Annotated in this window: 204 protein-coding genes, 2 tRNA genes, 2 pseudogenes and 1 riboswitch (2 of these 209 only partly in view); of the genes and pseudogenes, 86 read left to right on the top strand and 122 right to left on the bottom strand. The window is 70.4% G+C overall.

Going from position 1 to position 230,686, the window contains the following annotated elements; translation table 11 throughout:
• The 3 genes from I004_RS0102640 to I004_RS0102630 form a co-directional block, all read left to right on the top strand.
• Positions 1-387, top strand: partial view of a sensor histidine kinase gene (locus I004_RS0102640; RefSeq protein ID WP_051344672.1) — the 3' portion only. Its footprint begins 717 nt before the window's first position; only the last 387 of its 1,104 coding nucleotides appear in the window; its start codon lies beyond the left edge, outside the window; the stop codon is at positions 385-387.
• Positions 388-647: 260 nt separating this feature from the next.
• Complete coding sequence (locus tag I004_RS0102635; RefSeq protein ID WP_028434225.1) at positions 648-4,490, top strand: multifunctional oxoglutarate decarboxylase/oxoglutarate dehydrogenase thiamine pyrophosphate-binding subunit/dihydrolipoyllysine-residue succinyltransferase subunit; 3,843 nt, start codon at positions 648-650, stop codon at positions 4,488-4,490.
• Between the two features lie 184 nt (positions 4,491-4,674).
• A complete protein-coding gene (locus tag I004_RS0102630; RefSeq protein ID WP_028434224.1) occupies positions 4,675-4,857 on the top strand; it encodes a DUF6104 family protein in 183 nt (60 codons plus the stop codon).
• A 52-nt stretch (positions 4,858-4,909) separates the two neighbouring features.
• Here I004_RS0102630 and I004_RS0102625 read toward each other — a convergent pair whose 3' ends face one another.
• Positions 4,910-6,106 (bottom strand): helix-turn-helix domain-containing protein, encoded by a 1,197-nt coding sequence (locus tag I004_RS0102625; RefSeq protein ID WP_028434223.1) that lies wholly within the window; start codon positions 6,104-6,106, stop codon positions 4,910-4,912.
• Positions 6,107-6,227: 121 nt separating this feature from the next.
• Between I004_RS0102625 and I004_RS31695 the strand changes: the two genes are divergently transcribed.
• The 7 genes from I004_RS31695 to I004_RS0102590 all read left to right on the top strand — a co-directional run bounded on the left by I004_RS31695 (position 6,228) and on the right by I004_RS0102590 (position 15,505).
• Complete coding sequence (locus tag I004_RS31695) at positions 6,228-6,818, top strand: urease subunit gamma (RefSeq protein ID WP_037974585.1); 591 nt, start codon at positions 6,228-6,230, stop codon at positions 6,816-6,818.
• A complete protein-coding gene (locus tag I004_RS40055) occupies positions 6,815-8,545 on the top strand; it encodes an urease subunit alpha (protein ID WP_028434222.1) in 1,731 nt (576 codons plus the stop codon). The genes I004_RS31695 and I004_RS40055 overlap by 4 nt, the downstream gene beginning before the upstream one ends.
• A gap of 82 nt (positions 8,546-8,627) precedes the next feature.
• Entirely contained in the window at positions 8,628-10,310 is a 1,683-nt protein-coding gene (locus tag I004_RS31690) for an amidohydrolase (protein ID WP_037974583.1), read from the top strand.
• Positions 10,307-11,695, top strand: coding sequence for an MFS transporter (locus I004_RS0102605; protein WP_051344606.1), 1,389 nt, complete (start codon positions 10,307-10,309; stop codon positions 11,693-11,695). Before I004_RS31690 ends, I004_RS0102605 begins: the two co-directional genes overlap by 4 nt.
• Positions 11,692-13,428, top strand: a complete 1,737-nt coding sequence (locus I004_RS31685; RefSeq protein WP_051344605.1) for a thiamine pyrophosphate-binding protein — start codon at positions 11,692-11,694, stop codon at positions 13,426-13,428. The genes I004_RS0102605 and I004_RS31685 overlap by 4 nt, the downstream gene beginning before the upstream one ends.
• A 201-nt stretch (positions 13,429-13,629) precedes the next feature.
• Positions 13,630-14,490, top strand: a complete 861-nt coding sequence (locus I004_RS31680; protein ID WP_051344604.1) for a hypothetical protein — start codon at positions 13,630-13,632, stop codon at positions 14,488-14,490.
• Position 14,491: 1 nt separating this feature from the next.
• Entirely contained in the window at positions 14,492-15,505 is a 1,014-nt protein-coding gene (locus I004_RS0102590; RefSeq protein WP_028434220.1) for a PadR family transcriptional regulator, read from the top strand.
• Positions 15,506-15,530: 25 nt separating this feature from the next.
• Here I004_RS0102590 and I004_RS0102585 read toward each other — a convergent pair whose 3' ends face one another.
• Positions 15,531-16,127, bottom strand: coding sequence for a Uma2 family endonuclease (locus tag I004_RS0102585; protein ID WP_028434219.1), 597 nt, complete (start codon positions 16,125-16,127; stop codon positions 15,531-15,533).
• A 283-nt stretch (positions 16,128-16,410) separates the two neighbouring features.
• Here I004_RS0102585 and I004_RS0102580 point away from each other — a divergent pair, with 283 nt between their 5' ends.
• Positions 16,411-16,932: a DUF6624 domain-containing protein gene (locus tag I004_RS0102580; protein WP_028434218.1), complete on the top strand. Its 522-nt coding sequence runs from the start codon at positions 16,411-16,413 to the stop codon at positions 16,930-16,932.
• 41 nt (positions 16,933-16,973) lie between these two features.
• Here I004_RS0102580 and I004_RS0102575 read toward each other — a convergent pair whose 3' ends face one another.
• From I004_RS0102575 to I004_RS0102560, 4 genes are all read right to left on the bottom strand, one after another.
• The gene (locus tag I004_RS0102575) at positions 16,974-17,936 is read right to left on the bottom strand and encodes a zinc-binding dehydrogenase (protein ID WP_028434217.1); all 963 of its coding nucleotides are present in this window, start codon (positions 17,934-17,936) and stop codon (positions 16,974-16,976) included.
• Between the two features lie 93 nt (positions 17,937-18,029).
• The gene (locus I004_RS0102570) at positions 18,030-18,782 is read right to left on the bottom strand and encodes an amino acid ABC transporter ATP-binding protein (RefSeq protein ID WP_028434216.1); all 753 of its coding nucleotides are present in this window, start codon (positions 18,780-18,782) and stop codon (positions 18,030-18,032) included.
• Between the two features lie 5 nt (positions 18,783-18,787).
• Complete coding sequence (locus tag I004_RS0102565) at positions 18,788-19,753, bottom strand: amino acid ABC transporter permease (RefSeq protein ID WP_028434215.1); 966 nt, start codon at positions 19,751-19,753, stop codon at positions 18,788-18,790.
• Between the two features lie 263 nt (positions 19,754-20,016).
• Positions 20,017-20,973 (bottom strand): ABC transporter substrate-binding protein, encoded by a 957-nt coding sequence (locus I004_RS0102560; RefSeq protein WP_028434214.1) that lies wholly within the window; start codon positions 20,971-20,973, stop codon positions 20,017-20,019.
• Positions 20,974-21,651: 678 nt separating this feature from the next.
• Here I004_RS0102560 and I004_RS0102555 point away from each other — a divergent pair.
• Positions 21,652-22,848, top strand: a complete 1,197-nt coding sequence (locus tag I004_RS0102555) for an NAD(P)-dependent malic enzyme (protein WP_028434213.1) — start codon at positions 21,652-21,654, stop codon at positions 22,846-22,848.
• 129 nt (positions 22,849-22,977) lie between these two features.
• Here the strand turns inward: I004_RS0102555 and I004_RS0102550 are convergent, their stop codons facing one another.
• Positions 22,978-23,811: a class I SAM-dependent methyltransferase gene (locus I004_RS0102550; protein ID WP_051344603.1), complete on the bottom strand. Its 834-nt coding sequence runs from the start codon at positions 23,809-23,811 to the stop codon at positions 22,978-22,980.
• Positions 23,812-23,898: 87 nt separating this feature from the next.
• On the opposite strand from I004_RS0102550, the gene I004_RS0102545 reads away from it, so the two are divergent.
• Positions 23,899-24,585: a CGNR zinc finger domain-containing protein gene (locus I004_RS0102545; RefSeq protein WP_028434211.1), complete on the top strand. Its 687-nt coding sequence runs from the start codon at positions 23,899-23,901 to the stop codon at positions 24,583-24,585.
• A 92-nt stretch (positions 24,586-24,677) separates the two neighbouring features.
• Here the strand turns inward: I004_RS0102545 and I004_RS40050 are convergent.
• Positions 24,678-24,950 (bottom strand): annotated as a pseudogene (locus I004_RS40050) (S24 family peptidase); the annotation flags it as partial.
• Between the two features lie 141 nt (positions 24,951-25,091).
• On the opposite strand from I004_RS40050, the gene sodN reads away from it, so the two are divergent.
• Positions 25,092-25,487 carry a superoxide dismutase, Ni gene (sodN, locus tag I004_RS0102540; RefSeq protein ID WP_028434210.1) on the top strand — a complete coding sequence of 132 codons (396 nt, stop codon included), beginning with the start codon at positions 25,092-25,094 and terminating at the stop codon, positions 25,485-25,487.
• Between the two features lie 207 nt (positions 25,488-25,694).
• Here the strand turns inward: sodN and I004_RS0102535 are convergent, their stop codons facing one another.
• The 3 genes from I004_RS0102535 to I004_RS0102525 form a co-directional block, all read right to left on the bottom strand.
• Positions 25,695-26,018, bottom strand: coding sequence for a hypothetical protein (locus I004_RS0102535; protein WP_051344602.1), 324 nt, complete (start codon positions 26,016-26,018; stop codon positions 25,695-25,697).
• Between the two features lie 399 nt (positions 26,019-26,417).
• On the bottom strand, positions 26,418-27,602 hold the full coding sequence (locus I004_RS0102530) for a N5-glutamine methyltransferase family protein (protein WP_199779312.1): 1,185 nt from the start codon (positions 27,600-27,602) through the stop codon (positions 26,418-26,420).
• A 28-nt stretch (positions 27,603-27,630) separates the two neighbouring features.
• Positions 27,631-28,584 carry an EamA family transporter gene (locus I004_RS0102525; protein ID WP_486579684.1) on the bottom strand — a complete coding sequence of 318 codons (954 nt, stop codon included), beginning with the start codon at positions 28,582-28,584 and terminating at the stop codon, positions 27,631-27,633.
• 68 nt (positions 28,585-28,652) lie between these two features.
• On the opposite strand from I004_RS0102525, the gene I004_RS0102520 reads away from it, so the two are divergent.
• The gene (locus tag I004_RS0102520; RefSeq protein ID WP_106965249.1) at positions 28,653-29,558 is read left to right on the top strand and encodes a LysR family transcriptional regulator; all 906 of its coding nucleotides are present in this window, start codon (positions 28,653-28,655) and stop codon (positions 29,556-29,558) included.
• Positions 29,559-29,642: 84 nt separating this feature from the next.
• The gene (locus I004_RS0102515; protein ID WP_028434205.1) at positions 29,643-29,879 is read left to right on the top strand and encodes a hypothetical protein; all 237 of its coding nucleotides are present in this window, start codon (positions 29,643-29,645) and stop codon (positions 29,877-29,879) included.
• A gap of 181 nt (positions 29,880-30,060) precedes the next feature.
• On the opposite strand, the gene I004_RS0102510 is transcribed toward I004_RS0102515, so the two are convergent.
• Complete coding sequence (locus tag I004_RS0102510; protein ID WP_028434204.1) at positions 30,061-30,591, bottom strand: NUDIX hydrolase; 531 nt, start codon at positions 30,589-30,591, stop codon at positions 30,061-30,063.
• Positions 30,592-30,679: 88 nt separating this feature from the next.
• Positions 30,680-32,056: an NsdA family TPR-like regulatory protein gene (locus I004_RS0102505; protein WP_028434203.1), complete on the bottom strand. Its 1,377-nt coding sequence runs from the start codon at positions 32,054-32,056 to the stop codon at positions 30,680-30,682.
• Positions 32,057-32,284: 228 nt separating this feature from the next.
• On the opposite strand from I004_RS0102505, the gene I004_RS0102500 reads away from it, so the two are divergent.
• The 6 genes from I004_RS0102500 (at position 32,285) to I004_RS0102475 (ending at position 37,761) form a co-directional block, all read left to right on the top strand.
• Positions 32,285-33,856: an NsdA family TPR-like regulatory protein gene (locus tag I004_RS0102500; protein ID WP_028434202.1), complete on the top strand. Its 1,572-nt coding sequence runs from the start codon at positions 32,285-32,287 to the stop codon at positions 33,854-33,856.
• Between the two features lie 85 nt (positions 33,857-33,941).
• On the top strand, positions 33,942-34,532 hold the full coding sequence (locus I004_RS0102495; protein ID WP_028434201.1) for a peptidoglycan recognition protein family protein: 591 nt from the start codon (positions 33,942-33,944) through the stop codon (positions 34,530-34,532).
• Positions 34,533-34,579: 47 nt separating this feature from the next.
• Complete coding sequence (locus I004_RS31675) at positions 34,580-35,572, top strand: pyridoxal-phosphate dependent enzyme (protein WP_078510742.1); 993 nt, start codon at positions 34,580-34,582, stop codon at positions 35,570-35,572.
• Between the two features lie 9 nt (positions 35,573-35,581).
• Positions 35,582-36,067, top strand: coding sequence for a GNAT family N-acetyltransferase (locus I004_RS0102485; protein ID WP_028434200.1), 486 nt, complete (start codon positions 35,582-35,584; stop codon positions 36,065-36,067).
• Positions 36,068-36,334: 267 nt separating this feature from the next.
• On the top strand, positions 36,335-36,757 hold the full coding sequence (locus I004_RS0102480) for an anti-sigma regulatory factor (RefSeq protein WP_028434199.1): 423 nt from the start codon (positions 36,335-36,337) through the stop codon (positions 36,755-36,757).
• Positions 36,754-37,761, top strand: a complete 1,008-nt coding sequence (locus tag I004_RS0102475; protein WP_078510741.1) for an RNA polymerase sigma factor SigF — start codon at positions 36,754-36,756, stop codon at positions 37,759-37,761. Before I004_RS0102480 ends, I004_RS0102475 begins: the two co-directional genes overlap by 4 nt.
• Before the next feature lie 64 nt (positions 37,762-37,825).
• Here I004_RS0102475 and I004_RS0102470 read toward each other — a convergent pair whose 3' ends face one another.
• Positions 37,826-38,263, bottom strand: coding sequence for a hypothetical protein (locus I004_RS0102470; RefSeq protein WP_028434197.1), 438 nt, complete (start codon positions 38,261-38,263; stop codon positions 37,826-37,828).
• 78 nt (positions 38,264-38,341) lie between these two features.
• On the opposite strand from I004_RS0102470, the gene I004_RS0102465 reads away from it, so the two are divergent.
• Both I004_RS0102465 and I004_RS0102460 read left to right on the top strand, forming a co-directional pair.
• Positions 38,342-39,310: a diacylglycerol kinase family protein gene (locus I004_RS0102465; RefSeq protein ID WP_028434196.1), complete on the top strand. Its 969-nt coding sequence runs from the start codon at positions 38,342-38,344 to the stop codon at positions 39,308-39,310.
• 312 nt (positions 39,311-39,622) lie between these two features.
• On the top strand, positions 39,623-39,886 hold the full coding sequence (locus I004_RS0102460) for a WhiB family transcriptional regulator (RefSeq protein ID WP_016469673.1): 264 nt from the start codon (positions 39,623-39,625) through the stop codon (positions 39,884-39,886).
• 142 nt (positions 39,887-40,028) lie between these two features.
• Here the strand turns inward: I004_RS0102460 and I004_RS0102455 are convergent, their stop codons facing one another.
• From I004_RS0102455 to I004_RS0102430, 6 genes are all read right to left on the bottom strand, one after another.
• Positions 40,029-41,510 carry a PAS domain-containing sensor histidine kinase gene (locus I004_RS0102455; RefSeq protein ID WP_037974838.1) on the bottom strand — a complete coding sequence of 494 codons (1,482 nt, stop codon included), beginning with the start codon at positions 41,508-41,510 and terminating at the stop codon, positions 40,029-40,031.
• Between the two features lie 369 nt (positions 41,511-41,879).
• Positions 41,880-42,905, bottom strand: a complete 1,026-nt coding sequence (locus I004_RS0102450; protein ID WP_486579725.1) for an SIS domain-containing protein — start codon at positions 42,903-42,905, stop codon at positions 41,880-41,882.
• A gap of 158 nt (positions 42,906-43,063) precedes the next feature.
• Entirely contained in the window at positions 43,064-44,674 is a 1,611-nt protein-coding gene (locus I004_RS0102445) for a glycoside hydrolase family 3 N-terminal domain-containing protein (protein ID WP_028434193.1), read from the bottom strand.
• A 137-nt stretch (positions 44,675-44,811) separates the two neighbouring features.
• Positions 44,812-45,711, bottom strand: a complete 900-nt coding sequence (locus I004_RS0102440; protein WP_486579682.1) for a carbohydrate ABC transporter permease — start codon at positions 45,709-45,711, stop codon at positions 44,812-44,814.
• Positions 45,708-46,706, bottom strand: coding sequence for a carbohydrate ABC transporter permease (locus tag I004_RS0102435; RefSeq protein ID WP_028434191.1), 999 nt, complete (start codon positions 46,704-46,706; stop codon positions 45,708-45,710). The genes I004_RS0102440 and I004_RS0102435 overlap by 4 nt, the downstream gene beginning before the upstream one ends.
• A gap of 106 nt (positions 46,707-46,812) precedes the next feature.
• Positions 46,813-48,081, bottom strand: coding sequence for an extracellular solute-binding protein (locus tag I004_RS0102430; protein WP_028434190.1), 1,269 nt, complete (start codon positions 48,079-48,081; stop codon positions 46,813-46,815).
• 325 nt (positions 48,082-48,406) lie between these two features.
• On the opposite strand from I004_RS0102430, the gene I004_RS0102425 reads away from it, so the two are divergent.
• From I004_RS0102425 to I004_RS0102400, 6 genes are all read left to right on the top strand, one after another.
• Positions 48,407-49,204 (top strand): GntR family transcriptional regulator, encoded by a 798-nt coding sequence (locus I004_RS0102425; RefSeq protein WP_028434189.1) that lies wholly within the window; start codon positions 48,407-48,409, stop codon positions 49,202-49,204.
• Positions 49,205-49,401: 197 nt separating this feature from the next.
• Positions 49,402-49,686, top strand: coding sequence for a DUF3311 domain-containing protein (locus I004_RS0102420; RefSeq protein WP_028434188.1), 285 nt, complete (start codon positions 49,402-49,404; stop codon positions 49,684-49,686).
• On the top strand, positions 49,683-51,311 hold the full coding sequence (gene mctP / locus I004_RS0102415; RefSeq protein WP_028434187.1) for a monocarboxylate uptake permease MctP: 1,629 nt from the start codon (positions 49,683-49,685) through the stop codon (positions 51,309-51,311). The genes I004_RS0102420 and mctP overlap by 4 nt, the downstream gene beginning before the upstream one ends.
• Before the next feature lie 78 nt (positions 51,312-51,389).
• Positions 51,390-51,890: a GNAT family N-acetyltransferase gene (locus tag I004_RS0102410; protein ID WP_028434186.1), complete on the top strand. Its 501-nt coding sequence runs from the start codon at positions 51,390-51,392 to the stop codon at positions 51,888-51,890.
• 45 nt (positions 51,891-51,935) lie between these two features.
• Positions 51,936-52,064: riboswitch (cobalamin riboswitch) on the top strand.
• A 179-nt stretch (positions 52,065-52,243) separates the two neighbouring features.
• Positions 52,244-54,676, top strand: a complete 2,433-nt coding sequence (locus I004_RS0102405) for a ribonucleoside-diphosphate reductase subunit alpha (RefSeq protein ID WP_028434185.1) — start codon at positions 52,244-52,246, stop codon at positions 54,674-54,676.
• Entirely contained in the window at positions 54,667-55,728 is a 1,062-nt protein-coding gene (locus I004_RS0102400; RefSeq protein ID WP_051344601.1) for a ribonucleotide-diphosphate reductase subunit beta, read from the top strand. Before I004_RS0102405 ends, I004_RS0102400 begins: the two co-directional genes overlap by 10 nt.
• Positions 55,729-55,829: 101 nt before the next feature.
• Here the strand turns inward: I004_RS0102400 and I004_RS0102395 are convergent, their stop codons facing one another.
• The 10 genes from I004_RS0102395 to I004_RS0102350 all read right to left on the bottom strand — a co-directional run bounded on the left by I004_RS0102395 (position 55,830) and on the right by I004_RS0102350 (position 65,300).
• Positions 55,830-56,360: a hypothetical protein gene (locus I004_RS0102395; RefSeq protein ID WP_028434183.1), complete on the bottom strand. Its 531-nt coding sequence runs from the start codon at positions 56,358-56,360 to the stop codon at positions 55,830-55,832.
• Between the two features lie 92 nt (positions 56,361-56,452).
• Positions 56,453-57,205, bottom strand: a complete 753-nt coding sequence (locus I004_RS0102390; RefSeq protein WP_028434182.1) for a D-Ala-D-Ala carboxypeptidase family metallohydrolase — start codon at positions 57,203-57,205, stop codon at positions 56,453-56,455.
• A 227-nt stretch (positions 57,206-57,432) separates the two neighbouring features.
• Positions 57,433-58,092, bottom strand: a complete 660-nt coding sequence (gene def, locus I004_RS0102385) for a peptide deformylase (protein WP_028434181.1) — start codon at positions 58,090-58,092, stop codon at positions 57,433-57,435.
• A 111-nt stretch (positions 58,093-58,203) separates the two neighbouring features.
• Positions 58,204-59,202, bottom strand: a complete 999-nt coding sequence (locus tag I004_RS0102380) for a tetratricopeptide repeat protein (protein ID WP_028434180.1) — start codon at positions 59,200-59,202, stop codon at positions 58,204-58,206.
• 174 nt (positions 59,203-59,376) lie between these two features.
• A complete protein-coding gene (locus I004_RS0102375; RefSeq protein WP_028434179.1) occupies positions 59,377-60,621 on the bottom strand; it encodes an HD domain-containing protein in 1,245 nt (414 codons plus the stop codon).
• On the bottom strand, positions 60,618-62,105 hold the full coding sequence (locus I004_RS31670) for an HD-GYP domain-containing protein (RefSeq protein ID WP_078510740.1): 1,488 nt from the start codon (positions 62,103-62,105) through the stop codon (positions 60,618-60,620). The genes I004_RS0102375 and I004_RS31670 overlap by 4 nt, the downstream gene beginning before the upstream one ends.
• A 220-nt stretch (positions 62,106-62,325) precedes the next feature.
• Positions 62,326-62,685 carry a mycothiol system anti-sigma-R factor gene (gene rsrA / locus I004_RS0102365; RefSeq protein WP_028434178.1) on the bottom strand — a complete coding sequence of 120 codons (360 nt, stop codon included), beginning with the start codon at positions 62,683-62,685 and terminating at the stop codon, positions 62,326-62,328.
• Positions 62,682-63,332 (bottom strand): sigma-70 family RNA polymerase sigma factor, encoded by a 651-nt coding sequence (locus tag I004_RS0102360; RefSeq protein ID WP_028434177.1) that lies wholly within the window; start codon positions 63,330-63,332, stop codon positions 62,682-62,684. The genes rsrA and I004_RS0102360 overlap by 4 nt, the downstream gene beginning before the upstream one ends.
• 245 nt (positions 63,333-63,577) lie before the next feature.
• On the bottom strand, positions 63,578-64,315 hold the full coding sequence (locus I004_RS0102355; RefSeq protein WP_486579680.1) for an alpha/beta hydrolase family protein: 738 nt from the start codon (positions 64,313-64,315) through the stop codon (positions 63,578-63,580).
• Between the two features lie 166 nt (positions 64,316-64,481).
• Positions 64,482-65,300, bottom strand: coding sequence for an SOS response-associated peptidase (locus I004_RS0102350; RefSeq protein ID WP_028434175.1), 819 nt, complete (start codon positions 65,298-65,300; stop codon positions 64,482-64,484).
• A gap of 118 nt (positions 65,301-65,418) precedes the next feature.
• Here I004_RS0102350 and I004_RS0102345 point away from each other — a divergent pair, with 118 nt between their 5' ends.
• The 4 genes from I004_RS0102345 (at position 65,419) to I004_RS0102330 (ending at position 69,048) form a co-directional block, all read left to right on the top strand.
• Entirely contained in the window at positions 65,419-66,132 is a 714-nt protein-coding gene (locus I004_RS0102345; RefSeq protein WP_028434174.1) for a M50 family metallopeptidase, read from the top strand.
• 97 nt (positions 66,133-66,229) lie between these two features.
• A complete protein-coding gene (gene aroA / locus I004_RS31665) occupies positions 66,230-67,594 on the top strand; it encodes a 3-phosphoshikimate 1-carboxyvinyltransferase (protein ID WP_051344600.1) in 1,365 nt (454 codons plus the stop codon).
• A gap of 14 nt (positions 67,595-67,608) precedes the next feature.
• Entirely contained in the window at positions 67,609-68,619 is a 1,011-nt protein-coding gene (gene rsgA, locus I004_RS0102335; protein WP_028434173.1) for a ribosome small subunit-dependent GTPase A, read from the top strand.
• Between the two features lie 102 nt (positions 68,620-68,721).
• Positions 68,722-69,048: a DMT family transporter gene (locus I004_RS0102330; RefSeq protein ID WP_037974579.1), complete on the top strand. Its 327-nt coding sequence runs from the start codon at positions 68,722-68,724 to the stop codon at positions 69,046-69,048.
• Between the two features lie 37 nt (positions 69,049-69,085).
• Here I004_RS0102330 and I004_RS0102325 read toward each other — a convergent pair whose 3' ends face one another.
• Entirely contained in the window at positions 69,086-69,691 is a 606-nt protein-coding gene (locus tag I004_RS0102325) for a TetR/AcrR family transcriptional regulator (RefSeq protein ID WP_051344599.1), read from the bottom strand.
• 226 nt (positions 69,692-69,917) lie between these two features.
• Here I004_RS0102325 and hisN point away from each other — a divergent pair, with 226 nt between their 5' ends.
• On the top strand, positions 69,918-70,712 hold the full coding sequence (gene hisN / locus I004_RS0102320) for a histidinol-phosphatase (RefSeq protein ID WP_028434170.1): 795 nt from the start codon (positions 69,918-69,920) through the stop codon (positions 70,710-70,712).
• Between the two features lie 170 nt (positions 70,713-70,882).
• Positions 70,883-71,290: a CBS domain-containing protein gene (locus tag I004_RS0102315; protein ID WP_028434169.1), complete on the top strand. Its 408-nt coding sequence runs from the start codon at positions 70,883-70,885 to the stop codon at positions 71,288-71,290.
• A gap of 115 nt (positions 71,291-71,405) precedes the next feature.
• Here the strand turns inward: I004_RS0102315 and I004_RS0102310 are convergent, their stop codons facing one another.
• Positions 71,406-71,555, bottom strand: a complete 150-nt coding sequence (locus I004_RS0102310) for a catalase family protein (protein ID WP_158676979.1) — start codon at positions 71,553-71,555, stop codon at positions 71,406-71,408.
• 72 nt (positions 71,556-71,627) lie between these two features.
• Here I004_RS0102310 and I004_RS0102305 point away from each other — a divergent pair, with 72 nt between their 5' ends.
• The gene (locus I004_RS0102305) at positions 71,628-72,044 is read left to right on the top strand and encodes a Fur family transcriptional regulator (RefSeq protein ID WP_028434167.1); all 417 of its coding nucleotides are present in this window, start codon (positions 71,628-71,630) and stop codon (positions 72,042-72,044) included.
• A 108-nt stretch (positions 72,045-72,152) separates the two neighbouring features.
• On the opposite strand, the gene I004_RS0102300 is transcribed toward I004_RS0102305, so the two are convergent.
• From I004_RS0102300 to I004_RS0102285, 4 genes are all read right to left on the bottom strand, one after another.
• A tRNA-Met gene (locus I004_RS0102300) sits at positions 72,153-72,226 on the bottom strand.
• A 140-nt stretch (positions 72,227-72,366) separates the two neighbouring features.
• Positions 72,367-74,148 carry an SEL1-like repeat protein gene (locus I004_RS0102295; RefSeq protein WP_106965228.1) on the bottom strand — a complete coding sequence of 594 codons (1,782 nt, stop codon included), beginning with the start codon at positions 74,146-74,148 and terminating at the stop codon, positions 72,367-72,369.
• A gap of 185 nt (positions 74,149-74,333) precedes the next feature.
• Positions 74,334-74,407: transfer RNA gene (locus I004_RS0102290), tRNA-Met, on the bottom strand.
• Positions 74,408-74,482: 75 nt separating this feature from the next.
• The gene (locus I004_RS0102285; protein WP_199779311.1) at positions 74,483-77,374 is read right to left on the bottom strand and encodes a UPF0182 family protein; all 2,892 of its coding nucleotides are present in this window, start codon (positions 77,372-77,374) and stop codon (positions 74,483-74,485) included.
• Positions 77,375-77,484: 110 nt separating this feature from the next.
• On the opposite strand from I004_RS0102285, the gene I004_RS0102280 reads away from it, so the two are divergent.
• Positions 77,485-78,057, top strand: coding sequence for a PPA1309 family protein (locus I004_RS0102280; RefSeq protein WP_028434164.1), 573 nt, complete (start codon positions 77,485-77,487; stop codon positions 78,055-78,057).
• Positions 78,058-78,126: 69 nt separating this feature from the next.
• Here I004_RS0102280 and I004_RS0102275 read toward each other — a convergent pair whose 3' ends face one another.
• The 4 genes from I004_RS0102275 to I004_RS0102260 form a co-directional block, all read right to left on the bottom strand.
• Complete coding sequence (locus I004_RS0102275; protein ID WP_028434163.1) at positions 78,127-79,221, bottom strand: PDZ domain-containing protein; 1,095 nt, start codon at positions 79,219-79,221, stop codon at positions 78,127-78,129.
• Between the two features lie 25 nt (positions 79,222-79,246).
• Entirely contained in the window at positions 79,247-79,501 is a 255-nt protein-coding gene (locus tag I004_RS31660; RefSeq protein ID WP_037974576.1) for a hypothetical protein, read from the bottom strand.
• Between the two features lie 358 nt (positions 79,502-79,859).
• Entirely contained in the window at positions 79,860-80,318 is a 459-nt protein-coding gene (locus I004_RS0102265) for a molybdopterin synthase catalytic subunit (protein WP_028434162.1), read from the bottom strand.
• A 55-nt stretch (positions 80,319-80,373) separates the two neighbouring features.
• Positions 80,374-81,471: an SDR family oxidoreductase gene (locus tag I004_RS0102260; protein WP_028434161.1), complete on the bottom strand. Its 1,098-nt coding sequence runs from the start codon at positions 81,469-81,471 to the stop codon at positions 80,374-80,376.
• A gap of 265 nt (positions 81,472-81,736) precedes the next feature.
• On the opposite strand from I004_RS0102260, the gene I004_RS0102255 reads away from it, so the two are divergent.
• Together I004_RS0102255 and I004_RS0102250 are read left to right on the top strand one after the other, a co-directional pair.
• The gene (locus I004_RS0102255) at positions 81,737-83,308 is read left to right on the top strand and encodes a zinc-dependent metalloprotease (RefSeq protein ID WP_028434160.1); all 1,572 of its coding nucleotides are present in this window, start codon (positions 81,737-81,739) and stop codon (positions 83,306-83,308) included.
• The gene (locus I004_RS0102250; RefSeq protein WP_028434159.1) at positions 83,305-83,865 is read left to right on the top strand and encodes an NUDIX hydrolase; all 561 of its coding nucleotides are present in this window, start codon (positions 83,305-83,307) and stop codon (positions 83,863-83,865) included. Before I004_RS0102255 ends, I004_RS0102250 begins: the two co-directional genes overlap by 4 nt.
• Positions 83,866-83,886: 21 nt before the next feature.
• On the opposite strand, the gene I004_RS0102245 is transcribed toward I004_RS0102250, so the two are convergent.
• The gene (locus I004_RS0102245) at positions 83,887-84,447 is read right to left on the bottom strand and encodes a M48 metallopeptidase family protein (RefSeq protein ID WP_051344598.1); all 561 of its coding nucleotides are present in this window, start codon (positions 84,445-84,447) and stop codon (positions 83,887-83,889) included.
• A 182-nt stretch (positions 84,448-84,629) separates the two neighbouring features.
• Between I004_RS0102245 and I004_RS0102240 the strand changes: the two genes are divergently transcribed.
• Positions 84,630-85,739, top strand: a complete 1,110-nt coding sequence (locus I004_RS0102240) for a ThiF family adenylyltransferase (RefSeq protein ID WP_028434157.1) — start codon at positions 84,630-84,632, stop codon at positions 85,737-85,739.
• Between the two features lie 54 nt (positions 85,740-85,793).
• Positions 85,794-87,212 (top strand): ABC1 kinase family protein, encoded by a 1,419-nt coding sequence (locus I004_RS0102235; protein WP_028434156.1) that lies wholly within the window; start codon positions 85,794-85,796, stop codon positions 87,210-87,212.
• Positions 87,213-87,429: 217 nt separating this feature from the next.
• On the opposite strand, the gene I004_RS37900 is transcribed toward I004_RS0102235, so the two are convergent.
• The 4 genes from I004_RS37900 to I004_RS31655 form a co-directional block, all read right to left on the bottom strand.
• The gene (locus I004_RS37900) at positions 87,430-87,753 is read right to left on the bottom strand and encodes a hypothetical protein (protein WP_078510736.1); all 324 of its coding nucleotides are present in this window, start codon (positions 87,751-87,753) and stop codon (positions 87,430-87,432) included.
• Positions 87,750-88,115 (bottom strand): WhiB family transcriptional regulator, encoded by a 366-nt coding sequence (locus tag I004_RS0102225; protein WP_028434155.1) that lies wholly within the window; start codon positions 88,113-88,115, stop codon positions 87,750-87,752. The genes I004_RS37900 and I004_RS0102225 overlap by 4 nt, the downstream gene beginning before the upstream one ends.
• Before the next feature lie 130 nt (positions 88,116-88,245).
• The gene (locus I004_RS0102220) at positions 88,246-88,521 is read right to left on the bottom strand and encodes a hypothetical protein (protein WP_028434154.1); all 276 of its coding nucleotides are present in this window, start codon (positions 88,519-88,521) and stop codon (positions 88,246-88,248) included.
• A 149-nt stretch (positions 88,522-88,670) separates the two neighbouring features.
• Positions 88,671-90,995, bottom strand: coding sequence for an ATP-dependent DNA helicase UvrD2 (locus I004_RS31655; RefSeq protein ID WP_051344597.1), 2,325 nt, complete (start codon positions 90,993-90,995; stop codon positions 88,671-88,673).
• 157 nt (positions 90,996-91,152) lie between these two features.
• Between I004_RS31655 and I004_RS0102210 the strand changes: the two genes are divergently transcribed.
• The gene (locus tag I004_RS0102210; RefSeq protein WP_028434153.1) at positions 91,153-91,395 is read left to right on the top strand and encodes a mycoredoxin; all 243 of its coding nucleotides are present in this window, start codon (positions 91,153-91,155) and stop codon (positions 91,393-91,395) included.
• A 59-nt stretch (positions 91,396-91,454) separates the two neighbouring features.
• On the opposite strand, the gene nudC is transcribed toward I004_RS0102210, so the two are convergent.
• From nudC to I004_RS0102185, 5 genes are all read right to left on the bottom strand, one after another.
• Entirely contained in the window at positions 91,455-92,453 is a 999-nt protein-coding gene (gene nudC / locus I004_RS0102205) for an NAD(+) diphosphatase (protein WP_028434152.1), read from the bottom strand.
• A gap of 20 nt (positions 92,454-92,473) precedes the next feature.
• Positions 92,474-93,955 carry a dipeptidase gene (locus I004_RS31650; protein WP_078510787.1) on the bottom strand — a complete coding sequence of 494 codons (1,482 nt, stop codon included), beginning with the start codon at positions 93,953-93,955 and terminating at the stop codon, positions 92,474-92,476.
• A gap of 10 nt (positions 93,956-93,965) precedes the next feature.
• Positions 93,966-97,409 carry an ATP-dependent DNA helicase gene (locus tag I004_RS0102195; protein ID WP_028434151.1) on the bottom strand — a complete coding sequence of 1,148 codons (3,444 nt, stop codon included), beginning with the start codon at positions 97,407-97,409 and terminating at the stop codon, positions 93,966-93,968.
• A gap of 120 nt (positions 97,410-97,529) precedes the next feature.
• Complete coding sequence (locus tag I004_RS0102190; protein WP_028434150.1) at positions 97,530-100,964, bottom strand: ATP-dependent DNA helicase; 3,435 nt, start codon at positions 100,962-100,964, stop codon at positions 97,530-97,532.
• A gap of 206 nt (positions 100,965-101,170) precedes the next feature.
• Complete coding sequence (locus I004_RS0102185) at positions 101,171-101,536, bottom strand: MGMT family protein (protein ID WP_028434149.1); 366 nt, start codon at positions 101,534-101,536, stop codon at positions 101,171-101,173.
• A gap of 122 nt (positions 101,537-101,658) precedes the next feature.
• On the opposite strand from I004_RS0102185, the gene I004_RS0102180 reads away from it, so the two are divergent.
• Positions 101,659-104,679: a lysylphosphatidylglycerol synthetase family protein gene (locus I004_RS0102180; protein ID WP_028434148.1), complete on the top strand. Its 3,021-nt coding sequence runs from the start codon at positions 101,659-101,661 to the stop codon at positions 104,677-104,679.
• A 119-nt stretch (positions 104,680-104,798) separates the two neighbouring features.
• Here I004_RS0102180 and moeZ read toward each other — a convergent pair whose 3' ends face one another.
• The 7 genes from moeZ to I004_RS31640 all read right to left on the bottom strand — a co-directional run bounded on the left by moeZ (position 104,799) and on the right by I004_RS31640 (position 114,041).
• Positions 104,799-105,977, bottom strand: coding sequence for an adenylyltransferase/sulfurtransferase MoeZ (moeZ, locus tag I004_RS0102175; protein WP_028434147.1), 1,179 nt, complete (start codon positions 105,975-105,977; stop codon positions 104,799-104,801).
• A 61-nt stretch (positions 105,978-106,038) separates the two neighbouring features.
• Positions 106,039-106,875 (bottom strand): spherulation-specific family 4 protein, encoded by an 837-nt coding sequence (locus tag I004_RS0102170; RefSeq protein WP_028434146.1) that lies wholly within the window; start codon positions 106,873-106,875, stop codon positions 106,039-106,041.
• The gene (locus I004_RS0102165) at positions 106,863-107,786 is read right to left on the bottom strand and encodes an SDR family oxidoreductase (protein ID WP_028434145.1); all 924 of its coding nucleotides are present in this window, start codon (positions 107,784-107,786) and stop codon (positions 106,863-106,865) included. The genes I004_RS0102170 and I004_RS0102165 overlap by 13 nt, the downstream gene beginning before the upstream one ends.
• A gap of 139 nt (positions 107,787-107,925) precedes the next feature.
• Positions 107,926-109,179 carry a hypothetical protein gene (locus I004_RS31645; protein ID WP_051344596.1) on the bottom strand — a complete coding sequence of 418 codons (1,254 nt, stop codon included), beginning with the start codon at positions 109,177-109,179 and terminating at the stop codon, positions 107,926-107,928.
• Positions 109,176-111,149: a DUF3492 domain-containing protein gene (locus I004_RS0102155; protein ID WP_028434144.1), complete on the bottom strand. Its 1,974-nt coding sequence runs from the start codon at positions 111,147-111,149 to the stop codon at positions 109,176-109,178. The genes I004_RS31645 and I004_RS0102155 overlap by 4 nt, the downstream gene beginning before the upstream one ends.
• 307 nt (positions 111,150-111,456) lie before the next feature.
• A complete protein-coding gene (locus tag I004_RS0102150) occupies positions 111,457-113,010 on the bottom strand; it encodes a DUF3152 domain-containing protein (protein ID WP_486579674.1) in 1,554 nt (517 codons plus the stop codon).
• Entirely contained in the window at positions 113,010-114,041 is a 1,032-nt protein-coding gene (locus I004_RS31640) for an alpha/beta fold hydrolase (RefSeq protein ID WP_051344595.1), read from the bottom strand. The genes I004_RS0102150 and I004_RS31640 overlap by 1 nt, the downstream gene beginning before the upstream one ends.
• A 114-nt stretch (positions 114,042-114,155) precedes the next feature.
• On the opposite strand from I004_RS31640, the gene I004_RS0102140 reads away from it, so the two are divergent.
• From I004_RS0102140 to I004_RS0102125, 4 genes are all read left to right on the top strand, one after another.
• Entirely contained in the window at positions 114,156-114,386 is a 231-nt protein-coding gene (locus I004_RS0102140) for a hypothetical protein (protein ID WP_028434142.1), read from the top strand.
• A 120-nt stretch (positions 114,387-114,506) separates the two neighbouring features.
• Complete coding sequence (locus tag I004_RS0102135) at positions 114,507-115,130, top strand: TetR/AcrR family transcriptional regulator (RefSeq protein ID WP_028434141.1); 624 nt, start codon at positions 114,507-114,509, stop codon at positions 115,128-115,130.
• A gap of 190 nt (positions 115,131-115,320) precedes the next feature.
• On the top strand, positions 115,321-115,551 hold the full coding sequence (locus I004_RS0102130; protein WP_028434140.1) for a DUF3107 domain-containing protein: 231 nt from the start codon (positions 115,321-115,323) through the stop codon (positions 115,549-115,551).
• A gap of 149 nt (positions 115,552-115,700) precedes the next feature.
• Positions 115,701-115,991, top strand: a complete 291-nt coding sequence (locus I004_RS0102125) for a hypothetical protein (RefSeq protein WP_028434139.1) — start codon at positions 115,701-115,703, stop codon at positions 115,989-115,991.
• Between the two features lie 160 nt (positions 115,992-116,151).
• On the opposite strand, the gene I004_RS0102120 is transcribed toward I004_RS0102125, so the two are convergent.
• Entirely contained in the window at positions 116,152-116,883 is a 732-nt protein-coding gene (locus I004_RS0102120) for a ferritin-like fold-containing protein (protein WP_028434138.1), read from the bottom strand.
• Positions 116,884-117,211: 328 nt separating this feature from the next.
• Here I004_RS0102120 and I004_RS0102115 point away from each other — a divergent pair, with 328 nt between their 5' ends.
• Positions 117,212-118,981 (top strand): DEAD/DEAH box helicase, encoded by a 1,770-nt coding sequence (locus I004_RS0102115; protein ID WP_028434137.1) that lies wholly within the window; start codon positions 117,212-117,214, stop codon positions 118,979-118,981.
• A 136-nt stretch (positions 118,982-119,117) separates the two neighbouring features.
• Positions 119,118-120,005 carry an alpha/beta fold hydrolase gene (locus I004_RS0102110; RefSeq protein WP_028434136.1) on the top strand — a complete coding sequence of 296 codons (888 nt, stop codon included), beginning with the start codon at positions 119,118-119,120 and terminating at the stop codon, positions 120,003-120,005.
• On the opposite strand, the gene I004_RS31635 is transcribed toward I004_RS0102110, so the two are convergent.
• From I004_RS31635 to I004_RS0102095, 3 genes are all read right to left on the bottom strand, one after another.
• Positions 119,995-120,888, bottom strand: a complete 894-nt coding sequence (locus tag I004_RS31635) for a PHP domain-containing protein (protein WP_037974574.1) — start codon at positions 120,886-120,888, stop codon at positions 119,995-119,997. The two genes, I004_RS0102110 and I004_RS31635, sit on opposite strands and share 11 nt — an antisense overlap.
• A gap of 124 nt (positions 120,889-121,012) precedes the next feature.
• The gene (locus I004_RS0102100; protein ID WP_028434135.1) at positions 121,013-121,651 is read right to left on the bottom strand and encodes a DUF6758 family protein; all 639 of its coding nucleotides are present in this window, start codon (positions 121,649-121,651) and stop codon (positions 121,013-121,015) included.
• A gap of 117 nt (positions 121,652-121,768) precedes the next feature.
• Positions 121,769-122,356: a suppressor of fused domain protein gene (locus I004_RS0102095; RefSeq protein ID WP_028434134.1), complete on the bottom strand. Its 588-nt coding sequence runs from the start codon at positions 122,354-122,356 to the stop codon at positions 121,769-121,771.
• 490 nt (positions 122,357-122,846) lie between these two features.
• Between I004_RS0102095 and I004_RS0102090 the strand changes: the two genes are divergently transcribed.
• Together I004_RS0102090 and I004_RS0102085 are read left to right on the top strand one after the other, a co-directional pair.
• Positions 122,847-123,962 carry a magnesium and cobalt transport protein CorA gene (locus tag I004_RS0102090; protein ID WP_028434133.1) on the top strand — a complete coding sequence of 372 codons (1,116 nt, stop codon included), beginning with the start codon at positions 122,847-122,849 and terminating at the stop codon, positions 123,960-123,962.
• Between the two features lie 106 nt (positions 123,963-124,068).
• Positions 124,069-124,599, top strand: a complete 531-nt coding sequence (locus I004_RS0102085; RefSeq protein ID WP_028434132.1) for a hypothetical protein — start codon at positions 124,069-124,071, stop codon at positions 124,597-124,599.
• Positions 124,600-124,645: 46 nt separating this feature from the next.
• Here I004_RS0102085 and I004_RS0102080 read toward each other — a convergent pair whose 3' ends face one another.
• Positions 124,646-125,377: a hypothetical protein gene (locus tag I004_RS0102080; RefSeq protein ID WP_051344594.1), complete on the bottom strand. Its 732-nt coding sequence runs from the start codon at positions 125,375-125,377 to the stop codon at positions 124,646-124,648.
• A 235-nt stretch (positions 125,378-125,612) separates the two neighbouring features.
• Between I004_RS0102080 and I004_RS31630 the strand changes: the two genes are divergently transcribed.
• From I004_RS31630 to I004_RS0102065, 3 genes are all read left to right on the top strand, one after another.
• Positions 125,613-126,953 carry a magnesium transporter MgtE N-terminal domain-containing protein gene (locus I004_RS31630; RefSeq protein WP_051344593.1) on the top strand — a complete coding sequence of 447 codons (1,341 nt, stop codon included), beginning with the start codon at positions 125,613-125,615 and terminating at the stop codon, positions 126,951-126,953.
• A complete protein-coding gene (locus I004_RS31625; protein ID WP_078510785.1) occupies positions 126,943-127,623 on the top strand; it encodes a DUF1003 domain-containing protein in 681 nt (226 codons plus the stop codon). Before I004_RS31630 ends, I004_RS31625 begins: the two co-directional genes overlap by 11 nt.
• 78 nt (positions 127,624-127,701) lie before the next feature.
• On the top strand, positions 127,702-128,889 hold the full coding sequence (locus I004_RS0102065) for an Mrp/NBP35 family ATP-binding protein (RefSeq protein WP_037974573.1): 1,188 nt from the start codon (positions 127,702-127,704) through the stop codon (positions 128,887-128,889).
• A gap of 118 nt (positions 128,890-129,007) precedes the next feature.
• On the opposite strand, the gene I004_RS0102060 is transcribed toward I004_RS0102065, so the two are convergent.
• The 4 genes from I004_RS0102060 to sigE all read right to left on the bottom strand — a co-directional run bounded on the left by I004_RS0102060 (position 129,008) and on the right by sigE (position 132,415).
• Complete coding sequence (locus I004_RS0102060) at positions 129,008-129,661, bottom strand: hypothetical protein (RefSeq protein ID WP_028434129.1); 654 nt, start codon at positions 129,659-129,661, stop codon at positions 129,008-129,010.
• A gap of 217 nt (positions 129,662-129,878) precedes the next feature.
• The gene (locus tag I004_RS0102055) at positions 129,879-130,367 is read right to left on the bottom strand and encodes a sec-independent translocase (protein ID WP_028434128.1); all 489 of its coding nucleotides are present in this window, start codon (positions 130,365-130,367) and stop codon (positions 129,879-129,881) included.
• A 222-nt stretch (positions 130,368-130,589) separates the two neighbouring features.
• Positions 130,590-131,645: a zf-HC2 domain-containing protein gene (locus I004_RS37340; RefSeq protein ID WP_486579670.1), complete on the bottom strand. Its 1,056-nt coding sequence runs from the start codon at positions 131,643-131,645 to the stop codon at positions 130,590-130,592.
• On the bottom strand, positions 131,642-132,415 hold the full coding sequence (gene sigE, locus I004_RS0102045) for an RNA polymerase sigma factor SigE (RefSeq protein WP_199779310.1): 774 nt from the start codon (positions 132,413-132,415) through the stop codon (positions 131,642-131,644). The genes I004_RS37340 and sigE overlap by 4 nt, the downstream gene beginning before the upstream one ends.
• A gap of 173 nt (positions 132,416-132,588) precedes the next feature.
• Here sigE and I004_RS0102040 point away from each other — a divergent pair, with 173 nt between their 5' ends.
• Entirely contained in the window at positions 132,589-133,275 is a 687-nt protein-coding gene (locus I004_RS0102040; protein ID WP_028434126.1) for an O-methyltransferase, read from the top strand.
• A gap of 168 nt (positions 133,276-133,443) precedes the next feature.
• Here the strand turns inward: I004_RS0102040 and I004_RS37895 are convergent, their stop codons facing one another.
• Entirely contained in the window at positions 133,444-133,611 is a 168-nt protein-coding gene (locus I004_RS37895; RefSeq protein ID WP_016469583.1) for a DUF3117 domain-containing protein, read from the bottom strand.
• Between the two features lie 310 nt (positions 133,612-133,921).
• On the opposite strand from I004_RS37895, the gene I004_RS0102030 reads away from it, so the two are divergent.
• Positions 133,922-134,710: an enoyl-CoA hydratase-related protein gene (locus I004_RS0102030; RefSeq protein ID WP_028434125.1), complete on the top strand. Its 789-nt coding sequence runs from the start codon at positions 133,922-133,924 to the stop codon at positions 134,708-134,710.
• Positions 134,711-134,733: 23 nt separating this feature from the next.
• Here I004_RS0102030 and I004_RS0102025 read toward each other — a convergent pair whose 3' ends face one another.
• Complete coding sequence (locus I004_RS0102025) at positions 134,734-135,339, bottom strand: DNA-3-methyladenine glycosylase I (RefSeq protein WP_028434124.1); 606 nt, start codon at positions 135,337-135,339, stop codon at positions 134,734-134,736.
• Entirely contained in the window at positions 135,329-135,790 is a 462-nt protein-coding gene (locus tag I004_RS31615; RefSeq protein WP_037974571.1) for a DivIVA domain-containing protein, read from the bottom strand. Before I004_RS31615 ends, I004_RS0102025 begins: the two co-directional genes overlap by 11 nt.
• 229 nt (positions 135,791-136,019) lie before the next feature.
• On the opposite strand from I004_RS31615, the gene folP reads away from it, so the two are divergent.
• A complete protein-coding gene (folP, locus tag I004_RS0102015; RefSeq protein WP_028434123.1) occupies positions 136,020-136,889 on the top strand; it encodes a dihydropteroate synthase in 870 nt (289 codons plus the stop codon).
• Positions 136,890-136,935: 46 nt separating this feature from the next.
• Here the strand turns inward: folP and I004_RS0102010 are convergent, their stop codons facing one another.
• Complete coding sequence (locus I004_RS0102010) at positions 136,936-137,688, bottom strand: LOG family protein (protein WP_028434122.1); 753 nt, start codon at positions 137,686-137,688, stop codon at positions 136,936-136,938.
• A gap of 120 nt (positions 137,689-137,808) precedes the next feature.
• Positions 137,809-138,888, bottom strand: coding sequence for a succinyl-diaminopimelate desuccinylase (gene dapE / locus I004_RS0102005; RefSeq protein ID WP_028434121.1), 1,080 nt, complete (start codon positions 138,886-138,888; stop codon positions 137,809-137,811).
• A 51-nt stretch (positions 138,889-138,939) separates the two neighbouring features.
• Here dapE and I004_RS0102000 point away from each other — a divergent pair, with 51 nt between their 5' ends.
• On the top strand, positions 138,940-139,965 hold the full coding sequence (locus tag I004_RS0102000; protein WP_028434120.1) for a VldE C-terminal domain-containing protein: 1,026 nt from the start codon (positions 138,940-138,942) through the stop codon (positions 139,963-139,965).
• Positions 139,966-140,336: 371 nt separating this feature from the next.
• Positions 140,337-140,864, top strand: coding sequence for a hypothetical protein (locus tag I004_RS40045; RefSeq protein ID WP_051344591.1), 528 nt, complete (start codon positions 140,337-140,339; stop codon positions 140,862-140,864).
• Positions 140,865-140,969: 105 nt separating this feature from the next.
• Here I004_RS40045 and dapC read toward each other — a convergent pair whose 3' ends face one another.
• On the bottom strand, positions 140,970-142,118 hold the full coding sequence (dapC, locus tag I004_RS31605; RefSeq protein WP_051344590.1) for a succinyldiaminopimelate transaminase: 1,149 nt from the start codon (positions 142,116-142,118) through the stop codon (positions 140,970-140,972).
• Positions 142,119-142,224: 106 nt separating this feature from the next.
• Positions 142,225-142,551, bottom strand: a complete 327-nt coding sequence (gene fdxA / locus I004_RS0101985) for a ferredoxin (RefSeq protein WP_027764481.1) — start codon at positions 142,549-142,551, stop codon at positions 142,225-142,227.
• A 139-nt stretch (positions 142,552-142,690) separates the two neighbouring features.
• Here fdxA and I004_RS0101980 point away from each other — a divergent pair, with 139 nt between their 5' ends.
• Both I004_RS0101980 and I004_RS31600 read left to right on the top strand, forming a co-directional pair.
• Positions 142,691-143,779, top strand: coding sequence for a GNAT family N-acetyltransferase (locus I004_RS0101980; protein ID WP_028434119.1), 1,089 nt, complete (start codon positions 142,691-142,693; stop codon positions 143,777-143,779).
• A 6-nt stretch (positions 143,780-143,785) separates the two neighbouring features.
• Positions 143,786-144,802 carry a transglutaminase-like domain-containing protein gene (locus I004_RS31600; RefSeq protein ID WP_051344589.1) on the top strand — a complete coding sequence of 339 codons (1,017 nt, stop codon included), beginning with the start codon at positions 143,786-143,788 and terminating at the stop codon, positions 144,800-144,802.
• A 172-nt stretch (positions 144,803-144,974) separates the two neighbouring features.
• Here I004_RS31600 and I004_RS0101970 read toward each other — a convergent pair whose 3' ends face one another.
• The 4 genes from I004_RS0101970 to I004_RS0101955 all read right to left on the bottom strand — a co-directional run bounded on the left by I004_RS0101970 (position 144,975) and on the right by I004_RS0101955 (position 148,844).
• On the bottom strand, positions 144,975-147,083 hold the full coding sequence (locus I004_RS0101970) for a peptidoglycan binding domain-containing protein (RefSeq protein ID WP_028434118.1): 2,109 nt from the start codon (positions 147,081-147,083) through the stop codon (positions 144,975-144,977).
• 129 nt (positions 147,084-147,212) lie between these two features.
• Positions 147,213-147,683: a DUF6113 family protein gene (locus I004_RS31595; protein ID WP_078510730.1), complete on the bottom strand. Its 471-nt coding sequence runs from the start codon at positions 147,681-147,683 to the stop codon at positions 147,213-147,215.
• Entirely contained in the window at positions 147,680-148,618 is a 939-nt protein-coding gene (gene mshB / locus I004_RS0101960; RefSeq protein WP_028434117.1) for an N-acetyl-1-D-myo-inositol-2-amino-2-deoxy-alpha-D-glucopyranoside deacetylase, read from the bottom strand. Before mshB ends, I004_RS31595 begins: the two co-directional genes overlap by 4 nt.
• Positions 148,619-148,649: 31 nt before the next feature.
• Complete coding sequence (locus I004_RS0101955) at positions 148,650-148,844, bottom strand: hypothetical protein (RefSeq protein ID WP_028434116.1); 195 nt, start codon at positions 148,842-148,844, stop codon at positions 148,650-148,652.
• Positions 148,845-149,063: 219 nt separating this feature from the next.
• Here I004_RS0101955 and I004_RS0101950 point away from each other — a divergent pair, with 219 nt between their 5' ends.
• Positions 149,064-151,289: an LpqB family beta-propeller domain-containing protein gene (locus I004_RS0101950; RefSeq protein WP_028434115.1), complete on the top strand. Its 2,226-nt coding sequence runs from the start codon at positions 149,064-149,066 to the stop codon at positions 151,287-151,289.
• Between the two features lie 108 nt (positions 151,290-151,397).
• Here the strand turns inward: I004_RS0101950 and I004_RS0101945 are convergent, their stop codons facing one another.
• From I004_RS0101945 to I004_RS0101925, 5 genes are all read right to left on the bottom strand, one after another.
• Positions 151,398-152,504, bottom strand: coding sequence for a dipeptide ABC transporter ATP-binding protein (locus tag I004_RS0101945; protein WP_028434114.1), 1,107 nt, complete (start codon positions 152,502-152,504; stop codon positions 151,398-151,400).
• 14 nt (positions 152,505-152,518) lie between these two features.
• Positions 152,519-153,592 (bottom strand): ABC transporter ATP-binding protein, encoded by a 1,074-nt coding sequence (locus I004_RS0101940; protein WP_028434113.1) that lies wholly within the window; start codon positions 153,590-153,592, stop codon positions 152,519-152,521.
• Between the two features lie 10 nt (positions 153,593-153,602).
• A complete protein-coding gene (locus I004_RS0101935; protein ID WP_028434112.1) occupies positions 153,603-154,580 on the bottom strand; it encodes an ABC transporter permease in 978 nt (325 codons plus the stop codon).
• A 128-nt stretch (positions 154,581-154,708) separates the two neighbouring features.
• Positions 154,709-156,502 (bottom strand): ABC transporter substrate-binding protein, encoded by a 1,794-nt coding sequence (locus I004_RS0101930; protein ID WP_028434111.1) that lies wholly within the window; start codon positions 156,500-156,502, stop codon positions 154,709-154,711.
• A gap of 87 nt (positions 156,503-156,589) precedes the next feature.
• A complete protein-coding gene (locus I004_RS0101925; RefSeq protein ID WP_028434110.1) occupies positions 156,590-157,636 on the bottom strand; it encodes an ABC transporter permease in 1,047 nt (348 codons plus the stop codon).
• Between the two features lie 469 nt (positions 157,637-158,105).
• On the opposite strand from I004_RS0101925, the gene I004_RS31590 reads away from it, so the two are divergent.
• Positions 158,106-159,089, top strand: a complete 984-nt coding sequence (locus I004_RS31590; RefSeq protein WP_158676978.1) for a hypothetical protein — start codon at positions 158,106-158,108, stop codon at positions 159,087-159,089.
• Here I004_RS31590 and I004_RS0101915 read toward each other — a convergent pair.
• The 7 genes from I004_RS0101915 to I004_RS0101885 all read right to left on the bottom strand — a co-directional run bounded on the left by I004_RS0101915 (position 159,053) and on the right by I004_RS0101885 (position 169,489).
• Entirely contained in the window at positions 159,053-160,165 is a 1,113-nt protein-coding gene (locus I004_RS0101915; RefSeq protein WP_028434109.1) for a dipeptide ABC transporter ATP-binding protein, read from the bottom strand. The genes I004_RS31590 and I004_RS0101915 overlap by 37 nt on opposite strands.
• The gene (locus I004_RS0101910) at positions 160,149-161,183 is read right to left on the bottom strand and encodes an ABC transporter ATP-binding protein (RefSeq protein ID WP_486579666.1); all 1,035 of its coding nucleotides are present in this window, start codon (positions 161,181-161,183) and stop codon (positions 160,149-160,151) included. The genes I004_RS0101915 and I004_RS0101910 overlap by 17 nt, the downstream gene beginning before the upstream one ends.
• 11 nt (positions 161,184-161,194) lie before the next feature.
• The gene (locus I004_RS31585) at positions 161,195-162,250 is read right to left on the bottom strand and encodes an ABC transporter permease (RefSeq protein WP_037974567.1); all 1,056 of its coding nucleotides are present in this window, start codon (positions 162,248-162,250) and stop codon (positions 161,195-161,197) included.
• Positions 162,251-162,297: 47 nt separating this feature from the next.
• Complete coding sequence (locus I004_RS0101900) at positions 162,298-163,221, bottom strand: ABC transporter permease (RefSeq protein ID WP_028434107.1); 924 nt, start codon at positions 163,219-163,221, stop codon at positions 162,298-162,300.
• Between the two features lie 14 nt (positions 163,222-163,235).
• Positions 163,236-164,879, bottom strand: a complete 1,644-nt coding sequence (locus I004_RS0101895) for an ABC transporter substrate-binding protein (RefSeq protein ID WP_028434106.1) — start codon at positions 164,877-164,879, stop codon at positions 163,236-163,238.
• A 317-nt stretch (positions 164,880-165,196) separates the two neighbouring features.
• On the bottom strand, positions 165,197-167,065 hold the full coding sequence (gene typA, locus I004_RS0101890) for a translational GTPase TypA (RefSeq protein WP_028434105.1): 1,869 nt from the start codon (positions 167,063-167,065) through the stop codon (positions 165,197-165,199).
• A 180-nt stretch (positions 167,066-167,245) separates the two neighbouring features.
• Positions 167,246-169,489 (bottom strand): ABC transporter family substrate-binding protein, encoded by a 2,244-nt coding sequence (locus I004_RS0101885; RefSeq protein ID WP_028434104.1) that lies wholly within the window; start codon positions 169,487-169,489, stop codon positions 167,246-167,248.
• A gap of 297 nt (positions 169,490-169,786) precedes the next feature.
• Between I004_RS0101885 and I004_RS0101880 the strand changes: the two genes are divergently transcribed.
• The 7 genes from I004_RS0101880 (at position 169,787) to I004_RS0101850 (ending at position 177,999) form a co-directional block, all read left to right on the top strand.
• Entirely contained in the window at positions 169,787-170,719 is a 933-nt protein-coding gene (locus I004_RS0101880) for a bifunctional helix-turn-helix transcriptional regulator/GNAT family N-acetyltransferase (RefSeq protein ID WP_028434103.1), read from the top strand.
• Positions 170,720-170,819: 100 nt separating this feature from the next.
• A complete protein-coding gene (locus tag I004_RS0101875) occupies positions 170,820-171,470 on the top strand; it encodes a GNAT family N-acetyltransferase (protein WP_028434102.1) in 651 nt (216 codons plus the stop codon).
• 222 nt (positions 171,471-171,692) lie between these two features.
• A complete protein-coding gene (locus I004_RS0101870) occupies positions 171,693-171,998 on the top strand; it encodes a hypothetical protein (RefSeq protein ID WP_028434101.1) in 306 nt (101 codons plus the stop codon).
• Between the two features lie 108 nt (positions 171,999-172,106).
• Entirely contained in the window at positions 172,107-172,973 is an 867-nt protein-coding gene (locus tag I004_RS0101865) for a hypothetical protein (RefSeq protein WP_486579664.1), read from the top strand.
• 30 nt (positions 172,974-173,003) lie between these two features.
• Positions 173,004-174,983 (top strand): fumarate reductase/succinate dehydrogenase flavoprotein subunit, encoded by a 1,980-nt coding sequence (locus tag I004_RS0101860; RefSeq protein ID WP_028434099.1) that lies wholly within the window; start codon positions 173,004-173,006, stop codon positions 174,981-174,983.
• Positions 174,980-175,882, top strand: a complete 903-nt coding sequence (locus I004_RS0101855) for a succinate dehydrogenase/fumarate reductase iron-sulfur subunit (protein ID WP_078510729.1) — start codon at positions 174,980-174,982, stop codon at positions 175,880-175,882. The genes I004_RS0101860 and I004_RS0101855 overlap by 4 nt, the downstream gene beginning before the upstream one ends.
• Before the next feature lie 308 nt (positions 175,883-176,190).
• Positions 176,191-177,999, top strand: coding sequence for a serine hydrolase (locus tag I004_RS0101850; RefSeq protein WP_028434097.1), 1,809 nt, complete (start codon positions 176,191-176,193; stop codon positions 177,997-177,999).
• 57 nt (positions 178,000-178,056) lie between these two features.
• Here the strand turns inward: I004_RS0101850 and I004_RS31580 are convergent, their stop codons facing one another.
• From I004_RS31580 to ychF, 5 genes are all read right to left on the bottom strand, one after another.
• Complete coding sequence (locus tag I004_RS31580) at positions 178,057-179,853, bottom strand: SpoIIE family protein phosphatase (protein ID WP_078510728.1); 1,797 nt, start codon at positions 179,851-179,853, stop codon at positions 178,057-178,059.
• A 308-nt stretch (positions 179,854-180,161) separates the two neighbouring features.
• Positions 180,162-182,612: a SpoIIE family protein phosphatase gene (locus tag I004_RS0101840; RefSeq protein ID WP_486579661.1), complete on the bottom strand. Its 2,451-nt coding sequence runs from the start codon at positions 182,610-182,612 to the stop codon at positions 180,162-180,164.
• A gap of 90 nt (positions 182,613-182,702) precedes the next feature.
• On the bottom strand, positions 182,703-182,927 hold the full coding sequence (locus I004_RS0101835) for an SPOR domain-containing protein (protein WP_078510727.1): 225 nt from the start codon (positions 182,925-182,927) through the stop codon (positions 182,703-182,705).
• Positions 182,928-183,021: 94 nt separating this feature from the next.
• Entirely contained in the window at positions 183,022-183,774 is a 753-nt protein-coding gene (locus I004_RS0101830; RefSeq protein WP_028434094.1) for a GntR family transcriptional regulator, read from the bottom strand.
• A gap of 296 nt (positions 183,775-184,070) precedes the next feature.
• Positions 184,071-185,159 (bottom strand): redox-regulated ATPase YchF, encoded by a 1,089-nt coding sequence (gene ychF / locus I004_RS0101825; RefSeq protein WP_028434093.1) that lies wholly within the window; start codon positions 185,157-185,159, stop codon positions 184,071-184,073.
• A gap of 151 nt (positions 185,160-185,310) precedes the next feature.
• Here ychF and I004_RS31570 point away from each other — a divergent pair, with 151 nt between their 5' ends.
• Positions 185,311-186,093, top strand: coding sequence for a DUF6542 domain-containing protein (locus I004_RS31570; RefSeq protein ID WP_158676977.1), 783 nt, complete (start codon positions 185,311-185,313; stop codon positions 186,091-186,093).
• Between the two features lie 76 nt (positions 186,094-186,169).
• Here the strand turns inward: I004_RS31570 and I004_RS0101810 are convergent, their stop codons facing one another.
• Positions 186,170-187,231 (bottom strand): 4-hydroxy-3-methylbut-2-enyl diphosphate reductase, encoded by a 1,062-nt coding sequence (locus tag I004_RS0101810; protein WP_078510725.1) that lies wholly within the window; start codon positions 187,229-187,231, stop codon positions 186,170-186,172.
• A gap of 105 nt (positions 187,232-187,336) precedes the next feature.
• Between I004_RS0101810 and xseA the strand changes: the two genes are divergently transcribed.
• From xseA to I004_RS0101795, 3 genes are all read left to right on the top strand, one after another.
• Entirely contained in the window at positions 187,337-188,551 is a 1,215-nt protein-coding gene (gene xseA / locus I004_RS0101805) for an exodeoxyribonuclease VII large subunit (RefSeq protein ID WP_028434091.1), read from the top strand.
• Between the two features lie 9 nt (positions 188,552-188,560).
• Positions 188,561-188,899 (top strand): exodeoxyribonuclease VII small subunit, encoded by a 339-nt coding sequence (locus tag I004_RS31565; protein ID WP_051344587.1) that lies wholly within the window; start codon positions 188,561-188,563, stop codon positions 188,897-188,899.
• A gap of 162 nt (positions 188,900-189,061) precedes the next feature.
• Positions 189,062-189,655, top strand: coding sequence for a malonic semialdehyde reductase (locus I004_RS0101795; RefSeq protein ID WP_028434090.1), 594 nt, complete (start codon positions 189,062-189,064; stop codon positions 189,653-189,655).
• A 63-nt stretch (positions 189,656-189,718) separates the two neighbouring features.
• Here I004_RS0101795 and I004_RS0101790 read toward each other — a convergent pair whose 3' ends face one another.
• Positions 189,719-190,402, bottom strand: coding sequence for a DUF4245 domain-containing protein (locus I004_RS0101790; protein WP_028434089.1), 684 nt, complete (start codon positions 190,400-190,402; stop codon positions 189,719-189,721).
• Positions 190,403-190,567: 165 nt separating this feature from the next.
• Here I004_RS0101790 and glpX point away from each other — a divergent pair, with 165 nt between their 5' ends.
• Positions 190,568-191,602 (top strand): class II fructose-bisphosphatase, encoded by a 1,035-nt coding sequence (glpX, locus tag I004_RS0101785; RefSeq protein ID WP_028434088.1) that lies wholly within the window; start codon positions 190,568-190,570, stop codon positions 191,600-191,602.
• A gap of 62 nt (positions 191,603-191,664) precedes the next feature.
• Here glpX and I004_RS0101780 read toward each other — a convergent pair whose 3' ends face one another.
• The 3 genes from I004_RS0101780 to I004_RS0101770 all read right to left on the bottom strand — a co-directional run bounded on the left by I004_RS0101780 (position 191,665) and on the right by I004_RS0101770 (position 193,603).
• Positions 191,665-192,114 (bottom strand): GNAT family N-acetyltransferase, encoded by a 450-nt coding sequence (locus tag I004_RS0101780; RefSeq protein WP_028434087.1) that lies wholly within the window; start codon positions 192,112-192,114, stop codon positions 191,665-191,667.
• A gap of 207 nt (positions 192,115-192,321) precedes the next feature.
• Positions 192,322-192,693, bottom strand: a complete 372-nt coding sequence (locus tag I004_RS0101775) for a WhiB family transcriptional regulator (protein ID WP_028434086.1) — start codon at positions 192,691-192,693, stop codon at positions 192,322-192,324.
• Between the two features lie 217 nt (positions 192,694-192,910).
• Positions 192,911-193,603 carry a DUF1707 and DUF2154 domain-containing protein gene (locus tag I004_RS0101770; RefSeq protein ID WP_028434085.1) on the bottom strand — a complete coding sequence of 231 codons (693 nt, stop codon included), beginning with the start codon at positions 193,601-193,603 and terminating at the stop codon, positions 192,911-192,913.
• A 229-nt stretch (positions 193,604-193,832) separates the two neighbouring features.
• Here I004_RS0101770 and I004_RS0101765 point away from each other — a divergent pair, with 229 nt between their 5' ends.
• The 5 genes and pseudogenes from I004_RS0101765 (at position 193,833) to I004_RS31550 (ending at position 201,587) form a co-directional block, all read left to right on the top strand.
• Positions 193,833-195,530 (top strand): fumarate hydratase, encoded by a 1,698-nt coding sequence (locus I004_RS0101765; protein ID WP_028434084.1) that lies wholly within the window; start codon positions 193,833-193,835, stop codon positions 195,528-195,530.
• A gap of 103 nt (positions 195,531-195,633) precedes the next feature.
• Positions 195,634-197,028 (top strand): class II fumarate hydratase, encoded by a 1,395-nt coding sequence (locus tag I004_RS0101760; RefSeq protein ID WP_028434083.1) that lies wholly within the window; start codon positions 195,634-195,636, stop codon positions 197,026-197,028.
• A 98-nt stretch (positions 197,029-197,126) separates the two neighbouring features.
• Positions 197,127-197,879: pseudogene (fomD, locus tag I004_RS31560) on the top strand (cytidylyl-2-hydroxypropylphosphonate hydrolase); the annotation flags it as partial.
• Positions 197,880-198,480: 601 nt separating this feature from the next.
• Entirely contained in the window at positions 198,481-199,113 is a 633-nt protein-coding gene (locus I004_RS31555) for a class I SAM-dependent methyltransferase (RefSeq protein WP_037974794.1), read from the top strand.
• A gap of 233 nt (positions 199,114-199,346) precedes the next feature.
• Positions 199,347-201,587: a SpoIIE family protein phosphatase gene (locus tag I004_RS31550; RefSeq protein ID WP_486579724.1), complete on the top strand. Its 2,241-nt coding sequence runs from the start codon at positions 199,347-199,349 to the stop codon at positions 201,585-201,587.
• Positions 201,588-201,715: 128 nt separating this feature from the next.
• Here I004_RS31550 and I004_RS0101740 read toward each other — a convergent pair whose 3' ends face one another.
• The 3 genes from I004_RS0101740 to I004_RS0101730 all read right to left on the bottom strand — a co-directional run bounded on the left by I004_RS0101740 (position 201,716) and on the right by I004_RS0101730 (position 204,421).
• A complete protein-coding gene (locus I004_RS0101740) occupies positions 201,716-202,408 on the bottom strand; it encodes a response regulator (protein WP_028434082.1) in 693 nt (230 codons plus the stop codon).
• A 14-nt stretch (positions 202,409-202,422) separates the two neighbouring features.
• Entirely contained in the window at positions 202,423-203,718 is a 1,296-nt protein-coding gene (locus I004_RS31545) for a sensor histidine kinase (protein WP_486579658.1), read from the bottom strand.
• Between the two features lie 160 nt (positions 203,719-203,878).
• Complete coding sequence (locus I004_RS0101730) at positions 203,879-204,421, bottom strand: alkyl hydroperoxide reductase (RefSeq protein WP_028434081.1); 543 nt, start codon at positions 204,419-204,421, stop codon at positions 203,879-203,881.
• 367 nt (positions 204,422-204,788) lie between these two features.
• Between I004_RS0101730 and I004_RS0101720 the strand changes: the two genes are divergently transcribed.
• Positions 204,789-205,658, top strand: a complete 870-nt coding sequence (locus I004_RS0101720; RefSeq protein WP_028434080.1) for an alpha/beta fold hydrolase — start codon at positions 204,789-204,791, stop codon at positions 205,656-205,658.
• A 315-nt stretch (positions 205,659-205,973) separates the two neighbouring features.
• Positions 205,974-206,213, top strand: a complete 240-nt coding sequence (locus tag I004_RS31540) for an ANTAR domain-containing protein (protein WP_051344584.1) — start codon at positions 205,974-205,976, stop codon at positions 206,211-206,213.
• Positions 206,214-206,263: 50 nt separating this feature from the next.
• Here I004_RS31540 and I004_RS31535 read toward each other — a convergent pair whose 3' ends face one another.
• From I004_RS31535 to I004_RS31525, 9 genes are all read right to left on the bottom strand, one after another.
• Positions 206,264-207,544, bottom strand: coding sequence for a PP2C family protein-serine/threonine phosphatase (locus I004_RS31535; RefSeq protein ID WP_037974558.1), 1,281 nt, complete (start codon positions 207,542-207,544; stop codon positions 206,264-206,266).
• Between the two features lie 170 nt (positions 207,545-207,714).
• A complete protein-coding gene (locus I004_RS39765) occupies positions 207,715-207,978 on the bottom strand; it encodes a hypothetical protein (RefSeq protein WP_028434079.1) in 264 nt (87 codons plus the stop codon).
• Positions 207,979-208,022: 44 nt separating this feature from the next.
• Positions 208,023-209,000: an SPFH domain-containing protein gene (locus I004_RS0101700; protein ID WP_028434078.1), complete on the bottom strand. Its 978-nt coding sequence runs from the start codon at positions 208,998-209,000 to the stop codon at positions 208,023-208,025.
• Positions 209,001-209,183: 183 nt separating this feature from the next.
• Positions 209,184-211,649: an ABC transporter permease gene (locus tag I004_RS0101695; protein WP_078510722.1), complete on the bottom strand. Its 2,466-nt coding sequence runs from the start codon at positions 211,647-211,649 to the stop codon at positions 209,184-209,186.
• The gene (locus I004_RS0101690; protein ID WP_078510721.1) at positions 211,646-212,413 is read right to left on the bottom strand and encodes an ABC transporter ATP-binding protein; all 768 of its coding nucleotides are present in this window, start codon (positions 212,411-212,413) and stop codon (positions 211,646-211,648) included. The genes I004_RS0101695 and I004_RS0101690 overlap by 4 nt, the downstream gene beginning before the upstream one ends.
• Positions 212,410-212,937: a PadR family transcriptional regulator gene (locus tag I004_RS0101685; RefSeq protein WP_028434075.1), complete on the bottom strand. Its 528-nt coding sequence runs from the start codon at positions 212,935-212,937 to the stop codon at positions 212,410-212,412. The genes I004_RS0101690 and I004_RS0101685 overlap by 4 nt, the downstream gene beginning before the upstream one ends.
• 183 nt (positions 212,938-213,120) lie before the next feature.
• A complete protein-coding gene (locus I004_RS0101680; protein WP_028434074.1) occupies positions 213,121-214,572 on the bottom strand; it encodes a catalase in 1,452 nt (483 codons plus the stop codon).
• A 54-nt stretch (positions 214,573-214,626) separates the two neighbouring features.
• Positions 214,627-215,058 (bottom strand): DUF397 domain-containing protein, encoded by a 432-nt coding sequence (locus I004_RS31530; protein ID WP_037974554.1) that lies wholly within the window; start codon positions 215,056-215,058, stop codon positions 214,627-214,629.
• Entirely contained in the window at positions 215,055-215,909 is an 855-nt protein-coding gene (locus I004_RS31525; protein ID WP_051344583.1) for a Scr1 family TA system antitoxin-like transcriptional regulator, read from the bottom strand. Before I004_RS31525 ends, I004_RS31530 begins: the two co-directional genes overlap by 4 nt.
• Before the next feature lie 164 nt (positions 215,910-216,073).
• Between I004_RS31525 and I004_RS0101665 the strand changes: the two genes are divergently transcribed.
• Positions 216,074-218,182, top strand: coding sequence for an alpha/beta hydrolase (locus tag I004_RS0101665; RefSeq protein WP_486579655.1), 2,109 nt, complete (start codon positions 216,074-216,076; stop codon positions 218,180-218,182).
• A 155-nt stretch (positions 218,183-218,337) separates the two neighbouring features.
• Here I004_RS0101665 and I004_RS31520 read toward each other — a convergent pair whose 3' ends face one another.
• From I004_RS31520 to I004_RS0101645, 4 genes are all read right to left on the bottom strand, one after another.
• Complete coding sequence (locus I004_RS31520; RefSeq protein ID WP_078510720.1) at positions 218,338-219,858, bottom strand: AI-2E family transporter; 1,521 nt, start codon at positions 219,856-219,858, stop codon at positions 218,338-218,340.
• Between the two features lie 207 nt (positions 219,859-220,065).
• On the bottom strand, positions 220,066-220,746 hold the full coding sequence (locus I004_RS0101655; RefSeq protein WP_028434072.1) for an aggregation-promoting factor C-terminal-like domain-containing protein: 681 nt from the start codon (positions 220,744-220,746) through the stop codon (positions 220,066-220,068).
• Positions 220,747-221,222: 476 nt separating this feature from the next.
• Positions 221,223-222,545, bottom strand: a complete 1,323-nt coding sequence (phoH2, locus tag I004_RS0101650) for an RNA 5'-3' helicase PhoH2 (protein WP_028434071.1) — start codon at positions 222,543-222,545, stop codon at positions 221,223-221,225.
• A 369-nt stretch (positions 222,546-222,914) separates the two neighbouring features.
• Positions 222,915-223,715, bottom strand: coding sequence for an isoprenyl transferase (locus I004_RS0101645; RefSeq protein ID WP_051344582.1), 801 nt, complete (start codon positions 223,713-223,715; stop codon positions 222,915-222,917).
• Between the two features lie 70 nt (positions 223,716-223,785).
• Between I004_RS0101645 and mgrA the strand changes: the two genes are divergently transcribed.
• Positions 223,786-224,838 carry an L-glyceraldehyde 3-phosphate reductase gene (gene mgrA / locus I004_RS0101640; protein WP_028434069.1) on the top strand — a complete coding sequence of 351 codons (1,053 nt, stop codon included), beginning with the start codon at positions 223,786-223,788 and terminating at the stop codon, positions 224,836-224,838.
• A 589-nt stretch (positions 224,839-225,427) separates the two neighbouring features.
• A complete protein-coding gene (locus I004_RS39760) occupies positions 225,428-225,604 on the top strand; it encodes a hypothetical protein (protein ID WP_197350611.1) in 177 nt (58 codons plus the stop codon).
• 54 nt (positions 225,605-225,658) lie between these two features.
• On the opposite strand, the gene I004_RS0101630 is transcribed toward I004_RS39760, so the two are convergent.
• The 7 genes from I004_RS0101630 to I004_RS0101600 all read right to left on the bottom strand — a co-directional run.
• Entirely contained in the window at positions 225,659-226,411 is a 753-nt protein-coding gene (locus tag I004_RS0101630) for an OmpA family protein (RefSeq protein WP_106965225.1), read from the bottom strand.
• 4 nt (positions 226,412-226,415) lie between these two features.
• The gene (locus I004_RS0101625) at positions 226,416-227,006 is read right to left on the bottom strand and encodes a hypothetical protein (RefSeq protein ID WP_028434067.1); all 591 of its coding nucleotides are present in this window, start codon (positions 227,004-227,006) and stop codon (positions 226,416-226,418) included.
• Between the two features lie 32 nt (positions 227,007-227,038).
• On the bottom strand, positions 227,039-227,590 hold the full coding sequence (locus I004_RS0101620) for a hypothetical protein (RefSeq protein WP_486579652.1): 552 nt from the start codon (positions 227,588-227,590) through the stop codon (positions 227,039-227,041).
• A gap of 35 nt (positions 227,591-227,625) precedes the next feature.
• On the bottom strand, positions 227,626-227,829 hold the full coding sequence (locus I004_RS0101615; protein ID WP_028434065.1) for a hypothetical protein: 204 nt from the start codon (positions 227,827-227,829) through the stop codon (positions 227,626-227,628).
• 295 nt (positions 227,830-228,124) lie between these two features.
• Positions 228,125-229,024 carry a type II secretion system F family protein gene (locus tag I004_RS0101610; RefSeq protein ID WP_028434064.1) on the bottom strand — a complete coding sequence of 300 codons (900 nt, stop codon included), beginning with the start codon at positions 229,022-229,024 and terminating at the stop codon, positions 228,125-228,127.
• A gap of 10 nt (positions 229,025-229,034) precedes the next feature.
• Positions 229,035-229,979 (bottom strand): type II secretion system F family protein, encoded by a 945-nt coding sequence (locus tag I004_RS0101605; RefSeq protein ID WP_028434063.1) that lies wholly within the window; start codon positions 229,977-229,979, stop codon positions 229,035-229,037.
• A 120-nt stretch (positions 229,980-230,099) separates the two neighbouring features.
• Positions 230,100-230,686, bottom strand: the end of a protein-coding gene (locus I004_RS0101600; protein ID WP_028434062.1) for a TadA family conjugal transfer-associated ATPase. The gene runs 766 nt beyond the window's last position; 587 of the gene's 1,353 nt are visible here — the last part of the coding sequence; its start codon lies beyond the right edge, outside the window; it ends in the stop codon at positions 230,100-230,102.

The raw sequence follows: 230,686 nt of genomic DNA, 5'->3' as shown, positions 1-230,686 counted from the left end.
GAACTGACGGCCTATGCCGACGCCGAGCGGCTGCACCAGGTCGTCGCCAACCTCATCGACAACGCGGTCAAGCACAGCCCGCCGCACGGACGCGTCACGGTCCGCGCACGCCCGGGCGTGACGCGGGAGAGCCTCGAAGTGGAGGTGCTCGACGAGGGGCCCGGCATCCCTGAGTCGGAACGGGCGCACGTCTTCGAGCGCTTCAACCGCACGAAGGCCGCCGAGGCGTCCTCTCAGCGGGGCGCGGGCGACGGCGGCACAGGGCTGGGCCTGGCGATCGCACGCTGGGCGGTCGACCTGCACGGCGGCTGGATCAGGGTCGCGGAGTCGCCTCGCGGCTGCCGCATCCAGGTCACTCTTCCGGGCGTGGAGGAGATGCCGGGCTGACATAGCCTCGACGGCGGGGGCAACCCGGGAGAACGGGGCGGACAAGGGCCACCCGAGGAGTGGGACGCGGAAACAGGGCCATCAGTTCCACTCCGTCGCGAACCTTGCTTGTTTCCCGCCACGTCATGCGCCGAAACCGGTCTCGTGATGTGACTTCCGTGACGACAACCGGGGCTGGACTGCAAGTCATGCGGGTAGAGGCGTAGCCTTTGTTCCCGCTGTCCACCATCTAAGGAACGCGGAAGAGGGCGGTTGCCGCCGTGTCGTCACAGTCCCCCAACAGCTCGAGCGTCTCGACCCAGCAGGACGGTCAGGGAAGCGATCCCGCCGCCGTGTTCGGGCCAAACGAGTGGCTCGTCGACGAGATCTACCAGCAGTACCTCCAGGACCCGAACTCGGTAGACCGAGCCTGGTGGGACTTCTTCGCCGATTACAAGCCCGGTGCCGAGGCCACGGGAGCCGTGGGAGAACCCGCGGCGGCCCCGACAACACCGCCGAGCGCCGCAGCAGGCACCTCGGGAGTGGCCGCGGGTCCGGCGCACGCAGCGCCGGCGAAGCCCGCCGAGGCCCCTGCACCCACGAAGCCCGCACAGGCCAAGCCCGCGCAGAGCAAGCCGGCCGCGAAGGCTGCGCCCGCCAAGCAGGCACCGGCCAAGCCCGCACAGGCCAAGCCGTCGCAGAGCAAGAAGCCCGCGCAGGCCGGCGAGGTCGGCGCCGAGGCGGAGCAGCCCTCCGGTCCGGAGTACGTGCCGATGCGCGGCCCCTCCGCGGCCGTCGCGAAGAACATGAACGCCTCGCTGGAGCTGCCGACCGCCACCTCGGTCCGCGCCGTCCCGGTGAAGCTGCTCTTCGACAACCGCATCGTCATCAACAACCACCTCAAGCGCGCCCGCGGCGGCAAGGTGTCCTTCACGCACCTGATCGGCTACGCCATGGTGCAGGCGCTGAAGGCGATGCCGTCGATGAACTACTCCTACACGGAGAAGGACGGCAAGCCCACGCTGGTCAAGCCCGACCACATCAACCTGGGCCTCGCCATCGACCTGGTGAAGCCGAACGGCGACCGCCAGCTCGTCGTCGCCGCGATCAAGAAGGCCGAGACGCTCACCTTCTTCGAGTTCTGGCAGGCGTACGAGGACATCGTCCGCAGGGCCCGTCAGAACAAGCTGACGATGGAGGACTTCTCCGGCGTCACCTGCTCGCTGACCAACCCGGGCGGCATCGGCACCGTTCACTCCGTGCCGCGGCTGATGCCCGGTCAGGGCCTGATCCTGGGCGTCGGCGCGATGGAGTACCCGGCCGAGTTCCAGGGCACCTCGCAGGACACCCTCAACCGGCTCGGCGTCTCCAAGGTGATGACGCTGACCAGCACGTACGACCACAGGGTCATCCAGGGCGCCGCCTCCGGCGACTTCCTGCGGATCGTCAGCAAGCTGCTGCTCGGCGAGGAGCGCTTCTACGACGAGATCTTCAAGGCGCTGCGCATCCCGTACGAGCCGGTGCGCTGGAACCAGGACATCGACGCGTCGCACGACGACGACGTCACCAAGGCCGCCCGCGTCTTCGACCTGATCCACTCCTACCGGGTGCGCGGCCACATCATGGCCGACACCGACCCGCTGGAGTACAAGCAGCGCAAGCACCCCGACCTGGACATCACCGAGCACGGGCTCACGCTGTGGGACCTGGAGCGGGAGTTCGCTGTCGGCGGCTTCGCCAACAAGTCGATGATGAAGCTGCGCGACATCCTCGGCGTCCTGCGCGACTCGTACTGCCGCACCACCGGCATCGAGTACATGCACATCCAGGACCCGAAGGAGCGCAAGTGGATCCAGGACCGGGTCGAGCGTTCGCACTCCAAGCCGGAGCGTGACGAACAGCTGCGCATCCTGCGCCGGCTGAACGCCGCCGAGGCGTTCGAGACGTTCCTGCAGACCAAGTACGTCGGCCAGAAGCGCTTCTCGCTGGAGGGCGGCGAGTCCGTCATCCCGATGCTGGACGCCGTACTGGACGCCGCCGCGGAGTCGCGCCTGGACGAGTGCGTGATCGGCATGGCCCACCGCGGCCGGCTGAACGTGCTGGCCAACATCGTCGGCAAGTCCTACGCGCAGATCTTCCGCGAGTTCGAGGGCAACCTCGACCCGAAGTCGATGCACGGCTCCGGCGACGTGAAGTACCACCTGGGTGCCGAGGGCACGTTCACCGGTCTGGACGGCGAGCAGATCAAGGTCTCGCTGACCGCCAACCCCTCCCATCTGGAGGCCGTCGACCCGATCGTCGAGGGTGTCTCGCGCGCCAAGCAGGACATCATCGGCAAGGGCGGTACGGACTTCACGGTCCTGCCCGTGCAGCTGCACGGAGACGCCGCCTTCGCGGGCCAGGGTGTCGTGGCCGAGACGCTGAACATGTCGCAGCTGCGCGGCTACCGCACCGGCGGCACGGTGCACATCATCGTCAACAACCAGGTCGGCTTCACCGCGGCGCCCGAGTCGGCGCGCTCGTCGATGTACTCCACCGACGTGGCCCGGATGATCGAAGCGCCGATCTTCCACGTCAACGGCGACGACCCGGAGGCCGTCGTCCGTGTGGCGCGGCTGGCCTTCGAGTACCGGCAGGCGTTCAACAAGGACGTCGTCATCGACCTCATCTGCTACCGGCGCCGCGGGCACAACGAGACCGACAACCCGCAGTTCACCCAGCCGCTGATGTACAACCTGGTCGACAAGAAGCGCTCGGTGCGCAAGCTCTACACCGAGTCCCTCATCGGCCGCGGCGACATCACGCTGGAGGAGGCCGAGCAGGCGCTCCAGGACTTCCAGGGACAGCTGGAGAAGGTCTTCACCGAGGTGCGGGACGCCACGAACGCCCCCGCTCCGGCCGAAGTCCCGCAGCCCGAGGCCGAGTTCCCGGTCAACATCGAGACCGGTGTCGGCCAGGAGGTCGTCAAGCGGATCGCCGAGTCGCAGGTCAACATCCCCGACCACGTCACGGTCCACCCGCGGCTGCTTCCGCAGCTCCAGCGTCGTGCGGCGATGATCGAGGACGACACGATCGACTGGGGCATGGGCGAGACCCTGGCCATCGGCTCGCTGCTGATGGAGGGCACGCCGGTGCGGTTGTCCGGTCAGGACTCCCGCCGCGGCACGTTCGGTCAGCGGCACGCGGTGCTGCTCGACCAGAACACCGGCAACGACTACACGCCGCTGCTGTACCTCTCCGAGGACCAGGCCCGCTTCAACGTCTACGACTCGCTGCTGAGCGAGTACGCGGCGATGGGCTTCGAGTACGGCTACTCGCTGGCCCGTCCCGAGGCGCTGGTGATGTGGGAGGCGCAGTTCGGCGACTTCACCAACGGCGCGCAGACGGTCATCGACGAGTTCATCAGTTCCGCCGAGCAGAAGTGGAACCAGACCTCCGGTGTGACGCTGCTGCTGCCGCACGGCTACGAAGGCCAGGGCCCGGACCACTCCTCGGCCCGCATCGAGCGGTTCCTCCAGCTGTGCGCGCAGAACAGCATGACGGTCGCCATGCCGTCGCTGCCGTCGAACTACTTCCACCTGCTGCGCTGGCAGGTCCACAACCCGCACCACAAGCCGCTGGTCGTCTTCACCCCGAAGTCGATGCTCCGGCTGAAGGCGGCCGCGTCGAAGACCTCCGAGTTCACCGAGGGCGGTTTCCGCCCGGTCATCGGCGACGGCTCGGTCGACCCCTCCGACGTCCGCAAGGTCGTCTTCTGCTCCGGCAAGGTCTACTACGACCTCGACGCCGAGCGGCAGAAGCGCGGGCTGACGGACACCGCGATCATCCGGCTCGAGCGGCTCTACCCGCTGCCCGGCGCGGAGATCCAGGCCGAGATGGCCCGCTACAGCGGTGCGGAGAAGTTCGTCTGGGCACAGGAGGAGCCGGCCAACCAGGGTGCGTGGCCGTTCATCGCGCTCAACCTGGTGGACCACCTGGACCTGATCATCGGCTCCGAGCCGGTCCCCAACGCGGACCGTCTGCGCCGGGTCTCGCGCCCGTCGTCCTCCTCCCCCGCCGTCGGCTCCGGCAAGCGGCACCAGGAGGAGCAGCAGCAGCTGATCCAGGAGGTCTTCGACCTCTGAAGTTCTGCTGCTCGCAGCACCGACAGCACGACGGAGGGCCCGCCGGTTCGCAGCCGGCGGGCCCTCCGCATTGTGCGTGAGAGCCGTGTCCTCGAACGCCCGCCACCGCCCTCGCCGTCTCAGGCCTCCAGCACGCCCGCATAGTCTTGGACGCGCAAACGTCCACCGTTTCCAGGAGCGCTCCTTGTACTTCACCGACCGCGGCATCGAAGAGCTCAGCAGCCGGCGCGGGGAGGAGGAGTTCACCTTCGAGTGGCTGGCGGAGCAGCTGCGGACCTTCGTGGACATCAATCCGGACTTCGAGGTCCCCGTCGAGCGCCTGGCGACATGGCTGGCGCGGCTCGACGACGAGGACGAGGAGGACTGACCGGCGAGGTTCGGCTCAGGAATCCGGACCCGGAGCTCATCTCCTACCTCCCCTACGTCTCCCCGCTCTCCCGCGCCCGCAGCGCGAGCGCCACGAGCGCCGCGTCCTCGGGGCGGCGGATGTCGCGTCCGGTCAGTTCGTGGAAGCGTGTGAACCGCTGCTGGACGGTGTTGCGGTGGCAGTAGAGCGCCTTCGCGGTCTCCGCGATGGAGCCGCTTCCGGCCAGGTGCACCCGGACGGTGTGCAGCAGCCGTTCCGTCTCTCCGGGGGCCGTGCCCTTGCCCGTCAGGCCGCCGAGCACGTCGTCCGCCAGGTGCGCGGTGAAGTGACCGGCCCTGTTGACCAGTACGTCCAGCCACGCGTCGGCCAACCGCAGCGGCCCGGGAGCCGATTCGGGCAGCGCCCGCACGGTGGCGGTGGCCAACTCGACCGCGCGGGGCACCGCGGCGAGCCCTTCGGCGACGGGTGAGACCCCGCACCGCACGCCTTCCACCCCCGCGAGCACGGTCTCCTCGGTGACGCGCGGCCCCAGCTGCACGATCAGCAGCGCCGCCGAGGAGACCGTCTGCCGCTGAAGCGTGGCGCCGGCGGAGCGCAGCGCGGCTGCCGCACCGTGCAGCCCCTCCCCGGGCCCTGGCCCCGGGAGTGCGGCGACGCACAGGAAGCGTGCGGCGGGCGCGAAGCCGAGTGCCAGGCCGGCGTCGCGTACCACGGTCGGGTTGCGGCCTGCGCTCTCCAGGAGCCGGTCGAACCAGAGCCGGCGCTCGTCCTCGCGCTGCCGGCCCATCTCGAGCACGGTGCGCTGGTACGCGGTCATGATGCCGGTGACGTGCGCCTCCACCGCCTCCCACACGTGGTACGCGGAGGCGACCAGGAGCACCTTGTCCTCGTCGTCGGCCCGGGCGACGAGCGCGGCCCACACGACCCGGAAGTCCAGCCGGGCTGCGGCGAGCAGCGAGTCGAGGGGTACGCCCTGGCGGGCGCGGCGTTCGCCGATGCGCTCCGAGATCCCGGCGAGTTCGGCGGGCACGGGCAGTTCGGCGACGGTACGCAGCAGCAGCTCGAACGCCTGGAGCGCGGTCTCGCGGAAGTCGTCGTCGGGTACGGAGTCGGCGTAGTGCTCGCGAAGCGGCCGCACGGTCTCCAGCCAGTCGCCCAGGAGGCCGTCGATGCCCTTGAGGCATTCCACGGCCAGTTCGGCCGCGCGAGGATGCGGGGCCGCGGCCGAGGGATCCGCCTGACTGTGCACATGCACGATTGTGGCGCTCAGGTCCGCGATACTTCAACGTTGGCCTTCCGCGCACCGCAAGCAATCCTGGGTCGATCGCTCGCGTCCCCCGACCGGCCGGTCGATCCCGGAGGCTCCGACAGTGCATCTGACTCCTCGCGAGAAGGAACGGCTCCAGCTGTTCACCGCCGCTGAACTGGCGCGCAAGCGCCGCGCCCGCGGCCGCCGCCTCAACGCCCCGGAGTCCATCGCCCTCATCTGCGACGAGGTCCTGGAGGCCGCCTGGGACGGGCTGACCATGGACGAGGTGATCGCGGTGGGCCGTGGGGTCCTCACCGAGGACGACGTGATGGAGGGAGTCGCCGCGATGGTGCCCACCGTCCAGGTGGAGGCGCTCTTCCCGAGCGGCACCTCGCTCGTGGCCGTCGACAACCCGATCGGGCCGGGCGGCAGCACGGCGACGGACCGGGCGGAGGCGCCGGGTGCCGTCCGCACGGCGCCCGAGCCCGTACGCATCAACGAGGGACGGCGGACGTTCCGGCTGACCGTGCGGAACACGGGCGACCGCGCCGTCTACGTCTCCTCGCACTATCCGCTCGACGAGACCAACGAGGCACTGCACTTCGACCGTGAGGCGGCCGCCGGCATGCGGCTCGACATCCCCGCGGGCACGGCGCTCGTCTTCGAACCCGGCGGCGAGCGGGAAGTCGAACTGGTGGAGGCACGTCCATGAGCACCCACGTCGACAGGCGCACCTACAACGCGCTCTACGGCCCGACGACCGGCGACCGCATCCGGCTCGGCGACACGGGACTATGGGTGGAGGTCGAGACGGACGACGGCACCCCGGGCGACGAACTGCTCGGCGGCTGCGGCAAGACCGTGCGCGACGGCCTGCTCGCCTCGCCCCGCTCGGACCGCGACTCGGCGCTCGACATGATCATCACCAACGTCGTGCTGCTGGACCCCCGGCTGGGCGTGCGCAAGACGGACATCGGCGTGAAGGACGGGCGGGTCGTGTCGGTCGGCAGCGCGGGAGGCCGTCACGCCACCGGCGCGAACTCCGAGGGCTACGAGGGCTACGAGGGCTCTGCCTCCGACGGCTTCGCCGTGGACTCCCACACCTCGATGGTCCCCGGTGAAGGGCTGCTGGCCACCCCCGGCATCGTCGACAGCCATGTGCATCTCTCCTCGCCCGAGATCGCGCCCGCGGCGCTGTCGGCAGGCGTGACGACGGTCGTCGGCATGGGCCTGGGCGGAATGTGGGAGATCGGCTGCAACCCTGCCCGCAACCTGCACACTTTGATGAGCGCATGGCGTGGCACACCCCTCAACGTGGCGTTCCTGGCACGGGGTTCGTCGAGTTCGCGCACGCTCCTGGACGAGATCGTGCTGGCGGGCGCCGGAGGCTTCAAGATCCACGAGGACTTCGGGGCCACTCCGCGCATCGTCGACACCTGCCTGGGCGCGGCGGAGCACGCCGACCTGCCGGTGGCGCTGCACACCGACTCGATGAACGAGTCCGGCTATCTCCGCGACACCGTCGGGGCGACGCGCGGCCGCACCGTGCACGCGTACCACGTGGAGGGCGGAGGGGGTCATCCGGACCTGCTGGAGATCCTCTCCGAGGCGAACATCCTGCCCTCGTCGACGACTCCGACCGTTCCGTACACGGTCAACACCGTCGAGGAGCTCTTCCCGATGACGATGACCGTCCACCGGCAGAACCACCACATCGAGAGCGACGTGGAGATCTCCAAGGGACGCATCCGGGCGCACGCCATCGCCGCCGAGAACTCCCTGCACGACCTCGGTGCGATCAGCATCGTCAACTCCGACTCGATGGGCATGGGGCGTATCGCCGAGACCGTGCGGCGGACTTGGCAGCTCGCCCACCTCCAGGCCGCACGCTGCGGGGAGACCGGCGTCGAACACAGCGCGAACGAACGGGTGTTGCGCTATCTAGCGAAGATCACGCTCAACCCGGCCGTGGCGCACGGCATTTCGCACGAGGTCGGCAGTGTGGCGCCCGGACAGCTCGCGGACATCGTGCTGTGGCATCCGGCCTGGTTCGGCACCAAGCCCGAACTCGTCATCAAGAGCGGCTTCGTGGCGTGGGGCAACACCGGCTCGGGCTCCGGCTCGACGCGCCTGACGCAGCCCCGCACGTACCGCCCGTACTACGGCGCGCTCGGCGGCGCGGCCTCTCAGCTCGCCCGCGTCTTCGTCGGCGCGGAGGCACTGGCGGACACGAGTGCCCGCAACTCCCTTCCGGGCGGGCTGCGTTACGCGGCCGTTCGGGACAGCCGCGGCCTGTCGCGCGCCGACATGCTGCACAACACGGCGACGCCACGCGTCGAAGTGCCCCGCTCCCCCGAGCCCGTCCTCGTCGACGGCGAACCCACCGCGACGGAGGCCGCCACCGGAGTCCCCCTGGCCCAACTCCACCACCTGGCCTGACGCACCGAGTCCGGGTCTGAGGCCGGACGGAGACCCGGAGCGAGGACGGGGAACGGCGACGAGGAGTACGGAGTACCCACGCATGCGACTTGATCTGATCGTCCGGGACGCGAACATCGTCACCCTGGACGAGGACCGCCCCTCGGCGCGGAGCATGGGCGTGCTGCACGGCCGCGTCGTCGGCATGGACGAGGAGATCGAGGGGCTGCGCGCCCACCGTGTCATGGATGCCAGTGGCGCCACCGTGGTCCCGGGGTTCAACGACGCCCACTGCCACACCGCCTGGTACGGGCTCACGCTCTCCCAGCTCGACCTGTCCACCGCACGCTCCCTGGACGAGGTCTACGCGGCGGTCGGCCGGCACGCGGCGACCCTCCCCGGGGGCGCCTGGGTCGTCGGCGCGGGGCTCGACCATCACCGGACCGGCGGCCGCCCCCACCGCGAAGCGCTGGACCGCGCTGCCGGAGGGCGTCCCGTATGGCTCAAGCACAACTCGGGGCACCTGTGTTACGTCAGCAGCGAGGTGCTGCGGCGCGCCGGAGCGCTGGACCCCGGCTTCGAGGCACCCGTCGGCGGGGTCATGTCCCGGGACGCGGACGGCAGTCCCGACGGCCTGCTGGAGGAGACCGCGCAGCAGCTCGCGCAGGACCAGGTGCTTCCGTACTCGGTGGAGACCGTCGCCGACGCGGTCCAGGCCGCGACGCGCCGCTACCTCGCCGAGGGCATCACCAGCTTCACCGAGGCAGGCATCGGCGGCGGCTGGATCGGTCAGACGCCCGTCGAACTCGCCGCTTACCAACTCGCCCTGGACACCGGCCGATTGAACAACCGTGCCCAGCTGATGATCGCCTCGGACGCGCTGCACCCGCTGAGCGGCGCGCACCCGGGCGACGGCATCACCACGGGGCTCGACCTGGGGCTGCGCACGGGCCTCGGTGACGACCGGCTGTCGGTCGGCCCGGTGAAGATCTTCCTGGACGGCTCGCTCCTGGGCCGCACCGCGGCCGTCACCGAACCCTTCTGCGGCTGCGGCCACGCCCCCGGCGCCGGCAACGCGCAGCAGACGGGCTACTTCCAGGACGACCCCGACGCGATGACCGGCCTGGTACTGGCCGCGCACCGCGCCGGCTGGAGCGTCGCCGCGCATGCGATCGGCGACCGGGCCGTCGACCTGGCTCTCGACACGTACGAGCGCGCGCAGCGCGAACATCCACGCCCGGACGTGATCCACCGCATCGAGCACGCCGGGATCGTGCGTCCCGAGCAGCTGCGGCGCTTCGCCGGACTGGGTGTCGTGCCCGTGCCGCAGCACAACTTCCTCGCGGCATTCGGCGACGCCATGGCCGCCAACCTCGGCCCTGAGCGGACCGGTTGGACGTACCGGCTTCGCTCGTTCCTCGACCTCGGGCTGAGCGTTCCGGGTTCCTCCGACCGCCCCGTCGCCCCCGGTGCGCCGCTGCCCGCCATCGAGGCGATGGTGCGCCGGCTGACCGATTCGGGCGCGCCCTTCGGCCCGGACGAACGCGTCACCGCCGAGAGCGCGCTGCGTGCCTGGACGGTCGGCTCGGCGCGCGCGACGGGCGCCGCGAGCACCAAGGGCCGCCTGCGGCCGGGCATGCTCGCCGACTTCGCCGTACTCGACGCCGACCCCCTCCGCACGGACGCCGACCGCATCGGCGCCATCAACGTCCTCGCCACCGCCGTCGGCGGTGACGCCGCCCACGATCCGCACAGTCTGGTCACCGTCCCCGAGGAGACCGCATGAGCACCTCCCCTCCCCCGTCCCCCTCCACACCCACGTCCGATGAGACCTCAACTGCCGGGAAGACCGCGAGCACCGCCGACATCAAGCGCCTGCTGTCTGCGGCCTTCATCGGCACGGCACTCGAGTGGTACGACTACTTCCTCTACGGCACCGCCGCGGCCCTCGTCTTCAACAAGCTCTTCTTCCCGAGCCTGGATCCGGCCGTCGGCACCATCGCCTCGTTCATCACCTTCGCGGTCGGCTTCGTCGCCCGCCCGATCGGCGCCGCGATCTTCGGGCACATCGGCGACCGGTACGGGCGGCGCACGGCCCTGATCATGACGGTCGTGCTGATGGGCGTCACGACCGGCTGCATCGGGCTGCTGCCCGGCTACGGGAGCATCGGCATCTGGGCACCGGCGCTGCTGGCCACGCTCCGCTTCCTGCAGGGCATCTCCGTGGGCGGCGAGTGGAGCGGCGCGATGCTGCTGACGCTGGAGCACACTCCCCGTGAGAAGCACGGCAGTTACTCCGCCGTCCCCCAACTCGGCTCCCCTGTCGGCACGTTGCTTTCCAGCGGCGCCTTCGCACTGGTGGGCATGCTGCCCGACGCGGCGTTCTACTCCTGGGGCTGGCGCATACCGTTCCTGTTCGCCTTCGTGCTGCTCCTCGTCGCCCTCTACATGAGGCTGCGGATCGAGGAATCTCCCGTGTTCAAGGCGATGATGGCCGAGAGCGAGAAGAACGGGCCGCCGCCGGCGCCGCTGCTCGAGGCCTTCCGCCGCACCTGGGGGCGGATCCTCATCGGGATCGCCGCCGCGTTCCTCGGCATCGGGGGATTCTTCCTGCTGACGACGTTCATCATCTCCTACGGCACCGAACAGCTCGGCGTGGACAAGTCCGTGATGCTCAACGCGACGCTCGTCGGTGCGGTCGTCGAGATCGGCGTGCTCGTGGTGGGCGGCCGGATCGCCAACCGGGCCGGCCCGTGGAAGGTGTGCGTGGTGGGCGGCATCGTCTCCGTGCTCGCGGCCTTCCCGACGTTCTGGCTCGTCGACACGAAGAGCACACCGCTCGTCATCCTGGGCGTCGCGCTGGGCATCGGCGCGATCTCCATCCCGTACGCGCCGATCGGCGCCGTCGTCTCCGGGATGTTCCCCGAGAACTTCCGCTACAGCGCCGTCGCCATGTCGTACAACCTGGCAGGCGTGCTGTCCGGGTTCGTTCCGCTCGTGGCCGCCTCGCTGCTGGGGCTCTCCGGTGGCGCCTCGTGGACCGCCGCGTTGCTGCTGATCCTCATCGCGGGGTGCACGGCCGTCGGCTCGTACCTCGCCGGTCCACAACTGGGGAGGCGTCTGGGCCACGACCCCAGCAAGCAGCACGAGACGTCGAAGGCGATCGCGTGACACAGCGACAGCAGCAGGAGCAGACGCAGTCGGAAGAGCAACTCCCGCGCACCGGCGGGCAGATACTCGTCGACCAGCTGGCGGCGCACGGCGTCGGGACGGTCTTCGGGGTGCCGGGCGAGAGCTATCTCGAGGTCCTGGACGCCCTGCACGACTCCTCCGTACGGATGGTCGTCTGCCGCCAGGAAGGCGGCGCGGCCTACATGGCCGAGGCCGCGGGGAAGCTCACCGGCAGCCCCGGTGTCTGCTTCACGACCCGCGGCCCCGGCGCGGCGAACGCGCTGGTCGCGCTGCACACCGCTCACCAGGACGCGACGCCACTGGTCCTCTTCGTCGGTCTGGTGCCGCGTCGCCACACCGGCCGTGCGGGGTTCCAGGAGTTCGATCTGCGCGGAACGTTCGGCGCGAACGCCAAGCTGGTCGAGACGGCCGACGAGGCGGAGCGCCTCCCGGAGATCACGGCCCGCGCGTTCGCCGTCGCGAGGGGCGGCAGGCCCGGGCCGGTGGTCGTCGGACTGCCCGAGGACATGCTCACCGACACGGCACGCGTACCGGACGCGCTGCCGCTGCCGGTGCCCGAGGGCGCCGTGTCTCCCGAGCAACTCCGGGAGCTGGAAGCTCTGTTGGCGCAGGCGGCGCGTCCACTTGTCGTGCTGGGCGGCAGCCCCTGGACCGAGGCCGCGCGCAAGGACGTGCGGGCCTGGGCCGAGGCGTGGTCGCTCCCCGTGGCCGTCGACTTCCGCTGCCAGGACCTGATACCCGGGGACAGCGACATTTTCGCCGGGAACCTGGGCTACGGACGCTCGGCGGCACTCGCCGAACGGCTCAGCTCGGCGGACCTGTTGATCTGCGTCGGCGCCGCACCCGGCGACGTCAGCACGGACGGCTACACGCTGCTGGAGCTGCCTGAAGGACCGGATGCCTCACGGCGGATCGTCCATGTGCTTCCGGAGTGGCCGCCGCCCGGCGCCTGGCACCGTGGTGACCTCACGCTGCTCGCCGCACCGGCGGCGTTCGCCGGGGCCGTCGCGGATCTCCGGCCCACCGCACCCGTGCCCTGGGCGGACATCACCCGTGCGGACCGGGCCGCCCATCTGGAGTTCCGCCGTACGCTGCACGACCCCGAACCCCTCGACCTCGGCGCCGTGTTCGCCACGCTCGACGCCCGGCTCGACGCCGACGCCGTCGTCACGTTCGGCGCCGGCAACTACGCGCTGTGGGCTCAGCGCTTCCTCACCTACCGTGAGGGCATGCGCCAACTCGCGCCCCGCAACGGCTCGATGGGCTACAGCGTCCCCGCCGGCGTGGCCGCTGCGGTCACCATGCCGGGGCGCCAGGTCGTGACCTTCGCGGGCGACGGCTGCTTCCTGATGAACGGCCAGGAACTCTCCACCGCCGTCGCCGAGGACGCGGCACCGCTGATCCTCGTCGTCGACAACGGCACCTACGGCACGATCCGCAAACACCAGGAACTCGCCCACCCCGGACGCGTCAGCGGCACCGACCTGGTCAACCCGGACTTCGCCGCCTACGCCCGCGCGTTCGGCGCCCACGGCGAAACGGTCAGCGCCACCGAGGAGTTCGCCCCCGCCCTGGAGCGCTCCCTCGCCAACTGCCGTTCCGGCAGAGCCGCGTTGATCGCGCTGCGTCCCGCGGAGGGCCGCCTCGCCCCGGGCATGACGGTCACCTCCCTGCGTGAACAGGCCGCCCGGGAGTCCGCCGGACCCCGGTGAACCCGTCCGGGAGGCGACCGGGCACCCTGTCGGCAGGGCCGCGCGGGGGCCGGTACGCACGTGTGCTTGCCTCCCGGCCCACACACGACATATCGTGTTCCTGAGCGAACGCGATATGTCGCTGTGTGCCGTGGCTTTCCGGCGACGGCGGTCGGCGGCGTTCGGGCTCGCCGCCGCCGTACGCCTACCCGGGAGGCCGCCGTGCCCGCCGAACGCTCCTCGTGGTCGATCTCCGAGCCACAGACCCTCCACCTCGACGACCCCGTCGAATCGCTCCAGGTACGCATCGTGGGCGGCAGCGTCAATGTCGTCGGCACCGGCGAGCCGGGCGCCCGCGTCGAGGTCGGTGAGGTGGAGGGGCCGCCGCTCACGGTGACGCGCGAGGGCGACTCACTGGTCGTCGCCTACGAGGACGTCCCCTGGAAGGGTTTCCTCAAGTGGCTGGACCGCAAGGGCTGGAACCGCCACGTGGTCGTCTCGGTCTCGGTGCCCGCTCATGTGCGGCTCTCCGTCGGCGTCGTCGGAGCGAACGCTTTCGTCTCCGGCGTCACGGGGCGTACGGATCTGCGCGGGGTCAGCGGCGACACCACTCTCGTCGGGATCGACGGCCCGGTCCGCGCCGAGACCGTCTCCGGCAACGTCGAGGCGCAGGGCGTCACCGGCAGGATCGGATTCAACTCCGTCTCCGGCGACCTGACGGTCATCGACGGCCGGCCCGCCGTCAAGGCCGATTCGGTCAGCGGCTCCATGATCCTCGACCTGGACACCGGCGGCAGCGAAGGTGAGACGGACGTCGCCGTCGGCACCGTCTCCGGCGAGGTCGCCCTGCGCATGTCGAACCCCGTGGACGCCACCGTGGAGGTGAGCACCGCGAGCGGCGGCGTCTCCAGCGCCTTCGACGAGCTGAAGGTCGAGGGGCTGTGGGGCGCGAAGAAGGTCAAGGGCACCCTCGGCACCGGCAGCGGCCGGCTGCAGGCCAGCAGCGTCTCGGGCTCCATCGCGCTCCTGCGGCGCGCCGAGCCGATCCACGACGACGACCTCCTCCTCAGCAAGGACGCCTGACATGCCTCCCGTCTTCGCTCACGGCCGACTCCGCCTCTATCTGCTCAAGCTCCTCGACGAGGCGCCGCGGCACGGCTACGAAGTGATCCGGCTGCTGGAGGAGCGCTTCCAGGGGCTGTACGCGCCGTCGGCGGGCACCGTCTACCCGCGCCTGGCCAAGCTGGAGGCCGAGGGCCTGGTCAGTCACACCACCGAGGGCGGCGGCCGCAAGGTCTACTCGATCACCGACGCGGGCCGCGCCGAACTGGCCGAACGCGAGGACGAGTTGGCGGAGCTGGAGGTCGAGATCAGCGAATCCCTGACGTCCCTGGCCGCCGACATCCGCGAGGACGTCAGTGGCTCCGCCCGCGATCTGCGGCGCGAGATGCGCGAGCAGGCCCGCCGTACCCGTGCGGAAGGAACGGGCGGACTTTCCGGCGGCTGGCCCGGCATGGCCGAGAAGGAGGCATGGCAGCAGGCCAAGGAGGAGATGAAGCGGGCCAAGGAGGAGTGGAAGGAACAGGCCCGCCGTGCCAAGAAGGAGACCCAGCAGGCCAAGCGCCAGGCGAAGGAGGCCCAGGCGCGCGCGGCCGCCGTCGAGGAGGTGCAGCGCATCGCTCGGCAGGTGCAGGAGCAGGTCCAGTCACGGGCGAAGTCGGGTGACTGGCCGGGGGCGGTCCGCGACGGCATGTCCGAACTCGCCCGCGAGATGGGCAACTTGGGCCGCATCACGGAACACGCCACGTCCTGGTTCCCGTACTCGCGCCAAGAGTCCTCCGAAGGCGGCGGCGAGGCGGCGGGCCCCCAGGCCCCCGACTGGGCGACGGAACAGGACACCCCGAGCGACGATCCCGGACGGGACCTGGAGCGCCTCCTCGACCACTTCCGCGACGATGTACGCGACGCGGCACGCGATCACGGCGTGAACGAGCAGCAACTGCGCGAGGCGCGCCGTCAGCTCTCGGCCGGGGCGGCCCACCTGGTCGCCCTGCTCCGCGATCCCGGGCGCAACGGGGAGCGTGACGGCGGCGAGTGAGCCGTCTCAGGGCCGGTACCGGGCCTCAGAACTGCCCGGTGTCCAGCTCGAACCCCAGCGGCTCGGGCAGCTCGACCGTCTTGGACAGCTTCGCCTCGGCCCTGCGGGTGTATGAGTCACCGGCAGGTTCGGAGAACACGACGACCTCGCCGGCCTCACGGTCGACCAGCAGATAGCAGGGAATGCCGGCGCGTGCATATCCCCGCAGCTTCGGCCCGCGGTCCTGCGGAGCTGTCGAACGGGAGGTCACCTCGCCGACGAGCATGACGGGAGCGGGGTCGTGGTACTCCGCGTTGTCGCCGAAGCTGCCCTTGGGGGCGATGACCAGGTCCGGGACGACCTTGCCGGTTGACGAGGCATCGGGGACGAACAGTCCGAGGCCGGTGTATGTGCGCAACTCCCTGTCCCTGCGACGTTCCGTCACCTGGTCCGACACCTCGGACACGATCTCTTCGTGCTCGCCGTTGGCCGGTGGTACCACGTGGATCTCCCCCTCGATCAACTCCACGCGCCACCCCTCGGGGGATGCCGCGCTCAACGCGTCGAAGGCGTACTCCACCGATGACTCCGTACCGTCGCCGGCCGCCACGTCGGATTCACGCTCTGGGGCTGCCATCGTCACGTGGACCTCCTTCGTCACCGGCCGACGATCCCAGGCTGGCCACGTCGGCGCGCCCGCGGCAGCGGACACTCATTCGAAAGCGGCGCAGGTGACGCTTTCGCGATACACGCCCCGGCCCACCGTGTTAGTGCCGGGGCTTGGTCACCCTGCCCGTGCAGGACTCCATTCTCCCCGCTCACAACCCCGCGCGCACCATTCCCCGAGATGATCTCCACACGCTTCCGCCCGCCTACGCTGAAGCCCGGACGACAGACGGAGACCGAGCGAGAGGGAGCGGGACCCGATGGACGCGACGCACACCGCACTGGCCGACGAGCTGAAGCGCATGGCGGCGGCCGACCACGAGGCGTCCGCCGGAGCTCTCAGCGAGGACTTCGCCGAACAGCTCCTCTGGCGCCGGCTCACCGCACGGCACGGCGACCGCCTCAATGCGATCATGGCGGAGCACGGCTGGCCGACGGAGGCGCTGGTCGGCGAGGACGCGGCGCGTGCAGCGTGGCTGATCGCGCAGCACGCGGACCGTCAACTGGACGTGCAGCGTCGGGCGTTGGCGCTGATGGAACGCGCGGTGGAGGCGGGCGAGTCGAGCGCTGCTCAACTCGCCTTCCTCCGCGACCGTACGTACGTCAACGAGGGACGCGAGCAGCCCTGCGGCACACAGATCGCGACCGTGCGGGACGGCGAGCCCGTGCCGTGGCCCTGCGAGGAACCGGACCGGCTGGAAGAGCGCCGCACGGAAGCCGGCATCGAGCCCTTCGCCGGCTACACCGCGCGTCACGCACCGCCCGCGTCCCCGGCCCTCTGACGGGACTGCTGACGGGCCCGCCCTCTCAGTCCTTCAGCCGGTCAGACCGTCAGCACGACCTTGCCGAACAGCTCGCCGTCCGCCATCTTCGCGAAGCCCTCGCGGGCCCGGTCCAGCGGCAGCGTCGAGTCGATGACGGGACGTACGCCCTTGGCGGCGCAGAAGTCCAGCAGCGACGCCAGTTCCTCCTTGCTGCCCATCGTCGAGCCGACGACCTTCAGTTCGAGGAAGAAGATCCGGTTGAGCTCCGTCGCGTCCGGGTTGGGTCCGCTCGTGGCACCCGAAATGACGACGGTTCCACCGGGCTTGAGGGACTTCAGCGAGTGCGACCAGGTGGCGGCGCCCACGGTCTCCAGCACCGCGTCGACGCGCTGGGGCAGCCGCGCACCGGTCTCCACGGCGGCCTCCGCGCCGAGTTCGACGGCACGCTTGCGTTTGTCCTCGTCCCGGCTGGTGGCGAAGACCCGAAGGCCGGCGGCGGCACCCAGCACGATCGCGGCCGTCGCGACGCCGCCACCCGCGCCCTGGACGAGCACGCTGTCGCCGGGCCGTACACCTGCGTTCGTGAAGAGCATCCGGTACGCGGTCAGCCATGCCGTGGGCAGACAGGCGGCCTCTGCGAAGGAGAGCTCCTTCGGCTTGGGCAGCACGTTCCACTTGGGGACGGCGACGCGTTCGGCGAACGTGCCCTGGTACTTCTCCGTCAGCAGGGTGCGCTTCTCGTTCGGGCCGACGCCGTGACCGGTGGCACCGATGACCGAGTGCAGGACGACGTCGTTGCCGTCGGCGTCGACGCCCGCGCCGTCGCACCCCAGGGTCATCGGCAGCAGCTCTTCGCCGAGGCCGACGCCACGCAGGGACCACAGGTCGTGGTGGTTGAGCGACGCCGCCTTGACGTCGACGGTGGTCCAACCGTCCGGAACCGTCGGTTCCGGACGGTCACCCAGCTCCAGTCCGTCCAGCGGCTGATCCTTGTCGATTCGTGCGGCGTATGCAGCAAACATGGTCCGGACGCTACTCGCGCGGGGGGATGACCAGCCACCCCCCGCCCCGGCGAAGCGACAGATGTCACGGACGCACGGAACGCGCTCCGCGCCTCACAGCACCTTGGAGAGGAAGGACTTCGTCCGCTCGTGCTGCGGGTCGCTGAGGACGTCCCGGGGGTTGCCCGACTCCACGACCACACCGTCGTCCATGAAGACCAGCGAGTCGCCGACTTCGCGTGCGAAGCCCATCTCGTGCGTGACGACGATCATCGTCATGCCGTCCTGGGCGAGGTCGCGCATCACGTCCAGCACCTCACCGACCAGCTCCGGGTCGAGTGCGGAGGTCGGCTCGTCGAAGAGCATCAGCTTGGGCTCCATCGCCAGCGCGCGGGCGATGGCGACGCGCTGCTGTTGTCCGCCGGAGAGCTGCGCCGGGTAGCTGTCGGTCTTCTCGGCGAGGCCCACTCGGTCGAGGAGGGCGGCAGCGCGTTCCCGCGCCTTCGCCTTGCTCTCGCCCTTCACGAGCACCGGAGCCTCCATGACGTTCTCCACCGCCGTCATGTGCGGGAAGAGATTGAAGCGCTGGAAGACCATGCCGATGTCACGGCGTTGCGCGGCGACTTCGCGGTCCCGCAGCTCGTAGAGCTTGTTGCCGTGCTCGCGGTAGCCGACGAGCGTGCCGTCGACGTACAGCCGTCCCGCGTTGATCTTCTCCAGGTGGTTGATGCAGCGCAGGAATGTCGACTTGCCCGACCCCGAAGGCCCGACGATGCAGAACACCTCGCGCGGCGCGACCTCCAGGTCGATGCCCTTGAGCACCTCGACCGGGCCGAAGGACTTGTGTACGGCCTCCGCCTTGACCATCGCGCTCATGCGGCGCCTCCCGCTCCCGAGCCTGAGCCCGATCCCGTACCACGGCTGAAGGTGAACACCAGCTGCCGCGCCCGCTGCCACGGGGTCGCGGGCAGCTGCCGCGACGAGCCCCGCGCGTAGTGCCGCTCCAGGTAGAACTGCCCGATGCTGAAGACCGTCGTGATCACGAGGAACCAGATGGTGGCGACGAACAGCATCTCCACCACGGCGCCCGAGTTGTTGCCGATGTTCTGCGACTTGCGCAGCACCTCCTCGTACTGCACGACGGCGCACAGGGCGGAGGTCTTGAGCAGGTTGATGAACTCGTTGCCGGTCGGCGGCACGATGACGCGCATCGCCTGCGGCAGCACGATCCGGCGCATGTTCTGCCCGTTGGTCATGCCGAGCGCATGCGAGGCCTCGGTCTGCCCCTCGTCGACGGACTGGATGCCGGCGCGGCAGATCTCTGCCATGTATGCCGCCTCGTTCAGGCCGAGTCCCAGCAGGGCTGCCATGAACGGCGTCATGACGTCCGTCATCTCGTCCTTGTAGATCGGACCGAGATTGAGGACGGGGAAGATCAGCGCCAGGTTGAACCACAGCAGCAGCTGCACGTAGACGGGCGTGCCGCGGAAGAACCAGATGTAGCCCCATGCCACCGAGTTGGTGACCGGGTTCTTCGACATCCGCATCACTGCCAGGACGATGCCGAGCACCAGGCCCATCAGCATGGACAGCACGCTGACGACGAGGGTGTTCTTGACACCCTCCATGATCTGGTCGTTGAACAAGTAGCTGCCGACCGAGCCCCAGGTGAGGTCCGCCTCCGCGAACGCCTTGACGACGAGGAGGAGGAGCACGATGACGATGGCGGCGGAGACGTAGCGGCCGTAATGCCGCACGGGTATCGCCTTGATCGCCTCGGGTGCCGTGCCGGCGGACGGAGGGGCGCCGCTGGGCGCCTTGTCGAGGGGTGCGGTCATGGATGTTGCTGCCTGTCGATCGGTGGGCTGGGTTGGGGGCACCTCCCAGCGGTAGCTGGGGGAACTCCCCTGGCTGGCCGGGGGCGACCCCCGCTCAGCACTTACTGGGGGGACCCTGGCGGGCGCCATGCGGGAGTGGCGGTCGCGGACTCGCGGACATCGCTGTCGGCGGGCATCGGCGCGACGCCGGTTCGCGGTGGCCGTGGCACGGCCGGCCGGTCCCGTGACGACTGGACCGGCCGGCCGGTGGGCCGCGAGGCGGCTCAGGTACCGCTGTTGATCTTCGCCTCGGAGACTCCGCCGTCCTCGACGCCCCACTTCTTGAGCGCCTTCTTGTAGGAGCCGTCCTCGATGATCTTCGTCAGGGCTTCCTTGAGGGCGCCGCTGAGCTCGTCGTTGCCCTTGGAGACGGCCATGCCGTACGGCGCGGACTCCATCTGCTCGCCGACGACCTCGAAGTCGTCGCCGCTCTTCGCGGCGTTGGCCGCGACGGGGAAGTCGGAGATGTCGGCGACGACACCGCCGGCCTTCAGCCGCACGCGCGCCTCGTCGTCGGTGTCGAACGGCTCGATCGTCAGCGGCCGCTCACGGTTCTTCTTGCACTTGTCGATCTGCTTCTTCAGGATCTCGTGCGAGGTGGTGCCGCGCTGCGTGGCGACCTTCTTCCCGCACAGCTGGTCCACCGACTCGATCTTCTCCGGGTTGCCCTTCTTGACGAGGATCGAGGAGCCGGCCGTGAGGTAGTCGACGAAGTCCACGCCCTTGCCGACCTTCTTGCCCTTGTCGTCCAGGCCCTCCTGCCGGTCCTTGGTGTCCGTCATCGACGACATGATCATGTCGAAGCGGCCGGTCTGCATGGAGGTGATCAGCCCGTCGAAGGTGCCGTTGGTGAACTGGAACCGCACACCGAGCTGCTCGCCCATCGCGTTGGCGAGGTCGGGGTCGAGTCCGACGATCTTCTGCCCGTCCTTGTACTCCATCGGCTTGTACGCGGCATCCGTACCGACCTTGACGACGCCCGCCTTCTGGATCTTCTTCGGCAGCTTGTCGAAGAGCGGGGCCTTGCTGCCCTGTTTGTCGGCGCCGCCGTCCGCGGAGCCGGTCTGGTCGCCGCAGCCGGTCAGCATCAGGGCGCCGGTGACCAGCACGGCTATGGGCGCGGCCATACGAGCGCTGCGGCGGCGCACGTCCGCCGGGCGTCGGGAGTTGCGTGCGGTCATTGCGGGGTCCTCCTGCGGATGAGGGAGCGTCCGGTCGGGCACACACCTTCGGGTGTCACGGCCGCGTAAGGATGCTGCCGATGGATGGTGGAAATCCTGCCATCCGTTCGAGCGGTTACAGAGGACTCGCGAGTCAAAATCGGATAACGGAGGCCGGGTTCCGCATACAGGGCACTCACGCGTCGCATACACCGAGTCGCGTTCCGTTCGAGGGGAGACCCGCAGGAGACCTTGGGCACATCCGCGGGTTACACCGAAGACCCTTCACCGGCAGGTGTGTTGTGGTCGAGAGAAACTCGACCGCCGCACACATTCGGACCATTCTGTCAGTTAATGTCCGGTTGCCTGCTGTCGGTCATGGGGAAAGCGGGTCGTAAGCGACGGGCTTCGTCCGGTACAAAGGTCGATTACACCCCTCACCCGGGGACCAGGGCGCGTGTGCGGCGCGCCCGGCGTTCGCTCTTCCCCCTCGGCCCAGTGGGCTGGGGGACCCGCCCCCTCGGCCGAGCTGGCCGGGGACCCGCCCCCTCGGCCGAGCGGCCTGGGGGGACCCCAACCGGGCCTCGCCCGGGGCTCCCACCAGGGCCATGGGCCGCGGCCGGCGTACGTGGTGCCCGCCCGTTCCTCAACCAGGGAGCGGCCTCTCTCATAAAGGTTTTCGACAAAGGGGTTCGACAAGTGGCAGCGGAGATCGTCAATTCGAAGGACGGACTGGACGAGGACGTGATCGATCCGGCCTTCGCTCTGCACCGCGGAGGGAAGATGGCCGTGCAGGCCACCGTCCCGGTCCGCAACGCGGACGAACTGTCCCTCGCGTACACGCCGGGCGTGGCCAAGGTCTGCAGCGCCATCGCGCGCCAGCCCGAGCTGGTCGACGACTACACGTGGAAGTCCCAGGTGGTGGCCGTCGTCACGGACGGCAGCGCGGTGCTGGGACTGGGCGACATCGGCGCGGAGGCATCCCTCCCGGTGATGGAGGGCAAGTCCATTCTCTTCAAGCAGTTCGGCGGCGTGGACGCGTTCCCGGTCGCGCTGGACTGCCGCGAGACCGACGAGATCGTCGAGACCGTCGCGCGCCTCGCACCGTCCTTCGGCGGCGTCAACCTGGAGGACATCGCGGCACCCCGGTGCTTCGAGATCGAGGCCAAGCTCAAGGAACGCCTGGACGTGCCGGTCTTCCACGACGACCAGCACGGCACGGCCATCGTCACGCTCGCGGCGCTCCGCAACGCCGCACGCCTGACCAACCGCCTGCTCGGCGACCTGCGCACCGTCATCTCGGGTGCGGGCGCGGCGGGCTTCGCGATCGCCAAGATCCTCGTGGAGGCGGGCATCGGCGACGTCGTGGTGTGCGACCGCAAGGGCGTCGTCTCCGCGGACCGCGACGATCTCACCGACGTCAAGCGGGAGTTGGCCGGCTTCACCAACAAGCAGGGGCGCACCGGTTCTCTCGAGTCGGTGATGGACGGCGCCGACGTCTTCATCGGCGTCAGCGGCGGTACGGTCCCGGAGTCGGCGGTGGCCACACTCGCCGAGGACTCCTTCGTCTTCGCCATGGCCAACCCGAACCCGGAGATCCACCCGGACGTCGCCTCCAAGTACGCGGCGGTCGTGGCCACGGGCCGCAGCGACTACCCGAACCAGATCAACAACGTGCTGGCCTTCCCGGGTGTGTTCGCCGGCGCCCTGCAGGTTCGGGCAACCGACATCACCGAGGGAATGAAGCTGGCCGCGGCCGAGGCCCTGGCGGCCGTCGTCTCCGACGAGTTGAGCGCGGACTGCGTCATCCCGTCGCCGTTCGACGAGCGGGTCGCTCCCGCCGTGACGTCCGCGGTCGCCGCGGCGGCACGCGCGGAAGGCGTCGCCCGCCGCTGACCTCGCCGTCACCCGGCTCCCGCGCGGGATGTGCGGGAGCCGGGACGGTCGGACACACGTGTGAGGGCGGTACGGGCAGCCTCTGCCCGTACCGCCCTCATGCACGTACGGCTTCCCGGCGCGCGGTGGCTACTTCAAGCCCAGCACGAGCGCGTCGAGGGGCGAGCTCCACACCGGCCGCGCCTCCGCGAAGCCCGCCGCGCGCAGCAGTTCGGCATGGCGGGCCGCGGACTGGACCTCGCCGTCGGAGTGGTCGCCGGCCAGCGGGTTGCCGATGGTGCGGAAGCGCACGGCGACGGCGTCGGCCACCGCGGGCTCCCGGGACAGCCCGTCCCACCAGGCGGCCCAGTCCTCCTTGCCCAGCTCCTCCGCCTGCTCACGGCGCGCCTTGTCGAAGGTGTGGGCCGCCTCGTTGATGCGGGGCGTGGTCTCGTCCGGCATGTGGTCGGCGTTCATGAACACGCCGCCGTCACGCAGCACGCCCGCGATCTGCCCGTAGAGCACGCCGAGTTCGTCGGTGCGCAGCCAGTGCAGGGCGGTGGCGGTGAGCACCGCGTCGTACGAGCGGTGCGGGAGCTTGTTCGTCCAATCCGGGTCGGTCAGGTCCCCGCTCACGAACTCCACGCGCTCGTCCCCGGCGAAGTAGCCGCGCGCGATCATCAGCAGCGCCGGGTCGAGATCGACTCCGGTGGACTGCGCCCCGGGAAAGCGGCGCAGCAGCCGCCGGGAGATGCTGCCCGTGCCGCAGGCCAGGTCGAGCACCACCGGCCCGGGGGCACCGGTGCCGTCCGCCTCCGCGGGGGCGGGGGGAGCGGCCAGGGCCTCGGTCATGTCGAGCATGACCCGGAACCGCTCCTCGCGGTCCGGGAGGTAGAACTCCTGCTGCCGGTCCCAACTCTCCTGCCATGCTCGCCAGTCGGCACCGGCACCTGCGATGTCCGCGTCGTCCGTGTAGGCAGCCACGCCATCCTCCTGGATGTAATACTCTCTGACCGTACTCGCTCATTACCTTCACGGCCGACGATAGCCCCGCTGCTGTAAGGACCACAAGTGGAACTCAGCTATTACTCCGACTTCGCGGTGCGCCTGGTTAACACCGAGGAGCCCGAGCGCGGCGTGGACACCCTCACGTCGGTCGAGTCCGTGCGGGAGCTGTGCGGCGCCAACCGCCAGACGGCCCGCCGGGCCACGGAGGCCGATGTGGCCCGGCTGCGGGCCGTGCGGACACGCCTGCGCGCCGTCTTCGGCGCTGCCTCGGAGGGTGACGAGACGCGTGCCGTGGACCTTCTCAACGCGCTGCTCATGGAATTCCCCGCCAGCCCCCAGATCAGCGGTCACGGCGACCTGTCCGCCGACGGACGCCCCCGCTGGCACATGCACCTCGCGGAGCATCCCGTCACGGCGGCGGCCGGCTACACGGCGACGGCCTGCATGGGCCTCGCCTTCCACCTGACCGACCTGGGCGTGGAACGGCTCGGGATCTGCCAGGCGGCACCGTGCAGCAAGGCGTACCTGGACACCTCCACGAACCGCTCCCGCCGCTACTGCTCCGACCGCTGCGCCACGCGCGCCAACGTGGCCGCCTACCGCGCCCGCAAGCGCCTGGAGAGCCGGGACAGCAACGACGTCAGGGAGGACGAGGACGCGGAGGCTCTACCGGAGCGCCCCGCCGGCAGCACCACCAGCGGCCGCACCGCCGAGAAGACCCACGGCAGTACGGGCGGCAGGGAGCGCTGAGGCCCCCGCGGAGGCCGCAGCCGCACCCAGGCGCGCGCCACCATCAGATCGTCCGGGACGGCCCCGAACTCCCGGCTGTCATTGCGCACCTGCGGATTGTCACCGACCACCCACCAGCCACCCGAACGGCGCTCCACGGCCCGTTTGACGATGAGCAGATCGTGCTGGAGCGGATGCCGCAGCAGCACGACCGCTCCGGGGCGCACGCGGGAACCGTATTTCACGACCAGACGGTCACCGGGGCGCAGTGTCGGCAGCATCGACGGGTTGTAGACCTCGGCGAGCCCGATCCGCTTCAGCAACCCGCTCAAAGCCCCGCTCCTCTGCTGTCCGTACCCTGGCGATTCCCGCGCCCGCTCCGGCATCTGTGTGCCTCACCTCGGTCCCGTCCTCACGTTCGCCCAACACTGGACTTTTGTCCTAAGCCCCCGGGGGCACACGCGAAAAGGCCTCCCCTACGGAGTAATCTCACAGGTGAGAAGACGATCACGAGGAAGGACGGCTCTATGCTTTCCCGTCTGTTCGCGCCCACGGTCAAGGTCAGCGCCCACTGTGACCTGCCCTGCGGTGTCTACGACCCGGCGCAGGCCCGCATCGAGGCGGAGTCGGTCAAGGCCATCCAGGAGAAGTACCAGGCCAACGACGACCCGCACTACCGCGCTCGCGCCACCACGATCAAGGAAGAGCGGGCCGAACTGGCCAAGCACCACGTCTCGGTGCTGTGGAGCGACTACTTCAAGCCCCCGCACTTCGAGAAGTACCCGGACCTGCACCAGCTGGTCAACGAGACCCTCAAGGCCCTCTCCACGGCCAAGGGCTCGACCGATCCGGCCACTGGCCAGAAGGCCCTCGACTACATCGCCCAGATCGACAAGATCTTCTGGGAGACCAAGAAGGGCTGACCGCCCTTCGTCCTCCCGGGCTTCGACCGCACCCGGTTCGTCACGGCGCCTCACGAAGGCGTCCATGGCGAACCGGGTGCGGTCATTTCGGCCCGGCCATGTGCGCGCGTACCGCGCCGACCGGTGCCTTTACGTGCTCAGGCCCATTCGGCCCTTCAGCGGCGGTAGTTGAGGAGTCGCGCGGGACAAGGCCGTCGTCCGGACCGTTCAGAGCTGTTTGACGGTCTCCGCGGCAACCTTCAACGGGAGCTTCGGATGCCGGCGGCGCAGGGCGCGGACCGCCTCCGCCAACCCCTTCTCGTCGCGGATGCGCCGCAGGCCGGCTCGGTCCAGGGAGCTGACGAACTCCTCCTGCGTCACGAACTCGCGGCGGTACCAGTCGCTCCGCCGCCTGCGCTGCGCGTACGCCTCGGCCAGACCGGGGCAGAGGATGACGAGGACGAACCCCATGACGGCGAGGGGGCGCTGGTTCGCGGACAGGGAGACAAAAGCCAGGAAGAGGCCACCGATTGCCAGGCACCACAGCAGCACGCGCGGACCGTACAGGGAATTCACCTCTCCGCTTTCTGGGGGGGAAGGATGGTAGGGAAGGTACAGGGAAGCGAGCGGACCGGCGGGGGCCGGGCCGGACGACCGGCCCGGCACGTACCCCGGACCGGTTCGTCGCCCGGGGCGGTCTCAGCGTCCGGACCAGTGACTTGTTCGTGTTTCCGGCAGGTCGGAAGGCGCCGAGCTGGTCCGGGGCTTCGCCGGTGCTCGGCGGCTCGTGATGTCGGTCATCGTCCGCCGGAACACGATTCCGGGGCGCCACCGGTCTCTCAAGGAATCGCGAGACGGCTTCCGCTCACCAGCGGGGCCGCGAACGGCCGTTCCTCGCGGGCCACTTCGTGATGCCGGATCGCCCCGTCCGGGGGTTCGCCGGAACCCCGGTCAGTCCCCCGTGCGCCTCAGCCGCCACAGCGACGTGACCTCCGCTCCGCGGGCGAAGTGCAGCGGATCGGAGGCGTCTGACGAGCGTGCGTGCCGGGGACGGGTGTCCTCGCGGCCGGCGACAGCGAGGCCCGCCTCGGCGATCCAGGCCAGCAACTCCTCGCGCGTACGCAGCTGAAGATGCTCGGCGAGGTCGGAGAGGATCAGCCAGCCCTCGCCGTCCGGGGTCAGCCGCTCCGCCAGCCCGGACAGGAAGCCGCGGAGCATACGGCCTCCGGGGTCGTACACGGCGTGCTCCAGCGGCGAGGCCGGTTTCGCGGGCAGCCAGGGCGGGTTGCACACGACGAGCGAGGCCCGTTCGGCGCCCGGCGGGAAGAGGTCCGCGGCCACGACGCTCACCTGCCCCTCAACGCCCAGCCGTTGGACGTTCTCGCGGGCGCACGCCAGCGCCCGCTCGTCCTGGTCCGTCGCGACGACGCGTCCCAACCCGCGCCGGGCGAGCACCGCGGCCAGCACCCCCGTACCCGTGCCGATGTCGAACGCGAGCCCGCCCGGGGGCAGTTCGGTGCCGGCGACCAGGTCCACGTACTCCCCGCGCACCGGCGAGAAGACCCCGTACGCCGGGTGCACGTGTTCACCGCCCAGCGCCGGTACCGGTACTCCCCTGTGCCGCCACTCATGAGCGCCGATGATGCCGAGCAGTTCGCGCAGCGCCACGAGGGAGTGCCGCGCCGCGCCGCCCTCCGGCGGTCCGTACGCCTCGCGACATGCCTCCCGTACGTCCGGCGCACGGCGGAGCGGTACGACGCAACCGTCCTCGCCCCGGGCGCCGCCCCCGTCCCCGGCGTCGAGCGGCACCAGCAGCATCCCCAGGATCCGCGCCCGCCGGGACTGCGCCTGGCGCTGGAGGTGGAAGGTCTCGCGCGGACTGCCGCCCGTCTTCGGCGGCTTGCGGTCGACCCGGCGGGCCAGCGCGGACAGCATCTGCCGCGCCTGGTGATAGTCGCCGCGCCACAGCAGCGCAGTGCCCTCGCAGGCCAGCTTGTAGGCGGAGTCGGCGGTCATGCGGTCGTCCGCGACGCGCACGTGACGCGGGGGCTTCGTGCCGCTCTCCGAACGCCACAGTGCGGTGCGTTCGACGCCGTCCTCGGTCCAGACGGCCACCGGCCGCTCGCGCTCGCTCACCGGCCCACCCTATGGCGCACGGTGGGCGTCACGGCACGGGCGGCCCGGCACCCCTGGTGCGGGCGGCGGGAGGTGTGCGTACCGCGCCCATGCTGGCGACGATGACCAGGGCGATGGCGACAAGTTCCAGCACCTCGAGGCGCTGGCCGAGCACCAGGAACCCCGCCGACGCCGCCGCCACCGGCATGAGGCTCATCAGCAGCGCGAAGGTCGCCGCGGGCAGCCTTCGCAGGGCGAACAGTTCGAGCGTGTACGGCACCCCCGAGGAGAGCACCGCCACTGCCGCGCCCAGCCCGAGCGTCACCGGGTCCAGCAGCGCGCGGCCGGCGCTCGCCACACCCAGCGGCGCGCTGAGCAGGGCGGCCAGCGCCATGGCGAGGGCGAGCCCGTCGGCCTTGGGGAAGCGGGCGCCCGTACGGGAGTTGAAGAGGATGTACGCCACCCACATGGCACCGGCGGCCAGCGCGAACGCGGCCCCGGCGAAGTCGATGCTGGCGAAACCGCTGCTGCCCAGCAGATACACACCCGCCAGTGCGAGCCCTGCCCACAGCAGACTCAGCATGCGCCGGGAGCCCACGACGGACAGCACGAGCGGGCCGAGCAGTTCGAGAGTGACGGCGGCACCGAGCGGGATGCGGTCGATGGCCTGGTAGAACAGCGTGTTCATGGTGCCGAGCGCGACGCCCAGCCCGGCGACGGCCGCCCAGTCCGCGCGGGAGTGGCCCCGCAGCCGCGGCCTGCACACGGCAAGCATGAGCAGCGCGGAGAAGACCAGCCGGAGCGCCACCACACCGAGCGCGCCGGCCCGCGGGAAGAGCGTGGCGGCCACCGCCGACCCGAACTGCAGCGACATGGCACTGCCGATGACCATTCCGACCGCGCCGAGCCGTCCGTGGCCCTGCCGTGCGTACGGGCCGTGGGCGCCGGACCCGGGCCCGGTCCGGGGCGGGTTCCGCGCGGCAGTGCTGTCACCAGAGCTCATGAGCACACGTTATGACCGCCGCGTCGCCCTGTGAAATGCGTCTCGGCCTGCGGCTATGCTCCGTGCGCATGACCGCTGAACTGCGTCATCTGCGCGCCTTCCTCGCCATCGCCGACGCCGGCAGCGTGACCTCCGCCGCGGCGGTGCTGCGGATGAGCCAGCCCGCCCTCTCGCGGACCCTGCGTCAGCTCGAGGCGCACCTGGGCGTGCGCCTGGTGGACCGTACGACCCACCATCTGGAACTGACCACCGACGGACGGCGCTTCCTGGACAAGGCGACCACCGCCGTCGCCGCCGTCGACGAGGCTCTCGACCCCGCACGGCTGCGCCCGTGGCCGCTGCGCCTGGGCCACGCCTGGTCGGCCTTCGGACGGCACACCACGCCGCTGCTGCGGCGCTGGAAGGAGCTGTACCCGCAGACGCCGCTGGAGCTGCTGCGCGTGGACGAGCGGTCGGCAGGACTGCTGAGCGGCAAGGTCGACGTCGCTCTGATGCGGGGACCGCTGATCCCCCGGGAGGCCGACGGCCTGCTCGGCGAGTGGCTGTGCAACGAGACCCGGGTGGCGGCGGTGCCCGCGGACAGCGAACTGGCCGCGCACACGGGTCCGTTGAACCTCGCCTCGCTGGCGCACCACCCCATCGCCCTCAACACCGTCTCCGGCCTGACCACGCTCGAACTGTGGCCGGAGGAGATCCGCCCGGACCCGGACTCTGCGGTGCTCGTCGCCAACACGGACGACTGGCTGGGCGCCATCGCGGCAGGCAACGCCGTCGGCGTCTCCACGTCGGCCACAGCCGAGATGCACCCCCACCCGGACGTCGTGTACCGGCCGCTGGCCGGCACGGGCGACGTACCACTGATGCTCATCTGGCATGAGAGGCCCGTCGGTTCGGGCAGGCCCGGCCATCCCGCCGTTCCGCAGCTCGTACGGGTGGCCCTCGACGTACTGGCGGAGGATGAGGGAACCAGCTGATCACGGCATACGTTTGGACGGGCAAGGACAGGGGGGTTTTCCGGGCAATTCCCCCCGGCGACGCAGGTACAGGAGGCAGGAACGATGGCGGGTTTCCTCGACAGGGCCAAGGAGCAGGCGCAGCGCGGCCTGACGCAGGGCAAGGAGAAGATGGAGGAGGTACAGGCACAGCGGCAGGGCAGCGACCTGCTGAAGCGCCTGGGTGCCGCCTACTACGCCGAGCAGCGCGGCAGCGGCACCTCCGCCGAGGTGCAGCAGGCGCTCTCCGCGCTGGAGCAGCACATCGCCCAGCACGGGGACGGCTTCCTGCGCAGCAAGTGAGGACGGCGTGAGGGGCGCGTGACAGGCGCCCCGTCCGCCGTAAGCGCGCGAGGCGCGCACGAGAGGACCTCCGGCCCCCGGTCCGCCGCACTCGGCGGACCGGGGGCCGGTCCGGCTCTCCGACCCGGTTCTCCGACCCGGTCCCGTTCACTCCGGTCCCGGTCCGGTCCGACCGGTCCGGTCAGCCGAAGCGCAGCCGGTACAGCATCAGCAGTGCCGCCGCCGTGTTCGCGGCGGGGACCTCGCCTGCGGCGATGAGGTCCGGCGTCTCCTTCAGCGGCACCCACTCGCGCTTGTCCGACTCGAAGTCGTCCTCGGGGTGGCCCGCGTAGGCGGCGCTGTCCGACCAGTAGATGTGATGCCGTGCGTCGGTGAGCCCGTTGGAGGGCTCCACAGTCATCAGATGACGAAGCGGCCCGGGCCGCCAGCCCGTCTCCTCCAGCATCTCGCGCGCCGCCGCGGCGGCGAGGTCCTCGCCGTCCTCGACGACTCCGGCCGCGAGTTCCCATCCCCAGCTGTCGGTGATGAAGCGGTGCCGCCAGAGCATCAGGACCTCGTTGCGTTCGTTGACCGCGGTGGCCATGGCCACCGGCCGCAACCGGATCAGATAGTGATCCAGGTGACGGCCGTCCGGCAGCAGCACGTCCGCGAGATTGACCCGTAACCACTGGTTCTCGTACACAGTGTGTTCACCCAGGTTCTTCCATCGCACGTATGTGCCCCCTTCCTGACGGAGGTTGGGCACATCCCAGCACGCCGCGGCGCTTCCCTGACAGAGGCGCCGTCCGGCCGGCCTCCCTTCAGAGAGGCACCCGCAACGTTTCCTCGATCAGCTCCGCCGCCTGTGCGGCCGGTGCGCCGGGGTGCCGCAGCAGACGCTCCCGGACCTGCCGCATACGCTGCCGCAGCAGCTGTGATTCGATGCCCTGCGCCTGATCGGCCATCCGCACCGCCGTCTCCGCAGCGCGTTCCGGCGAACCGGTGCGCAACTCCACGCCTGTGAGCGTGACCAGCCGGTTGACCCGGCCGCGCACATGAGCGGGTGCCCTCGCGGCCTCCTCGGCATACCGGCGGGCCGGTTCGAGCTCACCGAGTACCAGCAGAGCCTCCGCCAATCGGACCTGCACCAGGCCCGGTTGGACGTAGCCGGTCTCCTCGGGCTCCTCCTCCGGACGTATGCGTGTGGAGCAGGTCTCGGCACTGCGCATGCAGCTGTGCGCACCCCTGCGATCGCCGATGCGCGCGTACGCCTTCGCCTGCATCGCGTACAGGTCGGTCGCCAGGGCCGGGGTGGAATGCGGCCCCGGCGTGCGTAACACCGCCTCGGCACAGGCGATGGCGCGCCGGTTGTCGCCGAGGTGGAGAGCCTGGTTGACGAGGAGCGAGACGACGTAGCCGCCGAAGAGGCGGTCGCCGGAGGCCTTGCCGAGGCGCAACGCCTGGTGGAAGTACCGCTGGGCGAGGCCCTGTTCGTCGGCGTCATAGGCGCAGATGCCGCTCACCGCGGCCAACGCGCCCGCCGCACGGCACAGTTCGCGACCGGTGCCGTCCTCGTAGTCCCCGCGCAGCAGCGGCGTCACCTCGCCGGTCAGGAAGCCGACGACGCGGGGGCGCGTGGCGACTCCGCCTGCGTTGCGGTAGAGGTGCTCGTAGTGGCCGCGAGCGGCGTGCAGCAGCGCGACGTCCACCTCCGAGACCTCGCGTTTTCCCTTGTGGGAGACGTCGAGGTCGTCGGGAGGGTTCTCCCACTCCCACACCGGAGCCACCGCCGCAGCGCCCGTCAGCAGGGCCGGGCCGGGCGTGTCGGCATGCATCTGGTCGGAGCGCCAGGAGACCGCCGCCCGCTCCACGAAGCGGCCCAGCGTGGCCCGTTCGTCGTCCTCGCCCGCGCCTCCGGATGAGAGCGGGTGCGGCGTCAGGAGCGCGCCGGGAGGTCCGGCCATGCCTATGTCCGCGAGGGTCAGCGTGCGTTCCAGTCGCGCGCCCAGTACCTCGCATATCAACTCCGGTACACGGCCGCGCGGGCGCTGCCCCTTGAGCCAGCGTGCGACAGCCGTGTGATCGTAACGCAGAGTCACATCGTGCTCCACGCCGAGACGATTGACTCGTGAGGCCAGACCCGCCCGGGAGATTCCGGACTGGTCAAGCAGCACGTCCAGTTGACTGTTGGGCTCCATCTCGCCCTCCGGTCGTCCAACCCTTGTTTCAGAGAGTAACGGACAACCGTTCACACGGGGTGTGAAAGTCGCACCTCTGCGTGCGCACCTCACATGCTCCCCAAGAAGCGGGAGACGCGGTTCGCTTGGGAGCACTCCGTACGCAACTTCGCGTCGGAGCACACAAGGAGGGAATTCCCGTGAACGACCCGATCCGATTCCGCTTCGGCATCTGTCAGGTGGCCCCGCATGCGGCCCGGTGAGCGCCACCGCCGGGACCCGACCCCGAACGCCGCGCTGCGCTCCTTATTGGCGGAGAGCGAATGGACGCAGGAGGCCTTCGCCCGAGCCATCGGAAGGCTGGGCAACGAGGCCGGCATCCGGCTCGGCTACGACCGCACCTCGATCGCGCACTGGCTGCGCGGCAGCCGCCCCTCGCCCCGGGTGCAGGGCTTCATCGCGGAGGCGCTCTCCCGGCGGCTGGGCCGTCCGGTCGGCGTGACCCAACTGGGCATGGGCGACGGCCGGTCCGGCGGCCCCGGCCCCCGGCCCAGGAACGCCGCGGGCGGAGAAGCCGCCGAACTGTCCGCGAACGGCGGGGAGTTCGGCGCGTACCTGGCGGCTCTCCAGGACGGCGCACCCCCGGCCGACCGGCTGGCCGCCCTCACGGCTGCCGTGGTCGGCCCGCCACGGGCCGACGCCCCGCCGCCCGCCCCGTACCGGCTCACGCTCGGCGCCGCCGTCGGCGCGCGACCGGGCACGGCGAGCACTTCGGGAGCCACCAGCACGACCGCACCGCGCGAGCGCGGCATCGGCGACGAGCCCAGCGAAACCGCCGAGCCCCTCCGCCCCCGTCCGCCCCGGGCACACTTCCCCTCCCTCCCCCGGGGCGGACGGCCCTCCCGGCGCACCACGCCGGACGAGGTGGCCTCCGTACGCGAACACGCGCGCTTCTTCGCCCAGCAGGCGGACCGTCACGGCGGCGGCCACATCCGCACACCGCTGGCGGCCTGCCTGGCGGGGCTGGTGCGCCGGCTGCACACGGGCGGGGAGGGCCCGTACCACCCCCGGCTCGTCGCGGGCGCGGCCCGGTTGAGCTATCTGCTGGCCCGTGTCTACGCGGACGAACAGCGCCACGGTCTCGCCCAGCGCGCCTTCGACACCGCCGCGCAGCTCGCCGCCGAGGGAGAGGACCCCGAATGCGTGGCGCTCGTGCAGCGGGCGCTCAGTTCGCAGGCGTACCAGCTGGGTCACCGCCGCTTGAGCCTCGCCCTCGCCGAGTCCGCGTGCGAGACGGCGCCCTCGGACGCGGCACCGTCGACGCGCTCGTTCCTGTACGCGGGGCTCGCGGTCGCGCAGGCCGCGGAAGGCGGACGCACGCGGTCCCTGGCCGCCCTGAGCCGCGCCGAGCACGAACTCGCCCGCGCACCGGCCGACTTGACGACCGGGCCGGAGTCCCCCGACGGCGGCGAGCCCGTCGGCGCCTACCAGGACGCGGCGCTGCACTACCAGGCGAGCCAGGTACGGGCCGCGCTGGGAGACCGCGACGGGGCCGTCCACGAGTTGCGCGCCTCGCTGCGCTCCCGCCCGGAAGGCGAACGCCGCTCCCGTGCCCTCAGCGAGGCGGAACTGGCGGAACTGCTGCTCACCAGGGGCCGCTTGGAGGAGGCGTGCTCGGCATGGCAGAGCTTCCTGGAGGACTCGGCGCTCGTACGGTCCGGCCGCGCACGCCGCGCCCGCGACCGGATGCCGCACCTGCTGCGTCCGTACAGGCACGAGGCGTGTGTCCAGGGCGTGTTGACGCGTGCGGGCTTGCCCTGAAACGCCTGGGAACGGAGTAAGCGCACGGCCTGATGGGCATCACCCTCGAACACACGAGAGCGCAAAGGGAAGGTACGGGGCAGAGATGGCCACACCCATCACAGCAAGCGCCTTCATCACAGCCCTGAAGAAGGAGGGCGTGACGGTCGAGGAGGTCCGCGACTGGCGCAATCACAACCGCAACCACAAGGGCCCCTGGGGCCCCGTTCACGGAATCATGATCCACCACACCGTGACCAGCGGCGCCAAGGAGACGGTCGACCTCATCTACGACGGACGTTCCGATCTGCCCGGACCACTGGCGCACGGCGCCATCACCAAGGACGGCACGGTGCATCTCGTCGGCCACGGGCGCGCCAACCACGCGGGGCTCGGCGACGACGACGTGCTACGCGCGGTGATAGCGGAGGACGATCTGCCCAAACCCAACCAGATGAACACAGACGGCAACCGGTACTTCTACGGCTTCGAATGCGAGAACCTCGGCGACGGCGACGACCCGTGGCCCGACGAGCAACTCGACGCCATCGAACGCGCCGCCGCCGCACTGTGCAGGCACCACGGCTGGACCGAGGGCTCGGTCATCGGCCATCTGGAGTGGACGAACCAGAAGTCGGACCCGCGCGGCTTCACCATGGACGCGATGCGCAAGCGCATCGCCGCCCGCCTGAAGTGAGGGGATTCTGAGGCGACGGGAGGGGCGGACGGCGCGACAATGCAGGTGTGAACAGCAGCGCCCCCGCCCCTCCCCCGCACCCCGGTCCTCCGGGGTGCGGAGGCGCCGGCGCACCCTCGGCCGACCGCCTTCTCGCCGCTCTCGATCCACCGCCGCTGCTCCCCTCGCCGCTCCAGGAGATCCACGACGAGCGCTTCACCGGACGCGGCATACGGCTCCTGCTCAAGCGCGACGACCTGATACACCCGCGCGTTCCGGGCAACAAATGGCGAAAACTCGTCCCTAATCTGCGCGCCGCAATCGAAGGCGGCCACACCACGCTGCTGACGTTCGGCGGCGCCTACTCCAACCATCTGCGGGCGACGGCCGCCGCCGGCCGGATGCTCGGACTCGCCACCGTCGGCGTGGTGCGCGGTGACGAACTGGCCCGCCGGCCGCTCAACCCCTCGCTGGCGCAGTGTGCCGCCGACGGCATGGCGCTGCACTTCGTCTCCCGCTCCGACTATCGGCGCCGCCACGACCCGGACTTCGCCGAGCGGCTGCTCGGCGGCAGCGCGGCGACGGGGACGGCGCTGGAGGCGTTCCGCATACCCGAGGGCGGCAGCAACTCCCTTGCCGTGCACGGGTGCACGGCCCTCGGCGAGGAGCTTCGGGGCCGCACCGACGTCGCCGCCGTGGCGTGCGGGACCGGCGGCACCCTTGCCGGACTCGCGGCGGGACTCGGACCGGGGCAGCGCGCCCTCGGCGTTCCCGTCCTGCGGGGCGGCTTCCTCGCCGACGATATCCGTGAACTGCAACGTCGCACGTTCGACGGCCCCCGCGGCACGTGGCACCTCGACGAGCGTTTCCACTTCGGCGGCTACGCCCGCGGCGACCGCGAACTGGAGGAATTCGCCCGGGACTTCGCGGCGCAACATTCCCTCCCACAGTTGGAACGGATCTACGTCGCCAAGCTGCTGTTCGCACTCACCACGCTCGCGGACGAGGGCGCCTTCGCTCCTGCCAGCACCGTGACGGCCGTCGTCACCGGCCCGCGTTAGCGTGGAAGCATGATCAGAGCCGCGGCCCCGTCCGACGTACCGGCCATCCACGCGATGATCCGCGAACTCGCGGAGTACGAACGGGCACTGGAGCACGCGAAGGCCACGGAGCGGCAGTTGCACGACGCCCTGTTCTCCGAACACCCCGCGGTCTTCGCTCTGATCGCGGAGGAGACCACGGAGAGTGACCCAGTCGGTTTCGCTCTGTGGTTCCTCAATTTCTCCACATGGACCGGTACTCACGGTGTGTATCTGGAGGACCTGTACGTGCGCCCGTCCGCACGCGGCGCCGGGCACGGGAAGCAACTGCTTTCAGCCCTTGCCGGAATCTGTGTCGAACGAGGTTATGAACGCTTCGAGTGGTGGGTATTGGACTGGAACGACCCCTCAATCGGTTTTTACAGATCACTTGGCGCCGAACCGATGGAGGAATGGACGGTCTTCCGAATGTCAGGGGAACCACTGAGGAAGCTGGCCGACGACAACACAGCGTAACGATTCGGGATTCACGACCTCCGACCCCTAGCCACAGACAGTACCCATATGTTTACTATGGGTGACGCTCGTGTGATGGGGCGCCGCAGCTCGTCGTAGATCCGTGCGGGCGACATCAGCTCGCGGATCGCGATAGCGTCGCAGGCGAACCATCGACGGCGTCAGTCCGTTGGTTCTCCGTGAGAGAGATGCACGGGCAAGGGCGGCGGACCGACGCACTCGTACAGCGAACGAGCCGAACCGGCTTGTGCCACTTTGGAGGTGAGGGTGTCCCAGATCGCAGGTGAGCCCGTGGGGCAGGACGGACAGGACTTCGTCGAGGTCCGGCTGCCCGCGGCGGGTGCCTATCTGTCGGTGTTGCGCACGGCCACGGCCGGGCTCGCAGCCCGCTTGGACTTCACCCTTGACGAGATCGAGGATCTGCGGATCGCCGTCGACGAGGCGTGCGCCATCCTCCTCCAGCAAGCGCTGCCGGGCTCCGTGCTCAGCTGCGTCTTCAGGCTCGTCGGCGATTCCCTCAGGGTCACCGTCTCGGCACCCACGACCGACGGCAGGGCGCCGGAGCGCGACACCTTCGCCTGGACAGTGCTCTCCGCCCTGGCCGGCGAGGTGGATTCGACGGTGTCCGACGACCGTACGGTCAGCATCAGCCTGCACAAGAAGCGCGGTGCCGGCCCCGGAGCGCCGTGACCGGCCACGAGGCACGGGAGCATCGGGCGGGCCGCATCGGTGCGGCGGCCGACCAGGTCGTGCCTGAACAGGCCAGGCCGCACCCCGCCGACCCCAGCAGTCAGCTACCGGAGCAGGCAGAGCGGGCGGACGCGATGGACATGCAGCAGCAGGAGACGCACGGACACGAGACCGCGCGTGGTCACGACCACGGCGCCGGCCAGCACGGCGCCCGTACGGCACGGGCCGCGCAGTTCGCGCACTTCGATCCGCACGACCGCAGCGGAGCACGGGGCATGTTTATCGCGCTGCGCGGTCTTCCCGACGGCTCCCCCGAGCGCGCCGAACTGCGCAACCACCTGGTGCGGATGCACCTTCCGCTGGTCGAGCACCTGGCCCGCCGCTTCCGCAACAGGGGCGAACCCCTCGACGACCTCACGCAGGTCGCGACGATCGGTCTGATCAAGTCGGTCGACCGCTTCGACCCGGAGCGCGGCGTGGAGTTCTCCACCTACGCCACCCCCACCGTCGTCGGCGAGATCAAGCGCCACTTCCGGGACAAGGGCTGGGCCGTGCGCGTTCCGCGCCGTCTTCAGGAACTGCGCCTGTCGCTCACCTCCGCGACGGCGGAGCTGTCCCAACTGCACGGCAGGGCCCCGACGGTGCACGAACTGGCCCAGCGGCTGTCGATCTCCGAGGAGGAGGTGCTGGAGGGCCTGGAGTCCGCCAACGCCTACAGCACCCTCTCCCTCGACGTTCCCGACACGGACGACGAGTCGCCCGCCGTCGCGGACACCCTGGGCGCCGAGGACGACGCCCTCGAAGGTGTGGAGTACCGCGAATCGCTCAAGCCGCTCCTGGAGGAACTGCCGCCGCGCGAGAAGAAGATCCTGCTGTTGCGCTTCTTCGGGAACATGACGCAGTCGCAGATCGCGCAGGAGGTCGGCATCTCGCAGATGCACGTATCGCGCCTCCTGGCACGGACGTTGGCGCAGCTGCGCGACAGGCTGCTGATCGAGGAGTGACCACCGCAGAGCCCGGCCGGGGATCGGCCGGGCTCTCTGCGGATTCGGGCCGAATGCCCGGGAGCTACGCGTCGCGCGGGCCGATGCCCAGCGCCTCTGTCGCCGTGGGATTGATGAGGCAGCCGAGCACAGCGACACCCGTCAGCGCGATGACGACGCCCGCGGCCGTCCATACGCCGCCGTTCTGTGCCATCTGGTAGCCGGCGGGCAGCGCGATCAGCTGCACGATCATCGACGGGCCCCGGCTCCACCGCCTGCGCAGCCACAGCCCGCGCGCGGCGGCGAGCGGAAGCGCGGACAGCGCCAGCACCGTCACGGCCATCGTGACCGCCTGCATTATCCCGTCCGGCTCGTCCGTCAGGAGCTTCACGAGCGAGACGACACCGAAGGCGGCGACGACTGCCCCCTCGATCGCTGTCAGCGCGGCGGCGGCCGTGAGGCGTCGCGGGCGGCGGCCTTCGGGCAGGTCCCGGGAGGAAGAGGTCTCATTCGGTGTCGGCACAGTGAAGAGCGTAGTCCCACGCGTGCAGACGTCTCCAAGGCCGGGGCCGCCCTCCACCGGATATGTACGCTGCCCTCCATGCGCGCACTCCTCGTCGTCAATCCGGTAGCCACCACCACCAGCCTGCGCACTCGTGAGGTGATCACCCACGCACTCGCGAGTGACCTCAAGCTGGACGTGGTGACGACCGAGTCCCGCGGGCACGCCCGCGAACTCGCGCGGCTGGCTGCGCAGAACGGCGAGACGAAGCTGGTGATCGCGCTCGGCGGCGACGGCACCGTCAACGAGGTCGTGAACGGTCTGCTGCACCAGGGACCGGACCCCGAGAGGCTCCCCCGCTTCGCAGTGGTTCCCGGCGGCTCCACCAACGTCTTCGCCCGCGCGCTGGGCCTGCCGAACCACGCTGTCGAGGCGACGGGGCAGCTGCTCGACGCCATCGAGTCGGGCCGTGAGCGCACGATCGGCCTCGGCCTTGCTTCGGGAGTACCGGACACCGAGGACGCGTGTCTGCGCCCGCGCTGGTTCACCTTCTGCGCCGGCCTCGGCTTCGACGCGGGCGTGGTGGGCCGCGTCGAACAGAAAAGGGAACTCGGCAAGCGTTCGACCCATGCGCTGTATGTGCGGCAGGTGTTGAAGCAGTTCGCGAAGGAACAGCACCGCAGCCGCGGCACGATCAGGCTGGAGCGGGAGGGCCACGAGCCGCTCGAGGATCTCGTGGCGTCGATAGTCTGCAACACCGCGCCGTGGACCTACCTGGGCAATCGTCCCGTCTACGCCGCCCCGCAGGCCTCCTTCGACACCGCCCTCGACGTGCTCGGACTCTCGCGGCTGACCCCCCTGGCCATGAGCCGGTACGGCACACAATTGCTCACGTCGAGCCCCGAGCGCGGGCCTCGCGGTAAACACGCGGTAACCCTCCATGACGTCGTGGACTTCACCTTGCATTCGCAGGTTCCACTGCCGTTTCAGATGGACGGTGACCACCTGGGAGTGCGGAACAGCGTGAACTTCACAGGCGTACGCCGTGCACTGCGTGTGATTGCTTAAGTCCAAGGGCCAAAAGTCCTTCCACTCGAACGTTTAGGCCAGGGTCCACCCCCTGGAAGTACGCCTGTGAGTGACGCGACACCAAGGAATCAAAAAAAACTTGGCGGAGGGGGTTGTATCCGCCGCCGAGGTTTGCGAGTCTCTTCATGGCGATCGGGCGGCCCCTCACGGCGGCCCCCAAAGCGCCCGAATCCTTCTCTCACTTCGCTGGGACCCGTATCACAGTCGATCGGCACCCCTTCCCTTGCGAGAGGATTCGTGAAAGCGTTCACATTCACAAGCCCAGCACACTCACGAGGAGAGGTAGCAGCCATGGACTGGCGTCACCACGCCGTTTGCCGCGAGGAAGACCCCGAGCTGTTCTTCCCCATCGGCAACACTGGTCCTGCGCTGCTGCAGATCGAGGAAGCGAAGGCCGTCTGCCGTCGCTGCCCCGTCATGGAGCAGTGCCTGCAGTGGGCCCTGGAGTCCGGTCAGGACTCCGGTGTCTGGGGGGGCCTCAGCGAGGATGAGCGCCGCGCGATGAAGCGCCGTGCCGCCCGCAACCGGGCGCGGAACAACGCCGCGACCGCCTGAAACTGACGCCCACACCCTGCCACTCGCTGCATCCCGAGCCGCAGCGCGCAGTGCCACAAGGCGCACCGCGTTCTTACAGAGTGAGAGCCCCGGCCCTACAGGGCCGGGGCTCTCACTCGTTCTCGCGCCTGCCCTCCCGGGGTCAGCGTTCGCGCTTCTCCACGGAGACCGGGAGGTCGAAGACGACGCGCGTGCCGCGTTCCGGTGCGGGGAGCATGTCGAACTCTCCGCCCAACTCGCCCTCGACCAGGGTCCGTACGATCTGCAGCCCGAGGTTGCCGGTCTGCTTGGGTTCGAAGCCCTCCGGCAGGCCGCGCCCATCGTCCTGGACGGTGACCAACAGCCGCCCCGGCTCCTTGCCCTTGCCTCCCGAGCGCACCGCACCGACTTCGATCGTGCCCTGTTCCCCCGGGCCGAAGCCGTGTTCCAGTGCGTTCTGCAGGACCTCCGTCAGCACCATCGACAGGGGTGTGGCGACCTCCGCCTCCAACACCCCGAAGTGGCCCGTGCGATGGCCGGTCACCCGGCCGGGAGAGATCTCGGCGACCATTGCCAGCACCCTGTCGGCGATCTCGTCGAACTCGACCCTCTCGTCCAGGGTCTGGGAGAGCGTCTCGTGCACGATGGCGATCGAACCGACCCTCCGCACGGCCTCGTTGAGCGCGTCGCGCCCGCGGTCCGAGTCCATCCTGCGGGCCTGAAGGCGCAGCAGCGCGGCGACCGTCTGCAGGTTGTTCTTCACCCGATGGTGGATCTCGCGGATCGTGGCGTCCTTCGTCATCAACTCCCGCTCGCGGCGCCGTACCTCGGTGATGTCGCGCAGCAGGATGAGCGAACCGATGCGCGTGCCCTTGGGTTCGAGCGGGATGGCGCGCAGCTGTACGACGCAGTCGTTGGCCTCGACCTCCGCGCCGCGCGGGGCCCAGCCGCTGGCCAGCTTGACCAAGGCCTCGTCGACGGGGGCACGGGAGGGCGCGAGTTCGGCGGTGACCCGGCCGAGGTGGAGCCCCACGATCTCGGTGGCCAGGCCCAACCGGTGATACGCGGAGAGGGCGTTCGGGCTGGCGTACTGGACGATGCCGTCCGAGTCGAGCCGGATCAACCCGTCGCCCACGCGCGGCAGATGATCGATGTCCAGCTGCTCGCCGGGGAAGGGGAAGGAGCCAGCCGCGATCATCTGGGCGAGGTCGGACGCGCTCTGCAGATACGTGAGTTCGAGCCGGCTGGGCGTGCGCACGGTCAGCAGATTCGTGTTGCGCGCGATGACGCCGAGGACACGGTTCTCCCTGCACACGGGGATGGACTCGACCCGTACGGGCACCTCCTCGCGCCACTCCGGGTCTCCCTCGCGCACGATCCTGCCCTCGTCGAGCGCCGCGTCCAGCAGCGGCCGCCGACCGCGCGGCACGAGGTGGCCCACCATGTCGTCCTGGTGGGAGGTCGGCCCGGTGTTGGGGCGCATCTGGGCGACGGAGACGTAGCGCGTGCCGTCCCGCGTGGGCACCCACAGCACGAGGTCCGCGAAGGAGAGGTCCGAGAGCAGCTGCCACTCGGAGATCAGCAGATGCAGCCACTCCAGGTCGGTGTCCGAGAGGGCCGTGTGCTGCCGTACGAGGTCGTTCATGGAGGGCACACCGGCGACCTTACCTGCGGCCCCTACTGGGCGGCGTGGCCGTCTTCTCCCGGCTCCTGCCGCATCCGCCCGGAATTCATACGTTCCTGATGAAGTTTGCCGATGGCATGGACAGGCAAGAGTGGTCTAGTCCAGAATCGCCAGTAGACAAGCCGTACTGACTTCTGCTCTCCCCGCACAGGAGGGCGGAGAGAGACCCGGGCGTCGTCTGCCCTGATTGCGCCGTGGTCTCCGGCATCGGGCTGCGGTGCCGGACGGGTTGAGGGTCCCGTCCCGGCGCCGTGGCCCGACGTGTGTCCGGTTCCGGTCACATCCGCGGCGCCGCTCCCCCGCCTACCCGGGACTGACGGCGCCCCAGGTTCAGCGGGTCTCCGTCACCTTGGCCAGCGCGCGGGGTGCGTCCGGGTCCTGGCCGCGGGCGATGGTGACCTCGTACGCGAGCATCTGCAGCGGGATGATCTCGAGGATGGGCTGGAGCTCCTCCGGAAGCCCCTCCGTCGGCAGGGCGAAGCCCGCGGACGCACGGTCCACCTCCTCGCGGCTGCCGATGACGACGAGGTCGGCGCCGCGGTCGCGGAGGCGGTCGAGTACGGGCTGCAGCGCCTCTCCGCCCTTGCCGTCGGTCACGACGGCGATGACCGGCGAGATGTTGTCGACCATCGCCAGCGGGCCGTGCAGCAGGTCGGCGCCCGAGTAGGACAGCGCGGGGATGTAGCTGGTCTCCATCAGCTTCAGTGCCGCCTCCTTCGCCGTCGGGTAGCCGTAGCCGCGGGAGGTGAGCACCATCCGCTCGGCGAACCGGTAGCGCCCGGCGAGCGCCTTGACCTCCGACCGCCGGTCGAGCACCGCCTGCGCCAGGTCCGGCAGCAACTCCGCCTTGCCGGCGCCCTGACCGCCGCGCATGCCGTCCACGAAGAGGTACAGCGCGAGGAGTTCGGCCGTGTAGGTCTTCGTCGCCGGAAGGGCCTTCTCCTCGCCCGCCAGGACGTCGATGTGGAACTCGCTGACCTCCGCCAGCGGCGAGGCGGAGTTGTTCGTCACCGCGAGGGTGAGCGCGCCGGCCTCACGCGCGGCCCGCGTGGAGGCGACGAGGTCCGGCGAGCCGCCCGACTGGCTGACAGTGATGACGAGGCAGTCCGTCAGGTCCGGCCGGGCACCGTAGGCAGTGGTCGTGGACATCGACGTCAGGCCGCAGGGCTTGCCCAGAAGGATCTCCAGCAGGTACTTCGCGTAGAGCGCGGCGTTGTCGGACGTGCCGCGGGCGGTCAGGAGCACGAAGCGGGGGCTGCGGGCCGCGACCTCCTCGGCGATCTCGCGGATCCTCGGCGCCCCCTCGTCGAGGATGCGGCGCAGCACGGCCGGCTGTTCGGCCATCTCACCGGCCATCACCCAGCCCGGCGCGGTGCGGGACCGGCCGGGCGACGAGGCCTGCTCGGGTGTCGATGCCGAGGTGGCGGACATGCTTGCTGCCTCCAGTTGAGTTGTCAGGTCGGTGTGACGCACGAGCGGGCGGAGGGACGGAGGCGAGTGGGGCACCCAGGGTGTCAGTCGCCGGCGGCATGTCCGGCGATGACCTCGGCAGCTGCCAGTCCGCACACCCGGGCGGCTCCGTGGGTGGCGATGTGCAGCGCTCCCGCGGGCGGCGCCTGCGGCACTCCCATCTCGACCACGACGGTATCCGGACGTGAGGCGAGCAGGGCGTCCAGCGCGTCGGCCATCCACGGATGACGGTGCACGTCACGTACCACGGCGACAATCCTACGGTCCGCCGCATCGGCGAGCACGCTTGCGACCGGTCCGGACGAACCGGCGCGGGCCGCGTCCGCCGCGTATGTCGCGGTGGCAGTGCCCGGCAGCAGGCGTGTCAGCTCGGCGGCGACACCCCACGGGGTCTCCCCGCCGACGGCGATGTTCGCGGCCGGTGAGAACGAGGCGACGAACGCGGGCCCGGTGAGCGGCTCGAACGGCAGCATCCCGGAGGCGGCGGTGCCACCGCCGGGCACGGTGACGCGCAAGGCGCGGCGGGCAGCTTCGAGGCCGACAGCGGTGGTCGTGCCGGTCCGTGCCTCGCCGGACTCCGTGAGCCTCGCTGCTTCGGCCTGTGCATGCTCCCGGGCGGCGGCGCCGGCGCCGTTCGTCCAGCGCGCGAGCGTACGCACACGGGCCGCGGCGTCGACGAGGCGCTGCTCCGTCAACTCACCGTCGTGAACGGCCCGTACGAGTGCGTCGCGCAGCCGCAGCACGGTCTCCTCGTCGGCCAGCCCTCCGCCGACGCACAGCGCGTCCGCTCCCGCGGCGACGGCCAGGACGCTGCCCCGCTCCAGGCCGTAAGTGCCGGAGATGGCCTGCATCTCCATGCCGTCGGTGACGATCAGGCCGGTGTGTCCGAGGCCGCCGTCCTCGTGTGACGCGCGTAGCAGACCCATGAGAGCGGCGGGGCTGAGCGTGCCCGGCAGGGACTCGTCGAGAGCGGGCAGCAGGATGTGCGCGCTCATCACGCCCTTGGCACCCGAGTCGATCGCCGCCTGGAACGGGACGAGTTCACGCTCGCGCAGGGTGCCCATGTCGGCGTCGATGCGGGGCAGGGCGTGGTGGGAGTCGACGGCAGTGTCGCCGTGCCCGGGGAAGTGCTTCACGCAGGCGGCCACACCGGCCGACTGAAGCCCCTCGACGTACGCGACGGTGTGTCTGGCGACCAGCAACGGGTCGTCGCCGAAGGAGCGGACGCCGATGACGGGGTTGTCGGGGTTGGAGTTGACGTCCGCGGAGGGCGCCCAGTTGAGGTTGACCCCGCACGCGGCGAGACGGCGGCCGAGCTCGTGCGCGACCGCGCGCGTGAGAGCGGTGTCGTCGACGTGGCCCAGGGCGAGGTTTCCGGGGAACGACGATCCCGTGCGCGCCTCCAGGCGGGTCACGTCGCCGCCCTCCTCGTCGATCGCGACCAGCACCTCGGGCCTCACCTCGCGCAGCTGGGCGGTGAGCGCGGCGAGCTGCTCCGGCGATTCGATGTTGCGTCCGAACAGGCCGACGGAGGCGAGCCCTTCACCGAGCTGCCGCAGCAGCCACTCGGGCGCGCTGGTGCCGGTGAAGCCGGGCTGGAGCACGGTCAGAGCGTCCCGAGTGAGGCTCTCGGTGCCTGTTGCGAGCGTGGTCATATGGCGCATTGTCCCTTCACTGGTGGCCCCTCGCCGGGAGATCGGTCGCGGGCTCGTCGTGCGGATCGTCCTGCCGTTCCTGTTCGTCCTTCCGTCGTCGTCCGTGCGGCTTTCCGGCCCGCACGGTCTCCGCTCGGCTATCCCTTCAACGCGCCGGAGGTGAGGCCGCTGACTGCCTTCCGCTGGAGATACAGGAAGAGCAGCAGGATCGGCACGGCGAAGAGCGAGGCGGCGGCCATGGTGGCACCCCAGTCGTCCCCGAACGCCGTCTGAAACCCGGACAGCCACAGCGGCAGGGTCTGGGACTGTGCGTCCTTGTTCAGGATGAGCACCATCGGGAACTCGTTCCACGCCGTGATGAACCCGAAGAGCGAGGTGGCCATCACGCCGGGGGCCAGCAGGGGGAAGATCACCCTGCGGAATGCCTGGGTGCGACCGCAGCCGTCCACCATCGCCGACTCCTCCAGTTCCTTCGGCACGGCTGCCACATAGCCGCGCAGCGTCAGCACGGTCAGCGGCAGCACCATCACGGCGTAGAACAAGGTCAGCGGCACAAGGCTGTTGAGCATGTCGGCGTCCCGCACGGTCATGTAGATCGCGATGACCATGACCTCCCACGGGGCCATCTGCGCGACCATGAACGTGAGGATGATGCTCTTGCGTCCCGCGAAGCGCATGCGTGCCAGCGCGAACGCGGCGAACAGTGCGATGAGCAGCGCGAATCCGACCGCGAGAAGCGTCACGGTGACGGAATTCCGCACCAGCGTCAGGAAGTTCTCGGCCCGTACGGCGGTGGCGAAGTGCTCCAGCGTGGGGCGTGAGGGGAACCAGACCGGGGTGTCGGTGACGATGTCGCTGTTCGGTTTGAACGCCGTGTTGAACATCCAGTAGACGGGAAAGACGAAGCCCGCGAAGAGCACGAGGGCCGTCGCGTTGGGCCACGCGCGAGCCCACAGACGAGCGCGGCCGCGGCGGGGCCGCCGGCTCACACCCCGTACCGGGCGCCGTCCGCCCACCGGCGTTGCTGTCGCTGTCACTTCTCGTCCTCCTCTTGGCGCATGGCGGCGCGCAGGTAGTACGACATCAGCCCGAGCAGGATCACGATGGTGAGGACGGAGATGGCCGCGCCCGTGCCGTAGTGCTGGTTCCCGACGCCTTCGACGAATGCGTAGACGGGCAGGGTCTCGGTGAGACGGTCCGGCCCGCCCTCGTTGATCGCGAAGATGTGCGGGAACGCCTTGAAGATCCAGATGACTTCGAGAAACGTCGTCACCAGGAGGAACGGCCGCAGGAAGGGAAGGGTGACCGTGGCGAAGCTCTGACGGGCGCTCGCACCGTCCAGCGCGGCGGCCTCGTACAGCTCCTTGGGGATCGTCGTCGTGGCCGCGTAGAGGTTGATCGCGACGAACGGCACCGACGTCCACACGATGAGCAGCGAGATGACGAAGAACGTCGGGATCTGCCCGCCGGTCCAGTTGAAGTCCGCCATGGAGTGGAGACCAACCGCGTCCAGCACCCAGTTGACGACGCCGAATCGCTGCGCGAACAGCCACTGGTAGACCGTCGTCGCGGCGATGACCGGCATCGCCCAGGCGAGCACGAGACCGGAGGAGAACAGCAGCCGCATGCGCGGGCCGAGCCGGGCGAGCAGCAGCCCCGTCAGCGTGCCGAACAGCATGATCACGGCGACGTTGACGGCGGTGAAGAGCACGGACCGCAGCGTGACCCGCCAGAAGTCCTCACTGCCAAGCGTGGCGCGGTAGTTGTCCGTGCCTGCCCACTCGGTGACGTGCTGGATCAGCTGCGTCATGTTGAGGTTCTGGAAGGAGAGCAGGCCGTTCATCACGAGCGGCCAGCCGAGGAGTACGGCGGTGGCCGCGAGCGCCGGGAGCAGCAGCAGGTACGGCAGCCTGCGGGCGCCCGCGCGATTCCGTCCGGCGCCCGGGCCGACGGCGTCCGGGCGCGGCCCGGGCCGTGTTGTGCGAGGTGTGCTGCGCACCGGTGGCGGTGCGTCGTCGGTCTGCACTGACATCTGTGCTCCAACTCCCGTGGTCGAAGAGCCCGGGCTGCCGGTGTGCCGGCAGTCGTGCCACCCCCTCCGGCAACACGACTGCCTGCACCCCGGCAGCCCGGGGGCGTCACTGCTTCTGCGAGAGCCTCTTGTTGATCTCGTCCTCGACCGACTTGGCAGCCGCGGCGTGCGACTTCCCCTTCAGCACGGCGGTCATATACCTCTTCACGGGATTCGGCGGGTTCTCCACGGCGGCCCACTGGGGGATCAGCGGTGTCAGTCCGCCGTCCGCGACGGCGGGCGCCGCCGCCTCGGCGGCCGGGTTGCCCTCGAGCTTCTTCTGCAGGGAGGTCTTGTTCGGTATCACGCCGCCCTCTTCCGCGAGGGCGCCCTCGAACCTGTCGGAGAGCGCGATCTTGAGGAATTCCTTGGCGAGTTCCTGCTTCTCGCTTCCCGCGGCGACGGCCAGGTTGGAGCCGCCGAGGAAGACGCCCTCGGGCTTGTCCGCGTTCTCACCCGGGATGGTGAAGTACCCGATGTCCTTCTTGATCCCAGGGTTGTCCTCGACCGCGGTCGCCGCCTCCCATCCCAGGCCGATGAACGCGCCCGTCCGTCCCTTGGCGAAGACCTCCGCCTGCTGAGGCGTGGCCTCGTCCTTGTCCTTGGGGGCCTTGGAGTACGACGCGTACTTCTCGTAGAGCTCCATGGCAGCGCCGACCTTGGGGTCGTCGAGGTTCGAGACCCACTTGCCGCCCCGCTTCTTGACCAGTTCGGCCTTCTTGCCGATGAGCAGGCCGTCGAAGAAGTACCAGTTCTGGCCGGGGAGGTAGAGCGGCTCGGCATCGGTCTTCTTCTCGATGGCGCCGAGCGCGTCGAAGAACTCCGCACGTGTCTCGGGGGCCTTGTCGATGCCGGCGTCGGCCCAGATCCGCTTGTTGTAGATGACAGTGCGGTTGACCGCGAACCAGGGCGCCGCATACTGCTTGCCGCCGTACACGGCTGACCTGTTGACGGACTCCGTCCAGTCCTTGCCGATGCTCTTCTTCAGGTCACCGAGGTCGGCGAGCCCGCCCGTCTTCGCGTACGCCGGGGTCTGGGTGTTGCCGACCTCGATGACGTCCGGCGGGTCGGGCTCCGAGAGCGCGGTGGTCAACTTCTGCTGGATCCCGTTCCACTGCTGGACCTCGAGCCTCAGCTTCGCTCCGGTCTTCTTCTCGAAAGCCGCCTTGACGTCCTTCTCCCACGTCTTGGGCGTGGATCCGTCCATGGCCCACAGGGTCAGCGTCTGGCCCTTGAAGCCGTCGGCACCGGACTCCGACTCACCACCCGGGCCGCAGGCCGCAACGCCCGCCATCAGAGCCGCGATTCCTGTCGCGGCGATGAGTCCTCGTCTCACGGCATCCTCCAACGCCTGGATCTGGGCTAATGGTTTAGACCAGTCCGCAGCTTGGCCTAGACCTATAACCCTGTCAACGGTGCAGAATCCGAGCCGCCGGTTCCGTTATCGGAACGACATCTGGGCGGGAGAGTCCCGCAGGGCCGAGCACGTGCCACGATGTGAGCCGCGAAGTACAGCCGGAACGGAGGGCGGAGGCCGGGACACCACCGGAAACGCCCCCGCGCCGGTGCCGTAACCGGAGCCGGAGGGCGGGCAGTCGGCACGGCCCGCGCACACGGAGGAATCCGGTGACGGGGCACGAACACGAACGGGAAGGCGAGCCATGAGTACGGACGGGGGCGCGGTCACAGCCGCGGCAGAGCCGGAGTCGGGAAGCGGCAACGGCGGCGCGCGGACCACTCGCGTGCCCAAGTACTACCGGCTCAAGCGGCACTTGCTGGAGATGACGGAGACCATGCCGCCGGGCACTCCGGTGCCTCCTGAGCGCACTCTCGCGAGCGAGTTCGACACCTCGCGTACGACCGTGCGCCAGGCCCTGCAGGAACTCGTCGTCGAGGGGCGCCTGGAGCGGATCCAGGGCAAGGGAACCTTCGTCGCCAAGCCCAAGGTCTCCCAGGCGCTGCAACTCACCTCGTACACGGAGGACATGCGCGCCCAGGGGCTCGAACCGACCTCGCAGCTGCTGGACATCGGCTACGTCACCGCCGACGACCGCCTCGCCGACGCCCTCGACATCCCCACCGGCGGGCGCGTACTGCGCATCGAGCGCCTGCGCCTGGCCAGCGGCGAACCGATGGCGATCGAGACGACCCACCTCTCACAGCGCCGATTCCCGGCGCTGCGCCGCAGCCTGGTGAAGTACACGTCGCTGTACACGGCTCTCGCCGAGGTCTACGGCATCCATCTCGCAGAGGCCGAGGAGACGATCGAAACGTCGCTCGCCACACCGCGCGAGGCCGGCCTGCTCGGCACCGATGTCGGCCTGCCCATGCTGATGCTCTCGCGGCACTCGCTCGACACGGAGGGAGAGCCCGTGGAGTGGGTGCGCTCCGTGTACCGGGGCGACCGCTACAAGTTCGTCGCCAACCTCCAGCGCCCGCGGCCCGGTCAGAACGGCTGATACAGCTCATACGGGACAAAGATCGGCGAACTGCCTTGAGGCAGACCGGGCTTGCACGAGGCGCGTAGGGCGCATCTCGTCTCCCGCGAAACAAAAGGTGCCGTTCCGTTATCCGTGCAGGTAGTGACGGGGGCCGAACCGCTCGTTTAGATTTCCTGCGCGTCTCGACAGGAATACCCGACGGACGGAGCCGAGGCATGTCAGCGCCCCCCGAAACACCCGAGACCGCGCCGGAGTCGCAGCCACCCGCCATCACGCCGATACGGGTCGTCATCGGACTGTGCCTTTTCGTCCCGTTCGTCGCGCTTCTGTGGGTCAGCTCCTATGCCCGCACTGAACCCACTTTCATCGGGATGCCGTTCTTCTACTGGTACCAGATGCTGTGGGTGCTTGTTTCCGCGGTGCTGACGATGGTCGCGTACAAGCTCGTCAAGCGTGACAACGCGCAGCGGCGCGCCCGCGGAGAGGACGGTGCCCGATGAGCGGGGTCAACGGAGTCGCACTGGCCGTCTTCATCTTCTTCTTCGTCCTCGTCACCGTGATGGGCTTCCTGGCCGCGCGCTGGCGCAAGGCGGAGAACGCCGACAGCCTCGACGAATGGGGCCTGGGCGGGCGCAGCTTCGGGACGTGGGTCACATGGTTCCTGCTCGGTGGTGACCTCTACACGGCCTACACCTTCGTGGCGGTGCCGGCGGCGATCTACGCGGCGGGCGCGGCAGGCTTCTTCGCCGTTCCGTACACGATCCTCGTCTACCCGCTGATCTTCACCTTCCTGCCCCGGCTCTGGTCGGTCTCGCACCGCCACGGATACGTGACGACCTCGGACTTCGTGCGCGGCCGCTTCGGGTCCAAGTCGCTGGCGCTCGCCGTGGCCGTGACGGGCATCCTGGCAACGATGCCGTACATCGCGCTGCAGCTGGTCGGCATCCAGTCGGTGCTGGACGTCATGGGCATCGGCGGTGGCGAGTCGACGCACTGGTTCATCAAGGACCTGCCGCTGCTGATCGCGTTCGCGGTGCTGGCTGCCTACACCTACTCGTCCGGACTGCGGGCGCCGGCGCTGATCGCCTTCGTCAAGGACACGCTGATCTACATCGTCATCGCGGTGGCGATCATCTACATCCCCATCAAGCTCGGCGGCTTCGACGACATCTTCGCCAAGGCCGGCGACGCCCTGTCGCAGACGAACCCGACCACCGGGAAGCCGAAGGGCGAACTGACTCCGAGCTCGGCCAACCAGTGGGCGTTCGCGACGCTGGCGTTGGGCTCCGCGCTCGCACTCTTCATGTATCCGCACTCGGTCACCGCGACGCTCTCCAGCCGCAGCCGCAACGTGATCCGCCGGAACACCACGATCCTGCCCCTGTACTCGCTGATGCTGGGCCTGCTCGCACTGCTGGGCTTCATGGCGATCGCGGCGGGAATCAAGGTCAAGAACGGGCAGCTGGCGATCCCGCAGCTCTTCGAGAACATGTTCCCGTCCTGGTTCGCGGGCGTCGCCTTCGCCGCGATCGGGATCGGCGCGCTCGTACCGGCCGCCATCATGTCCATCGCGGCCGCGAACCTGTTCACCAGGAACATCTACAAGGATTTCCTCCGGCCGAACGCCACACCCGCGGAGGAGACCAAGGTCTCCAAGGTCACCTCGCTGCTGGTGAAGGTCGGCGCCCTGATCTTCGTGCTCGGCATGGACAAGACGGTGGCGATCAACTTCCAGCTGCTGGGCGGCATCTGGATCCTCCAGACGTTCCCTGCACTCGTCGGCGGCCTCTTCACCCGCTGGTTCCACCGGTGGGCGCTCCTGGCCGGCTGGGCCGTGGGCATGCTCTACGGCACGCTGACGGCGTACGGCGTCCCGTCGCCGACGCTGCCGTCGCAGAAGCACTTCGGCGGGCCCAACGACATCATCCCGGGCATCGGGGAGATGGGCTACATCGGCCTCACCGCCTTCGTGCTCAACGTGGTCGTCGCCGTTGCGCTCACCTTCGTGCTGCGGGCCGTGAAGGCGCCTGACGGCATCGACGAGACGCGCCCGTCGGACTACACGGCGGACGCCGGCGACCCGGGCGTCAAGGAGGAGCTGCCGGCGCCGACCGCCGCAGGCTGATCGCACCCCCACCACAACGGATACCGCCCGCGCCCCACTGACAGCTCGATTGTCAGTGGGGCGCGGCATGCTCGTTCCATGGACATCACCATCAGACCGGCGCGGGACGACGAGCTGGAGGACGTGGGCGAGCTGACCGCGCGTGCGTACCTCGGGGACGGCCTGCTGACGTTCGGCGCGGACGACCCGTATCTGGCCGTGCTGCGTGCGGCGCGGCGCCGCGCGCAGCATACGGAGCTGCTCGTCGCCGTCGACACCGCCACGGGCTCGATGCTCGGCGCGGTCGCCTTCGTCGGGGACGGCGGGGAGTACGCGGACCTGGCAGGCCCCGGCGAGGGCGAGTTCAGGATGCTGGCCGTGAAGCCCGAGGGGCGCGGGCGCGGGGCGGGCGAGGCCCTGGTGCGGGCGTGTGTGGACCGGGCGCGCGAACGGGAATTGATACGGCTCGTGCTGTGCAGCACCGAGGAGATGTCGGCGGCGCACCGGCTGTACGGACGACTGGGGTTCGTCCGCACACCGGAGAGGGACTGGGAGCCGTATCCGGGCCTGTTTCTGCGCGCCTTCGCCCTGGAACTGTGATCTTCCACTCCCCCGACACAACATGTGGGGGTGAGTGGCGCATCCCGCCACTAGATGTATGCTCGTACTCGCTGCCGCGCAGGGGAATCCGGTGCGAATCCGGAACTGTCCCGCAACGGTGTGCGATGTGCTGCTCCGCTCTGCCCGGATCCCTTCCGGCATGAGTTGCGATGAGCCGTCGTCGCGAGTCCGAGTGCCTGCCGGCCGTGTCGACTGACGTCCGGGTCCCGAGGGTTGGGCCGGTGGACGCCGCGAGGACCGCCGCGTTGCCGACGCGGCATGCCCTTTCTGCGCCCGCCTGTGCGCTCCCCCGGTGATCCGGTAGCTGATCCGAGCGAGGGAGAGCACATCCCGTGACCATCGCACCCGCACCCGCACCAGAAGCCACGGCGGGAGCCGCGCGTGCCCCCACGGCCGCGTCGGCGCCGCCACCGGCCGACGACGCCGCGCTGCTGCGCACCCTGACCGAGCTGACCGCCGACCTGCCGGGCACCGGGGCCGAGCGGATCGCCACGGCGGTGCTGCGCGGCCGCCGACAGGGCGCCGGCGAAGCCGAGTTGCGGGCGCTCGCCGCAGAGGAGGCCGCCGGGCTCATCGGCGAGGAGCCCGCGTACTCGCAGCTCGCGGCGCGGCTGCTCACGCTCGCGATCCGCGACGAGGCCCGTGGCCAGGGCGCGGAGTCCTTCTCGTCCTCCGTCACGACGGGGCACCGCGAGGGCCTCATCGCCGACCGCACGGCCGAGTTCGTGCGGTCGCACGCGGAGCGCCTGGACGCGTTGGTCGAGGACGCGGTCGCCGGCGGGGCGGACGACCGCTTCGGCTACTTCGGTCTCCGCACGGTGTACTCGCGCTATCTGCTGCGCCATCCCCCGAGCCGGCAGGTGATCGAGACACCGCAGCACTTCCTTCTCCGCGTCGCCTGCGGGCTGGCCGCGGACGAGTCGGCACAGTCGGCCGAGGAGGTGGCGCAGCTCTACGCCCTGACGAGTTCGCTCGCGTATCTTCCCTCCTCCCCCACGCTCTTCAACTCCGGTACGCGGCATGCGCAGATGTCGTCCTGCTACCTGCTGGACTCGCCGAAGGACGAGCTGGACTCGATCTACGAGCGCTACCAGCAGGTGGCGCGGCTCTCGAAGCACGCGGGCGGCATCGGTATGTCCTACTCCCGTATCCGTGCCCGCGGTTCGCTGATCCGCGGCACCAACGGGCACTCCGGCGGCATCGTGCCGTTCCTGCGCACGCTGGACTCGTCCGTCGCCGCCGTGAACCAGGGCGGCAGGCGCAAGGGAGCCGCGTGCGTCTATCTGGAGACGTGGCACGCGGACATCGAGGAGTTCCTGGAGCTCCGTGACAACACCGGCGAGGAAGCCCGGCGCACGCACAACCTCAACCTCGCGCACTGGGTCCCGGACGAGTTCATGCGCCGTGTGGAGGCCGACGCCGGCTGGTCGCTGTTCTCGCCCGCCGACGTTCCGCGGCTCACCGACCTGTGGGGCGAGGAGTTCGACGCCGCCTACCGCGAGGCCGAGGCCGAAGGCCTCGCCGTGCGGCAGGTGCCCGCCCGTCAGCTGTACGCGCGCATGATGCGCACCCTCGCGCAGACGGGGAACGGCTGGATGACGTTCAAGGACACCTCCAACCGCACCGCCAACCAGACCGCCCGGCCGGGCCGCATCGTGCACTCCTCGAACCTGTGCACAGAGATCCTGGAAGTCACCGACGACGGCGAGACGGCCGTCTGCAACCTGGGATCCGTCAACCTCGCGGCCCACGTGAGCGAGTCGGGCGAGATGGACTGGGAGCGGCTGGACTCCACCGTCCGCACCGCCGTGACGTTCCTCGACCGTGTCGTGGACATCAACTTCTACCCGACGGAGCAGGCCGAGCGCTCCAACTCCCGCTGGCGGCCGGTCGGGCTCGGCCTGATGGGTCTCCAGGACGTCCTCTTCCGCATGCGGCTTCCCTTCGACTCCGAGGCGGCGCGCGAGCTGTCCACGCGGATCTCCGAACGGATCATGCTCGCCGCGTACGACACCAGTGCCGACCTTGCCGAGCGGTACGGCCCGCTGCCGGCCTGGCAGGAGACCCGTACGGCGCGCGGAGTGCTGCACCCCGACCACTATCCGCAGGCCGAACAGGCCTGGCCGGAGCGCTGGTCGGCCCTGCGCGCCCGCATCTCCCGGACCGGTATGCGCAACGCCCTGCTCCTCGCCGTGGCACCGACCGCGACCATCGCCGCCATCGCCGGCGTGTACGAGTGCATCGAGCCGCAGGTCTCCAACCTCTTCAAGCGGGAAACGCTGAGCGGCGAGTTCCTGCAGGTGAATGCCTATCTGGTCGCGGAGTTGAAGCGGCTCGGGCTGTGGGACGAGCGCACCCGGGAGCAACTGCGCGAGAGCAGCGGCTCGGTGCAGGACATCCAGCGCATCCCCGAGGACGTCCGCCGGCTCTTCCGCACCGCGTGGGAACTGCCGCAGCGCTCACTGATCGACATGGCGGCCGCCCGCACCCCGTACCTCGACCAGAGCCAGTCGCTCAACCTGTTCATGGCGGCACCGACGATCGGCAAGCTCAGCTCGATGTACGCCTATGCCTGGAAGAGCGGCATCAAGACCACCTACTACCTGCGTTCGCGCCCGGCGACGCGGATCGCCCGTGCTGCGGGCGGCACCGGCACGACCCCGGCAGCAGCCCCTGCCGTCCCCGATCAGCAGGATGCGACGCCGGGGGACGACCCCGCCGCCTGCTCCCTGGAGAACCCCGAGTCCTGCGAGGCATGCCATTGACGACCAGCGCCGAGAACAACCACAGCCGCCCCGCGGGGAATCTGCTCGATCCGGGCTTCGAGCTGACGCTGCGCCCGATGCGCTACCCCGGCTTCTACGACCGCTATCGCGACGCCATCAAGAACACCTGGACCGTGGAGGAGGTCGACCTCCACTCCGACGTCTCCGACCTCGCCAAGCTCACGCCCGGCGAGCAGCACATGATCAGCCGCCTTGTCGCGTTCTTCGCCACGGGTGACTCGATCGTGGCGAACAATCTCGTGCTCTCCCTCTACAAGCACATCAACTCCCCCGAGGCGCGCTTGTATCTCTCGCGTCAGCTCTTCGAGGAGGCCGTGCACGTCCAGTTCTATCTGACGCTGCTGGACACATATCTGCCGGACGTCGACGAGCGCGCGGAGGCCTTCGCTGCCGTCGAGAACATCCCGTCCATCCGGGAGAAGGCGCAGTTCTGCTTCCGCTGGATGGCGGCGCTCGAGGAGGGCGAGGGCACGGAGCGGATCGATCGGCTGGAGACCCGTGCGGACAGGCGGCGCTTCCTGCTGAACCTGATCTGTTTCGCGGCCTGCATCGAGGGGCTCTTCTTCTACGGGGCGTTCGCCTACGTCTACTGGTTCCGCTCCCGTGGACTGCTGCACGGGCTGGCCACCGGCACCAACTGGGTCTTCCGTGACGAGTCGATGCACATGTCCTTCGCCTTCGACGTCGTGGACACAGTGCGCGAGGAGGAGCCGGAACTCTTCGACGCGGAGCTGGAGAAGGAGGTGACGGAGATGCTGGAGGAGGCTGTGGAGGCGGAGCTGCAGTTCGCCCGCGACCTGTGCGGTGAGGGCCTGCCGGGGATGAACACCGAGTCGATGGAGCAGTATCTGCGGGCCGTCGCCGACCAGCGGCTCGTGCGGCTGGGCTTCCCGGCGCGCTACGGGGCCAGCAACCCGTTCTCCTTCATGGAACTGCAGAACGTGCAGGAGCTGACCAACTTCTTCGAGCGGCGGGCCTCGGCCTACCAGGTGGCCGTCGAGGGGTCGGTCGCCTTCGACGACGACTTCTGACCGACGAAGGCTTCCGAGTCAGTCGCGGGCACGGGCGAGGGGGCCGCGCTTCCGGCGCGGCCCCCTCGTTCGCAATTCCTGTTCCAGCGGAGCCAGTTCGCTCAGCCCTTGCCACCCTTCAGGCAGCCTCCGCAGTTGTGGAACGTGACGTCCCAGTGATTGCTCTCATCGAAGTAGATGTTCCCCGAGCCGGACTGCCACTTGTTTCCACCGATGGAGGTGAAGGTGTTCTTGACGTAGTTGGTCAGGCAGCTCGTCATGTGGAAGTCGAGCTTGTAGCCGTTCCAGTGGCTGTACGTGCCGCTCGCGTGGCCGGTCTCGGTGCCGCCCGTGACGGTCAGGTCGCACTTGCTGGCGTTCTTGAGGGTGATGGCCCCGTCGATCGTCGCCGAGTTGACCTGCTCCAGCGAGGTGCAGTTGGGCTGGTTGCGGTCCGAGCAGCCGCCGCTCGACGTGATGCCGATGCCGGCCCCGTTGAGCTTGCTCGCCGCGGCGGAGTGGCTCATCTTTGCGAGCGGGCTCGCGTCCTTGGGCTCGGCGGTCGTTGCCTCCGCCACGTACGCGGTGGAGAAGATCGCGAGTGCCATCGCCGAAGCGCCGACGGCTGCCCGCAGGGCGATCTTTCTGTTCATGGGGGGTTGGTTTCCTTCCTGGAATGGATCAGGGCTGGCGTCGGGTGAGCGAGTCGTGCGAGTGAGATCCGTGGACGTGGGGTTCGCGCACGTCAGGAGGTGACCCCGCAGTTGGGGGCGTCCCAGTACTTGCTGGAGCGGTGGTCCACGTGAGTGTGGTCGTCGTGCCCCGGGTAGCCCGGCCCGAGGATTCCGTGGAAGCCGCGGTTGCGCGCCTCCTTGGCCATCGTGCACAGCGAGTGGGCTCCGGCGCCGAGGTCGGCCGCGTCACCGTAGAGGTGGCGGCTCGAAGGGGCGCCGCCCACCTGGTCGTTGCATGCCTTGGAGCGGAATCCGCTGGTGACCCTGATCGGCTGGTCACCCAGCGCGTGCCGCATGGCCTCCAGCTTCCACATGGTGCGCAGCGCGTTGGACTTGGCCTCCGCGGCGCTGACGGCTCCGCCGCTCCAGTCGGAGTTGCAGTTGTTCAGCTCGCCGAAGGCGAAGTGGACGGGCGAACAGTCGTCGTCCTGCAGCTCGTAGATCTTGTTGTACGTGGCCGCGTCGGCCTTGCCGCTGGCGCTCAGCCCGTATGCCTGCTGGAATCGGGTCACGGCGGCCTTCGTGGCGGGGCCGAACTCGCCGTCGACAGCGATGACTTCACCGCTCGCCGGATAGCCGGACACCCGGACCTGCAGTTGCTTGACGTCGTCCCCGGAAGCGCCTTCGGCGAGATCGCGGTTCCAGGTGAAGCAGCCGTCCGCGGCGCGCGCCGGTCCCGCGGTCGCGACGGCGGACGTGCCCACCAGAGCGGCTGCCGCGACCATGACAAGTGTCAGCACGGCTCTGACCGTACGTCGGGGCATGGTGCCTCCATGGATGTGGGGAGTGACCACAGAGCTTGTCGTGACAAAGGGAACGCGTCAACAACTGCCCGGAAATGCCAATGGACAAGGCCATTGAATGACGATCACCCCGGCGAACGCGCTGCGAACCGGCGGTGCCACGAACCCGCCACACAGCAAAACCGCCGCCCGGCACCAACGGCACCGGGCGGCGGTCGTACGGCGAAGTCGGGGAGCCCCGCTCCGGCTCAGTCGTTGGGCACGGTCTCGTACCGCGGCGTGCCCTCGGCCATCTGCCGCAGGGCGTCCTTGCGTTCGCGCTTCGAGAGCCGGTCGATGTAGAGGTACCCGTAGAGGTGATCCGTCTCGTGCTGAAGGCAGCGCGCGAAGTAGCCGGTGCCCTTCACGGCGACGGGCTTGCCCTCGGCGTCCTGGCCGCGCACGACCGCGTAGTCGGGACGCGCGAGGGCCTCGTAGGCCCCGGGCACCGACAGGCAGCCCTCGTTGGAGTCGTCCAGATTGCGGCTGCCGGCGGGGAGTTCGTCCAGCACCGGGTTGCAGACCGCACCGACGTGCCGCACGCCCTCGTCGTCCACGCAGTCGTAGACGAAGACCTTCAGGTCGACGCCGATCTGGTTCGCCGCGAGGCCCACGCCCTCAGCCGCCCGCTGGCTCGCGAACATGTCGTCGATGAGGGAGGCCAGTTCGTCGTCGAAGGAGGTGACGTCCTTGCACTCCTTGTGAAGCACCGGGTTCCCGACGACGGTGATCGGGCGTGCCGTTCCGCGCTCACGATGGGCGTTCTCGCGGGCCTCGCAGTCCCTGGTGTCGTCCACGAAGCCGGAACCGGCCGTGGCGGCTGCCCCGACCACAGACTCCCCGCTGATCTCCTGCTGCTGTCGCGCCATCCCGCCGCTTGCCTTCCTCGCCACGTGAACCGTCGCCTCACAGCGTAGCCGGATGTGCGGCGCGGCCGTTCCGGGAGAGGGGTATGCGCGGACCTCACCGGTAAAGGCCGGTCAGCAGACCTCTTCGAGATCGCGCCACTCGCGGCTGTCCGGACTGTCCGAGACCCAGCTGTCCAGCAGTCCCCGTACGAGACCCTCCGGCGCGGCCAAGCCGCACTCACGCTCGGGGACCCACAGGTCGCCCGGCCCCCCGGGCGTCATGTGACCGAGCGGACCCGGATGCCCCGGCGAACTGTGGTCGTGCGGGTCGACGTGCGTGGAACCGTCGCCCTCGTCTGCAGGCATGCTGCTCTCCGAGCACGTGCGGCACAGCAGCCGCACCGAGGACGACCAGTCCTCCGCCGCGAAGCCGGCGTCCGCGGCCAGCCGCTCCAACGCGTCACGGTCGGCCTCGGTGGCCGCCTGCAGCAGAACCACCCATGTGGGTACGGGCGAGGGCGCCCAGAGCTCGATCTCGTCGAAGACCGGGAAGGACGGGCCGCCCCTCGTGGTGCGTTCGCCGTGCGGCACGCCGTCGTGGAGCACCACCTCGCCCCAGCGCCGTCCGGAGGACGGGAGCGGGATGCTCTGGATCTCGACGCGCGCCGGGTCGATGCGGCGTCCCCACACGACCTCGGCCTCGCCCTCCGGCGAGAGCCGGACGGCCGCGCTTCCCAGCTGCATGCCGGACGGTTCGGCGACCGACGCGGTCTGTGACTGCCCGGGCACGCGCAGCCCGTACGCCTGCCAGGCGCGGCGGGCCAGCGGCCAGTCCTGCAGCGCTGTGGCGGCGATGCCCACGTTCCACCAGTCGGGAGCGCCCGTCTGGCGCTCCAGCAGCGCGACGGCGCGCAGCCCCGCGGTGCGGGCCTGCTCCCAGTCGTGCCGGAACTTGTGCAGCAGCGCGAGATTGAACCAGGACTCCGACAGCCACGGCTCGAGGTCGGCGGCCTCTGTGAGCAGAGCGTCCGCGTCCTCGTAGCGACCGTCGCCGATGAGCGTGAAAGCACGGTCCGTCGCCTGCCGCCACGAGGCGGAGGGACGGTGCCTCACCCTGCCGAAGATCCTCACGATGTTCCCGCCTGATTCCCGCCTGTCGACCGGCTGCTGCTCGCACTCACTCCTGCTCACGGCGCTCTTCGTCCGACTGCCCCGTGCCCTCTGTGAGCACGGCCTGCGCCCTCCCCGGAGTTCCCCTCTCGCATCCAACCATGCCCGTGCGGAGGCCTGCTCACTACCCGGGCGTCAACTCGTGGCCCCGCGCGACACCACGCGTGACAGGGCCTCCACGACGCGTGGTTCGTAGTCGTGTGCGCACCCGAGCCTGAGCTTCTCGATCGCCCGCAACGACCTCTCGATGGAAGCCTTCCCGGCGACCATGTCCTCATAAGCGTTGGCGGCACGGACGATACGCGCTGTGAGCGGTTGCTCACGGAAAGGACTTGCCTGCCGTTCGACCACCACAGCGACGTCCGACGCAACGCCTGTCTGACGCACCACCGCGCCGCCCAGCAGGGCGATACGGCGCTGAAGCTCGGGGTCGAGCCCTTCCGTGGCCCCCGAAGCGACCGGATCGACGAGGGAGAGCTGGCCGATGTCGTGCATGAGTGCCGCGTACTCCAGCACGGTGAGGTCGGGCTCGGTCAGCCCCAGCTCGCGCCCGACCGCGCAGCTGAGCTCGGCGACCCTGCGCGCATGGCCGGGCGGCGTGTAGCCCGCCACCTCGGTGGAGCGTGCGAGGGAAGCAATGGTCTGCCGGTACGTCGAGCGTACGGACGTGTACCTGCCGAAGGAGAACTGTGTGAGCAGCAGCGGTACGCAGAAGACGGGCAGCACCCAGAGCCCGGCGGCGGCAACGGCGAGCGCGATCACTGCTCCCGTCGCCCCGATGGCCGGGGCTATCCCGACGCGGGCGCGCACCTGGTCGCGGAGCAGCGGGCCGATGGCCCTGCGGGTGCTGACCGCGGCGAACACGGCCGCCAGGACGGCGTCGCAGAGCCCCGTCAGCAGCGTGACGGCGAGCAGCAAGAGCGCGTAGTACGGGCTGCGCCCCACCGAGTGCGTCAACGCGCCGGAGTTGTACAGGGGTTGGAAACACGTGGCGGCGAAGCCGACGGCGAGCACTCCGCGCAGGGCGTGGTCCACTTCGAGGGAGGGGCCTCTCATCGCACGGGGAGCATGGCCTGCCAGGGCGGCGACGATCACCACAGCGACGACCTGAAAGACACCGTGCGAGGTGGCCCGGCCGCCGACCTCGCCGAGCAGGGCGTAGCCGAGAGCCCCGGCGGCTCCCAGGGGCGCGCTGGTGGGAGCGCGGCCGTCGTGGTCACGGCCGGGCAGTTGCACCCGTGCGGATTCGCCGACCGCGACGACAGCGGCGAACGCAAGCGCCACCCAAGGCTGTTCGAGCCCTCGCCACAGCGTGATGCCGAGCGCGGCACAGCAGAGGGCGACGGCCGCGGCGCGGCACAGTGCGACGACGGACCTCATACCGGCGGCCGCCCGGCCTTGGCCTCCTCGGCCTGGAGGGTCGCGTCCGCGGGAGCGCCGTCGACGTCCGCGCGGCTCTCGCTGCCGTCCGCCGCCCACTGGGCGGGCTCGGCCCGTTCGGCGTTGGCCCGCGCCATCGGCACGTTCCCGCCCGTGCGGTCCGCCGTGACGGCCGGCGACCACTCCCGCCGGTCAAGGGCCCGCGACAGCGCCCACACCATCCGCGGATCGAACTGCGTGCCCGCGCAACGCTTCAGCTCAGCCACCGCACTCCCCACCGGCCGTGCACGGCGGTAACTGCGTGTGGAGGTCATCGCGTCGAAGGCGTCGGCCACGGCCACGACCCGCGCGAACTCGGGGATCTCGGCGCCCACGAGCCCGTACGGATAGCCGCTGCCGTCCAGCCGCTCGTGGTGGTGCAGGATCGCCGCGCGCGCCTCCTCCAGGAAGCCGATGCCGCGGACCATCTCGTGCCCGTACTCGGGGTGCAGCTCGATGACGCGGCGCTCCTCGGGCGTGAGCGGGCCCTCCTTGCGCAACAGCCGTGTGGGGACGCCGAGTTTGCCGACGTCGTGGAGGATGCCGGCGAAGCGAAGCGCCTCGGTCCGCTCGTCGTCCATGCCGAGTTCGCGCGCTATCAGGGCGGACGCACGGCCGACCCGTTCACTGTGTCCGCGGGTGTAGCGGTCCTTGATGTCGACGGCCTGCACCAGCGCCCGGATCGTCGACTGGTGGGCGCCGCGCTCACGGTGGTACTGGGCGAACACCCAGCAGCAGATGTACATCGGCAGCAGTACGAAGAACGCCGCGGCCGGTCCGTACGGACTGCGCCACAGCACTGCCATCATCAACCCGACGAGTCCGTGCAGCAGTTGGGGCGCAGCAGCCCGCTGGAACTGTCCGCGCCAGGCGGCCCGCAGCGCGCACCGCTCGGCGGCGACGAGTACGGCACCGTCGAGCGTGGTGACCACCACGCAGAAGGTGAGGGCCGCGGCAGCGGCAGCCACCAGCAGGGCGGGAAACCCGGGCACGAACGGGGCGGACCCCGGGCCTGAGCCGGTCCCGTACGCGGGGACGGACAGGCTGCCGTCGACCAGCGCACAGACCTGCGCCGACGCCCAGGCGGCGAGGGCCAGTTGAGCCGCATGCCATGCGTGGCGCGCGCCGGCGTGCCGCGGTTCGACGCGGCCGATCAACGCTCCCGGCAACGGTACGAGCGCAGCGGCCGCAGGCGGCAGGAGGAAGGCGCCGGTCAGGAGGACGGGGAAGAAGGCGCCCATGTTTCCCGGAACCTTGTGGCCCATCAGCGGGCAGCGCGGCGCGAATTCACAGATCGCGTAGAGGGCGGCGAGCGGCACCAGGACGCCCCACTCGACGCCGGGAAGGTCCAGCAGCGCGGGGGCCGCACACCACAAGGCACCCGACGCCGCGCACACGATGAGCCCGCGTGCCGCCCACGGCAGACGGGCTCGCCCTGCACGCATCGGAAACACCTCCCCGTACCACGGTGGAAGGGGAGAATAGGACGACTGCGGGGGCAGTGGGGGTCATCCCGCTCAATCCCCCGCAGGCGACGCCAAGTTCTCACACCTTTGAGTGAGAACAAGCGGATCCACAAGGCACGGCGCTCGCGGCCGTCCTATGGATGCGCCGCATCCGGAGACGCGGCGCCGCGGCCGCGCGCACGGAGAGCGCTACATCGCGTCAGGCGTACTTCTTGCGCCCGGGGACGCTCTGCGACTGCGCTGCGCCGGTGTCCTCGGTCTCCGACTCGGGCGTCCCGCCCGGGACTTCGGCTCCGGCCGCCTCGGCCGCGCGAATGAGCTCGATCCGGCCCATCACCTTCGAGCGCAGGTCGGAAGGCACGTCGTCATGACCGCAGCAGCGCTTGACGAGCTTCTTGACTTCCTGCTCGAGGCCGTACTTCTCCAGACAGGGAGAGCACTCGTCGAAGTGCTCCTTGAACTTCTCGCAGTCACTGTCCGGCATTTCCCGGTCCAGGTACTCGTAGAGGTGGTCCAGCACCTCGGAGCAGTCCGTCTCGTGCGGCTCTCCGCAACTCATGAGCCCGAACCTTTCCCGTCGTGCGACTGCCCGGTGCCCGCGGAGGCAAGACCGCGGTCACGCGCGTAGTCCTCCAGCATGCCGCGCAGCTGCCGCCGGCCACGGTGCAGCCGGGACATGACGGTCCCGATCGGCGTCCCCATGATGTCGGCGATCTCCTTGTAGGCGAACCCCTCCACATCCGCCAGATACACCGCGATGCGGAACTCCTCCGGGATCGCCTGCAGGGCCTCCTTCACATCGGAGTCCGGCAGGTGGTCGAGCGCCTGCGCCTCGGCGGAGCGCAGCCCCGTCGACATGTGCGACTCGGCACGTGCGAGCTGCCAGTCCTCGATGTCCTCCGCCGCGCTGCGCTGGGGCTCGCGCTGCTTCTTGCGGTAGGAGTTGATGAAAGTGTTGGTGAGGATCCGGTACAGCCACGCCTTGAGGTTGGTTCCTTCACGGAACTGGTGGAAGGAGGCGTACGCCTTCGCGTACATCTCCTGCACGAGGTCCTCGGCGTCTGCCGGGTTCCGCGTCATGCGCAGCGCAGCCGAGTACATCTGGTCGAGGTAGTTCAGCGCGTCCCGCTCGAAGCGGGCACTGCGCTCCGCCTCGGTCTCCTGTCCGGCGTTCTCGCCGTCTTCGGTCCCGGTGACCGGACCCACCTCCTCCGGTGCTACGGCAAGCCCGATGGCGGACCCGCCCGAATCGGAGAATAGACGACCTTCCGCTCCGCGCGCCGCCCCGGTCGCCGTCCCGCCGGCGAGCGCGACCGTGGCCCAGTCCAGGTCGGCAGCCTGCGGACGCTGCGGGCAAGCGACAGAACCCATGCTGACGGCTCCCTTGGTGTCGAAAGTTTGACTCTGCCCTGAACACATCCGCCACGGGTGTTCATTCCCGCGTCCCGTAGTCATCCGCGGCCGCCGTCGGACGTGAGGGACAGCCCGGACAGCCAGTCGGTGACGGCGTCCGTGAGCAAGGTCATGGCCTCCTCCTGACCGATGTCGGCACTCTTGGGCACGGCGAAGCCGTGGTCGCCGTGCGGCACCTCCACGATCCGCGTGCCCTCGGGGAACTCCGCGGGGCGGCCGAAGGGGTCGCGCCCGCCCTGCACCACGAGCGCCGGCACGCCAGCACCGGTCAGCTCGTCGACGCGGGACTTCTCCGGCTTTCCCGGGGGATGCAGCGGGAACGACAGCGCGAGCACCGCCGCGGCGCCGAGCTCGCTGCCCGTACGGCACGCCACACGTGCCCCGGCGCTGCGCCCGCCCGCGACGACGGGGAGGCCCGGCGAGCACAGCGCGGGCCACAGTTCCCGCCAAGCGGCGTCGAGGGTCCTCGGCGCGGGCGCGACCTTCTTGCCGGCCACGCGCCACGGCTGCTCGACGAGCGCTACGGTGATCCCCGCCGGAGGAAGGACAGCGGCGAGCGCCCGCAGGTCCCGCGCCTCGATCCCGCCGCCCGCGCCGTGGCCGAGGGCGAGCACGGCACGGGCACCACGGGCGGTGTGCCAGGTGATGCGGGCGTCTCCGGCGGGTGTGGGGACGGTCCGGGCGCTCTGCGTGGCGTTCCCCTCGGTGGCGTTCCCCTCGGCCCCGGCGTGGTCGGCGTGCGCGCCCTGTCCGGCGCCTGCGGCTTTCTTGGTCATGGAAAGCCATCCTGCCCCGTCTCGTCCCCGTCCCTGTACCGTCCCCGTCACTGGTCGGCGCATCAGCGGATCCATGGCCCGTGGTCGTGGGCTCCGGCAGACCGCCGGTCCGTGTCCCCTGGTCAGTGGTCAGTCGTCAGTGGTCCCGTGGCCGGCGGCGGGCACGTCAGAACAGCGTGCCGACCTCAGGCCCGGTGAGCTCCCTGACGAGATCCGCGCCGTTGTTGCGCACGTTGCTCACTCCGGTGGAGACCGGGTACGCGCGCATCATCCCCGGGGGCGGGGGCTCCAGCAGCTCCCGCAGCTCCTCCTGCGGCCGGCGGGCCGGGTCCAGCCAGGCGTTCCAGCGGTCAGGGAGCAGCATCAGCGGCATCCGCGGGTGGATGTCCGCGAGCGACTTGGGACCGTCCTCGCCGGACGGCCCCGCCAGCGGCGCCGTCTCCGCCTCCGTGGTGACCACGGTGCAGGTGGTCCACCAGGCCCTGGGGTGGTCGTCGGGCAGCGTGCTGTCGCGCCAGAACTCGTACAGCCCGGCCATCGCCATCACGGATCCGTCCACGGGCGTCACGAAGTACGGCTGCTTCCGCGGCCGCTTCCTCTTCCCCTCCTGCTCCAGCTGGAGCTCGCCCTTGGCGGTTACCCATTCGAAGTAGCCGTCGGCCGGGAGGAGGCACCGGCGGGCAGCGAACGGCCGCCGGTACGCCGGCTTCTCGTGCACCGTCTCGGCCCTGGCGTTGATCATCTTCGCGCCCATGTCCGGCGACTGTGCCCACGCGGGTACGAGCCCCCACGTCAGGGTCCTCAACTGCCGCACGGGGCGCGGGTTCTGCGTTCCCTTCAAGGGGCGGTCAAGTATCGCGTGCACCTGCTTCGTGGGGGCGACGTTCCAGTCGGGCGCCAGGGTCTCGCTGGGCTCCCACATCTCCACACCGAAGAGCGCTACCAGATCCTCGGGTCTCCGGCTTGCTGCATAGCGTCCGCACATGAGTGCCACACTGCCACGGCACTGATGTGGAGCGCCCCGCGTTCACGGAGAAGCGCGTTCCGCTCAACGAGAAGGGGTGCGGGGCAGTTCATGCCGCGCCGGGAGGACAAAGGACAGAATGGACACGACGAGCATCGCCGGCCTGTGGGACCGGGTCTTCGGCACACAGCCCGACCCCGACCAGTGGCTGGTCCTCACCACCGCCGTCATAGCCCTCGCCGTCGTCGTACCGCACGGCGTGTGGCGATTGTCACGGAACGCGGTCACCATCGCGCACGAGGGCGGCCACGGTCTGATCGCCCTGCTGTCCGGACGGCAGCTGGAGGGAATCCGCCTGCACTCCGACACCTCCGGACTCACGCTCTCCCGCGGCAAGCCCACCGGCATCGGGATGGTTCTCACCGCGGCGGCGGGCTACGCGGCGCCCTCGCTGCTCGGTCTCGGCGGTGCGTGGCTGCTGGCCGCGAACCACATAACGCTCCTCCTATGGAGCGCCACCGCCCTGCTCCTGGCGATGCTCACCATGATCCGCAACGCCTACGGCGTTCTGACGGTCCTCCTCACCGGCGGCGCCTTCGTCCTCGTCTCCTGGCTGACGGAGCCGCAGGTGCAGGCGGGATTCGCCTACGTCGTGGTCTGGTTCCTGCTGCTCGGCGGCGTACGGCCGGTCTTCGAGCTCCAGGGGAAGCGCCGCCGCGGAGGCGCCCCGGACTCGGACGCGGACCAGCTCTCACGCCTGAGCCACCTGCCGGCCGCGGTCTGGCTGCTCCTCTTCCACCTGGTGTCGATGTGCTCGCTGATCGGCGGCGGGCGCTGGCTGCTCGGCCTGTGAGCCGTAGCGCGGGCCTCTGCGGAGGCCTGCGGAAACGCGGTCCGCTGCGGGCTTCCGCCGAGATCGGCGAACCGGCCGAACGACTAAGGTGAATCCCATGACCGAGCAGACCGTCTCCGCCCCTCTGTGGCCCGCGCCGTTCGCGCAAGCACCCGTCGACGCGACCGTCGCCGTGCCCGGTTCGAAGTCGGTCACCAACCGCGGTCTCGTGCTCGCCGCCCTGGCCGCGGACACCGGTGTGCTGCGCCGCCCGCTGCGCTCGCGGGACACGCTGCTGATGGCCGACGCCGTGCGCGCGCTCGGCGTGCACGTCGAGGAGGGTGTGGGCTCCGAGGGCACCGGAGAGTTCTGGCGCGTGATCCCGGCGGCACTGCGCGGTCCCGCCACCGCCGACGTCGGCAACGCGGGCACCGTGATGCGGTTCCTGCCGCCCCTCGCCGCACTCGCGGACGGCCCGGTGCGTCTCGACGGCGACCCCCGCTCGTACGAACGTCCGCTGCACGGAGTCATCGACGCACTGCGGGTGCTGGGCGCCCGCATCGACGACGACAGCCGGGGACGCCTGCCGATGACGGTGCACGGCACCGGTTCCCTCGCCGGCGGTGCCGTGGAGATCGACGCGTCGGCCTCCAGCCAGTTCGTGAGCGCGCTGCTGCTGTCCGGGCCGCGCTTCAACCAGGGCGTCGAGGTGCGTCACGTCGGTGCCTCTCTTCCCTCGATGCCTCATATCCGCATGACGATCGACATGCTCCGCAAGGCCGGGGCGCAGGTCGACGCGCCGGAGGACGGCGGCGAGCCCAACGTCTGGCGGGTCACGCCCGGGGCCCTCCTCGGCCGGGAGCTGGTCGTCGAGCCCGACCTGTCCAACGCACAGCCCTTCCTCGCCGCCGCCCTGGTCACGGGCGGCCGGGTCACCGTCCCCGACTGGCCGGAGCACACCACTCAGCCCGGGGACGCGCTGCGCCGCATCTTCACGGAGATGGGCGGCTCGTGCGTGCTGGACGAGCAGGGGCTGACCTTCACCGCAAGCGGCCGCATCCACGGCATCGACGTCGACCTGAGCGACGTCGGTGAGCTCACACCCGGCATCGCCGCCGTGGCCGCCCTGGCCGATTCGGAGTCGGTGCTGCGCGGCGTCGGCCATCTGCGCCTGCACGAGACGGACCGGCTCGCTGCGCTCACCAAGGAGATCAACGGTCTCGGCGGCGACGTCACCGAGACCGAGGACGGCCTGCGCATCCGCCCACGCCCCCTGCACGGCGGCGTCTTCCACACCTACGACGACCACCGCCTGGCCACCGCCGCTGCCCTTCTCGGTCTGGTGACCGAGGGCGTGAAGGTCGAGGACATCGCCACCACGGGCAAGACCCTCCCCGGCTTCGACGGCATGTGGGCCGAGATGCTCGGCGCGGACGGCGTGAACGGTACGAGCGGCGGCTCACGCGTCGAAGAGAGCGCCTGAGGGCGGGCCCGGCGATGCGCCGCTACGGCAAGCACACCGACGAGGACGACGTCCGCGTACGTCCCAACCGCAAGGGCAGCCGTCCGCGTACGCACACCCGCCCCAAGCACGAGGACGCGGCGCAGGGCATGGTGCTCACTGTCGACAGGGGCCGGTTCACCTGCCTCGTCGACGGGCGCACGATCACCGCGATGAAGGCGCGCGAACTCGGCCGCAAGGGCGTGGTCGTCGGTGACGAAGTGGCCGTCGTCGGCGACCTGTCCGGCGCCAAGGACACCCTCGCGCGCATCGTCCGCGTCGAGAAGCGCACGTCCGTGCTGCGGCGCACCGCCGACGACAACGACCCGTACGAACGTGTCGTCGTCGCGAATGCCGACCAGCTGGCCATCGTCACCGCGCTCGCCGACCCGGAACCACGGCCGCGCCTGATCGACCGCTGTCTGGTCGCCGCCTATGACGCCGGGCTGGATCCGCTGCTCGTACTGACCAAGTCCGATCTCGCCCCGGCCGAACCGCTGTTGGAGAAGTACACGCCCCTCGGCGTGCCACACGTCGTGACCAACCGCACCGAACTCGCCGACGGCGAGGCGGCGGAACGCGTGCGCGAATCGCTCTACGGGCGGGTCACCGTGTTCGTCGGGCACAGCGGCGTCGGCAAGACCACCCTGGTGAACGCCCTCGTACCCAAGGAGCGGCGACGCACCACCGGACACGTCAACGCCGTGACGGGGCGCGGTCGCCACACCACGACGTCCGCGCTCGCCCTGCCGCTCCGGGAAGAGGGGAGCTGGGTGATCGACACCCCGGGCGTGCGCTCCTTCGGGCTGCACCACGTCGACGCGTCGCGCGTCATCGGCGCCTTCCCCGACCTCGAACCGGGCACCGCCGAGTGCCCACGCGCGTGCAGCCACGACGAGCCGGACTGCGCCCTCGACCGGTGGGTCTCGGAGGGCCACGCCGACCCGCAGCGGCTTCACTCGCTGCGTAGGCTGCTGGCGACGCGCGAACTGCACGAAGGCGACTGAACACCACATAACGGTCATGCGCGGGCATAATCGCCCGGAAGTACACCGCCCACGCCCGGATCACGCCAGGCACGCGGACACGCACGCACGGAGGCAATCCACATGGCAGCGTGGCTGCTGGTCGTCGTCGCCGGGTTCCTGGAGACCGGGTTCGCCGTCTGCCTCAAGCTCTCCCACGGCTTCACCCGGCTGTGGCCCACCGTCGCCTTCTGCGTCTTCGCGCTCGGCAGCTTCGGACTGCTGACGCTCTCGCTGAAGCGCCTCGAGGTCGGCCCCGCCTACGCGGTCTGGACAGGCATCGGAGCAGCCGGCACGGCCGTGTACGGGATGCTCTTCCTCGGAGACGTCGTCTCCGCGCTGAAGCTGGTCTCGATCTCGCTGGTCGTCGTCGGGCTGGTGGGCCTGCAGCTCTCCGGAGCAGCACATTGAACCGGAGGCCCCACCCGAGGGCCGTCGCCTCGCTGATTCAACGGGGCTGCGCGAGCAGTGCCCGTACCACCTCGCGGATCTGACCCACCGCGTCCTCGTCGCGCCGATCCGAGGAAGGGGCGACCACGAACGACAGCGCGATCCGGATCCCTGCCTCGCATGCCAGGCCCAGCCGGCCGGAGGAACCGTTCGGGGAGAACCCGTCCATCATGCGCTTGCACAATGTGGCGGCCAGCGCCCCCGGTTCGCCGGGATGTACGACGGACGCGCCCGCGTCGGCGACGGTCGCGGCGTCGGGCAGCGGCATCGGCGTGCCCCAGCATCCCGTGAGCGCCGCGCGGACGATGGGTTCGTCACGGGCGGTCCGCAGCATCCATGCGGCCGCGGCCGCGAAGGAGGCCACCGGATCGGCGCCGCCGCGGCTCCCTTCGGCCGCCGCGCGCACCGCTCCCTCGACGAAGCCGTCAACCAGCCGGCTCACCAGGGCGGCACCGAGGCCCTCCTTCGTGCCGAACTCGTTGTAGAGCGTCTGCCGGGACACGCCTGCGGCGGTGGCGACGTCCACCATCCGCACTCCTGCCCATGGCTGTGTGCCGACGGCCGTATGTGCGGCTTCCAGCAAGGTCTCGCGTGCAGTAGGCATCGTGCCTCCGAACCCGGCGGCTGGGGTGCGGGACAGAATTGACGCGTCGCCAACTCCTGTCAAGACAGCGGGCGGACTCCCTGCACACGACCCCGGCACACGGGCCGCCATCCGTCCTCCCACGGTGCCTCCGGCACCACCCCTCGGCGCGAACGGACACACTCGCATGGCGTCCCGTGACCACTGCCCTGTGGCTGGCTATCCGGCTGGTCGATACTGTTCACACATGCCGGACTACCACGATGATCTGCGTCTCGCCCACGTTCTGGCCGACGCCGCGGACGCCACGACGATGGAGCGGTTCAAGGCTCTCGATCTCAAGGTCGAGACGAAACCGGACCTGACGCCGGTCAGCGAGGCCGACAAGGCTGCCGAGGAGCTGATCCGCACCTCGCTCAAGCGGACGCGCCCGCGCGACGCTGTGCTCGGCGAGGAGTTCGGCACGGACGGGCACGGCTCACGGCGCTGGGTCATCGATCCCATCGACGGGACGAAGAACTACGTCCGCGGAGTCCCCGTATGGGCGACCTTGATCGCCCTGACCGAGCTGGGCGAGGGCGGCGACCAGCCGGTGGTGGGCCTGGTCTCGGCCCCCGCGCTCAACCGGCGATGGTGGGCGGCGAAGGGTGGCGGCGCCTACACGGGGCGCAGCCTGTCGCAGGCCTCGCGTCTCCAGGTCTCCCGGGTGGAGTCCGTACGGGACGCCTCCTTCGGGTACTCCTCGCTGCACGGCTGGGAGGAGCGCGGCATGTTCCCGGGCTTCCTCGAGCTGACCCGTGACTGCTGGCGTACGCGGGGCTACGGGGACTTCTGGCCGTACATGATGGTCGCCGAGGGTTCGGTGGACGCGTGCGCCGAACCCGAGCTGTCGCTGTGGGACATGGCGGCACCCGCGATCATCGTGCAGGAGGCCGGCGGCACGTTCACCGGCCTTGACGGCAGGGTCGGCCCGCACAGCGGGAACGCCCTCGCCTCCAACGGCCTGCTGCACGAGGAAGTGCTCACCTATCTGACGGCGTAGACGTACGCGGGACACGCGAGGCGCGATGCGGGAAACACGCGCCCTGTCTGTCCGGGTACGTGCCCTTGTTGTGGTCCCGGAGCCATGTGAACATGTAGCTCCGTAAGCTTGTGACCTTGTGAATCTCTTCTCGAAGTGGAGAGGTTTCGCCAAGGAGGTGGACCACGAACATGCCCACCCTCGTCCGAGAAGCAATGACCACGGTCGTACTCACCATCGGTCCCGCCCACACACTCCGCCAGGCCGCCACGCTGATGTCGGCCCGTCGGGTCGGCGCAGCCGTGGTCTTCGACCCCGATACCAGCGGGCTCGGAATCCTCACCGAGCGCGACATCCTCAACTCCCTCGGCGCGGGCCAGGATCCCGACCAGGAGACGGCGCAGTCCCACACCACGACCGACGTCGTCTTCGCCACGGAGGAGTGGACGCTGGAGCAGGCGTCGGAAGCCATGACCCACGGCGGGTTCCGCCATCTGATCGTGCTGCACGAACAGGAGCCCGTCGGCATCGTGTCCGTACGGGACATCGTGCGCTGCTGGACCGGAAGAGCCGAGACCGTGGGAGCAGTGGGGGTGTGAGCAGGGCGCCCGCGCGGCACGCGAACGCGGCGGCGCGGACCTCACGCCCCTGAGCAACACCGGAGGGACCGTGCGACGGCACGGTCCCTCCGGGTTCTTACGGCGAGCTGCCGGATCAGCCGCGCAGGGCCTGAACCGCGGCCTCCAGCCGCTTGCCGTAGTCCTCCTCCGCCTTGCGGAAGTTCTCGATGGCGCGCTGGGCGATGTCCCCACACGAGACTGCGAGGGGCCTGCGTCGAGCTTGAACAGATCCTACATTGGACATTGTCCAGGTCAAGAACATGACGAAGTCCATACACGTTCTTTTCCCGGACCCCAGCACTGCTAGGGTTGCCGTATGAGCGACCTGCTGGAGCGACTCCGGGACCGGGGCTGGCGGCTCACCGCGCAGCGGCGAGTCGTGGCCGAGGTTCTGGACGGCGACCACGTGCACTACACGGCCGACGAGGTGCACGCACGCGCTGCCGTACGCCTGCCGGAGATCGCGCGGGCCACCGTCTACAACACGCTGAGCGAGCTCGTCTCCATCGGCGAGGTGATCGAGGTCAGCACCGACGGCCGCGCGAAGCGGTACGACCCCAACGCCCGTCATTCACATCAGCACTTGGTCTGCTCGAAGTGCGGCACGATCCGCGACGTGCACCCCTCCGGCGACCCGCTGGCCGGCCTTCCCGAGACCGAGCGCTACGGGTTCACGATCTCGGACGCCACGATCACCTACCGGGGCACCTGCCCCCAATGCGCCGCCGGCTGACACGGACGCTCCGTCACGGTCCGATCGGGCCGGAAGCCGGCCACCCGGCATATCCGCGAGACATGCGAAGGGCCCGGATCCTTGAGGATCCGGGCCCTTCGACTTCAGTAGCGGGGACAGGATTTGAACCTGCGACCTCTGGGTTATGAGCCCAGCGAGCTACCGAGCTGCTCCACCCCGCGCCGTTGTGCCGCAACTCTAACCCTGCGCCGACGACCAGCGCAAATCGCTTCCGTACAACCCGGCCGGGCCCGCGCCTGAGCGCGATCCGGCCCGGCCCGGACCGTACGGACCACCTCCCCGGACGGGACCGGCCGGACCGTCAGGCCGTGAGCTCCGAGTGCAGGGCGTCGTGCAGTTTGGCCGCGCGCGTGGCCACCTCGGACGGGCCCAGCTCGACCGCCCGCGCGCACCAGTGCTGCCCCGTCTCGAGCTCGCCCCGGCGTGCGCTCAGCAGCGCGAGACGCAGCGCCGCGCGCCCGTGCCCCGCCTCGGCCGCACGGGTCCACCACAGCGCAGCCTCCGGCTCGCTGCCCTCGCGGGCCAGCAACAGCCCCAGGTTGAACGCCCCGTTGGGGCTGCCCGCCGCCGCCGCGGACCGGTACCACCGCGCGGCGTCGACGATCTCGCCCCGCGCCGCCAGGCACATGCCGAAGCGCACCTGCGCACGCCGGTGACCCTGCTCGGCCGCGCGCTCGTACCACTCCTCGTGCTCGTCGCGGCTGCTCACGGACGCGGTCGCACCCGTCGAGTCGGCCTCCCGCGGGCTGCGGCGCTCCAGGAGCACGGCGAGCCGGAAGGCGCCCTCCACGCTGCCGGCGCCGGCGGCGGTGCGCAGCCGGCGCTCCGCCCCCTGCTCGTCGCCCTCCCTCAAAAGAGCGATGCCGACCTGCAGCGCGGCCTCCGCGTGCCCCGCCGACGCTGCCCGCGCGTACCAGACACGGGCCGTGCGGTGATCGCCACGGCCGACGTGCAGGATGCCCAGGTTGAAGGCGGCGTCGACGCTGCCGGCCTCCGCCGCCTTGGAGAACCAGGGCTCGGCGCCGTCCGCGTCGCCGCGCTGCAGCAGCAGCACCGCGAGCGCGTTGGCGGCCTCACGGTGACCGGCATACGCGGCGCGGCGGTACCACTGTTCGGCCTGAGCCGTGCGGCCCTGCGCCGCGCAGAGCAGCCCGAGGTTGAACGCGCCGTTGTCACAGCCCGCGTCGAGGGCGACGCGGTACCAGCGCTCCGCAGCCTGCCGCTCACCACGGTCGGCGTGGAGAGCACCCAGCGCGTTGGCGGCGTTGCCGTCGCCGTCCTCGGCGGCACGGCGCCACCAGACCGCAGCGCTCTCCTCGTCGCCCGCGTCCCGCAGCAGGAAGCCAAGGGCGCACGCGGCGCGCGGCTCACCCTCCTTCGCGGACGTGAGATACCAGCGGCCCGCCTCCTTCAGCTCGCCGCGGCGCTCCAGGATCGCGCCGAGCCGGAGCGCGGCGCGGCGGTGACCGCGGGCGGCAGCCTGCCTGTACCACTGCTCCGCCTCGCGCTCGACGGCCTCCACGGCCTCGTCGTCGTCCTCACCCTCACCGGTGACGTCGGCCCCGCGGGTGCTGATGATCTGCGCGAGCCGGTACGCGGCCTCACGGTGGCCCTGTTCGGCGGCGGCACGGAACCACGCCTCCGCGCCCTCCTCACCACGGTGGTCGAGCAGGTCCGCCAGGGCGTACGCGCCCAGCGCGTGCCCGCACTCGGCGGCGTGCAGCAGCCAGTAGTGCGCGGCGGCCTCGTCGCCGCGCTCACGGTGATATTTGCCGAGGGCGTGAGCCGCCGCTGCCGACCCGGCGACGGCGGCGACGCGCCACCAGCCCGCTGCCTCGTCGACGCAGCCCCTCTGGTGGAGCAGAACACCCAGATTGTTTGCCGCCGCACGGTCACCCCCTGCGGTGGCTGCCCGCAGCGGCGCCTCCGCCCCGTCGAGATCGCCGCGGCGAAGCAACCGAGCGCCGAGCACGCTCAGTTCGCCGACGTTGTCGACATCTCCCGCCCCACTGTCAACATCCGCTGGGGCCGTACCGGTACCCGGCGGAGCCTCCAGTCTCACCTTGTCCCCCATGAAGCCCATGTTCGCACCACCCGCAACGCACGTACACCTGGAATACCACCACCGGGTGAGGTCAATTCAGAGGTTTGTCGACTTCCCGACAGAGAGACACCTCAAACCGTCTGCCACGAAAGGGGATTGAGGTGTGATGCGTTGACACATGCGAAGGGCCCGGATCCTTGAGGATCCGGGCCCTTCGACTTCAGTAGCGGGGACAGGATTTGAACCTGCGACCTCTGGGTTATGAGCCCAGCGAGCTACCGAGCTGCTCCACCCCGCGCCGTTGTGTGACAACTCTACACCACGGTGCGGAGTGCTCCGCACCCGGGCGGTGGGGCCGCCCGGGTGCGCTCAACTACTCCTTCTTGGCGCCCTTTTCGGCGTCCTTCTCGGCGTCCTGCGCCTCCTGGATGGCGTCCCTGAGGTCGTCCTGCGCCTTGCCGTACGCCTTCCAGTCGCCCTTCTCCAGGGCGTCCTGGCCGGCGTCGTACGCGTCCTGAACGTTCTTCAGGGCTTCGCGCACCGATGCGTCACCGGACGCCGGCGGCTCCTCCGGCTGCTCGCCGGGATCGGACGCACCGGGATCGCCCTTGGCGTCGAAGACCTTGTCGAGGGCCTGGCCCAAGGTGTTCTCGAAGGCGATGCGTTCGCCGTACGTGACCAGAACCTTCCGCATGCGCGGGTAGTTGGTGCCGGCACCGCGCACGTACACCGGCTCGACGTAGAGCAGACCGCCCTCAAGAGGCACCGTCAGCAGGTTGCCGTACTCGATCTCCGAGTCGCCCCGCTTCAGCAGGTTGAGGGACTCGGCGATGCTGGGATCGGAGTTGAACTTGCTCTGCACCTGCGAGGGGCCGGACACCGTCGTGTTGGACGGCAGCCTCAGCATCTTGATCTTGCCGTATCCCGGGCTGCGCGGATCCGCCTCGATGGCCATGAACGCGCCCAGCGTCTCCCGCTTGTTGGGATTGAACGTCGTGGTCAGCGAGAACGCCTGCTTCTTCTCGTCGGGCATCTGAAGACTCAGGTAGTACGGCGGTACCGCGTTGCCCTTGTGCGTCGGGTCGTCCGGGATCTGCCAGCGCTCACTGCCGCTGTAGAACTGCGACGGCGACGTGACGTGATACCGGGTCAGCAGCTCGCGCTGGACCTTGAACAGGTCCTGCGGATAGCGCAGATGGTCCATCAGCTGGTCGCCGATCGCGCTCTTCGGCTTGACCGTGCCGGGGAAGGCCTTCATCCAGGTCTTCAGGACCGGGTCCTTCTTGTCCCACTGATACATCTTGACGTCGCCGCTGTAGGCGTCGACCGTCGCCTTGACCGAGTTGCGGATGTAGTTGACGCGGTTCTGCCTGGCGACCACTGCGCGCTGACCGTCCGTCAGCGAGTCCTCCGTGGTGTCGCCGAGGGTCGTACGCGAGGAGTACGGGTAGTTGTCGGACGTCGTGTAGGCGTCGATGATCCACTTGATCCGGCCGTTGACGACAGCCGGGTAGGGGTCGCCGTCGATCGTCAGCCACGGCGCGACCGCCTCGACGCGCTCCTTCGGTGTCCGGTTGTAGAGGATCCGGGAGCCCTCGCCGATCGCTCCGGAGTAGAGGATCTGCGGCTCGTTGAAGTTCACGGCGTACGCAGCACGGTTGACCGGGTTGGCGAGGTTGACCCCGCTCTTGCCCTTGTACGTGTACGTCTTCTCGCCCTTGTCGTCCGCGTAGTCCAGCTCCTTCTGCGGACCGCCGACGATCGAGTACTGGTTGGTCTTCTCGCCGTAGTAGACGCGACCCTGGTACTTGCCCTTGTCGCCCTTGGGCGGAAGGTCCTGCTCGGTGAAGGACGGTGCGCCGTCCTTGTCGACCGTGGTGCCCTTGGCCGCGACCATGCCGTAGCCGTGGGTGTACTTGAAGTGCTCGTTGATCCAGTTCTTCTCGGGGATGCCGTCCGTGTTGATCTCGCGCAGACCGACGACGGTGTCCTGCTCCCTGCCGTCCTTGTTCTTGTAGCGGTCCACGTCGAGCACGGCGGGGAACTGGTAGTAGCCCCTGACCTGCTGCTTCTGCTGGAAGGTCGGCGAGACGACGTTCGGGTCGAGAAGACGCGTGCTCGCCGTGGTCGCGGCGGCGTCGCGCAGCTGCTGCTTGCCCGCCTTGCTCGTGCCCGAGTAGTCCTTCACCTGTGAGTCGTCGATGCCGTAGGCCTCACGCGTGGCCTTGATGTTCTTCTTGATGTACGGCGTCTCCTTAGCCTGCTCGTTCGGCTGGACCTGGAACTTCTGGACTATCGCCGGGTACAGGCCGCCGATCAGGATCGCCGAGAGGACCATCAGCCCGAAGCCGATCACCGGCAGCTGCCAGGTGCGGCGCCAGATGGTCGCGAAGAAGAGCAGGGCGCAGATGATCGCGATGCAGAAGAGGATGGTCTTCGCCGGGAGATAGGCGTTCGCGTCGACGAACTTCAGACCCGTCCAGTTGTCGGTCGCCTTGAAGTCGCCGGACTTCACGGCCAGCCCGTACCTGTCCAGCCAGTAGGCCACGGCCTTGAGGGCGACGAAGAAGCCCAGCAGCACGGACAGATGGCCCGTGGCCTGCGCCGTGGCGCGGGCACCCGGGGTGGTCACGCGCAGGCCGCCGTAGAGGTAGTGCACCAGCGCGGACGCGATCAGCGACAGGACCACCGCGGCGAAGCCGAAGGCGAGCAGGAAGCGGTACCAGGGCAGGTCGAAGGCGTAGAAGGAGACGTCCTTGCCGAACTGCGGGTCCGTCTTGCCGAACGGCACGGAGTTGACCCACAGCAGCCACGTGCGCCACTGCCCGGCCGCCGAGGCGCCGGCGATCAGCCCGACGAGAGCCGTCACGCCGAGCAGCACCCACTTCTTGTACGGGGCGATGCTCATCCGGTAGCGGTCGAGGCTCTGCTGCTCGAGCGACATGGCGCTGAGCGGCGGCCGCATGCGGTGCGCGATCCAGATGTTGAGCCCGACGGCCGCCGACATCAGCAGACCGAAGACGGCGAACATGCCGACCTTCGTCCACAACGTCTTGGTGAAGACCGCGCTGTACTGGACCGAGCGGTACCAGAGCCAGTCGGTCCAGAACCCGGCGAACATGACGAAGAGCATGGCGAGCACCGCCAGCACGCCTACGGTCATCAGCAGCGTACGGGCACGCCTGGACGGCCGACCCACTCTGATCCGTGGCCCTGATGGACCGCCTGAACCACGGTCCGGCATCTGGAAAGCCAAGGTGCGCACCTCGAAGATCGCTGTGACAAGAAGGGCCCAGCATCGTAAGCCCACTCATGCAACTTAACGAAGCTTTACCCAGTTCCCGATCCCGGGGTGGAAGCGGGCACGATATACCCATGGACAACCTCCCCACCGACGGCACGCCCCTGGCCTCCGACCCGCTCACCCGAGCGGTGCTGGAACTCGACGAGTACGCGGCAGGTCTGGGCTGGGACCAGCCGAGCCGGCTGTTCGCCCTGGTCGACACCGCGCGACTGCGCGCGGAAGAGCCCGAACTCGCAGGTCAGCTCGGTTTCGACGACACCGGCCAGTCGGCCTCCGCCCTCACGCCCGTCGAGCAGGACGAGCTGCCCACGGGTGCTCCCCTCGATGAATTCCTGGCGACGATCGCCTGGCCCGAGGCCGTCACGGGCTGCGCGATGACTGTCGAGCGGCTGATGCTGCCCCGGTCCGCGGAGGAAGAGGTGCCCGAAAATCTCCAGCTGGAGGGGGCCGAAAACGAGCTCGCCGAGTGGGTCGCCGAACACCCCGAACGCCAGGAGGTGCGGCTCACGGTCGCCGTGCTGCGTGACGGCACACGTGAATCGGCTCTGCGCCTGCGCTCGAAGGACGACACGACAGAGGTGCTGACAGGGGCGGGCCTGGTGCCCGGGCTGGCCGACGCGCTGGCGGCGACGTTCGAGGAGTGATCGACGAGGGCCGCTCCGCAGGGCCGTGACCTGGGAGAAGCGCCCTGCCGGGGACGAGGACCGAGGCCGTCAGCCCGCCTTGCAGCGCGGGAGGGCGGCCGTGTCGTCGTCGCGGATCTTCTTCAGCGCGTTCATGGCGTCGTGCATGGTGCCCGTCTTCACGAGGGTGAGGCCGGCCGGCTTGTCCTTGGCAGCTGTAGGGCAGTTGGCAGACGGTGTCAGGAAGTACTTGGCACCCTTGGCGCGTGCGGCGACGGTCTTCATCTGGATACCGCCGATGGCTCCGACCTTGCCCTTGTCGTCGATGGTGCCGGTACCCGCGATGAAGGAGCCGCCCGTGAGGTCCTCGCGGGTCAGCTTGTCGACTATCCCGAGCGAGAACATAAGGCCCGCGCTGGGACCGCCGACGTCGGCGAGCTTGATGTCGATGTCGAACGGGAAGATGTGACCGGCCGCGGGCTGGATGCCCACTATCGCGCGCCCGTCGTCCCCTGCCTTCTTCGTGCCGACGACCACCTGCCGCGCGTCACGCGGCGAGGGCTTCTTCCCCGCCTTCTGTGCCGCCTTGACGTCCGCAGCCGGGATGACCGTGAAGCGGACCTTCTCGCCCGGCTTGTGCTTGGTCACGATGTCCGCGACGCCCTTGGGGTCCTTGACCGCCTTGCCGTCGACGGTGCGGATGAGATCACCGGCGTGCAGCTTGCCCTCGGAGGCCCCGCCCTTCACGACGGACCCGACGATGATGTGGGTGGGCACCCGGATCCCCAGCTCCCTCAGCGCCGACACCTTCGCACTCTCCTGCGAGGCGCTGAACTCCTCCGCGTTCTGCTGGTCGACCTCCTTGGCCGACTTGTTCTCCGGGTAGAGCGTCGAATGTGGAACCACCGCGCTGTCGTGCTGCAGCCAGCCGCCGACGGCCTCCAGCAGATTCATGCGGTAGTCGGCGCCGGTGACGCGGACCGTCGTCATGTTCAGATGGCCCGACGTCTCGTACGTCCTGTGCTCCTTGATGTTGAGCACCGGGTCCCCGTCGTGCTCACCGAGCGTGTTGACGGTGGGCCCGGGCGACATCTCTGCGTAAGGCACCTTGATCAGCAGCCCGGCACAGAGCATCGCTATGAGAAGCAGCGTGGACGCGAGCATCGTCGCGGTGCGTCGTGGCATGGCACGACAGTACGGGAAGGGACCGTCAGTCCGCCGTGCGGGCGGAACGATCCGTGGCCTGCGCGGCGGCTGTCACAACGGGCTCCGCGGGAGGTTCCGTACGGAATCCCCCAGCGGCCTCGTCGACGCGCGAGCGTTCCATCGCCGCGCGGAATCGTTCGTAGCCGGCGACGCCCGCGGAATCCGGGATTCCCGTCCGACGCTTGCTGGCCCAGCTGCCCCAGACACCGGCAGCGACCGCAGCCATGATCGGAATCAGCAACCAGGAGAGTGCCGCCATGATGACCTCCCGACCCCTTGTTCAGAACGCTGTCCGACCGAGTCCTGCCGGGCAGAACGGCCGATGAGCAGATTAACTCCCGGCATGACAACGCTCTTTCCCGGGATCCGGTTCCGCAACCGGAATGTGCACCGTACGGGTGCGCCGATCGCCTCCCCCGGTGACGCCACTACGCCGACCCGCCCACCGGGCGCACGGTCACAGCGCAGGGCGGACTGCCCCGGCGTCAGGGGTGTCGGAGGCCGCCCCGCCGCGAGCCGGAACCGGAGGGCACCGGGCCTCCTGGCCGCGGCCCGTCAGTGACGGCGCTACGCGCCACCCCCCGCCCGTCACCCGGCCACCCCCCTCAATGATGGCGTTACGCGCCAACCCACTCTTCTGTCCCGTCCGCGAAGACCTGGTGCTTCCAGATGGGGACCTCGCGCTTGAGGTCGTCGACGAGGCGGTGGCACGCCTCGAACGCCTCCGCGCGGTGAGGGCAGGAGACTGCCACGACCACTGCCAGGTCGCCGATGGCCAGCTCGCCGACCCGGTGCACGGCCGCGAGTGCCCTCACCGGGAAGTCGGCGGCGGTCTTCTCCGCGACCCGCCGCAGTTCGGCCTCAGCCGTGGGATGCGACGAGTACCCCAGACGGGTGACGTCCGCGCCGCCGTCGTGATCACGCACCGTGCCGACGAAGAGCGCGGTGCCACCGGAGGAGTCGTCACCGACGGCCCTGAACACCTCGTCGACGGAGAGGGGTGCGTCGCGGATGCCGAGCAGTCTGATGGGGTCGGTGGCCGCCCGCTCGCCGGGGTGTTCGTGTTTCTGTGCCATGGCTTCATGCTGCCCCACGCCCGGCACCGAGGGAACTGCCCCTCCTCGCCCGCCGCTACAGGCCGCGGCGCTTGCGTGCCCTCCGCACCAGTGCTGCCGTGCCCAGGAGTGCCACGGTCGCACCCGCGCCCGCGGCGGTCGCGGCTTCCGTACGTCCGAGCCTGCGGCCTGCCAGCGTGTGACGGCCGGCGACCTCCTCCAGCAGCTCCGCGAGCACCTCTTCGTTCGTCCAGCGGGGGCGCCAGCCGGCGTCGTGCAGGCGGGCGCCGGAGACGACCCACGGGTGCATCGTGTAGGCGAGGTCGCCCGCCGGCGAGGGCGTCAGGCCCAGCCGGTGCAGCCGTGAGGCGGCTCCGAGTGCGACAGCCGACGGCAGCTCCATGCGGCGGATGCCGGTGAGTTCCTCGACCTCCTCCTGCTCGAGCCAGCCGTCGCAGCCCACGGCCATCTCGCCGTCGGCCTTCTCCAGGACGGCGAACTCCAGCGCGCTCACCAGGTCCTCGACGTGGCAGAACTGCCAGCAGGGGCGCGAATCGGCGACGACCAGCAACCGGGGCGACTCGAAATAGCGGGTCAGCGCGGTATCCATGCCCGCGCCAACGAGCACCGAGGGGCGCACGACCGTCACGTTGAGCCCCGGATGGGCCCGGGGCGCCCGGCGTGCGAGCCGTTCGATCTCCAGGAGGTCACCTACGGCGGTGGCCTCGGCGGTGGCCCGCAGCTCGGCGTCCTCGGAGAGCGGGACGTCGTTGTCCGGCAGGGCCCCGTAGACCATCGTCGAGGTGCACAAGATGACGCGGGGGACGCCCGCTGCCGCCGCCGCTGTCAGCACGGTCTGCGTCCCGCGGACGTTGAGCGCGGTACGGGCCGTGGGGTCCGTCTCCAGGTCCAGGTCGAGAGCCAGATGCACGACAACGTCAACGGGATCGCCCTCGTTGCGCAGACGGTCGGCGATCGCCGGGTCACGCACGTCGAGGGTGTGCCACTGGGCCTCGCTGACCTCACCGCGACGCTCGTCCAGCGCGATGACGCTCTTGATCTCCTCCGATGCCGCGAGCCGCTCCGTCAGCAGCGCGCCCACTCCTGACGCGGCACCCGTGACGGCGACGGTCGGGGTTCGCGCTGCGCGAACGTTGCTGTCGGAGGAACTCACCAGTCGTCTCCAGCGGTTGTTTCTGGTAGGAGGTGCGCAAGCTCCATCCTGCCTGACACGTGTCTAGGCTGGAGGTGGAGCCTGTGACACCTGAGCAGGCTCGCCCGTGTCCCGATTGGTCCACTTCGACCAGTCGAGACAGTCCAACGTAGTCCACGCACCGGTCCCTGCGAGCAGGCCGCCGACGCAGCGGCGCACCCTCCCGCGAGACCCGCACGACTGTACGAAGACCCACGAGACCCATACGACAGAGCCGAGGAAACCCGTGAGTGACACCCCATTCGGATTCGGCGTACCTCCTGAGGAGCCCGAAGACGGGGACGAGGGCAAGAAGAAGGGCGACGGCGCGGGCCAGGGCGGCCAGGGCGACCGGAGCGGCCAGGGAAACACTCCGAACCCCTTCGGCTTCGGCGGCGGCACCGGCGGGCCCGCGGCGGACAACCCGCTGGCGGCGATGTTCGGTTCGCTCGGCGGCGGTCAGGGAGGCATGGACCCGAACGACCTTGGCGCGGCCTTCCAGAAGCTGGGCCAGATGCTCTCGTTCGAGGGCGGCCCCGTGAACTGGGACATGGCCAAGGACATCGCCCGGCAGACGGTCGCCGCCGGGGTCCCGGGAAGCGGCTCCAGTCCGGAAGGCCAGGGTGGCCAGGGGACAGGCACCAAGGACGCCAGCATCGGCCCCAAGGACCGGGCTGCCGTCGAGGAGGCCGTGCGCCTGGCGGACCTGTGGCTGGACGGTGTGACGTCGCTGCCGTCCGGGTCCACCACGGCTGAGGCGTGGAGCCGTGCGGAGTGGGTCGAGAACACACTGCCCGTGTGGAAGGACCTGGTCGACCCCGTCGCGGAGCGCGTCGGCGCGGCGATGGCCGAGGTCCTGCCCGAGGAGATGCAGGCCATGGCGGGCCCGCTCCTCGGAATGATGCGTTCCATGGGCGGCGCGATGTTCGGTACGCAGATCGGGCAGGCGCTGGGCGTTCTGGCGGGCGAGGTGGTCGGTTCTTCGGACATCGGACTGCCGCTCGGGCCTGACGGAAAGGCCGCGCTCCTGCCGACGAACATGTCCGCGCTCGGCGAGGGTCTCGGCGTGCCGCAGGAAGAGGTACGGCTGTATCTGGCGCTGCGGGAGGCCGCTCACCAGCGCCTCTTCATGCACGTCCCGTGGCTGCGCTCGCATCTGTTCGGCGCGGTGGACGGATACGCACGCGGGATCAAGGTCGACACCTCCAAGCTCGAGGACGTCGTCGGGCAGTTCGACCCGCAGAACCCCGAGGAGCTTCAGCAGGCCCTTCAGCAGGGCATGTTCCAGCCGGAGGACACCCCTGAGCAGCGCGCCGCCAAGGCGCGGCTGGAGACAGCTCTGGCACTGGTCGAGGGCTGGGTCGACGCGGTCGTGCACGCCGCGGCCGAGCCGCACCTGCCCTCCGCGTCCGCGCTGCGCGAGACGCTGCGCCGCCGCCGTGCGTCCGGCGGCCCCGCGGAGCAGACCTTCGCCACCCTGATCGGGCTCGAGCTGCGTCCGCGCAGGCTCCGTGACGCCTCACGGCTGTGGGCCTCGCTGACGGACGCTCGCGGCGCCGACGGACGTGACGGATTGTGGGCGCACCCCGACATGCTGCCGACGGCTGACGATCTGGACGACCCGGACGGCTTCGTCCACCGCGAGAACGCCGACTTCTCGGAGCTCGAGTCGCTGCTGGGAGACGCCGCGGCGGGGAACTCGAGCAGCAGCCGCGCCGACACCGAGGACCGGACTCGCGCCGAAACCGAGGGCGAGACCCGCGGTGACGGCGACGAGGACGGGGGCAGCGAGGGCGACGACGGCGGAAAGAAGCTGTGAGCCTGCACGAAAGCGCGACGCGGACGCTGACGGAGTGGTCCCCCGGGGCCGACGACGGGCAGGAGGGACTGCGCCGCGACTATCTCGCGTACCTCCGGGCCCATGAGGACGCCATGTGGAAGGCGTGCTCCGACGGTCACCTCACCGCGAGCGCCCTCGTGGTCGACCCGGCCGGGGGCCGCGTGCTGCTGACGCTGCACCGGAAGCTGAAGATGTGGCTGCAGATGGGCGGCCACTGCGAGCCGGAGGACACCACGCTGGCCGAGGCCGCGCTGCGCGAGGCCCGGGAGGAATCCGGGATCGACGGGCTGACCCTGCTGCCCGGCGGGCCGCTGCGTCTCGACCGCCATCTCACGCCGTGCACCTGGCACTTGGACGTGCAGTACGCGGCCCTCGCTCCCGAGGGGGCCCTGGAGCGGGTGAGTGAGGAATCGCTGGATCTGCGCTGGTACGGCTACGACGAAGTGGCGGCGGCCGCCGACGAGTCGGTGGTGAGGCTCACCGAGTGCGCACGCGCGCTCGTCGGGGACGGAGGGCTCACGGGCGGAGGGCGCTGAAAGCGCCCGGGGCCCGTGGTCCTACTCCTCGCGCTCGTCGCGAGCGGCGGGGAGATGGGGCAGGCGGTCGGCGGCGATGACGCCTTCGAGGAAACCGCGGGCCCGCTCGGTGCGGGGGTAGGCGTCCAGAAGCTGCCAGAAGCGCGCACCGTGCCCCGGCACCAGCAAGTGGGCCAGTTCGTGCAGGAGCACGTAGTCGATCACGTACTCGGGCATGCCACGCAGCCGGTGCGAGAGGCGGATGCTGCCTTCGGCCGGGGTGCAGGAACCCCACCGGGTGTTCTGATTCGTCACCCAGCGGACGGTGTCCGGCCTGGCCCGGCCGCCGAAGTACTGCTCGGACAGCCTCGCGGCGCGCTCGGCGAGCTCCGCGTCGCCGAGCATGCGCTTGCTCTCCTGCGCCGCCAGCTTGTCGAGCATGACGTCGACCCAGCGTCGCTCCTCGTCCGTCGACATGCGGGCGGGGATCATCACGACGGTGCGGTCGCCCTCGCGGTACGCGGAGACGGTGCGCCTGCGGCGCGCACTGCGGCGCACTTCGACCGCCGGCTGGCTGGTGCTGTTCAGCGGGTCGACGGACACGCCTCGAACCGTACCCGCTGATGGGAGCGGAAGTCCCACCTCCGGACGGGTTCGAGGCAATCACCCCATACCCGTTCCCTTCATATGACTGTCTCCCAAGGCTGTGGATAAGTTTCAGCGCCGCCAGCCCTGCAATCGCATGCTGTCCGAGGCAGTGACGAGTGACGAAGGACGGGGGCAGCATGCATCCGATGATCAAGCCGGCGCTGCGGCGGGCATGGCGGGACAGGCAGACGGTGCAGTACGGCGTTGCGCCCGCGCATGCCGTGCTGCTCGGGCCGGTGGACAACACGACGGCGGCCTTCATGGAGGCGATGGACGGCACACGCTCGCTCGTGCAGTTGCGGGAGGAGGCCACCCGGCTGGGGCTTCCCGAGGGAACCACGGAACAACTCGTCGACAGGCTCGCCTCGGCGGGGGTGCTCGACGACGCGACGGCGGACCGGGAGGCGTCGGCGAGCGTGCACGACCGGCTCCGGCCGGATCTGGCTTCCCTGTCCGTTGTGCACCGGCGGCCGGGCGACGGTCTGCACAGGTTGGTGGCCCGCAGCGAGGCGTGCGTCCAGGTGCGGGGCGCCGGGAGGGTGGGGGCTCTCGTCGCGTCGACCCTCTCCGCGGCGGGCGTGGGGGAGGTCGCGGTGGTGGACGGCGGCCAGGTCGAGCCCTGGGACACTGCGCCGGGTGCCATCTCCCCGGACGACTGCGGGGAGCGGCGCGACGTGGCCGCGCGCCGCGCGGTCTCACGTGCACGGCCGTGGAACTCCCGGCCACGATCCCGTTCACGGCCGGTACCTCGTCTCGTGGTGTTCGCGCCACGGGACGGCGTCGACGCCTACGCGCCGGATCCCGGTGCCGCGGAGGGATTCATCGGGGCAAGGACGCCTCATCTCTACGGCGGAGTGGTGGAGAGCACGGGCTTCGTCGGGCCGTTGGTCACGCCGGGAGTTTCCCCGTGCGCCGGCTGCATGCTGCGAGTACGGGCGGAGCGGGAGCCGAGCTGGCCGCTCGTGGTGGGGCAGTGGCGCATGTCGGCAAGACGGCGGTCGGGGGTGCCCGCGTGCGACTCGGCGCTGGCGACGGTGGTCGCGGGTGCCATCGCCTCCTACGCCCTCAGCTTCCTCGACGGCGACGGGGCCTGCGCCTCGGGATACCGGACGCGGTTCTCGCTGCCGCATCTCATCGGCAGCACCGAGCAGTTCTCCGCTCATCCCGAGTGTCCGTGCGGTGCCTCTTCCGTGACAGCGGATCACCCGCTCTCGGCGGATGCCGCCGAAGAGGTCACAATGGCCTGATGGCCGCCGTTCTCGGTGCGCTCCGGCAGAGCCGTCTGGAAGTTGGAGGGGCCCATGTCTGATCTTCCCCGCAAGGCAGTCACGCGTACGGCCAAACTGGCCGCACTGCCGCTGGGGTTCGCCGGACGCTCCGCGTGGGGTCTCGGCAAGCGGATCGGGGGTCTCTCCGCCGAACTCGTCGGGCACGACCTTCAGAAGCGCACCGCGGAGCAGCTCTTCAAGGTGCTGGGCGAGCTGAAGGGCGGTGCCATGAAGTTCGGGCAGGCGCTCTCGGTTTTCGAGTCGGCGCTCCCCGAGGAGATAGCGGGGCCTTACAGGGCGACGCTCACGAAGCTCCAGGAAGCCGCTCCCCCGATGCCGACCAGCACCGTCCACCACGTGCTGGCCGAGCAGATGGGCGAGGACTGGCTCGAGCTCTTCGAAGAGTTCGACGACATGCCGTCGGCGGCCGCGTCGATCGGGCAGGTGCACCACGCCGTCTGGCACGACGGGCGCGAGGTCGCGGTGAAGGTGCAGTATCCCGGGGCAGGCGAGGCGCTGATCTCGGACCTCACTCAGCTCGGCCGGTTCGTACGGATGCTGGGACCCCTCATCCCGGGTATGGACATCAAGCCGCTCGTAACCGAACTGAGGGACAGGGTCACCGAGGAGCTGGACTACGGCCTGGAGTCCCAGGCGCAGAAGCTCTACGCCGAGGAGTTCGCCGAGGACTTGGACGTCGTGATCCCGGACGTGGTGCACCAGTGCGAGCGAGTGCTGGTGACGGAGTGGATGGACGGGGTACCGCTCGCCGAGGTCATATCGGAGGGAACCCAGGAAGAACGGGACCGAGCGGGGCAGCTGCTGGCTCGTTTCCTCTGCTCCGGCACCGCCCGCACAGGGCTGCTGCACGCGGACCCGCACCCGGGGAACTTCCGTCTGCTGCCCGCCGAGGAGACCGAGGTCGGGGAGGGTGAATGGCGGCTCGGCGTGATGGACTTCGGCACCGTGGACCGGCTCCCCGGCGGGCTGCCGCCCGTCATCGGTACGGCGTTGCGCATGGTCATCGACGGTGAGGCCGACGCCGTCTACGAACTGCTCTGCTCGGAGGGCTTCGTCAAGGACTCCATAGAGCTGGAACCGGCAGCGGTGCTGGACTATTTGGTGCCCGTCATCGAGCCGGCCCGTGCGGAGAGCTTCCACTTCCACCGCGGGTGGATGCGCGAGCAGGCGGCTCGGATCGCCGATCCCCGTTCTCCAGCGCACCAGTTGGGCAAGCAGCTCAACCTGCCCCCGGCGTACCTGCTCATACACCGGGTGACGCTGAGCACCATCGGCGTGCTGTGCCAACTGGGGGCGACGGTGCGGATGCGCGAAGAAATGGAAGCCTGGATACCAGGCTTCACCCAGGAGGACCTCGTGCGGGACGACGGCGCCCAGGACGAGGAGGACGGCGGAGAGGCCTCGCCGACCGCCGCCGAGGCCTCCGCCTGACGAGCCAGACGGCCATGGCAGAAGGCGGACCAGTGCCGTAGGGACCCGGTGCGCATAGGGGCCCGGCGCGTAGGGCGCGCTAAGAACCCGGTGCCATGGGGGCGCGGTGCCGCAGCGATCAGGCCCGGGCGACAGGGCTTCGGGGCTCGGGCATTGGATGCGCGCCCCGGCGGCAAACGGCGGGGAGCCGGGGCGTACGCCCCGGCTCCCCGCTTGTTCACTGCATGACCGCCATGGCCAGCGCTCTGCGGGCGCGCAGCGAAGCGCGTTCCGCGCGGCGCTGGAGGCGACGAGCCGAAGTGACACGCAGTGCTCTGCGTTCTGACTCGGCCTCGTGGAGACGCTCGTTCATATGGGCTCGGGCCAGGGATTCTGGCATGAGTTGCATTTGTCGGGTCCTGTTCTGGCGCGAGGAGTTCGCGTCGATTCTGGAGTGGCTCGGGGTGTCGGAGTCGGATGTCATCGTCGGATCCTGCTTCGGAAGGGGACGCTGCTGGGGATCGCGCGTCATCGGGCGGTCGATGGTGCCTGCGGTGTTCATGCTGTGACCGGGTTCTTGCGGGGACGGCCACGGGGACGCTTCCGGGGCACAACCACGCCCTGGACGAACAGCTCGCCTCCCCAGACGCCCCAGGGCTCACGGCGGTCCTTGGCACCGGCGAGGCAGGCCTCACGCAGCGGGCAGGTCTGGCAGAGCGTCTTGGCGTACTCCACGTCGGCCGGAGCCTCGGCGAAGAACACCTCCGGGTCGTAGGAGCGGCAGGGCACGGTCACACCCAGTCGCTCGATTGCTTCGTCGAGCTCGGTGAGCGTGATCAGCGGGGCAGTCACGAGATCCTCCGTGGTGGCATCGGGCGGCATCAGGTCGGTCGTGGATGACGGGGTGTGCGTTTCGGGGTGCACTGCCGGGTTCCTCGTCTGTTGATGTCTGTCGTGTTGTCGGCCGGCTCGTGGCCGGTCGGGGCAAACAGAAGGGCCGCGGATCCCTGTGTGGGTTCCGCGGCCCTGGAAGGTGCCGACCTGATCTCGCCGATCAGGCTGGATCTCTCCAGGGTTCGAGCCCACGGAAGGCCCACATCGGGTTGTGCTTCGTCTTCTGGCTGCTGTTGCCGGCACCGGCGGCCGCGAGCGCAAAGGCGTAGGCCGCTGCCTGCGCCACTGCTGCCGCTACCTCGAGTGCCGTCGCCGGTCGCTCGCCGGCGCCGGGGACGACACGGGACAGACGCGTGCCATCGATCCGGGAGGCGAGCAGGCAAGAGGCGACGACCGAGCGGTCGGTCACCTTGGTGGTGTTAATGAAGTCGATCACTGGGCTCGCCTCCTCTCGGCGACTCGGGGGATCAGCCGGAGCCGATCCGCAAACGTGCAAGAGTCAGTACAGCATGGATGGGTTGGAGCGGAAAGCCCCCGCCCTGTCCACGTCCGGAAGGCTATGGGGCTCCGGACGGCGCGCGCAAACTATTTTTCCGCCGTCTCTGAAAAACCTTCCGGGTCGGCTTCCGACGAGGGCGCCGGAGGCACTTCTTCCGCCTCATCTGCCGCCGGTCCGGACGTCCCGCCCTCTGCCGACTCGGCGGCGGACCCCAACTCCTCGCCCGCGCACAGCGCGAGGACATCCGCCCCGAAACGCTCCAGTTTCCGGGCGCCCACACCGGAGATGCACGCGAGCGCCCCGTCGTCCTCCGGCACCGTCTCGGCGATGGCCATCAGCGTCTTGTCGGTGAAGACGCAGTACGCGGGCTGACCCAGCTGCTTGGCCCGCTCGGAACGCCAGTCGCGCAGCCGCTCGTAGAGCTGCTCGTCGAGATCCGACGGGCAGCCCTCGCAGCGCATCAGCTTCATCTCGCCCGGGTCTGTCAGCGAACGCCCGCACACCCGGCAGCGGACGGGACCGCGCCGCTTACGCCCGCGGCCGCCGGACGCAGCGCCCCGCTCGATACCCCCGCGGCCGCCGGCCGTTCCCGCTCCGGTCGCGGTCGACCCGGGCCGAAGTCCGTTCAGGAACCGGCTCGGACGGCGCCCGCCGCGTCCACCGGGTGAACGCGACAGCGCCCAGGAGAGGTTGAGATGGAGACGGGCCCGAGTGACGCCGACGTAGAGCAGCCGGCGCTCCTCTTCGACCTGGGCGTCGCTCTTGGCGTGGGTGATCGGCATCATGCCGTCGGTGAGCCCCACCAGGAACACCGCGTCCCACTCGAGGCCCTTGGCCGAGTGGAGCGATGCGAGGGTGACGCCCTCGACGGTGGGCGCGTGCTGGACGTTGGCCCGCTCGTCCAGCTCCGCGACGAAGTCCGAGAGCGTCGGTTCCTCGCCGCCCGCCGCGGAGCGGCCTGCTGAAATGGACTCGGCGAGCCGCACCAGGGCCATCAACGACTCCCAGCGGTCACGGACGGCTCCCGAGCCCGCCGGAGGCTCGTCCGTCCAGCCCTTGCCGCTGAGGACGGCCCGCACCTGTGAGGGAAGACCGACGGCCCCGTCCAGCAGGCTGTCATTGCCCCCGAACCGGGCGGCGCTGCGCAGTGCCACGCCTGCCTCGCGAACCTCGGGGCGCTCGAAGAACCGCTCGGCACCCCGGAGTTGATAGGGCACACCGGCGTCGACGAGGGCCTGTTCGTAGATCTCGGACTGGGCGTTGATGCGGTAGAGCACAGCGATCCCGCTGGCCGGAACGCCCGAGTCGATGAGCCCGCGGATGCGTTTGGCGGTGCCTTCCGCCTCGGACGGCTCGTCCGCGTACTCCGTGTACGCCGGTTCGGGCCCGGCCTCGCGCTGCGAGATCAGCTCCAGGCGGTGTTCGGCGGCGCGGCCCGCCGCCTGTGAGAGCAGTCCGTTCGCGAGATGCACGACCTGGGGTGTCGAGCGGTAGTCCCGCACGAGCTTGACGACCGTGGCGTCCGGGTGGCGGACGCGGAAGTCGAGAAGGTGGTCGGGGGTGGCGCCGGTGAAGGAGTAGATCGTCTGGCTGGCGTCACCGACGACGCAGAGGCTGTCCCGGTCACCGACCCACAGTTCGAGAAGCCGCTGCTGGAGCGGGCTGACGTCCTGGTACTCGTCGACGACGAAGTGCTGGTACTGGGCGCGGACAGTCTCCGCGATGTCCGGACGGTCCTGCAGGACGCCGACCGTCAGCAGCAGCACGTCCTCGAAGTCGATCGCCGAACGCTCGCGCTTCAACTGCTCGTAGAGCCCGAAGACCCGGGCGGTCTCCGCCGGATCGCGCGGGGGGATCCGGCCCGACTTGGCCACCACCGCCGGGTAGTCCTCCGGCACCGTCTGCGTCACCTTGGACCACTCGATCTCACCGGTGAGGTCCCGCAGTTCGCTGCGGTCCAGCCGGAGCCGGCAGCGGGCCGCGGCCTCGGCGACGAGCTGCACCTTGCGCTCCAGCAGCCCGGGCAGCTCGCCGCCGACCGCGCGCGGCCAGAAGAACTGGAGCTGGCGCAGCGCGGCCGAGTGGAACGTACGGGCCTGGACCCCCTCCGCCCCCAACTGCCGCAGCCGCCCCCGCATCTCACCCGCAGCCCTGCTGGTGAACGTGACGGCGAGCACACTTGCGGGCGGCAGGATCCCCGCCCGCACCCCGTACGCGATCCGGTGCGTGATGGCGCGGGTCTTGCCCGTGCCCGCGCCGGCCAGCACGCACACGGGGCCGCGCAGTGCCGTGGCCACTTCACGCTGCTCCGGGTCGAGCCCCTCCAGCACCGCGTCCGCGTCGCGCGGCGGGCCCGCGAACGCGTCCTGACCGACGGGGGAGAAGAGAGTGGAGTCAGTTGCTGCTGTCACCCCGCCATGCTGCCAGGTCGTACGAGGCAGGCGTGACGCTTGTCCACAGCCGGAGCCGGATCGTCATACGACACTCACGACTCTCCCCCGTCCGGGAATGGTCCGGCCCGTCCACACGTTCCCCTGTCACCAACGGACACGAAGGAGCGCAGGACCGATGACGGGAAACGTGACGATGTACAGCACCACGTGGTGCGGCTACTGCCGTCGGCTGAAGGGCCAGATGGACCGCGCGGGCATCCCGTACACCGAGATCAACATCGAACACGACCCGGAGTCCGCCGACTTCGTGGAGAAGGCCAACAACGGCAATCAGACCGTGCCGACGGTGCTCTTCCCCGACGGGTCCACCCTGACCAACCCCTCGCTGGCCCAGGTCCAGCAGAAGGTCGGCGCCTGACCGTCCAGGACGTCCGCCCCCGCCCGGAGCATCACCACCCGGGCGGGGCGCCCGGAGCCTTACCGCCCGGGCCGGGGCAGCGGCTCCCCGTACCAGCGCTCCACGAGACGTGACGCGATGGAGATGCCGGACGGCGGCAGCACCTCACCCGTGGCAAACGCTTCCTTGAGGTCTTCGCGGGAGAACCAGCGGGCCTCCTCGATCTCGTCCCCGTCCACACGGATCTCCGGTGAGGTGGCGCGGGCCATGAAGCCCAGCATCAGGCTCGCGGGGAACGGCCAGGGCTGGCTGGCCACGTAGTCGACCCTGCCCACCGTCACGCCCGCCTCCTCGGCGACCTCCCTGATGACGGCGGCCTCCAGGGACTCCCCCGGCTCGACGAACCCGGCGAGCGTCGAGAAGCGGCCCTCGGGCCAGTGGACCTGTCGGCCCAGCAGCGCCCGGTCCTTCTCGTCCGTCACCAGCATGATCACGGCAGGGTCGGTGCGGGGGTAGTGCTCGGCTCCGCAGGCCGGGCAGCGGCGCACATGTCCGGCAGCGGCGATCACGGTGCGTTCGCCGCAGCGGGAGCAGAAGCGGTGCGTGCGCTGCCAGTTCTCCAGACCGACGGCGTGCGCCATCAGTTCGGCGTCGCGGGCGGAGAGCAGCACGCCCGCCTCGCGCAGCCCGGCGGGCCGCGCGATGTCGTCCATGCGGCCCGGCAGCGAGTCCTTCTGCAGGGCGAAGTAGCGGACGCCTTCGTCGTCGACGCCGAGGAAGTACCGGTGGGCCTCGGTGAAGGGCGCGTCGAACGACGGCATCATCACCAGCTCGGTGCTGCCCTCGCCGTCGTCCACGATGAGCGTCTGACCGCCGGAGACGACGAAGCACCGCGTCGTCGGATGGCTCCAGGCGGCCGCCAGCCACGCCTCGTCCATCCGGTGGTGGGCTGCGCGGTCGATGCCGCCTGTAGGGGTCAGGGTGATCGGGCGGTCCGTGCCGGTGTCCGTGTCCGTCCCCGCGGCGCTGCCTGCGGTGGCGGCGCCGGAACCCGCGGTCGAGTCGGTACCAGTGGTCACTTCAGCTTCCCTGCTCCTCTTCATGCTCCGCTGTCCGTACGCTCCGCTGCCGGACCTTTCCAGACGTCCTGCGAGCGCGCACCGGACGCACGATCGTCGGTGCTCCAGTGCTCCGCGAGATCGCCCCAGAGGTATGCGGCGGTCTCGACGCCCTTCATCAGCAGGTCCAGTTCGACCTTCTCGTCCGGGGAGTGCCAGCCGTCCGACGGCACCGAGATGCCCAGGAAGAGCACCGGCACCCGGAGCACGTCCTGCAGATCGGCCGCCGGGCCTGACCCGCCCTCACGCGTGAAGCGGACCCGCTGCCCGAAGGCGCGCTCCATCGACCGTACGACCGACTGCAGCGCCGGATGCCCGAGCGGTGTCAGGCAGGGACGGGTCGCCCCCCAGAAAGTGATCTCGTGCCGGACGCCGTCCGGCAGGCTGCGCGCCACCCACTCGTGGACGGACTGCTGGATCTTCTCCGCGTCCTGTCCCTCGACGAGCCGGAAGGACAGCTTCAGCTGCGCCTCGGAGGGGATGACGGTCTTGCCGCCGGGCCCCTGATAACCGCCGGCGATGCCGTTCACCTCGGCGGTGGGACGCGCCCAGATCCGCTCCAGCGTGGAGTGACCCGCCTCGCCGAGCGCGGCGTACGACCGGGCCGTACGGAGCCAGGTGTCCTCGTCGAACGGGAGCTGGGCGAACAGCTCACGCTCGCGGCACGTCAGCTCGACGACGCCGTCGTAGAAGCCGGGAAGGGTGACGCGCCGCTCCTCGTCGTGGAGACCGGCCGCCAGCCGCGCGGCCTCGGTGGCGGGGTTGGGGACGGCGCCGCCGAAGGAGCCGGAGTGGATGTCCTGGTCCGGTCCGTACAGGTCGATCTGGCAGTCGGTGAGGCCGCGCATGCCGGTACACACGGTCGGGGTCTCCCGCGACCACATGCCGGTGTCGGAGACGATCACGGCGTCGCAGTCCAGGCGCCCGCCCTTCTCCTCCAGCAGCGCCCGGAAGTGCGGTGACCCGGACTCCTCCTCGCCCTCGACGATCAGCTTGAGGTTCACGGCCGGGGACGTACGCCCCGTCGCAATGAGATGCGCCCGCACGCCGAGGGTGTGGAAGAAGACCTGGCCCTTGTCGTCGGCGGCGCCGCGCGCATACAGACGGCCCTCGCGCTGCTCCGGAACGAACGGCTCCGAGTGCCAGCCGTCGGAGCGGTCCGCGGGCTGGACGTCGTGGTGCCCGTAGACGAGCACGGTCGGGGCACCAGGATCACCGGACGGCCACTCCGCGAAGACGGCCGGAGCGCCCGGGGTCTCCCAGACCTCGGCGACGGGGAAGCCCGTCGCTGCCAGCCTCCCGGCGAGCCATTCGGCGCTCCGCCGCACGTCACCGGCGTGGCCCGGGTCGGCGGAGACGGACGGGATGCGCAGCCACTCCACGAGGTCGTCGAGGAAGGCGGCGCGCCTGTCTTCGATGCAGGCCCGGACCGCGTCGTCCGGAGCTGCCGGGATGCTGCTCATGCCGGGCAGCCTATCCGGCATCCGGGGGACGGCCCCCATCCGTACCCGCGCCGTCCCGGCCGAGGAGCAGCTCCTCGAGGCCGGTGCGGCCGAGCAGGCCCTCGGGGCGTACGACCTCGCCGCCGCGCACGTAGAGGAACGCCGCACCGACGGATTCGAGGGGCACCCGCTGCTTCTCGGCCCAGGCCAGGCGGTAGACGGACAGCTGGAGCGGATCGGCGTCGCGTGCGCGGCCCGTCTTCCAGTCGACGATGTCGTACGTCGCCGTGCCGTCCGGTGCGACGTCGCGGTACACGGCGTCGATGCGGCCCCGGACGACCCGGCCGCCCAGTTCGAGCTGGAAGGGCTCCTCGACGCGGTACGGCGTGCGATGCGCGTACGGCGAGCGCTGGAAGGCCTCCTTCAGCGCGGCCAGGTCGCGCTCGTCGGCGATCCCGTCCGGTTCGTCGTCGCTTCCGTCGGCACCGGAGGATCCGACAGCTCCTTCCCCGGCTCCGGGAAGCTCGTCGGGACCGAGCATCGGAAGCGTCAATTCCTCGAACCTGGACTCCACCCAGGCGTGGAAGCGCGTGCCCCTGCGTGCCGCGTCAGGCTGCGGCGGTCGGGGCATCGGACGGGCCAGCTCACGCGCGAAGCCGTCCGGGTCCGCGGCCATCCTGAGCATCTGCGAAGCGGACAGCGCGGTCGGCAGCGGGACGTCGCGCACGGGCACGCGGGAGCGCCGCAGCTCGCCGGTGAGCGCGTCCAGGTCACGGTCCCAGGACGCGACGAGCCGTGACTCCTCCGGGCTGAGGGGCTCCGGTGCCTCACCGGGCCCGGCGGCTGCGACCTGCGGGCCGGGGGTCGCGTGGTCGCCGTCCGCGGCGGGGGCGTCAGCACCGGCCGCCAAGGCCGAGGCGTCCTCCCGTACCAGCTCCTCCTCGGCGAGGCGTTCCAGCACCGCGTCCGCTGCCGCGCGCCGGTTGGCCATCGCGGCCTCGTCCAGCGGCAGCGGCCAGGCGCGCACCTCCGCGGCAGCGGCGGAGAGCGCCGGGTTCTCCTCATCCTCGGCCGGTGCGTCCGCCCAGTGCTCGACCTCGCCGTGCGCGGGGTCCGCCTCGCAGTGGGACCGCAGCGCGTCGAGGAACGCCGACGGGCCGCGGGGCCTCTTCTGGTGCGGACCCCACCAGTGACCCGAGCCGAGCAGGAGCGAACGGGGGCGGGTGAACGTGACGTAGCCCAGGCGGAGTTCCTCGGTGGCCTGGTGGTCACGCATCGCGGTCTCGTAGTCCTTCACGCCCTTCGCCGTCCACTCCGCCACATCGGGGAGCGTCCCGGCGTCACCGCGCAGCGCGTGCGGCAGGACCTTCGGCCGGCTGAGCCACGACTCGCGCGCCTGCTCGCTGGGGAACTGCTTCGACACCAGCCCGGGCACGGCCACGACGTCCCACTCCAGGCCCTTGGCCTTGTGCGCGGTGAGCACCTTCACCGCGTTCTCCCCGCCCGGCAGCGAGCTGTCGAGCCCTTTCTCGTACTGGACCGCCGTACGCAGGAAGCCGAGGAAGGCGAGCAGCGTGGCCTCGCCGTCGACGGCGGCGAATCCGGCGGCGACGTCGAGGAAGCTGCTCAGCGTCTCGCGGCGGCGGGCGGCGAGCGCGTGCGGCGACGCGGAGAGTTCGACTTCGAGGCCGCTGACCGCGAGCACCCTGTGCAGCACGTCCATCAGCGGATCGGCCAGTGAGCGCCGCAGATCCCGTATCTCGGCGGCGAGCCTGGTGAAGCGCACCCGTGCCTCAGCGGAGAACGGCAGCCCGTCCACGTGCGGACCGCCTACGTCGAGGAAGGTCTCCAGCGCGTCGGCGAGCGAGACGACCTCCGCCGGGTCGACGCCCTCGACCGCCGCGGCAAGGCGCCGGTCCGGATCGCCGCCGTGGTCCTCTCCGTGTTCGACGAGCAGTCGCGCCCGCCGCCCCAGCAGCGCCAGGTCGCGGGGGCCGATCCGCCAGCGGGGGCCCGTCAGCAGCCGTACGAGGGCGGCGTTCGCGGTCGGGTCGGAGAGGACCTCGCACATGGCGACGAGGTCGGCGACCTCCGGCAGGTGCAGCAGGCCCGTCAGGCCGACGACCTCGACGGGGAGTTCGCGGGCGACGAGGGCGCCCTGGATCTCGGCGAAGTCACCCGCGCCGCGGCACAGAACGGCGATCTCGCCGGGCGGTGTGCCCGTACGCACGAGGTGGGCGAGGGAGTCGGCGAGCCACTCCACCTCCTCCTCGTGCGTGGGCAGCAGCGCGCACCGCACCACGCCGTCGCTTTCGGCACCCGGCGCGGGCCGCAGCGCCTCGACGCCGTCGTGGCGGATGCGCAGCGGCGCCGCGAGGGTGTTGGCAAGGGAGAGCAGACGCCCGCCGCTGCGGCGGTTCTCGCTGAGGGAGTAGCGACGGGCGGGGCTGCCGTCCGCGTGGGGGAAGTGCCGTGGAAAGTCATCGAGGTTGGCCACGGAGGCACCGCGCCAGCCATAGATCGCCTGGCACGGGTCGCCGACGGCCGTGACGGCGTGGCCCGCGCCCTCCCCGCGGCCCGCGGCCTGCCCGGCACCGGGCCGGCCGGCGCCGAACAGCCCGGAGAGCAGCACACGTTGAGCCACCGAGGTGTCCTGGTACTCGTCGAGGAGGACGGCGGAGTACTGGGAGCGCAGGGCCCTGCCGACCTCCGGCACGTCGCGCGCCAGGGTGGCGGCGAGAGCGATCTGGTCGCCGAAGTCCAGCAGGTCCCGCTCACGCTTCCTCGCCCGGTACTTCTCGACCAGGCGGAGAAGTTCGCCCCGGCCGAGAGCGGCCTGCGGCACCTTGCGCAGCGCGGCGTTGCCGAGGGGGACGCTCTCGAGGGCCGCGAGCAACTCCTCGTCGTACGCGCGGAGTCCGTCCGGCGGAACCAGGTGTTCGCTGAGCTCGCCGTCGAGGGCCAGCAGATCCTCGACGAGCGCGGCGACGGACTTGGTGAGCGCCTCGAAGGGCCCCGGGTCCGCGCGCAGCACGCTCGCCGCGAGCTGGAAGCGCGTGGCGTCGGCGAGGAGCCTGGAGCCCGGCTCGATGCCGAGGCGCAGCCCGTGCTCCGTCAGCAGCCGCCCCGCGAAGGCGTGGTACGTGGAGATCTGCGGTTCGCCGCGGGCGTTCTCGGGGTCGTCGGGGTCGGGGTCGGTGATCCCCGCCCGTACGAGCGCTGTGCGTACCCGCTCGGAGAGTTCGCCCGCCGCCTTGTTGGTGAACGTCAGGCCGAGCACCTGCTCCGGCTGCACCCGGCCGGTGCCCACCAGCCACACCACGCGCGCGGCCATGACCGTCGTCTTGCCCGAACCCGCACCGGCCACGATCACTTGGGGAGCGGGGGGCGCTGTGATGCAGTCGAGCTGCTCCGGGGTGAACGGGATACCGAGGAGCTCTGCGAGCTGTCCGGTACTGGTGAGTCGTGCGGGCACGGGAGAGACGCTAACGGCTCCCACCGACAACTGCCGTGGAAAGGCCGCTGCGGTACGGCAATGCACGTTGGGCCGCCCGGTCGACGTCTCGTCAACCACCGCTGCGCGCAGGGCAGTCGGTCACTCGACGATCTGGCGCCCCTCGCTGCGGGCGGAGCAGGCGCCGCGGAAGGCGCAGTGCGTGCACTGCGACCCGGGCGAGGGCGTGAAGCGCTCGTCGAGAACGCGCCCGGCCGCCGTGGCGAGCAACTCGCCCACCCACTCGCCCCCTTCGCCCTCGCCGCCCTCCGCTCCGTCGCCGTCCCCCGCCTGGGAGCTTTCGCTCAGCGCCTCCTGACGCTGCACCATCGGCAGCGAGTCGCCGCCGTCCCGTTCGGACGCCCCCAGCCGCAGGTGCACCAGCTCGGCGCCGCCCGGTTCCGGGCGCTCTCCCCCGAAGAGGTGGTCGGCAGCACCCTCGCGGACGGCCAACTGGTAGACGGCGAGCTGTGGATGGCGTGCGACCTCCTTGCCGGTCGGCTTGGAGCGCCCGGTCTTGAAGTCGACCACGTACGCGCGCCCCTGACCGTCGCTCTCCACGCGGTCGACGCTGCCGCGGATGCGCACCGCGTACTCCCCCGCCTCCAGCGTGACGTCGAAGCCGAGTTCGCTGCCCATGACGGTGGCCTCGCCGCCGGGCGCGTCCGCCGCAGCCGCCGTCCCTTCCGGACCCTCCGCACCGCTCCGCATCACGTGCCAGCGCAAGAACCTCTCCAGCGCCGCCCGCGCGTTCTGCTTCTCCTGACGGGACTTCCACGGTGCCTCGAACGCGAGACCGTCCCAGACCGTCTCCAGCCGCTCCATCAGGACGGCGAGGTCCGCGGGCGTGCCGCCGGAGGCCACCTCGTCGGCGAGCACGTGCAGCACGTTCCCGAAGCCCTGTGCTGCCGTGGCAGGGGCGTCGGCCTTCACCTCGCGGGCCAGGAACCACTGCAGCGCACAGGAGTTGGCCAACTGGTCGAGCGCGCTGCCCGACAGCGTGACGGGCTGGTTCGGGTCGCGCAGCGGCGTGGCGGAACGCGTCGGCTCGTGCAGCCCCCACCAGCGGTGCGGATGCGCCGCCGGGACGAGCGCGTGGCCCTCCTCGTCGCACAGCCCGGCCAGCCGGGCGAGCCGTTCGGCGGCGGCTGCCCGCAGCGCAGGCGAGGCCGCCTGGTCGACGGTCGTGGCACGCAGCTCCGCGACGAGTGCGGAAACCGAAAGCGGGCGCCGCGGGCGGGAGTTGACCGTCTTCGGCTCGACGCCGAGTTCACTCAGGAACCTCGACGGCTGGTCCCCGTCGTCCGCGGGAGCCCGCACGGCGGTGACGATCAGCCGTTCCTTCGCGCGCGTCGCCGCCACGTAGAACAGCCTGCGCTCCTCCGTCAGCAGCGCGCCGGGTGACAACGGCTCGGCCAGCCCGTCACGGCCGATGCGGTCGGACTCCAGCAGCGAGCCGCGGCGCCGCAGATCGGGCCAGAGGCCCTCCTGCACACCCGCCACGACGACGAGACGCCACTCCAGGCCCTTCGAGCGGTGCGCCGTCATCAGCCGCACCGCATCGGGACGTACGCCCCGGCGGGTGAGCGTGTCGGCGACGATGTCCTGGGCGTCGATCTCCTCGAGGAAGTTCAGGGCGCCCCGGCCGCCGGTGCGTTCCTCGGCGCGGGCTGCCGCGTCGAACAGCGCGCACACGGCGTCCAGATCGCGGTCGGCGTTGCGTCCGGCGGCTCCGCCTCGGAAGGCCGCACGCTCCAGACGCTGCGGCCAGGGTGTGCCGTCCCACAGCTGCCACAGCGCCTCTTCGGCGGTGCCGCCGCCCGCCAGCAGCTCCCGCGCCTTGCGCAGCAGCAGACCGAGGCGCTGCGCTCCGCGCGCGTACGCCGGGTCGTGCGCCACCAGTCGCTCCGGCTCGGCGAGCGCTTCGGTCAGCAGTACGTCGGAGGGGCGCGGCACGTTCTCCCCCGCCGCGCGCTCCTCCTCGCGCAGGGCACGGCCGAGCCGCCGCAGGTCGGCGGCGTCCATGCCGCCGAGCGGCGAGCCGAGAAGGGTGAGGGCGGTCGCGGTGTCGAGCCAACCGGCCGCGGGGCTGCCGCCGTCGCCGCCGTCCGGGGCGGTGCCCGCGGTGCCGCCGTCGCCGGGAGCCGGGTCCACGTGGGCGGCCGCGCGCGCCACCGATCTCAGCGCCGTCAACAGCGGTGCGACAGCTGGTTCATGACGCAGCGGCACGTCGGCCCCGTCCACATCCAGCGGGACGCCCGCCGACGTCAGCGCGCGCCGCGCGGCCGGGATCGTTCGCCCGCCCGCACGGACGAGGACCGCCATCTCGCCCCAGGGAACGCCCTCTTCGAGGTGCGCTCGGCGCAACAGGTCGGCGATGTTGTCGAGTTCGGCGCCCGCCGTCGGGCACGTGAAGGTCTCCACCTTTCCGCCCGGCCGCTGAGCCGCGAGGCCGCGGTGCGCCCGTACGGCCTCCGCCGGCAGCCGCGTCAACGGGATGCGACGGGTGATCTCACGCGTGGCCTCCATCAGCCGGCCCCCGCTGCGGCGTCCGGCGCGCAGCACACGGACCGGGGCGGGCGCGCCCGAGCGCTGACGGAACACCTCGGGGAAGTCGAGGATGCCGTTCACGTCGGCACCGCGGAAGGTGTAGATCGACTGGTCCGGGTCGCCGAAGACGACGAGGTCGCGGCCGCCGCCGGCCAGTGCCCGCAGCAGCCGCACCTGGGACGGGTCGGTGTCCTGGTACTCGTCGACGTAGACGGCGTCGTAGCGCCGGCGCAGCTCGTCCGCGACACCGGCGCTCTCTGCCAGCAGCACGGCACGGTGCACCAGTTCCGCGTAGTCGAGCACGCCCTGCGCGTCCAGCACGTCGAGGTACTCGGCGAGGAAGTCCGCCGCGGCGGACCAGTCGGGCCGCCCGGTGCGCCGTGCGAAGTCGCCGAGTTCGTCGGGGCCGAGGCCGAGTTCCCTGCTGCGCGCGAGCACGGCCCGTACCTCGTCGGCGAAGCCGCGCGTGGTGAGGCAGGCGCGCAGCTCGTCGGGCCAGGCGATGCGGCCGCGTCCCTCGGACTCCAGGGCGAGCTGCCCCTCCAGCAGTTCACGGATGTACAGGTCCTGTTCCGGGCCGGACAGCAGGCGCAGCGGCTCGGCGAAGAGTTCGGCGTCCTGGTGCGCGCGGACGAGCGCGTAGCAGTACGAGTGGAAGGTGGTCGCCTGCGGGGCGGAGGTGTGTTCCGGGAGCCCCGTCAGGCGCGTCGCCATCCGGTCGCGCAGTTCCACGGCGGCCTTGCGGCTGAAGGTGAGTACGAGGATGCGGTCGGGATCGCCTCCCGCCCGTACCCTCTGCGCTACGGCTTCGGTGAGCGTCGTGGTCTTCCCCGTGCCGGGCCCCGCAAGCACGAGCAGCGGACCGCCGGAATGGTCAACCACTTCGCGTTGCTGTGCGTCCAAAGCAGGAGGGTCCTCGGGCTCCGGCCGCGTGCGCACCAGCCGGTACGTACCGGCGACCGGACCGTGGCCCGGGGCCCGACCGATGCCGGAGCCCGGCCGGTGCGCGTCGGACGGGATGGAGGAGCTCACGTGGATCGCCTCGGGGAGGGTCTGTGCTGACTGGTGCAGACGCTACGCCAGCGGGCACACGGGCCGCAGCGCGGCACTCGTGTACTCCGTACGGGTGGCCAGGTACGAGCGGGGAGCGGAGATGGCGGAAGGTGGTAGCTGTGAGCAGCCGCAGTACGTGGTCACGTCTCGCCGTTCCACCTGGCCCGCCGCATGTCGATACGCGGAAGGTGCCCGTCCGTGGAACGGCCCGCCTCTCGCAGCGGCGTGCCCTCCGCCCGGTAGTGCTCCAGAGCGCGCAGCTCGTTGCCGGGCAGCAGCGCGCCGTCGGCCCGTACGACACGCCACCACGGCACGGCACCTCCGTACAGCGCCATGACACGGCCCACCTGACGGGGGCCGCCTTCTTCGAGCCATTCGGCGATGTCGCCGTACGTCATGACGCGGCCCGGCGGGATGTGTTCGGCGGTGTCGAGAACCCGCTCCGCGTACTCGGGCAGTTCGGGCGGTCCGGGTGGTTCCGGCGGCCCCGGCTCGCTCGCATGCATGCCGGCAATGGTGCCGTACGCCACCGACAGCCGCTCCGAGGCAGGGCTCTCCCGGCCTACGAGGCCACCCTGGGCGGCCGCCTCCGTGCCGCGTCGTGCCACCATCGTGCGGGCGGTGACGAGTGATACGGGATCAGGACGGGCCGGCAGCCGGCGAGCGGAAAGGTGATCGACCCGCCGCGGGTGGGGGCGGCACCTCTCGCGGTGCTGCCCGCGGACGGACCGACGGGCGCGCCGGCAGCGCGGGCAGCGCGGGGAGGCACGAGCCGCACACCGCCAGGCGGTGGCACGGCCCGAACGGTTCGGGCGAGGGGGAAGCTCCCATCGCATCAGGACCACCCCAGGAACCCGGGCAGGCCGGGGAGTCCCCGCAGTCCGAAGAGCCCGGGCGTTCCCAGGCCGCCGGTGAGACCGACGGGAGACCTGCGGCCACCGGGCGGGCGGACGCGGAGGGAACCTCCGGAGGTACGGAGGCCAGCGCCGAGGCCCGCGACGAAGGCGACGGTGCTGCCGGCGCCGGAGGCTCCAGGGGACCCGGTGACTCCGGTACGTCCGGCCCGTCCGGCGCCGTCGACAGCGACGAGCCGCTGCTCTCGGCGCGTGCGCACCGCCCGTCCGACCTGCTCCGGCTGGGGCTCGGCCTGCTGGCGATCACGATCGTCCTGATCATCGCCAACTTCGCACACGGCACCACGGCCGGCCTCGAACAGGACATCGACAAGGGCACGCAGCAGGCACCGCCGCTGCTCATCAGCATCACCGGCCTCGCGTCGAGCATCGCGATCCTGCTCGTCCCCGTGGCGTTCGCGATCGAGCGGCTCATCAAGCGCGACGGGCTGCGTATCGCCGACGGTGTCCTCGCGGCCGTGCTGGCTCACGGCGCCTCGCTGGCCGTCGACCTGTGGGTCGCCCAGGCGGCGCCGGACTCCGTGCGTGACGCCCTCACCAAGCAGATCACCGACAACGACCTCACCACCCCCGTGCACAGCTATCTCGCCCCGGTCATCGCCTACATGACGGCCGTGGGCATGGCGCGCAGGCCGCGCTGGCGCGTACTGCTGTGGGCGGTGCTGCTGCTGAACGCGTTCGCGATCCTCTTCCCCGGCTACTCGACGCTGTTCTCGATCCTCGTCACCGTGCTGATCGGCTGGACGGTCGCGTACGGCACCCTGTACGCCGTCGGCACCCCGAACGTGCGCCCGACCGGGCACACTCTGCTCGCCGGGCTGCGGCGCGTCGGCTTCAACCCGGTCAGCGCCAAGCGCGTCGAGGACGCCGAGTCGTTCGGCACCGAGTCGGGCGACCACGGCCGCCGGTACCTCGTCACGCTGGAGAACGGCCCGCCGATCGACGTGACCGTCGTCGACCGCGAACAGCAGGCGCACGGCTTCTTCTACCGGGTGTGGCGGCGCCTGACGCTGCGGGGCATCATCCAGAACCGCAGCCTCCAGTCCCTGCGCCAGGCCCTCGAACAGGAGGCGCTGCTCGCGTACGCCGTGATCGCCGCCGGAGCCAACGCCCCGCGCCTCATCGCCACCTCCGAGCTGGGCCCGGACGCGGTGATGCTCGTGTACGAGCACATCGACGCCCGCACCCTCGACTCCCTCCAGGACAGGGAGATCACCGACAACCTCATGCGGGCGGCCTGGCGGCAGGTCGAGGCCCTCCAGTCGCGGCGCATCACGCACCGGCGTCTGGTCGGGGACGCGCTGCTCGTGGACAGCTCCGGAACGGTCTATCTGAAGGACATGCGGGGCGGGGAGATCGCGGCCGGCGACGTCGTGCTGCGCATGGACATCGCCCAGATGATGACGACGTTCGGGCTGCGCGTCGGAGCGGAGCGCGCCGTCGCTGCCGCGGTCGACGTCCTGGGGCCCGACTCCGTGGCCGACAGCCTGCCGATGCTCCAGCCGATCGCGCTCAGCCGCCGTACGCGCACGACGCTGCGCAGGCTCGCCAAGGAGCGTGCGCAGCGTGAACGCGAGGCCGTCATCGGCGCCTCACACGCCGGCAAGGAGACCAAGGGCGAGGCCGGGGCGGGTACGTCCCACACCGCCGCACAGAAGTCGGACCGCAAGTCGCTGCGCGCCGAGAAGAACGCGGAGAAGCGGGCCATCGACGACGCGCTCGAGGAAGCGCGCGAAGAGGACCTGCTGGCGCAGATCCGTCAGCAGGTGCTGCTGGTCAGGCCGCAGGCACCCATAGAGCCGGCACGGCTGGAGAGGGTCCGGCCCCGCACCCTGGTCACCTTCATCGCGGGTGCGCTGGCCGCGTACTTCCTGCTCTCGCAGCTCACGCAGGTGCAGTTCGGAGAGGTCGTCGGCGAGGCGAACTGGGCCTGGGTGGGCGGCGCCGCGCTCTTCTCCGCGTTCACCTACTTCGCGGCGGCCATGGCACTGCTGGGCTTCGTACCGGAGAAGGTTTCCTTCCTGCGTACCGTCGTCGCCCAGGTCGCGGGCTCCTTCGTGAAGCTGGTCGCACCGCCGGCCGTCGGCGGCGTCGCGCTGAACGCACGCTTCCTGCAGAGGTCCGGGGTACGGCCGGGGCTCGCGGTGGCGAGTGTCGGCGCCTCGCAGCTCTTCGGTCTGGGCAGCCACATCACGCTGCTGCTCTTCTTCGGCTATCTCACCGGTACCGAGCACACACCGACACTCTCGCCGTCGAGAACCGTCATCGCCGGGCTGCTGGCGGCCGCCGTGCTGGTGCTGATCGTCACAGCCATCCCGGCGCTGCGCAGATTCGTCTCCACCAGGCTGCGTTCGCTCTTCGCCGGCGTCGTGCCCCGCATGCTGGACGTGGTGCAGCGGCCGCGGAAGCTCGTGACGGGCATCGGCGGGATGCTGCTGATGACGCTGCTGTTCGTGATGTGCCTGGCCGCCTGTGTACGGGCATTCGGCCACGAGGCGAGCTACGCGAGCATCGCGGTCGTCTTCCTCGCCGGCAACGCACTGGGGTCGGCGGCACCGACGCCGGGCGGTCTCGGCGCGGTCGAGGCGGCGCTCATCGCCGGTCTGATCACCTTCGGCGTGCCGAAGGAGATCGCGACGCCCGCCGTGCTCCTCTTCCGGCTGCTGACGCTGTGGCTGCCGGTGGGGCCGGGCTGGCTGTCGTTCTCGTACCTCACGCGGAAGGGCGCCATCTGAGGCATCTGCGCCCGTTGCCGCCGGGGACGCGCGCACGGCCGGGGCCCGGACGCGACGTGCGCGTCCGGGCCCCGGCCGTGGATCCGCGGTACCGCGGTTTCGTACGGGTACGGGCGGGCTCAGTACACCGGCTTGTCCGGCTCGATCTGGTTGACCCAGCCGATGACGCCACCGCCGACGTGCACGGCGTCGGAGAAGCCCGCGTCCTTGAGCACGGCGAGGACTTCCGCGGACCGGACACCCGTCTTGCAATGCAGGACGATCTTCTTGTCCTGCGGAAGGTCCTGCAGCGCGGTCCCCATCAGGAAGTCGTTCTTCGGGACGAGCCTCGCGCCGGGGATCGAGACGATCTCGTACTCGTTCGGCTCGCGCACGTCGATGACGTCGATGGACTCGCCGTCGTCCATCCACTCCTTGAGCTGCTTGGGCGTGATCGTCGACCCGGCAGCGGCCTCCTGCGCCTCGTCGGAGACGACGCCGCAGAACGCCTCGTAGTCGATGAGCTCCGTGACGGTCGCGTTCGGACCGCAGACGGCGCAGTCCGGGTCCTTGCGGACCTTGACCTGCCGGTAGCTCATCTCCAGGGCGTCGTAGATCATCAGGCGGCCGAGCAGCGGCTCACCGATGCCCGCGATCACCTTGATCGCCTCGTTCACCTGGATCGAGCCGACCGAGGCGCACAGCACGCCCAGCACGCCGCCCTCGGCGCAGCTCGGCACCATTCCGGGCGGCGGGGGCTCCGGGTACAGGCAGCGGTAGCAGGGGCCGTGCTCGCTCCAGAAGACGGACGCCTGACCGTCGAAGCGGTAGATGGAACCCCACACGTACGGCTTGCCGAGAAGCACGCAGGCGTCGTTGACCAGGTAGCGGGTGGCGAAGTTGTCCGTCCCGTCGAGGATCAGGTCGTACGGGGCGAAGATGTCCATCACGTTCGAGGAGTCGAGACGCTCCTCGTGGATCTGGACGGTGGTGTGGGGGTTGATCCCCAGCACCGTGTCCTTGGCGGACTCGGCCTTGGAACGCCCGATGTCCGACTGACTGTGGATGATCTGGCGCTGCAGGTTCGATTCGTCGACCTCGTCGAACTCCACGATGCCCAGGGTGCCCACGCCCGCGGCGGCCAGGTACATCAGGGCGGGCGACCCGAGGCCGCCCGCACCGACGCAGAGCACCTTGGCGTTCTTCAGCCGCTTCTGCCCGTCCATCCCGACGTCGGGGATGATCAGGTGACGCGAGTACCTGCGGACCTCGTCAACGGTGAGCTCGGCAGCCGGCTCGACCAGGGGTGGCAGCGACACGGGGACTCCGTTGGTCGGTGGAACGTACGGTTGTTCTCCCGTAACACTGCCACGCACGGTCTCATTCCGAGACACCCGGTCCGAGACGCGAGACGAGCTCGTCCCAGTAGCCGGGCAGCGCCTCCCAGGGGTTCTGGCCCCGCCGGTCCGTCCTGTCGGTGAACCACACGGTGCCCGCCCCCTGCCAGCGTGCGACGCGCAGAGCCTCGTCGATGTGCATCCGCGGAACGCCGTGCACGAGGTGGCAGAAGCGCTCCGGCGGATGGTCCGCGGTCCACTCGGGGGTCTGCGACCACCGGTAGTCCGTCCAGCAGCCGGAGAAGGTCACCAACTGGTCGGCCAGCTCCGCGTATCCGGGATGCGGATGCGTGCCGTGCCCGAAGACCAGTTCCGCTCGCGGACGGGCGCCCGGCGCGTGCGCATCCCCCGCACCGGCGTGGGAGCCCAGGGCGTGCCTGTCCTGGTAGCGGCGCTGCTGTGCGCACAGTGCGCGCAGAGTCGTCACCGTCCGCGCCGTCTCAGCCAGTTGGGCACGCTCCGCGGTGCAGTCCGCGAGGTAGAAGCCGTCCACGCCGTACCAGTCGAGGAAGCGGTGCGCGTCGGCGACCAGTTCACCGAACGACCGTGTCCCGTCCCGCATGGCGAGATGGCCGAGTACGGTCACGCCGGACTCGCGCAGCCTGGCCGCCGCCGCCAGGCAGTACGGGTCGGGCCTCGCTCCGGGCCCGCCCGCCACGTCGAGCACCGCCCAGTGCAACGGCAACCCCGGCCGGGACAGCGCCGCCCACTCGACGGGCGCGAGCATCGGGTGTGCCCAGCCCGGTACGCCGAATCCGGTGCGGCCTGTCGGCCCGGCCGGGGCGCGCACCGCTCCGCCGGGAGTCATCAGATGCGGCATGCCGCCTCCATCCAGATGTCGGCCAGCGACTCCTCAAGGCCGATGCGGGGACGCCACCCGAGACGGTCCCGCGCTGTCCGCACGTCCGCCTGCTGCCAGCTGCCGCAGCCGTCCGGGTAGGACGTGGACGGAGCTGAGGGCGTCGCCTGCGCGCCGCTGGGCTCCAGCTCGTGCAGCGACCCCCCGAAACCGGCCACCCGCGCGAGCACGCCCGCGGCCTCGCGCAGCCTCACTGCCCTGCCCGTCCCGATGTTGATGACGCCCTGCGCCGCCGAGAGCGACGCGGCGTGCACCGCTCGTGCCACGTCGCGCACGTCGACGAAGTCCCGCTGCACGCTCAGCCCGCCGAGCTTCAGCTCGCTGTCGCCCTGCTGCATCGCCCGCCGCATGCCTTCCGCCAGCCGCCCCAGCGGGGAACCGGCCGGAGTGCTGGGCCCCGCGGGCGAGAAGACGCGCAGCACCACTGCGTCCAGCCCCGATGCGAGCACCAACTCGGTCGCGGCCAGCTTGCTCACGCCGTACGGTCCGCCAGGACGCGGCACCGCCGCCTCCCCGATGGACGAGCCCGCGGTGGACGGCCCGTACTCGGCGGCGCAGCCGATGTGCACCAGGCGCGCGTCGCAGCTGCTGCGCCGCAGCGACTCGCAGACGGTGGCGGTGGAGACGGTGTTGTGCCGGGTCAGGTCCCGGGCACCGCCGCGGGTCGCGCCCGCGCAGTTGATGACGACGCCGGGGTGCACCGCGTCCAGGAAGCGGGTCAGTGCGCCCGGGCTTCCCGTGGACAGGTCGAAGCGGACGTCCGCGTCGTCGTTGCGCCCGAGGGCCGTCAGCTGCACGGCGGGGTCCGCCAGCAGCCGGTCGGCGACGAAGCGGCCGAGGTAGCCGCCGGCGCCCAGCAGGAGCACTCTCATCGCGTAACCCCCTGTTCGGACATGGGGTACGGCCGTGCAGTGTTCATCTGGTGTTGCTCCTTGTCGTTCTCCGGGTCGCGCACGGAGCCCTCGGCGGGCTTCGTACGCAGGGGTGTGTGCGGGGGGACAGCGGCGGCGATCAGATCTCCGCGCCGTCCGGGTTCTCGCAGCGGTCGCGTTCGCATTCGCAGCGCTCGCGGCTCCCTGGGACTCCGTCCGCGCCCGGCGGCTCGGCCTTCGCCGGGGCGTCCTGGGGACGGTGTGCGGAGGCGCGGCTGAGCAGGCGGTACGCGCAGGCCAGCAGGACCAGCGCCGTGCATCCGCAGGCGACAGCGGCGGGCAGACCGGTCCCGCCCGCCGACGGGGGTGCGGTCGCCATGACCGAGGCCGCGGCCGCCTGGAGCGCACAAGCGGCGACGAGGCCGGCGGAGGCGGTCCCGCGGAATCCGTGCGCCGCGAGCAACAGCGCTGCGAAGAGCAGGACTCCCAGCGCGGTGACGGCCGGGATCAGCTCGGACGGCAGCAGTGCGGCATCCCGGCCGCCGGGTCCGCCGATCCGTACGCCGGCCATCGCCGCAATCTCCCGCACGGCGAGCTGAGCGCCGGTCAGCGCACCCGTGAACAGCGCCGTGGCCGCCGTCAGCAGGGGCCACACTCCGGCCGCGAACTCGTCCAGGCTGCGGCTGCGTTCGAGCCTGCGACGCACCCGCACGGCGAACCAGCGGGCGCACCACGCGGCGGGCCCGAGCGCGCACGCGAGTCCGAGGGCGACGGCGAAGCCTGCGCGTCCCGCTCCGGGACCCCGGCCGGAACCGTCACCGGCCGACGCCACGGCGGCGACGGCCGCGGCCGCGAGCACGCCCGGAAGGACCACCAGCAGCGGAAGCAGCACACGCGGCACGGCGAGGACCGGTCCGGCGGCCGGACCGACTCCTCCCGGCGGAGCCGGAGTTGTCACCTCGCAGACCCCGCCCTCGGCACGGGGAACCCGCGCGAACAGCTCCTCGGCGAGGGAGAAGACGTCCCGGTGCCGGAAGCGCGCTGCCACCCGGTCGGTGACGCCGTGCGCCTCCAGCGCGGCGGCGATCTCCAGCGGGTCGACGGCCTGTTCGCACAGCTCCCGGTGCCGGTGCATCAACTCCCGTACCGGATCGGCGGGATGGGCCAGATGCGTCGCGGTTCTCTGCCCCGGCACCGCCGCGGTGGGACGGGTTCCGGTGCCGCCTCCCGACCGGTGCCCGCCCCCTTCGAGCAGCGCCCTGGAGCGGGTGTCCCACGCGTCCGCCGCCTCCGGCGTGCGGGGCTCATACGGCTGGGCCGCCGGGACGGGCGGCGCGGCGGTGCCGGCGAACGCATCGGCCGCGGTGCCGGATGTGGATCCGTGGGCGCTCATCTGCTCTCACCCGTCCGGTTTTCAGGCCCCGCATGTGCCGCGGAGAGAAGCGCCGGACCGCCCGACGCCGCGGAGAGCATGAGCGGTACGAGGGCCACCGGCGTACGGACGCCCGGCACGGGCCGCCCCGCGGAGCTGCCGCCCGTTCCGGCCGTGCCCGCAGCCCAACGGCCCGGCACATGCGACTCGGGGGGCCGCGAGAAGGGCAGCGGCTCCTCGGCCTCGCCGGCGGCGTCCGCACCCACGGCATTCCCGGCGCCGACGGGCCAGCGGGACATCAGCTCCAGGTAGATGGCGCGGAACGCCGCTACGTTCTGCTCGACCGTGAAGAGTTCGAGGGCGCGCGCGCGGGCGGCGGCTCCCAGCCGTTCCCGCCGCTCCGGATCACGCAGCAGGGCGATGCAACTGTCCGCCAGTGCACGCGGGTTGCGCGACGGTACGACGAGACCCGTGCCGCCGATGACCTCGCAGACGGCACCCACGTCCGTCGAGACCGTGGCACGTCCGCTGAACATGGCCTCGACCAGCGGGACGGGGAAGCCCTCGACGGAGCTGGAGAGCACCACGACGCATCCGGCGCCGTACGCGTCGGCGGGTGTCGGCACGGAGGGGGTGCCCAACTCCTCGAAGGAAACGGGGTTCTCGCCGACGGCGACGGAGTCGGCCGCCTCGTCCGGGAAGAGCTGCGCGGCCAGCGCCCGGCAACTCGACTCGTACTCGCGTGCCTCGTGGCCGCGCGCGGGCGCGGTGGTGACCATGCGCAGCCGTGCTCCGGGGACGGCCCGCCGCACGTCGGCGAAAGCATGGAGCAGGCCGATCAGGTCCTTGGACGGCTCGATGCGTCCGGCCCACACGAGCGTGGCGCTGTCCCGGGCCCGCCGTGCCCGGGCTCCGGAGGCGCGCTCTGCCGCCCCGACTCCCGCCTTCCGGGCCGGGGTCGTCTCGGTGCGCGGTCTGCCCGCCTCCTCGCCGAGTTCGGCGAAAGGCGCGGCATCCATGCCCGGGTAGACCGTGCGCAGCTTCCCGCGGGGCGCGCCGCAGCGCTCCTGCCAGCGGCGGGCGTGGACGTTCCCCGGCGTGATCAGCTGCGCCTGTGTGTACGCCTCGCGCGCCAACTGCCTCTGGAACGAGCCGAGAAGCGCTCGCACGGCTGCTCCGGCGGCGGCCGGCGCGACTGCGTCGGCGGCACTGGCGAGATAGTGCTCGCGAACCCGCACGCCGTACTCGGTGATCAGCAGAGGCGTTCCGAAGAATCGCTTCGCCAGGAGGCCCGGCAGGGCCGCAGGACCGCCCCCGACCGCGTGGCAGACGTCGACGCCCGCGAGGCCCCGGCCGCGTTCGTCCGCCTCGCCCTCCTGGCCGTCCCCGTACCAGTCGAGGGAGAGCGGGCGCAGTGCGCGCTCCAGCCTCTCCGAGACCGCCAGCAGATCCCTGACCCGCGCGGAGTGCACGGCGCGGAGCGTTCCCGGCGCGCGGCAGGCGGACTGCAGGATGCGGACGGCCGGATCGGAGCGGAGCGCGGCGCGGAGCGCGCTGCCGCTGTCGCGGGCCAGTTCGGCGAGGCCGTAGAGGCCCGTGGCGAAACGGTCCGCCAGCAGACCGTCCGCAGTCTCCTCGCCCGCGGGGGCACCAGGATCCGCGCCCCCACCGCCGTGCCCGGCGCCGCACACGGCGGCGGCCAGCTCGCCGAAGCACTCCTCGAAGCGCCGTCTCTCCCGCCGCCCGTACGAGCCCGCCCGCGCCTCCGCGGAACCTCTGCCCGCGGCGGCGCCCCACAGCGCCGCTGTGTGCAACCGGCGCACGTTGCCCGGCAGTTCACACCGGCGCCCGCTCTCCTGCCGGGCGCTGCGGCTGAGCGCGTACACCTCGAACTCGTGCCCGCCGAGACCTCGCAGCAGCCGGTCGCACCAGACGACCGCCTCACCACGCGCGTAGGGATAGCCACCCTCCGTAAGCAATGCGATGCGCACGGACGCACCACCCCCGACCGGTTCTCCGAGTGGGCCACCGCCCGAAGGGGCCGATGGCGTGACGCGGAAGACGCTATGCGCGTCGTTCGCACACGGTGGACGGTTGTCCGTCGCGCCACCAAAAGGGGTGAATGACGGTGACTTACCGCCCAGTCGGGCGTTCTGGTGCGCTAGGTGTCCAATGTGGACTCATGGCACGGCACCACCGCTCCGACATCGCGCACACAGGCGCGGAGACGGAGACGGACGACTGGGCCGACGGTTCCGTCACGGTCCGCGGCGCGGCGCGGCGCGGCGCGCGGGGACGCTATCCGCGCGGGTACGGCCAGGGGTTGGGGCGGCACTTCGCCCCGTCCGTGGTGAGCGACTTGGTCTGCTGCATCATCACGGGCGCCAGCGCGCCGTCCTTGGGGCAGCCGACGTGGTCGCGGCCCAAGCGGTGCCCGACCTCGTGGTTGATGAGCATCTGCCGGTAGGCGAGCATCCGGTCGTCCCCGAAGGTCTTCGAACCCTGCGCCCACCGGTAGGCATTGATCATGACGCGATCCGTGGAGGCCGAGTCGCAGGAGACGTTCTGCTCACTCGTGTCCAGGCCGGACTTCGCACACCACTCGTCCGTGGTCGGCGAACTGGCCAGCGTGATGACGAAGTCGACGTTCCCCTTCGAGACCCGTTCGAAGCTGCGCTCCCCGCCGTGCGCCCAGCTGCGCTTGTCGTTGAGCGTCTTGTGCACGGCATCCGCGAAGAGCCCGTCGTCCAGCGGGAGGCCCTTCTCGACGTCCACGCGGTAGCGCACGACCTCGCTGCCGCCGACGCCCTCGGCCTTGCCCACGACCGCGTCGAACTTGCCCTTGCCCTTGAACCCGGAGTCCAGTTGGTAGGTCTTGCCCAGCTTCTGCGTGTACGTCGGCGCCGCGCCCTGAGCGTCGTCCTGGGCACCCCTGCCCTTGCCCGAGCGGGAGGCGGGACCGTCCGCCGAGGACAGACCGCGTTCGGCGCCGGCGTCCTCCGCCTTCTCGTCTCCGGACTGACTGCTCCCGGCGATCTGACCGGCGACAACGAACGCGAGCACCGTCGTCACGGCGACGGCGAGCGCGCCCGTCAGCAGCAACCGTCCCTTCCTGCCGCCCTTCTCCGTGCGCGGCACCTGCGCGGGCACGAAGGGGGTGGCACGAGGCAGGCCGTCGGCAGTGGTCTCGCGCGGGTCCTGCCACGGCTCCGCCCCGGTCGGCCGGCCCTGCGGGAAGACCGGTGGGCCCTCGTAGCCGTTCCACGGTCCCGGAGTTCCGGGCCTGGGGCCTCCGGGGCTCCGCACGGGGAGCGGCCCGGTACGGCCGCTGCCGCCGGGCCGCCCGCTGCCGTTGCCGTTGCCGTTGCCGTTGTTGCCGGGATGACGTGGGGCGGGAGCCCGTACGGCTCTCGTCGCACCGGTGGCACCCTTGCCGAAGACGTCGTCGTCGAACGCGTCGACGTAGTCCTGCCGCGGGCCGGACGGGCGTCCCATGCCTGCCGACGAACCGGGCATGCCCTGAAGCACCCGGCCGACCGCGTCGCCCCCTTCGGGACCGCGGCCCGCGCCGTCGGCGCCCCAGCCGCCACCCGGCTCGCGGTGCTCGGGATGACCGCCGCGCACGTTCCGTCCGTTGCCGTACCTGCGCGGGTGCTCCTCGCTCGCCCAGGAGGAGGAGGAATCGCCCGGTGACGCCGCGCGCGGATCGGGCGGCCCGTAGGAGTTCCGGAAACCGGAGGCCCCGGCCGGTGGGTCCGCCTTGCCGTACGCAGGCGGCGCGTCGCCGTGCGGCACCGCCTGCTCGGGCGGATGACCGGCCTTTGCGCGCCCCTTGCGGCTATGGCGTCCCACTAGTCACCTTTCGGGGGTACGGGCCTCAGCGGCGAAGGGTTGCCCGCCTCGGCATGAGCCGTCAACCGTGCTGTATCACTGAGCAGTTCACGAATCGCACACGCGACGATCTCCGGGTACTCCATCATCGCCACGTGCCCAGCCTCGGGCAAAGCCAGCATCCTGTTGTCGCGGAACGCCGCAGCGGCGCGTCGCGCCATCCGGAAACTCACGAGCTGGTCCCGCCCGCCGTACACCAGCAGCGTCGGTGCGAGCACGCGTTCCGCCTGCCGCCACAACGAATGCTGACCGCCCAGAGTGTAGGCGTCGACGAGGCCACGCGCGGAACGCGCGAGGGAATCCCAGAAGTACGGCAGCCGCAGCCTTCGTTCGAGTTCTGCGACCGCCGCTGTGAATCCCGCTGGTGAGACGCGTCCCGGGTCTCCGTAGCACAGCCCCAGCACTCCCCTGGTCCGCTGCTCCGCCGACCAGTCCTTTGTGAGCTTTGCAAAAAGACCGGCGACGCCGGGGACCGCCAGGAGGGCCGTCGGCACGGCAGACCGCTGGGGCGGCAGCTCCGGCAGCGCCGGAGAGATCAGTGTCAGGGTGCGCACAAGATCGGGGCGCAACGCCGCCGCGCGCGTCGCGACCGCGCCGCCGAGCGAGTTCCCCATGAGGTGGACGGGGCCGCGCCCGCACGCGTCGAGATAGCGGATCAGCGCACGTGTATGTCCGGAGAGCGAATAGTTGCCGTCGTCGGGCGGCGGGGAGAGGCCGAAGCCCGGAAGATCGACGGCCTCGCTGTCGACATCGCCCACGAGCTCCAGCATCAGCGCGGACCAGTTGAGCGAGGATCCGCCGAGCCCGTGCACATGCACGGCGGGCGGCAGGCCTGCGCGCGACGGGGGCCGGGATCTGACGTTCAGAGTCAGGCCGGTGAGGGACACGGACCGTACGGTTTCGCCGTCATGGACCGGCGGATCACCGGCCGGCGGCACCGTCTGCGCCGGCTCGGGTGCGCCCCGCAGGCCGGGCTGCTCGGTCGATGACATGGCGCAATATTACGAGACGATCACACGGGTTCACCGGTGTTCGTCGTCACATGAGCACTGCGGCCAGGACGTAGCCTCGAATAGGAGGCGTCCTTCGTGGAAAGGGGAGCGAGCATGTCTGTTGACCCGACCGACCCGGACAACTTCGAGGACACCTACGAGGAGGAGCCGGACGAGGCAGCAACCGGGATCGAAGCTCCACCGGAGGACACCGCCGAACAGCACGCCGATCTGCTCCGTCAGCGGGACCAGCCCATCACCGGCCGCGAGGACATCGAGGTCGACCCCGCCGACGCCGCCGAGCAGGCACGCGTGGTGGAAGTGAACGAGGATGAGTACCGATGACGCACCCGCTGTCGGTGCCGAAATGAAATATTCGGCCCGCGGCAGTCACAGTCCGGTTACTGAAAAGTACGATGGCGGGCGCAGCGCATACCGCGCACAGAGACCGATCAGGGAGGCGGCGTGACAGCCATCGAGCAGACCGAGGCGCGCCCACGTGGCACGCGCCTGCCGCGCCGGGCCCGACGCAACCAACTGCTGGGAGCAGCACAGGAGGTCTTCGTCGCGCAGGGTTACCACGCGGCAGCAATGGACGACATCGCCGACCGGGCGGGGGTCAGCAAGCCGGTGCTGTACCAGCACTTCCCGGGCAAGCTCGACCTCTACCTTGCGCTGCTGGACCAGCACTGCGAGTCGCTCCTGGAGGCCGTACGGGCCGCCCTCGCCTCCACGACCGACAACAAGCAACGCGTCGCGGCGACGATGGACGCCTACTTCGCGTACGTCGAGGACGAGGGGGGAGCGTTCCGGCTCGTCTTCGAGTCCGACCTCACCAACGAGCCCGCCGTCCGCGACCGCGTCGACAGGGTGAGCCTGGAGTGCGCCGAAGCCGTCAGCCAGGTCATCGCCGAGGACACCAAGCTCTCGCGGGACCAGTCGATGCTGCTCGCGGTGGGGCTGTGCGGAATGGCGCAGATCACCGCGCGCTACTGGCTCGGCTCGGGCCGTCCCATCCCGCGCGACGCGGCAGCGAAGCTGATCTCGTCCCTGTCGTGGAGGGGCATCGCCGGCTTCCCCATGCAGTGACCTCACGGAGGTTCCGACGGGGACCTCACACAAGCGTGCAAGGAGCCCCCGCGGAACCCCGCGGGGGCTCCCGCTTGTTCGCTCCGGGCGTGCGGAGCCGGGCCCCGGGACCGGCCGCCCTCGGGCTAATGTTGGCCCGGTACAGCGCGGCTGACCGCGTATTCAACTGCCCGTTCGGAGGGACATAGCCGTGGAGGTCAAGATCGGCGTGCAGCACGCGCCCCGCGAGATCGTCTTCGAGAGCAAGCAGACTCCCGAAGAAATCGAGAGCGCGGTGTCGGCCGCACTGGCCGACAGCGGCTCGAACATGCTCAACCTGGCGGACGAGCACGGTCGCAAGATCCTGGTTCCGGCGAACCGCGTCGCCTATGTCGAGATCGGTGAACACACCGGCCGCAAGGTGGGGTTCGGCACGATCTGAGTGCTCGGGCACTCATACGTCGGGCATTACGGCGGCTTCCCGAATCTTTCGGGGAGCCGCCGTTTCGCGTGCCTGCCACAAGGGGAGTACGGGAGCGACTCGAACTGCACGGTGGCCGGACCGGCCGCCGTCCACCCCGAGGAGGTCCCATGATCTGGGAGGCACTCGGCGCCATGGCCGTGGGACTGGCCATCGCCTGCGCCGCCACCCGGCAGCTGCCCGAGCGACTCCCCAACCGTTCACTCGTGCTCGCCACCGGGCCCGCAGCCGCGCTGCTGGGCGGGCTGATCTGTCACATCGTTCTCGGCGGAGGTCATTCGCTGGTGACGTTGACGGTCGCGGCGCTCGTGAGTGTGGCGATCCTCTCACTGCTTCTCGTCGAGGGCGTCCGCCCGACGCAGCGGCTGGGCGCCGAGGTCCCGAGCCCTCCGCACGTATAGGTGCGCGCGGGCCGAGCCGGCCGGGGAGCGTCCCGAGCACAGCTCATGCCCGGTCAAGCGCCGCCTGTCCGTCCCCGTCGCTCTTTCGGGCGTCGCGGACCGGCCGCAGAACGCCACTGACGACGGTCACTCCCCCTCGTACGCCGCGCCGGCGCCCCGCTCAGGCCGCCAGCCCCAGCGCCGCCATGCGCTTCGTGTGCGCCTCGGTGATCCGCGAGAACATCCGGCCGACCTCGGCCAGGTCGAATCCGTCCGCCAGGCCGCCCACCAGCATCGTCGAGAGCGCGTCGCGGTCCGCGACCACGCGCTGCGCCTGCGAGAGGGCCTCCCCCATCAGCCGCCGCGCCCACAGCGCCAGGCGTCCGCCGACCCGCGGGTCCGCCTCGATGGCGCCCCGCACCTTCTCCACGGCGAAGCTCGAATGCCCGCTGTCGTCGAGCACACCCAGCACCAGGGCACGGGTGTCGGAGTCGAGGCGCGTGGCCACCTCTCGGTAGAAGTCGGCAGCGATCGAGTCGCCGACGTACGCCTTGATCAGGCCCTCGAGCCAGTCGGACGGGGCGGTCTGCCGGTGGAATTCGTCCAGTGCCGCGGCGAAGGGCTGCATGGCCTCGGTCGGCTCGGCGTCGATGACCGACAGACGGTCCCGGAGCTGCGCGAAGTGCTGGAACTCGGCGGACGCCATGGAGGCCAGCTGTGCCTTGTCGGCGAGCGTGGGCGCGAGCTTCGCGTCCTCCGCGAGACGTTCGAAGGCCGAGAGCTCCCCGTAGGCAAGTGCACCCAGCAGATCCACCACTGCCGCCCGGTACGTGGGATCGGCGGACGCCTCGGCCCAGTCCTGGGTGGCGATCCCTGTGTGCACCGTCTCGGGGCTCTTCCCATTGGTCTCCATGCTGAGCACGATAGCCCGCACCACCTGGCCCGGAAGCCCCTGGTTCCGGCCTCGCAGGCCACAGTGAACTCGTACACAACAATCGCCCCGGTACACATGCGCGGATCCGGGGTACAGTGATATTGGCTCCCGCCAGACGGCGGGATGCATGTACGCAATTGCGGATGCCCGGTCGGAGGCCCGATCGGCTCCGACCCCGACAGCCCTCCGCGTGGCGCGTGATCCCCACCGTCCCGTGACCATGAGGGACCGCTCGCGTGAAGTGCGCTTGAGCGAGAGCCAGTGGTCCCGCACAGACCGGCGGGCCGGCAAGTCGCCGCCCCGGTTGATGCGGTACGACCCTCCTCGCCGCCTCCTCGCGCGTCACACAGAAGAGGCCAGCATCCTGACCACCACGACTTTCCGCGAACTCGGAATCCTTTCCGAGACTGCCGAAGCTCTCGAAGCCGTCGGCATCAACACTCCCTTCCCCATCCAGCAGATGACGCTCCCCGTCGCCCTCGCAGGCGGCGATGTGATCGGCCAGGCGAAGACCGGCACCGGCAAGACGCTGGGCTTCGGCCTTCCGCTGCTCGAATCCGTCACCGTGCCCGCCGACGTCGAGTCCGGCCGGGCCGAGCCGGAGCTGCTCACCGATTCCCCCCAGGCGCTCGTCGTCGTCCCCACGCGTGAGCTGTGCCAGCAGGTCACGAACGACCTGCTGACGGCGGGCAAGGTCCGCAACGTCCGCGTGCTGTCGATCTACGGCGGCCGCGCCTACGAGCCCCAGGTCGAGGCCCTCAGGAAGGGCGTCGACGTCGTCGTCGGAACCCCCGGGCGGCTGCTCGACCTGGCCGGACAGAAGAAGCTCCGGCTCTCCGACGTGCGCACACTCGTCCTGGACGAGGCCGACGAGATGCTCGACCTGGGCTTCCTCCCGGACGTCGAGAAGATCATCCAGATGCTGCCGGTGAAGCGGCAGACCATGCTCTTCTCGGCGACGATGCCGGGGCAGGTCATCTCCCTGGCCCGCCGCTACATGAGCCGCCCCACCCACATCCGCGCGTCCGAGCCGGACGACGTCGGCCAGACTGTGGCCAACACCACACAGCACGCCTTCCGCGCCCACTCCATGGACAAGCAGGAGATGGTGGCCCGCATACTGCAGGCCGAGGGCTGCGCACTCGCGATGATCTTCTGCCGTACGAAGCGGACGGCGGCCGACGTCGCCGACCAGCTCACCCGGCGCGGCTTCGCCGCGGGCGCCGTCCACGGCGACCTGGGCCAGGGCGCGCGGGAGCAGGCGCTGCGCGCCTTCCGCAACGGCAAGGTCAACGTCCTGGTCTGCACGGACGTGGCCGCACGTGGCATCGACGTCGACAACGTGACGCACGTCATCAATTACCAGACCCCCGAGGACGAGAAGACCTATCTGCACCGGATCGGGCGCACCGGCCGGGCCGGCGCCTCCGGTACGGCAGTGACGCTCGTCGACTGGGACGACATTCCGCGCTGGCAGCTGATCAACAAGGCGCTGGAGCTCGGGCTGCCGGACCCGGAGGAGACCTACTCCACCTCTCCGCACCTCTACGAGGCACTCGGCATCCCCGAGGCCACCAAGGGCGTCCTGCCGCGCGGCGAGCGGACCCGTGCGGGGCTCTCGGCGGAACAGGTCGAGGACCTGGGCGAGACGGGGCGTGGTCCGGCTCGCGGCCGTGGCGACCGTGGCCAGGACGGCGACTCCGCCGAACGCCCGAAGCGCACCCGCACGCCGCGCCAGCGGCGCCGTACGCGCAACGGCCGGCCGCTGGGTGACGATGACTCGGCGGCGCCGAAGGGGGCTGCCGAAGGCGCGCCCGTCACGCCGGCAGGCGGATCGGACGAGGACGGCACGAGCGCACGCAAGCCGCGTCGCAGGCGCCGCACGCGCAGCTCCGCCGCGAACGCGGCCTCCGGAGGCGCCACCGACGGCTCCGCGGGCGCCACAGCCACCGCCACGGCGGACGGCGGCCAGCGTGACGCCGCTGCCGAGGAGGGCGCCAGGCCGCGCCGCAGGCGCCGCACCCGCGGCAGCGGCACCAAGGCCGCACAGCAGCCGAAGGCGAGCCCCGAGAGCTGATCCGCTGACGCATCGCGCCGAGGCCCGGCACCCCGATGAGGGGGGCCGGGCCTCGCGGCGTGCGCCGGCCTCTCCGACCACGGGTGAGCGCGTGCGCGACGGTGCCCCGCGACGGCGGTAGCGGTAGCGTCCTCGCATGAGCAAGCCGCCGTCCCTCGGGCTGCCGCCCACGGTCCGCGCGTACCGACTGCCCACGGTGCGCGGAGAGTTCGCCGTACACGACGCGGGCGAACCCCGTCTCGGTACGGCGTTGCTGGTGCCGGGCTTCACCGGCAGCAAGGAGGACTTCCTCGCCCTGCTCGACCCGCTCGCCGGCCTTGGCTACCGGGTCGTCGCGGCCGACGGGCGCGGCCAGTACGAGACGGGCGGCCCGCGCGAGGAGTCCGCGTACGCGCAGCCGGAGCTCGCCCGTGACGTGCTCGCCCTCACCGCGGCGCTCCGGGAGGACGGAGCCCCCGGCATCCACCTGCTGGGGCACTCGCTGGGCGGCCTCGTCGCGCGTGCCGCCGTCATGCAGGACGATTCGCCCTTCCTGTCCCTCACCCTCATGAGCAGCGGCCCCGCCGCCGTCTCCGCGTCCCAGCAGCACCGGCTGAAGATGCTGCTGGGTGCGCTCGGGGTGATGGAGATGGAGGAAATCTGGCTGGCGATGTGCGAGCTGGACCCCGTGGAGGCAGCCGACGAGGAGACACCGCCCGAAGTGGCCGCATTCCTCCACCGCCGCTGGATGGCGAACGTGCCGGAACAACTCTCGGCCACCGCACAGCAGTTGCTCGGCGAGCCGGACAGGATCGACGAACTCACCGCTGCCCTTTCCCGCCGTGCGGAGCCTCTCCCCGTGCATGTGCTCTCCGGCTCCGAGGACTACGCCTGGCCGGTGCCGCTGCTGGACGAGACCGCCGTGCGGCTGGGCGCCGCCCGCACGGTCGTGGACGGCGCAGGTCACTCGCCGAACGCCGAGCGCCCGGCGGAGACGGCCCGCGCGCTCGCGTCGTTCTGGGACGGCAGCGGCGTCAGCCGGTGACGGAGCCGGTCGTCCGGCCGTCCCCCGCGTCCTCACCGGGCCCCGTGACGGGCGCGGCGCCGGACGCACGGGAGACGATCTCCTCATAGACCCCGGGATCCGTGGTGTGCTCGCCCAGGACGCAGCTCTTGCGGCTGCCGTGGTAGTCGCTGGAGCCGGTGGCGAGCAGCCCGAGGTCGCCGGCGAGGGCGTGCAGACGAGCGCGGGTGGCCGGTTCGTGGTCCATGTGGTCGGCCTCGACGCCGTCCAGCCCGGCGGCGGCCAGGTCCGCGATGGCGCTCTCCGGCACGCACTGGCCGCGCTTGGCGGCGAGCGGATGCGCGAAGACGGCGACGCCGCCCGCCGCCTTGATCAGGCGCAGCGCGTCGAACGGATCGAGCTCGTGCTTCTCTGCGTACGCCCGCCCGTCGTTCGCGATCCACTCCTCGGTGAACGCGTCCGAGACGCTCGCGACGACCCCTGCCTCGACCATGGCCGTGGCGATGTGCGGGCGGCCCACCGCCCCGTCGCCCGCGATCTCCTGCACCCGCTCCCACGTCACGTCGACGCCGAGGTCCCTCAGCTTGCCGACCATGCTGCGGGCACGCGGGACGCGGTCGTCGCGCACGAGCTCGCGCTCGCGTGCGAACTCCGGCTCGGCCGGATCGAAGAGGTAGGCCAGCATGTGCAGGCTGATGCCGTCGAGGCGGCACGAGAGCTCCGCGCCGGTGACGAGGGTGAGTCCTCGGGGCAGGGCGCGCGCTGCGGCCTCGTGCCCGGAGACGGTGTCGTGGTCCGTCAGCGCGACGACGTCGAGCCCGGCGGCCGCAGCTCCTCGGACCAGCTCCTCGGGGGTGTCCGTGCCGTCCGAGGCGGTGGAGTGAGTGTGCAGATCGATGCGCACGAGGAGGGCTCCAGCTGCGGACGAGGGCGTACGGCGGCGATGTCCCAGGATAGTGGCGGCCCCGGAGCTCCCCCGGGGCGGGCGGTCCGGGCCGGGTGACGACCACCGCAGGAAGAGCGCGGGGTCAGGAGATGATCCGCGGCGAGAGCGCGCCGCACGGGAGCAGGTCGACCTCCGCGCCGGCGTCACGCAGGTCCGTGAGGACGAGTTCGTCGTACAACAGCAGCCCCGACTGCTCTGGCCACACGATCGCCCACAACCACAGCCCGCGTGCCTCGCCCGCGAAGACGGCCCGGTCACTGGGCGAGCCTCCCACGTGCCACAGCGGTGTGGGCCTGCCGGCGGCGAGCACCTTCACGGGCGGCGGTTTGTCGACGCACATCCCGGGTCCCGGGTCGGGGCCGTCGATGCCCGCGTAGCGCGCGCCGAGCCCGACGCCCAACTCCTCCGCCACCAGGATGAGTTCGCCCGGGCCTCCGAGCGGTCCGGGACCGGAGCAGGCCACCGCCGTCGCGCGGCCGCCACTGCGGTCGTCGCCCGCGCAGGCGACACCGGAGAAGAGCCAGCCCACGGGCAGCGGCCACGGCATCCAGACGGGCACCTTCGTACGGCCGACGGCCACGGCGAGAGCTTCGACGCTGGGGGGAACGACGGGCTGCAACGGGTGCACCGTGCCGTGCAGATCGCACTGCCAGGTGTCGGCGAAGAGTCCGGGCGCCCGTACCCGGCCACCGCACTTCGGGCAACTGGGTTCGCCCCTCATGTTGAACAACGGTGCTCCCCGGTGGGCCCCGCGTCAAGGACGATCTCCTCGCCAAGAAGGACGGAGGAGCGTGGACGCGGGCCGTACCCCCGATTTCCGGCCGCGCGGCACCGCCGCTCAGCCTGCCAGCGGGACCGCCTCGCGCAGCGGATCACGCAGATCGGTGCCGTGCCGAAGCCAACGCTCCTGAAGCGCCTCCGCTCCCCGAGCCCGCTTCCACGCGGCCTCGTTGGGCGTCATCGGCAGCAGCGGCAGGAACCGCACCGGCTCCAGTGGGGCATCGAGCTCCAAGTCCTCGACCAGACCGCCCGGTTCGGCCACCAGCACGGACGTGAACGTGGCCCCGGGCCACAGCGGTTCACCGATGTCCAGGGACGCGCCGGGCGCGACGACGACCCCTTCGACCTGCGGGGAGGCCGCGAGCACGGCGAGCGGCCGCAGCACCTTGTCGGTCTCCGCGGCTCCGGGCCGTACGGACAGCACCAGTTCGGCGCGCGGCCCCCGGTCCGGGTCGGCGAGCGCCGCGGCGGGATCGGTCATGGGGGCGGCGGACATCCCGAGCGTCGCGTAGCGCACGATGCCGTCGTCCACGAACCGCAGGACCTCGATGCGTTCGGTACCGAGGAAGGTCACCGAGGCCCGCGCGTCCGGCTCGCCCAGGGCCGAACGCAGCCGTTCCTCCACCAGTTCCGCTACGACTGCCATGAAGCGAGCATAATCGCGTAAGGACGAGGCAAAGAGATGCGTCCGGCGGCTCGAACGGACACGGCACCGCCTGACCGGTGTTACCGTTGGCTGCTGGTCAGGCATGCGAATCGTCCCCCGACGGGGACCGGCCGGAGGAGGTGGGACTGACATGGATCCGAGTCGACCGTGCAGTACCAACTGCTCTTCCGTCGCAGACCCGCGCCCCCACTCCTGAGCGCCCTACTCCCCAGCCGTTTCGGCGGTGAAACCTCAGGGGGAAGCTTTTTCCCGGGGCCGTTCTCCACGGGTTCCGCAAGACGCGCGGGACGGAAGAGCGCAGAGCTCGCTCCACACCGTCCCGACAGCGAATCACCGAACGCCGTCGCGACCGGCACCGAGCGGTACCCGCTTTGCAGACCTCCGGCCGTCGAAGCACCGTGACGAATCCGTAGGTCCACATTCCGGGCAGCGCTGAGCCGGGCCGTGCGGCACCGACAAGGAGCCCAGCATGTCGATGATCCGAGACCTGCGCGCCGCCGTCCGCCCCTCCCTGCGCAAGGGAAGCCGCTCGGCGTACCCGTACGAGAACACCCGCACCGACGCCGCCGGCACCGCCGTCGTCGACTGCGCCGTCTACCGCGACGGCAGGCGCGTCGACGCGAGCCTGAGCCCCGACGAGGCGCTGAGCCGCGTGCGCACCAGCGGTGGCCGCGAGTTCGTGTGGATCGGTCTGCACGAGCCGACGGAGAGGGAGTTCTCCGGCATCGCCACGGAGTACGGGCTGCACCCGCTGGCCGTCGAGGACGCCGTGCACGCACACCAGCGCCCGAAGCTGGAGCGCTACGACGACAGCGTGTTCACCGTCTTCAAGACCATCCACTACGTGGAGCACGCCGAACTCACCGCGACCAGCGAGGTGGTGGAGACCGGCGAGGTGATGTGTTTCACAGGCCGGGACTACATCATCACGGTGCGCCACGGCGGCCAGGGCTCGCTGCGAGCCCTGCGGCACCGCATGGAGGACGACGCCGAACTGCTCGCCAAGGGTCCGTCGGTGGTGCTGCACGCGATCGCGGACCAGACGGTGGACGGGTACCTCGCAGTGGCCGACGCCGTCCAGGACGACATCGACGAGGTCGAGATCGAGGTCTTCTCGAACACGACGGGTACCGGACGGCGTGGCGGCGACGCGGGGCGCATCTACCAGCTCAAGCGCGAGGTCCTGGAGTTCAAGAGGGCCGTCTCTCCGCTGCTGCGCCCGATGCAGCTGGTGAGCGAGCGGCCGATGCAGGTGATCGACCCGGAGATCCAGAAGTACTTCCGCGACGTTGCCGACCACCTGACCCGGGTCAACGAGCAGGTGCTGGCCTTCGACGATCTTCTCAACTCGATCCTCCAGGCCAACCTCGCGCAGGCGACCGTCGCCCAGAACGAGGACATGCGCAAGATCACCTCGTGGGCGGCGATCTTTGCCGTGCCGACCATGATCGCCGGCATCTACGGGATGAACTTCAAGTACATGCCTGAACTGGGCTGGAAATACGGCTATCCGACAGTGATGGCCGTCACGGTCACGATCTGCGTCGCCATCTATCGCGGCTTCAAGCGCAACGGGTGGCTCTGACGAGGGGCATCGCCGAACGGAGTTGACGCACGACGTTGACGGGCGGAGGCGACAGGCGGCCACGGCGCCTCCGGCCTCTCCGCTTCCGGCCCGGTAGCCTGCGCACATGACGCTGCTCGATCACGCCCTTATCGAGGAGGCCAGCAAGAAGTCCGGCCTCATCTGGGTGCGCGGCCCGGAGGGCCCTCCGCGCGCCCTGTGGCACGTGTGGCACGACGGCGCCGTCTGCATCGTCGGCGGCGGTCCGCTCGAACAGCCCCTCGACGGCCTCGGGTTGAGGGATGGCGGCACGGCGACGGTCAGCGTGCGCAGCAAGGACAAGGGCGGCCGCCTGGTCGTCTGGCCCGCGCGGGTCGCCGAGTTGGCGCCGCACGGCGAGCGGTGGGAGACGGTCGTCGGCGAGCTGAGGGGTAAGCGGCTCAACGCCCCCGACTTCCCCACGCTGTCCGAACGCTGGGCGCGCGAGTGCCGGGTGCTGAGGCTGGAGCCCGTGGGCACGCCCGTCGAGAAGCCCGGCGCCATGCCCGACGATTCGCAGGCGGCGGTCCCCCTGCCGACACCCGCGACGACCCGCCGCCGCATCCCCGTGGGTCTGCCCAGGCTGCTCTTCCGCAGACGCCGTCAGCACGGCGCGTGACGGACGTGGGAAGCCGGGCCCCTGGCAGGGCGCGGGGCCCGGCGGCTCAGCCCTTGTTGGCGACGATCTTCCTGCCGTAGTCCACGACTTGCTGCTTCGCGGGAGCCTGCACCTCGAACTCCTTGTTCCAGTCGTCGAGTTCGAGCGTGCCCGCACCGCCCGCGCGCTCGATGCGCAGCGGATACGGAGTGCCGTCCAGCGAGACGTCGACGATGCCGCCGCTTCCTCCGGCCCCCTGGACCCGGACTGTGCTGACGCCGCCCACCTCGCCGCGTTCGCCGCTGTCGCGCTTGCCGCTCAGCGCCAGCAGCCCGTCCAGCAGCACCTGCATGTCGGCGAAACCACTGAGCTGCTTGTAGGCCGGGTCACCGGACGGCACCTTCACGTACTTGTCGTCGAGCTTGCCCGCCGCCTGTACATCGGACTTGGAGGGCTGCTTGCCGCCCTTCTCCTGGCGCGCCCAGAACCGCGCGTCCGCCTTGAGGTACAACTCCTTGCCGACTCGCAGCAGCCAGAACGTCGAGCCGCCGTTGACGGCGACCTTGCCCATGGCCCCGTCGCGCTTGAGCCGTACGTTCAGACGGTAGGTCTGGCCCTTGCTGACGACGGTCCCGGACAGCTTGACCGAGTTGGCGCTCTCAGCGGCGGCCCGTGCCTTCTTCTCGATCTTGGGTGCGGAGAGCTTGCCGACTCCGTTGGTGCCCGCGTCGGGGTCGCTGCTTCCGCATGCGGCCAGCACCACTGTGAGTCCCACGCAGACGGCGCCCTTGAGGATCATGCTTCCTCGTGTGTCCCCTGCCTTCGGCGGGGAGGCCCCATAAGCGCTTCCAACCACGTCGGCAACCTCCTGGAGAACGGGCCGGGAGACGCACCTTACCGGTGCCCGGACCCGGGGGCGGACGGCAGCCGTCCGGACCATCGCGCAAGGTCCCACAAGGCCGCACCAGGCTAGGCTGAAGACCGCAAAGGGTGCGTATGCACCGGAGTACGTACGGACGAGGAGGGCCCGACCGATGGCCGCAGGCTCCTCCCGGGTCTTCGTGTCGCACCTGTCAGGCGTCGCCGTCTTCGACCCGAACGGCGACCAGGTGGGACGGGTGCGCGACGTCGTCGTGATGCTGCGCGGACAGCCCGCGGCGGAGATCGACGGCCCGCAGCGCGACCGGCCGCCGAGCGTGCTGGGGCTCGTGGTCGAAGTGGTCAGCAGACGGCGGGTATTCCTGCCGATGACCCGTGTCACAGGTGTGGAGTCCGGCCAGGTAATCACCACGGGAGTGGTGAACATGCGCCGCTTCGAGCAGCGCCCCGCCGAGACTCTGGTCCTGGGGGAACTGCTGGACCGTCAGGTGATGCTGGTGGAGACCGGCGAGGAGGTCACCGTCCTCGACGTCGGGATCCAGCAGCTCCCGGCACGCCGCGACTGGCAGATCGACAAGGTGTTCGTGCGGCGCGGACGCCGCGGCAAGGGCGGCGCACTCCGGCGGCGCGGCGAGACGCTGACCGTCGAGTGGTCGGCCGTCACCGGCTTCTCCGTGGCGGAGAAGGAGCAGGGCGCCGCCACGCTGCTGGCCACCTTCGAACGCATGCGGCCCGCGGACATCGCCAACACCGTCCACCATCTCTCGGCGAAACGCCGGGTGGAGGTCGCGGCCGCGCTCGACGACGACCGGCTCGCGGACGTGCTGGAGGAACTGCCCACCGACGACCAGGTCGAGCTCCTCGACGAGCTGCCCGACGAGCGTGCCGCGGACGTACTCGAGGCCATGGACCCCGACGACGCCGCCGATCTCCTCTCCGAGCTCGCCGAGCACGACAAGGAGCGGCTGCTCCAGCTGATGCGGCCCCAGGACGCGGCCCCCGTACGGCGGCTGCTGTCGTACGAGGAGGGGACCGCCGGCAACATGATGACGACGGAGCCCATCGTGCTCCAGCCGGACGACACCGTCGCGCTGGCGCTCGCGCGGGTGCGCAACGCCGACCTGTCGGCCCCGCTGGCCGCGCAGGTCTTCGTCTGCCGTCCGCCCGACGAGACCCCCACGGGGAAGTACCTGGGGCTCGTCCACTTCCAGCGGCTGCTGCGGGACCCGCCGTTCACGCTCGTCGGCTCGATCGTCGACACCGATCTGCGTCCGCTGCCGCCGGAGACGACGCTGCCGTCGGTGAGCAGCTATCTCGCGACGTACAACATCGTGGCGGCGCCCGTCGTCGACGAGGGCGGTCATCTGCTGGGCGCCGTCACGGTCGACGACGTCCTCGACCATCTCCTGCCGGACGACTGGCGTGAGGAGGCCGCACAGCGGCTACCCGGCGCCGGTGGACCGCGAGCGGAGGGGGTCGCACGGCATGGCGGCTGAACGGGACAGGGACCGGATCCGGGACCGCGAGAAAGGGCGCGGCCGCGACCGTGAGCGGGACCGGGGACGCGAGGGTGTCCGTGAGCGCGAGCGGGACCGGGAACGCGAAGAGGCCCGTGAGCGCGAAAGGGACCGCGAGCGCAGCACGCGCGGCCGGCTGGACGTGCCGCGGGCCCCGCGGCGCCGGCTGCTGCCGGAGTACGATCCCGACGCCTTCGGGCGGCTGTCGGAGGAGATCGCACGCTTTCTGGGCACGGGCCGGTTCATCGTCTGGATGACGTTCGTCGTCATCGTCTGGATCGCGTGGAACGTGCTGCTGCCGGCGCCGCTGCGCTTCGACGAATACCCCTTCATCTTTCTGACCCTCGCCCTGTCGCTGCAGGCGTCGTACGCGGCGCCGCTGATCCTGCTCGCGCAGAACAGGCAGGACGACCGCGACCGGGTCAACCTGGAGCAGGACCGTAAACAGAACGAGCGCAGCATCGCCGACACCGAGTTCCTCACTCGCGAGATCGCCTCGCTCCGCATGGGTCTCGGCGAGGTGGCCACCCGCGACTGGATCCGATCCGAACTCCAGGAACTGGTCAAGGACCTGGAACAGACGGGACACATGGAGCGCACCGCCGAGAGGACCGGCAGCCGCGGCGGAGGTACGCCGGACGGGGGGTGACCCGCATCACTCCCGCTTCGAGTCGCTGCGCACACCCGCGCCTTCGGGTGCCCCGCGGGGCGGCCGTACCATTTGCGCATGGCTACCGACACTCCCCCAGAGTCCGTGCGGGAGGGGGATCCCTCTGCGACCCCTCCCACCGAGGACGCAGTACGTGCCGCGCTCGCGACCGTCGACGACCCTGAGATCCACCGGCCGATCACCGACCTCGGCATGGTGAAGTCCATCGGCATCGCGGCCGACGGCGCCGTCGACGTCGGAATCTATCTGACGGTTTCCGGCTGCCCGCTGCGCGAGACGATCACCTCCAACGTGACCGAGGCGGTCCAGGGTGTCGAGGGCGTCACGCGTGTCTCCGTGGAGCTCGATGTGATGAGCGACGAGCAGCGCCGTGAGCTGGCCTCCTCCCTACGAGGCGGCAAGGCCGAACGCGAGGTGCCCTTCGCCCAGCCCAGTTCGCTGACCCGCGTCTACTGCGTGGCCTCCGGCAAGGGCGGCGTGGGCAAGTCGTCGGTGACCGTCAACCTGGCCGCCGCGCTCGCTGCCGAGGGCCAGAAGGTCGGCGTGGTCGATGCGGACATATACGGCCACTCCGTGCCGCGGATGCTCGGCACCGACGGCCGGCCGACGCAGGTCGAGGACATGATCATGCCGCCGTCCGCACACGGCGTGAAGGTCATCTCGATCGGCATGTTCACGCCCGGCAACGCCCCCGTGGTCTGGCGCGGCCCGATGCTCCACCGCGCGCTCCAGCAGTTCCTCGCGGACGTCTTCTGGGGCGACCTCGACGTGCTGCTCCTCGACCTGCCGCCCGGCACGGGCGACATCGCCATCTCCGTCGCCCAGCTCGTGCCCAACGCCGAGATCCTGGTCGTGACGACTCCACAGCAGGCCGCCGCGGAGGTCGCGGAGCGCGCCGGTTCCATCGCGGTGCAGACCCACCAGAAGATCATCGGCGTCATCGAGAACATGTCGGGCATGCCCTGCCCGCACTGCGACGAGATGGTCGACGTCTTCGGCACGGGCGGCGGCCAGCGGGTCGCCGAGGGGCTCACCAAGACGACCGGCACCGAAGTGCCGGTGCTGGGTGCCATCCCCATCGACCTGAGGCTGCGTGAGGGCGGCGACGAGGGCAAGCCGGTCGTGCTCAGCGACCCCGACTCGCCCGCAGGATCGGAACTGCGCGCGGTGGCCTCGAAGATCGCCGCACGTCAGCGTGGGCTTTCGGGCATGTCGCTGGGTCTGACGCCGAGCAACAAGTTCTGACGACCCGGCAGGCGCGGTCGCAACCATGGGCGCCGCAGGTCTCAGCGGACAGACAGACGCGTGAGGGGTGCCCCGGGGCGGGGGCACCCCTCACGCGTTGTCGATGTCGTGCCTTCAGTCACTGCTGGTAGCTGGTGATGTCCTTCACGACGGCGAAGCCCAACCCGTAAGCGCTCATTCCGCGCCCGTACGCACCGATGTGCACGCCTTCCTGTGCCGCACCGGCGAGAACCCAGCCGTACTCCGACTCGCGGTAGTGGAAGTCGGTCGGGACTCCGTCCACCGGCAGTGTCAGCGTGGACCATCCGGCACCGCCGAGATCGTCGGCGAGCTCCCACGCCACACTCGTCTGCTGGTCGAGCCAGTCCTGACGCAGGCCGCGCTCCATCTCCTGCGGCCAGGTGCAGGACAGCAGCCCCGAGCCGGCGAGCCACGCGGCCGTGGACACGGATGTCGCCTCCAGCACTCCGGTGCCGTCCGCGCTGCGCCGCACAGGACGGCTCGCGACCGTGACGGTGACCGCGAAGCGCTGATTGTCCGGATTCGCCTCGACCTTGAGTGAGGGCACCTCGCCATGCCCCGTCGAACCGTGCTCGACGGTGCCGTCCGCCGTCGTGCCGACCTGCATCAGCCAACGTGGTCCGCTGAAAGCCTCGTCGAGGCCGTACCACGGGAAGGAAGCCGTCAAAAACCCGTCCACAGCCCGCTCGTCACCGGTTTCCTCCGGTGCGGCGGGCCCGGGTTCTCCGGCCACCGTACTCGTCGTCTCCATCTTCCGACGCCTCCTCAATGCCCTGTGCCACGGGCAGCCTGCCCCCCTCGGACGGCGAACCCCGGACACTGGGAGGATAGCCACCCGGGTCCGCCGTTTCGGGCATGACCAAACAACGGCCCTTCTTCAGGGACGTGAGATGCGCCTCTCAGGTGACCCGCATGAGGCAGATGATGCGGGCGGTGGGCAAAGTGCCCGGCTATGTGACCCGAAAGACTCAGGTCGCGTCGGCGTCGAACGGCGGCGGTTCGTCCTTCGGGCGCTCCCGCCGGCTCTCCTTGCTGAGCGGGTCGGAGGTGTCCAGGTCCGTGGCCGTGCCGCCCTTGGTCAGGCTCGTACGGCTTCCGCTGCCGCTGCTCTTGCCGCGTGCCCCGACACTCTCGGTGCCGTTCACCGCGTCCGTGACGTCGGACATGTCGTCACGGAAGTCCAGGCTGCTGCGGATCTCCTTGAGGCCCAGGTCGTCGCCGTCGAGCAGGTGCTTGCGGGCGAAGGTCTTCGGATTCAGATCCTGGAAGTCGAAGTCCTTGAACTCGGGCCCGAGCTCGGAGCGGATGTCGTCCCTGGCGTTGTCGGAGAACTGGCGCACCTTCCGGATGAAACCGGACACATCCTGGATCACCTTCGGCAGTTTCTCGGGACCGAAGACGAGGACCGCGAGGACGACGAGCGCGACCAGCTCTAGGGGTCCTATGTCGAAGAACACCTTGCAGCTCCCTCATCCTCATGCGTTCGCGGGCAGTGGTGGGGCCCGGTCTCACGGTACCCGCAGTGCGGGTCACGGTGGGAGCCCACCTCGGCATCCGCACGAACGGACCCGGGAGTGCGGCCGATTCCCGTGGAACCGCAATTCACCCTTTCCCAGCGGGACTTCGGCCCCGTCGGCCACTTCGGCCGAGCGTGGTGGAACTGTGCGGCGGCCGTTCGCTCAGCGCTGCGGCGGGGCCGCCGTGGTGACCGGTTCGGTCACGCCCTCGCGGACCTGGCGGATCGCGCCGCCCGGGAACGCGTCCGCGGGAAGCCCCGCATACGACTCGGCGCCGTACCCATAGGGGCCCAGCGCCCCGGAGGCCCGGGCGGGCCCCATCGTCCCGGCGGAGAAGAAGGCCTCGCGCAGCAGCGGACGAGGGCCGGGGCCGACGCGCTCACCCTCCACCGGCGGTGCTGTGGGCGCCGCCCAGGGAGCGCCTCGCTGGAATCCCGTGCCGCGGCCCGCCTTCAGCGTCGCACCACTGCTGTCACCGGAGGTCGCGGTCGCGCTCAATACCGTGTCGCTCACTGCGCTCTGCGCCGCGCTCGCGTCCCGGCGGCGGCGCTCGCGGTCGCTGCTGCCGCCCGAGGAGGCCGTGCGTACGGAGCTGGCAGCGGCCGTGCCATTGTCACCTTTGGCGATGGAGGGGCCGCTGCCGGCCGTGCTGGAGCCCACGCCGCCCGCAAGGGCGAGGGCCGCCAGCGAGACCGCGCCTGCCGCCGCGAAGGCGAAGCGGCGGCCTCGCGAGGTGAGCCGCTCCATCTCGTGTATCCGGAAGCCGCGGCTGGGCGAGAGGGCACTGCCGCCCCGTCCGCCGCGAAGCTGCTCGAGGGCCCAGAGGGCGCCGCCGGACTCGGCACGCTTCATCTGCGCGGCCGTGCCGGAGACGCCACCGGCGGACTTGCCTCCGCCGATGCCGCCGGAACCCGACGGCATACCGTCATCCGGGCCGTCGCCGGGCCCGCAGGCCGGCAGGCCCTGGAGCCGCGCCAGCAAACCGTCCGAAGGGGGCGGGGGCGCGGTGTCCGCGAAGACGTTCTTCACGCGGCGCTGCGCGTCGGCCTCCGCCTTGCAGCCGCCGCAGGTCGCCAGGTGCGACAGCACACGTTCGCGTGCGTCATGCCCGAGCTCGCCGTCGATCAACGCCGCGAGGCGGTCACCGAGATGCAGCTCGGCCGGAGTGAGCTCTCTCTCCGGCTGCGGAGCTCTGCCGCCCATGCCTGCGCCACTCACGCGGCACCTACCTCCCCACTCCCTACGGCGGGAGCGGCTGCACTCAGGGAACGCTGCTGCTCCGCGCGTGCCTCGGGCGAACGGTGCTGCAGAGCCTTGCGCAGCTGCGAACGCCCCCGGTGGATGCGGCTGCGCACGGTGCCCAGCTTCACGCCGAGCGTGGCAGCGATCTCCTCGTACGAAAGTCCTTCGATGTCGCAGAGCACCACGGCGGCACGGAACTCCGGCGCGAGAGTGTCCAGCGCCTGCTGGACGTCCGCGTCGAAGTGGGTGTCGTTGAAGTGCTGCTGCGGCGTCGGCTCACGGCTGGGAAGGCGCTCTGCGGCGTCCTCGGCGAGCGCGTCGAAGCGGATGCGCTGCTTTCGGCGCACCGTGTCGAGGAAGAGGTTCGTGGTGATGCGGTGCAGCCAGCCCTCGAACGTGCCGGGCGTGTACGTCGACAGGGAACGGAAGACGCGGACGAAGACCTCCTGAGTGAGATCCTCGGCGTCGTGCTGGTTACCGGTCAGGCGGTAGGCGAGACGGTAGACGCGCGCACTGTGCGTGCTGACGATCTCCTCCCACGAAGGAGGGGTCCACGCCTGGCTCTCCGCATCGGTGTCGAACGTCGCCGTCGTCGCGGATTCGGCGGGGCGGACCTGGTCAGCGGTGTCTGTCACGGATTTCGGCTCGTCCGCCGACCTGCGAAAACGCCGGAGCATTCCACGGTCCCGGACAGCAGCCGCACCTCCCCTGTCGGCTCTGGTGGTGTCCAGTGGAATCCCAACCATAACCACCTCGCCCGTTAGCTCCGGATAAGCACTTTTGACCGGCTCACCGTTCGGCCGCTCTTTCTGCTTCACCGTCGTCGATCGCAATTCCACGACACCCCCCTTGCACCTTCCATCTGATTTCAACGCTCGGTCCCATCAGCGGGTTCCCGGGGCAACGGATACAGTCACCGTTGCGTGGAGGACGGGGACAGGAGAGGGCCATTACCGGCAACCGGCAGTCGAGCTGGGCGTTCGCCGATGCCTACGGCGCCGAGCTCGTCGACGACGCCGAGAACGCGGCGCTGCGCTGGGCACGTGAGCGGGCTCAGCAGGCGGGCGTGCGCGCGGTGTCCCCCGCCACCGGTGCCACACTGCGTCTGCTGGCCGCTGCCGCGGGCGCCAAGGCGGTCGCCGAGATCGGCACCGGGACGGGCGTCTCCGGCATCCATCTGATGGCCGGGATGCGGCACGACGGCGTTCTCACGACGGTGGACACCGACCCCGAGCAGCAGCAGTTCGCACGGCAGGCTTTCCGAGCCGCCGGCTTCGCCGGGAACCGGGCGCGGTTCATCCCGGGATCCGCCCTCGACGTGCTGCCGCGCCTGGCCGACCGCGGCTACGACCTGGTCTTCTGCGACGGGGACCGTTCGGAGTGCCTGGAGTACTTCGCCGAGGCGCTGCGCCTACTGCGGCCCGGCGGCCTCGTCTGCTTCGAAGGCGTCTTCGCCAACGGCCGCACCGTCGACTCCAGCGCCCAGCCCGCCGAGGTGCGCAAGCTGCGCGAACTGCTCGGCGCCGTACGGGAGAGCACCGAGCTGGTGCCGTCGCTGCTGCCCGTGGGAGACGGACTGCTCTGCGCGGTCAAGCGCGAGCAGTGACCGCGCAGGGCCCCCGTGACGGTCGGCACGCCCCTGTGCGCCCGGTCACGAGCCGGTGCACCAGTGATGGAACACATCTGCCCCGGAGCACGATGCGTGCTCCGGGGCAGTGGAGAACCCACTGATGGCTCGCTCGGTCCGCGCGTGCGGGCCGCCCGCTGCCGGGCGTCAGCCGCAGACCTTCTTGAGCTCCTCACCGAGCGCAGTCGCCTCATCCGGGGTCAGCTCGACGACGAGTCGCCCACCGCCTTCGAGCGGAACGCGCATGACGATGCCCCGCCCCTCCTTGGTCACCTCGAGCGGGCCGTCACCCGTCCGCGGCTTCATGGCCGCCATGCTCGTTCCCCTTCCTGAAACCAGCTGATCGCAGCCGACAACGAGCGTGTCACCGGCATCGAACACATTGCTTCAGAACCATTATCCCGCATCGCAGGACCCGATGACCAACAAGAGGTCGCACTACTTGTGACTCGCTCTCACCCAAAACCACTCATTCCGCCGACGAAGCTGCGATACTGCTCCGCTTCACCTCGTGATGCCCCGTCCGAAGGCATCGTCGACGGGCCCGTTCCACAACCATTGCCCGGGCGGGAGCGCCCGGGGGGACGCCCTGTCGGCTCCCGATGATCTGAGCCATGCTTGCCCCATGTCGGACACCGTGCTCTATGACGTGACCGAGGGTCTCGCGACGGTCACCCTCAACCGCCCTGATGCGATGAACGCGCTCAACAACGAGCTCAAATCGGCCCTGCGCGACACCCTCCGCAAGGCTGCCGAGGACGAGGACGTCAGGGCCGTACTCCTCACCGGGAACGGACGCGCGTTCTGCGTGGGTCAGGATCTGAAGGAACACATCGGCGCCCTGCAGGAGGGCGGGGGCAACGCCCTCAGCACGGTCGAAGACCATTACAACCCCATCACGCTCGCCATCGCGGGCATGCCGAAACCGGTCGTGGTGGCCGTCAACGGGGTCGCCGCCGGCGCGGGGGCCGGCTTCGCCTTCGCAGCCGACTACCGCCTGCTCGCCGAGTCCGCCGCGTTCAACACCTCCTTCGCCGGGATCGCGCTGACCGCGGACTCGGGGATCTCCTGGACGCTGCCCCGTCTCGTCGGTCCCGGACGGGCGGCGGACCTGCTGCTCTTCCCGCGGAGCGTGCGCTCCGGCGAGGCGCTCGAACTGGGGCTGGCGCACCGGGTCGTGCCGGACGGCGACCTCGCCGAGCAGGCCGGGACGGTGGCACGCGAGCTGGCCCAGGGGCCCACCCGCGCATACGCGGCCATCAAGGAGTCGCTGGCCTTCGGCGCAGGGCACTCGCTGGCCGAGACGCTGGAGAAGGAGGCCGAACTCCAGGTGCGCGCCGGAGCTTCGAAGGACCACCAGGCAGCGGTCGAGGCGTTCGTGAAGAAGGAGAAGCCGCGCTTCACCGGCCAGTGAGCCGTGGGGGCCGGCGTCTGCCGTCAGCCGACGCCGGCTCCCATCTCGTCCCGCGCCCAGCAGTCGGCCAGGTGATCGTTGACCAGGCCGCACGCCTGCATCAGCGCGTACGCCGTGGTGGGACCGACGAAGCGGAAGCCGCGCTTCTTCAGGTCCTTCGCGAGCGCCGTCGACTCCGGTGTGACCGCGGGGATCTCGCGGTGCATACGGGGCGCGGGGCGCCGCTCCGGGTCGGGGGCGAACGACCAGATCAGCGAATCCAGTTCACCCTCGCCGAGCGAGGCAGCGACCTGCGCGTTGGCGACGGCCGCCCGGATCTTCGCGCGGTTGCGGATGATGCCGGTGTCGCCGAGCAGCCGCTCCTCGTCCTCCGCCGTGAACGCCGCCACCTTCGCGATGTGGAAGCCCGCGAAGGCCGCGCGGAAGCCCTCGCGGCGGCGGAGGATCGTCAGCCAGGACAGACCGGACTGGAACGCCTCGAGGCACAGCCGCTCGAAGAGCGCGTCGTCACCGTGGACGGGGCGGCCCCACTCGGTGTCGTGGTACGCGACGTAGTCGTCGGCGGACAGACCCCACGGGCAGCGCAGCACCCCGTCGGGGCCCGGCTGCGCACCTCCCTCAACGGCCATCGGGCCGCTCCTGCGCTTCCTGCACGAAATTCGCCGTACCGTAATCGCCGAAATCGCCGCTGCCGCCGGGACCGCCGCCGCCCGTGGCACCCGGCCCGCGGCCGACGCCCGGGTCCCCGCGCCCCATCGCCGCGGCCTGGGCGCCCGCCAGCGCCGACTCCAGCTCCGCGATGCGGGCGTCGCGCTCGGCCAGCTCGGCCCCGAGCCTGTCCAGCACGTCGTCGACCTGCTGCATCCGGTATCCCCTGGCCGTGACCGGCAGCCGCAGCCCGTCCACGTCCAGCCGGCTGACAGGACGGCCCGCCGGCAGCGGCTCGTCGAGCTGGTCGGGCGGGGCGTCCCTGAGGCCGCCGGTGACGGTGCCGCCCCGCTCGTCCCCGGAACTGCCCACCACGGCAAGCGTGACCGCGGCGACGACCACGGCAAGCGAGATCAGCAGGAACCAGAACACGGCCAACTCCCCGAGGAATTCTCCGCGAGAGGGCCTCTCGCGGATCTTCTGCGAGAGAGCCCTCTCGCAGACGTCCGGATGACTACGGCTTCCTATGGTCCCTGATCGTGCCACGCCCCACTGACACAACCGACAGGTCCGGAAGCGGAGCGCCCATGACCGCCCGTTAAGGTCGGCTCCGGGGGGAAACGGCGCATGCCTCCCCTCTGTGCCGAGCGAGAGGATGGCGATGCTGCGCCTGGGGACACGCGAATTCGGTCCGCACGAGATGGTGATCATGGCCATCGTGAACCGGACGCCGGACTCCTTCTACGACCGTGGTGCCACCTTCCTCGACGAGCCCGCGCTGGAGCGGGTCGAGAGGGCGGTGGCCGAGGGCGCGGACATCATCGACATCGGCGGCGTGAAGGCCGGACCTGGCGAGGAGGTGTCGGCCGAGGAGGAGGTGCGGCGCACCGTGGGCTTCGTCGCCGAGGTCCGCCGCCGCCATCCGGACATCGTCATCAGTGTCGACACCTGGCGCCACGAGGTCGGCGAGGCGGTGTGCGCCGCCGGTGCGGATCTGCTCAACGACGCGTGGGGCGGGGTCGATCCGGCGCTCGCCGAGGTCGCCGGAAGGCACGGCGTCGGCCTGGTGTGCACGCACGCGGGAGGCGCCGAGCCGCGCACGCGTCCGCACCGGGTCAGCTACGACGGCGAGGGCGGTGTGATGGCCGACATCCTGCGCGTGACGCTGGGCCTGGCCGAGCGCGCCGTCGCTCTGGGGGTGCCCAGGGACGCCGTCCTCATTGACCCCGGGCACGACTTCGGCAAGTCCACGCGCCACTCGCTCGAAGCCACCCGCGGCCTGGAGGAGATGACGCGCAGCGGCTGGCCGGTGCTCGTGTCGCTGTCCAACAAGGACTTCGTGGGCGAGACGCTGGACGTGTCCCTGCAGGAACGGCTGACGGGCACCCTCGCCACCACCGCGATCTCGGCGTGGCTGGGTGCACGCGTCTACCGCGTCCACGAGGTCGCCGAGACGCGTCAGGTGCTGGAGATGGTCGCGTCGATCGCGGGGCACCGGCCGCCCGCCGTGGCGCGGCGCGGGCTCGCCTGAGCGGAGGCGGGGCCGCGGCCCCGCCCGGGGCGTTCGCGCCCGGCCCTCAGCCGGCTTCCTTGGTCACGACGGCGACGGCTTCCTCGATGTCGTCCGTCACGTGGAAGAGCTCGACGTCGCGCGCGGACGCCTTGCCCTGTGCGACGACCGACCCGTGCAGCCAGTCCACGAGGCCCTGCCAGTAGCCGCTGCCGAAGAGGACGATGGGGAAGCGCGTGACCTTCTTGGTCTGCACGAGGGTCATCGCCTCGAACAGCTCGTCCATCGTCCCGAGCCCGCCGGGCAGGACGACGAAACCCTGCGCGTACTTCACGAACATGGTCTTGCGCACGAAGAAGTAACGGAAGTTCACGCCGATGTCGACGTAGGGGTTGAGGCCCTGCTCGAAGGGCAGCTCGATGCCGAGCCCGACGGAGGTCCCGCCCGCCTCGAGCGCTCCCTTGTTGGCGGCCTCCATCGCACCGGGGCCGCCGCCGGTGATCACCCCGAATCCGGCCTCGGTCAGGGCTGCCCCGATCCGCACGCCCGCCTCGTACTCCGGCGAGTCGACCGGCGTGCGGGCGGACCCGAAGACGCTGATGGCGGGGCCGAGTTCGGCCAGTGCGCCGAAGCCCTCCACGAACTCCGACTGGATGCGCATCACCCGCCACGGGTCCTGGTGCACCCAGTCCGAAGGTCCGGTGGTGTCCAGCAGCCGCTGGTCGGTCGTCTCGGCCTGCATCTGCTTGCGGCGGCGCACCACCGGACCGAGACGCTGCTCGCGCGGCTTCCGTGCTCGGTCCCGCTCCGTGCTGGTCATCCCAGGCTCCCTCCGGACTGCGATCATTCTGATTCAGCGTACGCACGGAGAGCCCGTACCGACGTGACAGAGAGCGGCACTCCGTCCGGCGGGAACCCGGCGGGCGGGTGTACGGCGGGTTCAGGCCGTCAGCCAGGTGCGGAGCCGTTCCTCGCAGTGGAGGATCTTCGACGTCTCCACGCGCTCGTCGCGCTTGTGTGCCAGGTTCGGGTCGCCGGGGCCGTAGTTGACTGCCGGGACGCCGAGTGCGCTGAAGCGGGAGACGTCCGTCCATCCGTACTTGGGCTGCGGCTCCCCTCCTACAGCCTCGGTGAACGCCTTCGCCGCGGGGTGGGAAAGGCCGGGCAAGGCGCCGCCCGAGCTGTCGTCCACGGTCAGCTCCCACTCGCCGCACCCGGAGAACACCTCCCGCACGTGTGCGAGGGCCTGCTCCTCGTCGATGTCGGGGGCGTAGCGGTAGTTGACGGTGACCGTGCAGGCGTCGGGGATGACGTTCCCCGCGACGCCACCCTCCACGCGAACGGCGTTGAGCCCCTCCCGGTACTCCAGGCCGTCGATCACCTTCCGGCGTGGCTCGTACGAGGCGAGCCGGGAAAGGATCGGAGCGGCGGCGTGGATCGCGTTCTCGCCCATCCAGCCGCGGGCGGAGTGCGCCCGCACTCCGGTGGTGCGCAGCAGGACGCGCAGCGTTCCCTGGCAGCCGCCCTCGACCTGACCGCTGGAGGGCTCCAGCAGTACGGCGAAGTCTCCGGCCAGCCAGTCGGGGTGGGCGTCGGCGACGTGGCCGAGGCCGTTGAGGTGCGCGGCGACCTCTTCGTTGTCGTAGAAGACGAAGGTGAGATCGCGGTTGGGCTCCGGCACGGTTGCCGCGATGCGCAGCTGCACGGCCACGCCGGCTTTCATGTCGCTCGTGCCGCAGCCCCACAGCACGCCCGAGTCGTCGAGGCGTGACGGCACGTTCCCGGCAATGGGCACCGTGTCGATGTGCCCGGCGAGGATGACGCGCTCGCCGCGTCCGAGCCGGGTGCGGGCGACCACGTTGTTGCCGTGCCGGTCGACGGTCAGATGTGGAAGGGCGCGCAGGGCGGTCTCGACGGCGTCGGCGAGCGGCCGCTCGTCCCCGCTCTCCGAGGGGAAATCGACGAGCTGAGCTGTCAGCAGAGCGGCGTCCTGGTTCAGGTCGAGTCCGTTGTGCGGCATGAAAACAGCCTACGGGCGGCGGGACTTGGCAGAGCCGCTACCTTTGTGCCCGTGTCCCCCTCGGAATCCTCTCCCCAGAAGTCCCGCGCCAGAGGCCTTCGCATAGCAGCGGCATCCACGGTGCTGCTGGTCATCGCCGGTTACGTGGCGACGCAGTACGTCACCAGCAGCACGGGACCGGCCCGGTGCATCGTCAGAACCGCCGGCGAGAAGCCGGAGGACTACGAGATCAAACCCGAGCAGGCAGCCAACGCCGCGACGATCACGGCCGTGGCCTCCCAGCGCGGTCTGCCGGAGCGTGCAGTCACGATAGCCCTGGCCACGGCCATGCAGGAGTCCGCGCTGCGGAACATCGAACACGGTGACCGCGATTCGCTCGGCCTGTTCCAGCAGCGTCCGTCCCAGGGGTGGGGCACCGAGCGGCAGATCCAGGACCCCGTGTATTCCTCGGGGAAGTTCTACGACCATCTTGTGCAGGTTCCCGGCTACTCGCGGCTGCCGCTGACCGTGGCGGCGCAGCGCGTGCAGCGGAGCGGCTACCCGCAGGCGTACGCGAAGCACGAGACGCACGCGTCGCTTCTGACCGCCGCCCTGACCGGCCGCCGGGCCGCCGCGTTCAACTGCACCACGGGGCCCGCCGGGGGCGACGGCAAGGCCGGCAGCGCGACACAGCTGCGGGCGCGCCTCGTACGGGAGTTCGGCACGGGAGTGCTGCCGGGGCAGAAGTCGGACGCACCGGCGCCGCCCACCGGTGACGCCGCCCTGGGCGAGGGAGCCGTTCCCGGCGCGGACGGGCGGGCCACGGGCGAGGACGTCCTCGCGACGGGTGGCGGACTGCGGGCAGCGGACGACGACTCGTCTCTGGTGACCATCCCGGTCCGTCCCGGCCGACGCGGCTGGGAGCTCGCGCACTGGGCGGTGGCGAACGCCTCGGACATGCACATCGAGCAGATCTCCTATCGCAACCGCGTCTGGGACGCGTCCAGTTCGGAGGAGGGCTGGCGCCCGCTGGAGGACTCCGACGGCGCGAAGGGCGGCGACGGCTCCGTCCGCGTGCGGCTCGCGACGGGGAAGTAGCGATACGGCCGAGGGTGCCGAGCCCCCCACCGTCCCGGCGCGACGCCCGCTCGGGCAAACGCCGCGCACCCATCACCTTCGGGGGAATCCCGTATTGCCGTGTGGACGCGGCACGTTCAGGGAACGTGCCGCACACATTTCCACAACTCCCCTGCCAGAGACGGGGATTGCCCCTCGTGCAGCCCTGATGAGCAGGCACGGAAGGCCGGTTCGGCACAGCCGATCATGTGACGCATTGCCAATCCTTTACCCCGGCGGCCCGCAACTTTCCGGCTCCCCGAGGCGATAGGCACAGCGCCCGGCCCGGCGATTGCCCGGCCGGGTTGCATCACGTTTTCCGTAGCAGTAGATCTCTCCGTCAAAGGAGCAACATGTCCCTCCCTCTCACGCGCCGGATCGCCAAGACCGTGCTGCTGACGGCCGCGGGCGCCGCCTCTGTCGTTGGTACGGCCGGCGCCGCGAGTGCCGCCGAACTGCCGACGACCGCTGATGTGAGCGGGCTGAGCCTCCCGGACAGCGGCGCCACCAGCACCCTCGACAGCACCACGAAGGGCGCCCGCACGCTCACCCCGATGAGCAGCCCGGTCGACACCGCCGACGGTGCCGCTGCCTCCGGCGTCAAGGCCGCCAGCAGCGACACCAAGCGGGTCGCTCCGCAGACCAGGGAGCTCGCGGGCGACACCGCCGACGGTGCCGCCAAGGGTCTGCAGCAGCAGCCTGCGAATGCCCAGCAGCTGCCGGCCCAGCAGGCTCAGAAGCAGCCCGCCGCCCAGCAGCCGGCGGCCAACACCGCTCAGCCTCAGCAGACCCTCGAAAGGGCTGTTCCGGTCAAGGGCCTGCTCGGTACCCAGAAGGTGCTGCCGAACGGTCTGGGCACCGCCTCGGTCGCCGGCCTCTGACACCGGCGCGCACGCGCGCAAACATGAGGAAGGGCCGCGGAGAGATCCCTCCGCGGCCCTTCCTCGCGTTGCGTGCGGAACCGTCGGGCTCGAGCGGCTCTCCGGTCAGCTCTCCAGCCGGCGCACCGCAGCCGCGACGCGCTCGTCCGTCGCCGTGAGCGCGACGCGCACGAACCGTTCGCCCGCGGTGCCGTAGAAGTCTCCCGGCGCGACGAGCACTCCGAGCTTGGACAGATCGCCGACGGTGTCCCAGCACGGCTCGTCCCGCGTCGCCCAAAGGTAGAGGGACGCCTCGCTGTGCTCGATGCGGAAACCGCGCCCCTCGAGCGCCGTACGCAGGGCAGAGCGGCGGGCCGCGTAACGCTCCCGCTGCTGCGCCACATGCGCGTCGTCGCCGAGTGCGGCGACCGTCGCGGCCTGCACCGGGGCGGGGACCATCATTCCGCCGTGCTTGCGGATGTGCAGCAACTCCCCCAGCACCGCCGGGTCGCCGACCACGAAGGCCGCCCGGTATCCCGCGAGATTGGACCGCTTGGAGAGCGAATGGACGGCGACGACGCCCTCGTACGAGCCGCCGCAGACCTCCGGGTGCAGCACCGATTCCGGGTCGGTGTCCCAGCCGAGCTCCAGATAGCACTCGTCGCTGACGAGCAGCACGCCGTGCTCCCGTGCCCACGCGACGGTGCGGGTCAGCTGCTCCGCGTCCAGGACCCGTCCCGTCGGGTTGGAGGGCGAGTTCAGCCACAGCAGGCGCAGGCCGTCCGGGTCGAGCTCCGTGGGGTCGTCGTAGACCACCGGCTCGGCACGTGCGAGGCGCGCCCCTACCTCGTACGTCGGGTAGGCGAGCCGCGGATACGCCACGCGGTCCCCCGGGCCGAGGCCGAGCTGGGTGGGCAGCCACGCGACGAACTCCTTGGAGCCGACGACCGGCAGCACGTTCCGGTGCGTCAACTGCGAGGCTCCCAGGCGGCGTTCGCACCAGCCCGTGATGGCGTCCCGGAGTTCGGCGGTGCCCCACACGGTGGGGTAGCCGGGGCTGTCGGCGGCGTCGGTCAGGGCGCGCCGGATCAGCTCGGGGACAGGGTCGACGGGCGTGCCCACGGAGAGGTCGACGATGCCGCCGTCATGGGCAGCGGCGGCCGCCTTGTAGGGCTCCAGCTTGTCCCAGGGGAACTCGGGGAGGCGTGCGGAGACGGAGGAACCGGAGAGACCGGCCGGACCGGTGCGACCTGTCGGACCTGTGGAAGGTGCCACGGGATGACTCGCTTTCTGGCTGTGAAACACGCGGTCCCGCACGCCCGCCGGGGGTACCGGCGCACTGTGCGGGACCACGGACCGCGGAACGGGGACCGCCGCGGTGTCACTCGTCGTGGCTCTGCGGGGGCAGCGCGGCGATGACCGGGTGGTCCCGCTCGATCAGTCCGAGCTTGCTCGCCCCGCCGGGCGAACCGAGTTCGTCGAAGAACTCCACGTTCGCCTTGTAGTAGTCCTTCCACTCCTCGGGAGTGTCGTCCTCGTAGAAGATCGCCTCGACCGGGCAGACCGGTTCGCAGGCACCGCAGTCGACGCATTCGTCCGGGTGGATGTACAAGGACCTCTGGCCCTCGTAGATGCAGTCGACGGGGCACTCCTCGATGCAGGCCTTGTCCTTAAGGTCGACACAAGGCTCCGCGATGACGTAGGTCACGCTGTCGTTCCTCCTCAATAGGGCCGGCGGACCGGTGTCGGGTGTCCGCCGCTGGGCGCGCGGGAGCGCGGCGTCGTCGATGCCCGTCCTAGTATCTCCGTTCCTGGTACCGAGACGAACAGGAGGGGCGGGTAGAGCAGTGGAATTCACCACGGGCGGACGCCTCAAGGTCCGAATCACTGTGTCTGACGTGGGAAAACGTGTTTCTGTCCGGTCCTTGACGGGGGCCGGAGGACGGCACGCCACCTTTACCGACACGGTCGGCGTTCTCACATCCTGGAACGACGGTGTGCTCCACATCACCCGCCGCGGCGGACAGAGCGTGCCGATCGACGAATCGGCGCTGGTGGCCGGGAAAGTCGTGCCCGGCGCACCGGCCCGGCGGCGCGGCATCCCTGCTGCGAGCGTACGTGAACTCGTCAAGGTGGCGGCCCGCGGATGGCCCGCCGTCGAGACCGAACGGCTGGGCGGCTGGACGCTCAGGGCGAGCGCGGAGGAGGCGGCGCCCGCCGGCGGTGCGCCCGACGGCCGACGCGAGGGATTCACCGCGCGGGCCAACTCCGTACTGCCGCTGGACGATCCCGGACTTCCGCTCGCCGAGGCGCTGACGCGGGCGCGCGGCTGGTACGAGGCGCGCGGGCTGGTGCCCCGCGTGCAGGTCACGACGGGCGGCGAGCGCACGGACGAACTGCTCGCCGCGGAACTGGAGGAGCGCGGCTGGACGGGCGAGCGGTACGCGCTGCTCCGGGTGGCCGCGCTGGCGCCGCTGGCCGACCGCGAGCCGGACGGCCGCGTGCGGCTCGCCCGCGCTCCCGGAGCGGACTGGTTCTCGCTCTACCGCCGCGCCGGTGAAATGCCGGGCGCCGCAAGGAAGGTGCTGACGGGCGGCCCGTCCGTCTGGTTCGCGACGGTGCGGGGCGGCTCCGGTGAGCCGGGCCCGGCAGGCGACGCGGACGGGCGCGAAGCGGGCGACGCGGCAGCGATCGGCCGGTGTGTGATCGACGGGCGGTGGGCGGGATTCGCCGCGATAGAAGTCGCCCCGGGACACCGGCGGCAGGGGCTGGCGACCGCGGTGATGGCCGAGTTGGCGCGGGGGGCACTCGCCGAGGGTGCCTCCGCCGCGTATCTCCAGGTGGAGCGCGACAACGAGGCGGCACGCGCGCTGTATGACGGCATGGGCTTCGCCGACCACCACGCCTACCACTACCGTCGCGCTCGGGAGGACTGATCCGCAGTGGCAGACGAGGAGACAGGGAAAGGCCACGGCCCGGGCCCGGGTGGAGGCGACGACGACGGGAACGGAGACGACGGGGGCAGCAACCGCGAACGGTTCGCGGAGGCGGCACGCGACGAGCGCCCCGATCTTGCGCTGCTGTGTCTGCTGATCGGCGTCGAGGCGGCCGCGGCGCACACGGTGGCGCACAGGGGGAAGGACAAGGGCGGTCCGCGGAGCGGGGACGAGCGGGACGCGGACGATGGTCAGGAAGTGGACGACGAGGACAAGGGCACGCCGCCGGACGGTCACGAGCAGTCGGTTCTGGAGGCGCAGATCGAACTCGACCGTCTCGCGGGGCTGTTGCCGTACTCCCCGTCGCGTACGCCCGAGGAATGGGCCCGCGCTCTCGGCCGGCTGCTGGGGACGGAACACGGATTCCACGGGGTTCCCGAGGACTACCAGCGGCTGGAGTCGTCCCTGCTGCAGTCGGTGCTGCGGCGCCGCCGCGGGCTGCCCATCCTGCTGTCGGTCGTCTGGATGGAGGTGGCGCGGCGTGCCGGCGCTCCGGTGTACGGGGTGGGCCTGCCGGGCCACTTCGTGATCGGCTTCGGCGATCCGGCCGGGGAGTACGCCCTCGCCGACCCGTTCAACGGCGGCCGTCTGCTCTCCTCCGGCGACCTGGAACTGCTGATGGCGGGCGCGACGGGCATGCGCGGGCCGCTGCCGGCCGCGACGCTGCACCCGGCGGGTCCGCTGGAGACGGTGCTGCGGATCCTGAACAACATCCGCGCCTGGGCGTCCGCACGTGCCGAACAGTCGGGCGTGCAGCTGTGGGCGCTCGACCTCTCCCTGCTCCTGCCGCACCGTCCGGCGCGGTTGCGGTACGACCGGGCACGGCTGCTCGTCGATCGCGGCGACTTCCTCGGCGGTGCGGCGGAGTTGGAGGAGTACGCGTCGGCCATCGAGGCCATGGAGCCGTCCGAGGCGGAGTCGGTGCGGAGCGCGGCGCAGGCCGCCAGAGCGCGGCTCAACTGAGCTGGCACGTTTGCGAGTTGCAGTACGCGCGCCCTGTGGGCGTGGCCTTCGGGCCCGCGGCGGCCCGCCGTGCAGTGCGGCAAGTCGTGAGCTGCGTATGACAGTTGTCAGCCGGCTGTCACCCGCCCGCCGTGGGTGGGGGCGCCGGACTTCGCGACGCCCCCCGGACCGCTCACTGCGGGTTCAGCGGGATCTCCTGCACGCGCTTGGCGGGGCTGGTCTCCTTGAGCGCGAGACGCAGGGCACCGGCGACGTCCTGCGGCGTGACCGGCGTCTTGCTGCCGTCGCCACGGGTGATCTCCACACCGTCGAAGGTCGTGCCGTACAGGGTCCGCAGCACCGGCAGGTCGTAGGTGTCGACAAGGGTGCCGTTGACCGGCTTCATCGACAGGAACTTCGGCAGCGACTTTTCGGGGCTGAACTGGATCGAGGCACTGCCGGCCTTGATCGTCACAAGTCCGGACATGGCGGGCTTGCCGAACTCCCGGATCGCCCTGGCGATTTCCTTCTTGCCGACCTGCGGCTGCTGCTGCGACACGGGCAGCCGGACAGGGCTGTTGTTCCCGGTGGCGGCACGCGCGCGGTACGCCTTCTCCAACTCCTCGCTGGCGTCGCCGGCGTCGATTCCCTTGTGCGTCTTGCCCGGCACGGCGACGGCCTCGCCCCTGACGAACTTGACCATCCCGTCCTTGGGGCTGCCGCCGACGCCCGTCTGCTTGGAGATCTGCGAGATCGCCGACGCCATCTTCTCCTGGTCGATCTCCAGCGCGGGCTCGGCATCCCGCTCGGCGCCGAAGAGCGAGCCGATGACGGAGACCGGGTTGTAGTCGCGTCCGGCGGCGTTGCGCACCGTCGCCTCGGTGTCCAGCGTCATGCCCGCGACGCTCGGCTTGAGCTTGGCCTTCTGGTCCCCGGCGACGACGGTGAACGCCTGCGTCGTGCGGTTGCCGAAGGCGGCGTCCAGCTTGTTCACGGCCTCGTGCCGGCTCATCCCGCCGATCTCGACGCCGAGCACGGCGGTGCCGTTGGGCACGTCCGCGTGGTCGAGGAGCAGGCCGGCTCCGTAGGCGATGCCGACGACACCGAGGACACCGGCACCGGCGAGCATCAGCTTCGAACGGCCGCCGGAGGGGGCCTCTTCGTCGCGGTTCCGGGAAGAAGCGCGCTCGAAGGGCGAACCGGACCTGCCGCCGACCTCGTCGTCGGCCAGGCGCGGAGCACGGCTCATGAGGGTTTCGCCGGCGATGCGGTCCTTTTCGGACTCGTCCTCCGCGACGGCCCCGCCATGGCCGCCGGACGCACCGTAGGCGGGCAGTCCGCCCGTGCTGCCCGGTTCGCGCGCGAGCATCTCCTCGCCGACCCCGCCCGGTGCGAACGGCGCGCGGCCGGTGCCCAGTCCGAGGGTCGAACTCGCGGCGGCCTCGGGCGGCGCGCCGCCCTGGCCGGGCCGCGGGGGCAGCGGCATGTCGCCGCTCACGGGGCCGGTCGTCGGGCCGTCCTGGCCCACGCCGGGCTCGTCGTGGGCGGGCGTGCCTCCGGGCGGGGTGTCCGCGCCGGGCACGGGGTAGGAGCCGGTGTCGTACGGATCGCTCGACCCGTACGAGTCGCCCAGGCCGTAGGGATTCGTGACGCCGTACGGATCCTTGGTGCCGTAAGGGGACTCACCCGTTCCCGGTGACGTACCGGGCCCGCCGGGGCCGGGCCAGCCGGAGCCCGCGCCGGGACCGGTGACACCCGGACCGGCGGCGCCGTTGCCGGAGCCCGAACTGCCGGATGCGGGCTTGCTCTTGCGCGGCGCGAACCAGTCGCTGGTCTCCTGCTTGTCGCCGCCGCCCGAGGTCTCCTCCGACGACCGTGAAGAGCCGGGCGTCGGGGCACCCGGCGGGCCGGCCACCGCGCCGGGTCCAGTTCCCGGGACACCGTCGCCGGGGGCGCGCAGGGGATGCGCGCCGTCGGCCGGCGAGGCTCCCTTCTGCTCGGCGCCGCTCGCCGTGCCGCCCGCGCCTTCGCCCTTGCCGCCGGACTCGCCTTCGCTGACAGGCGTCCGCATCACGACAGGCGGAATCGGCCGCGAGCCGGGGATGTTGATCCGGATGCGGGTGGTCAGCGTCGTCTCGGTCTTGCGGTCTTCGGGCTTCCGCTGTGCGTCCGAGGCCGATGATTCCTCCGAGTCCGCGGACTCCCCGGCGGCGCCGGGGCCGTACGGCTCGGTGCCCGGTGGGTACGACGCACCGCCACGGCCCTGTGGCCCGGAGGACGAACGGTCAGTTTCACGACTCAAAGCAGGTACTCCCGGTTGGGTTCACCGCCCATCATGCTTGTCCAAGGACGGTTCGCCGGCGCGCACCAGCTTACTTGGGGTCGCCGCCTCGGGACCCTCGCCCTCGCAATCCCCTGGACAGCGGCCTCATCAGCGGTACTTGTCCCCAGGCACTGGCGGTGCCGGCAGCGCGATGGTGGCACACATCACAGCGGCGAGCACCCCGCCCAGTAGAAAGACATATGAACCAATGCCCGCCCCGAAGGCGAAGTCGCCTTCCGGCCGCGGGGACGTCAGCAGGAATACCGTGACAACCCACCCCGCACCGGGCGCCGCGGCCCCCACGCGCGTACGGCACAACTGGGCACCGCCCCAGAAGAGTCCGACGGCACCGGCGAGGGCGAGCAGCAGACCGCCCGGGAACCAGGCGCTCTGCACGAGGGCTCCGGCGGCCGCCGTCAGCACTCCGAGCACGAGCAGCAACAGGTAGACGCCCATGCGTGCCGTACGGGACGCGGGGACCCGCTCGGGCCACGGACGCTGTGCCTGACCTGTGCCCGGCCCCCGGCCGGACGGCCGCCCCCACTGCCCGCGCCCGTTCTCGCCACGCTCGCCGCTCATGCACCCGCTCCTGCGAACAAGTCCTGTGTGATGCCGCCGGAATGCTCTCCCGACGGATGCGCCAGGCGGTAGTACTCGGTGCTGATCAAAGGCTGGCCCAGGCCGTTGGAGAGGGCGAAGGTGTCGCCGGCCACGCTGATCTGGGTCGCGTGCGCACGCATGGCGGCCGCCTTCGCCGCCGCGTGTGCCCGTCCGTCGACCACCGCGTCCACGGACTTCTCGTCGTCCACGAGCCCCGGCACGTCCTCCGGTTCCGCCACCGCGGAGTAGGGGGACGGCGACGCGGCCCGCAGCCGGGCGAAACCCTCCTCGACGACCGCGCGGGGCACGCAGTTCCAGTAGAGGCGCGATACCCGGTACGGCTCCCCGGCGCCGGGCTCGAAGTCCCCGTCCGGGGCCAGTTCGGCGGCGCGCATCGCGACGCGGTGGGCCTGGATGTGGTCCGGGTGACCGTAGCCGCCGTCCGGGTCGTAGGTGACCATCACCTGGGGACGTACCTCACGGATGACGCGGACCAGGTGCAGGGCGGCCTCGTCGAGAGGGGCCTGCCAGAAGCACTCGGGCCGCAGATTCGTGGGGAGGCCCATCATCCCGGAGTCTCGGTAGCGGCCCGGGCCGCCGAGGAAGCGGTGGTCCATGACTCCCAGTTCCCGCATGGCGTCGGCGAGTTCACCCATCCGATGCCGCCCGAGCGGAGTGATCTCCCCCGCGGGCGCCGCCGGTTCCGGCGCCGGCTCCCCCGGCCCGGGCTGCTCCGGAGCGAGGTGCGCCAGCTCCGCGGGGATGACCTCGCCCTCCTCGCCCAGGGTGCACGTCACCAACGTGACGTGGACGCCCTCGGCGGCGTACTTGGCCATCGTGGCGCCGTTGTTGATCGACTCGTCGTCCGGGTGCGCGTGCACCAGGAGCAGACGCCGGTCAGGGGCTGCGCTCATGCCCCTGACCCTACGGCTCCCCTCGGACAGGTCAGAACTTGATGTCCCCGAGCATGCCCGCCACATTCGTCGTCAGCTCGTTGATCGTCGGAGCGATGGACGAGCCGGCCAGGTAGAAGCCCAACAGCACGCACACGACGGCGTGCCCGGCTTTCAGCCCGGCCTTCTTGACGAGCAGAAGGACGATGATCAAGAGCAGCACGACCGCCGAAATCGAGAGTGCCACGGCGGTTCACCTCCAAGTACGCGCGGTCGGGCGACGGATCCGGACAGCATGAGCCCATGACACGAGCGGGACACCGGCGTCATACCCGGCTCCCGTCTCGCGCAATGGATCATAACTATCCGTCAGATGGCATGGGCCGGGTGCACGGGTGCAGACGAGGGGCGCATATTCGATTCCGGCCACCACGGCTCGCGCCCGCCAGGCTCTACGCTCTGCCGCATGGCCACTACTTTCCCCCGTCAGCACGCACGCACCCAGCGCTTCACCCTGGGCGCCCCGCGCGCTTTCACCGTCGCACCCGATGGATCGCGCGTCGTCTTCCTCCGCTCCCGGGAGGGCACTGACCGGGCCAATCTCCTTTGGGTACGCGAACCGTCGGGTGCGCGGGAGTACGTCGCCGCCGACCCCGCGAGCCTGCTGGGGGGCGCGGCGGAGGAGCTCTCCGCGGAGGAGCGGGCCCGCCGTGAACGCAACCGCGAAGGTTCTGCTGGAATCGTCGGATATGCCTCTGACACGGCCGTCGAATGCGCCTCTTTCGCACTCTCGGGGCGTCTGTTCGTAACGGACCTGCGGGCAGGCGAGTGCCGGCAGCTGGACACACCTGAGCCCGTCGTCGACCCCCGCCCCTCGCCCGACGGGACGCGCGTCGCCTACGTATCGGGCGGCGCCCTGCGCCTCATCCGCACCGACGGCACCGGCGACAGCGTGCTGGCCGCCCCGGAGAACGACCGGATCACCTACGGTCTGGCCGAATTCATCGCGGCCGAGGAAATGGACCGCAGCCGGGGCTTCTGGTGGTCTCCGGACGGCGGGCAGCTGCTCGTCGCTCGCGCCGACGACTCCCCCGTGCAGCGGTGGCACATCGCCGACCCGGCGCACCCGGACCAGCAGCCGTCCGAGATGGCCTATCCGGCGGCGGGCACGGCGAACGCCGACGTCACGCTGCACCTGGTGAACGCGGACGGCGGCGAGGTCCACGACGTCGAGTGGGACCGCGCGCGCTTCCCGTACCTCGCCCGCGTCCACTGGTCGCCCGGAGGGCCGCCGCTGCTGCTCGTCCAGTCGCGAGACCAGCGCACGCAGTTGTACCTCGGCGTCGACACCGTCACGGGCGCCACCAGCACCCTGCACTCGGAGCAGGACACGGACTGGCTGGAGCTGTTCCCCGGCGTTCCCGCCTGGACGCCGGACGGACGGCTCGTGCGCATCGACGACGCGTCAGGCGCGCGCCTGCTGACAGTGGGCCAGGACGCCTTCACGGACGCCTCGTTGCACGTCCGGGCGGTGCTCGACGTCGGCGCGGACGGGGTGCTCTTCTCCGCCTCGGCGGGCGCCGCGGCCGACGGGGACCCCGGAGCGGTCGGCGACATCGGCGTCCGCTTCGCGCGGTTCGCCGAGGACGGCTCGTGCGGCGGCGTCGAGCGCCTGACGGACCCGGACGGCGACGGCGCGGCGGGTGACGGGCCCGGAGACGGGACGGGCAGCAACGGGCGGCCGCACGTGGCCTCCGCCGTGCGCGCCGGCGACACCCTCGTGCTCTCCACCGCCTCGCTCTCGTGTCCCGGCTCACGCATCTCCGTGCTGCGCATGGACGGGGGCAACGGCGGGGCGTTCACGCTCAAGTCCTTGGACGTCGTGCCGTCACAGGCCGAACGACCCCGGCTCGCCGCGGCGCCGCGCCTGCTGCTCACCGGCGAGCGCCGGATCCCCGCGGGCCTCGTACTGCCCACGGAGCACCGGGACGGCGACGGCCCGCTGCCCGTCCTCATGGACCCCTACGGCGGTCCGCACGGCCAGCGCGTGGTCGCGGCGCACAATGCCTGGCTCACCTCGCAGTGGTTCGCCGACCAGGGATTCGCGGTGATCGTGGCCGACGGCAGGGGCACGCCCGGCCGTTCGCCGGCGTGGGAGAAGGCGGTCTCGCGGGACATCGCCGACGTCACGCTGGACGACCAGATCGAGGCGCTGCAGTCGCTCGCGGCGGACCATCCGCTGGACCTGTCACGCGTCGCCATCCGCGGCTGGTCGTACGGCGGTTACCTCGCCGCGCTCGCCGTGCTGCGCCGTCCGGACGTCTTCCATACGGCGGTCGTGGGCGCCCCCGTCACCGACTGGCGGCTGTACGACACCCACTACACCGAGCGCTACTGCGGCATGCCGGACCAGGACGCGGACGTGTACGCGCGTTCCTCGGTGATCACCGACGACGGGCTCTCCGGCGCCGCATCGCAGCACCGTCCGCTCATGCTGATCCACGGGCTGGCGGACGACAACGTGGCCGCCGCGCACACGCTGCGGCTCTCCTCGGCGCTCCTCGCGGCGGGCCGCCCGCACGAGATGCTGCCTCTCTCCGGCGTCACGCACATGACGCCGCAGGAGCAGATCGCGGAGAACCTGCTCCTGCTCCAAGTGGCCTTCCTCAAGCGCACGTTGGGCATGGCGTAGAAGCGTACGGGCGCACGCGGCGGGGCGCCTCCGCGAACTCGTCGCGGAGGCGCCCCGGGCAAGCCCCTCAGGGCCAGGTGGACTTAGGAGGCAGCCCCAAGCGGTGTCCTAGGACTCCATCGCCTTGAGCGCCGCGTCCAGGACGATCTCCTCGTCGCGGCCCGTCGTCGTACCTTCCTCGGGGAAGTGGCACGCCGTGAGATGGCCCGCGGTGTTGCCCGTGATCTGGACGAGCGGCGGATCCTCGGTGGCGCACTTGTCCTGCGCCTTCCAGCAGCGCGTACGGAAGCGGCAGCCCGAGGGCGGGTTGATGGGCGAAGGCACGTCGCCCGCAAGGCGGATGCGCTCGCGCTGCTCCTCCTCGCTGTCCTCCAGCTTCGCCTCCGGCACGGCCGAGAGCAGCGCGTGCGTGTACGGGTGGCGGGGGCGCTGGTAGATGGAGTCGCGGTCGCCGACCTCGACGATCTTCCCCAGGTACATCACCGCGAGGCGCTGCGAGAAGTGCCGGACGATCGCCAGGTCGTGCGCGATGAAGACGAAGGCGATGCCCATGTCGCGCTGCACCTGCTGGAGCAGGTTGACGACCTGCGCCTGGATGGACACGTCCAGCGCGGAGACCGGCTCGTCCGCGACGATCAGCTTCGGCTTCAGCGCGAGGGCGCGGGCGACGCCGATGCGCTGCCGCTGGCCGCCGGAGAACTCGTGCGGGAAGCGGTTGTAGTGCTCCGGGTTGAGACCGACGGTCTCGAGCATCTCCCGGATGCGCTTCTCGCGTCCGCCGGGCGGGTTGATCCCGTTGACCTCCATCGGGTTTCCGATGATGGAGCCGACCGTCTGCCGCGGGTTCAGCGACGAGTACGGGTCCTGGAAGATCATCTGGATCTCGGAGCGTACCGGCGCCATTTCCCTGCGGCTGGCGTGCGAGATGTCCCGGCCGCGGTAGCTGATCTTGCCCCGCGTGGGCTCCAGCAGCCGCGTCAGCAGCCGTCCGGTCGTGGACTTGCCGCAGCCGGACTCGCCGACGAGACCGAAGCTCTCGCCCGGCATCACGCTCAGGTCGATGCCGTCGACGGCCTGGACCGCGCCCACCTGCCGCTTGAAGGGGAAGCCGCCCATGATCGGGAAGTGCTTGGTCAGGCCCTCGACCTTCATCAGGGGCTCGCCCGAGCGCGGCACGTCGTCCTGCGGCTTGGTCAGGGTGAGTTCTTCGCTCATTGCTGTGATTCTCCCTAGCCCAGCCGGGGTTTGATCTGCTCGATGAAGAAGGTCTGCTTCTGCTCGGCCGTCAGGTGGCAGGCGGCGCCACGTCCTGCCGGCAGCACGGGCCGGTCGCCGCTGCACGACTTGCCTCCGGCCACCTCGTCCACGTAGTTGCACCGCGGGTGGAACGGGCAGCCCGGCGGCGGTGCGAGCAGACTCGGCGGTGTGCCCTTGATCGGGACGAGCTCTTCGTTGACGTCACCGGACAGGCGCGGCATGGAGCTCAGCAGACCCCAGGTGTAGGGGTGCCGGGGCGCACGCAGCACCTCGGCGACGCTTCCGCGCTCCACGGCACGGCCGCCGTACATCACGAGGATGTCGTCTGCGACGTTGGCGATCACACCCAGGTCGTGGGTGATGAAGATGATCGCCGAACCGAACTCCTGCTGCAGGTCCTTGAGCAGGTCCAGGATCTGCGCCTGGACCGTCACGTCGAGCGCGGTCGTCGGCTCGTCGGCGATGAGCAGGTCCGGGTTGCACACGAGTGCCATCGCGATCATCGCGCGCTGCCGCATGCCGCCGCTGAACTGGTGCGGGTAATCGTCCACGCGCAGCTTGGCGTTGGGGATGCCGACCTTGTCCAGCATCTCGACGGCGCGCAGATGCGCTTCGCGCTTGGAGGCGCCCATGTGCTTGCGGTACGGCTCGGCGATCTGACGGCCCACCGTGTAGTACGGCGAGAGCGCCGTCAGCGGGTCCTGGAAGATCATCGCCATCTTGTTGCCGCGCAGCGACTCCAGCTTCTTCTCCCGGGCGGAGGTCAACTCCTGTCCGTCCAGAAGGATTTCACCGGAGACGTCGGTCTTCTTCGGGTTGTGCAGCCCGAGGATGGACAGGTTCGTCACCGACTTGCCGGAGCCGGACTCGCCGACGATCCCGAGGGTGCGGCCACGCTCCAGTTCGAAGGAGAGACCGTCGACGGCCTTGACAGTGCCGCCCTCGGTGTCGAAGTGCACATAGAGGTCGCGTACGGAGAGGAACGCGCCGGACGCTCCCGCATCGCGCGGGGCCGGGACGTCCGCTTCCTGGGTCAGGGTGGTCACAGCGGTACTCCTAGGCCAGCCGCACGCGCGGATCGATGAATGCGTAAGCGGCGTCCACGATGACGTTGAAGAGGATGATGAAGGTCGCCGAGAAGAGCATGACGCCCATCACCATGGGAAGGTCGGTGTTCTGGACGGAGTCGACCGCCAGCTGACCGACGCCCGGGAGCGAGAACGTCCACTCCGTGATCATCGCGCCGCCGAGAAGCGACCCGAGGTCCACGCCGAAGATGGTGACGATGGGGATGAGCGAGCCGCGCCAGGCGTATCGGAAGAAGACGAACTTCGCCGACATGCCCTTGGCCCGCGCCGTGCGGACGTGGTCCTCGGCGAGCTGCTCGATCATCGAAGAACGCGACAGACGCGTGTAGTTCGCGGTGAAGATGATCTGGATCACGAGCCATGGAATGAGCAGGCCCATGAACCAGGCACCCGGGTCCTCCGAGAGAGGCACGTACTTGGGCTGGTCCATGATCCCCAGGTTGAACACGAAGAGCGCGAGGACGAGCGGGCCGATGAAGTAGATCTGCATCGAGCTGAGCACGAGAGAGACCGTGCTGAAGAACTTGTCCGCCATCGTGCCGCGCTTCCAGGCGGCGATCATGCCGGCGCCGAGGCCGATGAACAGGAAGACGACCGCGCCGCCGATCGAGAGCGAGACCGTGGTCGGGAAGCGGTCGAGGATCGTGTCCCAGACCGGCTCCGAGTTGGCGAACGAGTAGCCGAAGCACGGCGCCGGGCAGGCGCCCTGGGCGAAAGTGCGGCCGGCGAAGATGCCGACCATGAAGTGCCAGTACTGCATCGGGATGGGCTCGTCGATGCCCATGTTCTTGCGGATGATCTCCAGCGCGTCCGGTGTGCAGTTCTTGCCACAGGCAAGCATCGCCGGATCTCGCGGTACGGCGTAGAAGAGGAAGAAGGTGACCGCACTGATGATCAGCAGGATCACCATCGCGCCGAGGAACCGGCGGACGAGGAAACGAAGCATGACGGAACGCAGCTCTCGTGGGCAGCGGATTCAGTGGTGGGGGAACGGCCCGTGGGGCCCGCCCCCTGGAAAGACCCCCAGGGGGCGGGCACCCACGGCCGGCGCGTGCAACCGCGCCGTGTGCGCTGTTACTTCTTGATGTAGAGCTGGGTCGGGTCGATGCTGCTGAGGACGTCGTTCATGACGGCGCCACCAACGTTCGATCCGAACAGCTGGATCTGCTTGTAGTACATCAGCGGAACGTCGGGCAGGTCCTCCTTGAGGATCTTGTCCGCGAGCTTGGCCCACTCCTTCGAGGCAGTGTCCGCGTTCTTGATCTTGGAGATGCGGTCCATCTCCTTGTTCATCTTCGGGTTGTCGTAGTGCGAGTAGTTCGACGCACCGTCCTGCACCTGGCGACCGTCCAGAGTCGGCGGAATCACGGTGGAGGCACTCGGCCAGTCGGCACCCCACGAGGAGTGGTACATGTCGTACTTGTTCTTGATCTTGCCGATCTGGTCGTAGTACGTGTCGGTGACGATGTCCTTGAGCTGGACGTTGAACCCGGCCTTCTTGAGGTTGTCCTTGGCCGCGATCGAGAAGTCGGACCACTCGGGCGAGTTCTGGTAGGCGAAGGTGATCTTCGTGCCGGTCTTGCCGGCCTCCTTCAGAATCCGCTTGGCCTTCTTCACGTCACCCTGCGGGTTCTTGACCTTGCCGTACGGGTCGGACTCGGTGTGGCCACCGACCGTCGGGCTCAGGTAGTTACCCGCCAGCTCACCGCCGCCGGAACCACCGAAGGCCTGCAGCAGGGACTGGGCCGGCAGCGCGTAGGCGATGGCCTCGCGGACACGCTTGTCCTTCAGCCGGTCCATGTTGAGCGAGATCTTGCCGACGTAGGGCTGGTAACCCGACAGCGAGCGCTTCTTGACCGACGGGTCGGACCGCACCGACTGCATGCTGGAGGCGTCGACCTGGTTGTTGTAGCTGACCGCGGTCTTGTTCTCGGCACTGTCGGAGACGAGTCGCTTGGTCGATGCCTCGTAGGAGACGCCGAACTGGATGTTGTGCGAGTCCGGGTACTGGTGCCGGACCGAGTCCGTGTTCGGGTCCCACTCGGTGTTGCGGACCAGCTTCATGCTCTTGCCGGACTTGAAGGATTCGATCTTGTACGGACCGGAAGCCACCGGCTTCTTGTCGTACTTCTCCTTCGTGTCGCCCTTCTCCTGGACCGCGGCGTATCCGGCCATGCCCAGCGCGTAGGGCAGGTCGGGCTGCGGGTCCTTGAAGTGGAAGACGATCGTCTTGTCGTTGGGCGTCTCAAGGGTCTTGTCCGGCAGGTGGTCACCCTTGTAGGGGCCGTCCGGCAGAAGCTTGCGGTAGCCGGTGCCGCTCTTGCCGGCCAGCCACTGCTGGATGAAGACCGGGCCCTCGGAGACGAACGGCGCGAACTGCCGCTCGAAGGTGTGGCGGATGTCCTTCGACGTGATCGGGGAGCCGTCCTCCCACTTCACGCCGTCCTTCAGCGTGTACTTCCAGCTCCTCTTGTCCTTCGAGGCCGTACCGCTGTCGGTCGCGAGGTCGCCGACGACCGTGTACTTGCCGGCGTTGTCGCGCTTGTACGTGGTCAGACGACGGTGGATGAGGGTCGACATCGTGCCCTCGTCGCTGACGTACATCTGCGCGGGGTCGAGGTGGGCGAAGCTGTCGCGCGCGTAGACGGTCAGGTCGCCGCCCTTCTTGGCGCCCTTGATCGGCTCCGCCGGACCCTTCGACGCCGCGGCGTCACCGAAGTCGTACTTGACCTGCTGCTTGGCGGCGTCGTCCTTGCTCACGCCGCCGGCGTCACCTCCGCCGCCGCTGCTGCAACCGGTAAGGATGAGCGCCCCGGCTGCGAGCCCCACGACGGAGACGCGCGCCGTACGCATTCTGAATCTGCTCATGGTGGTGGTAGCACCTGCCTGTCGATTGTTAGTTGCTGCCTGACTCAATGCGGTGCTGGGGTGGCAGCACCCCCCGCTGCTCGGTCTTCAACGTCCCGATTTCGGGTCGAAGGCGTCCCTGACCGAGTCCCCGAGCAGGTTGAACGCGACGATGAAGATCACCATCGCGACGCCGGGGAAGATCATGTAGGTGATGTCGCTCTGGTAGACCTCGGCACCCGTGGCGAACATCCGGCCCCAGTCCGGCGTGGAGCCCTGCATGCCCACACCGAGGAAGGAGAGTCCGGCGACCGCGGTGACGAAGTTCGGAAGCATGTAGGTGGCCTGGACCAGGATCGGCGTGACCACGTTGGGCAGCAGCTCCTTGCGGATGATCCGCCAGGGCGGGGTGCCGGCGACCTTCGCCGCCTCGACGAACTCCCGCTCGCGCAGGGTCAGCACCTGACCGCGCAGCAGCCGGGCGAGGGTCATCCAACCCAGCAGCCACATCACGAAGATCAGCACGCAGGCGCGGAGCCACGTCGGCATCTCGTCCTGGGGGTCGACCATGAGCGCCGCGATCACGGGCGTGAAGGCGACGAAGAAGAGCTGGTTCGGGAACGACATCATCAGGTCGGTGAGACGCCCGAGGAAGTAGTCCGTCTTGCCGCCCATGTATCCGCCCGCGACGCCGATCACGATGGCGAGGAGCACGGAGAGGATGGTGATGACCACGGCCAGCGACAGCGAAGTGCGCATCCCGTAGACGAGCTGCGTGAGGACGTCGCGGCCGAGGACGGGCTCGAGGCCGAACCAGAACTCGCCGTCGATCCCGCCGTTGGGCTTGACCGGGTAGGCGTTGTCGTTCAGCAGACCGGGACGGATCTGTCCGTACCGGGTCCACGGGTCCTTGCCGTAGAGCCAGGAGATCACCGGCGCGAGCGCCGCGATCGCGAACACCGTGAGCACCACGATGGCGGAGATGACGCCCGTACGGTCGCGCTTGAAGCGCATCCACATGAGCTGGCCGGGAGAGCGGCCCACGAGCTGGTCTTTCACGGCTTCTTGGCCGCCGGCCGGCTCGGTGGTCAGGCCGACGCCGTCGGGATCTGGGGTCGGTGACCCGGCGATCGCGGCCTGGGATGGACTTGTCATTGTGTCTGCGCCCCCGCGCTCGTCAATCTATGCGGATAGATCCATGCGTTGGCACAGTGGCAGTCCGTGCCATGGGTTGAGGAGACTTTGCAAGTCAATAACTGCTCAGTCAAGAGGTACCGGCTGCAGCATGTGGACCCTCGGCGCATCTTGAGCGAAGGTTTTGCAGATTGAGGTCACAGCGTGCTTGACGCCGATCAGCGCTTTCAGACATATCGTCATATGGGGCCTTGAAACGCGTTAACACGACCGCAACTCAGTCGACGCAGCTCCGATATACGAACCCGCGACTCTGAACTTCGTACGGCCTGTGCGGGTGCCGTAACGGAGGGCCGGGGCGGGGCCATGCCGCCTCGGCCCGGCCGCCGTAGGGGCCTCCGGGGCACCACAGTAGGCTTGCCGGACGCTCCGACGCCGTGCGTACCCGAGCCGCACGGCACTCGGGTAACCGCACGGCGGGGGGCCGTACATGAGCGAGGACAGGAAACTGAGACCCGGCGCCCGCTGGGCCGGCGCCTCGTTGCTGGCCGCGCTGGCGGCGCTCGATCTCGCCTGGATAGTCCGGGACTTCGAGAAGGCGGCGAACGTCACCGACGCGTGGTGGATGTGGTCCGGCCTGATCTTCCGTGCGCAGGACGGGATATGGGCGAGCTCGTTCGTGGAGCCGACGCTCCTCATCCTCAACACGGTGTGCGCCGTGACCGCCGCCGTCTCCTCTGCCGCCGGCGGCATCCTCGTGTCGACGGGAGCGCTGACGATCCTGCTGCGCGTCCCCACCCTGTGGAATCTGAACGCCAGTTGGGTGCAGGGCGGCGTCTCCGACGGGCTGCGCATCAAGGTCCTCGTCAGCGCGATCGCGATGCTCGTCCTCGGTGCCGCGCTGATCGTCCTCGCGGCCGCGGGCCGCCGCGGTGTGCCGGCCGCCTCCGGCAGCACCCGCAGCGGCCGTGACGAACGGCCCGCACGCCCCACTCCGGCCCGAGGCGTGGCCGCGGGTCTGCTGCTGGCCGCGGTGGCAGCCGTGCTGGTCTCCTGGGAGATCCACTCGGCGACCCAGCAGGGCTGGGGGCTGTACTCGCGCCACTTCACCGGCGACAGGTCGCTTGCCACCCTGCTCGCCGTGCCGGAGAGCTGGTACGGCTGCGCTCTCGCCCTGGTCTCGCTGTGCGCCTCGTTCGCGGCGCTCACGCGGGCCCCGTACTCGCGTCCCCTCGGGATGACGGTGAGCGGCCCGCTGCTCGGTCTCGGCCTCTTCCATCTTTCCTTCGCGGCCAAGTCCGGGCTCCTGAGCGGCTTCGGCGAGCTCGCCACCCGCGACCAACTGTGGCTCGCCACGGCCGTGTTCGAGATCCTCGCCGCCCTCGGGATACTGCTGGCCCTCGCCACCCGTGACGGCGACACCGCCGGCCGCGAGACTCAGTCGGGCACGATCCGGGCCTTCTCCTCCGCGTAGTGACAGGCCGAGGGGTGGAGCGCCGGGCCCTCGACCGGGCGGCCGGGTCCCTCGGGGACGCGCAACAGAGGCTCCTCCCGTGCACACCTCTCGTCCGCCTTGCGGCAGCGCGTGCGGAACCGGCAGCCGGACGGCGGGTCGGCGGGTGAGGGCACGTCGCCGTCCAGCACGATGCGCGCCCGCCTCTCCTCCGCATCCGGGTCCGGTACGGGAACGGCCGACAGCAGCGCCTGTGTGTACGGGTGGGTGGGGTGCTCGTAGATCTCGCTCTCCGTGCCGGTCTCGACGAGCTTGCCCAGATACATCACGCCGACCCGGTCGGAGATGTGCCGCACGACGGACAGATCGTGGGCGATGAAGATGTACGAGAGGTCGAACTCGTCCTGCAGCCGCTCCATGAGGTTGATCACCTGCGCCTGCACGGAGACGTCCAGCGCGGAGACCGGCTCGTCCGCCACGATGATCTCCGGCCGCAGGGCGAGCCCCCGCGCGATGCCGATGCGCTGCCTCTGGCCACCGCTGAACTGGTGCGGATAGCGGTTGACGTACTCGGGGTTGAGCCCGACCACGTCCAGCAACTCCTGTACCTTGCGCCGCCGTTCACCCTTGGGCGCGACCTCGGGGTGGATGTCGAAGGGTTCGCCGACGATGTCCCCGACGGTCATGCGGGGGTTCAGCGAGGTGTAGGGGTCCTGGAAGACCATCTGGATGTTGCGGCGCAGGGCCTTCAACGCCCTGCCGCTCAGACTCGTGACGTCCTCGCCCTTGAAGCGGACGCTTCCCGAGGTGGGGGCCTCCAGGCTCGTCACGAGCTTCGCCAGCGTCGACTTGCCGCAGCCCGACTCCCCCACGATGCCGAGGGTCTCGCCGCGCCTCAGCTCGAAGGAGACGCCGTCGACGGCCTTGACTGCGCCCACCTGGCGCTTGATCACGATGCCCTGCGTGAGCGGGTAGTGCTTGACCAGGTCCCGCGCCTCCAGGATCGCCTCGCGGGGCCCTTGCTCCTCCGGTGGCGCGAGAGCCGAGGGCGCCGTCCCCGCGGCGGCCCCTGCCGCGCCGTCATCCGTCGACGTCATCGAGCAGCTCCTCCCAGAAGTGGCACGCGCTGGCCCTGCCCGGCCCGGCGTCGTACAGCGGCGGCTCGTCGGCGTGGCAGACGGGCCGCGCCACGGGACAGCGCGGATGGAAGCTGCAGCCCTGCGGGATGTTCAGCAGGCTCGGCGGCAGCCCCTTGACGGCGTCGAGCTGCTGTCCCTTCTGGTCGAGCCGCGGGATGGAGTCCAGCAGGCCCCGGGTGTACGGGTGTGCGGGCGCCCGGTAGAGGTCACGGACGGGAGCGGTCTCGACGATCCGGCCCGCGTACATCACGGCGATCCGGTCGGCGGTGTCCGCAACGACACCCAGGTCGTGGGTGATCAGGATCAGTCCCATGCGGAACTCGCTCTGCAGATCCGCCAGCAGATCCATCACCTGGGCCTGGACGGTGACGTCGAGGGCCGTGGTCGGTTCGTCCGCGATGATCAGCTCCGGCTCCAGGGCCAGAGCCATGGCGATCATGATGCGCTGGCGCATGCCGCCGCTGAACTGGTGCGGGTAGTCGCCTGCTCGCGCCCGCGCGGCGGGGATGCGTACGCGCTCCATCAGTTCCACCGCCCGCGCCCGCGCCTCCTTGCGGGATGCGCCACGGTGCACCCGGAACATCTCGCCGAGCTGCTGGCCGACGCTGAGCACGGGGTTCAGGGCGGACAGCGCGTCCTGGAAGATCATCGCCATGCGGGCGCCGCGCACGCCGCGGCGCTCCTCCGCGGACATCTTGAGCAGGTCCCGTCCGCCGAACAGGATCTCGCCGCGCGTGACGCGTCCCGGCGGAGTGTCGAGGATGCCCATCACGGCCTGCGCGGTCACGGACTTGCCGGAGCCGGACTCACCGAGCACGGCCAGCGTCTCCCCTGCGTCCACCCCGAAGCTGACGCCGTCGACGGCGGTGGCGACGCCGTCGCGCGTGCGGAACTCCACGGCCAGGTCGCGGACTTGGAGCAACTGCGGGGGGCCGGAGGCGGACGGGGTCTCGTGCCCCGCCTGTGTCTGTGTCACGTACGCCTCCCTCAGCGCAGCTTGGGATCGAGGGCGTCGCGCACCGCGTCGCCGAGCATGATGAACGCCAGCACGGTCAGGCTCAGCGCGGCCGCGGGATAGAGCAGGATGTGCGGCGCGTTGCGGAACTGCATCCCTTGCGAGGCGTCGGAGATGTCGGCCCCCCAGGAGACCGTGGGCGGCTGGAGCCCGACGCCGAGATAGCTGAGGGTCGCCTCCAGGGCGATGTACGTGCCGAGTGCGATGGTCGCTGTCACGATGACCGGTGCGACCGCGTTCGGGAGGATGTGCCGCGCCAGCATGCGCGCGTTCCCGGCGCCCAGGGCGCGCGCGGCCAGCACGTAGTCGTTCTGCTTGGCCGAGATGACCGACCCGCGGGCGATACGGGCGATCTGCGGCCAGCCCAGCAGCACGATGAAGGCGACCACCGTCCACACCGAACGGCTGCCCGTCATCGAGAGGAAGACCAGACCCCCGAGCATGATCGGGATTCCGAAGAAGACATCGGTGAGCCGCGAGATCAGGGCGTCCCACCAGCCGCCGAAGAACCCGGCCAGCCCGCCGAGGAAGCCCCCCGCGGCGGCCACGCCCAGGGTGGCGCAGACGCCGACGGTCACGGACGTACGGGCCCCGTAGACGACCCGCGTGTACACGTCGCACCCCTGGGTGTCGAAGCCGAACCAGTGGCCGGGCGAGGCCGGGTCGAGGGATCTGTCCAGCCGGCAGGAGAGCGGGTTGCGGGTGGCGATGAGACCGGGCCACAGCGAGATCAGGACGAGGAAGAGGATCAGCAGCGCCGAGACGACGAAGACCGGATTGCGCCGCAGATCGTGCCAGGCGTCCGACCACAGGCTGCGGGCACGCTCCCCGGGCGCGGGCTCCTGGGGGGCGGCCGGCGGTGCGGCGGGGTCGGCGCCGGGTGCGGGTGCGGGTCGGGTCGCCCCTGCCGTACCCGAGGCAGTGCCTGCCGCCGCCCCTGATGTGGCTCCGGCGGTCGACCCGGCCGCGGGGGCCGCGGCGGAGGGCTCGTCGGAGGCCCACGGGCTCTCGGGCGCACGCTCAACCATGCGCCACCTCCCGCCCGTCGGCCGTTCCGGCTGCGGTGCCGTCGATTTCACGCATAGCGGATCCTCGGGTCGAGCACGGCGTAGAGGAGGTCGACGATCAGGTTCGCGAGCAGGAAGACGATCACGAGGACCGTCACGAAGCCGACGACGGTCGGCGAGTTCTGCCGGACGATGCCCTGCCAGAGCTGGAAGCCGACCCCCTGGATGTTGAAGATCCGCTCCGTGACCAGGGCGCCCGCCATGAGGTTCCCGACGTCCGTGCCGAGGAAGGTCACGACGGGGATCAGCGAGTTGCGCAGCAGATGACGCACGTTCACGCGGGCCCGCGGCAGGCCCTTGGCGAGCGCGGTGCGTACGTAGTCGGCCCTGGCGTTCTCGCTGATGGAGGCCCGGGTGAGCCGCGTGACGTAGGCCAGCGACAGCAGCGCCAGCACGAGTCCCGGCAGCAGGAGCTGGCCGACCGGCGCCTCGGGTGAGACGGCCGGTGCGATCCACCCCCACTTCACGCCGAGCACGTACTGCGCGAGCGTGCCGGTGACGAACGTCGGCACCGAGATCACGACCAGCGTGAGCATCAGTACCGAGCTGTCGAGCGGCCGGCCCCGTCGCAGGCCGGTCACCACGCCGAGGGCGATGCCGATGATGACCTCGATGACGACCGCGATCAGCGCGAGCCGCAGCGTCACGGGAAAGGCCCTGCCCATCAGTTCGGTGACGGGCTGTCCGTTGAACGCGTTGCCGAACTCACCGGTGAAGATGTCGCCCATGTAGAGCAGGTACTGAAGCCACAGCGGCTTGTCGAGATGGAACTGGCTGCGCAGCTGTGCGGCTGTGGCGGGGTCGGGAGCCCGGTCCCCGAACATCGCGTTGACCGGGTCTCCGACCGCGTACACCATCACGAAGATGAGGAACGTCGTCCCGACGAACACCGGGACCATCTGGAGCAGTCGTCTGATGACGTAGCGCCCCACGGTATTTCACTCTCTCACTTGACTCTGATGTCGGTGAAGACCGGGACGGAGAAGGGGTTGAGGCGCACGTCGCTCACCCTGTCCGAATATCCCGCGTTGCCGTCCTGGTACCAGAGCGGAATTGCGGGGAGGTCCTTCAGCACGATCTCCTCGGCCTTCTGGAACTTGCTCACGGCCGCCTCCTCGCCGGCGGCGTTCGCCTCGTCGATGAGCTTGTCGACGCGCTTGTCGGAGTAGCCGGCGTCGTTCGAGGAGGCGTCGGTGTAGTACAGCGGCTGCATGAAGTTCTGGATCAGCGGATAGTCCATCTGCCAGCCGGTGCGGAACATGCTCTTCAGCTTCTTTCCTGCGATGTCCTTGCGGAATTCGCTGAAGGTCGGCACGGGGTTGACGGTGCACGCGCCGTTCTTGTCGAGCGTGTTGTTGATGCTGTTGCACACGGCGTCCATCCACTGCCGGTGCGAACCCGTGTCGACGTTCGAGGTGAGCGTGACCTTGCCGCCCGGCAGACCGCCCGCGTCCTCGATCAGCTTCTTCGCCTCTTTCGGGTCGTACTTGCAGACCTCGCCGCACATACCGGGCTCGTATCCGCCGGACTTCGTCAGTACGGGAGAGGTCAGGTCACCGGCCGGCTTGCGGGTGCCGTGGTAGATCTTCTCGGTCACCTGCTTGCGGTTGATCGCCATCGACAGCCCGACGCGGACCTGCTTGGCCTTCTCTGTCTGCCATTCCTTCCGGTAGAGCGGGAAGGAGAGCGTCTGGAGGATTCCCGCGGGCTGGTTGATGTAGCGCCCGCCGAGATCCCGCTTGGCATTCTTGAGCTGGCCCGCGGGAAGCTCGTCGAAGACGTCGAGGTTCCCGGCCTGGAGGTCGGTGTAGCCGGTGTTCTGGTCGGTGTAGACCTTCAGCTCGACGCCCTTGTTCTTCGGCTTGTCCGGGCCCGCGTACTCCTTGTTGACCGAGAGCCTCATGGACTGGCCCTTGGTGTAGGAGTCGATCTGGTACGGGCCGTTCCCGACGGGTTTCTTCAGCCAGGCCGCGTGGTTGTTGAAGAACTTCCCCGGTAGCGGCGAGAAGGCCGCGTAGCCGAGGGTGTCGGGCCACTGGGAGAACTTCTGGTTGAGCTTCACCTTGAAGCTGTCCTTGCCGGTCACCTTCAGCCCGGACATCTTCTTCGCCTTGGGCTTGGCGCTCTCGTTCTCCGGGTGCACGTCGTCGTAGCCGTCGATGTACTCGAAGAAGTACGAGCTGACCTGCTTGTTGGTGACGAGCGCGCCGTAGTTCCACGCGTCGACGAAGGACTTCGCGGTGACGGGAGTGCCGTCGGAGAACTTCCAGCCCTTCTTCAGGGTGATGTCGAAGTTCTGCTGGTCGTCGGTCCTGATCGATTTCGCTACGGCGTTCTCCGCCTTGCCCGTCCGGGGGTTGTAGCGCTTGAGCCCCCGGAACGTCATCTCCAGGACCTTGCCGCCCTGCACCTCGTTGGTGTTGGCGGGCTCGAGCGGATTCTGGGGGTCGGTCCAGAAGGCGCGCACGATACCGGCGTCCGAACCGGCCGCGGCACCGCCGCCGGCTCCTCCCCCGCCGCACCCCGCAGCTGCCAGGGTGACTGCCGTCGCACAGCCGAATGCCCACGTGACACGCGTGGCTCCACGCATTGGGTGCCTCCTCGGTACCGCCGACGTCATGCCTTGCGGACCAGATAACACCCTTCGCGCATCTTCATCTCGCTGCCCCGGCGGCGCCACGTCCCCGTTCGCGCACAAACGCCCGTCTGCCACAGCCCTATTGCGGCCCTTTTCCAGGCAACGCATGGGGAATTCAGGCAATGGAAAGCGGCGGCCCCCGGTACGTCCGGCCGGGTGACCGGACGTGCCAGGGACCGCCGTTCCACGGATTCGGCCCACGGGTCCGGGCCGGACGGGACTGGCCCCGTGCGCCGTTCAGCACGCGGGGCCGCGCGCGACTCGCAGGGTCAGCGCTTGGCGCGCGCCGCCGCCCGGCCGCGCGCCTTCTGGTCGAGCTCCACCTTGCGGATGCGAACCGTGTCCGGAGTGACCTCGATGCACTCGTCCTCGCGGCAGAACTCCAGCGACTGCTCCAGGGAGAGCTTCCGCGGCGGCACCAGGTTCTCCGTGGTGTCGGCGGCCGCAGCCCGCATGTTGGTGAGCTTCTTCTCCTTGGTGATGTTCACGTCCATGTCGTCGGAACGGGAGTTCTCGCCGACGATCATGCCCTCGTAGACCTCGGTGCCCGGCTCGATGAAGATCGTGCCGCGCTCTTGGAGATTCATCATCGCGAACGGCGTCGCCGAGCCGGCCCTGTCCGCGACGAGCGAGCCGCTGCGCCTCGTGCGCAGGTCTCCGAACCACTGCTCGTGGCCCTCGAAGATGCTGTGCGCGATGCCCGTCCCCCTGGTCTCCGTCAGGAACTCCGTGCGGAACCCGATGAGGCCGCGCGCCGGGACGATCCACTCCATGCGGACCCAGCCGGAACCGTGGTTGGTCATCGTCTCCATGCGCCCCTTGCGCGAGGCCATGAGCTGCGTGATGGCACCCATGAACTCCTCGGGGGCATCGATCGTCATGCGCTCCACGGGTTCGTGCAGCTTGCCGTCGATCTGCCGCGTGACGACCTCGGGCTTGCCGACCGTCAGCTCGAAACCCTCGCGGCGCATGGTCTCGACGAGGATGGCCAAGGCCAGCTCGCCGCGGCCCTGTACCTCCCAGGCGTCGGGGCGCTCGGTCGGCAGGACACGCAGGGAGACGTTGCCGACGAGCTCCCGGTCGAGCCGGTCCTTCACCAGACGCGCCGTCACCTTGTGCTTCTTGCCGCCCTTGCCGACCAGCGGGGACGTGTTCGTGCCGATCGTCATCGAGATCGCCGGCTCGTCGACGGTGATGAGCGGCAGGGCGACCGGGTTCTCCGGGTCGGCGAGCGTCTCGCCGATCATGATGTCGGGGATGCCGGCGACCGCGCAGATGTCGCCGGGCCCGGCGGCGTCCGCGGGCTTGCGGGTCAGCGCGTCCGTCATCATCAGCTCGGTGATGCGTACGTTGTGCTCCGAGCCGTCCCGCTTGAGCCAGGCGACCGTCTGGCCCTTCTTCAGCGTGCCGTTCTTCACGCGCAGCAGGGCGATGCGGCCGAGGAAGTTGTCGGCGTCGAGGTTGGTGACATGGGCCTGGAGAGGCGCGTCCTCCTCGTACGTCGGCGCGGGGACCGTCTCCAGCAGCGTGGTGAAGAACGGTTCGAGGCTGTCGCTGTCGGCGGGGACGGTGCCGTCCTCGGGCTGCGTCAGGGACGCGACGCCGTCACGCGCGCACGCGTAGACGATGGGGAACTCGATCTGCTCCTCGTCGGCGTCCAGGTCGAGGAAGAGGTCGTAGGTGTCGTCGACGACGGCGGAGATGCGGGCGTCGGACCGGTCGGTCTTGTTGATGCACAGGATGACCGGGAGGCGCGCTTCCAGCGCCTTGCGCAGCACGAAGCGGGTCTGCGGCAGCGGCCCCTCGGAGGCGTCCACGAGCAGCACCACCGCGTCCACCATGGACAGGCCGCGCTCGACCTCACCGCCGAAGTCGGCGTGGCCGGGGGTGTCGATGATGTTGATGACGACGGACTCGCCGCCCTTGGGGTGGTACTTCACGGCGGTGTTCTTCGCGAGAATCGTGATGCCCTTCTCGCGTTCCAGGTCGCTGGAGTCCATCACACGGTCGTCGACCGACTCCAGCTGGTGCGCTGCGAACGCCCCTGCCTGCTTGAGCATGGCGTCGACGAGGGTGGTCTTCCCGTGGTCGACGTGGGCGACGATGGCGACGTTGCGGATGTCATGACGCGTGGGCATGGCTGACTGACGCTTCTCCCGGATCGTGGGTGGGGCACGGTGCGAAGGTGCTCCTCACGCGCCCTGCCGGGCTGGGTCTCGCCGCGGCTCCGTCAACCATGGTAAGGCCCGGCCACCCCGCGGACGCCTTCCGCCCTGTGGAGGACGGGGGCATCGGCGGGGTGGCCGGTATCGGACCTGCTACTTCTCGAAGCCGATGTCCTGGTAGCGCGGCGTCTCAAAGCCGAAGGCACCGGCGTTGGCGACCTTGTCACCGGCCGCCACGAGCTGCGGCCGCTGGTAGAGGGGCACCGAGCCCGCCGCCGCCCAGATCCGGGCGTCGGCGCGCTTGATGAGGTCGTTGCGGGCGCCGTCGTCGAGTTCCCTCGACGCCTGCTCGAAGAGCTGGTCGATCTGGTTGGTGCCGACCCGCGTGTAGTTCTGCTCGACGAGCAGAGAACCGTCCGCCGCGGCCGCCGGCTTGGCGAAGATCGGACGGGCGTCCGTCGCCGGGTAGGCGGTGCCGGGCCAGGAATAGATGGCCAGGTCGTAGTCGCCCGAGGCGATGTGCTTGGCGAAGTAGTCCTCGGCGGGGACGTGCTTCATCCGCGTACGGACGCCGATGCGGGTCAGCTCCTTGGCGATCCGGGCCCCGGTGTCCTTGATCGACTCCGAGCCCGGTCCCGAAGGGAGTACGAAGCGCAGCGTCAGCGGCTTCCCCGCCTTCATACGCTGCACCTTCGCGCCGCCGTCGGAGAGGAGCCGCAGTTCCGCCGCGTCGGCGCGCGCATCCGTGGCCTCGTCCAGGACGGCCCAGGCCTCGCGGATCTGGCTCTCGGAGCCGCTCGCCTCCGCCGTGCTCAGCTGTGCGAGGGCCGCCTGCGTCTTGAGCGAGGCGCTCTGTCCGGCGGTGGCGGGAGAGAGCACCAGCGGCTGTCCCGCGATCCGGTCGGCCTCGTGCGCGCTCACTGGGGCCGCCGCGGGTGCTGCGGCTCCGGCACGGTCCTGGGACTTGCCCTGCTGGGCATTCTTGCCTTCGTCGTTCCCGTCGCCCTTGCCGTCCCTGGCGTCCTCGTTCTGCTTCCGGCCCTCGTTCTTGTCGCTGTCCTTCTTGCCGTGCTCGCCCTTCTTGGCGTCCGCGCCGGCGCTGGATCCCGACCGTGAGCCCCCGTCCTTCCAGCCGGCCTCCGCCAGGAGCGACTGCGCCGACTCCACGTCCTGCTTCCCGAGGGCGTCGCTGTTGTCCGCGTATCCGTCCTGGTCGATCATCCGAAGGTGGCTGCCCAGCGACTTGACGGGCAGTCCCGTGCCGCGCAGCGCGCGCTTGGCGATGCCCTCGCGGTCGATGGCGCGGGCGACGGCCCGCCGCACCCGCTCATCCGCGAGCGGGCCCGAGGCGCCGTTGAGCGCGAGCTGGGTGTAGGCGGGTTCGAAGGCGTGGCGCAGGGCGACGTGGCGCAGGTGCCCGTCCCGCTGCGCCTGCTTGCGCAGCTCCTCCGTGGACTTGCGCGGATGGTCCTCGCGCTTCCTGCTCTTGGCGTCCTCCTCCCCTCCCTTGTGCGCGCGGACGATGCTGCGCACGGTGGCCACGTCGACCTCGGCGAGGTCGAGCTCCCCTTGCCGCAGCGCCTCCTGGCGCTCGTTGCGGGGGACGACCCGCAGCATGATCCGCTTCAGCTTCGCCTCGTCGCCCCACCACTTGCTGTTCCGTACGAGCGTGACCGAGGTGTCGCCGCGGTGGATCTTCTTGACGCGGAAGGGGCCGGCGGAGACGGACAGCGAGGTGCGCGCGGAGTGCTTGAAGTCGTCGGCGCGGCCCATGACCGTCTTCGGGTAGAGGGGCGTGAACAGCGACTTCCAGTCGGCGTACGGCTTGCGGAAGACGACCTTCACCTCGTGCGCGTTCTCGCCCCTGGTCACCTTGCCGATGCGGTCGTAGCCCGCGTTCCGGGCGGCGCGGAACGACTTGTGTTTGCCGCTGAGCGCCTTCCACTGGGCCTTGAAGTCGGCCACGCCGATGGAGCGTCCGCTGCTCCACCTCGCCTTGGGGTTGAGCTTGTAGACGACGGTCTGGCGCGGCTCGCGGGTGGTGATCTCGGCGGACTCGACGTAGTCGGTGTTGAGCTGCGGGCGGGCCGCTGAGTCGAGCGTGAAGACGGAGGGCAGTGTGGCGCCGGTGACGCGCTCGGTCGTCGAGTCGGCAGTGGGCTGGAACGCGTTGAGTGTGGGCGGCAGGGAGTCGATGGCCCAGTGCAGCGAGCCGCCCGATGCGATCTGTTCACGGTCGAGGTGGGGAACGTCTCGTGAGGCGCCGCTGCCGCCTCCTTCGGAGCTGGGACCACCACCGTCGCCGGATGTGCACCCGGCGAGAGGGATCAGCGCGCCGGCCAGGAGGAGTGCGAGTGAACGCCGGGTGGCTGCGTCGAGAGCTTGCGCGGCTGGCATGTCTGAACCTCCGGGGCTCGGGGTCCTGGTGGGCGTACACGCGGCTCGGGTGCCTGCGTGGGACCACGTTCGGCGGCATAGGCGTTTCATCACATCTATCGCCCACTGAAGGCGAGGCCGTGTGCCGTGGCTCGGAGGCTCGGCCGCGTCGCGTGGCACGCCACCCGTGCGGAGCACAGAACGTCGAAGGCCCCGGGACGGGCCGGAGAAGGCCAGGAACCAGAGAGCCCGGAAAAGGCAGAGACAGCCAGCTCGCGAGGACATATCTTTGACTCAGTCAAAGAAAAGGGGTGCGCGATGGGCACCGGCACCGTGCAGGAGATGCGGGCGTTCAACCGCTTCTACACGAACCTCATCGGCGCGCTCGACTACAGCCGCCACCTGCACACCCCGTACACGCTCACCGAGGCTCGCGTGCTCTACGAGCTGGTCAACGCACCGCGTACGGACGCCGCCGATCTGCGCTCCGCGATCTCGGTGGACGCCGGTCAGCTCAGCCGCATGCTCACGCGCTTCGAGGAGCGGGGGCTCGTCAGCCGCGGGCCCTCCGCACTCGACGCCCGGCGGGTCAACGTCGTCCTGACCGACGAGGGACGGGAAGCGGCCCGGCAGCTGGAGGAGCGTTCGCAGACCGCGGTGGAGTCACTGCTGGACGGCATGACGGAGGCGGAACGGGAACTGCTGGCGCAGAGCCTGCGCACGGCCCGCGGAATCCTGGAGGCCGGCGCCTCCCGGGACCCTGACGCGGCACGGATACGGATCCGCGCCCCCCGCCCGGGAGACATGGGCTGGATCGTCGAACGCAACGCGTCCGTCTACGCCGCGGAGTTCGGATGGGACGAGTCGTACGAGGCGCTCGTCGCGCGCATCGTCGCGGAATTCGCCGCAGAGCACGACACGGGGCGCGAGGCGGCGTGGATCGCCGAGCTCGACGGGCGCCGTGCCGGTTGCGTGATGTGCGTGTCGGACAGCGCCCCGGACACGGCCCGGCTGCGGCTGCTGCTCGTCGACCCTGCCGCGCGGGGGCACGGGCTCGGGGACCGGCTCGTCGGCGAGTGCGTCGGCTTCGCGCGCGCTGCCGGATACCGGGAGGTCGTGCTGTGGACCAACGACGTGCTGGCGGCGGCGCGGCACATCTATCAGCGCGCCGGTTTCGAGCTCGTCGGCGAGTCGCGGCACCACAGCTTCGGCCACGACCTGACCGGCCAGGACTGGCGCCTGCGGCTCTGACGCCGAACGGAGCGACCGCGGGGCCCGCCCCGCGCCCCCGTCCCTTCGGGCTCGCCGAAATTTCGTCGACGCCGCCGGGCGGCTCCGGCAGGCTCTGTTCATGACACCCGACTGCTGGCCCGTCTACGGGCTGAGAATCACCACGCCCCGGCTGGAACTGCGCCTCCCCGGTCTCGACGTCCTGGAGAAGCTGGCGGCCGTGGCGGCAGCGGGTGTGCACGGGCCGGACGACATGCCCTTCAGCTTCCCCTGGACCGACGGCACCCCGGAACGGCGTGCCCGCACCACCTTCCAGCACGTGCTGGGCACCGTCGCCGCGTGGCAGCCGGAGAAGTGGACGCTGAGCCTCGCAGCGCTGCACGAGGGCGAGGTGGTGGGCCGCCAGGACATGACCGCCCGCGACTTCTCCGTCACCAAGGAGGCGGAGACCGGCTCCTGGCTGGGCCTCGCCCACCAGAATCAGGGGCTCGGCACCGAGATGCGGGCGGCAGTCACGCACCTGGCCTTCAAGGGGCTCGGAGCGCGGAGCCTCACCTCCGGCGCCATGACCGACAACCCGCGCTCCCTCGCCGTCTCGCGGAAGCTCGGCTACGAGCCGGACGGCGTCGAGGTGGTCTCCGTACGGGGAGAGGCGCGGACCATTCGACGGCTGCGCCTGGAGCGGGCGGCGTGGGAGCGGCACCGGTCGGTTCCCGTACGACTGCACGCCCTGGAGCCGTGTCTGGAGCTCTTCGGGGCGGCGCGCGGCTGATCGGGGTCATGGTCCGGACGGACGTTCTTTTTGTGGGCAGGCCGGAACCGCTGTTACCCGTCCGGGTGAAGGAGCTTGGCGATCATGCCCCACACGGGGTAAACCCGTGCAGCGCCCTTCACAAGGGGGAGTGTGAAGAGCGACACTCGCCATCTCACCTGGGCACGCAAGTGTGCCCTCGCATACAAGCCAGCGGCCACGACCAGCGGAGGTAGGCACGGCATGTCTCCTCACACGTCACTGCACGACGACCTGACGGCGGCCCAGCGCTGCCTCGACGAACTCACACGGACCGTCGACCGACTGGAGCACACTCTCGGCAGCGGCCTGGAGGTCAGGCGCGTACGCAGCGACACTGAGCACCTGCGGGAGTCCCTGGCACTGCTGCGTGCCGCCTCACCGGCCGCCGGGCCGCCCAGCTCGGCGCACCCCGAGATGGTCACGATCCCCGACAAGCCCTACGACCACGGCCTGTGGTCGGATGTCGATGACGAGGGGGTGGGCGCCAAGGACCGGCACGCGCCGTGAGCCCCGCGCCCCGGGCTGAGTCGAGCCGGCGGCCGCGGACGGCGGCCGGCGGTCGGCGGCAGCTCATGAGGCACCCCAACTGACAAGTCGCCCCTACCGGAGAAACCGTTGGCCACTGGCACCCGACCCCAACCGAACACGAGCAGCACAGGAAACAAGATCCCTCCGCCTGACACCGGCGGCACGGGCGGCGTGAGTACGGGTACACGCGCCGCCATTCGAGAGCGGCATCTGCGCACCGACCGCTGGTGGCTCGCACCGGCGTCGACCGCGTTCGGCCTTTTCGTGTTCGTCGTGTACTCGACGTGGCGGGCGTTCGCGGACGCCGACTACTACCACGCGCCGTACGTCTCGCCCTTCTACTCCCCCTGTCTCGCCGAGAGCTGCGAGAAGATGCAGGGCGGCCCCAACTGGGCGCTCTTCGGGGACTGGTGGCCGCTCTCGCCCGCGCTGATCATCCTGATCTTCCCGCTGGGCTTCCGGCTCACCTGCTACTACTACCGCAAGGCCTACTACCGGGGCTTCTGGGCCTCTCCCCCGGCCTGCGCGGTCGCCGAACCGCACAAGAGCTACAGCGGCGAGACCCGCTTCCCTCTCATCCTGCAGAACATCCACAGGTACTTCTTCTACGCGGCGGTCGGTGTCGCCCTCATCCTCTCCTGGGACACGATCCTCGCCTTCCGCAACTCCGACTACGAGTGGGGCCACATGGGCCTGGGCTCCGTGGTCTTCCTCATCAACATCGTGCTGATCTGGGCGTACACCATCTCGTGCCACTCCTGCCGGCACATCGTCGGCGGCCGGCTCAAGCACTTCTCGAAGCATCCGGTGCGGTACCGCATGTGGGGCCTGGTCGGAAAGCTCAACAGTCGTCACATGGAGTTGGCGTGGGCTTCGCTTCTCAGCGTGGGCCTGGCCGATCTCTACGTGTACCTGCTGGCGACCGGTGCATTCACCGATCCGGTCTTCTTCTGATCAAGCTTCTTCGAGAGGGATGCACGTCAAATGACGCAAGTCGAACGCCAGCAGTGGGATGTCGTCATCGTCGGCGCGGGCGGTGCGGGTCTGCGGGCAGCGATCGAGGCACGCGAACAGGGGCTGCGCACGGCAGTGATCTGCAAGTCCCTGTTCGGCAAGGCGCACACGGTGATGGCCGAGGGCGGCATCGCCGCCAGCATGGGCAACGCCAACCCGGGTGACAACTGGGAGGTGCACTTCCGGGACACCATGCGCGGTGGCAAGTTCCTCAACCAGTGGCGGATGGCGGAGCTGCACGCCAAGGAGGCCCCCGACAGGGTCTGGGAGCTGGAGACGTGGGGGGCGCTCTTCGACCGCACGGCCGACGGCCGCATCTCCCAGCGCAACTTCGGCGGCCACGAGTATCCGCGCCTCGCGCACGTCGGCGACCGTACGGGCCTGGAGCTGATCCGCACGCTCCAGCAGAAGACCGTCTCGCTGCAGCAGGAGGACTTCAAGGAGACCGGTGACTACGAGTCCCGGCTGAAGGTCTTCCAGGAGTGCACCGTCACAAGGATCCTCAAGTCCCCGGCCGCCGACGGCTCCGGGGAGAGGGTGTCGGGCGTCTTCTGCTACGAGCGGGAGTCCGGCCGCTTCTTCGTCATCGAGGCACCGGCCGTGGTGCTCGCCACCGGCGGGATCGGCAAGTCCTTCAAGGTGACGTCGAACTCCTGGGAGTACACGGGAGACGGGCACGCGCTGGCGCTGCTGGCCGGTGCCTCGCTGATCAACATGGAGTTCGTCCAGTTCCACCCGACAGGGATGGTCTGGCCGCCTTCGGTGAAGGGCATCCTCGTCACCGAGTCGGTGCGCGGGGACGGCGGTGTCCTGCGCAACTCCGAGGGCAAGCGGTTCATGTTCGACTACATCCCGGACGTCTTCAAGGAGAAGTACGCCGAGTCCGAACACGAGGCGGACGGCTGGTACGACAACCCGGAGAAGAACCGGCGTCCTCCCGAGCTGCTCCCCCGCGACGAAGTCGCCCGCGCGATCAACTCCGAGGTCAAGGCGGGCCGCGGCTCACCCCACGGCGGCGTCTTCCTCGACGTCTCGACCCGGATGTCGCCCGAGGTGATCAAGCGCCGGCTGCCGTCCATGCACCACCAGTTCAAGGAGCTGGCGGACGTGGACATCACCGCCGAGCCCATGGAGGTCGGCCCGACCTGCCACTACGTGATGGGCGGCGTCGACGTCGACCCGGACACGGCCGCAGCCGTCGGCGTCACTGGCCTGTACGCGGCGGGCGAGGTCGCCGGCGGGATGCACGGCTCGAACCGGCTCGGCGGCAACTCGCTCTCCGACCTGCTCGTCTTCGGCCGCCGTGCCGGTCTGCACGCCGCGCAGTACGCCGCGTCACTCAAGGGCGACGGGCGTCCGGACATCAGCGAGGAGCAGATCGAGCACGCCTCCGCCGAGGCTCTGCGTCCCTTCAGCGCCGCGGAGGTGCCGGAGGGCGAGCCCGCCGAGAACCCGTACTCGCTCCACCAGCACCTCCAGCAGTCCATGAACGACCTCGTCGGCATCATCCGCCGCGACGAGGAGATGACGCAGGCCCTGGAGCGGCTGGCGGAGCTGCGCGTACGGGCGACGTACGCAGGCGTCGAGGGCCACAGGCAGTTCAACCCGGGCTGGCACCTGGCCATCGACCTGCGCAACATGCTGCTGGTCAGCGAGTGCGTGGCGCGTGCCGCGCTGACCCGCACGGAGTCGCGCGGCGGTCACACCCGCGACGACTTCCCGGAGATGGACCGCGAGTGGCGGCGTTCGAACCTCGTCTGCACTCTCGCGGACGAGCCCGTCTCGGTCGACGCCTCGACCCAGCCGGGCGAAGCCGCCGAGCGCGCCGATCGCGGCCGCATCGATCTGCACCGCCGCGACATGCCGCCGATCCGCCCGGATCTGCTGGGGCTCTTCGAGAAGGAGGAGCTGATCAAGTACCTGACGGACGAGGAGCTGACAGCCGAATGAGCGCCGAGACGCACGCGGGCGAGGGCACGGGTACACACACCCGTCCCCCCGCGCACGACGCAGAGGGCACCGCGGGGGGCACCGGCACGCCCGGCGCCGTCAGCGGCGGCGCCCCGGACGCGGCCGGGACGAGCTACATCGCAAACTTCCGGGTCTGGCGCGGCGACATCGAGGGCGGCGGCCTTGAGGACTTCAAGGTCGAGGTCTTCGAGGGCGAGGTCGTCCTCGACATCGTCCACCGGCTCCAGGCCACCCAGGCGCCGGATCTGGCGGTCCGCTGGAACTGCAAGGCCGGCAAGTGCGGCTCGTGCAGCGCGGAGATCAACGGGCGGCCGCGGCTGCTGTGCATGACCCGCATGTCCGTCTTCGAGCGGTCGGAGACCATCACGATCACGCCGCTGCGGACCTTCCCCGTCGTACGGGACCTGGTCACGGACGTGTCGTTCAACTACACGAAGGCCCGCGAGATCCCGTCCTTCGTGCCGCCTGCCGACCTGGGCCCGGGCGAGTACCGGATGCAGCAGGAGGACGTGGGGCGCTCGCAGGAGTTCCGGAAGTGCATCGAGTGCTTCCTGTGCCAGGACGTGTGCCACGTGGTGCGTGACCACGAGGAGAACAAGCAGGCCTTCGCCGGTCCTCGCTTCCTGATGCGGGTGGCGGAGCTGGACATGCATCCGCTGGACGCGGCCGAGGAGTCCGGGCTGGACCGCAAGTCCACCGCCCAGGAGGACCACGGGCTGGGGTACTGCAACATCACCAAGTGCTGCACGGAGGTCTGCCCCGAGGGCATCAAGATCACCGACAATGCGCTGATCCCGCTCAAGGAGCGTGCCGCCGACCGCAAGTACGACCCGATCGTCTGGCTCGGCAACAAGATCCGCCGCCGGAACGGGGCCTGAACCCGGCCGGAGCGGCATCACGGAAGGTGAGATGCATCACGGGGGCGTGCGACTGCGCGCCCCCGTTGCGCCCCCTGTGTCCGGTCCGCCCCTTCCGCCGGTTTCCCGGACTCCGTGGGGCTTTCGCGGGCCGTGCCGTGCGCCGGTGAGCGCCAGTGGTCGGACCAACGGCATCGGCGCGCAACCGCACCCGTCGGCCCTGAGCTGGATAGGCTTCTCAGGTCCGGGCGCACCGTGACCGCCTCGCGGGCGGTGGACCCGGACATGCCAGATCCCGCCACGTCCGTACGAGCGCAGGGGGATTCACGATGAGACGCCGGCAGTTCCTCGGCACCGTTGGCAGTGTCGCGCTCGCCACCGGAGTGGGCCCGGGCTCCGCCCCTGCCCTCGCGGCATCGGCGCCGGCACCGTACGGGCCGCGCCTCGACGGACCGCCCACCGTGACGCCGGACGATCTTCGCTTCCACCCGCGCACCCTGCGCCGGGGCAGCCCGCATCGCGCCGGCCTGCTGCGTGCCGAGGTCGAGCGGATGGTGCCCGCCGCGGAGGAGTACATGCGCCCCGGGCCGGACCGCCCGAACCCCTCGCACCCCGGCTTCGTGCTGCTGGCCGCGAGGAACGGCGTGGTGGTCGAGCACGCGGCACGCGGCCACGCGCTGCGCTACGCCAGCTGGGACGCGGCCACCGGAACGGCGATCGAGCTGCCTCGCGACCAGTGGGTCGACATGGGCACGGACACGATCTTCGACATGGCGTCGATCTCGAAGCTGTTCACCTCGGTCCTGCTGGTGAGCCTGGCCGAGAAGGGCCGGCTCGACCTGGACAGCCCGGTCGCGCGCTATCTGCCGCCCTTCGACGAGAGCGACCCGGCCAAGTCCCCCATCGTCGTACGGCAGTTGGTGAACCACACCTCGGGCATGAAGGCCGACATGGACCTGAAGCCCTACCCGGACCACGCGGCGCGCATGGCCGCCGTCTACGCGGAGCCGCTGAAGGACAAGCCGGGCGAGCGCTACACCTACTCCGACCTCAACCTGATCACCGCCGGCGCCCTCATGCAGGAGATCACCGGCAAGGGCCTCGACACTCTCGTCGCCGAGCTGATCACCGAGCCGCTGGGCATGAGCGACACCGGCTACAACCCTCCCGAGTCCAAGCTGGACCGGGTCGCCGCCACCGAGTACATGCCGTGGACGGGGCGCGAGATCGTGCGTGGCACCGTGCACGACGAGAAGGCGTACTACCTGGGCGGAGTCGCGGGCCACGCGGGCATCTTCTCCACGGCCGCCGACATGGCCGTCTTCGGGCAGATGGTGCTGAACGGCGGCACCTACGGCGGCCACCGCGTGCTGGGCGAGGACTGGGTCCGCGCCATGATCACCAACGAGAACCCGGACCTGGGCCCCGAAGCGGCTCGCGGTCTGGGCTGGCAGCTCGACCAGCGCTTCTACATGGACGCCCTCACCTCACCCGTCACGACGGGGCACACCGGCTACACCGGTCCCTGCCTGGTGGCCGACCCGATCGACGGCACGCTCATGGTCTTCATGGCCAACCGGGTGCACCCCACCCGCAACTGGGGCACCGTCAGCGACTACCGCCGCGCCCCCGCACGCCACTTGGCGCGCGCTGTGCCTGTGCGTCCGGCCGTCGCGCGCGAGGCCTGGTACTCGGGGCAGCGCGACGCCGACACCGCGACGCTGCGGGTCCCGCTGAAGAAGGCCGTGGACAAGAAGGCATCGCTGCGCTTCCGTCTCTGGTACGACACCCAGTCCACGGACGTGTGCACCGTGGAGGCCACCACCAGCGCGAAACCCGACGACGACGCCTCCTGGCAGCCGGTACCTCTGAAACTGGGTGCCGGACGGTGGAGTTGGGAGAGCAAGGGCGACTTCGCCGGCTTCTCCGCGCGACGCTGGCTGCACGCACAGGGCGAACTGCCCGACGGGGTCACGTCGGTGCGCTGGCGCTACGTCACGGACAAGGAACAGCAAGGCAGGGGCGTCTACTTGGACGACATCCGGGTCCTCAGCGGTGCGCGGCCCGTCTTCATGAGCGTGCGGCCGCGCGACAACGCCCGTGTCCGGGCGGACGGCTGGAAGCTCTCCGACAACTGACAGAGCCGGTACGGGCGTTCGGACCCCCGCACCCATGCCTGCCGTCGGGAGTCGGTTTCAGAAGAGGCTGAGCAGTGCTTCCGTCGGGTCGGCGGGCTTGGAGTTCTCGCCGGGCCGCGCAAGTTCGAACCAGACGGTCTTGCCGCGGTGCGTGCGCCTGCTGCCCCAGCCGGCGCTCAGCAGGCCGACCAGCTGCAGCCCCCGGCCGCCCTCGTCCGTCACATGGGCCCGGCGTCGGCGCGGCTGCACCAGGCCCGAATCCCACACCTCGCACACGAGTGTGCGGTCCAGCAGCAGCCTCAGACGTATCTCGCCCTCGCCGTGCCGCAGCGCGTTGGTCACCAGCTCGCTCACCAGCAGTTCGGCGGTGTCCGCGAGAGCACCCAGCTGCCATTCGGACAGCTGCTCGCGTGTCAGCTCGCGGGCACGTGCGACGGACCGCGGCTCGGCGGAGAGCGTCCAGTCGCCGACGGCGCTCTCCGGCAGACCCTGGACACGCGCGACGAGCAGCGCTATGTCGTCCTCTCCGTGGTGGACGTTCAGGGTCGTCAGCACCTGGTCGGCGACGTTCTCGAGGGATGCGGTGGCGTCGGTGAGAGCCTCACGCAGCGCGCCCAGGCCCTCGTCGATGGGATGTTCGCGCGACTCGACGAGGCCGTCGGTGTAGAGCGCGATCATCGCGCCGTCGGGCAGCTCCATCTCGATCTCTTCGAACGGCTCGCCGCCCACGCCCAGCGGTACCCCCTTGGGGACCTCCAACAGCAGGGCGGGTTCGTCCGGTTCGACGAGGACGGGCGGCAGATGACCGGCGTTGGCTATGGTGCAGCGCCGGGAGACCGGGTCGTAGACGGCGAAGATGCACGTGGCGAGGTAGACCTCCGCCAGGTCGCCGCTGCCGTTGCGCTGCGAGCCCGGGGTGTCGCCGAGCCCGCGGGCTATCTCGTCGAGCGCGCCCAGCACCTCGGCGGGCTCCATGTCCGTGGTGAGCGCCAACGTCCTTACGGCGGTGCGCAGTTCGCCCATGGCGACGGCGGCACGAAGGCCGCGGCCCATCACGTCTCCGACGACGACGGCGGTGCGGTGCCCCGGCAGTTCGATGACGTCGAACCAGTCGCCGCCGACCTCGGTCGCGGGATTGCCGGGCAGATATCGGCAGGCTATGTCGAGGCCGGCGGCTTCGGGGTCACCGGGCGGCAGCAGGCTGCGCTGGAGTATCAGCGCCCGCTCGTGCTCCCTGCGGTACAGGCGCGCGTTGTCTATGCACACCGCGGCGCGGGAGGCCAGCTCGGCGGCGAGCGCCGCGTCCCGCTCACCGAACGGCTCGCTGCCCTTGACGCGGGAGAACTGCACGAGCCCCAGCACCCTGTCGCGGGCGACCATCGGCACGGCGAGCGTCGACTGCACGACGGCACCGAACTGGACCGGCACCGTGCCGTCCTGTCCCGGGATGTGCTGGACGCGCCCGCTGCGAAGTGCCTGGGCGCACGGGGTGGCGAAGGGATAGCAGTGGGTCGCGCCGACGGTGACGGGGCTCGCCCCGGTCGTACCGACCTGGCCCTCTCGGGTGAGTGAGGGCGGCGCCTCCGAGACCGAGCTCGCGAATCCGACGCGGCGCAGCTCACCACTGCCGTCACCGGGGCCGACGGGGCGCGGCTCGTCACCGGCGAGAACATCCATGTACAGGTCGACGGACGCGAGATCGCAGAACTGCGGGACACCGACGTCCAGCAGCTCGCGAGCTGTCGTCTCCAGGTCGAGAGAGTTGCCGATACGGGCGCCCGCCGCGTTGAGAAGAGCGAGAGCGCGGCGAACGTCGTCCGGCTTGCCTGCCGCCTCCACAGGGATATCGCTCAACGCCGCCCCTTCCCGTGACCAGTGTGGCACCGGCTCTGAGCAGTGTGGCAGGCACAAGCCACCCGGAACACGCTCTTCCCGATCGCCGCACGAAATTCGTACGTCCCGTCCCTCGTGACGACAGACGTGCGGCCTCACACTCCGTGTGCTCCCCCCTGACCTCCTACGGCAGGGACATCTGTCTCCTAACCAAGCTGCGCCGGTTCGAACCATCTTCAACGAGGGCGCATCGCGGGAGCAGGGGTGCGGGCCGTGCCGCACGGTCCGCCGAGACAGGGAGGTACCCGCCGTCGGGCGTCCAATCCGCTTCAGGCGAGGGCGAGTTCGAACCAGACGGTCTTGCCCATCGGGCCGTGCCGCGTGCCCCAGCGGCGCGCCTCCCTGGCCACGAGGCGGATGCCGCGGCCGCCTTCGTCGTCGGGCATGGCGCTGCGCTCCCGGGGCGGATCGGGCAGCGGGTCGGAGACCTCCACCAGCAGCGAACTGCCACGCACCATGCGCACGCCGATAGGCCCGTGCGCGTAACGCATCGAGTTGGTGACCAGCTCGCTCACGAGCAGCACCGTGGTGTCCTCCAGGGCGTCGAGCCCCCACTCGTGCAGGGTCCGCCGCACCACCTCACGTGCTCTGCGCACCGCGTAGCTCTCGGCGGGAAAGGTCCACGACGCGGCGCTGCCCTGCGGGAGTCCGCCGAGCTTCGCCATCAGCAGGGCGACGTCGTCGTCGGGCTGTGAAGCCGTTCTGCTGTCCAGGTCGTCGATGACGCTGTCGCAGGCGTCCTCGATGGTGGCGGGGGTGTCCGGGTCCCGGTGGACGGGGCCGCCGGACAGCAGTTCGCAGAGGCGCTCGATGCCCTGGGTGATGTCCTCGCCGCGCGCTTCGATGAGGCCGTCGGTGTAGAGGATGAGCACCGATCCCTCGACGATCTCCAGCTCCCAGGGCTCGAAGGCCACGCCGCCGACCCCGAGAGGTGCCCCCGAGGGCAGCTCGATGGCCTCGGCCTCCCAGCTGCCGTCGGGGGTCTCCGTGAGAAGCAGCGGAGGCGGGTGGCCGGCCTTCGCGATGCTGCACCGGCGAGTGGACGGGTCGTAGACGGCGTAGACACATGTGGCGATGAGGGGGTCGTCCGAGCTCTGGACGAAGTCGTCCGCCAAATCGTTGATGCGCCGGAGCAGTTCGTCGGGCGGCAGGTCCAGCCCGGCCAGCGTGCGCACCGCCGTGCGCAGCCGTCCCATCGTCACGGCCGCGTGCAGCCCGTGCCCCATCACGTCGCCCACGACGAAGGCGACCCGGCCGCCGGCGAGCGGGATCACGTCGAACCAGTCACCGCCGACCTCCGTGCCGCTGCTGCCGGGCACGTAGCGGTAAGCCACCCTCACGCCGGGCGGCTCCGGGACCTTCTGGGGCAGCAGGCTCCGCTGGAGCATCAGCGCACCGGCACGTTCTCGCGCGTACAGGCGGGCGTTGTCGAGCGAGACGCCGGCGCGGTCGGCCAGTTCCATGGCCAGCGCTATGTCGTCCCTGCCGAACGGTTCGCGGCCCTCGGCGCGGCTGACGACGAGCAGGCCGAGCACCACGCCGCGCGCGCGGAGCGGCACGGCCATCAGCGAGTGGACGTTCAGGTCCAGTGCGGCCTGCATCTTCGGGTCGCCGGGGTAGGTGGCGGCGAGCAGCTCGCGCGGCGAGGAGGCGACGTGGGGCACGCCGCTGGCCAGCGTCCGGCCGAAGAAGGAGTCGGCAAGGAAGGGGACCTCCTGGCCCACACGGAGCATCCGGTTCACCGTGGGGCCCTCGTCGCGTGCGGCGACTCCGAGCTGGAACAGCGGCTTCCCGGTGAGCAGTTCGATGTCGGGCAGGTCGCCGCCGTGGGCCGCCGCGCTGATGAGCATCACGCTGGCGTAGTCGGCGAGGCGCGGTACGAGGCTGGAGGCGAGGGCCTGGGAGATGGCGGTGACGTCGAACCGGTCCACGAGTCCCACGCCGACGTCGTCGAGGAGGGCCAGCCGCTCGCGCGCCGCCTCGATCTTCTGCAGCGCCTCGTGGCGCTCGGTGACGTCCATGAACACGCCGCTCACGCCGAGAACTTCGCCGTCATCGGTGGTGAGTCTGCTGTAGGAGACGGAGCGGGAGCCGGGACCCTCCGGGGCCCGCAGCACGATGTCGACGACGGGCTCTCCCGTCTCCAGCACGCTCGACTGGACGGCGGAGACCTCGTCGGCCATCCAGGACGGCAGGATTTCGTGGACGGTCCTGCCGATGTGCTCCTCGGCACTGACCTGGTCGAGACTGGCGAGCGCCTCGTTGACCCGTACGTACCGCCTGTCGGTGTCGAAGAGGGCGATGCCAAGCGGCGAGGAGGCAAAGAGCGCGTCGAGCGCGGCCAGGTCGTGCTCGACGGCGCGGATCCTGCTGGTCTCGACGATGTTGGCGAGGATGACCGGGCGGTTCTGCCTGTCGTGGAGGAGCGTGACGCGTCCCTCGACCGCCACGCGGTGGCCGGCGCTGTGCAGGATGTGCATAATGCCGCGCCAGCGGCCCTCCTCGCGCAGGGCCTGGTCACGCAGGCGCTCGCCCTCGCCGTACCCGTCCTCGAGAAAGTCCTGGATGCGCCTGCCCACGACCTGCTCGGACCGCCAGCCGAGGATTTCCTCCGTCATGGGGTTCCAGAGGAGGATCTTTCCGTTGCCGTCGAGCATGACGATGCCGACCCGGAGGGTGTCGAGGATCGAGGCCACTCCCTCGGAGGGTCCTGTGCTCACACCGCCCACGTCCCTGATCGGGTAGCTTGCCGGCCCGGTCCTTCCGGGCAGGCGGGACCGAAGTGTCCCTGCTTCCGATTTTGGGACGATTCAGGCGTACTCGCCGCTCGCGCACCCCACGGGCTCGACCAGATAGCTGCCGTCGCCCTCTGCGCCGCCCTTCGCGCGGCCTCCGCCACCGCCGAGCCGGTCCGCTACCTGCTGTGCTTCCGTACGGGTGGCGTAGCTGCCCACGCGATAGCGGTTGCCGTGGCCGTCCTGCCTTATGACATGCCAGGGCAGCACAGTGTCGCCGTCACCGTTCACGCTTCGCATATGCCGGAGCCTACGCCCGGCCTTCACTCAGCGCATTCGGCTTGGCACAACGAGGCATCGATTTCGGCCACACGTTCGCATGCGGGACCGCTGGTCACCTCACGGGCATGTGGTACGAAACGCGGAAACGATCGGCCGGGACCACCACGTCCGCCGTCTCCACGGGGCGCCCGCCGGCGAAGAACGTACGGGTCACGACCAGCACCGAATGCCCTGGCACGCCACCCAGCTCGACCATCTCCTCGGCCAGGCCCGGGCGGGCTCCGACCTCCTCCGCGACGTTGTCCACCACGACATCGATGGCGGCCATCCGCTCGACGACGCCCTTGCCGCCCAGCGGCCCGTCCTCGGGCAGCACCACGGGCGTGCGGCCCGTGAGCGACAGGGGCTCCCACGAGGTGGAGAGCATCGCGGGCTCGCCGTCGACCCTGAACAGGTACCTGGTCCGCATCACGCGCTCACCGGGCTCGATGCGCAGCCGCTCGGCCGTGAGCGGACTCGCGTCCTCCTGCTCGCTGCGCGACTCCCAGGTGCCCTTCACGTCCTCGTCGGCCTGCTCCTGCCGGAACGGCGAGGAATCACCGAGGGCCCGGAAGCCGCTGCGCGAGACGCGGCGCGGAACGGGGTGCTCCCGTACATACGTGCCCGAGCCGGAACGGCCCTCGACAAGGCCCTCGGCCATCAGGACCTTGCGGGCCTCCAGGGCGACGGTGTCCGAGACGCCGTACTCCGCACGGATCCGGGCCTGCGAGGGCAAGCGGGTGTGCGGAGGCAGATCGCCGCCGACGATCTTCTGCCGGAGATCACCGGCGACGCGGAGGTAGGCGGGCTGTTCACCGAATGGCACGAGTGCCCTCCCCGTTCTCGAAAGGCCAGGCCTGCGAAAGTCGCGACAGGTAGTTAAGTTGACAATGGGCAACAGCTTGGCAACTCGCCGTCGCGGCTCGCAACCAACGACCAGGGTTTCACCCGATGTGATGAGCAGCTGCTCAGAGCCTCCACACGCAGGCTCAATCGTTCACATTCCGCGGCTCGTAAGACACCCTCAGAAGCCCCTCCGAGCCGCCCTCTCGGGGCGACGAGGTCGACCTCGCGCAGCTGAGACGACGGCGCCTCGTCAGCGATGTGGTGATGCAGCGCCCGTCAGACGTTGAAACGGAACTCCACCACGTCGCCGTCGCGCATCACGTAGTCCTTGCCCTCCATGCGGGCCTTGCCCTTCGAGCGGGCCTCGGCGACGGAGCCCGCCTCGACCAGCTCGTCGAAGGAGACGATCTCCGCCTTGATGAAGCCGCGCTGGAAGTCCGTGTGGATGACTCCCGCGGCCTCGGGAGCCGTGGCCCCCTTCTTGATCGTCCAGGCGCGGGACTCCTTCGGCCCCGCCGTCAGATAGGTCTGCAGACCGAGCGTACGGAACCCGACGTGGGCGAGCGTTGCCAGACCGGGCTCCTCCTGCCCGACCGTCTGGAGAAGCTCAAGGGCCTCGTCCTCGTCGAGCTCGGCCAGGTCGGCCTCCAGCTTGGCGTTGAGGAAGACGGCCTCGGCGGGCGCGACGAGCGCGCGCTGGGCCTCCTTGAACTCCTCGTCGGTGAGCTCGTCCTCGTCGACGTTGAAGACGTAGATGAAGGGCTTCGTCGTCAACAGGTGCAGGTCGTGCAGCGGAGCCGCGGCCTCGCTGCCCTGCGCGAGACCGGCGGAGAAGAGCGTGCGGCCCTGTTCGAGGATGTCCTTGGCCTCCTGCACGGCCTTGACCTCGGGCTGCTTGTCCTTCTTGACCCGGGCTTCCTTCTCCAGCCGCGGCAGCACCTTCTCGATGGTCTGCAGGTCGGCGAGGATCAGCTCGGTGTTGATCGTCTCGATGTCGTCCTTCGGCGAGATCTTGCCGTCGACGTGGACGACGTTGTCGTCCTGGAAGGCGCGGATGACCTGGCAGATGGCGTCGGACTCGCGGATGTTCGCCAGGAACTTGTTGCCCAGGCCCTCACCCTCGCTCGCCCCGCGCACGATGCCCGCGATGTCGACGAAGTCCACCGTCGCCGGCAGGACCTTCTCCGAGGCGAACAGCTCGGCCAGGGTGCCCAGACGCGGATCCGGCACGCCGACCACGCCGACGTTCGGCTCGATCGTGGCGAACGGATAGTTGGCCGCCAGGACCTCGTTCTTGGTCAGGGCGTTGAACAAGGTCGACTTGCCGACGTTCGGCAGGCCGACGATTCCGATCGTGAGCGACACGTGACGACTTCCCGTAGCGAGATCTGAGGCGTGCAGAGCATTTGGAGCGCGCGGACCGAGTCCGGCCGGTCAACCAGTCTACGGGCTCGAACTGACGGCCAACGCGTGTCCGTCCCCGGTGAACAGCGGTGACGCGGCCTACGTTGGAGCCGTGGAACAGCAGCACAGCGCTCATACGGGTGGGAAAGACCCCGGTCAGGGGCCGGGGCAGGGTCAGGAACAGGAGCAGTCGAAGGACCAGGGCTACAGGCAGCGCCGCCCACGTGGTGCGAAACCGAGAGCCGCCGCGGCGACCGCGGCGCAGGCGGCCGGTTCATCCGCGCCGCCCGTCACGCCCGCGCACACGCCCACGGCCGTCCCGGGCGCCGCCGCCCGTGAACCGCGCAGGCGAACCGGCCCGGGCGCCGTACGTCAGGAGGCGGCGGTGCTCTACCAGGCACAGCTGCGTTTCCCGCTCATCCCCGCGCCGCTGACCGACGCGTTCTCCTGGATGCCGCGCGCCCGCCTGACCGCACTGGGGGACGGGCTCCTCGGCATCGTGCTGATGCTGCTGGCCGGGGCCGCCGACAGGTGGCTGCTGGGCAGTTCCCCCACCGTGTACGGGGGCGCCTTCCTCGTCGTCAGCCTGACCTGCGCGGCGTGGGTGCGCCCCACCGACCTCATCACCGCACCCGTGGCCGTGCCGCTCGCCTTCACCGCCGGTCTGTTCCTCGTCAGCGGCGGCACGGGGAGCCAGTCCCTCACGGAGCGCCTGACGAACCTCTTCCCGGCACTGGCCGTCAACGCCGTCTGGCTCTACTCGGGCACTCTGCTCGCGGTGCTCGTCGTCACCATGCGGAAGATCGCGCTCATGGTCCAGAAGTCCCGCGTACGGGCCCTCATGGAGGCCGAGGACGCCGAGGACGAGGCCGCGGCGGACGCCGGCGGCCCCTGACACGGGCTCGGCACGATCACCGCACGCCGGCGGTCGGCCCCGGCTCGCCGCCCCGCCCTCGAGGCGGCCGGCCGGGTCAGCCCGTCTTGCGGGCGGCCTCCGCACGCAGATCGCGACGCAGCTCCTTCGGCAGGGAGAACTGCATGCGCTCCTCGACCGGCTGGACGATCTCCACGTCCTCCCAGCCCCGCTCCGCGAGCCACTCCAGCACGCCGTCGACCAGCACATCCGGAACGGACGCTCCGGAGGACAGGCCGATGGTCGTCACGCCCTCCAGCCATGCCTCGTCGATCTCCTCGGCGCCGTCGACCAGCCGGCCGTCCTTGGCGCCGTGCGCGATGGCTGTCTCCACCAGACGCACCGAGTTGGAGGAGTTCCTGGAACCCACGACGAGGACGAAGTCGGAGTCCTTGGCGACCTGCTTGATGGCCGTCTGCCGGTTCTGCGTCGCGTAGCAGATGTCGTCGCTGGGCGGGGAGAGCAGGTTCGGGTAGCGGCCCTTGAGGGCATCGACCGTCTCCATCGTCTCGTCGACGGAGAGCGTGGTCTGCGAGAGCCACACGACCTTCTCCGGGTCGCGCACCTCGACGTTCGCCACGTCTTCGGGGCCGTCGACCAGCGTCACGTGGTCGGGTGCCTCGCCGCTCGTGCCGATAACCTCCTCGTGGCCCTCGTGCCCGATGAGGAGGATGTCGTAGTCCTCCTTGGCGTAGCGCACGGCCTCCTTGTGCACCTTCGTCACAAGCGGGCACGTGGCATCGATCGTCGCCAGCTTGCCGCGCTCGGCCTCCTCGTGGACCACGGGGGCCACACCGTGGGCGGAGAAGATGACGATCTCGCCCTCGGGGACCTCCGCGGTCTCCTCGACGAAGATCGCGCCCTTCTTCTCCAGCGTTTTCACCACGTACTTGTTGTGCACGATCTCGTGGCGGACGTAGACGGGAGCGCCGTACTGCTCCAGGGCCTGCTCGACCGCGATGACCGCGCGGTCCACGCCGGCGCAGTAGCCACGGGGGGCGGCGAGCAGCACGCGGCGGCGGTCGCCGGATCCGGCGTCGGAGGTCTCGGAGGCGTCGGCAGCGGACGTTGGGGCCTCCCCAGGGCGGAGCCCGAGGGGATGGGAGGGCGTTGCAGACATGCGTCCATCGTAATGGCGTTGCGGGCGGGCACCGTGTGAAGGGCGTGGCCGGACCCGCGTCCCTGGCCGGGCGGCCGCGTCGGTGGTGGCCGTTAGGGTCCTCCCATGGCTCTCATCACCTCCCCCGAGGCGCCGGTTCCGGTCGGTGAGATCTCCCGGCTCATCGGCGGCTGGATCGACCGGCTCGGCGCGGTGTGGGTCGAGGGGCAGATCATCCAGCTCTCGCCGAGGCCGGGCGCGGGCGTGGCGTTCCTCACTCTGCGGGACCCTTCGCGCGACGTCTCCATCAGCGTCACCTGTTTCCGTGATGTCTTCGACCGGGTGAAGGACGTCGTCTCCGAGGGCGCGAGGGTCGTCGTCCATGCCAAGCCGGTCTGGTACGGACGGGCGGGCACCCTGTCGCTGCGGGCCTCCGAGATCCGTCCGGTGGGGATCGGCGAGCTGCTGGCGCGCCTGGAGCAGCTGAAGAAGTCCCTCGCCGCGGAAGGGCTCTTCGCGGCCGAGCGCAAACGGGCGTTGCCGTTCCTGCCGCAGCGGGTGGGCCTCGTCACCGGCCGGGCCTCGGACGCCGAGCGGGACGTGCTGCACACCGCGCGGGAGCGGTGGCCGGCCGTCCGCTTCGAGGTGCGCAACACCGCGGTCCAGGGCGTACGGGCAGTTCCGCAGCTGATCGAGGCGGTGCGTGAGCTGGACGCGCTCCCCGGCGTCGACGTGATCATCGTGACGCGTGGCGGCGGCAGCATGGAGGACCTGCTGCCCTTCTCCGACGAGCAGCTGGTGCGCACGGTCGCCGCGTGCAGTACGCCTGTGGTCTCGGCCATCGGGCATGAGGCGGACGCCCCGCTGCTCGACCTCGTGGCCGATCTGCGCTCCCGCACCCCGACGCACGCGGCCAAGGACGTCGTCCCCGACGTGGGTGAGGAGCACGAGCGCGTACGGGAGTTGAGGGCCAGGGCGTACCGGGTGATCAACGCCTTTCTGGACCGGGAGGGCAGGGGGCTCTCCGACGTCATGAGCCGCCCCGCGATGGCGGATCCGTACGCGATGGTCGACGAGCGCGCCGAGGAGGTCGGCTTCATGCTGGCCCGCGCCCGGCGCACGCTGGGGCACCGCCTGGAGCGGGCGGAGGACGAACTCGCGCACACGCGCGCACGTGTCGTCGCGCTCTCCCCCGCCGCGACGCTTCAGCGCGGCTACGCGGTGCTCCAGCGCGAGGACGGCAGCGTGGTCAGGACCCCCGAGCAGACCTCGGAGGGCGAGAAGCTGCGGGCCCGGGTCGCCGAAGGGGAGTTCGGCGTCACCGTCGGACCGGACGCATAGGGTTGCCGTATGACCTCGGACACTGGGACGGAATCGGGCGTGGAGACGGACAAGGAGCAGGTGCGTTCCGCGCTCAGCTATGAGCAGGCCCGGGGCGAACTGGTGCGGGTCGTCCAGCAGTTGGAAGCGGGCGGGGCGACGCTCGAGGAGTCGCTGGCGCTGTGGGAGCGCGGCGAGGAGCTGGCCCGCATCTGCCGCGAATGGCTGGAGGGCGCCCGGGCCCGTCTGGACGCGGTGCTCGAGGCGGAGGCCGAGGCGGGCGAGGACGCGGATCCGGATGCCGGGGCGGACGGCCCGCTCGCCGCGGACGAGGACGAGGAACTGGACGGAGCCGAAGGCGGCCGCTGAACAGGGCAGGGAAGCCGGAGCGTCGCGGCGGAAGATCGAGCGCCGTCTGATTGTTCGATGAAGGAAGCGGAGGTCCGCCCATGGCGGGCCCCTCGCTGTGAATCGACTCGAATTCCTTCGAGTCCCCTCGAACAACAGCAAGCAAAGGCAAGGCATCCCCACATGACTCTCGCCCTCGAGCCGAGTGCCCAGGACCTGCTCTTCCTCGATGCGCACACCGCGCACACCTTCTCCGACGAGCCGGTGAGCGAGGAGCAGATCCGAGCGGTCTACGAGCTGGTGAAGTACGGACCCACGGCGTTCAACCAGTGCCCTCTCCGGATCACCCTGGTCCGCTCCCCCGCAGCCCGCAGCCGGCTGGTGAAGCACATGTCGGAGGGCAACAGGCCCAAGACGTCCACGGCTCCGCTCACCGCCGTGCTCTCCGTCGACCTCGAATTCCACGAGCGGCTGCCCGAACTCCTGCCGCACGCCCCCACGCTGAAGGACACCTTCTTCGCGGAGGCGGAGAAGCGCGAGGCCGCAGGCACCTTCAACGCGACGCTCCAGGCGGGCTACTTCATCCTCGGCGTGCGCGCCGCGGGGCTGGCCGCGGGCCCGATGAGCGGCTTCGACCGGCACGGCGTCGACAAGGAGTTCTTCGGCGACGGCAAGCAGAAGTCGCTGCTGGTGATCAACATCGGCCGGCCCGGCGAGGAGGCGTACAAGCCGCGCCTGCCGCGTCTCCCCTACGACGACGCGGTCACGACGGTCTGACGGACCTGGCGCCGCGGGAGACGGGACGCCGAGGGCGGGTCGCGGGCGGCGCGGCGGGGGCTGTCAGCCCTTGGCTGCGCCGCCGCCCTCGCCCGCGCTGAGCGCCGCCGCCATCTTCTGAAGCTGCGCGAAGGAGGCGGTCCCGGTCACGACGGTGGTGTACGGACGGCCCTTGCCAGCCTTCTCACCGCCGGCCTCGGCGTCGCCTCCGCCCTTGCCCGGCTTGCCGTCGTCGGCGGAGCCGCCGGGGCCGCCGTCCGCGGACACCCGTACGAGCGCGTCGTACTTCGCACCCTCGTAGCGCGTCCACTCCTCGCCGTGCACCCGCACCGTCTTCGCCGTCTTCCGCGCGCGGTGCGTGACGTCCTCGATGTACTTCGACGGACGCCTCTCGTCGCTCTGCTCGACAGCGGCGTACTGAGTGTCGGGCGTGATGAAGCCCAGATGCCAGGCACGGCCGTCGGGGCCGTCCGCCTCGTACCGCACCGATGTGGCACGCCACTTCTCCGGGAGCCCCTCCGGCGCCAGCACGGGGTAGGGAGCGGCCCGGCGTGCGGAATCCAGCTCGACCTTGTAGTCGACGGGCTTGACCGGGTCCGCGCTCTCGTCGTGCGGGACGAAGAGGTAGATGAAGAAGGCCGCGAGCAGGACCACGCCCAGTGAGGGCACCATTCCCCGCACCGTCCGATTCCCCTGCCGCCGCTCCGGCTGCTCTGCTTGTGCTGCCACGCCCCCATCGTCGCCCATGCCGGAATCCGCACGGCCCGCGGGTCCCCGACCTGGTACGCGGCGACCCCGCACCGCCCGCTCATCCGTGGGGCCCTCTGCTCACTCTGACGGATGCTGGGTACCCTCGAAGCACCCTCAGTAGCCCGGCCGAGTCGTCCCAGCCGAGCAGAAAGGTGTGCCCCGATGACCGATCATCAGCACCTCCCCTCCCCGCTCGACGTCAGCCCCGAGGCCCCGGACCGCAACCTGGCCCTCGAACTCGTACGGGTCACCGAGGCCGGTGCCATGGCCACCGGCCGCTGGGTGGGCCGCGGCGACAAGAACGGCGCGGACGGCGCGGCCGTGAAGGCGATGCGCCACCTCGTATCGACGGTCTCGATGAACGGGGTCGTCGTCATCGGCGAGGGCGAGAAGGACGAGGCGCCGATGCTCTACAACGGGGAGCGGGTCGGTGACGGCACGGGCGCGGAATGCGACGTCGCCGTGGACCCCGTCGACGGCACCACACTCACCGCCAAGGGCATGTCCAACGCGGTGTCCGTGCTGGCGGTGGCAGAACGCGGCACGATGTTCGACCCGAGCGCCGTCTTCTACATGGACAAGCTGGTGACCGGCCCGGACGCGGCGGAGTTCGTCGACATCACGGCGCCTCCCGCCGTCAACGTCCGCCGCGTCGCCAAGGCGAAGGGGTGCACCCCGGAGGACGTCACGGTCGTCGTCCTCGACCGCCCCCGGCACGAGGGCATGGTCAAGGAACTGCGGGAGGCGGGAGCCCGCATCAGGTTCATCACGGACGGCGACGTCGCCGGCGCGATCATGGCCGTGCGCGAGGGAACCGGCGTCGACCTGCTGCTGGGCGTCGGCGGCACACCGGAGGGCATCATCGCGGCCTGCGCGATCAAGTGCCTGGGCGGCACGATCCAGGGCATGCTCTGGCCCAAGGACGACGAGGAGAAGAAGCGCGCGCTCGACGCGGGGCACGACCTCGGCCGCGTGCTGCACACCGAGGACCTCGTCAGCGGGGAGAACGTCTTCTTCGTCGCCACCGGCATCACCGACGGCGAGCTGCTGCGCGGCGTGCACTACAGGGGCGAGCGTGCGTTCACCGAGTCACTGGTGATGCGCTCGAAGTCCGGCACGATCCGGATGATCGACTCGACGCACAAGCTCTCCAAGCTGCGGGCGTACAGCGCCGTCGACTTCGACCGCGCGCGCTAGGAACGGCCCGGTCCCTCCGCGCCGGGCGGGGCACGGCTCCCAGGAGGGGCGGCCGGAGGGTGTCAGAGCTCCCGCTCGAAGCAGCGGGAGGCCTCGACCCCGGCGTACGCCCCGAAGTTGGGGATCCGTACATATCCGGAGCGCGTGTAGAAGCGGACGGCGTCGGGCTGGCTGTCGCCGGTCTCCAGCCGGAGGCTGCTCCAGCCCCGCGCTCGGGCCCTGTCCTCCAGCTCGGCAAGGAGCCGTGACGCGCACTCCGACCCGCGCCAGGGCGGCGTCACATACATCCGCTTGATCTCGCCGGCGCCGTCCCCGAGATCGCGGAGGCCGCCGCAGCCCACGGCGGTTCCGCCGTGCTCGTACGCCACGACGAACTCCACGACGTCCGCTTCGGAGGGAGCGACGCCGGGCTCGCTGTCCGGAGTGCCGTACCGCTCGGCGATCTCGACCCGCTGCCTGGCGCGCAGGGCGACGGCATCCGCGTCCGCCCAGGCGACCTGCTCGATCCTCATACGGCGGGATTGTGCCGGGAGTCTGTTTCCGCAGCGTAAATCGGGCGTCCCGTGGCATGGCCGGTCTGCGGGGACGGGGACCCCACTGGGACGGGGCACGCTTCCGTTCCCCGGACCGGGCCCGGCCACGGGGCGTCCTGACCATGGGAGCTGTGCGAGTCGGCCGGTGCGGCCGGTGCGGTGACTCACCGGGCGCGGGCCGTCCGCTCAGGCGATGCGGGAGACCTGCCCTGCCTCGCCCGCCGCGGCCGCTGCCTCACGCCTGCGGCGCCTGGCCAGAACGACCCTTCGCTCGGCGGCGGTCAGCCCTCCCCACACCCCGTACGGCTCGGGCAGGACCAGGGCATGCTCACGGCATTCGATCATCACGGGGCAGCGGGCACAGACCCGCTTCGCGGCTTGCTCGCGCGAGAGCCTCGCCGCAGTGGGCTCCTTCGACGGGGCGAAGAAGAGTCCCGCCTCGTCCCGGCGGCAGACTGCCTCCGAGTGCCAGGGGCCTTCCTCGTCCTCGCGCGCGGACGGTCGCTGCGCGGGAACCGAGGCGGCTGCCTGAAGGGACTGATGCGGCGGTTGCAGCACGGTGTACTCCTGAAGGGGACGACGGGGGGCACCTTCACCCGACTTGCTGCGCACGGCAGTTCGCGCTGCCGCCGTACGTGACACGATGCCCGAGCTCTACCCGCTGTGTGCACCGGTATGCATACCGTAGGAATGCGGCGCATTCTCTGTGCCCAATCTCCACGGGTCTCCGCCGAGTCGCCTTCCCGCCCCACGGCTCCGTAACCCGCGCGGGCGCTCAGAGCTCCTTGCGCATCCGGTCCCGGAGATCGCGGATCCGCTTCCCCCGCTTCGGCTTCGCCTCGACGCCGCCGAAGACCGCGGCCCCCTCCACCAGCACGACCGGAGCGTTCGGATCGCCGGATTCGGCGGTGTGGATGTCGAAGCCGCCGAAGACCCCGGCGCCCTTCTGCCGGAGCGTGACGTTCTCGGGCACGCGGATCTCGATCCCCCCGAAGATCGCCGTCGCGTTGATCTGGAGATGCTGCTGCTCGAAGACGGCGTCGGTCAGATCGATCTCGATGCCGCCGAAGCACGCGAAGGCGTTGATCTTCGCGGGGACCCGGAACCGGCCCTTCCTCGTGGAACCGCTGAAGATGGCGACCAGGTTGTCCTTGGCGCCGGTCGCGCACGCGGGAGCCTCCGTCCGGTACGCCGCGGACGCGGGTGCGGCCTGTTCCGCCGAGCGGCCCGCGGGCAGATCCCGTACGACGGGCTCGAGTTCACCGAGCGTCTTGGCCCTGTAGACGGCGTCGATGCGCTCCGAGTGCTCCTCCGCGTCGAGACGGCCCTCCGCCAACGCCTCGCGGAGGATGTCGGCGACGCGGTCACGGTCGGCGTCGGAGGCGCGCACGGAAACACCGGCCGCCTCGGCGTCCTTGACCGCGGGCCTGGTCTCCGGGCGGTTCTTTTCAAGCGGAGAATCAGTCACATCAGCAGCCTACCCAAACGCGATAGATCGCGACCAGACCGGCGAGCGCATCAATGCACTCCGTCCACCGCCGGGAAGCACTGAGGCTGACCTCACCCACACGGCCGCGTCCCGGCGCTCTACGCTGATGGACGCGCTCTCCTCCTGTCCTCTCCCCGGCGCTCCGCCGGGGATCCGGGAGGTGCCCAGCCGAGAGCCGTACGCGCCGTACGAGAGGAAGACCCCAACGATGGCCGCCAGCCCGTCCCGACCGGACTTCACGTACACCGACCTGCTCCCGCTGGGCGAGGACACGACCCCGTACCGCCTGGTGAGTACTGAGGGAGTGCGGACCTTCGAGGCCGACGGGCGCACCTTCCTGCAGGTCGATCCGGAAGCGCTCGGCAAGCTGGCCGCCGAGGCGATGCACGACATCTCGCACTACCTCCGCCCCGGACACCTCGCACAGCTGCGCCGCATCCTGGACGACCCCGAGGCGAGCGCCAACGACCGTTTCGTGGCGCTCGATCTGCTGAAGAACGCCAACATCGCAGCCGCGGGCGTGCTCCCCATGTGCCAGGACACCGGCACGGCGATCGTGATGGGCAAGCGCGGCCAGCAGGTCCTCACCGGCGGTGGCGACGAGGAGGCCCTCTCGCGCGGCATCTACGACGCCTACACGAAGCTCAATCTGCGCTACTCGCAGATGGCGCCACTGAACATGTGGGACGAGAAGAACACCGGCACGAACCTGCCCGCGCAGATCGAGTTGTACGCGACGGACGGCGACGCCTACAAGTTCCTCTTCATGGCGAAGGGCGGCGGCAGCGCCAACAAGTCCTTCCTCTTCCAGGAGACGAAGGCCGTCCTCAACGAGGCGAGCATGATGAAGTTCCTGGAGGAGAAGATCCGTTCGCTGGGCACGGCCGCCTGCCCGCCGTACCACCTGGCGATCGTCGTCGGGGGCACGAGCGCCGAGTACGCGCTCAAGACCGCGAAGTACGCATCCGCGCACTACCTGGACGAGCTGCCCGCCGAGGGCTCCGCCGCGGGGCACGGCTTCCGCGACAAGGAGCTGGAGCAGCAGGTCTTCGAACTGACGCAGCAGATCGGCATCGGGGCTCAGTTCGGCGGCAAGTACTTCTGCCACGACGTGCGCGTGGTGCGGCTGCCCCGGCACGGCGCGTCCTGCCCCGTCGCCATCGCGGTCTCGTGCTCCGCGGACCGGCAGGCCAAGGCGAAGATCACGGCCGAGGGCGTCTTCCTGGAGCAGCTCGAGACCGACCCGGCGCGCTTCCTCCCGGAGACGACGGACGAGCAGCTGACCGAGGGCGCCGGCGCCTCCAACGACGACGCGGTACGGATCGATCTCGGCCGCCCCATGCCGGAGATCCTCGCCGAGCTGTCCCGGCACCCCGTCAAGACGCGGCTGTCGCTCACCGGCACGCTCGTCGTCGCCCGCGACATCGCGCACGCGAAGATCAAGGAACGGCTCGACGCGGGCGAGGAGATGCCCCAGTACCTCAAGGACCACCCCGTCTACTACGCGGGCCCGGCCAAGACCCCCGAGGGCTATCCCTCCGGTTCCTTCGGGCCGACGACGGCGGGCCGCATGGACGCCTACGTCGCGCAGTTCCAGGCCGCGGGCGGCTCGAAGGTCATGCTCGCCAAGGGCAACCGCAGCCCGCAGGTCACCGCGGCGTGCGCCGAGCACGGCGGCTTCTACCTGGGCTCCATCGGCGGCCCGGCCGCACGGCTCGCGCAGGACTGCATCAAGAAGGTCGAGGTCCTGGAGTACGAGGAGCTGGGCATGGAGGCGGTCTGGCGCATCGAGGTGGAGGACTTCCCGGCGTTCATCGTCGTGGACGACAAGGGGAACGACTTCTTCACCGACCCCGGCCCCTCGCAGCCGTTCGTGACCTCCATCCCGGTGCGCGCGGGCTCGTAGCGCCGGCGGAACGCGTCACTGTGCACCGCGTCGCTGGGTACCCGGCAGGGCCGGGAATGTCCTCACGCGGCGGGGACGCTGTGCCGTACGGAGGTGCACACGGATGAGCGACAGGCAGGAGTACCGGACCGAGCGCGACTCGATGGGCGAGGTCCGGGTGCCCGCGGACGCCAAGTGGCGTGCGCAGACGCAGCGCGCGGTGTGGAACTTCCCCATCAGCGGGCAGCGTCTGGAGCGCGCCCACATCGAGGCACTCGCACGCATCAAGGCGGCCGCCGCCCGGGTCAACGGCGAGCTCGGCGTGCTGGAGCCCGAGTTGGCGGACGCGGTGCGTGCGGCGGCCGAAGAGGTGGTCGACGGGCGCTGGGACGAGGAGTTCCCCGTCGACGTCTTCCAGACCGGCTCCGGCACCTCGTCCAACATGAACATGAACGAGGTCGTCGCGACGCTCGCCTCGGAGCGGCTCGGAGAGCCCGTACACCCCAACGACCATGTCAACGCCAGCCAGTCCTCCAACGACGTCTTCCCGTCCTCCATCCACATCGCCGCCACCGCCGCGGTCCTGCGGGAGCTGATCCCGGCGCTGGAGGTGCTGGAGGCATCGCTGACGGGCAAGGCCGAGGAGTTCGCGGCCGTCGTCAAGTCGGGCCGCACCCATCTGATGGATGCGACTCCCGTCACGCTGGGGCAGGAGTTCGCCGGTTACGCGGCGCAGATCCGCAACGGCGTCGAGCGGCTGCACGCCTCCCTGCCGCGGCTCGCCGAGCTCCCCCTGGGCGGCACGGCGGTGGGCACCGGCATCAACACCCCGCCCGGCTTCGCCGCGGCCGTCGTCGAACGGATCGCCGCGGACGGCGGTTTGCCGGTGACCGAGGCCCGCGACCACTTCGAGGCGCAGGGCGCCCGGGACGCGCTCGTGGAAACCTCGGGGCAGTTGCGCACGATCGGCGTGAGCCTCACCAAGATCTGCAACGATCTGCGCTGGATGGCCTCGGGCCCGCGCACCGGCCTCGCCGAGATCGCGCTCCCCGACCTGCAGCCCGGCTCCTCGATCATGCCGGGAAAGGTGAACCCGGTGATCCCCGAGGCCGTGCTGATGGTCGCGGTGCAGGTCACGGGCAACGACGCGACGATCGCGGCCGCCGGGGCGTCCGGGAACTTCGAGCTGAACGTCATGCTGCCGGTGATGGCCAAGAACCTGCTGGAATCGGTGCGGCTGCTCTCCAACGTCTCCCGGCTCCTCGCGGAACGCACTGTGGACGGCATCACGGCCGATGTGGAACGGGCACGCGAGTACGCGGAGTCCTCGCCGTCCGTGGTCACTCCGCTCAACAGGCACATCGGGTACGAGAACGCCGCGGCGGTGGCCAAGAAGGCGCTCGCGGAGCGCAAGACCATCCGGCAGGCGGTCCTGGAGGCGGGACATGTGGAGCGGGGCGATCTGACCCTGGAAGAGCTGGACGAGGCGCTCGACGTCCTCCGCATGACCCGTCCCTGAGGGGGGCTCAGGATGCATGGCATGACGGGCCGCCGGGCCGTGGCGCATTCGGGCCTCGGCTCACGGCGGCGGGTGCCCCGCCAACCTAGGATCTGCGCATGACAGCGGAGACGGCGGGAGCACCCGGAGCGGCAGGAAGAGCGGGAACGGCCGGCACACAGGCCGCGCACGGGACGGGAGTCACCGGCGCCGACGGTGACAGCGAGCGCGGGCGGCAGGGCGGCGCGTACTGGGCTCCCGGCACCCGCATCCTGTGGCGCTACCGCGCCAACGGCACCGGGGATCCCCACATCTGCCGTCCCGTCACCGTCGTCAGCGACACCTCCGATCTGCTCGCCGCATGGGTGGCGCCGGGCACCGTCTGCGTCAAGCCCGAGATCGCGGACGGCACGCCCGTGCACCACGAGCCGCTGGCCACCCGCTACACCAAGCCGCGCAGGACGGTGCTCTCGCGCTGGTTCGGCACGGGGGTCCTGAAGCTCGCCCGTCCGGACGAGCCCTGGTCGGTGTGGCTGTTCTGGGAGCGGGACTGGCAGTTCAAGAACTGGTACGTGAACCTTGAGGAGCCGCATCGCCGCTGGCCGGGCGGAATCGACTCCGAGGACCACTTCCTGGACATCGCCGTCTACCCCGACCGCAGCTGGGAGTGGCGGGACGAGGACGAGTTCGCGGCGGCCCGGCGCGTGGGCCTCGTCGACGACGGCCTCGCCGAGCGGGTGCGGGCCGCCGGGAGCGCGGTGGTGGAGCAGATCGAGTCGTGGGCGTCGCCCTTCAGCGACGGCTGGGAGAACTGGCGACCGGACCCGCACTGGCCGGTGCCGCTGCTCCCTCGGGACTGGGACGGCCGTCCCCCAGCGGGGGCGGAAACCGCCGGGCACGCGACGAACGGCACCGGGACGAACGGCACCGCGATCAACGGGAACGGGTCAAACGGCAGCGCGGCGAACGGCGCCGGGACCGTCGGAACCGCGGCGGACACAACCGCGCCGGGGCTCCGGCGGAACGGGCACCGGCACCCGTGAACGGGCCCCGTCCCCGCACGGGCGGCGTCCGGAATCCGGTGCACACCCCGCCTCATGGTTCCGACAGCCGGACTCCCCGGCCCTCGCGGGTGGCAATCGGGCCCCTGGAAGCCCTCGGCGGGCCCCGCAGTGGACGACTTGTTCCGTACTTGCACGGATGTGCCGGATCTATCGGGCGACACGCACCCGCTTCGACCTCCCTTTCCCCCTTGCTGCGCCCCCATACTGCAAACGTAGGATCAACCTCCGTAGGCGCACTGCTGCAACAACTCCCCTCCCCCCTCGGGGATTTGGCGCGTGGCCTGAGAGGAGATCGAGCGTGAGCAGCACGGACGACAACCACGGGGACGCCCCCTGGTCGAAGGCGGAGGGGGAACGACGTCCCCCGAAGTCGAAGGCGCGTGCCTACAAGGACTTCGACTGGAACTCGATGGACCGGCTGGGGCAGGCCGCCGCTTTCGACTCGATCGGTGATCGCTACGACGAGGCCTTTCCTCACAAGGAGGGGCAGATCGCAGCGGGAGCGTGGCTCGCCGAGCAACTGCCCGCCGGCTCCCACGTGCTGGACCTGGGCTGCGGCACCGGGCTTCCGACCGCGCGCCAGCTCGTCGAGGCCGGCCACCAGGTCACGGGCATCGACCTCTCCCCCGGCATGGTGAAGCTCGCTCAGGGGAACGTGCCCGACGGCGAATTCCACCGCATGGACGTCTACGAGGTGGAGAGGTACGACGACCTCGGGCCCTTCGACGGTGTCGCCGCTTTCTTCTCGCTCCTGATGCTGCCTCGGGCCGAAATTCCCTACGCGCTGCGCATGCTGCACCAGCAACTGCGGGAAGGCGCACCGATGGCCATGTCGATGGTGGAAGCGGATGTCGATGACTTCACTTTGCCGTTCCTGGGCAACACGATCCGGGTATCCGGCTATCTGCGGGACGAATTGCGCCAGGTCGTGCGCGAGGCGGGTTTCGAGATCGCCGGGGAGGACGCCTATGCCTACGCTCCGGCCAGCACGGATGTGCCGCCCGAGATCCAGATCTTCCTGCAGTGCCGACGGCGGCCGTAGGGGGCGGAGGCAGTGAGCGCCGTGCGCGTGAGACGCGCGGCCCCGGATGGATGGAAACCGAACGCGTGACGGAGCACCAAGAGCCTGCGACCGGCACAGCAGTGCCGCCGCTCCCGCCCGTGGGCACCCCCACGACGGGAGAGGCTGCGCCTGCGCCCACCGACATGCGGCCCGGGAGCACCCTGGGCACCGGTGCACCGTCCGGGATACCCGCCCGCGCCGGTGACGCGGGCATCGCGACCAGCCGTATGCCCGGGGTCCGGGCCGGTGGGCACGACCCGCGTGAGGACTCCGCGGGCGCCGCCGGCACGGCGGATCCGTCAGGTGCGTCACACCGCTCTCGCGGCGGCGCGCCACCTGGGGCAAGCTCCGGGGGTGAGGAAGTGGAGCAGGTGCGCCCAGGTTCGCGTCCGAGGCCCGGCGCGGGGCACACGTCACAGCAGGAAACCGCCGAAGCCTCACGGGGCTCCGGCGGGAGGGGCGGCACAAGCCGAGCCGTCCCCGAACCGTCCCACGGCGGGCCGGGATCCGCGTCAAAGCGGTCCTCCCGGGGCCCGTCCCAGCCCCCGACCGCGGAGAGCGGTGCCGTGTCTCATCCGACCACCGGCGACATGACCGCCGCCGACGTACCGCCGGCCGCCCCGAAGGCCGCCGCTTCCGACACCACCGCCCAGGACGTGACCGCGGGGAACGGCGACGCCGCCGAGCGGGAGCGCCGGGGCGGCGACCGGCTGCGCTTCGTCGGCGCCGCGACCCGGCGCATCGCACGCGGCATGGACCTGGACGAGACCGTGCTCGGACTGTGCCGGGCGAGCGTGCCCGCGTACTCCGACGCGATCCTCGTCTACCTTCGCGATCCGCTGCCCGTCGGCGACGAGCGCCCCACGGGCCCGGTGGTGCTGCGGCTGCGGCGCAGCGACCGCATCCCCGACGACCCGCACGCCATGGTGGCCGCGGCGTCGGCGGCCGACGGCAGGGCCCAGCCGGACGGCGAGGCAGCCACCGGCCCCGGTACCGCCGTTGGGCCCTCGCCCTCCGCGGTCGCGGACGGAACGGCGGGCGCGACCGAGTACGTCGAGGTGCTGGCCGGCGGTCCGCTGGCAGAGGTGCTGCGCGGTGTGCGTCCCGTCTTCGCCGACGCGCCCGCGGCCCGCGACGCGCTTCCCGAACTGCTGGGCTCCGGGCCGGATGTGCCCTCGGGCCAGCGCGCCATCCTCGCTCCGCTGCGTGGACGGCGAAGAGTCATCGGTGCCGCCGTCTTCATGCGCGGCCCGGAGCGTGCCCCGTTCGAGCCCGACGATCTGCTGATCGCGGCGCAGCTCGCCACGCACACCGCTCTGGGCGTGGACAAGGCGGTGCTCTACGGGCGTGAGGCGTACATCGCCGACGAGCTCCAGCGCACGATGCTTCCCGACGAGTTGCCCCAGCCGACGGGGTGCCACCTCGCCAGCCGGTATCTGCCGGCGGCCGAGACGGCGCGCGTCGGCGGCGACTGGTACGACGCGATCCCGCTGCCGGGCAGCAGGGTCGCCCTCGTCGTGGGCGACGTGATGGGCCACTCCATGACATCCGCGGCGATCATGGGTCAGCTCCGTACGACCGCTCAGACCCTCGCGGGACTCGACCTGCCGCCGCAGGAGGTGCTGCACCACCTCGACGAGCAGGCGCAGCGCCTGGGCAGCGACCGCATGGCCACCTGCCTGTACGCGGTCTACGACCCGGTCGCGCACCGGATCATCATCGCCAACGCGGGTCATCCGCCACCAGTGCTCCTGCACCGCGACGGCCGTGCGGAGGTGCTGCGTATACCAGCGGGCGCCCCGATCGGCGTGGGCGGTGTCGACTTCGAGGCGGTGGAGCTGGACGCCCCTGCGGGCGCGACGCTGCTGCTCTACACCGACGGGCTGGTCGAGTCGCGCCAGCGTGACGTGTGGACGGGCATCGAGCACCTGCGGGAGAAGCTGACGGCGACGGCCCGGTTGACGCGTCCGGACGCCTCGGCCCCGCTGGAGCCGCTGTGCGACGAGGTGCTGGACATCCTCGGCCCGGGCGACCGGGACGACGACATCGCCCTGCTCGCCGCCCGGTTCGACGGCATCGCGCCCAGCGATGTCGCGTACTGGTTCCTCGACCCGCGTGCGCAGACGGCGGGTCAGGCACGCAGGCTGGCGCGGCGGGCGCTGGCGCGCTGGGGCCTGGAGGAACTGTCGGACGCTGTCGAGCTGCTGGTGAGCGAGGTCGTCACCAACGCCGTGCGGTACGCCGAACGTCCCATCACGCTACGGCTGTTGCGCACGGACACGCTCCGCTGCGAGGTCGGCGACGACGTGCCGCAGCTGCCGCGGCTGCGGCAGGCGCGGGCGACGGACGAGGGCGGCCGCGGCCTGTACCTCGTGAACCGGCTCGCGCGGCGATGGGGTGCGACCCGGCTGTCGACGGGCAAGGTCGTCTGGTTCGAACTGCCGATCTCCTGACGGCAGTTCGGGGCCCGGCATAGTGACCTGTTCCGGCGCCGCGGGATTCCACGGATGCGGACCCGCGGCGTCGGCCGAGTTCCGGCCGTCCGTCCCGCTCCTTCACCGAGGGGCGGGAGGGGGCCGCGTCACTCCGCCTGGTCGCCGCCCGCGTCGTTCGCGAGGAGTGCGATCTGCACGCGGTTGTTCAGGGACAGCTTGGTCAGGATGCGGGAGACGTGCGTCTTGACCGTGGGCACACTCATGTAGAGCTCCCCCGCGATCTCGGCGTTGGACCTGCCCCGGCCGACGGCGACGGCGACCTCGCGCTCCCGCTCGCCCAGCGCCTCAAGCTGTTCGCGTGCCCGTATCGCCCGCGCGTCGCGGTCCGTGGCGCCACGCGAGACCCGGGCGATCAGCTGGCGCGTCACCTCCGGCGAGAGCACGGGCTCCCCGGCCGTCACCCTCCGCACGGCCTGGACGATCTCCTCCGGTGCGGTGTCCTTCAGTACGAAGCCCGCCGCGCCCGCGCGCAGGGCCCGCAGCACGTGTGCGTCCGTGTTGAAGGTCGTCAACGCGATGACCTCCGGGGCGTGTTCACGCCGCCGCAGCGCCTCCGTGGCCTCGAGCCCGTCGACCACCGGCATGCGTATGTCCATCAGCACGACGTGGGGCGAGTGGGCGTCGACAAGCTTCTGCACCTCGCTGCCGTCCGCCGCCTCCGCGACGACCTCGATGTCGGGCGCGCCGCCGAACATCAGCCGCAGCCCGGACCGTACGAGCGGGTCGTCGTCGACGACGAGTACGCGGATGGCGGAGGGTGCGTTCAGCGGAGCGTTCACCAAGTGCCTCTGCATCAGGTCGGGTCGGAGCCGGGGGCCGGCACGAGAGCCACCAGCGGGCCGCGTCGTGCGCCCCACGGTATCCAGGCCCGCAGCTCGAACTCACCACCGGACAGGGCGTGTTCGAGCTGTCCGCCGGTGATCCGTGTCCGCTCCGCGAGGCCGACGAGGCCCTGCCCCGCGCCGGGAACATCCGGCACGGGCCGGGCGGGCCCTTCGTCGCCGTGAGCGAACTCCCGTGCGGGCTCGTCCGTTTCGGCCTCGACCGGTTCGGCCTGGTCCCTTTCGGCCTCGACCGGGTTGCGCAGCCGCACGGTCAGCCCGTCTCCCGGGCCGCCCGTCACCGTCACGGTCACCGGTGAACCCGGCGCGTGCTTGCGGGCGTTCGTCAGCCCCTCCTGCACGATGCGGTACGCCGTGCGGCCCACCGCGGCCGGTGCGACGGCGGCGCCCCCTCGCTCACCGCCGCCGCGCTCGCCCTCCCCGGGCTCGCCGTCCTCCACCGCGACGTCCATGTCCAGTTGCACGCGCATGCCTGCCGCACGGGACTCCTCCACGAGCGGGACCAGGTCGGTGAGCACGGGCTGTGGACGGGACCCCTCGCCCGTGGAGGCCCGCAGTACACCGATGATCTCCCGGAGATCCTCCAGCGCCTCGTGGGCGGTGTCCCTGATCACCCCGGCGGCCCGGCGGGTCTCCTCCGCGGACGCCGCGGGGTTGAAGGCGAGAGCGCCCGCGTGAACGCTCAGCAGCGACAGCCGGTGCGCGAGCACGTCGTGCATCTCCCGTGCGATGTCTTCCCTCGCCTGGCGCCGCGCCTCCGTACGCGCGCGGTCGGCCCGCTCGCGCAGCGACTCCACCAGCTGCCGCCGCGACCGCAGGAACAGACCCCAGCCGATGGTCCCGGCCATCAGCACGAAGTAGGTGATCGCGGAGCCGGTCGCCGGATCGTCCAGATCGGGACCCCCGGCGAGGAAGGCCGGCACGGGGACGAAACACAGCGCCGCGATCCACGCCGTCGTGCGGAGCGGCCGCCGGGCGGCGACGGTGAAGACGGCGACGATCGCCGGCCCGGTGATGAAGTGCGAGAACACTCCCGCCACCAGCAGGACGACGGCGAGCTGGACCGGCCACCGCCGCCGCAGGAGGAGCGCCGCACAGGCCAGGGCGCCGGCGATCTGGTCCGCGAGGAGCACCGCCGGAGAGAGGTGCTCCCCGAGCAGGACCGTCTCGGCGCTCAGAACGGCGAAGCAGGCCGCGAGGAGGAAGAGGCTGAGGTCGGCGATCCAGTCGCCCGCGGTACGGCGCACATCCGGAATGTAGCGCCGGGAGGGCCGGCCCGGCAGACGGCGGAGGCGTCCGAAGACTTTCGGACGACAGGCGCCGGCGAAGGCGCGACTTCCGGTGGACGCGCCGGACGAGCGGCACCGCCCACGCCCGCCGGACCTGGGGCGGCGGGGTACGGACGCGTCAGTCCTCCTGGGACCCGATCTGCGCCTCGGCCTCCAGCGTCGTGCCGACGGCCTGGACGACGGCCGCGATCCTGAACGCCTCCTGGACGGTCTCCCGGTCCACGCCCGCCTTCCGCAGCGCCTGTTCGTGGGAGTCGAGGCACTGCCCGCACGCGTTCAGCGCGGAGACCGCGAGCGACCACAGCTCGAAGTCCGTCTTCTCCACGCCCGGGTTGCCCAGGATGTTCATCCGCAGGCCGGCTCGCAGCGAGCCGTACTCCGGGTCGGAGAGCAGGTGCCGGGTGCGGTGGAAGACGTTGCTCATCACCATGACCGCGGCAGCCGACTTGGCAGCCTCGTACGCCCCGGGGCTCAGCTTCTCCCTGGCCTCCGGCTCCAGGGCCCGAAGCACGATGCCGGAGCGGGAGGCGATCGCGCACGCCAGCACTGTGCCCCACAGCTGCTGCTGCGTCAGCGGCGAACCGTCCATGACGGAGCCGAGGTTTCGTTCGAGGTCCTTGGCGTAGCCGGGGAGCGCCGACTTCAGATCGTCGAGCGCCATGGCGCCGCTCACGCCCCTGCCGGCAGCTCGGCGTGGGCGGGGGTCTCCTCGCCCTGCGCCCAGTCGCGGGGGCACGTCGGACCGAACCCGGGGAACCTGTCACTTACGGTGAGCAACGTGCACTCCTTACGCGGGAAATGCCCAACTTGTGCGTCATACATGGGGCGTTGACCGGCACTCAGAGTGCCACAGGGATCAACGGTCACAACAGTCGCCGGTCCGTCCCCTCGGAGGCCCACCGTCACCCGGCGACGGGACGGCACGCTCGCGAGGCGAGCCGTGGGCGCCGAGGCCGAGCCGGGGGCCCGACGCCGGGCAGCGGCACCGGGCCCGATGAGTTCCCGGCCTTCACGGAGTCAGCCCGTTCATGACTGCACACATACTCGAGACTCCCGGGGTCGACCTCGCCTACGACGTCCTCGGCCCCCTGCCGACCGCCGGCGGACGCCCCCCTCTGGTCATGATCGGTCAGCCGATGGAGGCCGCCGGCTTCAGCACCCTGGCGTCGCACTTCCCCGACCGCACCGTGGTCACCTACGACCCGCGCGGCCTGGGCAGAAGCACCCGCAAGGACGGCCGGTCCGACCACGTACCCACGACGCAGGCCGCCGACGTGCACGCCGTCATCGAAGCGCTCGGCGCAGGGCCGGTGGAGATGTTCGCGAGCAGCGGCGGTGCGGTGACCGCGCTCGCCCTCGTGGCGGCCCACCCCGGCGACGTGACCACGCTCGTGGCGCACGAGCCGCCGCTCATCCCCGTGCTTCCCGACGCGAAGGCCGCCGAGCGCGCACGGGCCGGCTTCCGGGACGCCTACGAGAACAAGGGCTCGGGCGCCGGCATGGCTGCCTTCATCGCGATGACGTCGTGGCAGGGTGAGTTCACCGACGACTACTTCGCCCGGCCCGTCCCGGATCCCGCCGACTTCGGGATGCCGGCGGAGGACGACGGCTCCCGCGACGACCCGCTCCTCTCCGACCGGGCCTGGGCGGTGAGCAGTTACCGTCCCGACCTCGACGCGCTCGCCGCGGCGCGGACGAGGATCGTGATCGCGGTCGGCGAGGAGACCGGGGACACCTTCACCGGACGCACCTCAGTGGCGACGGCACAGCTGCTCGGAATGCGGGCAACGGTGTTCCCCAGCCACCACGGCGGCTTCCTCGGCGGCGAGTTCGGTCACGCCGGCCAGCCCGAGGCCTTCGCACGCAAACTGCGTGAGGTCCTCGACGACGCGGGCTGACGACGGGACGCGCGGTTCGGTCAGAACGCCCCGAAACCGGACCCGCCCGAACCTCCCGTCGATGCAGGCGAGTTCCGGATCGGTGTCCGGATCGGTGACACCTGGACGAATGCGGACAATGCGTTGCTTCTCCGGTGTCTTTGAGAGAGAAAGCACCCCGGAAGTCAAGCCCAGGACTCTCAGGGTGGCCATGAAGGCACACTCTGTGATTGTCTTCACGGCATCGGGCGCGCATTCCGGCCACCGGGTTTCTCCTGTGCACAGAGGGGGGCAATTGTGAACTGTGCAGAGCACGTTGGGGACGATGTCGATCGCATGCGCGAGAACGTCGCCTGCCAAGAGGTGATCTGCCGGGCTCAGGGCGTCTTGATGGCGGCACACGGCTGCACGGCACAGGTGGCCGCGGGCATCCTGATCGGCGTCGCCAGGAGCTCCGGCACCGAATTGCATACAGTGGCCGGAAATGTGGTGGCGGTGGCCGAGCAGAATTCCCAGTCCCCGCCGGAGGCCATACGGGCCGCGATCACCTGCGCGCTGCGCAACGTCCTTCGGTAGCGGCCGCGGCAGACCGGAGCAGGATTCGCGCGGGCGCGACGAGGTACGGGTCAGACGTCGCGTCCCGACCACGCGGGCCTCGACCACTCCAGGCACAGCACCGTGGCGTCGTCCCTCGGGTCATGATCGGTGCGCTCGAGCACGGAATGCGTGAAGGCACGCACGGCCTCCCGCGGGTGCATCGACCCTGTCTCTTCGATGAGGTCCCGCAGAGCCGCGTGCTCGCCCTCGGGCTCCAGCATGCCGTCGGTGATGAGCACGAGCCGGTCGCCGGGAAGCAGATCGACGCTCTGGACCCGGTAGGAGGCGTCCGGGGAGATGCCGAAGGGGAGATCGACGAGCAGCGTCAGCTCCTCGGCCCGGCCGTCGCGCAGCAGCAGCGGCCACACGTGCCCGGCGTTGATGACGGCGGTCCGGCCCGTGTCGAAGTCCACCGACAGCAGTTGTCCCGTGACCATGGCCGGTGCGCCGTGCTCGGCCAGCGCGCGCTTGATCTGGGCGGACTCGTCCATCACCACCTGATGCTCCTGCACGGCGTGCTCGACGACGGCCGCGTTGGCGGCTTCCGCCTGGTCGACGAGACCGAGGCCCGCGCGCCGGGCGTTGCGGATGGCGGCCACCACCACCGACGCGAGCTGTGCGGCGCGCACGTCGTGCCCCATGGCGTCGGTGAGCGACAGGAAGAGGCCGGTGCGGTTGAGCGTGTAATCGAAGGTGTCACCGCCGACGTGGGTCGCGGGCTCCAGCGACCCCGCGACGATGAAGGGGCCCGCGTCGCATGTGAAGGAGTCGGGCAGCAGGCGGTGCTGGATCTCTGATGCCAGGGAGAGCCGCGTCGTGCGCCGGCCCCACTCGAAGATGTCGGTGAATCGCCTGTTGACGATCACGACGTAGGCGAGGGCGTGCGCGGCCCCTCTGAGGAGCTCCAGCGTCCGGTGATCGGGAGGGCCGGGCAGAGTCATCTCGAGCAGCCCGATCGAGTCGCCCCTGTCGCTCACCGGCACGATGACCTTCGTGCGGCCCTCCTCCCCGTCCGCGCCCTCCCCGGCCTCCTCGGGGCTTCCGACCCAGGGCTGCTGGGAGACGATCACGCTCCCGTAGACGGTGCCCTCAAGGGTCAGCTTCTCGAGGGGACCTGTGATGCCTTCCTCCGGGGCTCCGGTCAGCCGGACCACGGCGTTCCCTCCGAAATCGGTGATCAGGAAGGCCACGTCCACCGCGGAGAACTGTTCCTTGAGAATGCGCGCGAGTACTGCCACGGACCTCACCGGTGGCGCCACCTGCACGGACTCCAGCAGGTCGCTCAACCAGTCGGGGTTCTCAGACACCATTCCGCGCCTTCCCCTCGGCCTGGTGCCCGCCGGGACGGCACCTCCGCTCCGGAGACAGGCAGACACCGCTTGCTCTCCTGAAGTATCGGCGGGGCCGGTGCGGGGATGCGAGGCGTGCTGCGCTGTTCGGGGTGTGCCGGGCTCGTGCGGGGCTGCCGGGAGGGCCCGGTTCACTCTCCCCGCGGCGGGCGGCCCCGGCGCGGATGGGGCCGGGCGTTGCGGGGCAGCCGGCGCGCCTCGGAGAGCGCCTTGCGTAGCAGATAGTCGATCTGAGCGTTGGTGGAGCGCAACTCGTCGGCGGCCCAGCGTGTGATCGCCTCGTACATGGCCGGATCGAGCCTCAACAGCACCTGCTTGCGCTGCCGTTGGGCTCTGCCGGATCTCTCGCGCGGGGCGTCCGCGGGCCCGCCGTCCGTGCCGTCCGGGGACGGCACGGACTCCGCGGGCTCCGCGGACCCGTCGCGTTCAGGGGGGTCGGTCACTGGTAGAGGGTCCCCGTGTTCAGCACCGGCTGCGGCGAGCGGTCTCCACAGAGCACGACCAGCAGATTGCTGACCATCGTGGCCCTGCGCTCCTCGTCGAGCTCGACGAAGTCCTGAGCCGCGATACGGGTGATGGCGTCCTCGACCATGCCGCACGCGCCCTCGACGATCGTCTTGCGTGCCGCGACCACCGCGCCGGCCTGCTGCCGCTGGAGCATGGCCGAGGCGATCTCCGGCGCGTAGGCGAGGTGCGTGAAGCGGGACTCGACGATCCTCACCCCTGCCGCCTCGACCCGCACGGTCAGTTCCGCGGCGAGCTTCTCCGTGATCTCTTCGGCGTTGCCGCGGAGGGAGAGGCCGTCCTCTTCGTGCGCGTCGTAGGGGTACTCGATGGCGATGTGACGCACGGCCGCCTCGGTCTGGGTGGCGACGAACTCGACGAAGTCGTCCACCGCGAAGGTCGCCTGAGCGGTGTCCTTGACCTGCCACACCACGACCGCCGCGAGCTCGATCGGGTTGCCGTAGGCGTCGTTGACCTTCAGGACGGCGGTCTCGTGGTTCCGCACGCGCGTCGAGACCTTGCTGCGGCTGGTGAGGGGGTTGACCCAGCGCAGGCCGTCCGTGCGGATCGTGCCGGTGTAGCGCCCGAAGAGCTGGACGACGCGGGCCTCGCCGGGCGCGACCATGTTCAGGCCGCACATCGCGAACACCGAGCCGATGAGCACCAGGACGCCGAGGACGATCAGCGTCGCGCCCGTTCCGACGGAGCCGCCCGACGCGAGACCGCCGCCGAGGACTATGCCTCCGACGCCCAGGAGGAACCCGATCAGGCCGAGGAGGAGGGCGAGGCCGCCGGGGATGCTGTGCGCGGCGACCTCGCGGACCTCGGGGTCGGGCATCTCGGGAACGTCCTGCGGTTCGAGCTCCGCGTCGGGTGTCTTCGGTGAGTTATGTGCCGGGTCCTGCGCTGACATGGGTTTCCCCCGTATCCGTTTCCGCCGAGCGGCGGCCGGTGCCGCACTCGCTGTCTAGCAAAGTGCTATCACTTTAGCGCGAAAACACGGTTCCGGCCAGCATGGGGGCCTGGCCGGAACCGTGCGCCGGGGGTGCGGCGGGATGCGGCGGCTCCCGGGTCGCCCCGGGGACCGCCCGGCGGATCACTCCGTGCGCAGCCCTTCCGGCCGCATCATGCGCCACAGGAACGGCAGGCTGATCAGCGTCACCAGCGCGATCACCCCCGCACCGGCGGCGGCGGACGGCAGGAAGACGAGCCAGTCCGCGTTCGCGTCGCCGACCATCCGCAACAGCACCCATCCCAGGCCGAGTCCGAAGACCACCGCCATCCCGATGCCGAGCACCACCGTCAGCGTCGTCTGCCACAACACCGAGGCGCCCAGCGTGGAGCGTCTGGTGCCGAAGGCGACGAGGACCGACAACTGCCGCTTGCGCTCCCTCAGTTGCTCCAGCATCGAAACGACCATGCTGGCGGCGATGAGCAGCAGCACCGCCATCGATGCGGCCAGCACCGCGTTCTTGAGAGCCCGGACCTCGCCGACGGTGTCCTGATCGGCGCTCTCCCAGAGGGTGTAGGACGGGTCGGTGTGGAAGACCGTCGTCCGGAGCGCCTCCAGTGCCTTCGTGTTGCGTTCCATGAGGACGCCACCCTGGTACGACGGGGTGTCCAGCCGCTTCTCGGAGAGCACCGAGGGCGTGACCACGAGGCCGTCCACCGCGCCGCCGTTCGGCAGCTCGATCCCCTGGACCGTACGGGCGGAACGGGGCACCTTCCAGGCGTACGTGCTCTTGCCGCCGTCGCCCGGAGCCTTGTCGAGCTTCAGGGGCGTACCGCGCTTCAGCGGAGGTGGCGCGCCTCCCTGCTCCTTGATGACGCTCTTCGGGGTGCGGACGAGGAAGGAGTCACCGTCGCGGCACTCGCCGATACGGGCCACCGCACGGAGCGTCTCGCAGCCGCCGACGGTGACGCCGACGCCGTCCTCGACCCCCTTGGCCTCGACCCACGACTGCAGGTAGCCGTGGGCCTCCTTCACGCCCGTGGTCCGCTTCATCCGGTCTGTGAGCTCCTGGGTGTCGGCGGGGGTGGTGTGCGGCCCGTAGATGTCCACGTAGCTCTTGCCCCTGCTCGCCGCGCTGTCGCTCGACTGCGAGCTCTCGACGACGGAGAAGAGCAACTGGAGGGCGATCGCCCCCGCCACGGCGACGGTGATCCCGCTGATCGCACGGGTTGCGTTGCCGCTGCTGAGCTGAAGCCTGCGGGTGGCGAGCTGCCATGAGACCGGTCCGCCGCGAAGCCGGCCCACGATGCGCTCCACCAGCCACGGCAGCAGGAGCACGATGCCGCTGAGCAGCAGCACCACACCCGAGCTGATCTGCAGCTCGTTGACCGAGCCGCCGCCCCCGTCCACCGATCCCGCCAGCGGTACGAGCAGTGCCACGCCGGCCGCGGGCGGCACCAGCCTCCACAGGAGCCGCCGCTTGCGCTGCTCGCTCTTGCGCACCAGGCCCAGCGGTTCGATGGCGACGCCGCGCAGAGCGAAGATGGTGACGGCCACAGCCGTCACGGGCACCCCGACCACGATCAGCAGCCCGAGCCAGAGGCCCGGATTGACGTCCTCCGGGAAGACGCTGATCCGGAACGCCTCGACGTTGCCGATGAACGCCCGCCCCAGCAGGAAGAACCAGCCGCCGAGCAGCAGCCCCACCAGTGCCCCCACCAGCGTCTCACCCGCCGCCATCCGGCGGGCGCTCGCGATGTCGGCTCCGACGAGCCGCAGCGCGGCGAGTCTGGTGTCGCGCTGCTCGCCGCCGAACCGTACGGCGGTGGCGATGAAGATGGCGACCGGCATCACCAGCACCGCGCATGCCACGACGACGAGCAGCAGCAGCACGGGATCCATCGGCTCCTCGTCCTGCGGGCTGCCGAACTTGTTGACCCGCTGGGCCCCTTCGGACACCGACAGGTCGTCCACGCCCTTGTAGAAGGCGAATTCGTACGGGCCCAGCAGGCCGTCGTCGCCGATGGTGCCGACGACCTTCGCGTCGAGCCGGTCCCGCAGGTGCTCGCCCTCCGGGGACTCGAGCACCCTCTTCAACTCCGGCGAGACGACCATCTCGCCGGGTGCCGGTATGTGGTCCAGCCCGGGGGGAGTCGCCGGGCTGGACCCCTCGGCCTGCAGCAACCGCCCGTACAACTCGTTGCCGTTCCAGCGGTTGTTGGCGTCCTTGCCGAGGACCGAGTACGGGCCGCGCTCGGCGCTCTCGCTGCTCTCGTTGAACGCGCCCGAACGCGCCTCACTGCGGGTGTCGTTGGCGCGGACGAGCTCCGGCACCGCCGCCGCGAGCAGCAGCACGGCGACACCGAGCGATACCCCCACCGCTGTCAGCAGCGTACGGAGCCATCCCTGCCGGCCGCCGCTCGTCGCGAAGCGCGCGCCCAGAGCGAGATCGCGGGCCCATTCCCGGGGACCGGCGGCACCGCTGCCACGCTTCGGCGCAACGGTGCCGGTTCCTCCTGTCCGCCAGGCCGGTCCGGCTGGTCCTGCCGGTCCGGCCTCCCCGGAATGCTCGTCCGCGCGCTGCTCCTCCCGCGTGTCCGCCGCGCTCACAGGACGCCCGCCATGCTCCGGGCGCGGCCGTCCCGTACCACGACCTCCCGGTCCGAGTAGGCGGCGACTCGCGATTCGTGCGTGACGAGCACGACCGCCGCCTTGGTCTCACGGGCGGCCTCGGTCAGCAGCTGCATCACGCGCTCGCCGTTGAGCGAGTCGAGCGCGCCAGTCGGCTCGTCCGCGAAGAGCACGCGCGGGCCCGACGCGAGCGCACGGGCCACGGCGACCCGCTGGCCCTGACCCCCGGAGACCTCGCCGGGCCGCTTGCGCCGTACGTCCTCGACCTCCAGACGCTCCAGCCACGCCGCGGCACGCGACTCGGCCTCCTTGCGGCCGAAGCCGGCGAGACGCAGCGGCAGCGAGGCGTTCTCCAGGCACGTCAACTCGGGCACCAGCTGCCCGAATTGGAAGACGAAACCGAAGTCGGAGCGGCGCAGTGCGCTGCGCTTCGCGTCGTTCATCGCGGTCAGCTCCTGCCCGCGGTACGTCACCGTGCCGGCGTCCGCGCGGACGATGCCGGCGAGGCAGTGCAGCAGCGTCGACTTGCCGGACCCCGAGGGGCCCATGACGGCCACGATCTCGCCGGAGCGGATCGAGAAGTCGGCACCGTCGAGGGCGGCGGTCGAGCCGTAGGTCTTGTGCAGCCCGCTCGCGGCGAGCAGGAACTCCGAAGCCGTGTACGCGCCCTGAGCCCCGGCGGTCGCCGTGGATGTCGCGGTCTTCCCGTGTCCCGCCGACGCGGTCGATGTGGTTGACGTCATTGCCGTACCTCCGTGGCCAGCTTGTCGAGCCTCGCGGCCGTCAGCTCCAGCCACCGCAAGTCGGCTTCGAGGTGGAAGAGCGCGTGGTCGCAGATGAGTTGGTCCGCCAGATCCCCACCCTGTTTGCGCTTGGTGAGCTCGCGCATCAGGCGCAGATGCTCGGCACGCTGGGTGTCCAGCTGCTCGCCGGCGTCCCGCCCGGTGAGAAGGGCGAGCACGACCTTCGTGTAGAGGGTGCTCTGCAAGTACGGCTCCGGCTTCTCGGGGCGCGAGAGCCATTCGGCGACGTCGGTGATGCCCGCGTCGGTGATGGCGTACCGCTTCCGTTCGGGTCCGCCGCCCGGCTCGATCCCGTCGACCTCGACGAGGCCGTTCTTCAGCAGGCGCGACATCGTCGAGTAGACCTGCCCGTAGTGCAGTGGGCGGTCGTGCCCGAAGCGTTCGTCGAAGGCCCGCTTGAGGTCGTAGCCGTGGCGGGGACCGGACTCCTCCAGGAGCCCTAGCAGCGTGTGGCTGATGGACATGGCGGGGACTATACATCACGGGTATACATCGCGTGTATAGATTCCGCTAACAGGGCCCTGACCTGCGGATCACCCGTCAGATCAGGGCCGTTGCCGCCGAGTTGGTCCCGCCCGGGCGGTAGCTCCCCGGCGGCGCCGACGGAGCGGACCGGGCCCCGCCGGAGACCGGCCGGGACCACCGGATCAGCGCCCGTCGACGCGCGCGGAGATGCGGTCGCCGATGTCCTTGTCGACGTTCCGCCAGTACTGCAGCGCGCGTTCCAGCACCGGCCCGCTGACGCCGTCGAGCAGATGCCCGGAGACGTTGTTCACCAGCCGGTCACGGGCCGCGTCGTCCAGGACCTGCCGGACCTGTGTGCCCGCCTGGCCCCAGTCGTCGTCGTCACGGCGCAGCGCGTACGCCCCACGGACCATCTCCTGGTCCTCGACGCTCCAGCCCGCCTCGTGGGCGAAGCGCGAGGTGTCCGCCGCGGGCCCGCCGTAGGAGTTGGGCGCGTACGGACGGGCGGTCCGCGACGGCTCGTACCGCATCGGGCCGTCCTTGGCGTAGGAGTTGACCTGCGAGTGCGCCCGGTTGGGCGGCAGTTGCGCGTAGTTGGGGCCGATCCGGTAGCGGTGTGTGTCGGGGTAGGAGAAGAGCCTCCCGAGCAGCATCTTGTCCGGCGAGGGGCCGATGCCCGGCACGAGGTTGGCGGGCTCGAAGGCCGATTGCTCGATGTGGATGAAGTAGTCCTCGGGATTCCGGTCGAGCCTCATCCGTCCGACCTCGATGAGCGGGTGGTCGCCGTGCGGCCACACCTTCGTCAGGTCGAACGGGTTGAAGCGGTAGTCGGGCGCGTCCGCGAAGGGCATCACCTGCACGTACATCGTCCAGGTCGGTGCGTCGCCGCCGGCGACGGCCCGGAACAGGTCGCGGCGGTGGGCGTCGGCGTCATCCCCCGCGAGCCGGTCGGCGTCCTCCTGGGTGAGGAACTCGATGCCCTGGTCGGTCTTGAAGTGGTACTTCACCCAGAACTTCTCGCCCCCGGCGTTGACCCACATGTAGGTGTGCGAGCTGTAACCGTTCATGTGCCGGTACGTGCGCGGGATGCCGCGGTCACCCATCAGCCACGTCACCATGTGCGCCGACTCGGGCGAGAGCGTCCAGAAGTCCCACTGCATGTCGTGGTCGCGCAGGCCGCTGTCGGGACGGCGCTTCTGGCTGCGGATGAAGTCCTGGAACTTGCTGGGGTCGCGCACGAAGAAGACCGGGGTGTTGTTCCCGACCATGTCGTAATTGCCGTGCTCCGTATAGAACTTGAGCGCGAAGCCACGAGGGTCCCGCCAGGTGTCCGGGCTTCCCTGCTCGCCGGCGACCGTCGAGAAGCGGGCGAGCATCTCGGTACGCCTGCCCGGCTGGAAGAGGTCCGCCTTCGTGAACTGGCTTACGTCGTTCGTGACGTCGAAGACCCCGTAGGCTCCGGCGCCCTTGGCATGAACCACACGTTCGGGAACCCGTTCACGGTTGAACTGGGCCATCTTCTCGATCAGATAGTGGTCCTGGAGCAGGATCGGGCCGTCCCGGCCCACGGTGAGCGAGTGCTCGTCGCTCTCGACCGGGATGCCGGCGTTGTTGGTGGTCGTGTGGTCCGACATGGAGTTTCCTCCCGTGAACGGGTTCGGTGCCCAGCCCTCGCCGCCCGCACGGCCTCATCCACCGCTGCCGCGAGGCGACTTGGACCTGGTCCAACCCTGTACCCCGTCAAAGGAAAGACAGTCACTCGGCACACTTGTGTCCGTATGTCCGATTGCCGTCAGCTCACGGAGTTCCGGGGACCGGTTGCGTTCCTTCAGCGCTTCGACGAAGGACAACCAGGCACCGGGCTCGAAGTACAGTGCCGGCCCGCGCGGGAGTTTGCTGTCCCGGACGGGGACCACGCCGACGCCGCCACCCCGGGCGCCGTGAGCGACTTCGACGCAGTTTCCGCCCTCCGCGTTGCTGTGGCTGGAGGTCTGCCAGCCCGTGCCTCCGTCGCCGCCCGGCGCGAGTGCGAAAGGGCGTCCGGTGGCTCGCGGGGTCGTGTGTGCGGCCGCGTGCGCGAGCCGGCGTGCGACTGGTTGTGCGGTGGCACGTGCGGTCATGATGCGTCTCCTTCCCTTCCCATGGCTCCCTCCGTTCCGTCCATCAGTCGCCGGATGAACGCCGCAGAGCGGTCCGGCGGAAGGGCCGAGTCCCGCAGCACGTCGCAGGAGAGGCGGAGCCTGTCCACGTCGTCGCGGTCCTCGACCAGCTCCCCCGACCAGGCGCCCTCGGTGTAGGCCACGGTCGAGCCGTCCGGCATCCACAGCACCGTCAGCGAACTGCCGAGCAGATGCTGCAGCCCGGACGCGAACGGCAGCACCTGCAACGTGACCATGGGCAGCCTCGAGATCTCGAGCAACCGCTCCAACTGCCTCGTCCAGGCGCCCGGTTCCCTCAGCCGCCGCCGCAGCACGGCCTCGTCCAGTACGGCCACGAAGCGCGGAGCGCTGTCGCCGATGAGCAGGCCCTGACGGCCGACTCGGGCGGCGGCCTGCTCCTCCAGCTCCTGTTCGTTGCCGAGCCGCGCCGTACGGAGCTGCTCGCGCGCGTACTCCTCGGTCTGGAAGAGCCCTGGAACCGTGGCCGCCGCGTACTCGTGGCGCACCGTGGCCCGTCGCTCCAGCTCCATGAAATGCCGGAACCGCTCGCGGAACACCGCGTCCCGTGCCAGCTCCCACAGCTCGCCCAGGTGCCCGCTTGAGCCGTAGACCTCGTCCAGGGCCGCGAACACCGCGGGTGTGCCGAGCAGTTCGCCTCGCTCCAGCTGATGCAGATACGCGGTTCCGTACGCCGTGGCGGCCGCCAGCTCCCCGAGCGACCTTCCCGAGCGCTGCCTCAGGCGTGCCGCCTCCGCCGCCAGTACGAGCCGCGACGACGGCTTGCGCCCCTGACCGGACCTGCGTGCGGGCATAGCGACTCCCCTGATCCGAGCGTGACGTGCTTCCACTTCAGCCCTATCGAGCGGGCCTGGGTGCGAACAACCCGTTTTCGGGACGGATATGCGCTCAACCCGCTCGCCGCTCACTGCGTCAGCCGTAACGGTGACCAAGTTCCGGTATGGGGTGGGGGCGGACAATGGCGTACAGGACGGAGGAGAGACCTTGTCCCGACCGGACCGGCGCGGTCGCCGGGACGGGGACGGGGACGGGGACGGGCACGGAGGCGGACGCGGAGGCGGGCACGGAGGCGGACGCGGAGGCGGACGCGGAGGCGGGCGCGGGTAGAGGCGGCGCGAGCACCGCCCAGGCGATCGGCGCCGCCCCGCTCACACGGCCCGGCCCCGGCGTCGGCGGGGAGCCGCGTCCGGCGCATCTGCCCGGCCCCCGGCACCCGGAGGTCCAGCACCCGGAGCGCGCCCCGGAACACCTCCCGCAGGGCGAGCCGCACCCCACGGGCATGCCCCCACCCCAGCTGGGCCGGGCGTTGCGCCGCGTCGCCTCCCGGACCCTTGCCGTCGCCCGTCGCCCGTACTGGCAGCGTCCCGACCCGGCCTGGCTCGTACGACGCTGGCCGGACCTGAGCGGTACGTGCCTCGCCACCGTCTTCTTCTGGCTCTCCCTGACGCCGTCCCTGGTGCCACGCCCCTGGCTGCTTCAGGGGGTCATCGGCGGCATCACCGCCGCGATCGGCTATGCCATCGGCGCCGTGCTCGGCCGGCTCGCACGCCTCGCCCTGCTGCCGGCCTGCCGGCGGTTCCTTCCACGGCTCGTGAGCGAGCGCGCACGGGCCCACGCCTGGCAGGCGTACAACGTGGCCGCTGTCGGGCTCACCGTCCTCGCCTTGTCCGAAAGCGCCCGTATGCAGCGGGAGTTGAGGGCTCTGCAGGATCTGCCCGAGACGCTGACGTGGCACTCCATGATGATCACCCTGATGGCGCTGGTCCTCTGCGGACTGCTGCTGTTCCTGGCACGCGCGGTCCGGCTGGGCACCCGGACGCTGATACGGGGCCTGTGCCGCTTCGTGCCGCGCCCGGTCGCCGTCGTGGCCGGACTGCTGATCAGCGCGACGGCGGTGGTCGTGGGCACGCGGGACGTGGTCTTCGACCGTGGTGTCGTGGATGTGGTGGCGCAGGTGGCGGAGAGCACCGACCGCGGCACCAAAAACGGCGTCGTCCAGTCGGGCTCCCGTTTCGTCTCGGGAAGCCCGCACTCCCTGGTCACCTGGCGTGAACTGGGCTACCAGGGCCGCAACTTCACCGGCTCCACGCCCACCGCCCGCCGGATCAGCCACGTCACGCACCGACCGGCCAAGGACCCGGTGCGGGTGTACGTGGGCAGGCGCGCGTTCGAGGGCGGAGGATCGAACGAGGCCGAAAGCTACCGGGCCGGCGCCGAGTTGGCCGTCGCGGAGCTGGAGCGCACGGGCGCCTTCGACCGCGAGGTGCTGGCGATCGCGGGCACGACCGGCATGGGCTGGGTCAACTCGACCGACGCCGAGCCGCTTGAGTACCTGCACGGCGGCGACACCGCCATCGTCGCAATGCAGTACTCCTTCCTGCCGAGTTGGCTCTCGTTCGTCGTCGACAAGGAACAGGCCGGACGGGCCAACCGGGCGCTGGTGCAGGCCGTACGGGCGCGCTGGCTGGAGGAGCCGGCGAACGACCGTCCCCGACTGGTCGTCTTCGGCGAGAGCCTCGGCGCGTACGGCATAGAGGCCGCCTTCGACGGCCCCGGCGATCTGCTCTCGAAGGTGGACGGCGCCGTCCTGGCCGGCACGCCCGGCTACTCACCGATCCGCAGGGAGATCACCGCTCACCGCGACGCCGGCAGCCCGGTGTGGCGCCCGCAGTACGAGCGCGGCAGGCACTTCCGCTTCGCGCAGTGGCCCGCGAAGGACCTGGCCCGTCCCCACGGCCCGTGGCAGAAGCCGCGGGTGGTCCATCTCCAGAACGCCTCCGACCCGATCGCGTGGTGGTCGTGGAGCCTGGCCATAGAGCGGCCGCGGTGGCTGCGTGAACCGCTCGGTCCGGACATCACTCAGGAGGTCGGCTGGTTCCCGTTCGTCACCTTCTGGCAGACGACGGTGGACCTTGCCGTCTCCTACGACGTCGACGCCCCGCACGGGCACCGCTACGGCATCGGCTCGGTCGCGGCGTGGGCCGCCGTCGCACCGCCCGACGGCTGGAGCGCCGCGGACCACCACCGGCTCAAGCGGTACATGGAGCAGCGGAAGGCCCCCTACTGACCCGGCCCGACGCCCAAGGCACCGCTGAGCCGGGTCCGTTCCCTTACGCAGAACCAGGCGCCCACCCCGAACTGCCGCCCGTACGACGGCACTTCAGCAGCTATCTACGTCAGGCCCGCACCGCACGCGCACGCCAGGACGAGGACCCTCGCGCGCTACTTCCGCGGCCCGTCGGGCCCCTTCGACTCATCCGTACCAGGACCGTCCTTCGGAGGCGGCGGCCCGTCGGCGGACTCCGTCGGGGACGCGCCCGGCTCCGTCGAGACACCGGTGCTACGGCCCGTCCTGCCGGCATGGCCCTTGCCGGGCTTGCCAGTTCCGGCGTCGGCGCCTGCGTCGTCGCCCGGTCCGGCACCGCCCGGGAGAGCTGGCCCCGTCGGCCCGCCGCCCGCCGGAAGCGGCGCGCCCAAGGCCTGCCCCTCGGAGTACGCCCGCAGGTAACTCGTCACCGTGTTGAGCACCGCGACGAGAGGCACCGCGACGACCGCTCCGGGAATCCCCGCGATGAGGCTGCCGCCGGTGACCGCCAGCACCACGGCCAGCGGATGCACCCGCACCAGCCGGCCCAGGATGAAGGGCTGGAGGATGTGGCTCTCGATCTGCTGCACGAGGAGCACCACGCCGAGCACGAGCAGCCCCGTCAAAGGCCCGTTGGTGACGAGCGCGACCAGCACGGCCAGCGCACCGGAGACGACGGCGCCCACGATCGGCACGAAGGCGAAGATGAAGATGAGGACGGCCAGCGGCACCGCCAGCGGCACTTCGAGGATGTAGATGCCGACGCCGATGAAGATCGCGTCGATCATCGCGACTATCACGGTCCCCCGTACGTACCCGGTCAGCGTGACCCACGCCCGCGGTCCGGCTCCCGCGACGCCCTCGCGTGCTCCGCGCGGCACCAGCTTGAGGAACCAGTCCCAGATGCGGGGGCCGTCGTAGAGCAGGAAGAGGGTGATGAACATCGTCAGCACCGCACCGGAGAGGAACTCCAGCAGGACGGTGACGCCTTCGAGCCCGGCGGAGGTGACCTCCTGGCTGTTGTCACCCAGCCACTGGCTGAGGTTCTTGGCGACGTCGTTGACCTGGTTCTCGGACACGTGGAAGGGGCCCTGGATCGCCCAGCGCTTCCCCTCCTCGATGGCCTCCTGCACCCGCTCGGTGAGGGTCGGCAGGTTCTCCGTGACCTGCCAGACCACGAACCAGCCGATCAGGCCCATCACGACGAAGCCGGTGATGAAGGTGATGGCGGTGGCGAATCCGCGTGCGACGCGGCGACGCTTGAGCCGGGCGACCGTCGGCTGCAGCAGCGCGGTCACGAGCAGCCCGGCGGAGAAGGAGAGCACGAGCAGGCTGATCGAGCTGATCACCTGTATCAGCACCCACACGACACCCGCGAGTACCAGCAGCCGCCACCCGGCCTCCGCCGCGACCCGCACGCCCCAGGGCACCGCCGTGGCCGGCGCGGGCCTGCTGCCCCCGGTGCCCGTCGGGCGCTCGGGGGGTGTCGCGGGCGGTCCGGCGGGCGCTGAAGCAGAGGGACCGTCCGGCCGCGAACCCTGCCCGCCCCCGGGCCTGGTGATCGCCTGTTCCTTCGCCAGCTGCTCCTCGCGCCGTTGCGCGACGCGCGAGGCCACGCGCGCCACGGTGTCCCGGAGCCTGTCCACCCTGCTCGTCATCCAGCTTCCTCCGCCCCCGGGCACATGACCCGCTGCCGTTGAGTGACGACGTTACCGGCGTAAAGGTTGCTTCCGGGACGGGGACGCGATGATGTTCACCACCCGGTCACTGCAAGCGCTCACCCCCGGCCCTGACTCGGGACGGGGGTGAGCGTCGAAGCTTGTGAAGTTGTACGGCTCAGGGCCGGGCCGCAACGGCCGCCCTGGTCAGTACCAGTTGTTGGCCTGCCAGAAGTCCCAGGCACCGCAGGCGCTGCCGTACCGGTCGTTCATGTAGTTCAGGCCCCACTTGATCTGGGTGGCGGGGTTCGTCCGCCAGTCGGCCCCGGCGGAAGCCATCTTGGTACCCGGGAGCGCCTGCATGAGCCCGTAGGCACCCGAACTGGCGTTGCTCGCCCGGTAGTTCCAGCCAGACTCGCGCTCCACGATCTCCGAGAAGCACTGGAAGTTGGACCCACCGACGATCTTCTGGGCCATCGACTTGACTTCGGCGACCGTGTACGAGGACTGCGCGGGGAAGTCGCCTGCGTCCGCGCGAGCGGCGGAACGGCTCGCTGCGGCCTTGGCCTCGCGCTCCTTGGCCGCCTTCTCCTCGGCCGCCTTCTTGGCCGCGGCCTTCTCGGCTGCAGCCTTGCGCGCTTCTTCCGCTGCGGCCTTCTTCGCCTCGGCGTGGGCGGTGTCCGCCTGCTGCGTCAGGGAAGCGGTCTGTACCCGGGCCTGCTGACCCGCCGGTATGTCTTCGAGGAGCGTCGAGTCAGCAGCGGTGGCCTCGACGTCATTCGTCGTCTGACCCTGCTGACTTCCGGAGGCCACACCGACGACAGCACCGACGGTGGTGACCGCGGTGGCGGACGCCACTGCGAATCCCCGGACGGAGATCCGAGTCACACGATTTCCTTCCAACGTGCCCGCTCGATGACCGCGCGGGCGCCGATCGTGCCCCTAGCACTGACCTCCTGGAACTCGTCACCGGAGATACGGGCCCGTAGGACCCTCCTTGGGCTGGGAGGGCCGCGTGGTTCTTCGGGCGGCATACGGCGTGACTGCTTTTCAGTTCTGTATGACTCTGTGGTGCAGCACCATTGCTGGTACCGGTGTGCCGTATGCGGGGCCTGACAGGAACCACACCCTGCCGGACGCGAGTGGGCTGAGGCAATTCCGTGTTGAGTGGGATAGGTCACACCTGGTTTGCCTGTCACATTGCCCGGAAACACGCGCGCGCGGCGGTTCCAGGGTCTAAAGTGCCGCGGCCTGACTGTCCCCCGAACGAGGGAGCGAAGGCGGAAAAGCCGCTGAACAGCGTTGACGCCGACCGCCCTTGAGGACGGTCGGCGCCTGACACGCGGCAAACGGGATAACTCCCCTCAGATGTGTGTCTCTTCGAGCATCTCCGTCACAAGCGCCGCGATCGGCGACCTTTCGGACCTGCTGAGTGTGATGTGCGAGAAGAGGGGGTGCCCCTTCAACTTCTCCACCACGGCGACGACTCCGTCGTACCTGCCCACGCGCAGATTGTCCCGCTGTGCCACGTCATGGGTGAGAACGACCCGTGATCCGGCGCCGATCCGGGAGAGAACCGTCAGCAGCACGTTCCGCTCCAGCGACTGCGCCTCGTCGACGATCACGAACGCGTCGTGCAGCGACCGGCCGCGGATGTGCGTGAGCGGCAGCACCTCGAGCATGCCCCGCTCCACGACCTCCTCGATCACCTCTCGGCTCGTGACCGCCGAGAGCGTGTCGAAGACGGCCTGCGCCCACGGATTCATCTTCTCGGCCTCGGTGCCCGGCAGATAGCCGAGATCCTGGCCGCCGACCGCGTACAGCGGACGGAAGACCATCACCTTCCGGTGCTGACGGCGCTCCAGCACCGCCTCCAGCCCGGCGCAGAGCGCGAGCGCGCTCTTACCCGTACCGGCCCGGCCTCCCATGGAGATGATGCCCACCTCGGGGTCCAGCAGCATGTCCAGAGCGATGCGCTGCTCGGCACTGCGGCCCTTGATGCCGAAGGCCTCGCGGTCGCCCCGTACGAGCTTGATACGGCCCTGCGGCGTGACCCGCCCCAACGCCTTCCCCTTCTCCGAGTGAAGCACCAGGCCCGTGTGGACAGGGAGTTCGGCGGCCTCCGCCACGAACACGCTCTCGGCGGCGAAGAGTTCGTCGATCTCCTCCCCCGGCAGTGTCAGCTCGGACATGCCGGTCCAGCCGGACTCGGTGATCGCGAGCTCCGCGCGGTACTCCTCCGCGCAAAGTCCGACGGACGACGCCTTGATGCGCAGGGGCAGATCCTTGGAGACGACAGTGACGTCGAACCCCTCTGCCTGAAGGTTCCTCGCCACGGCGAGGATCCGCGAGTCGTTGTCCTCCAGCCGGAAGCCGGCGGGGAGGACACCCGGGTCCGAATGGTTCAGCTCGACGCGGAGCGAACCGCCCACGTCGCCGATCGGAATGGGGGCGTCCAGGCGGCCGTACTTGACGCGGTATTCATCCAGCCTCCTCAGCGCCTGCCGGGCGAAGTAGCCCAGTTCCGGGTGATGCCGCTTTGCCTCCAACTCGGTCACGACGACGACGGGCAGCACGACTTCGTGCTCCTCGAATCGGTCCATCGCCATCGGGTCTGCGAGCAGCACGCTGGTGTCGATGACATACGTGCGCCGGTCGGCTTCGTTGCGCTTTTTGCTTGTCACCACGGGTGGACGAACCCCCTCGGAAGAGGTCGGGGTGCGACGGCGTCGCAAGGGAAGAGACCGGTCCGGACCCGCGCGGAGCGGGCCGTGCACCGGCCCTCCGCGACATCCCAGTCGCCGCAGAACTCCTGCGGCGGTCCGTGGTCTGCAATCGGGCCTCCCGGCGGCCGGAGCCTGTGGAGGGCACCAGCCATGAGGGGATATTCCCCCGGGTGAGCGCAAGCATGCAATGGCATATGCGGAGCGCCCCGCCAGGGTGACCTCGACAACCCCTACCGGGGACGCGGCCCTGCTCACGGGCCGGAACGCGCTCCAGGGCCGTAGGACGGGCCCCTGTGGCGCCCGGCGCACCGGTGCTCGGAGGGGCTCGGGTCAGTTCCCGTAGCGCCGGTGGCGAGCCGCGTAATCGCGGATGGCACGCAGGAAATCGACCTTGCGGAAGGCCGGCCAGAAAACCTCGCAGAAGTAATACTCCGAGTGGGCGCTCTGCCAGAGCATGAAGCCCGACAGGCGCTGCTCGCCGCTGGTACGGATGACCAGGTCCGGATCGGGCTGGCCACGGGTGTAGAGGTGCTCGGAGATGTCCTCGACCGTCAGGGTCTCCGCCAGTTCGTCGAGCTTCGCACCGCCGGCGGCACGGTCGGCGAGCAGCGAGCGGACGGCGTCGGTGATCTCCTGGCGGCCGCCGTAGCCGACGGCCACGTTCACCAGCACCCCGTCGATGTCGCCGGCCTTCTCCTCGGCCTTCTTCAGCACCTGCTGCGTGCGGTCCGGCAGGAGGTCCAGCTGGCCGACGTGGTGGACGCGCCAGCGACCGTCGGCGGCCAGGTCGCGCACGGTGTCCTCGATGATGCCGAGCAGCGGCAGGAGCTCGTTCTCCGCGCGGTTGAGGTTGTCCGTGGAGAGCAGCCACAGCGTGACGACCTTGACGTCCGTCTCCTCGCACCAGCCGAGCAGCTCGCGGATCTTCTCCGCACCCGCCTGGTGACCCTGCTCCGTCGTGCCGCCCGAGGCCCGCGCCCAGCGCCGGTTGCCGTCCAGGATCACACCGATGTGCTTGGGCACCTGGTCGGTGTCGAGGCGGTACTCCACCCGGCGGGCATAGAGCCTGTACACCAGGTCGCGAAGCTTCTTGTAAATGGTCGGCCCCTCCTTCGGCGAGTCCGGGACCATTGAACCTTACTGCGGGTGAAGCCCCTGGATGAAGCCGGGCCGCTTCGGCCCTGCTGATAGGAAGGGCCCCATGACGGACGACTCCTCCCTGCACCCGTACCGCGCCGACGACGCCCGCTACGACTCCATGGAATACCGGCGCACCGGCCGCTCCGGACTGAAGCTCCCGGCGATCTCGCTGGGCCTCTGGCACAACTTCGGCGACGACCGTGCGCTGGAGACGCAGCGCGCGATCCTCCGCCGTGCCTTCGACCTCGGCGTGACCCACTTCGACCTCGCCAACAACTACGGCCCGCCGCCCGGCTCCGCCGAGCTGAACTTCGGCAAGCTGATGGACCAGGACTTCAGGCCGTACCGGGATGAACTCGTCATATCGACCAAGGCGGGCTACCCGATGCACCCCGGCCCCTACGGCGACTGGGGCTCCCGCAAGTACCTGCTCTCGTCGCTGGACGCCTCACTGCGGCGCATGGGCCTCGAGTACGTCGACATCTTCTACTCCCACCGCTTCGACCCCGGGACACCGCTCGAGGAGACGATGGGGGCGCTCGCCACCGCCGTGCAGCAGGGGAAGGCCCTCTACGCCGGGATCTCCTCCTACAACTCGCAACGCACACGCGAAGCCGCCGCGCTGCTGCGCGAGATGGGCGTGCGCCCGCTGATCCACCAGCCCTCGTACTCGATGCTGAACCGCTGGACGGAGGAGGACGGCCTGCTCGGCACGCTGGACGCGGAGGGAATGGGCTGCATCTCCTTCGCGCCGCTCGCGCAGGGCCTGCTCACCGACAAGTACCTCCAGGGCGTCCCAGAGGGCTCACGCGCCTCGAAGGGCACCTCCCTGGACCCGGATCTGCTGACCGAGGACGTGGTGCGGCGGCTGCGCGGACTGAACGACATCGCCGGGCGGCGCGGCCAGTCGCTGGCGCAGCTGGCGCTGCGGTGGGTGCTGCGGGACCCGCGCATGACGTCCGCCCTCATCGGCGCGAGCAGTGTGCGGCAGCTGGAGGCGAACGTGGCGGCACTGGAGGGGCCGGAACTCACGGACGAGGAGCTGCGGGAGATCGACTCGTACGCGGTCTCCGAACCGGGCACCAACATCTGGGCCCGGAGCAGCGAGAGCTGACACCGGGGTCCGCCGGCCCCGGGGACCTGCCGGGAGGCCGGGCGCAGTGCGGCTGGGCGCGCGGGCCCGGAACGTAAAGCGGGCCGGTCCGTGGGGGGATACGGACCGGCCCGAGGGGGGGGGTTCCCACCCTAGCCGCTGCGGCCGGTCCGGCCGGGGACCAACTGCCTTGCCGGACGTGTCGATCGGGAGGGGAGCGGTCCCGTGGGCCTGGCGCGCATGGCGCGCCGGGAGTCCGCACGGGCGAGGCGGGCCACGCGCAGTACCCCCACGAGCGACCTCCGCGACGAGCGCCGGCTTGACGCCGAGGAGCGGGAGGGCGAGGAGCGGCCACCCTGTCCGGCTTCGTTTCGCCGGACGTCCTGAAATGAGGCGTGCCTCACTGTGCGGGATCGCGCTTGAGTCGCCGGCGTCTGCGTGGGACCTCCGCGCTCCATGATCCCCCACTGAAGGCGCCGGTCAGGGCTGTTACGGTGCAGTCGTCGCGCCTCGCCCCATCAGGGGTTTACATGAGCTGAGTTGGCGTCACGTGACCTAAATCGCCCACTATTTGGCCGACGTTGTCAGTGGGAACCTCTAGTCTTGACCCATGTCCACTTCCCAGCCACCAGCATCCGACGGTCAGACCATCGCCGAAGCCAACGAGGCGATCCGGCAGTATGTCTCCGGCCGGACGATCTGGTCGCAGGCGGACCTCGCGGAGCTGGACCGCCTGCGTACGGACTGGAAGCACGCCGTTCAGGCGGCGGTCACGCGAGCGGCCTGAGCCCCGCGTCCCGACCGCCCGGCGCCCTTCGGCGTCTCCCCCGCCCCCGGGCCGTCAGCCCTGGCGGGGGAAGGACACCTCGACCCGGCGGTTCTTCTTCCGGCCTTCCTCGCTGTTGTTGTCGGCGATCGGGTAATCCTCGCTGTAGCCACGCACGTTGAAGGTGATCGTGGAGTTCAGCTCCTCGGCCAGCGCATTCTGCACGGCGTTGGCCCGCTTCTTCGAGAGCGTCTTGCCGTGCTCGTAGGAGCCGAGGTCGTCCGTGAAGCCGAAGACGTTGATCTCCTTCGCCTGCTGCGAGTCGACCTCGTCGGCGATCTCCTGGATGCGCGACAGGGCGCTGCTGTCGAGCTTCGAGCTGTCCTTCGGGAAGAGGACCTCCGCCTGGAGCGTGAACTTCGTCTTCCCCGTGCTGTCTTCGCGGCGCTCCTCACCGCTCAGGTCCTCGGTGACGAACTTGATGTCGAGCACCCTGGACGGCGCAAGCTTCGCCCCGTCGGCGAGCTTGAGCCCTGCAGCTTGCGGGTCGACCTTCACCGGCGGCTTGGAGTCGCCGATGTTGTCCGGCGGCTCGCTGTAGTCGGGCGCCGGCGCACCGCCCTCGCCGGGGAGGGAGGGGGCGGTGGTGGGGATGGTCGTGGGATCGTCCGCGCCGGGCAGGGACGTCGGCCCGCTGGGGACCTTGACCGTGGGCTTGGGCGTGGGGTCGTCGGCCCGGGCACCGCTCGCGCAGAACGTCGTCAGCAGCACGGCCGAAGCGGATGTACACAGGACGGTGCGCAGCAGGTGCGCCGCGGGGAGCCTCATCGCGTCACTCACCTGACAGCTTCACACTCGCGCTGGGCATGTCCGCGACCTGGAAGTCGACCGCGGCCGTCGACGCCGGCGGCGCGGGGAACTGGGCGTACCACTCGGACGTCTCGCCCTGATCCAGACCGCCCGTGAACCTGGTGCACAGGCAGTGCCCGTTGGTATCGCGGAGGATGAAGTAGCGCTTCTTGCCCTTCTTGTCGACCATGGTCGCCCCGGCCATGGAGAGTCCGTTGTTCTTGAGTTCGGACTCCTCGCTGGCCCATCCCGGCAGGACGACGACCGACGGGCCCTCGTTCTTCAACGTCCCCTTGAACGTGGTGAATCCCGAATCGTCGCGCTGCGCCGAGTTGATGGTCAGGACGAACTTTCCGCCCTTGCCGCCCTTCACCTGGGCGAGCACTTCGTTCGACTCCTCCGAGCCGCCCGCACCGCCCTTGTCGTCGTCCTGGGAGGCGCCGTCCGGCTTCTTCCCCTCGTCCCCGCCGTCGTCCCCGCTGCTGCTGCAGCCGGCCACTGCGAGCACCAGGCCGGCGGTGACCGCGACGGCGGTCCCCCGTCCACGGGCTCTCAAGGCGCGCCGAATGGTCATGGATAGCTCGTCCCCTGTTCGTCGTCCGCGAGTCAATCGACCAGAACCACCGAGAAGAGATCCGACGGTTCGAGCTTGAGGTCGAGGTCCTCGGGGTCGATGGTCAAGTCCTTGCCGTCACACTCGATTTCGATGAGCTTGCCCTCGTCCACGAGCTGGCACCTGGGCTTGATGACGGCTGTGGCACTGGCCTCGGCCTTCTTGTTGTCGGCGCCGGGAACGATCGTGTCGCCCGTGTCGAAACGGGTGCGGACCTTCACCGTGTACCCGCTGTGCCCGTCCTTGTTGACCCCGTCGCAGCTGAGGACGTCCGAGCGGTTGCGGTCGGCGAAGTGGTCGGCCTCGCCGCAGCCGTCACCGAACAGCGAGCCGAGGCCGTCGAGGATGTCCTCGATGGACTTGCCCTCGAGAATGGCGTCGAGGAAGTCCTCGAAGAGCTCGTCCCGGTCGTCCTGCGCCGCGGCCAGCGCCGCGGCGTCCGCGGCCGACTGCCCGCCGTTGCGTACGGTCCCCGCCTGGGCCACGGCGAAGAAGGCGAAGGCGAGGAAGAGCAGGCCCGTGATCACGGCACCGTAGAGGATCACCGTGGCGCCCTCGTCCCGGGCCTCGAAGCGTCTGCTCAGTCGCCCAGGATTTGGTTGACGGCCTTCGCGATCCCGCCCGAGATCGCGTCGTCGAGCCCGAGGCCCCGGATCGCCAGGATGATCCCGGCGACGATGATCACGACGCCCGCGTATTCGATCGCTCCAGCGCCGCGATCCGACCAGTGCCCGTGCAGTCTGCCCACGACGCGGTGGCGCCAGCGGTGCATGGCCTTCAACATCACGATCTCCTTCGATGATGGCCGCGTCGGGACGCGACGGCACGCCCCCGGCCTGTCTGTTGTAGTTCTGCACGGTCCTGACGCTCGTGAAACGGGCTGCCGCGGCGCGGCAGCGGGACAGAGCGGTGACGAGCCGACGACCAGTCATTCCGGCTTCTCCTCCGCTGCGTCGCCCACCGTTGTTGTCCGGATGCAGACTGTGCCACATCGGCCGCCTCCGACGAAGGGGTGAGCAGAACGCCTGTGGAGATTGGCGGAATCGCTTGTGGGGCCTGGCCGTTGGGCTGTCATCACGTCACCCGTTCAGTACGGAACCGAAGTCGGTGTCCGATCCGAGAAGGAAGGTGGCCACGATCAGCAGCAACGTCCCCGGCAGCAGGAAGGCGATGGTCGTCATCGTCGCCTTCGGCACCGTCTTGGCGGCCTGCCGGCGGGCGTTCTGCGCGTCGGTACGGCGCATGTCCGTGGCGATCTGGATGAGCGTGTCCGCGATCGGTGCGCCGAGTTCCTCGCCCTGCTGGAGGGCGGTGACGAACTGGTCGACCTGCTCGCTGTCGTTGCGCTTGCGCAGCTCGTCGAAGGCCGCGCGGCGGCTGACGCCCAGGTCCATCTGCCGCAGTGTGATGCGCAGTTCGTCGGCCCACGGGCCCTCGTAGTGCTCGGCGACGCGTTCCAGCGCCTGCCGGAAGCTGAGGCCGGCGGAGACGACGACGGCGAGGACGTCGAGGAAGTCGGGAAGGGTTCGTTCGATGACGTGCCTGCGGTCGCGGACGGCCTGCCGGATCCCGAGCTCCGCGGCCGAGAGGCCGAAGGCCAGCACGACGAAAGCGAACAGCCAGCTGTCGGCGACCAGTCCGACGATCGCCATGACGACGCCGAAGACCCCGTACGCGGCGCGGCGCGCGGCGTAGCGGTGGATGGTAAGGCCGCCCGGATTGCCGGCGCGGTCGATCTTGCGGCGCTTGGCGTTGACGCGCTCCTCGCCCATCAGACGCAGCACGAGCGGCGCGAGGGGCATGCCGAGTCGGTCGACGGCGGCCTCCGGGGCCGACGTTCGCGTCGCACCGACCTCCAGGGCGACGGCGAGGTCGCTCGGCAGCTCGATCTGGGCCCGGTACATACGGATGCCCGCGATGGCCCCGTACACGGCGACGGCGGCGACCGCGGCGAGAAGGAAGGGCAGAACGGCGCTCATGGTCTCCTCCTCAGATCTCGATCTTGCCGAGACGGCGGATGACGAAGAAGCCCGTGGCGAAGAGGCCGACGGCGCCGATGATCGCGAGCTGACCGACCGCGGACCCTGTGACGCGGGCCAGGGCGCCCGGCATCATCGAGTTCATCATCAGCATCGCGCCGAGGCCCAGCACGGGCACCGTGAAGGCGGTCGCGTTCACTTCGGCGAGCATGGTGCGCACCTCGCGTCGGGTCTCCTTGCGCTCTTCGAGGGTGTCGGTGAGGTTGCGCAGCGACGCCACGAGGGTGCCGCCCGCGCGGTTCGCGAGCACCAACGTCGTGACGAGGACGACGAGTTCACGCGACGGCAGACGTTCGGCGAGCTCGTTCAACGCGTCCTCGACGGAGCGGCCGAGGGCCAGCTGGTTGTTGACGAGCTTGAGTTCCTCTCCCGCCGGGGCCTCCAGCTCCTCCGCCGCCATGCCGAGCGCGGTACGCAGGGCGAGGCCCGCCGAGGTTGCGTTGGCGAGGATGCGGGAGAGCTCCGGCAGCTGGCTGATGAACTGCTCGGTGCGGCGCTGCCGTTGGTGGCTGAGGAAGGCGCTGGCGGCCAGCACGCCCAGCACCGCGGCGATCGGCCCGAAGAACGGCGCGAGCACGGAGGCGGCGACCAGCCACAGGCCGGCGACGACGACGGCCACATAGACGGTGAACTCGCCCGCCGTGATGTCGAGTCCGGTCGCGGCCAGTCCGCTCTGCACGCGGTGTCCCAGCCGGGTGCCGCGCAGCTGCTTGTCCACGCCGGTGAAGACACGGCGCCGGCCGGGCGGCAGTTCGCGGCCCGCCGATTCGTCGGCGAGGCGCTCGAGGAGTTCCTTGTTCTGTGCGCGTCCCGACGCGAACGCCATGACCGCGGCGACGGCGAGCGCGCCGGCCAGCAGGAAGGCGCCGAGCGCGAGTTGTGCGGTGGTGTCCATGACGTGGTCCTGGGTCCTGTGGTCCGTCCTGGGTGCGGTGATGGTGCTGCGTGCGGGTACTGCGTGCGGTCGTGCGGCTTTCCGTCTCTCAGTGGGGCCTCGCAGCCGCCCGGGGGCGCTCTACTCCGCCTCCCTCGTGCTCAGTTGGCCTTCGTCGTCCGCGACTCCGAAGAGGGGCGGCACGGTCTCGCTCACCATGTGGAGCCGGTCCGCGGCGCGCCGCGGCACGGGCAGATGAGCGAAGCTCCCGTGCACCTTGCCGTCCGAGCCCATGGGCTCGGCGTCGAAGCGGGAGACCGAGGCGATGCGGAAGACCTCGCGCCCGTGCGAGGCGAGGAGAGCGATCTCCGTGACCTTCCGTGTGCCGTCGGGGAAGCGGGCGAGCTGGATGATCACGTCCACGGCGGAATTGATCTGGTCCTGGAGCGCCGCGAAGGGGATCTCGACCTCCGACATGGAAGCGAGGGTCTGAAGGCGCATCAGCGCGTCCTCGGCGCTGTTGGCGTGCACGGTGGCCAGCGAGCCGTCGTGACCTGTGGACATGGCCTGGAGCATGTCGAGCGTCTCGCCGCCGCGCACCTCACCGACGATGATCCGGTCGGGCCGCATGCGCAGCGAGTTCCGTACGAGGTCGCGGACGGTGACCTGGCCCCGGCCCTCGACGTTGGGCGGCCTGGTCTCCAGCCGGATGATGTGCCGCTGCTGGA

This window comes from Streptomyces sp. TAA486, from assembly GCF_000426165.1.
The sequence above is the reverse complement of the archived record's forward strand: the minus strand, read 5'-3'. Positions and strand labels throughout refer to the sequence as shown.

What these genes read in the sequence shown, in the direction of transcription:
- I004_RS40055 (WP_028434222.1), top strand. Translation starts at nt 6,815, where the DNA reads ATGAGCACCCACGTCGACAGGCGCACCTACAACGCGCTCTACGGCCCG.
- I004_RS31690 (WP_037974583.1), top strand. Translation starts at nt 8,628, where the DNA reads ATGCGACTTGATCTGATCGTCCGGGACGCGAACATCGTCACCCTGGAC.
- I004_RS0102605 (WP_051344606.1), top strand. Translation starts at nt 10,307, where the DNA reads ATGAGCACCTCCCCTCCCCCGTCCCCCTCCACACCCACGTCCGATGAG.
- I004_RS0102590 (WP_028434220.1), top strand. Translation starts at nt 14,492, where the DNA reads ATGCCTCCCGTCTTCGCTCACGGCCGACTCCGCCTCTATCTGCTCAAG.
- I004_RS0102580 (WP_028434218.1), top strand. Translation starts at nt 16,411, where the DNA reads ATGGACGCGACGCACACCGCACTGGCCGACGAGCTGAAGCGCATGGCG.
- I004_RS0102575 (WP_028434217.1), bottom strand. Translation starts at nt 17,936, where the DNA reads ATGTTTGCTGCATACGCCGCACGAATCGACAAGGATCAGCCGCTGGAC.
- I004_RS0102570 (WP_028434216.1), bottom strand. Translation starts at nt 18,782, where the DNA reads ATGGTCAAGGCGGAGGCCGTACACAAGTCCTTCGGCCCGGTCGAGGTG.
- I004_RS0102565 (WP_028434215.1), bottom strand. Translation starts at nt 19,753, where the DNA reads ATGACCGCACCCCTCGACAAGGCGCCCAGCGGCGCCCCTCCGTCCGCC.
- I004_RS0102560 (WP_028434214.1), bottom strand. Translation starts at nt 20,973, where the DNA reads ATGACCGCACGCAACTCCCGACGCCCGGCGGACGTGCGCCGCCGCAGC.
- sodN (WP_028434210.1), top strand. Translation starts at nt 25,092, where the DNA reads ATGCTTTCCCGTCTGTTCGCGCCCACGGTCAAGGTCAGCGCCCACTGT.
- I004_RS0102525 (WP_486579684.1), bottom strand. Translation starts at nt 28,584, where the DNA reads ATGAGCTCTGGTGACAGCACTGCCGCGCGGAACCCGCCCCGGACCGGG.
- I004_RS0102520 (WP_106965249.1), top strand. Translation starts at nt 28,653, where the DNA reads ATGACCGCTGAACTGCGTCATCTGCGCGCCTTCCTCGCCATCGCCGAC.
- I004_RS0102515 (WP_028434205.1), top strand. Translation starts at nt 29,643, where the DNA reads ATGGCGGGTTTCCTCGACAGGGCCAAGGAGCAGGCGCAGCGCGGCCTG.
- I004_RS0102505 (WP_028434203.1), bottom strand. Translation starts at nt 32,056, where the DNA reads ATGGAGCCCAACAGTCAACTGGACGTGCTGCTTGACCAGTCCGGAATC.
- I004_RS0102500 (WP_028434202.1), top strand. Translation starts at nt 32,285, where the DNA reads ATGCGGCCCGGTGAGCGCCACCGCCGGGACCCGACCCCGAACGCCGCG.
- I004_RS0102495 (WP_028434201.1), top strand. Translation starts at nt 33,942, where the DNA reads ATGGCCACACCCATCACAGCAAGCGCCTTCATCACAGCCCTGAAGAAG.
- I004_RS0102485 (WP_028434200.1), top strand. Translation starts at nt 35,582, where the DNA reads ATGATCAGAGCCGCGGCCCCGTCCGACGTACCGGCCATCCACGCGATG.
- I004_RS0102465 (WP_028434196.1), top strand. Translation starts at nt 38,342, where the DNA reads ATGCGCGCACTCCTCGTCGTCAATCCGGTAGCCACCACCACCAGCCTG.
- I004_RS0102460 (WP_016469673.1), top strand. Translation starts at nt 39,623, where the DNA reads ATGGACTGGCGTCACCACGCCGTTTGCCGCGAGGAAGACCCCGAGCTG.
- I004_RS0102455 (WP_037974838.1), bottom strand. Translation starts at nt 41,510, where the DNA reads ATGAACGACCTCGTACGGCAGCACACGGCCCTCTCGGACACCGACCTG.
- I004_RS0102450 (WP_486579725.1), bottom strand. Translation starts at nt 42,905, where the DNA reads ATGGCCGGTGAGATGGCCGAACAGCCGGCCGTGCTGCGCCGCATCCTC.
- I004_RS0102445 (WP_028434193.1), bottom strand. Translation starts at nt 44,674, where the DNA reads ATGACCACGCTCGCAACAGGCACCGAGAGCCTCACTCGGGACGCTCTG.
- I004_RS0102435 (WP_028434191.1), bottom strand. Translation starts at nt 46,706, where the DNA reads ATGTCAGTGCAGACCGACGACGCACCGCCACCGGTGCGCAGCACACCT.
- I004_RS0102425 (WP_028434189.1), top strand. Translation starts at nt 48,407, where the DNA reads ATGAGTACGGACGGGGGCGCGGTCACAGCCGCGGCAGAGCCGGAGTCG.
- I004_RS0102420 (WP_028434188.1), top strand. Translation starts at nt 49,402, where the DNA reads ATGTCAGCGCCCCCCGAAACACCCGAGACCGCGCCGGAGTCGCAGCCA.
- mctP (WP_028434187.1), top strand. Translation starts at nt 49,683, where the DNA reads ATGAGCGGGGTCAACGGAGTCGCACTGGCCGTCTTCATCTTCTTCTTC.
- I004_RS0102410 (WP_028434186.1), top strand. Translation starts at nt 51,390, where the DNA reads ATGGACATCACCATCAGACCGGCGCGGGACGACGAGCTGGAGGACGTG.
- I004_RS0102400 (WP_051344601.1), top strand. Translation starts at nt 54,667, where the DNA reads ATGCCATTGACGACCAGCGCCGAGAACAACCACAGCCGCCCCGCGGGG.
- I004_RS0102395 (WP_028434183.1), bottom strand. Translation starts at nt 56,360, where the DNA reads ATGAACAGAAAGATCGCCCTGCGGGCAGCCGTCGGCGCTTCGGCGATG.
- I004_RS0102390 (WP_028434182.1), bottom strand. Translation starts at nt 57,205, where the DNA reads ATGCCCCGACGTACGGTCAGAGCCGTGCTGACACTTGTCATGGTCGCG.
- def (WP_028434181.1), bottom strand. Translation starts at nt 58,092, where the DNA reads ATGGCGCGACAGCAGCAGGAGATCAGCGGGGAGTCTGTGGTCGGGGCA.
- I004_RS0102375 (WP_028434179.1), bottom strand. Translation starts at nt 60,621, where the DNA reads ATGAGGTCCGTCGTCGCACTGTGCCGCGCCGCGGCCGTCGCCCTCTGC.
- I004_RS31670 (WP_078510740.1), bottom strand. Translation starts at nt 62,105, where the DNA reads ATGCGTGCAGGGCGAGCCCGTCTGCCGTGGGCGGCACGCGGGCTCATC.
- rsrA (WP_028434178.1), bottom strand. Translation starts at nt 62,685, where the DNA reads ATGAGTTGCGGAGAGCCGCACGAGACGGACTGCTCCGAGGTGCTGGAC.
- I004_RS0102355 (WP_486579680.1), bottom strand. Translation starts at nt 64,315, where the DNA reads ATGACCAAGAAAGCCGCAGGCGCCGGACAGGGCGCGCACGCCGACCAC.
- I004_RS0102350 (WP_028434175.1), bottom strand. Translation starts at nt 65,300, where the DNA reads ATGTGCGGACGCTATGCAGCAAGCCGGAGACCCGAGGATCTGGTAGCG.
- I004_RS0102345 (WP_028434174.1), top strand. Translation starts at nt 65,419, where the DNA reads ATGGACACGACGAGCATCGCCGGCCTGTGGGACCGGGTCTTCGGCACA.
- aroA (WP_051344600.1), top strand. Translation starts at nt 66,230, where the DNA reads ATGACCGAGCAGACCGTCTCCGCCCCTCTGTGGCCCGCGCCGTTCGCG.
- rsgA (WP_028434173.1), top strand. Translation starts at nt 67,609, where the DNA reads ATGCGCCGCTACGGCAAGCACACCGACGAGGACGACGTCCGCGTACGT.
- I004_RS0102330 (WP_037974579.1), top strand. Translation starts at nt 68,722, where the DNA reads ATGGCAGCGTGGCTGCTGGTCGTCGTCGCCGGGTTCCTGGAGACCGGG.
- I004_RS0102325 (WP_051344599.1), bottom strand. Translation starts at nt 69,691, where the DNA reads ATGCCTACTGCACGCGAGACCTTGCTGGAAGCCGCACATACGGCCGTC.
- hisN (WP_028434170.1), top strand. Translation starts at nt 69,918, where the DNA reads ATGCCGGACTACCACGATGATCTGCGTCTCGCCCACGTTCTGGCCGAC.
- I004_RS0102315 (WP_028434169.1), top strand. Translation starts at nt 70,883, where the DNA reads ATGCCCACCCTCGTCCGAGAAGCAATGACCACGGTCGTACTCACCATC.
- I004_RS0102310 (WP_158676979.1), bottom strand. Translation starts at nt 71,555, where the DNA reads ATGTCCAATGTAGGATCTGTTCAAGCTCGACGCAGGCCCCTCGCAGTC.
- I004_RS0102305 (WP_028434167.1), top strand. Translation starts at nt 71,628, where the DNA reads ATGAGCGACCTGCTGGAGCGACTCCGGGACCGGGGCTGGCGGCTCACC.
- I004_RS0102295 (WP_106965228.1), bottom strand. Translation starts at nt 74,148, where the DNA reads ATGGGCTTCATGGGGGACAAGGTGAGACTGGAGGCTCCGCCGGGTACC.
- I004_RS0102280 (WP_028434164.1), top strand. Translation starts at nt 77,485, where the DNA reads ATGGACAACCTCCCCACCGACGGCACGCCCCTGGCCTCCGACCCGCTC.
- I004_RS0102275 (WP_028434163.1), bottom strand. Translation starts at nt 79,221, where the DNA reads ATGCCACGACGCACCGCGACGATGCTCGCGTCCACGCTGCTTCTCATA.
- I004_RS31660 (WP_037974576.1), bottom strand. Translation starts at nt 79,501, where the DNA reads ATGGCGGCACTCTCCTGGTTGCTGATTCCGATCATGGCTGCGGTCGCT.
- I004_RS0102265 (WP_028434162.1), bottom strand. Translation starts at nt 80,318, where the DNA reads ATGGCACAGAAACACGAACACCCCGGCGAGCGGGCGGCCACCGACCCC.
- I004_RS0102240 (WP_028434157.1), top strand. Translation starts at nt 84,630, where the DNA reads ATGCATCCGATGATCAAGCCGGCGCTGCGGCGGGCATGGCGGGACAGG.
- I004_RS0102235 (WP_028434156.1), top strand. Translation starts at nt 85,794, where the DNA reads ATGTCTGATCTTCCCCGCAAGGCAGTCACGCGTACGGCCAAACTGGCC.
- I004_RS37900 (WP_078510736.1), bottom strand. Translation starts at nt 87,753, where the DNA reads ATGAACACCGCAGGCACCATCGACCGCCCGATGACGCGCGATCCCCAG.
- I004_RS0102210 (WP_028434153.1), top strand. Translation starts at nt 91,153, where the DNA reads ATGACGGGAAACGTGACGATGTACAGCACCACGTGGTGCGGCTACTGC.
- I004_RS31650 (WP_078510787.1), bottom strand. Translation starts at nt 93,955, where the DNA reads ATGAGCAGCATCCCGGCAGCTCCGGACGACGCGGTCCGGGCCTGCATC.
- I004_RS0102185 (WP_028434149.1), bottom strand. Translation starts at nt 101,536, where the DNA reads ATGCATGCGAGCGAGCCGGGGCCGCCGGAACCACCCGGACCGCCCGAA.
- I004_RS0102170 (WP_028434146.1), bottom strand. Translation starts at nt 106,875, where the DNA reads ATGCCGCATCTGATGACTCCCGGCGGAGCGGTGCGCGCCCCGGCCGGG.
- I004_RS0102165 (WP_028434145.1), bottom strand. Translation starts at nt 107,786, where the DNA reads ATGAGAGTGCTCCTGCTGGGCGCCGGCGGCTACCTCGGCCGCTTCGTC.
- I004_RS31645 (WP_051344596.1), bottom strand. Translation starts at nt 109,179, where the DNA reads ATGAGCGCCCACGGATCCACATCCGGCACCGCGGCCGATGCGTTCGCC.
- I004_RS31640 (WP_051344595.1), bottom strand. Translation starts at nt 114,041, where the DNA reads ATGTCATCGACCGAGCAGCCCGGCCTGCGGGGCGCACCCGAGCCGGCG.
- I004_RS0102140 (WP_028434142.1), top strand. Translation starts at nt 114,156, where the DNA reads ATGTCTGTTGACCCGACCGACCCGGACAACTTCGAGGACACCTACGAG.
- I004_RS0102125 (WP_028434139.1), top strand. Translation starts at nt 115,701, where the DNA reads ATGATCTGGGAGGCACTCGGCGCCATGGCCGTGGGACTGGCCATCGCC.
- I004_RS0102120 (WP_028434138.1), bottom strand. Translation starts at nt 116,883, where the DNA reads ATGGAGACCAATGGGAAGAGCCCCGAGACGGTGCACACAGGGATCGCC.
- I004_RS0102115 (WP_028434137.1), top strand. Translation starts at nt 117,212, where the DNA reads ATGCGGTACGACCCTCCTCGCCGCCTCCTCGCGCGTCACACAGAAGAG.
- I004_RS0102110 (WP_028434136.1), top strand. Translation starts at nt 119,118, where the DNA reads ATGAGCAAGCCGCCGTCCCTCGGGCTGCCGCCCACGGTCCGCGCGTAC.
- I004_RS0102100 (WP_028434135.1), bottom strand. Translation starts at nt 121,651, where the DNA reads ATGAGGGGCGAACCCAGTTGCCCGAAGTGCGGTGGCCGGGTACGGGCG.
- I004_RS0102095 (WP_028434134.1), bottom strand. Translation starts at nt 122,356, where the DNA reads ATGGCAGTCGTAGCGGAACTGGTGGAGGAACGGCTGCGTTCGGCCCTG.
- I004_RS0102090 (WP_028434133.1), top strand. Translation starts at nt 122,847, where the DNA reads ATGTCGATGATCCGAGACCTGCGCGCCGCCGTCCGCCCCTCCCTGCGC.
- I004_RS0102085 (WP_028434132.1), top strand. Translation starts at nt 124,069, where the DNA reads ATGACGCTGCTCGATCACGCCCTTATCGAGGAGGCCAGCAAGAAGTCC.
- I004_RS0102080 (WP_051344594.1), bottom strand. Translation starts at nt 125,377, where the DNA reads ATGATCCTCAAGGGCGCCGTCTGCGTGGGACTCACAGTGGTGCTGGCC.
- I004_RS31630 (WP_051344593.1), top strand. Translation starts at nt 125,613, where the DNA reads ATGGCCGCAGGCTCCTCCCGGGTCTTCGTGTCGCACCTGTCAGGCGTC.
- I004_RS31625 (WP_078510785.1), top strand. Translation starts at nt 126,943, where the DNA reads ATGGCGGCTGAACGGGACAGGGACCGGATCCGGGACCGCGAGAAAGGG.
- I004_RS0102065 (WP_037974573.1), top strand. Translation starts at nt 127,702, where the DNA reads ATGGCTACCGACACTCCCCCAGAGTCCGTGCGGGAGGGGGATCCCTCT.
- I004_RS0102060 (WP_028434129.1), bottom strand. Translation starts at nt 129,661, where the DNA reads ATGGAGACGACGAGTACGGTGGCCGGAGAACCCGGGCCCGCCGCACCG.
- sigE (WP_199779310.1), bottom strand. Translation starts at nt 132,415, where the DNA reads ATGGTTGGGATTCCACTGGACACCACCAGAGCCGACAGGGGAGGTGCG.
- I004_RS37895 (WP_016469583.1), bottom strand. Translation starts at nt 133,611, where the DNA reads ATGGCGGCCATGAAGCCGCGGACGGGTGACGGCCCGCTCGAGGTGACC.
- I004_RS0102030 (WP_028434125.1), top strand. Translation starts at nt 133,922, where the DNA reads ATGTCGGACACCGTGCTCTATGACGTGACCGAGGGTCTCGCGACGGTC.
- I004_RS0102025 (WP_028434124.1), bottom strand. Translation starts at nt 135,339, where the DNA reads ATGGCCGTTGAGGGAGGTGCGCAGCCGGGCCCCGACGGGGTGCTGCGC.
- folP (WP_028434123.1), top strand. Translation starts at nt 136,020, where the DNA reads ATGCTGCGCCTGGGGACACGCGAATTCGGTCCGCACGAGATGGTGATC.
- I004_RS0102010 (WP_028434122.1), bottom strand. Translation starts at nt 137,688, where the DNA reads ATGACCAGCACGGAGCGGGACCGAGCACGGAAGCCGCGCGAGCAGCGT.
- dapE (WP_028434121.1), bottom strand. Translation starts at nt 138,888, where the DNA reads ATGCCGCACAACGGACTCGACCTGAACCAGGACGCCGCTCTGCTGACA.
- I004_RS40045 (WP_051344591.1), top strand. Translation starts at nt 140,337, where the DNA reads ATGTCCCTCCCTCTCACGCGCCGGATCGCCAAGACCGTGCTGCTGACG.
- I004_RS31595 (WP_078510730.1), bottom strand. Translation starts at nt 147,683, where the DNA reads ATGAGCGGCGAGCGTGGCGAGAACGGGCGCGGGCAGTGGGGGCGGCCG.
- mshB (WP_028434117.1), bottom strand. Translation starts at nt 148,618, where the DNA reads ATGAGCGCAGCCCCTGACCGGCGTCTGCTCCTGGTGCACGCGCACCCG.
- I004_RS0101950 (WP_028434115.1), top strand. Translation starts at nt 149,064, where the DNA reads ATGGCCACTACTTTCCCCCGTCAGCACGCACGCACCCAGCGCTTCACC.
- I004_RS0101945 (WP_028434114.1), bottom strand. Translation starts at nt 152,504, where the DNA reads ATGAGCGAAGAACTCACCCTGACCAAGCCGCAGGACGACGTGCCGCGC.
- I004_RS0101935 (WP_028434112.1), bottom strand. Translation starts at nt 154,580, where the DNA reads ATGCTTCGTTTCCTCGTCCGCCGGTTCCTCGGCGCGATGGTGATCCTG.
- I004_RS0101930 (WP_028434111.1), bottom strand. Translation starts at nt 156,502, where the DNA reads ATGAGCAGATTCAGAATGCGTACGGCGCGCGTCTCCGTCGTGGGGCTC.
- I004_RS0101925 (WP_028434110.1), bottom strand. Translation starts at nt 157,636, where the DNA reads ATGACAAGTCCATCCCAGGCCGCGATCGCCGGGTCACCGACCCCAGAT.
- I004_RS31590 (WP_158676978.1), top strand. Translation starts at nt 158,106, where the DNA reads ATGAGCGAGGACAGGAAACTGAGACCCGGCGCCCGCTGGGCCGGCGCC.
- I004_RS0101915 (WP_028434109.1), bottom strand. Translation starts at nt 160,165, where the DNA reads ATGACGTCGACGGATGACGGCGCGGCAGGGGCCGCCGCGGGGACGGCG.
- I004_RS31585 (WP_037974567.1), bottom strand. Translation starts at nt 162,250, where the DNA reads ATGGTTGAGCGTGCGCCCGAGAGCCCGTGGGCCTCCGACGAGCCCTCC.
- I004_RS0101895 (WP_028434106.1), bottom strand. Translation starts at nt 164,879, where the DNA reads ATGCGTGGAGCCACGCGTGTCACGTGGGCATTCGGCTGTGCGACGGCA.
- typA (WP_028434105.1), bottom strand. Translation starts at nt 167,065, where the DNA reads ATGCCCACGCGTCATGACATCCGCAACGTCGCCATCGTCGCCCACGTC.
- I004_RS0101885 (WP_028434104.1), bottom strand. Translation starts at nt 169,489, where the DNA reads ATGCCAGCCGCGCAAGCTCTCGACGCAGCCACCCGGCGTTCACTCGCA.
- I004_RS0101880 (WP_028434103.1), top strand. Translation starts at nt 169,787, where the DNA reads ATGGGCACCGGCACCGTGCAGGAGATGCGGGCGTTCAACCGCTTCTAC.
- I004_RS0101875 (WP_028434102.1), top strand. Translation starts at nt 170,820, where the DNA reads ATGACACCCGACTGCTGGCCCGTCTACGGGCTGAGAATCACCACGCCC.
- I004_RS0101870 (WP_028434101.1), top strand. Translation starts at nt 171,693, where the DNA reads ATGTCTCCTCACACGTCACTGCACGACGACCTGACGGCGGCCCAGCGC.
- I004_RS0101860 (WP_028434099.1), top strand. Translation starts at nt 173,004, where the DNA reads ATGACGCAAGTCGAACGCCAGCAGTGGGATGTCGTCATCGTCGGCGCG.
- I004_RS0101855 (WP_078510729.1), top strand. Translation starts at nt 174,980, where the DNA reads ATGAGCGCCGAGACGCACGCGGGCGAGGGCACGGGTACACACACCCGT.
- I004_RS0101850 (WP_028434097.1), top strand. Translation starts at nt 176,191, where the DNA reads ATGAGACGCCGGCAGTTCCTCGGCACCGTTGGCAGTGTCGCGCTCGCC.
- I004_RS0101835 (WP_078510727.1), bottom strand. Translation starts at nt 182,927, where the DNA reads ATGCGAAGCGTGAACGGTGACGGCGACACTGTGCTGCCCTGGCATGTC.
- I004_RS0101810 (WP_078510725.1), bottom strand. Translation starts at nt 187,231, where the DNA reads ATGTCTGCAACGCCCTCCCATCCCCTCGGGCTCCGCCCTGGGGAGGCC.
- xseA (WP_028434091.1), top strand. Translation starts at nt 187,337, where the DNA reads ATGGCTCTCATCACCTCCCCCGAGGCGCCGGTTCCGGTCGGTGAGATC.
- I004_RS31565 (WP_051344587.1), top strand. Translation starts at nt 188,561, where the DNA reads ATGACCTCGGACACTGGGACGGAATCGGGCGTGGAGACGGACAAGGAG.
- I004_RS0101795 (WP_028434090.1), top strand. Translation starts at nt 189,062, where the DNA reads ATGACTCTCGCCCTCGAGCCGAGTGCCCAGGACCTGCTCTTCCTCGAT.
- I004_RS0101790 (WP_028434089.1), bottom strand. Translation starts at nt 190,402, where the DNA reads ATGGGCGACGATGGGGGCGTGGCAGCACAAGCAGAGCAGCCGGAGCGG.
- glpX (WP_028434088.1), top strand. Translation starts at nt 190,568, where the DNA reads ATGACCGATCATCAGCACCTCCCCTCCCCGCTCGACGTCAGCCCCGAG.
- I004_RS0101780 (WP_028434087.1), bottom strand. Translation starts at nt 192,114, where the DNA reads ATGAGGATCGAGCAGGTCGCCTGGGCGGACGCGGATGCCGTCGCCCTG.
- I004_RS0101765 (WP_028434084.1), top strand. Translation starts at nt 193,833, where the DNA reads ATGGCCGCCAGCCCGTCCCGACCGGACTTCACGTACACCGACCTGCTC.
- I004_RS0101760 (WP_028434083.1), top strand. Translation starts at nt 195,634, where the DNA reads ATGAGCGACAGGCAGGAGTACCGGACCGAGCGCGACTCGATGGGCGAG.
- I004_RS31555 (WP_037974794.1), top strand. Translation starts at nt 198,481, where the DNA reads ATGGACCGGCTGGGGCAGGCCGCCGCTTTCGACTCGATCGGTGATCGC.
- I004_RS0101730 (WP_028434081.1), bottom strand. Translation starts at nt 204,421, where the DNA reads ATGGCGCTCGACGATCTGAAGTCGGCGCTCCCCGGCTACGCCAAGGAC.
- I004_RS0101720 (WP_028434080.1), top strand. Translation starts at nt 204,789, where the DNA reads ATGACTGCACACATACTCGAGACTCCCGGGGTCGACCTCGCCTACGAC.
- I004_RS31540 (WP_051344584.1), top strand. Translation starts at nt 205,974, where the DNA reads ATGCGCGAGAACGTCGCCTGCCAAGAGGTGATCTGCCGGGCTCAGGGC.
- I004_RS31535 (WP_037974558.1), bottom strand. Translation starts at nt 207,544, where the DNA reads ATGGTGTCTGAGAACCCCGACTGGTTGAGCGACCTGCTGGAGTCCGTG.
- I004_RS0101700 (WP_028434078.1), bottom strand. Translation starts at nt 209,000, where the DNA reads ATGTCAGCGCAGGACCCGGCACATAACTCACCGAAGACACCCGACGCG.
- I004_RS0101690 (WP_078510721.1), bottom strand. Translation starts at nt 212,413, where the DNA reads ATGACGTCAACCACATCGACCGCGTCGGCGGGACACGGGAAGACCGCG.
- I004_RS0101685 (WP_028434075.1), bottom strand. Translation starts at nt 212,937, where the DNA reads ATGTCCATCAGCCACACGCTGCTAGGGCTCCTGGAGGAGTCCGGTCCC.
- I004_RS0101680 (WP_028434074.1), bottom strand. Translation starts at nt 214,572, where the DNA reads ATGTCGGACCACACGACCACCAACAACGCCGGCATCCCGGTCGAGAGC.
- I004_RS31530 (WP_037974554.1), bottom strand. Translation starts at nt 215,058, where the DNA reads ATGACCGCACGTGCCACCGCACAACCAGTCGCACGCCGGCTCGCGCAC.
- I004_RS31525 (WP_051344583.1), bottom strand. Translation starts at nt 215,909, where the DNA reads ATGCCCGCACGCAGGTCCGGTCAGGGGCGCAAGCCGTCGTCGCGGCTC.
- I004_RS0101665 (WP_486579655.1), top strand. Translation starts at nt 216,074, where the DNA reads ATGGCGTACAGGACGGAGGAGAGACCTTGTCCCGACCGGACCGGCGCG.
- I004_RS31520 (WP_078510720.1), bottom strand. Translation starts at nt 219,858, where the DNA reads ATGACGAGCAGGGTGGACAGGCTCCGGGACACCGTGGCGCGCGTGGCC.
- I004_RS0101645 (WP_051344582.1), bottom strand. Translation starts at nt 223,715, where the DNA reads ATGGTCCCGGACTCGCCGAAGGAGGGGCCGACCATTTACAAGAAGCTT.
- mgrA (WP_028434069.1), top strand. Translation starts at nt 223,786, where the DNA reads ATGACGGACGACTCCTCCCTGCACCCGTACCGCGCCGACGACGCCCGC.
- I004_RS39760 (WP_197350611.1), top strand. Translation starts at nt 225,428, where the DNA reads ATGTCCACTTCCCAGCCACCAGCATCCGACGGTCAGACCATCGCCGAA.
- I004_RS0101630 (WP_106965225.1), bottom strand. Translation starts at nt 226,411, where the DNA reads ATGAGGCTCCCCGCGGCGCACCTGCTGCGCACCGTCCTGTGTACATCC.
- I004_RS0101625 (WP_028434067.1), bottom strand. Translation starts at nt 227,006, where the DNA reads ATGACCATTCGGCGCGCCTTGAGAGCCCGTGGACGGGGGACCGCCGTC.
- I004_RS0101615 (WP_028434065.1), bottom strand. Translation starts at nt 227,829, where the DNA reads ATGTTGAAGGCCATGCACCGCTGGCGCCACCGCGTCGTGGGCAGACTG.
- I004_RS0101610 (WP_028434064.1), bottom strand. Translation starts at nt 229,024, where the DNA reads ATGAGCGCCGTTCTGCCCTTCCTTCTCGCCGCGGTCGCCGCCGTCGCC.
- I004_RS0101605 (WP_028434063.1), bottom strand. Translation starts at nt 229,979, where the DNA reads ATGGACACCACCGCACAACTCGCGCTCGGCGCCTTCCTGCTGGCCGGC.